Here is a 167,135-nt window from a genome sequence, read left to right as displayed (position 1 = left end):
AACAGGTGATTTGTACACGGCCGCCGCCAATTTAAACCTTCGGCGGATCGGTGGATTACGAAGCGCAAAGCGCTTCTAATCCACCCTACGTCGTGCGGTCGTTGCAGACATTATCGAACGCCCATGGTGCCCTGAACCAGGATTATGAACTTCCGGTTATGGCACTTTGCCGCCAAAGCCTGATCCCAAATATCCCGGAATTTTCCTGAAGATTCTGACTTGGTAAGGTTCAGTTAGTGAATTTCACTCTTCAGAGAAACATGGAAACCAGTCGCTCTATACCCAAAAAAGCACCGACGGTTCCAATGGTGTAGGCAGGAAAATAAAACAAACGATTTAATTGTATTGCGGATAGGTTTTTGGTGGTTAGGGATATCAACCAGATAACACTGATAAAGACAAGTTGCCCGAGTTCGATGCCGACGTTGAACAGCAACAGAGCCATTGGAATATCCGATTGAGGTAGCCCGATTTCCGCCAGGGCACCGGCAAACCCCAAACCGTGCAGCAGTCCGAAACCAAAGGCGATCACCCAGGGGTGGCGTGCGGTAAGGCTGGGTTTGCCTCGGCGGTTTTGAATGGCTTCGGCGGCCAGCAGTGCAATGGATAGTGCGATCAGTGTTTCGACCGGTGTGGCGGGGACTTTGACCAATCCGAGGGTGGCGAGTGCCAGGGTCAGGCTGTGGGCGAGGGTGAAGGCGGTGATGGTTTTCAGCAGTGTCCACATGCCGGTGACCAATAGCATCAGTGCTGCGACGAATAGCAGGTGGTCGTAGCCTTCAAGTATATGTTCGATCCCCAGGCTCAAGTAGGCCGCGGTTTGGAGGGAGGTGTTTTTATAGAGGCTTGTATAGGGGCGGTGTCTTTGGATGAGTTGTTGTTGAATGTTGCCGTCCAACCATTGGACTCGCAGCAGAACGTCGATCAGGCTTTGGTTGAGGCCGGTGATGTGGAGTTCTGCATTGCCTAAACCGGGCGCAGCGCAGCGCAGGGTGCCTCGTTGGACTTTGGCGTCGGCGGTGATTTCGGCGGGCGGTGTCCAGTGCAGTTGGCAGTGGGATGGAAATTCCGGGGTGATGTCGGCGACGGTGGTGGTTTGGGTGGGGCGTTTCCAGACCAGCTCGAAGGTTTGTTCGTTGCGTTGTTCTAAACCGAGGAAGGCAGGGCGAACTTCGTGGCCCCAGAGGCAGTTGCTGAGGAGCAGGCCGCAGATCAGTATTCCCTGGAGTGTGATGAGTCTGTTAAACCGGGTTTTCACGGGGTTACCTCGGCAAGTCGGTTGATCCGGTAGTGAGCCCGGAGTCGTTGGTAGGCTGCCCGATTGGCTTTTTCACGGCGTTGCTGTTGCCAGTGTTCCAGTACTTCTGGTTTGATTTCGGCGAAGTCGGGCAGGCGTTCAGGCTGTCGCTGTTCCAGTTTGATGAGGTGCCAGCCGTAGACGGATGCGATAGGGCCTTGCCATTGTGACAGCGGCAGGTTTGAGATTTGCGCGGCAAACCCCGAACCAAATTGGTTGGCGAGCTGAGCCCGGGTTTGTTCGGCAAAGTGTTGCCCCAGCATAAAAGGAGCACCCTGATGGGAGAGTGATGAGGCTTTGTTTTCCGGGGAGGAAAGGGCTTGTGCAGCGTTTTCCGCGGCCTGTGACTGGTCTTGAGGAAAGTACACATGGGAGAAGCTGAAGCGTTCGGGCTCCATAAATTGTGTCGGGTTTTTCCTATAGTGGGTTTTCAGAGCACTTGGGTCGGGTGAGTCTGAGAGGGCGACGTCTTCGATCAGAAAGCGCATCTTTTCGATCAGGCGGCGGCGCACGACTACGTCGTTCTGTTCCAGCCCCAATGCCAGGGCTTCACGAAACAGGACTTCTTCTTGCACGTAGTGGTCGACCAGTTGGTCTATAGATTCGGGGCCAGGTGTTTGGCCCCGTTCTTTTTCGCTGCTCTGTGTTAGCCACTGCAGTGTGTCGGCATCGATGTTGATGATATGCTCCGCTGTGGCTTGTTCCGGTTGGCTGTGAGGCAGCGCAAACAATGCGCCACCAAGCAGGAGAAAGTGGAGCAGGGGTTGCTGCAGGATTCGGCGCAGTGTTGGGTTCATGTCTTTCTCCTGCGGTGATGTTATGGGGTGTACCAGATAGGGGAGGACCAGGCTCTTTCCTGAATGGTGGCGGGAGGTCCGTCCAGAGGTGTTTTGCCCAGGCGCAGGGCGTCGTAGGTGCTCCAGCGACAGCTCGGATTTTCCAGTACGCGTACGTAGTAGAACGCGGATTGTTTGGGATCGAAGTCGGGGTCGCGCCAGTGGACTTTAAGTTCCGGGGTGCCTTTATCGCTGCTGACGCTGCAGTCGGTAAGATCGACCTTGGCGCCGTTGTCGGGGCAGCGGCCGGTAGTGGGATCGGGTTTGAGACCATCGGAGCAGGCGATGTCGAAGACCTGTTCGCGGCTTTTGCCGTTGTCCAGCCAGGCTTTAACCATTTGTATCCGCTGCAGGTTGGTTCCCTGGCTGTCTTTGACGGCCCAGACCAGGAATTCCGGCCTGTTATCGCCGTGCCTGCCGGGATTGAGGACGCTGCCCATGGGAACACCCAGTTGGTATGCCTTGGAAATCAAGTCGGGTTTGTTGAGCAGGTTGCGGGGATAGTCCCAGCCGGCGAAGAAGCGCAATTGGATTCGAGTACCGCTGGTGGCGTAGGTTTCGCGGTTTCTCATGGCGTCGAAGATGGCATCACGGGTGTTCTCGGGTGCCCACACGGCGGCAAGGCCCCCCGGGTTGCGCACCATGCCCTTGGGAGAACCTTTGTCAAAGGTTTTGTTGGCCGTGCTGAGGCCCAGGCGTTTGGTGGCGGGGGAGTCATGGTTGCCACCACCGCCGCGAAAGTCGTATTCCTCGGTATCGCCGGGATTACTGGAGTGGGTGTCGGTGCTGCCCACAAAGCCGGTCTGCAGGGGGTTGAATCCCAGCTTTTGGTTCAGCTCCAGGCCGATTTTCAGTCCTTCCCGGACGAAGGAGGTGCGCCCTGAGCAGCCGATGGTCTGCTCACCCTCGCAGATGGGAAGTACCAGTTCGAAGTTGCATTCTTCGTCGCTGGCTCCGACGCCATAGCCGCATTCGGAGTTGCCCTTGATCTGAAAGATTTCGGCCAATGGCTCGTTGCGCCCGCGCAGGGCCCAGTCTTCCGTGGTATAGGGGTCGCCGTCAATGGTGACGCCCGAATAGGCCAGCCCCCAGGTTTTGTTCAAATTGTGGGGAATGGTGAGGAAGTCACAGGCTCCGGTGCACTCCTGTTCCAGCGAGCGCCAGAGATCCAGCACCGTGGCCGCATCGAAGGCGCTGACGGCGCGATTCGGGGTGTCGCTGTTTCTAAAGATCACATTGCGGTGAATTTTACCTTTTTGGGGCAGTGGCGGTGAGTATTCATAGCCGGCAAAGGCGGTAAATTGCCCCGGTTTGTTGAATTCCTCGGCGGTGTCGACGACTTGCTGCCAGGTGGTGCGGGCGTCCTCAAGGCTGCGTTCGGGTCGATCCGCGTAAAGGGCTTGTGGCGGAATGGGGGGGCGCCGCTCCGCTTCGCCCCGAAGGCTGCGGTAGAGCTTGCGGTTGGGGCGATCAAAGCTGGCGCAGAAAGTTTTTTGTTCGTCGCTGAGGTCTTTTCGCGAGCAGGTCACAAACAGACCAAAGCCCTCGGCGTGGTCGGTCATGACGACAAAATCCAGGGGGCGAGATAATTGCATGACCTCTCCGGTGGGCAGGGTCAGGGGTTCGCCATTGGCAAAGCGGTAGGCGTCACGCAAGCCCAGGCGGTTTCCCGACAGATAGCTGTCGAAAGAGAGAGCGGTATGAACGTGAGTGTCGCCGAAGTAGAGGTTGCGGTTCGGGTTAAAGGTGGTGGTCTGACGTGGCTCAGGTTTGGGTCTGGAAAAGGCGTTCTCGTTCTGTCTGGTGGTCTCCTCGCGGGTGAGTTGCAAGCGTTGTTCGATGGTCAGTTTCTGGCCTTTTTGCTTGGCGTGTAGCTCAGCACTTTTGGTGTCGGCGTGGATTGGCAGGCATAGTGCCAGGCCAGTGACGATGGCGGTCAGCGGGTATTTCATAGTGTCACAGTCTCATTAAATTGCCCTGTTGTTGCCACTATAGGACAGGTGGCCGCGTTCATGCGTCTCTCCAAGTCGGATGTACGGAGGTCCCCGTATTCACTGGCCTGACGGAGTGTCCGGATACTCCGGCGGCGCCGATACAGACGGACGCAAGGCCAAAAAAACGCCTTTCAGGTACGAGACCATGGGGGCGGACGCATAGATGGTGGAAAGGGATTATCTTGATCCTGGGTGGTCAGATAAGACCATCGAAGAGGAGCAAGATTGAGAGCCTGAGCAGCAACGGGCCTACAATAACAGACAAGCATGTGGAGAAATCTATGAATCGACCCTTCGTCCGAAAAGCCATTGTAGTGGCGATCGCCGCCGGTGTTCAGGCCAGTGCGGCCATGGCCCAGAATGACGCAGGATTTGCCCTGGAAGAAATTGTGGTGACCGCTCAAAAACGGGAACAGTCGCTGCAGGATGTACCCTCTACGGTAAATGCCATTCAGGCCGACGCGTTAACTGATCTGAAGCTGTTCAATTTTTCCGATCTGGAGCAGGTCACACCGGGACTGGATATGCGTAACATTGACGGACGTGCCGGTTCCATTGCCCTGCGTGGAGTGGACTTTAATCCGAACACGGGAGCGGCGGCCGCCGTGGATGTCTACTGGAACGACGTCACCCTGGGCTCCAATGCCAGTGGTGGGGTGTTCCAGGAGATGTTTGATCTGGGGCGTGTGGAGGTGCTCCGGGGCCCCCAGGGAACGCTCCAGGGACGCACATCACCGGCAGGTGCGGTTGCCATCCATACCGCCCGGCCGGACATGGAAGAAATCGAAGGCTATGTACGCACCACCTTTACCAGCAATGATGGCAACAATACCCAGTTTGGCGCCAGCCTGCCGATCATCCCTGGCAGTCTTTCCCTGCGTGTTGCCGGGGTATACAACGATAGGGAGCTCAATGATGAGGAAAATGTGCTGGACGGCGACGTCTCGGATACTCACACCGACGCCGGACGCTTGACCCTGGTGTGGGAGCCCTCGGACGAGTTGAGCGCAGAGCTGGTCTATCAGTATGTTGAGAATGATCTGAGCAAATATGATGTGCTGGTTGGATCTTCCGCCCTGGGGCAAGATTTACCGAATCTGAGATCCAGTGATCTGATGGGCATTAACCCCCAGGCAGATACCTACCGTGGCCGATTTGAAAACACCTCCCTGAAATTTGAGTGGGAAGTGGCCGGGCACCAGCTGACCTTTGTCAGTGGTTACTCAGAGGTTGGTTCTCGTCGCAACTTCGACAATGCCTCCGGCAACAGCGAGACGGGTTTCACAGCCCTGCACCCCCTGTATCCACAGCTGGGGGTGAGCGGATCACAGCTTAATGATCCCCAGTCAATGCTGGATCAAAACTACGCCTCTTCACAGGAACTGCGTCTGGCGTCCATGGAGGGAGACACCTGGGACTATACCCTGGGCATCTACTACGGCAATGAATCCGGGTATTTCTACCGCCCTTTGATGCGCGAGCAACGCGTCGGGCAGGGCGCTTCACTGTTTTTCGATACGGAAGTACAAACTCCGTTTAATATGCAAAGCTATGGCGCTTTTGTCCATAACATTTTCTATCTGAGTGAACAGCTGACCACTCAGGTGGGTATTCGCTGGCAACGTCAGGAGCGTAATACCTATAGCGCGCTTTACCTGAGCGAAGACGTATTTGCACCTCCGGCACCTCCTGCACAGCCCGTTTTCCAGGCCGGCACTCAGTTGGCTGAACTGGTGGACGACAACCGTACCAACGAAAAGTGGACCGGTTCGGTCAGTGTGCAGTACGCCTTTGCTGACCTGGATATGACGGCTTATGCCACGGCGGCGAGCAGTTTCCGTCCCGGCGGTTCAACCATTGCATCAGCGGATCTCGGTGAATTCACTCACTATGAAGAAGAAGACAGCTGGTCCCTGGAGGCCGGAGTGAAGTCTTCCTGGCTGGATAATCGTCTGCGTCTGAATGGAGCGGTTTTCCATCAGGATTACAGCGACTATATCGGTCGTGCCTCTCGCATTCTGATCAGCAGTGGCGCCAATGCCGGCGGCATTACCACCAATGGTGACGCCTTGATTCAGGGTGTTGAACTGGACTTCGAATATCTGCTGAGCGCCGACTGGCGTCTGGCTGGTGGTGTCTCCTATGTTGAGGCGGAATATCAGGATGGTGCTGAAGTTCCTTGCAATGGAGTGCCTATTCCGCAGGGAGCGACTGCCGCCAGCTGTGACGTCGGCGGTTTGGAATTGGGGGTGCAGCCTCGGGTCTCCGCCAATATCAGTAGTGACTACGTGATTCCCATGGATAGCTTCGAAGCCTATGTGAAAGGCTTATACAAGTTTGTGGGTCGCCGCACTGACGTGGATGCCTCCTCCGGTGATCTGGGGGCTTACGCTACTTTGGACCTGCATCTGGGTCTACGTGAAGCTGGCGGGGTTTGGGATGTTTCCCTGTTTGCCCGCAACCTGTTTGATAAGTCGGCGATGGAAAACGTGCAACCCGAGTTCCGCACGCTCAGTCGCCAGGGTACGGGTTACCGTAAAGTGCAGGTACTCGAGCAGCGCACGATCGGGCTGTCTGCAACCTACAATTTCTAGGAGGTAATCATGTCGTCAACAGCTCGATCTTCTGTCGCTTCTCACCGTCACACCTGGTTGATGGTTGGTGTCGGATTAGGGCTGTTGGCGGCCCTATGCAGTGTATTGGTTCCCCGCCATATTGCAGATCCACAGCGTCAGATAGTTGCGACCGTCAACGGTACGCCGATTACCCGTGAGAAGTATCTCAACCATCTTCGGGCTTTGTCTGCGGATAAAAAAGACGCCATCACGTCGGACGATGCCAGCTATGTTCTCGAAAGAATCATTGAAGAGGAGTTACTGGTACAACGTGGACTTGAGGTCGGGCTGCTGGACAGTGACAAGCGTACGAGATCGGCCATGGTCAACGCAATGATCGGAATGACCACGGCCAGCGTCGAGGCCTCCCGGCCGCAAACAGCTGAGCTGGAGAAATTTCTGCAACAGCATAAGGACTTTTTTACTCCGACTTCCCGCCTGCGTGTCAGACAATTGGTCGTCGAAGGGGATCGTACCCGTGCTCAAAGTGCTTACCAACGTTTGCAGATGGGGGAGAGCTTCGCCGCAGTGAAACATGACTTTGGTAAAACAGTGGCGTTGTCATTGCCGGATACGCTGCTGCCGCCTGCCAAGGTCCGGGAGTACCTGGGTCCCAGCGCTGTGCAGATATTGCAGGCGGAAGGGGCGGGCTTTATCGCACCGCCGGAGCCTTTAGGCGGTGACTATCGCATTCTGGTATTGGTGGACAAGGAAATCGGGCAGGCGCAGGAATTGGCAGACATACGTTCGCAGGTGGAGGCCGAATTTGTTCGCCGTGCCGGCGACCGGAGCTTGAGGGAATATCTTCAGTGGTTGAAAGGACGCGCCGATATCGACTATCCGTCCAGTCTGCCACTCTAGGGGATTACGTTGATGTTGTCACTCAAGGTCAAATTGCTGCTGATACTGTTCCTGTTGGGACCGGTCTCTGTTGTTCAGGCACATAATCGCAGCGAGTCCTTTACGGACTGGAGTGTGCAGGGCAATCAGCTGAGCTTTAGTTTTAGTGTATTGCAACGGGAGGCGACGCGCATTCCCGCCGATACTGATGCTTATCAACAACTGGGTCCCTTGTTGGCCGAGTATCTGCAAGAACAGTTGCGCGTGCAGGTCAATGGCCGGTATTGCAAACCCTTACAGGTGCCCCAGGCGCTGCCATCGCGTGAGGGGTTTCTGCGGGTGGAAGGGAGTTTCAGCTGCCCGGATTCCTCCACGCCTGTACTCGAAATCAACAGTTTCTTTGACCTGATTGCCACGCATACTCACTATGCCCGCGTGCGCCAGGGCGGAGTAGTTACCGAGTGGCTGTTTACACAGAGTCAGCGTACTCACTCTCTGTCGGTTGAGACTGATGCACAGGAAGTTACTGACTGGCAAGCCTTTGGCCAATATCTGTGGATCGGTGGTGAACATATTCTCGGTGGTATCGATCACCTGGCGTTTGTATTGGCATTGATTCTTCTTGCCCACCATTGGAGGGCAATGGCCTGGTTGATCACCGGCTTTACTTTGGGCCACAGCCTCAGTCTGGCATTGGCCGTGTTGGGAATCGCCGAACCTAACAGTCTGATGGTTGAGGCGTTGATCGGTTTTACCATTGCCCTTGTGGTTATCGAAGCTTTGGGCGAACGCTCGGAGACGCTCTGGTCGCTGGCGACGTGGTTGCCGGCACTGTGCCTGATACTGGTGTTGCCTCTGTGGCTGGTATCACATCAATGGTTGCTTATGGTGGGCGTTGCGGGCGTGGGGCTGTTCGCACTGTGTTATTTGCGGATAGTGGCGGTGTCTTCCCGAGCCTCCGCGTGGCGATTATTAGTTACCACGGTTTTTGGGTTGATTCATGGTTTTGGTTTTGCCGGTGGCCTGTTGGAGACCGGTTTTCCACCGGGGCAACTGGCGTTTGTACTGATGGGATTCAATCTCGGGGTGGAGTTGGGGCAGTTGTTGGTGTTGGCGGCGATTCTGATTTTGATGGCACTTGGGCGGCGTTTTCTGGCCGAGCCGACGAGGCAGTTGGGATTCAATCTGACGGCGTCGATGTTGAGCGGACTGGGTACATTCTGGTTTGTCAGTCGATTGATGGCGTAAAAATGATTGCCGCTTTTTCCAGAGTCCGGCTAAACCGGTCGGGCGCGCGAATCGCAGCCTTGTCTTAAGCTGGGGCAACGACTTAGTGCTCCAACTTCTATCTACTTATCAATTTCCAAGGTGGTATTTGTGTCTGATTTTTTAACGAAACTGGCGGCAGTCCACAGAACAAGAGTTCTATGGATCTTCTCGCTCGTAATGGTTGGCTTGGCCAATATAAGCTCTGCTGAGGCTCAACGCCCCAACATCGTGATTATGCTGAGCGATAATCTTGGCTACGGCGATCTGGGCTCCTATGGTGGAGGCATCTTGAGAGGTGCACCGACGCCAAAACTCGATCAGCTCGCAGCGCAAGGACTGCGCTTGACCAATTTTAATGTGGAGGCGGAATGCACGCCGTCCCGCTCTGCGTTAATGACGGGACGCATGCCCATTCGTTCCGGAACAACACGCGCAGTACCTGTGCCGGGGTTGCCGGTGGGATTGGCCCCTTGGGAAGTCACCATTGCCGAAATGTTGTCGGAGCAGGGCTACGACACCGCCATGTTTGGTAAGTGGCACTTGGGTTATGTGGAAGATCGTCTGCCGATCAATCAGGGTTTTGACGAGTGGTGGGGTTTTCCATTCAGTACGGATGTTTCCTGGTTTCCGGATGCGGTGGGTTTTGATCCCAAGTTGTTTGAAACGCCGCGCTTGTATGAGGGCAAGAAGGGTGAAGGCGTACGTCAGTTGCAGCCTTATAATAAAGAGGTTCGCCCTTTTATCGATGAGATGATTGCGGACCGGTCTGTGAAATATATCCAGCGTCAGGCGCAGTCGGATAAACCGTTTTTTCTCTATATTCCCTGGTCACTGGTGCATCATCCTTCGATCGCGCACCCAGATTTTCAGGGTAAGTCAGGTGCTGGCAAGTTTGGCGATTCGATGATGGAGCATGATTATCGTGTCGGGCAGGTCTTGGAGGCCATTGAACAGGCGGGAATCGCTGACAATACACTGGTGATCTATGCCAGTGACAATGGACCCGATCGGGCTGAATATCCTTATATTGGCGATACAGGTCCTTACCGCGGATATTTGGGTACGGTGCACGAAGGTTCCATTCGAACGCCGATGATGGTTCGCTGGCCGGGTAGGGTGCCTGAGAAAAGGGTGAGCAATGAGATCGTCAGTATCAGTGATATTTTTCCCACTCTGGCCTCAATCGCCGGTGGTGAGGTGCCCGATGATCGCGAGATTGATGGGGTTGATCAGTCTGATTTCTTTTTGGGCAAACAGACTCATTCCAATCGTGAGAGTGTGTTGTTTTTTGCCGGGGAGCAGTTGACGGGTGTGAAGTGGCGTCAGTTTAAGATTTATATGCACGGGGAAAAGACCGGGTTGCACGAACGAGGCTATAACAAACTCTGGGCTCCTGAGGCTTATAATCTTGAGTTGGACCCCAAGGAGCAACACAATCTGGCGTTGCAGAATTTATGGTTACTGGCCGCGGCCCTTAAACCCGCTTTTGAGTATGTATACAGTGTGGAAAAGTATGGTTTGATTTTGCCCGGAGGGGATAAACCTGAGGTGTTTGAGGCGGAAATGCCGATGTACTCGCCCCAGGCTTTGGAGTTGGCGATGACTGCGATCAAGCGCGAGGCCATTAAGAAAATGGTGAAAGATAAGTTGACTGCATTGAAGAATAAGGTGGTGGGTGTGCAGGCCAGTCCGGATTCTTAGATATCATTGGAGGTTTGCTGGTTGCGGAGGATTGGATAGTCAGCTGAGTGCCATAACCGGAAGTTCATAATCCTGGTTCAGGGCACCATGGGCGTTCGATAATGTCCGCAACGGCCGCACGACGTAGGGTGGATTAGAAGCGCTTTGCGCTTCGTAATCCACCGATCCGCCGAAGGTTTAAATTGGCGGCGGCCGTGTACAAATCACCTGTTGCAGGCACATTCAAGGGTGTTAAAAACCGGGCCGCAGCCAACGAACATCTCCGGCAGAACCGGCGGATTACGGCGCAAGCGCCTAATCCGCCCTACGCATAAACAACGCCGTCAGAGTACCAATCCTGCGAATTTGTAAGACCGGTTATGGCACGGAAGAGACTTTGAAAACAAAACTCTGAGTCCAGCAATCGCACTCTTGCAGTAAGTACCGTTTCCTTGAGCTCAGGGTAGCTCGAAGCAATTGGCGTAGTAGGTAACGGCAGCGGGCCAATCGCTAAAGACACCACGAACACCGACGTCCTGAGCGAGTACATGCAGTAGTTCAAAGACACGACCATCGCTGTTAATGCCATTGAGATCCTGGTAGTACCAGCCACCGCCTCTATTGAGTGGACCGGAACGCTCCAACGTCCAACCGATCAGTTTCAAACCGGCCTTTTTCGCAGCGAGGGAATAGGCGGAAGGCGCCAGCTGATCGTCTTTGCTTTCAACCAGCATCCAAAGTGGAGGCGCCAGTATACTCACACCGGCAGCGTTGAGTTCCTCCATGGAGGGAGACCAACTGTTCGGATCTCGGTGGTCAAATCCCTCCCGCGCATAGCGTCCCTCCAGCATTACCGCTTGCTGTCCGAACTGCGGATGTTGGCGCAGCCAGTAGAGCACATCTTTATAATGAAATGACTGCGGCCAGACACGCTCAGGGTCGATACCGGCGTCTTCGTATTCCTGAATCAGTTTGCTGGCAAACGCGTGTTGATCGAATCCCTGAAACGGCATTTCGACCTGGGGGGATTTGAGTTCCGGCGTCATATTCACACCCAGTTGATCAAACAGCTCTATACTGTCGCGATGAGTCATTAGTGTGCCTTGAGTTGCGTACAAATCCGTACGCCATCGCGGAGTGCCCTTGAGGAATGCTTCGATACTGGTGGCGTTGGGATTGGCGCCATCCATTTTGCCTTTGAGCTGCCTGAACTCCTCCAGGGTGATGTCACTGGTGCAACATTTGGCGCTGGCTGCCTGAACCAGTTTTCCGTGCTTGTCAAAACGAGCGGGCTGAAATGGGATGCTGCACTTTTTCGCCAGCGGTGAGGCCAGGATATTGGTGGTGGTGTGCAAATCGCATTGGGAGTGGCGGCAGACCAGTTGTTTGTCGCGGGTAAAGGTAACGTCGCACTCCAGGGTGCCGGCCCCCATGCGAGCTGCTGCCAAATAGGATTCGCGGGTATGTTCCGGAAACTGCAGTGGCGCACCGCGGTGACCGATGGAAAAGCTGCGGCGGTGGAGGACATTTTTCTGACAGCTTTGCAAGGTCTCCTTTAGGTCGGAGGCTGTCATCTGGTCGATCAGGTAAAACGGGCGAGGCCCCAGAGAAATTGGTGAGAACTCTGTTTTAACGGTTAGGGGCTGGTTTGAACAAGCTGTTGTGATAAGGCCAAGAATTCCAATCAATATCCATTTTAAGCTCGTCCATTGGGTTTTCATCGCGCTGTCCTTGGAGGTTGATTCAGAGCACCAACCGGTGGCCTTTGTCTTTCAGCCACTGTCGAGCCGGTTTGTAGCCCGGGTAGAGTTGCCCCACCAGATCCCAAAATGCGCGGCTGTGGTTGTGGTGAATCAAATGGCAGCATTCGTGAACCACCAGATAGTTCACAACGGCTTCAGGCGCCTGCATGATCAGCCAGTTGTATTGGATTTCGCCCTTGGCGGTACAGTGGCCCCATTTGGTTTTGGTACGCCGAAGCTTTGGACCCTGATAGGGGCGTTTGAGCGCCCGGCAGACAAAATCCGTTTTTTCGGTGAGAACGATTTGAGCCTGTTGTTGATACCAGTTTTCCAGTGCCTGGCGAATCTGCGTTTCTGTGGGCTTGCGGCTGCGGTTGGAGAGCGTGACCCATAATCGGGAGCCTTCTCGCCGAATACCGGGTTTGCCGCCATAGACCAGCTTGAGTTCCAGCAGTTCCCCCAGGTAAGGCCAGCGTTCACCGTCGGCAAAGCTGGGCTGGGGAATTTCGTCTTCGCGCGCGGCCTGTTCGGTCAGTTTGGCACGGATCCAGTCGGCTTTGTCTTCAACCCAGTGCTTTAGCTCCCGCTGTGTGGCTCTATGGGGGGCGGCAACCACTACCTTGCCTGAGCGGATTTCGATGGCGGCGGTTTTGCGGCTGGACAGTCGGATGGTGTAGTCAAAGCCCAGGTGACCGGGGTCCTCCACCGGGATCAGGCGAGGGGGTTTGGATTTGCGCAGGCGGTAAGGCATGGCGGCATTATAACCGGCTGTCCCGATATTCCCAGTTAATTGATGTCAGGTGCTTGACCTTACCATGGGTGGAAGGTTTAAGGTTTGACTATAGATTGTCTGATGCATGGAGGGAATATGAACATCAGCCAGGCCGCCAAAGCCAGTGGATTGTCGCCCAAGACCATTCGCTACTATGAGCGAATTGAGCTCATCGGTGCCGCCAGCCGGGGTGATAATGGTTATCGGGATTATGACGAAGAGGATCTCGACATATTGCGCTTTGTTCAGCGGGCACGAGCCACGGGGTTTAGCGTGGAGGAGTGCCGCCAGTTGCTGTCCCTCTATCGCGATACCGAACGCCACAGTTCAGAAGTGAAGGTGTTGGTGCAGGAAAAACTGGAGCGGGTGGAAGCACAAATTCAGGAATTATTGCAAATGCGGGATACTCTCCAGGACCTGGTCGAACGTTGTCCGGGCGACGAACAGGCGCAGTGCGCGATTATCGACAAATTGGCCGAGCAGTCTTAGAAGGGGGGCGTATGTCGGATTGTTGTTCGGACAAGAAAGTGACATCGACGGCCGAGAGTTGTTGCTCTAAAAATGTTGTGAGTGAAGCCGTGGTGGATTCGTGCTGCGGCACTCAAGCAGCCCAGGCTGCACCGGTGAGTTCCTGTTGCGACACAGGGGCAGACGCAGGCAGGCGATTTGATTGGCTGCTTTGGGGCAGTGCCGTTCCCGTTGCTACGGGCTATGTGCTGCATGTCCTGGGTTGGTCTCATTCCTTGCCCGCTTGGGCACATACCATGAGCCACGGCGTGTTCGAGTTGATTAACACCATGTGGTGGGGGGTTGTGCTGGCCGCAATATTTGTGGGTATGTTGAGCCGCATACCACAGCAAATGATTACAGCGGTTTTGGGGCCAGGTGGAACCTTGCGGGGTGTCTGGCGGGCCACTCTGGCGGGAACGCTAATGGATCTTTGCAGTCATGGCATATTAATGGTGGGTATGCAGTTGTACCAGCGTGGCGCCAGCCTGGGGCAAGTTATGGCTTTTTTGATTGCAAGCCCCTGGAACTCACTGTCGTTGACCATCATTCTGGTGGCATTAATCGGTCTGCCCTGGACCTTGGCATTTATTCTTTTGTCGCTGGTGATCGCGGTGATCAGCGGCTGCATTTTCGAAGTTCTGGTCGGGCGTGGCACTTTGCCAGGCAACCCCAATACCAGTCAGTTGCCGGAGGATTACCATTTGTGGACAGAATTGAAGGTCTACTGGCGTGGTGTTGACTGGCGCCCCGGATTGGTTCGCGAGGTAATGTGGGACGGTTTCAAAGGGTCGCAGATGGTTCTGCGTTGGCTCCTGTTCGGCGTGCTGCTGGCGACCGCTCTGCGCAGTTTTGTGGCGCTGGAAGATTTTCAGGACTGGTTTGGCCCCACAGCACTGGGTCTGGTGGTGACCTTGATCGCTGCCACCATCATTGAAGTCTGTTCAGAAGGTTCCACGCCCATCGCCGCCGATTTGATGACCCGGGCGAAGGCGCCCGGTAACAGTTTCGCCTTTATGATGACGGGCGTATCCACCGACTACACCGAGGTGATGGTGCTCAAAGATACCACTCGCTCTTGGAAAATTGCCCTGTTCCTGCCTCTGGTTACTGTTCCTCAGGTGGTGATTATTGCCTGGATTTTGAACACCAGCTTTGCTGTCTGAGATCTCGAAGGTGTTTGTTAGATGATCAAATTGTTGATAAAAATCAACAACTTGGGCGTCTGGAGTACAGTGTTCGAAACCCTGGTCGGGAAGTGATCAATTCGCTGCAGGCGACGCGGCTTCGGGGTTTTGACCACTTTTCCGAAAGCTGTCCAACGACTTATCCACAGGATCTGTGGGTTTCTCTTACCGGCCTCCATGTTGATCCACAACGTCGTTAATCGACCGACAAGTGACGCTTTCAACACGCGAGTGGAAGCCTTAATTGTACTATGGTGTCTGCAGATTCTGATTTGATGCTTTATTCGACAAACCCAAAGGGGGAGGACGGGCGGATGACGCTGCGTTATGAAGGCAAGAAGGTACTGGTAACCTGCGTGGAACGTTATATGGGAAACGTTATCGCGGATGGATTTGAGCAGGAGGGGGCAGAGGTGGTTCGCGACAGTGATCTGTTGGTTAGCGAATCGGCACTGGAAGACTTGGCAGATCGTGCCAAAGACATTGATATTCTTGTTGCCAACTTTGCCGAAGATCCGATGCCCAATCGCGTTGACGATATTCTCGATGAAGAGCTGGATACACTTTTCCAGCATATGGTGTTCCCGTTGATTCGCACGGTGCGTCGATTTGTGCCCGCCATGAAGGCGAAGGGTAAAGGTAAAATAATCGCTATGACCAGTGCGTCGCCGCTTCGGGGGATACCAAAGTTCAGTGCCTATTGCTCCGCTCGGGGGGCACAAAATGCATTTGTGCGTGCAGCGGGACTTGAATTGGCGGCCGATAATATTCAGTTCAATGCGATTGCTCAGCATTACGTCAAAAATGAGCGTTACTTTCCCGATGAGTTGATCGAAAGTGAGCGCTTTAAGGCGCGTGTCTTACCACAAATTCCCACGGGCAAGATTGCAGAGGCGGAAGAGACCGCCGAGTTGGCGTTGTACCTGGCGTCGGATAAGTGTACCCATATGGTGGGGCAGGTCATTCCCTGGTCCGGTGGCTGGGCGACAACGACGGGTTGAGTGATGATCGATGACAAATTGATTACCGCTTGATGACAGACAAAAAACTGAGGCTTCAGCGATTAAGTCGACTGGATTAGAGGGTGCCTTCTTTTGGCTAATAAATGATCAATTTGCTGAAGGGTATAGACCCTGTGGCCTGAAGGGAATTTTCCGGCAACTGCTCACAAAGTTATCCACAGGTACTGTGGAATCTATGCTGCAGTTGCACACTAAAATTTAAGTCGGCCGGATTGAGTTGTTGGTGTTTCAGTTTGCATAGCCCCAGTATGTGAAACCGGCGACTTTGGGTGTTGAGGGAACATAGAGGGTCTCCATATCCCTGAGTTTGAACCCACCCTCGCGCAGGAACTTGGGGATGTCCCGGTTGAGGTGGCAGCCGCCTGCCATCTTCATCCATAGCGGATTGATGCGGTTTTGCCACTTGCGCACCGCTTCGTCGGGTGCGCGGCCATGCTCGCTGAACAGCAGCTTGCCGCCGGGCTTGAGTACCCGCCGCATCTGTTTGACCGCCGCTCGCCAGTCAGGAATGGTGCACAGGGTATAGGTCAGGACGATGGTGTCTGCGCTGTCGTCATCCAGGGGGATTTCCTCCCCCGGCAATCCCAGCCATTCCAGTTCAAAGGGGGCGGCAGCAACCCGCTCACGGGCCTTTTCCCGCATGCCATCGGAGGGCTCAAGCCCCCAGACTTTCTCCACCTTTTCGGGGTTGTAGTAAGGGATGTTGATGCCTGAACCCATACCGATTTCCAGTATTCGGCCCTCGGCCTGTGGCACAACTTTTTGGCGTTGTTTGAGGATGGGTTTGGTGCCGCAAGCGAGGTTAATCATGTGCGGCAAGATCTTGTCGTCATAGAAACTCATGGCAATTCCCTTTTTTCTCAGCAATTTAAATGCTAACCACGCCAACTAGTGGTTGCGTCAATACAATGGTTTTGGCAGTCTTGGCCGCGACTTGCCGGCAAGCGAGCCAACCTTTGCAACCTTCAGCGCTAAAGTTTGTCGAAAGCGCCGTGGAGGTTTGCCTCATGGGCGCTGCCACTGCCGAAAGACCGTTGTTAGACCTGACAGAGATGTTAATAAACAGAGACTTTAGCAAAGAGATGACCATTATGAAAAAGATCTTCCTGCCGATGATTGTTTTGGGGAGCCTGGCAGCCACCGCCGGGGTTCAGGCAGCAGACAGCAAGGCCTTGATTAAGCACCGCCAGGGGGTGATGAACGCGATTTCCGGCCACCTGACATCTATTTTTTCAACCTTGCGTGGTCCAGAGAGCTTTGCCCCCAACCGTCAGTTCCACGCCGACAGCATTGCTCATCTGTCGAAGATAGCTGTGCATACCTTCCCTGAGGGCACTGACAGTGGCAAGACCAGCGCCAGCTCAGACATCTGGAGCAAACCGGAAGCCTTTAAAGAGGCAATGGATAAGTTTGTGAATAAAGCCGATGCTCTGGCAGCTACCGCGGGTAATGGCGATGTGAAGGCCCTGGCGTCAGCCGCCAAGGCTTTGGGTGGCACCTGCAAGGGTTGCCATGATGATTTTAAAGAAGATTGATGGCGCGTTTGCGATCAATCAGGGCAGTGTAACGGCTGCCCAGGTCAAACCGGCGGCACTGCCCAGAAGCAGTGCCAGCCTTAACACTGATAGCGGCACTACAGCTTCCAGGTCGGTGAGCAAATCCCGATGCAACCATTTTCTGCCGGTGACCATCGGTGTGATCAAGTCCTGACGTTTGCCAAAACGATACACCAGCACGGCGATTATGTGACAGGCCACCAGGGCCAGCAGCAGTATCCAGTTGTTGTGGTGGACTTTTCCAGCCAGGCTGATCCAGAATTCGTCCGCGTTATAGACCCAGGGTCCCTCAAACATAAAGTCGTCGGTGGTCAGCAGGCCACTGAGGGCCTGGGCGGCGAGCGCCATCAGCATGATGATGACCATCCATGAGCCCATGGGGTTGTGCCCGGCGTATTGCTTTTCCCCCCTTGCATAGGCTTTTACATGGCGCGGATGTATGGGAAAGCGGGAGAAGTGCCCGTAATCGCGCGCCAGTATGCCGGTAAGCAGCCGGAAGGTGATCAACCCCAGCATGCCGTAACCGCAGTACAGGTGCCACTCCATCCAGTCCATCTCGCCGGACAGCCCGGTGATCATGGAGGCGCTAAAGGTCAGCACCAGGGCCCAGTGAAACAGGCGGGTGTGTCGGTCCCAGATGAGGTGTGGAGTGGTTTGCATAGAACGCTCTTTAGTGTTTGGCGGCGTAGGATTCTACGGCTTCCATGACCCGCAGTACATTGCCGCCGAGGATTTTGGCGATGTCTTTTTCGCGATATCCGCGATCCAGCAGTGCTTCGATCAGTGCCGGGTAGGTGGAGACGTCCTTTAGGCCCTCTGGCAGAGAGTCGCCGACGCCGTCGTAGTCGGAACCCAGACCGATGTGATCGATGCCCACGAGTTTGCGGGCGCGGTCGATGTGGTCGACGACGTCACTGATGCTGGCGAAGGGGTAGGGGAAGCGTTCGCGGTAGCTTTTGGCAAAGGCCAGACTGGCTTCCGGGGTGAGTTTGTCTCCCTGGAGTTTTTCGAAGGCAGTTCTGGCGGCGTTGAATTCGTTGCCCCAGCGCATGGCGGTTTCAGTCACAAAGAAGCTGCCGAAGTTGATCATGATGACCCCGTCGTTTTTGGCCAGGGCTTTAAGCATTTTGTCGCCGACATTACGCTCCAGACCCGGGGTAAAGTGTCGCAGGGAGGAGTGGGAGGCGATCACGGGTGCTTCGGTGAGTTCCAGGACTTCGTAGAAGGCGGAATCCGAGACGTGGGAGATGTCGATCATGATGCCGAGGCGGTTCATTTCTCTGACCATGTCCGCTCCAAAGGGGCTCAGGCCTTTCCAGATTTTGGCTTTGTCGTAGGAGGAGTCTGAGATGTGGTTGGATTTGGAGTGGGCGAGGGTGATGTAGCGGATGCCGCGGTCGTAGAAGTGTTTGAGGTTTTTGAGGTCACCTTCGATGGCGGCGCCGTTTTCCATGCCCAGGGGCAGCGCGATTTTACCGGCTTTGAAGCTGTCGCGTATGTCGGCGGCGGTGCGGGCGATGGTGAATTTGTCGGGGGCGCGGTAGACGATGGCTTCGACTTGGTCGATGAGGACGTCAGCCAGTTCTTTGGCGCCGTCAGCTTCTTTTACCGCTGGAATATAGATGGACATAAAGGGGGCGTCGAGGCCGCCCTGTTTGGCTCTCGGGTAGTCGAAGTCGCCTCTTTCGGTGGCCTGGGTGACGTCTTCCCAGTGGCGTTGCATACGGTAGGGAACGTCAATATGGCCGTCGACGATCGGGTATTTGTGGGCGATGTCGATGGCTTTTTGGCTGGGGGCTGCTTGTGCCGGCAAGGTGGCGCAAGTGGCAAGGGTGGTGGCCAGCAGGCTGTTGCGCAGGTTTTTGATCAGGTGTGAGGTTGGCTTCACGGGCGCTCCTTGTGGTTGTTATGGATTTCCGGCGGATTTATTGAATCATGCTGTGGGGCCGGATGCCAGATGTGTTGGTGGGTTCTGGGGTAGGACGTTTGGGGGTGGGTTGTCCTCAGTTTGTTGGTGATATTTGGCCGGGGTGAGGTGTTTTTGTTGCGCTGCAGCAGGGGGGGGGTGCTGGGTTGGGTGCCACTACAGGCGGCTGGGGTCTTGTTTTCAGAGCTGTCGGGCGCCCCTCCGGGGTACCTTCAGTTGCCCAAGAGCCCAACACAAAACGTTGGTCTCTTGGGCGCCTTCAGCGCTCCTCTTTTACGCTCTGAAAACAAGACCCCAGCCACCTTTGACTCTGAAGAGCTCAATGTTGGGTGCCTCATTAATATGGGGCATTTGTAATTTGGAATAAGAAAGTTGATTTTTATGCTTAAATAATATTGGGTTTTGCTGCACTGCAACAAAAATGTCGTTGACCGGTGTTTGTTCAGCTGGGTATTATTTGCTCGCACTTTGCTGCTATGCAGCATAAACAAATTTCAGGAGACATTAGCCATGTTTGATCAGATCACCGAGCAGTTCCAGCGTACCCTTAAGCCTGTTAGCGACCTGGCTACTATCAATGCCCAGGTTACCGAGCAGTTGCTGCAGCAGCAGACCAACCTGTTCACCGGCATGATGAATGACGGCGTTAACTTCGCCAAGAATGTCAGCGAGCAGAAGGATATGGGCGCCATTCTGGAGGCTCAGAAGTCTTACGCCGAGGGTGTTCAGGAGAAGTTGGTTGCGACTACCAAGGATGCTTACGCTGTTATGACTCAGGCTCAGGAGAAAGTGGGTGAAGTTTTGAAGACTGCTTTCGCTGAAGCCAAGGAAAACGCTGCTGAAGTTACCGCCAAGGCGACTAAGGCTGCTACCAAGGCTGCTGCTGCCAAGTAATAGGCATCGCCTTTGGTCTAAAGGCCATTCCCCGGGTCGGCATGTTGTAGCGCCGGCCTGCCCGGCGCAGCTCCCGCTCTCGCGGATTGAGCTGCGTTGTGGTACCTGTCCCGCGCAAATTTTTCTGACCAACCAGTAGGGTGATTCGATGCGTTACCAAGCCTACGACTATACCGTTAAAACCGCGAATGCGTTTCATGGCTTTTATAGCCTGGCGCACGAGATGACCAGCCATCCGTTTAATCCGTTCAGTCATACCTGGATGGGGCGGGCGACCAACGCGATGTTGGAGTCGGCCATGCGTGCCACTAAAACCTACGATAAGTTGGGTTTTGAGATCCGTTCTACCACGATTGATGGTCAGACGGTGATGGTTCGCGAGCAGATCGAGCATTCGAAGCCGTTTTGTGATCTGATTCATTTCAAGCGCCAGGGGCGCAAGCATAAGAATAAGGTGTTGTTGGTGGCGCCTTTGTCCGGTCATCATGCGACCTTGCTGAAGGGCACGGTGGAGGGGTTGTTGCCTCGCCATGAGGTGTATGTCACGGATTGGCTGGACGCCCGTGAAGTCCCGGCTGAAGAGGGTCCATTTACGTTCGATTGTTACGTCTCCTATTTGATCGAGTTTATGGAGCTTCTGGGAGAGGATGTACACGTCATTGCTATTTGTCAGCCGACGGTACAGGCGTTGATCGCGACGGCGGTAATGGCGGAGCAGAATAGTGTTTCTACGCCCAAATCGCTGACGTTGATGGCCGGGCCGCTGAATACGGACAGAAATCCGACTCGGGTGAATGAATATGCCCGTGAGCACAGTGTGGATTGGTTCAAGGGGTTTGCGATTATGACGGTGCCCAACGGCTATCCGGGTGCGGGTCGCAAGGTGTATCCGGGATTTTTGCAGTTGGGCGGTTTTTTGAGTATGAATCTGGATACTCATCTGAAGAAGTCGCTGATGTTTATGCGCAATATTGTTTCCGGGGATCAGGAGGATAGTGATCGTTACCGCGCGTTTTACGATGAGTATCTGGCGGTGTTGGATATTCCGGCGGAGTTTTATCTGGAGACGATTGAGCGGGTGTTTAAGGACAATGCGCTGGCTAATGGCACTATGACGTATCAGGGTAAGCCGGTGGATTTGACGGCGATCAAGAATACGGCGCTGTTGACGGTGGAAGGCGCGGACGACGATATTTGCGGTATTGGTCAGACAGAGGCAGCACAGGATATGTGCAGCAATATTCCCAAGTCGATGCGTAAACATCACTTGCAGGAGGGGGCGGGCCACTATGGGATTTTCAGTGGTTCAAAGTTCCGCAAGCAGGTACGACCGTTGGTGACGGAGTTTATTCGCAAGTACAGTTGAGTTGTTGCCATTCACCGATAAAAAAACCGCCATCCGGCGGTTTTTTTGTGTCCGTTTATCAGTCTTTGTCTTTTTTGTTGCCCGGGGTGAAAGACTGCCAGGCGTCCATGTTTTGTTGCATCATTTTATTGAAGGTGGTCATGGGATTGGCGTCGATGAGGTTTTTGAGCATGCCTTGCATGGTGTCTTGTTGTTGCAGGAATTTGGCGAGACTCATTTCCAGGTATTGGCGCACGAAGACTTGCATGTCGCCACCATAGAAGCGGATGAGCTGTTTGAGCAAGACGTCGGTGAGGATGGATTGCTCGTCGCTGGTTTCCTGTTCAGTGATGATTTGCAGGAGGATGCTTTTGGTGAGGTCATCGCCGCTTTTGGAGTCGACAACTTCGAAATCCTGGTGGTCGATGATCAGTTTTTTAATGTAGTCGAGGTTGACGTACTGGCTCTGGGAGGTGTCGTAGAGGCGGCGATTGGGGTATTTCTTGATGGTGATCAACGTCGGTCTCGCTATCGGGTAACTGGCAGTCGTTCAGTATAAGCGTTGGCGGGGCGAAGTGCACGGGTTGGGGCTAAGGCTTGGATGACTCGCTACCTCTGGGTAGTTGGATTTGTAGGGTGGGTTAGCGAAGCCTAACCCACCAATGAGTTTTGCACGTGCTAGATATTGACTTTCACGTAGCTGCCCGGTGCAGCTTCCAGCGCCGGATACTCCTTGCTGGTCCCCACTTCTCTGGCTTTCACTGCCTTGCCGGACTGCGGCTGCAACCACTGTACCCAGTCGTTCCACCAGGAGCCGGAGACTTTCTCGGAGCTGTCCAGCCATTGTTCGGGTTTTTCCGGCAAGGGTTGTCCTTCGCTGTCGGCGGCAGGTACCCGGTGGGGGTATTTGCCGGGGTCAGCGGGGTTGATGATGCCGGCGATGTGGCCCGAGGAGGCGAGGATAAAACGGGTCGGGCCGGACAGCAGTTGAGCACTGCGGTAGGCGCTTTCCCAGAGTACGATGTGGTCGGCTTCTGAGGCGACGACGTAGGTGGGTACGCTGGGGGCGCTCAGGTCGATGGGTACGCCGTTGAGGCTGATGCCACCGGGTTGTTTGATGCGGTTTTCGAGGTAGGCGTTGCGCAGGTAGAAGTTGTAGGCGGCAGCCGGGATGTTGGTGGCGTCGCCGTTCCAGAACAGCATGTCGAGTGCCGCCGGGCGTTTGCCTTTTAGGTAGTTGTCGACGAAGTAGGACCAGAACAGGCTGTTTTCCCGCAGCATGTTGAAGCCAAGGCCGATTTTGCGGCCGTCGAGTACGCCTTTGAGTTCGGTTTCCTGGCGCAAGAGTTCGACCATTTCTTCAGAGACAAAATTGCCGATCTCGCCCGGCTCGGAGAAGTCGAGCATGGTGGCGAAGAAGGTGAGGCTGTTGAGACGGTCGTCACCAATGGCTTTCAGGTAGGCGGCGGTGCAGGCGAGCAGGGTGCCGCCTACGCAGTAGCCGGCGACGTTGATTTTCTTGCGGCCGGTGATGCTTTCGATAGCGTCCAGTGCGGCCACCGGGCCTTCGAGCATGTAGTCGTCCAGGCGTTTGTGGGAGAGTTCACGGGTGGGGTTGACCCAGGAAATCATGAATACGGTGTGGCCTTGTTCCACCAGCCAGCGGACCATGGATTTGCGGGCTCCAAGGTCCATGATGTAGTACTTGTTGATAAAGGGCGGGATGATCAGCAGCGGTGCTTCCTGCACTTTGTCGGTGGTGGGGGTGTACTGGATGAGCTGCATCAGATCGGTCTGGGCGACAACCTGCCCGGGGGTGTTGGCCAGGTCTTTACCCAGTACGAAGGCGTCTTCGGGGGTCTGGGTGATTTTGAAACTGTCCATGGGGCTTTTTTGCAGATCGTGCAGGTAGTTTTCAAATCCTTGCATCAGGCTCTGGCCCTGGCTTTCCTGAATTTTGCGGTGGACTTCAGGGTTCGTCAGTGGCGTGTTGGTGGGCGACATGGAGCTGATAAACTGGCGCGTAAAGAATTTGGCTTGGTCGCGGGTTTTCTCGTCTTCAAAGTGGATACTGTCGACGGTTTCTTCCAGCAAGCGTGCATTGAGCAGGTAGGATTGTTTGAGGTAGCTGAAGACGGGGTCATTCTTCCAGGCACGGTCTTTAAAGCGCTTGTCGCTGCGGTCGTTTTCAACCACGTTTTCCGGCTCGCTTTGCTCTAGCATGGCGCGGGTGGTTTTCTGCCAAAGTTGCAATTGTTGCTGCATCAGGTTGAGTTGGCCCTGAAGCAGTTTTTCTGTATCGATTTGGCTGCCGCTATTGAACAGTTGCGCCATTTTGTCGGGGTTGAACATTGGATTGGCGGTCTGGCAGGTTTTGAGCATGTCGCTGAACAGTTTGCCGGCAGTCTGCAGGTAGTCTTGCTGATGTTGGTCTAATCCCACGTAAATATCTCCTGGTACTGAGTACCTTTTAAGATTCAATAATGTGCACGAAGTTGATGAGTCGCGCCGATCTAGTGCGTCGGCTTAGTCGTTTTCCCGTCTTGATGCGGGTTTTTCTTTTGTTCAGAAAAATCGATGGGTTTACTGGTTTTTGCCCGCAGCCAAGAGTGCGTTGTCAATGTCAAGGTGGTGGCCTGATCTGACTTGGGTTTGCTTTCGCTGGCGAGAGAGGGTGTACGGATGTGGCTGGCCGGTGAGTTGATGGTTGCATCTTTGCTCATTTCGCTGAATCCCTTTCGCCTGATATCGCGTCGCGTCTTTGTCGATTCTGAATGGCAGAGGCCATATTTAGGTGCGATATAAGTACGCGTAAAGTATTTCGTTAATGTTACAAAAGCAAGAGAAATGCCAAGAGTTTTTCTTCATTTTGATGTAAATCACGGGAACAATTTTCGGAATAAAAATGGAGGTTGTGTCGATCGCCTGATTTGATTTTCAGTCTGTAAATTAAGACGTTTTTCCCAAGGGGTTGCGCATCATAAGAGTGCGCCAGGATTTCATTATGGTGCGCGGTTTAATTGGAATTGATCTTGATAGGGCGAAAATGGCCAACCTGCGTCTGAAGAAACTTGTTTGTAATTTTGGTAAAAATAATGACACCCATTGTTTTTCTGGCTGTAACAAAAGAAGAGTAATTTTGTTGGCAAAGCTTCAGGTAGCTCTGTCGCGAGAAACCACTAATGAGCTGACGCCATGCAAGAACGAGTCAATAACCGAATCGAAGCTGGAGTGGAACGCAACTCGCGACCGATATAGTCCTGTCTTTAATTTTTGGTTCTTGCAGTTTTAAATTTGCCGCGTTGGATATTAATGATCTCAGCCGGTGTTTGGCGCAAGAGCATATTAACCTGGTTGCCAATAATGGCATTGAGATTCTGGCGCCCTCCAATCCCGTCTGGCAAGACAATGCGCTCTCCCCCGTGAACTGATGTATAGAGAGTATTCAGCGTTATGGGTTTCATGGTCTTTCCTATGCATATGTTGCGGCGGTCGCTCCCACCTATATGAGCAGGAATGAACAGGAGAGCTTGATAGTCGCCAACCCGGGCAGTGGTGCCGGCTTTTTCCACCATTGAGCAATTGATGATTGCCCGGCAGGCTAATGCCATGCTCGCCAGGGAATCCGTCAGATCCCAATCTCTCGCCAGCCATTGCGCCTGACAGTGGTGGCATCACTATCAAACCTGCTGCTAAAATGCCCTGTTCTGAATCACAGGGTCGCGCAGTCAGGTTTATGGAAGTCCCCAATCCCAATTGGAGTGTTTACAGCACCTACGTAGAAGCCATAGTGCAGGCGGGGGAGCATCTGGGGGCGCCGGTCGATGCACTTCTGATTAAGGTGGGCATCGACAAACACCTGTTCAAAGACCCGGAACACCGCTTTCCTGTCGCCAAGGTGCTGAGGTTCTATCAGTTGTTGGCGGAGCATACCAATAACCCGGATATCGGGCTTTATACCGGCCGCATTGCGCATATCAATGGCTTGAATCTGCAATTGTATATGTCCACCGTCTGCTCCACTTTTCGTGAATATCTCAACCTCATGCCCAGCGTATTGCGCTTTTCCGGAGATATCGGCGAGGTGGTGATTCAAGGCGAACCGGAGTTTATTCGTTTGGAGTGGCAGCCTCTGTGGAAAGCCACTGGTACACAGCGGCTGTTGACGGACGAGATGCTGACGGTGTCGGCCGCTATTGTGAATTCCCTATGCATCCTGCCCATACCGGTCAGGAGAGCTCACTTTACCTATGCCCAACCCCAGGACCTGACGTTGCTGAACACCACGTTTGGCGAAAATCTGCACTTTAATCAACCGGTCAGTTGTCTCTACTTCTCCCGCGAGAGTCTTAACTATCCGCTTACCCGTTTGGCGGGTGATCTGGCCGCGACTATGGCACGCCCGGTGGAGCATCTGTTTCAGGAGGGTGAAACCCGGGATGTGTTTCTACAGCAGTTGCGCCAGACCATACTGAAGCTGCTGCCGGAAGGGGAGATCAGCATTGATCGGGTGGCGGAGGAGCTGAACCTATCGCGCCGTACCCTGCAGCGTCGCCTGTCGGATCGGGACACGCAGTTTTTGCAGGTGCTGCAGAGTGTGCGCGCCAGCCTGGCGTTGCGCTACCTCGCTGATGAGCGTTTGGGGATCACCGAAATCGCATTCTTGTTAGGTTATGGTGATCAGGGGTCGTTTTCCAGCGCCTTTAAATCCTGGCATGGGATGTCGCCCAGGGAGTATCGGCAGGGGCAATAATCAGTCTCCGCTGCGGCTGGCACCAATTCTGGTATTGTTGGCACCTTATGGCATGTGGGCTGCGTTAAAGCCTTCTACTATGGTTGTGATGGATCCACGCTAAACCCCACAACCATAATGGAGACTTCCCCAATGACCGCATCCGCCACTCCCGATATCGGTCTCGGTAATCTGATACTGCGCCGCGGCCAACTGACTCCCCGACGCAGAGCCCTGACCTTTGAAGAGCAAACCCTCAGTTTTGCCCAGTTGTCCGATCGAGTCCGGCGTCTGGCCACGTCGTTGCGACAGGGGGGCGTTTGCCGCGGTGACCGGGTGGGTTATATCGGATTTAACCACCCCGCGTTTTTGGAGACGCTGTTTGCCACTTCCTGCCTGGGGGCCATTTTCGTTCCACTGAATTTCCGTCTGAGTGGGCCTGAAATCCGTTATATCGCCAATGACGCTGGGCTGCATACGCTGGTGGTGGATAACACAATGCAGACCACCATTGAGAGCGAACAAGAGACGCTTTGCGCCCGTCGTTATATCTCGGCAGAGCCGGATGCCAGTACGCCTGAGGGGTGGGATCTGTTGGAAGCGCTGATTGCTGCGAGTGACCCCTTGCTCGACTGCGAACGGACGGAAAGCCACGACGTCGCCATCATTATGTATACCTCCGGAACCACCGGCCTGCCCAAAGGCGCCATGCTGACGCAGGGCAATATTTTCTGGAACACGGTGAATGCCTGTTTTGGTGAGGAGTACATGGGACAGTCGACATTGACCTGTGCGCCTCTGTTTCATATCGGTGGGCTTAATGTCACCACATTGCAGTCCCTGTGCAAGGGGGTTGAGGTTGTCTTGCACCGTAACTTTGATGCCGCCAAGGTGCTGGAGGATATCCCCCGTTATCAGGTGGCCGCCATCTTCGGGGCGCCCACCATGTTTCTGATGATGAGCCAGGAAGCCACCTTTGCGGAAACCGACCTGAGTTCCATTCGGTCGTTGATTTGTGGCGGTGCTCCGGTACCAGTGCCTCTGATCGAGTTGTACGGGCAGCGAGGTGTGCAATTCAATCAGGGTTATGGTCTGACGGAAACCGCGCCCTTTTCCAGCTTGCTGAACGCCGATATGGCGCTCGAAAAGGTGGGTTCCGCGGGTACGGCGCCACTGTTCACGTTTGTACGGATTGTGGACGACAACAACCGACCGCTGCCCGCCGGGGAGGTGGGCGAGGTCTGTGTCATGGGCCCCAATGTGATGAAGGGCTATTGGAATCGCCCGCAGGCCACGGCTGAGGCTATAGATGCTGAGGGTTGGTTTCACAGCGGCGATATGGGGTATTTGGATGAGGATGGTTATCTGTTTCTGTGTGACCGTCTTAAGGATATGGTGATCAGTGGTGGCGAGAATGTTTACCCCGCCGAGGTGGAGAGTGTGCTCTACGGCCACGAGGCGATCCGCGAGGTGGCGGTTATCGGGCTGCCGGATTCCAAGTGGGGGGAGGCTGTCTCGGCGATTGTGGTTCTGGAGCAAGGGGCTGAGCTGAGCCTGGCGCAGTTGCGGGACTTTGGCGAACAGAATCTGGCTCGCTACAAGCTGCCAACGCAGCTGCATTTTATCGATGCCTTGCCCCGCAATCCCGCCGGCAAGGTGCTCAAGTATGAGTTGCGTGAGTCTTTTACTTCCAAAGAGGGGTAACTCCTGGACAGAGCAAGGATTTGGCGCCAATTCCCAAGAAGTTGGCACCGAATCCCGGGTTTGTCTTTGCCAGAGTCTTAGACTGGAATGATATGTCCAGACCTGTATGAGAAGAACATGATATTGACAGAAGAACACAGCGCCATTCGACAGACAGTTGCCAGCTTTATCGATAAGGAGATCAATCCTCATTGCGATGAGTGGGAAAAGGAGGGCATCTTCCCGGCCCATGAGTTGTTTAAGAAAATGGGCAACCTGGGGTTGCTGGGTATTCCCAAACCCACCGAGTATGGTGGCATGGGGCTGGATTATAGTTATCAAATCGTTTTTTCTGAGGAGTTGGGCCGTATTCACAGTGGCGGGGTCTCCATGGGGATCGGGGTGCAGACGGATATGTCGACTCCCGCTTTGGCCAAATTCGGTAGCGATGAACTTAAGCGTGATTATTTGACCCAGGCGATTGCCGGCGAGGCGGTGTTTTCGATTGCGGTGAGTGAGCCTCACGCGGGCTCGGATGTGGCGGCGATCAAGACGACGGCCAGGAAGGACGGTGATGATTATGTGATTAACGGGACTAAGATGTGGATTACCAATTCCACGCAGGCGGATTTTCTGTGTCTGTTGGCCAATACGGGCGATGGCCCGGCGCATACGAATAAGTCATTGATTCTGGTACCGACCAGCACGCCTGGCATTTCTTTTTCTGAGCGTCTGGACAAGCTCGGTATGCGTTCGTCCGATACGGCACAGATTTTCTTTGACGATGTGCGCGTACCTCAGCGCAATCTGATTGGCGAGGAAGGCATGGGTTTTACCTATCAGATGATTCAGTTCCAGGAGGAGCGTTTGTACGCAGCCGCGGGTTCGCTGAAGGCGATGGAGTATTGTATCGATACTACGATTGATTATACCCGCGAGCGTCAGGCGTTTGGTAAGTCGCTGTTGGATAATCAGGTGATTCATTTTCGTCTGGCGGAGTTGCAGACGGAGGTGGAGGCGCTGCGAGCGCTGACCTACGACGCCGTTGAGGGGTATATCAATGGTGTGGATGTGACCATGAAGGCGTCCATGGCGAAGTTGAAGGCGGGGCGTCTGGTGCGGGAAGTGGCGGATTCCTGTCTGCAGTATTGGGGCGGTATGGGGTATATGTGGGATAACCCGGTGTCGCGCGCCTGGCGGGATCAGCGGCTGTGTTCTATCGGCGGTGGTGCCGATGAGGTGATGTTGGGGATTATCGCCAAGAAAATGGGGATATTACCCGGGCGGAAATAACGATTTCGGTCTGGTGGTGTTAGTTGTCTCTGGCAGAGGCATAGAGACTTTTCTATTTGAGCTTTATTTGCAAGAAGCGTTAGGTGGGACCGGGTAGGCAGAAAAGTGCCATAACCGGTCTTAGAAATTCGCAGGATTGGTACTCTGACGGCGTTGTTTATGCGTAGGGCGGATTAGGCGCTTGCGCCGTAATCCGCCGGTTCTGCCGGAGATGTTCGTTGGCTTCGGCCCGGTTTTTAACACCCTTGAATGTGCCTGCAACAGGTGATTTGTACACGGCCGCCGCCAATTTAAACCTTCGGCGGATCGGTGGATTACGAAGCGCAAAGCGCTTCTAATCCACCCTACCTCGTGCGGCCGTTGCGGACATTATCGAACGCCCATGGTGCCCTGAACCAGGATTATGAACTTCCGGTTATGGCACATTGCCGTCAAAGCCTGCACCCAAACAGCTTATCAACTCTTGCAGAAGATCTATCTCTCTAATTAGTACGGCAAACCTAGATAGGCCATCATGATGGCGTAGATCTCCGGTTGGGTAACCATTGGAGCCACGCGGCCGGCGCCTTCGTGATTGCTGAACAATGGTACGTTGACTCCGGTGTGTTCTTCATAAGGGAAGTCGTTGGTGGCGTAGTTGACAGCAATAATCTGGTTTTCGGGTGTCTGGATCCTGGCAACGTGTCCGGCGGTATAAACAGGCACTCCATAGCGGCTGAACAGACTGTTTTCCGGAATGATCTGTGCGGCCTGCCCGTGGTCGGCGGTGACCAGGATAAGGGTGTTGGGATTGTGTTCAGCAAACTCCAGTGCACTGATCAGTGCCTCTTCAAGTTGTTGCAGTTCACCGATGCTGCCACAGGGATTGCGGGCGTGGCTTTGTTTGTCGATGGAGGCGGATTCCACCATCAGGAAGAAACCGCGACTCTCTTGTGCCGAAAGGTATTTAAGAGTGGCATCAGTCATGGTTTTGATGCTGGGGGTGTCATCAAACTCTGGATTGCTTTCGCAAGCCATAGGTTGGGGGAGTTCTACTGAACCCAGACGCCAGTCGATACGGTTGAGAAGGCTGGGTTTGGGTTTTTCGGCGATGCGCCCGTTCTCGCCTTGCAGACGGGTGGGCATGGTACCGTCAGTAAAGAGTCCCAGTATTTTCTTGCGTGGGTCGATGTTATTCAGGTCTTGCTGTTTTTTGACGATTTGGTAGCCGTTGATTTCAGCCAATTGCAGTACCGTTTGTTGCGAGTCTTCTGCCAGGCTGACGAAGTGTTTGAGACCACCACCCATGACGACGTCGGTGTCACCGTTGGCAATTTGTTCAGCAATAGAACCCAGCCCGCCTTCAACTTGCATGTCTTTTTTGCAGGCTGCAGGGTCAAGCCAGCTCGGGAAGTCGTCGGAGGGCAGCATGACATTGGGGTTTTCGCAGCCTCTGGAGGCGACGTGGCTGATAAAGGAGGCTGGAGTGGCGTCGGTGACGCTGGCGGTGGAGATGATGCCGGTCCGGTATCCTGCCGCTTTGGCTTGTTCGGCGATGGTGGCGATGTCTTTGTCATCGCGGGCGCTGGTGCCAATGCGGCCGCGACTGGTGATTTTGCCGGTGGCCATGGAGGTGGCGCTGTTGGCGGAGTCGGCGACGTAGACAGGGGTAGCGGGACTTTGTTCGTCGACGGTGAGTACCTGGGAGGTACTTCTTACCGGCATATCATCCAGTACAAGCTTGCCCTGGGCGCCAGCGAGGTAGTTGCGGGCGATGGTGATTTGCTGGTCGTCCATGCCATCGCCGATTATCAGGATGACATTGCGACGATCATCCCGGTTCTGTGCTGTGGCGCTGGCTGCAAACAATAGGGCGCCCGTCAGTGCCAGGGCGAGGGCTTTGACCCGCATGGTTTCCTCCTGAAGGTGGTTATTGTTGTTAAAGCTGCCGAGTCTACTGGTTCTCTTGTTGTCCTGGCATCCGTTTTAGCACTACTTTGCATTATCCTCCAGGGGCATGGGGCCATTACAGCCGCGGTAATCTTGGCTAGAATATCGCTCCCGATTGCGAGACCGCCCCTATGATGCCCGAGTTGCCGATCCACCAGGTTATTGCTGATATTCAAGTCGCTCTGTCAGAGCGGGATGAGCTGGTGTTGGAGGCCCCTCCAGGTGCCGGCAAGACCACGGTGGTGCCGCTGCAGTTGCTGCACCAACCCTGGTTGGAGGGGCAAAAGATCTTGATGTTGGAGCCCCGTCGTCTGGCAGCTCGGGCAGCCGCGGAGCGTATGGCGGATACCCTGGGAGAGCCTGTCGGTCAGACGGTGGGATACCGGGTTCGGTTGGACAGCAAGGTTTCCAAGGCGACCCGTATTGAGGTGGTGACGGAGGGGATTCTGACTGGAATGTTGCAGGATGATCCTTCGTTGGAGGAGGTGGGTGTTCTTATTTTTGATGAATTCCATGAGCGCAGTCTGGACGCTGATTTGGGCCTGGCGTTGGCGTTGCAGGGGCGGGAGTTGTTCGGCGATTTGCGTGAACAAGCGCTGAAGATTGTGGTGATGTCGGCAACGCTGGACGGCGAGGAGGTCAGCGAGCTGCTAGGGTCAGAAGCCCTGGGCCCGGCACCACTGATTCGCAGCGAAGGGCGTATGTTTGAGGTGGCACTCCGTTATGGTGCGCCTTATCAGTTTGGTGAAACGATTGCCGATCGGGTGGTGGAAACGGTTGTGCAGGCACTCGCGGATGAATCCGGCAGTCTGTTGGTGTTTTTACCCGGGCAGGCAGAGATTCGGCGGGTACATCAGGGGCTGAATCAAAAACTGGGTTCTGACGATCGCTTGTTGATCGCGCCGCTGTTTGGGGATTTGTCCCTGTCGGAGCAGAGACGGGCGATCGAGCCGGCCCCGGCGGGTAAACGCAAGATTGTATTGGCCACCAATATCGCCGAAACCAGTTTGACGATCAATGGTGTGCGGGTGGTGGTGGATTCCGGTTTGTGTCGACAACCGGCTTTTGATCCCAATACTGCGATGACCCGATTGTCTACGCAACGTATTTCCAAAGCGGCATCGATCCAGCGTATGGGCCGTGCCGGACGTACCGAACCCGGTGTGTGTTATCGGTTATGGAGTGAGCGGCAACAGGATGAGTTGGCGGCATTTACGTCACCGGAGATGCGTCAGGCGGATTTGGCACCTCTGGCGTTGCAGTTGTTGAACTGGGGCGTTGATGACGTTGCTGACCTGAGTTGGTTGGATGCACCGGCCAGCGCGCCCTATGAGCAGGCGCTGGAGTTATTGCAGCAGTTAAAAGCGGCCCGTCGCCATGGTGGTCAGTGGCAGATTACCGAAGACGGGAAGGCCATGTCGATATTGCCGACACATCCCCGCTTGGCTCATATGTTGGTTCGGGCTCGTAGATCAGGCCTGGATGATTTGGCTTGTGAATTGGCGGCGTTGTTATCGGAGAAGGATCTGCTTCCCGGTGTGGGTGGCGACTTGCATCTGCGACTGGAGGCACTTCGTGGTGAACGTGCGTGTCCCGCCAATCAAAAAGGGCGTCGTCAGCGTTTGCTGCAGATGAAAAAACAGTTTCAGCAGACGTTGTCGAAGTTATCCTTAAAAACCGATGCATTGGAACGCTTCCAAGGGGCAGATGAAGAGGCGCTGGGATTGTTGCTGGCATGTGCCTACCCCGACCGCATTGCCAAACAGAGAGACGCACAGTCTCTCAATTATCAAATGGCCAATGGTCGCTCGGTTGAGTTTGCCAATCGCGATGCGTTGTGCCAGTTTCAGTGGCTGGTGATTGTCGATGTTGGGGGACAAAAAGGCTATTCCACAGACCGTATCTTTTTGGCGGCGCATCTTGATCCAGAGTTGTTTGAGGATGATCTCGCCGAGTTGGTTGAGGAGCGAGTACTGCTGGAATGGGATGCCAGACAGGAAAAACTGTTGGCAGAAAAACGCCTGCTGATTGGGCGTGTCACCTTGTCCAGCGTGCCATTGGTGTCGTTATCCAGTGAACAGAAGCAGCAGGCACTGATGGAGTTGGTACGCAAACGCGGTTTGACGCTACTGAACTGGCCCGAAGAGGTTTTACAGTGGCGGGCGCGGGTGCAACTATTGAGGCAATTGGACGATAACTCCTCTCAATGGCCGGATGTGAGTGATGAGGGTCTCCTGGCGACCATGGAGGACTGGCTCGCCCCCTATCTCGATAAAGTGACCAAACTCGATCACTTTAAGTCTCTTGATGTAGGTTCGATGCTTGCTGGCTTGTTACCCTGGCCGTTGCCCCAAACCCTGGATGAGCAGGCTCCTTTGCGACTGAAGGTACCCTCTGGATCAACTGCGGCATTGGATTACCAGCAATCTCCGCCTGTGCTGGCGGTAAAGCTGCAGGAGATGTTTGGTTGTACGGATACGCCGACCATTGCCAATGGCCGGGTTAAGGTGATGTTGCATTTGCTGTCGCCCGCACGTCGTCCGCTGCAGGTGACGCAGGATCTCGCCGGGTTCTGGGCAGGCAGCTACGAACTGGTCAAAAAAGAGATGAAAGGACGGTACCCAAAACATCCCTGGCCGGATGATCCACTGCAGGCGGTGGCGACGGCGAAAACCAAAGCACGGATGTAACCTGGCTGGGAATTCACCAAAGCAGGCGCACTCAAAGCGGGATCAAACCCGCTCAATCAACAGTGCCGTTCCCGCTCCCGCCGCGCCGCTGGCAGCTACCAATCCCAGTGAAAGATCCCTGCGCTCCAGCTCATCGAGTAGCGTGCCCGCCATCATCGCACCGGTCGCACCCAGGGGATGCCCCAAAGCAATACAGCCGCCGTTAACATTCAGTTTGTCGTCGTCGATCTCAAGATCCCGTTTGCATTTCACCATGGTTGCCGCAAAGGCTTCATGGATTTCAAACAGATCAATGTCGGCGCCACATAATCCCTGCCGTTGCATCAACGTTTTTGCAGCTTCCACACAACCGGCAATGACGGTGCGGGGATCGTCATTGATGTTGATCATGGCGCGAATACGGGCGCGGGGTTTTACCGCAAGTTGCTTGCCTGCCGCTTCATTGCCCAACAACAGTGTGGCAGCACCATCGGCCATCGCCGGCGAATTGCCGGCGGTGTGGACGTGGTTGATATTGTCCAATTGATCAAAACCACTTAGCAGGGAGGCGTCCACACCTTTGGCACCGAGTTCGGCAAAGGCGGGTTCCATGGCTCGCAGCGAAGCGGGTGATGTCTGTTCACGGATGATTTCGTCTCGCTCGACGATTTTGTCTTTGACTGTATTGTTTACCGGGATAATGGACGTGAAGAATCCCAGATCGCGGGCCCGTGCTGCTCTCTGCTGGCTCAGCAGGGCAACCGCATCGGCCTGCTCGCGGGTGACATCGTAGAGACTGGCCACCAGATCGGCGCCGCTGCCCATCATATACATCCCCAGGCGCGAGGCCAGCCTGATATCGGTAAAGGCTGCCGGATTGTCGGATAACATGACTGCACGAGACATCATTTCGACGCCGCCTGCAATCACCAGTTGATCCATTTCAGTCTGGATTTTCATGGCGGCGATATTGATGGCATCGATGCCGGAAGAGCAAAAACGATTGACGGTCAGCCCCGGAACGCTACCCGGCCAGCCGGCGTAGAGGGTGGAGGTTTTGGCGATATTGGCCGCCTGCTCACCCGATTGCGTGACGCAGCCCAGAATAACATCGTTGACCTGAGAGGGATCAAGTCCGCAGCGTTGCTGCAGGGACTGATAAAGCGTGTTGAGCAGGTCAAACGGTGTCAGATCGTGCAGGCCTCCATCGGGCCGGGCTTTGCCTCTGGGGGTGCGGACGGCGTCATAAATATAAGCGGTTTGCATGGTATGTTCCTTATTTTCCGACCACAAAGGTTGCACAGGTGGTGGCACTGCCGCCGAGGTTAAAGGTACCGACGTTGCGGGCGCCTTCTATCTGGTAGCCGCCTGCATTGCCGGTGACTTGCTTCCAGGCGTCGAGCAGCATACGCACGCCGGTGGCGCCCACCGGGTGGCCAAGGCCCAGCAAACCGCCACTGGGGTTGATGGGCAAGCTGCCGGACTTCTCGATGGTGCCGCTGTCGATGGCGCGCCAGGACTGACCGGGTTCCGTTAAGCCGCAGTGATCGATAATCATATATTCCGTCATGGAAAAGCAGTCGTGCACTTCCAGGGCATCCAGCTCTTGTACGTCGGCCAGACTGGCGCGTCGCAGGGCATCGTCAAAGGTGTCTTTAACGTGAGGAAATACCAGGGGTTGGCCTTCGCTGAGTTCCAATTTGCGTTCCATCAGCAGGGGAGCGCTGCGATGCCCCCAACCCTTGATACGTGGAATGTCTTCCAGGTTCAAATTGTGCCGCTGGGCGTACTGACGGGCGTAGGTTTCACTGGCGAGAAACACGACGGCGGCGCCATCGGTGATCTGGCCGCAATCCTGTTTGCGCAACTGGCCTTCGATTAATGGATTTGCACGGTTGTCGTCGCTAAAACTCTCCGGAGTAAATTGCCAGCCGCGAGTCTGAGCGTTGGGGTTGTGTTTGGCATTGGCAAAGTTAATCTGCGCAATTCGCCTGAGGTAGTCGATATCGGTACCGTACCGCTCGGCGTAGATGTCGTAGAGGTTGGCAAACATATGAGGCCAGGGGTACTGGCAGTGGTCGGTTTCCCGACCCCGCCAGGCCGCCGCTGCCAAATGGTCTGCGCCGGTTGCACCATCCACATTGCGCATTAACTCAATACCCAGTACACAGGCCAATTGGTAATGGCCGGCCTCCAGATCACGCATGGCTGCCAGCAAGGCCATGGAGCCAGAGGCACAGGCGGCCTCGTGGCGGGAGGTGGGGATGTTGTGCAGAGCGGGATGTGCGTGACCGAAGAATCCATTTAATTGCGCCTGACCGGTAAACAGGGCCGAGACGAAGTTGCCCACATGGGCAACCTCGATATCTGCGGCATCGATGTGAGAGGTCTCCAGCGCCTGGTTGAGGCTCTCCTCAAACAAGTCGTAGATGCCTTTGCCTTCGCGATGCCAGTTGCGGGCGAAGTCGGTCTGACTCCCACCCAGGACAAAAATGTCGGTATTGCTCATGGTTTTCTCGCTGTTCCTTTAAATTCACTTTATCAAAAGCTTTTAGTCACAGTAACGCCGTAGCTTTTGGGCGGCAGATAACGCTCGGAGGTGATGCCGGTCGGGTCCACAATCTGGTGGGCAATCTGCACTTTGTCACCGAGATTTTTGCCCCAGGCGGTGACTGACAGGCTTTCGTCGCCATTGCTCCAACGCAGGGAAGCACCGAGCTGGCCGATATCGTCCTGGCGGGTTTTGTCGGCGTTTGAGGATGCAGTGTAGTATTCGCTTTTCCAGTTGTAGCTGAGGTTAAAGTCCAGATTGCCGTTGCTGCCCAGTGGTAATCGGTAATCAATATCCAGGGTGGCGGACTGGTCGGAAGCCATTGGCAGGGTATTGCCGGAGCGATCCGATCCGCTGGCATTGATAAAGTGTTCGTATTCCGCCTCGCCGTCGCTGAAGCTGGCGTTGAGCCTCAGGTTTTCCGTGGGTACTAAGGTGACGCTGGCCTCTATACCCGTGGATTTGGCCTGGGCATTATTGAGCACCAACAGCAGTGTCGGGGTCAGTTCAAAGACCTGCAGGTTGTCGTAGTCAATATCGTAGTAGGCAATGTTGAATTGCAGGCGGTTGTCGAACCAGGTGGACTTCAAACCCAGTTCAATATTTTCCACGATTTCCGGGTCCACGGTTTGCGCGGCATTGGCAGGGACATTGGTCTGGGAAGGAAAGGCACCGCTTTTAAAGCCTTCCGAGTAGGTCAGGTAGACCATGGCGTCTTCGCCAAAACGATAATTGACGGAGGCCTTATGAGTGACTTCTGACCAATCGTCTTCGGCGTTCACCTCAGCCGGAAATTCCGGCAGGATCAGCGGCACCCCGGTGGGGAAACCACTGCCCAGCAGGTCTTTGGCATCCTGCGTGATTTCTTTTTCATCGCGGCTCCAGCGAATACCATAGGTCAAGGTCCACTGGTCGGTCAGATGCCAGTCCACCTGGCTGTATACAGCGTAGCTGGTGGTGGTGTTATCCTGGAGAAACAACACATCGCCAATTGGGGCCAATCCCAATCCCTGCAGGGGTACACTGTACTGGGTGTAGAACTCCTCGTCCCGTTCTACCTCTTCACGCATATAAAAGAAACCGGCGATCCAGTCCAGGCGGTTGCTGCTGCCGGAGAGTCGAAACTCCTGGGAGAACTGCGAGGCTTCTTCTTCCACACCGTCGATAACGTTCTCCGGTGCGGTGAAGATCTGGTCGGGTTGATTGAGCGGGATACCGGTCAAGTCGTCAACCGTATTGTAATCGCTGGAGCGCCAGGCGCTAATGGACAACAGGTTGGCCCAGCCAAAGTCATGCTCCACTCGTGCCATGGTGCCCTTGATGGTGCGTTCCTGGCCGGTGTCGAACTGAGAGGCACAGTGACGAATATCAGATCGATAGGCGTCGGACATGGCCAGTTCCCACAAGGGGCCGGTACCGAAGATACCCTGGTCGAGATTGGCGAGATGACGGCAACTGCCATTGGTTTTGTCTTTGGCGTAGTCGGCGCTGAGCAGAATGCTGGTGTTATCACCGGGTTCAAACAACAGTTGCCCGCGAATGTTGAGACTGTCGCTATCACCCAGTTCGTCTCCGCTACCAGAGGCGCCCACGGAATTACCGATGATGGGACTGTTGCTGAGATTGGTTTCCATGGTGATTTCGTCGGCGCTGATCACATTTCTGTAGACGCCGTCGCGGGTTTTGGTGGAGACGCTGAGTTTACCGGAGACTTGCTCGGTGAGGCCGCCATTAATCAATGCCTGGGCGTGCAAAAGACCATCGCTGCCGGCGGTAAAACTGACCTTGGCGGAATTTTCCTGGCTGGGGCGGGTGGTGATAAAGTTGATAGCGCCACCATTGGTGTTTTTGCCGTAGAGTGTGCCCTGGGGGCCGCGCAGGATTTCCACCCGTTCCAGGTCGAACAGATCAAAACCACTGCCGCCGGTGCGACCAATATAGACTTCATCGATAAAAATACCCACCGCCGGATCGCTGGCGGCGGAGTCGGAGCTATTGCCGATACCGCGGATATAGATACGGGGTTCGCCCAGGTTAAATTGGTTAAAACCTACACCGGGGGTTTTCATGGCGATATCGTCCATACCCGTCACCTTGCCAATGCCAATATCATCGCCGGAGATGGCGGCCACAGACATAGGCACATCCTGAATACTCTGTTCGCGTTTTTCGGCGGTAACGACTATTTCTTCAATCTGGAAGGCCTGAGTGGAAGCCGCTGCGGCACTGGCCAGCAGTGACAGTGGGATGAGGTGCTTGTTTGCTATGCTCATTTTGACGCTCCTTACTTATTATTACTGTAATGGTTGTGTTGGCTATCGTGTTTCAGGTGGTGCTATTGCGGGTGCTACAGGTGGACCACAGCGGTAGCTGTCTGCCCGGTTGGGGAGTTCTCTATTAACAAGATTGGCGACTTGTGGGTAGGCGCAGATGGGTCTTTGCCGAAGCAGTTCTCCCAGCGGGCTGCGTTGACTGGCGATAAAGCTTTCTGGAGCTTTACCTTGTTCCACCCAATTGGCGACGATCTCCAGTGGATCAAATTCCGCCGGAGTTTCTGCAGGACGCTCCCAGCAGTGACCCCAGCCCGGGACCATATACAGTCGCGCGTTTTCCTTGAGTTTCTCCAGGCCACCGGAATGCTCCGAGGCTTGTTCGTAGTAGTCCACCATCGGTTGCGGAATAATGAGTGGATCGGACCAGCCGTGATAGATCATCAGTTTCGTTTTATGTCGAGCCAACGAGGTGAGATCCGGATTGTCAGCATCGGTGAGGGCGGGCAGGGTCGACTGCCCGATCCACTGCTGCATGGTATCCGTAGAGACAGGCTGATGGCTGTCGCTGCTGAATAAGTTGTGTGACAACAGTTGGCGATAACCTCGCGATGCAGCGCTGCCCCAGGCCGGTTTGTCGAGACTTCCAAACAGCCAGATGTCGGTATAGTGTTCTGAGCCGAATGACAGCGCCGGGCTCACCAGTTGCCCCCGTTTGTCCAGCACGCCGCCATATAACCGACTGAGCATCGCCGATTCGTCTGGGGTCAGACAATGTTCTGTATCTTCGTTGTTGTCACATTGCAGCGTTTTAAAGTCAAACTGGCACTGACGAGGGTCAGTAATAACCCCGTCCGCGAGTCCGTCCAGGGTGTCGCATTGTTTCAGGATCGCTTGTTTGATCAACGGGTTTTTCTGCGGGTTAAAAACCGGCTCGGATTCTGCTCCCGTCTGCTGGATCATCCAATTGCCCCAGAGCCCGGCGATCTGGCTGATGCTGAAGATACCGCCGCCGGCGGCGATACCGTCAAACAAACCCGGATAACGCTGCGCCGCCATCATGCCCAGGCGACCGCCATTGGAACAGCCGGAAAAATAACGATACTCGGGCGGTTGACCATAAAGTTGAGTGGTGAGTTCTGTGCCTGCACCGGTTACTTGGGGCAAAATACGATGGGCATAGAGTTCCAGCGCGGTGGGATCCTCATAGGCCCAATCGGTTTCCCAGCTCTTGCTTGTGTGACCGCCGTCATGGCTTATTGCGGCGTAGCCTTTTTTCAGGGCTTCGTTAATGCTGTTGGAGTGGCCTTTTTTATCCGGTTGCAGAGAGCCGCAAAAACCGCCGCAGCCGGCCATCACAAAACGCCCGTTCCAGTCTTCCGGCAGGCGCAGTTCAAAGCGGGTGCGGCCTTCGATCTGACCGCGTACCTGGCAAAAACGCGGTAAGTCGTCAGGCTGTTGCCAGCCTGGCGTCTTTTCGAAAATGACATTTGCCGGTGGCGTCAGCTGTTCACAGGGTTGCGTGGCAGTGGAATTTGCCGACGCCAACAGGGGCGGGGTCATGAGCGCGAGTGCCAAGCCTGTAAATTGTTGTGGTGTCATAGTGGGCTCCTGGGCATTACCGGGCAATCAGAGAGTCGCTGAGTTTTTGGCGCAGCACTTTGCCAAGGGGATTGCGGGGAATGGTTTGCACCATCACCAGTTTTTCCGGCAATTTAAAATTGGCCAGTTGTTGTGATTTCAGAAACGTCACAATGGCGTCCAAGCTCAGAGACTGCCCCGACTTGCTGACGACAAATGCGGCGACACGCTCGCCCAATAGATCGCAGGGGTAGCCCGCTACGGCGGCTTCCAATACGTCATGGTGCGCGCTGATCAAGTTGTCCAGTTCGGCCGGCGCGATATTCATACCGCCGCGAATGATCAGGTCCTTGCAGCGACCGACAAAACGGTAAAAACGAGAGTCTTGAGGTAATACCTCGAACAGGTCACCGGTTTTAAAATAGCCATCGTCGGTGAAGGATGCCGATGTTTTTTCGGGGTCTTTAAAATAGCCATCGAATACACCGGGTCCTCGGATTTGCAGCTCAGCGCAGACGCCCGATTCGGTCACTTCTGTGCCGCTTTCCGGATCTACCAAGCGTGATTGCATAATCTTGCTTTCACGAGCAAAGAGTCGAGCGCGCTTCTCTGGGTTGTGAGTGTCCTCGGGTCCACAAACCAGACTGACACCTTCGTTGGAACCAAAGTGGTTGACCACCTCAATGCCGTAGCGTTGTTTGAAACCGGCCACCATCCAATCGTCGAGCGGCGCGGAACCGGAGCCGATGGCGCGCACTCGGCTTGAGGAGAAGGCCTGATCACAGGCGCTTATCAGTCGCTCATCCTTTAATAAGCTGTTAAGCAGGGCAGGGGGGGCGAGGGTGTAGGTCACCTGTTCTTCGACAATCTGTTGTAGAAAAACAGGCAGGTTCATTGGGTGATGCAAAACCAGTTTTCCGCCGCTGTATAGCCAGCTCAAAAATAGGCCCCCAATGGAGGCCATATTGATAAACGGGAAGGGATTTAACAGCACTTCCCCTTCTTGCATGGCATTGCCTTCGTAGGTTGCTTTACCGACGCAGAACCACTGGTTGTGAGAGCGGGGGATACCTTTGGGGATGCCCTCGGTTCCAGAAGTCCAGCAGATGGTAACCACATCATCGGCAGTGACCGGCGTACGCTCTGTGTACTCCTGAAGAGGTTCGAAGCTGTTAATCTGATCACTTAGAGTCTGCAAGTCATCGTCATTGCTGCTGCCCCACAACCACAGCGGAATGCTGTCGAACTGTTCCAGGGCGGCACGTAGATGTGTTCCGAAGGTTCTGTCCTTGAACTCGGCAACGCTGATGGCCGCTTTGGGGTTCAGCACTTGCGTAATATTGGAAAGTTCGCGAGCCTGGTACTGTACCGGTACCGGGCTGACAACGGCACCCAATTTAGAAGCGGCCAGGTACACGAGAACCAGCTCGACAATATTGGGCATCTGTACCAACAGAATATCGTCTTTGGCAATGCCCTGTTGCAAAAGAACGCAAGCCAGCTGGTTTACCCGTTGTGTCAGTTCCCCATAGGTCCAACGTTGAGGAGCAAGACCGCAGAGTTCCGACTTGTTGGCCGGGTCGACCAACGCGATGCGATCGGGATGTTTCTCCGCGGTGACGAAGAGCGGATCGTGTAAACGCTGCTCACCCCAGTGCCCCTGTTCCCGGTAGCGCTGTCTGTTGTCCTCCGACGTCAAGATCATGAAGGCAAGCCCGTGTTTGCAGTTGGCTTATAGATGTCGTCCCCCCGAACCCAATTGGCGTGAAAGCCATAAGGCAGTCGGTGGGGCAGTCGAAGTTTGCAAATGGGACCGGGTGTTATGTTGTGGGCATCAAAGATCAGGCAGTAGGACTGCCAGTCGTTGGTGTCCGTGACAAAGTTAACCAGATAGCCGTCATCTTCAGCATTGTCGCGGGTGGCACCCTGGCGAGGGCAGAAGGGGGCTTCGCTGCCAAAGACGCCTTTACCATAGTCGTAACGTTGCAGGGTTCCGGCTTCGATGTCGTACTTGAGCAATGCGCCGAAGGCGAGGGTACCCACATTATCGTCGGCCTTGGTCATGATGTACTGGTTGTAGCTGTAGCGGCTTTTGTAGCCCATGTACAAAGGGTTGGAGCGGCAGAATTCAGTGTTCAATGTATCAATGTCGCCTTCCACCACTTCGCCCGTTTTGAGGTTGAATTTCCAGATGTACATATTGGCTTCGAGGCGCATATAGGCCAGCATATGGGAAAGGTCGCCGTCCTCGGCGTCGGCTTTGGGCATGGGATTGGTGGAGCGACAGCCCACCTGAATCACCCAGTCGCCTTCCTCCCAGCAGTTGACCACGTGCAGGATGTAACAGGGTTCGCACTCGAACCACTGTACTTCGTCACCTTTGCCGTAACGGGGCTGTACACCGAAGCGTGTGGGCATGTCGCGATGGAAGGTGTTGATCCGTTTATTGGTCCGTTCCAATAAGTCCACATCGTGAAAGAACGGGCAGTCGTGCAGGATGACGAAATTGGGTGTCACGCCAATATCGTGAGGCAGGCGAGGTCCCGGCAGTTCGATGGGCTGTTCGTGAATCACCTTGCCGTTGCGATCGGCAATGCCATAACTCATGTAGGGGAATTCATCGAAGTAATCGAAGTAGATAAGCTCTTCTTTTTCCCAGTCCACTTTTGAATGAGCCGAGAGCGCACGTTTGAGTTGACCGTTGAGATTTTCGCGGCCGGTGGTTTCCAGTGTGCGAGGGTCCAGTTGATAGGGAATACCGGCGTTGTACCAGAGCGACATGATGTGATTATTAAAGAACATTACGTCGGTATTGGAGGTGTCCTTGATTGGAAAGCCGGGCAGGTTGAAGTCAAAAGGACCCATCACCCCGGGCCAAATCGCTTCGCCGGCCTCGGCTTCTTTTTCGAAGGCTTCCGTGTGAATCCAGCGGTTGCGATAGCTGGCTTTACCGTCGCGAAAATAAATGCCGTAGAGCATGCCGTCGCCATCGAAGGGGTGGTGATTGTGTTTGGGTTGATAAACGGGGTTGGGGCCGTTTCTTAAATAGGCGCCGTTAAGGTCCTTGGGTATCTCACCGCTAATGATTTCCAGGTGGTCGCTTTGAGTTTCAACCGTGGTTGGGGCGTAGACACCATGCAGATAGGGGTTATCAATATCGTAGACCCATTCCGGTGCGTCGGTGGGCAGTTGGCCGTCGCGGCTGCGGGTAATTACGGTGCGTTCTGTCAGTGGCAATTGGCTCATGTGTCTGGTCCTTGAGGCTTCAGAGTTGTTGCATGCGTTCTTTGGAGGCGCGGTATTCGAGATCGAGTTGGTCGACGATGTTGGCGATTTTTTCAATCGCACGGGTTGCACCGACGCCTTGACCGGCAGCCCAGATGTCTTTCCAGCGTTTGTTGTCGGCACCGTTGCTGGCGAAGTCGACGCTGCCTTTGGCGGGCATGTTGTCGGGGTCGTAGCCGCCTTTGATCAGGGATTGGCGCATCCAGTTGGCTTTGACGCCGGTGATGGCGTCGGAGGTGACGATGTCGTCGGCGCCGGAGTCGACCACCATCTGTTTGTATTCGGTCTTGCAGAGGCCTTCGTCGGTGGCGATAAAGCGGGTGCCGATGTAGGCGATGTCTGCGCCCATGGTTTGGACAGCGTGAATGTCACGGCCGGTGCTGATGCCGCCGCCCAATACAATGAGTCCGTCCCACCATTGGCGAATTTCGTTGATAAACACGAAGGGGGAGAGGTAGCCGGTATGGCCTCCGGCGCCGGTGCTTACCAGGACCAAGCCGTCAACACCGGCGGATGCGGCTTTGCGGGCGAAGGTGGGGTTGATGACATCGGCGAGCACCAGGCCGCCATAGTTGTGGATTTGTTCGACGACGTGTCGGGGGCTTCCCAGTGCGGTGACGACAACCGGGGGTTTGTGTTTGAGGATAAGTTCCAGGTCGGCATCTCTGCGGGGGTAGGAGGGGTGCACGATGAGGTTGACGGCCCAGGGGGCATCCTGCGGTTTCAGTGCCTCGGTGATTTGTCCCATCCATTCATCCAGGGTCTCCGTGGTGCGGGCGTTGGGTGTGGGAAAGCAGCCGATGATGCCCGCGCGGCAGGCGTTGATGACCATGTCGGGGCCGCTGATCAGAAACATGGGGGCCTGCATAGCGGGCAGTCGCAGTTGTGTGGGTAGATCTGTGGGTTTGGTCATGGGTTGGTGTTCTCTGGTGTATCCAATGATATTTCCATTTAATATGTATGGTCTTTTAATGCAAGTTATTGGGCGTGAGTTCTCTAATGCAAGTAGATTTAGTTTAGCTTATGGGTTCTTTAATGCAAGTCTTTGGTTGGATTTTGGTGACAGTATTTTTGTTGGTTTTTTAAGTGCTTGTTTTTGTTGGGGAAATTAGAGGGTTGTTGGATTTTGCAAACGGATGCTAGGGGTTGGGTGCCTCATGAGGCGGCCGGGGTGTTGTTTTCAAAGCGGTCGGGCGGCCCTCCGGGCTGCCCTCAGTCCCAAATGAGCCCGGCAAAAAAACGCCGGTCTCATTGACTCCTTCGGCGCCCTCTTTAATGCTTTGAAAACAACACCCCGGCCACCTCCGACACCTCAGTTCACAAAGTTACCTGCCTCATAGTTAATTTCTGGTACCCACTCCGAGTCACAGAGCCAAAAACTACAACCGAACCGCTGTTGCCATAGCACGTGCCACCAATCGCGATTGACTGTCAACAATCGTTCCGGCTGCGGACAGCAAACGCCGTCCATTGTGATCCACCCAGGCTTTAATCGTCAGCACCTCATCAGGGTCCATTACCGCGCGCAAAAACTTGGTGTTCAGATCCGTCATGGTATGCCCCTCGCCGGCGTCCAGTCTTGTCATTACGGCACATCCCATTGCGGTGTCCAGTAGAGAAGCGAGAATGCCTCCATGTAACGAGCCCAGCAGGTTCATATGGCGTTCTTTAGGGCGATAACTCATTATCACTTGATCCGCTTCAACACTTTCCAATTGATATCCGAGATTTTCCGCCATACCTCGACGTTCTGGTTGTTGCTCGAATGTCCGCAGGCGTTCCAGTCCGGTCATGTGTTCGGACTGCTGATTAAAATTGGTATTCGTCATTTTGTCATCTCCGAATGTCGGGCAAGCTGTTGGGTTTGGATCAGGGTGGCGACATCACGTCGTACCACTTTTCCTACCGGATTGCGAGGCAGTTGTTCCAGCTGATGGATTCGTTTTGGGGTTTTGATGGGGCCCAGCCGTTCTTTGATGGTTTGTCGCAGTTGTTTTTCGTCGAAACAAGCGTCGTTCTGAAGACAGACCACAGCTTCAACGCATTCTCCCCAGTAGTCATCGGGTTTTCCGAAGACAACGCATTCTGTAATTCCCTGCATATCGATCAGCAGGTTCTCCACTTCGCTGGGGTAGACATTGAAACCGCCGCTGATAATGACGTCGCTGGAGCGCCCCTGCAAAAACAGATAACCTTGTTTGTCCAAGCATCCCAGGTCCCCCGTGCGCAGCCACTGGCCGCTCATGGTGGCGCCGGTTTTGTCATCTTCCCGATAGTAGCCGTTCATGACCAGCGGGCCCGCAATGGCCACTTCTCCAATTTGGCCGGCAGGGAGGGATCTGCCCTTGTCATCGAGAATCGCAAGGTCACTGTGTTTACAGGCACGGCCGACGGAGGATTGCAGTTCGGGTTTCCGCATCTCGTTGTTGTCGAGTGTGGTGATGGTCATCGGGGCTTCGGTTTGTCCATAGAGCGTTGACAGTACCGGGCCCAGTCGATCCAATGTTTGTTGAATGCGTGCAGGGGGCATGGGAGCGGCGCTGTAAATCAAGTGTCTCAAGTGTGGAAGGTTTTCAGGGCACGCGTCTGGGTGTTCCAGTAGTTTATAGATCAGTGTGGGTGGCATAAAACACACGCTGGCACCGCGCCGAGTGAACGCATCCAGAATGGTGTCTGTGTTGCTGTCTGGCAGAATAAGATGTCTTGCGCCTGCGGCGAGAATGGGCAGAATAAGGTGAGAGGCGCCATGGGTCAGAGGTGCGACAGTGAGGTTGCAATCTTCGCGAGTAAATTGGTAGCTGGCCTGAAGGTTGTCCACCACAGTGGCGACATTGAGATGGCTTTGCATTACGCCCTTGGGTTCACCGGTAGAACCGCCGGTAAACTTAATGGCCATAATACTATCGACGGCCGGACGTGCAGGTGAAAACGGTTTGCCCGAATTAGGTCGAATCCAGTCGTCAATATGTGGACTCTGGTCTCCGTCGAGAAACAGAGTGTGTGCTGTCTTCAATGTTGAGCCTGGATCAAACGCCAGTGCGTCAGCACTGTTCCGGTCAATCATCAACAGGTCAGGATCAACGCGCTGTAATAATTTACGATTCAGTTGGGCGCCGTTTTTGGGGTTGACGGGTATCCAGATCATACCCGCTGCCAGAATGGCCAAGAAGGCGATAATATGAGGTGCGTGGTTTTGAGCGCACAGTGCCACGCGACTTTGCGGCGGCAGTTGTTGGGCCAGCGCCAGCGCCAGAGCCTCAACTTGAATAACCAGATCGTGGTAGCTTAGTGAGGTTTGGTGATCCTCAATTGCGGTCGCACCGGGATTAATAGCGACGCCCTGGTAGAGACAGTCAATGGGTAAAAACTTAATAGACTCAGTCATGGTGTTGCTCCCATTTTTTCCAACACGGTGACCGCTGTCACGGCTTCTTCGTTACGGTAAAAACCGCCACCGTTTTCTGCCACCGCAAGGCGGGCACCGGAGACCTGTCGCTTGCCGGCTTCGCCGCGCAGCTGGGTGGTGAGTTCGTGCAATTGCATCAGGCCTGTGGCTCCCACCGGGTGTCCTTTGGAAATTAATCCTCCAGACGGGTTTACCGGTATCTTGCCGCCCAGGCGAGTGTGACCGGCGGCGCTAAAGCTGCCGCCTTCTCCCAACGGGCATAAACCCAGGTTTTCGATTTGTTGGATTTCCGAGTAGGCAGTGGCGTCGTGCACTTCGACCAGGTCCGTGTCGCCGGGGTCAATGTGCGCCTGTTCGTAGGCTGCCAGCGCCGCTCGGCGACCAATATGATTGGCAAAATCTCTGTCGTCACGATCACTGCCACTGGCCAGTTCAATCGCTCGTATTTTCACGGCGCGATCTGGCTGCAGACGGGGCAGAGCGGAAGAGGCACAGATCACTATCGCACAGGCGCCATCGGAAATCGGTGCGCACATGGGTAGCGTAAATGGCCAGCTGATCAATCGTTCAGCGAGAACCTGGTCTACGGTTAATGTCTTTTGAAATTGTGCATGATGATTAAAGGTTGCATGCCACCGATTCTTGACGGCGACTTCGGCGAGCTGTTCTCGGGTGGTGCCGTAGTGGTCCATGTGCAAACGCGCCTGACCGGCATAACTGTCCATAAAGAAGCTGCGTTGGCCGCCTTCGGGCAGGTCCGGAGGGATTAAATGAGCAGCCATGCTCTGGGTGTGGTCACGAAAACTCTCCAGTTGCTCGATGTCGGTGCCTCCCAAAAACGCTTTGAACATGGCTTCCCGTTGATCCGGGAAAAACATTTTTTCCGCACCGACAACCAGAGCGGTTTCACACAGGCCCGCGCCAATGTGTGCATATGCCTGGGACAATGCCGTGCTGCCTGAGGCACAGGCATTTTCGACGTTGGTGATGGGGATGTTTTGCAAGCCCAGCGGGCGCAGCGCGCATTGACCGCGGATGCCATTCTGGCCTTCGAGCAGACCCTGGCGCGAATTGGAGAACCAAGCTGCTTCCACGTCGGAAATCTGGGCATTGGCGTCTTCCAGGCAACGCCATACTGCTTCTCGGGTCAGGTTTTTCACGCTGCGATCCACAAACCGACCCAGCGCCGTCATGCCGACGCCGGCAATAAAAACATCGTTCACACCATCACCTTGCGCTGCACAATTCGAAAGCGGTTGGCGACAAACGCCAGGTCGGTCAGACAGGCATTGCCCGCGGGGTTGAGGCCGCTCACATGAAAGTCGCTGTAGGCCGCCGCGAAATTGATTGGCATGCCGACCAGGTTGCAGGCGACGGAGGCGCCGGCCAGGTTGTAGGCATCCTGGGCGCGTTGCAGAAATTCAGTGTTTGCAGAGTATACATGGGAGGTAATGGCTCCGTGTTCACAGGCATCGCGGGTTGCCGCCTTCAAGCAATCGTCGGCATCGCCTCCTTTGATAACAAACGAAATGGGACCGAACAGCTCCTGGCTATACAGATCCCTTTCCTTTTGCGTAACCGCCAGCATAAGTGGCGTGGCTGTTCGGGCATTGGTGAATTCAGGATGATCGTAGGGACCGGAATCTCTGAGCAGCCTGCCTCGCTCTCTGCCTTCACGGCGAATGCCCTCAATGGTCTGGTAGATATCTTCCGTGACCAGAGTGCCGCACAGAAAGGCGGCTTTGGCGGGGTCCTTCAGGTGATCTTCAACGGCAGATACCAGGGCTTCGCAAACACCTTCGAAGCTGACTTTTTCATCCTGCACAAGAATACCTTCGGCGGGCACATGAATATTTTGTACGCTGGTGCACATCTGTGCAGATGCCTGGCATAGCGAGTGAGCGATGGCGCCGGCGACAGCCTGCAGGTCATTGCAGGATTCCAGAACCACGGAATTGCAACCGGCGGTTTCTGTGTAAACCTGAGCGCGAGTGCAGTTTGTTTCTATCCACCGGCCAAAGGTCGGGCTGCCGGTGAAATCAACAATCGCGGTTCGTGGGTGTTGCAGTAAATCCAGCGTTGCCGGTTGGGCGCGGGTGTCGGCGACGAGGGTGACCAGGTTAGGATCGAAGCCAGCATCAAGGAGTGCCTCGCGGCAGGTTTTTACCATCAATGCGACTGGCAGGATGGCGCTGGGATGGGGTTTCATGACAACGGGATTGCCGGTCGCCAGGCTCGCCATCAACGCAGGATAGCCATTCCACAGAGGAAAGGTGGCGCAGCACACAGCGACGCTGATACCCCTGGGCATGATTTTATAGGTTTTCTGTAGATGTGCGGCGCCGTCGCCGCCAAAACTGCGCCGCCAGTCAGCTGTGGCCGGTACATCTTTCATGGCTTTGTAGGCGTAGGCCAGGGCTTCGAGGCCTCGGTCCAGGGCATTGGCGCCACTGCCGGCGAACGCCATGATGTAACTTTGCCCAGAGGTGTGCATGGTGGCGTGGGCATTTTCAAACAGCTGTTCTGAGCAGCGGTGCAACATCTCCAGACATATACCCACGCGGGTTTCGATGCCGGCATCTCGCCAGCCGGGCAGCGCCTCTTCAATGGCCTGGTAAAGCACATTGATATCAATTTTGGGGTAGGTCACCTCGAGAGGCTCGCGGGTATAGGGGGAGATCTCTTCGCCGGTCACGCCGATCTGGCCGGGCTGCTCCAGGGGAAAGGCGTTACCCAGCATATTTTGAAAGTTGGCTTTACCTGCTGCGGGTCTTTCCTTGCCGTGAATTTTGCTGCTGGGACTTTCTGTATAGGCGCTCCAGGCGTAGCGTTTTTGACAGGCGTCGAGGGCGCGGTCAAGCGTGTCCGAATGCTGCTCAAACCAGTGATGCATAGTGGCGGTCTCCCAATCTGGCTGGTTTTCTTTATGGGTTCTTTGATGGTTCATTAATGCAAGTAGCTTTTGATATGAGACTAACAGAAGGGTTGATGCTGATCAACTTTGAGCATCATGTCCGCGTTTCATGTGTGGGGGATTTTCGCTAGACTTTGCGCTATGCAAATTGCCAATCAGATTGTGACCAACCCCGTAGCGCGGGGGCTCAATATCATCGGTGACCGATGGACGATGTTGATCTTGCGGGACGCCTTCCTGGGACGTCACCGCTTTAATGAGTTTCGTGAACACACAGGCGCGGCCCGGGGTACTCTGGCCAATCGGCTGGAAGGGCTGGTGGAAGATGGGATTCTGTTCAAGCAGCTCTACTGTCAGAGCCCTGAGCGTTACGGCTACTGGCTGACCGAGAAGGGGCTGGCGTTATATCCCTGGACCTTGTTGTTGTGGGAGTGGGAGTCTCGCTGGGGCAGCGGTGGTGGAGGTGGCCCGGTACCACTGCAGCATCACTTGGGCCAGGAGCATGGTTTGAAGCCGCAATGCATCTGCCGGCATTGCCGCCAGGAGTTGCGTTATGACGACGTCAAACGTGTGATCTCTCCGGATGCGGAACCGGTTCCCGCCAGTGAAATCAGTAAGGGATTGGGCAGCCAGCGGCGCAGTCGCCAACAGACCCATTCCGGCTCTGACCAGGCTCTGTCACACGTTGTCGGCATTTTGGGTGATCGCTGGACCACCTTGATTCTGGCCGCCATGTTTATCGGTCTGCACCGCTACGATGACATTCAACAGCAACTGGGTATCGCCACCAATATTCTCGCAGACCGACTCAAGTCTCTGGTGGACAGTGAGGTGTTGGCGCGCAGCGAATATCAGTCAAGCCCGCCGCGGTTTGAGTACCGTCTGACGGAAAAAGGTAAATCCCTGTACGGGCAGACCATGGCCCTGCGCCAGTGGGTGCTGGATAATTTGCCGCCGGTAGCACATCCGTTCCGCCTGGTGCATGCCAGCTGCGGCGAGGATCTGGCAGTGGATGTGGTGTGTGGGGAGTGCAAGCAGACACCGCAGTTGGGTGAAGTGCAGTTTGAGCGCGATCCCGAAACCCTGGAGCAGGCGCTGTAATTACCAGCCCGCTGCTTCTGGGGCCCGGGGTTTGAAGGCCGTTTACGAAATAAAGCTTACGGCGGTATCCAGTTGTTCGCGATCGGTGCGGGCACTGTTTGCATCGGCGGAGTCGTCCGCGTAGCCAAACGACATTCCAAACAGAATTCCGCGGCTTTCCGGCAGATCGAGAAACTCCTTGACCGGGTCCGGGTATTGTCCCAGTGCTCCCTGCATACAGCAGGCGATGCCCTGTTCGGTCATTAAAAGCGCCAGCGTCTGTGCGTAGATGCCGATGTCCACTGCGCCCATAATGTTGAGGTATTTTTCCATAGTGAAAAAAGCAACGTGGGGCGCATCAAAGAATCCCCAATTGCGCGACATGGCCACCTGGCGGGCCTGCTTGTCACCGCGCTCAATGCCCAGGGCGTTGTACAAGGCATAGGCGGAGCCATACTGGCGATCCTTGTGAATACCCTCATAGTACACTTTCCAGTCAAAATCGGGATTGGGCAGCTGGCCCTTCATCAGCTCTTCAAACAGCTTTTCTTTGAGCTGATCCTTCTTTGCTCCGGAAACCACGTAGGTTTGCCAGGGTTGCACATTGCAGTTGGACGGGGATTGTTGCGCAGCTCTAAAGATGTTTTGCAGAGTGTCTGCGGGGACCGGTTTGTCGAGAAAGGCGCGGGTGGAAACGCGGGCATTGACGGCGTCCTGGACATTCATGTTGAGTTACAGCTCCTTGGCTCAGAGGGTGGCAGGGCGACTATACTCTTTTCCCAGGAGCAAGTGATTGGCTGTAAACGTCACTTTTCTTGTCATTTAAGCCTGTTACGGAAAGCCGCGAGGAGGTGCTCTAGAGTTCGACTCGGCTCTCCTGTACAATTCGCGCCTTGAATTTTTCCCGATGGTACTGAAAACAAAAGGGTTTCCATGGAAATCGCCCCATTATTGAATGCCTTGAAAGACCTGCAAGAACGCACTGACGTTCTTAGGGGGTATCTTTGACTATGCTCACAAGAAAGAGCGCCTGACAGAGGTCGAACTGGAGCTGGCTGAGCCCAGCGTCTGGGATGAGCCCGACCGCGCCCAGGAGCTGGGTCGTGAGCGCTCCAGCCTGGAGCAAGTGGTAAAAACCATTGATGATCTGGACAGCGGCGTGGCCGATAGCCGCGAGTTGTTGGAGATGGCGGTAGAAGAGGACGATGAGGACTCCGTCGCTGAGGTGGAGGCCGAGATCGAGGGTTTGAATGAACACCTCGCCAAGCTGGAATTCCGCCGCATGTTCTCCGGCGAAATGGACCCCAACAACTGCTTCCTGACTATTCAGGCTGGCTCTGGTGGCACCGAGGCTCAGGATTGGGGTGAAATGCTGCTGCGCATGTACCTGCGTTGGGGTGAGGCCAAGGGCTTCAAAACCACGCTGGAAGAATGCTCTGCCGGCGACGTGGCGGGTATCAAGAGTGCCACCATTCGCTTTGAGGGCGAATATGTATTTGGCTGGCTGCGCACGGAGACGGGGGTGCATCGTCTGGTGCGTAAGTCGCCGTTTGATTCGGGCGGTCGTCGCCACACCTCGTTCACGTCCGTGTTCGTATCTCCGGAGATCGATGACAATATCGAAATCGACATCAATCCCGCTGATGTGCGCACTGATACCTACCGTGCTTCGGGCGCCGGTGGTCAGCACGTGAACAAGACTGACTCTGCGGTACGATTGACCCACGAACCCACGGGTATTGTGGCCGAGTGTCAGAGTCAGCGATCCCAGCACAAAAACCGCGACCAGGCCTGGAAGATGCTGCGTGCAAAGCTCTATGAGATGGAGATGCAGAAGCGCAACGAAGAAAAGCAGGCGATGGAGGACACCAAGTCCGACATCGGTTGGGGCAGCCAGATCCGCTCCTATGTGCTGGACGACCAGCGCATCAAGGACCTGCGCACCAGTGTACAGACCAGCAATTGCCAGGCGGTACTGGACGGCGATCTGGACCAGTTTATTGAAGCCAGCCTTAAGGCCGGACTCTGATTCGCCCCCGCACGCCGGGGTTACGAAGCATTAGGATTTCAACATCATGAGCAACGACAATCATCAGTCTCAGGACAAGCAGCCACAAGACGACAACAAGCTGATTGCGGTTCGCCGCGAAAAGCTCCAGGCTCTGCGAGAGCAGGATGGCCCCACCTTTCCCAACGACTTTCGCCCCGAGCATAAAAGTCTGGAACTGAAACAGGCCTATGGGGATAAGAGCAAAGAAGAGCTCGAGGAACTGGGCAACGTCGTCAGCGTGGCCGGCCGTATCGTTGCCATGCGTGGCCCCTGGGTGGTGGTGCAGGACAGCGTCGATCGCATTCAGCTCTACATCACCAAGGAAGCGCGCCCCTTTGCCAAGACTCTTGATCTGGGCGACATTGTCGGTTGCCGTGGTGTGCTGCATAAATCCGGCAAGGGTGATCTGTATGTGCAGATGGATCAGTACCAGTTGCTGACGAAAGCTCTGCGCCCGCTGCCTGACAAATACCACGGTCTGGCGGATCAGGAAATGCGTTATCGCCAGCGCTATGTGGATCTGATCGCCAACCCGGAAGTGCGTGACACATTTGTGACCCGCACGCGGGTGGTGCAGTTCATTCGCAACTACCTTAACGGCAACGACTTCCTGGAAGTGGAAACGCCCATGTTGCAGGCGATTCCCGGCGGTGCCTCGGCCAAGCCCTTTATTACTCACCATAATGCTCTGGACATCGATATGTACCTGCGTATCGCACCGGAGTTGTACCTGAAGCGACTGGTGGTGGGCGGATTCGATCGCGTTTACGAGATCAATCGCAACTTCCGTAACGAGGGGCTTTCCACCCGACATAACCCCGAATTTACCATGCTGGAGTTCTACCAGGCCTACGCCGATTACAATGACCTGATGGACCTGACCGAAGACATGCTGCGCAAACTGTGCGAAGAAGTGATCGGCACCACCCAGATCAAGAGCACTGTGAAAAACGCCGATGGTGAGGTCATGCAGGAAACGGTTTACGATTTCACCAAGCCGTTCCGCCGTATGAGTGTGTTTGATTCCATCCTGCACTTTAACCCCGACATCAAGGCCGAGGCGCTGGCCGATGAGCAGGGCGCACGTCAGATCGCCGAACATCTGGATATCCCACTGAAGGACAGCTGGGGATTGGGCAAAGTACAGATTGAGATCTTTGAGAAAACGGTGGAGCACCGTCTCGACGATCCGACTTTTATTACCCAGTACCCCACGGAAGTATCGCCGCTGGCTCGCCGCAACGATGACAATCCTTTTGTCACCGACCGCTTCGAGTTCTTTGTGGGTGGTCGGGAAATCGCCAATGGCTTCTCGGAGCTCAATGACGCGGAAGACCAGGCAGAGCGCTTTCAGGCCCAGGTGGCCGAGAAAGATGCCGGTGACGACGAAGCCATGCACTTTGATGCCGACTATGTCAGGGCTCTGGAATATGGTCTGCCGCCGACAGCCGGTCAGGGCATTGGGATTGACCGGTTGGTGATGTTGCTCACCGACTCACCGTCCATTCGAGACGTGCTGCTGTTCCCGGCTATGCGTCCCGAGTAAAGACGCTTTTCACGCCAACCGCAAAAATCCCCGCCATGGCGGGGATTTTTGTTTCTAATGGGGAGTCCTATTCTTTATATTGAGGGATCTTGATAGAAGATGATGGAAAGTGCTGTGGTTCACGGAGTGAACAGGCAGCGCGGCCGTTAACGGGCAAGTGTCGGGAGGAATCCATTGGGGCCCACCAAAACCCAGCAGGAGCATTTTGATCTCTTTAGCCTGGTGTTAGAGAGAGGATTCGCTGTTCACACCGGGCCATCGGGGAGGCTGGTGGTTCGCTATCGCCTCGGGGATTCAGGCCAAGACCGCTATCTGCCCCGTATTCACCCCAAGCCCGGCGTCAGTTTTCGCATTGCGGAGTCGACTCTAAAACCCAGTGAGCTCTACCTGTACTACGATCCCGCCAAAAAAGGCGAAATCCCCAAGCTCGCCTATTTTTGTCCCCAAAGACATTGTTTTCTCACCCGCGACAGTGACTTGCAAGACAGCCTGGCAGCTGAGCGCTTGCAGGAGCAGTTTCCGGTTGTGAAGTTGGCCAGCCTCAAGGGGCTGCACTATATGACGGACGTGGTCTGCCTGCAGCTGTTTACCCTGGATCTGGGCCATCTGCGCCGTGAAGATGCGATTCTGGCGGATCAGGTGTACTCCATGCTAGAGCGCAAGCTGCGTCGATTCAGGGAGTTCAGCCAGCCTTGGGAGCGCGCAGATCGCGCTGAACAAGTGGCGCAGGAATATCTGGCGCGCCATGGCGAAAGTAATCCCCAGCCAGCGCCCTCTGGTGAGCGCCTCTCTCCCGCAGAGATTGTCCGCCGCAAGAAAGGGCGCCAGCCCTGAGTGTCGATGGTGGGGCTATTTCTCTACAAAAGCCCGCTCAATCACGTAGTGACCTTGATGGCCATGACGCGATTCCTTTAGTCCGGCAGCATCCAAAATCGAGCAGGTGTCCTTGAGCATAGAAGGGCTGCCACAGATCATAAACCGATCCTGTTCGGGATCGAGTGTCGGCAAGCCGAGATCCGAAAACAATTTTCCAGTTCGGATGTGATCGGTGATTCTACCCTGGGTGCCAAAATCTTCTCGCGTGACAGTGGGGTAGTAGATCAACTTTTCCTTGACCACATCGCCTATGAACTCATCATTGGGCAATTGGTCGAGTATCACCTCCTGATAGGCCAGTTCGGAGGTGGTGCGCACACCATGTGTAAGAATCACTTTGTCGTAGCGATCATAAATGTCCGGATCACGGATGATACTCATAAATGGTGCCAATCCTGTGCCGGTGCTGATCAGATACAGATGCTTTCCGGGTAACAGGTGGTCGGCCACCAAGGTACCGGTGGGTTTACTGCTCACCAGAACAGGGTCACCAACCCGGATGTTCTGCAGTCTGGAGGTCAAAGGGCCGTCGGGCACCTTGATACTGAAAAACTCCAGTTCGTCGTCATAGTTGGCGCTGGCGATGCTGTAAGCACGCATCAGTGGCCGGCCTTCCACTTCCAAGCCCATCATTACGAAGTGGCCATTCTCAAAACGCAGGCCGGGGTTGCGGCTGGTTTTGAAACTGAACAGGTCATCGTTCCAGTGGTGAATGCTGGTTACGTGTTCGGTGGTCAGGCTGGCCATCTAAATTTCCTCGGTTTGTATCGTTCCTGTTGCCAATACTGTACGCCCGAGCTAGCATATTGGTAAAACGAGTAAATTATATTTTTCTAATCGGTTTTTTGGATATGCTGCCTTTGCAGGTATCTGCCAATTAGCAATCCCACTCCGGAGCATCTATGCGCTATTCGTTGCGACAACTGGAAGTATTCCTGGCGGCAGCTCACTTCGAGAATATCACCCGGGCCGCAGAGAGCCTGGCAATGTCTCAATCCGCCGCCAGCAGCTCTTTGCGGGATCTGGAGCAACAGTTTGATATTCAGCTGTTCGACCGGGTTGGCAAACGCCTGCAGCTCAATGAATTGGGCAGGGTGCTCAGACCCAAAGCCGAGTCTTTGTTGGCGCAGGCCCAGGGGTTTGAACGGGATCTGTCCCAGCAGCAGGATCTGGGGTTGCTTAAGGTTGGGGCAACTCTGACCATTGGCAACTATCTGGCCGTACAGATGATGGCGGATTATATGAACCGCCACGATGGGGCCGACGTGCAATTGAAAGTGGCGAACACGGAAACCATTGCACGAATGGTTGAAAACTACGAGTTGGACGTGGGCTTGATTGAAGGGGAACTGCAGCACTCGGACCTGGAGGTGCTGCCGTGGCGAGAAGATGACCTGATGGTTTTTTGTGCCCCCGAACACCCGCTGGCCAGTAAAAGTGAGCTCAGCGATGAGGATCTGCTTCAGGCCCAATGGGTGGTGCGAGAATCGGGCTCGGGGACGCGTCAGGCTTTCGATCGTGCGATGCACGGTCTGTTAGGGGATCTGAATCTGCGCCATGAACTGCAGCATACTGAGGCTATCAAGCGGGCGGTGGAGGCGGGCCTGGGGATTGGCTGCCTCTCGGACATTGCCTTGCGGGACGCCTTTCGCCGTGGGAGCCTGGTGCATTTGCGCGTGCCTCAGCGGGATTGGCATCGGCGCTTTTATATCATTCTGCACAAGCAGAAGTATCGCGGGCCAGGCATTCAGAGCTGGCTGCAGCTGTGTGAAGCCTACCATCTCAATGCCCCTTCGGACTGACCACTTGAAGGCGCGGGGGTATCAGCCCAGGGTTGTCTTGCGATCCTCGTAGAAGCGAATCAGATCGTCAATAGCGGCCTGATCGTAGGGTTTGAGCCCGCTCAGCAGCATGCGTTTTTGTCCGCGTCCCAGCACCCGAGTTCCTTCCTTGAAAAGGTATTCCAGGGTTACGGTGCCACGTTTGCCAGTCACTTCCAGGCTGGAGCCCGAGAATTCCAGCGTTGGTTCGGTAAATGCCAGATCATCCAGATCAATGCTCATGGATTCGTAGATGACCAGCGGGCGGGCGGGGTTAACCATCACCGATTGTTGTTTCCAGAGTGGCACCAGCACATGGGGGAAGGTTTTGCCTGAAAAGGCCACGTATTCGCGGGTCAGATGTTCAATCGTGTCGGCGCTATCGGTCTTTTCTCCAGCGGCATCCACGGACAGGTAGATCTTGCCGTTGTCATCCTGGATGTTGGTCACACTGCCGTCACCGGCGGCAAAGGCCAGTTCTACCCCATCAGTCACCATGTCACTGAAGCGTACGTGCAACTTCTGATGGAGGCCCAACTTGGACAGGGCCACAGCGAACAAAAGATCGCCTGGCACGCAGAAACGTTTGGCATCCGGATCGTGAATCGGGTTGAAATCGTCGGCAATCTGCTTGGCGAAACTGCTGGCCTGGTCACGGGTAAACTGGAAACGGTCACCCGCTTGGGAAAAGAATCTGTCGAGCTGCATAAAACTGTCACAAACCTGCCGCTTTTGGTCGGTCGCGATTCTAGCAGGGCAGAGCCAAAACAAATAGCCCAAAGTGCTTAGGAAAGGCCGCCAATTGGCGTATAGTGCACGCTTTTGGCGGTTCTCTTTCAAACTGACATGAACGACATCGAAATCTATATTCGTGAGCCCGTGCTCAAGCGGGTGCTGGGCTGGATCAAGAGTCTACTGGGGCCTGTTGAGGAAATGCCCGTGGACAAGTCGCAGCCTGGGGTGCGTATGTTCCGCACGCTGGAACACGAGGTAGAGATCCCGATTATTGTCCAGACCGGGATAGAGGGTGGACCCTACGTGGGTATCTGGTTCAATTCCCCCCATACACCCTGGAACTCGGATGTAGACTGTGCCCGCGCGGCTTTTGAGGCCTTTGGATTGCCCGTACAGTGTGATCCCGGACCGGAGTACAGCAATCAGGATGATTTCTTCCGGATAGATAGCAACGGTGAGCAAATCGTACGGTTGCAGGATGGCCTGCTCGGAAACCAATAGGGCCCTGAAGAACCAATTATGAAGGGTCAAAAAGTAGCTTCAAAATAAGATGCATTGGAGGAGATAGGCATGCAGGATCTGATTGACGAACTGCACGAGGTTGCCGAGTCTGTGCCCGTCCCGCTGGAGTTGCCGGAGCACGATCAGGTGGTCGTGGCGCAGGAGCAGATTCTGATGCCTCTGCCCACCGAGTTTCGCGAATTCCTGATGGAGGCCAGTGATGTGGTTTACGGGACCCTGGAGCCCGTAACCGTGGCCGACCCCCTGTCCCACACTTACCTGCCTGAAGTGACCGCCATGGCCTGGTCACAGGGAATGCCGCGGGAAATGGTAGCGCTGTGCGAATGCCGTGAGGGCTATTATTGCGTTGCCCAGGACGGCGAAGTTCGCCTCTGGCAATACGGGGGCGACTACGACCCGGATGTTTGGGAAAACGTCTGGTACTGGGTGCGGGACGTCTGGCTCGAATGCGCTTAGATCGCCCCGGAGGCCCTGTCAGTCTGTAATCACCGCCACCCGAATGGCATCCAGGCGCAGCTTGGCGGACTGCAAATATTCCAGCCCCGCCTGTTTCTGCGTTTCCAGGTGCTCGATCTCTTCGGCACGAATATTAGGATTGATCTCGGCCAGGGCGCGCAGGCGTGACAACTCCTGATCGTAATGGCGGCTGAGTGCCTGGCAGGCGTCCTCAACCAGGCCAGTCTGCATAGTCTTAGCCTGATCTTCCAGGTGCGTCACAATGCGATCGATATCCGTGCGCGCATGCTGAACAAGCTGTTTGGCCGTGGCCATTTTTACCGTCTTGCCCAGCTTATTGTAATGCTCGCTACTAATGATCTCTCCGAGCGACTTCAGATTGTTATCCGCCACCAATCGCACGCAGCCGGCACTGAAGAAGCGTTGCAGCTGCAATGAACGCGGACCCGGGCAGCTGAATTGGAACAGGGATTCTATTAACAGGCTGCCGGGCTTCAGTGGCGGCAGCTTCATGGTGCATACCGCCGTGTTGCCCCGCTCACTGTTCAGCACCATGTCCATGACACCGGCAACCATGGGGTGCTCCCAGGTAAGGTAGTGCATATCCTCGCGGCTCAATGCCTGTTCGCGATGATAGGTCGCTGTGATGCCTTCATCGGGCAGACCGGGGAAATGATGGGTCTGCATATGGTCAGAGGGGTGGGCGACAAATGCATCCTCACTGTGGCGTTCATGATCAACCCCATAGATGTCAAAGGCGTTGTCCATATAGTCTTTGAGTGCGTCGCTTTGATCCAGCTGGCTGAGCTCCTCCACCAGAGCCTCGGCCACCGGTGTCTTGCAGCTGTTGAGTTCCAGCAGGCGATCGCGGCCATTTTTCAGTTCGGCCAACAGGTCGTCTGTGCGGCTGCGGGCGCGTTCGATCAGCGCATTGAGGGATTGGTTGGCATCCACATCCAGAAGCGGCTGCAATTGCTCGCAAAATTCATCAAACAGCGCCTGTCCTGCCGGGCAAACCTGCTCAAAGCAATTCAGGCCCAGGTGCAGAAATTGTAGCAATCTTGCGTCGGCGCTATCGGACTCAAAGGGCACATGGATCTGCACGGTTTGAGTCTGGCCGATGCGGTCCAAACGGCCGATACGCTGCTCGATAAGATCGGGGTTTTGGGGCAGATCAAACATCACCAGTTGGTGAGCGAACTGAAAGTTACGTCCCTCGCTACCAATCTCTGAACACACCAATACTTGGGCACCGTCTTCTTCGTCGGCAAAATAGGCGGCAGCGCGATCGCGCTCCAGCAGGCTCAGCCCTTCAAAGAACACCGCGCTGCGAACACCACAGCGGAGATTGAGGTGGGTTTCCAGATCCTGCGCCATATCTGCGCTGGAACAGATGATTAACACCTTTTCTTTGCGGTTGGCCTTTAGCCATTGGGTTAACCACTGGACTCTTGCAGTATCAGCAAAGCTGGCGTCAGGCGTCGTGGGCGCCAGTTCGTGAGGTATCAGCTGGCGCTGGGGGAATCCGAGCACACCGCTGCGGGTGTTGCGGAACAAAACCCGGCCCGTGCCATGGCGGTCCAGCAGTTGATTGACCAAGTTGTCGCGGCAATCTTCATTATCCTGATCTCGCAACTGGTCCAGTGCGGTTGCACCCAGGCGCTCTTCCAGGGCCTGCATGGAGGCGTCGTCCTGAAGCAGGCTGGCGCTGTCATCGCTCGACAGAAGGCGCTGCACCAGGTGATTCACACTCTGGAACTGGCTCTGTTCCTGTTTGAAGGTGTCGAAATCGAAATAGCGATCAGGATCCAGCAAACGCAGGCGGGCGAAGTGGCTGTCGAGGCCGAGCTGTTCCGGTGTGGCGGTTAACAACAGCAGGCCGCGGGCAATGCGGGCCAGTTGCTCGACGCAGTCGTAGGCGGGGCACTGCTCATTTTCGTGCCACTGCAGGTGATGAGCTTCGTCGACAATCAGCAGGTCCCAATCGCAGGCCAACGCCTGCTGCAGACGTTCGCCATTTTCCGTCAGTAGCGGCAGGCTGCAGAGAATCAACTGGGCGCTTTCAAACGGATTGTCTCCGTTGCCGGGAATGTCTTCGCTGTCTCCGCTCTCTTCAAATTCGTCAATCTGCTCCAGGGCCTGGCATCGTGCTTCATCCAGTAACGTGAAGGACAGGTTAAAGCGCCTCAGCATTTCCACCAGCCACTGGTGGGTAAGGTTTTCGGGCACAGCGATCAGTACACGCTGGCTCAGTCCTTTAACCAACTGCTGGTGAATGATCAGACCGGCCTCAATGGTTTTGCCGAGACCGACTTCATCCGCCAGCAATACCCTGGGCGCAAATCGTCCGCCCACTTCGTGAGCAATATACAGCTGGTGATGCAGGAGCTGTACCCGTGGGCCGATCAGGCCGGTAGCGTTCATCTGCGCCAGACGCTGCTGTTGCAGCAGCGTTGAGTGGCGTAAGCGAAAGTCTCTGATCTTGTCGATCTGCCCGGCAAATAACCGGTCCTGTGGTTTGCTGAACTGGACAAAGCAATCGAGTTCTATCTCGCCCCAGCTCAGGTCGCCGTCATCAGCGCCGCGGCCGAAATAGGTCAGATAGCCGTGCTCTTCCTCCACGGATTCAATGCGCAGGGTTTCGCCTTCGATATTTTGCACCTGTTCACCGATGCGGTACTGAACCCTTGTTAACGGGGCGTTGTTCTTGGCGTAAACCCGTTGCTCACCGGCAGCGGGGAAAGTGATATTGACAAAGCGGTGATCGGTATCGCTGACGATACCCAGGCCCAGCTCAGCTTCGGTGTTGCTGATCCAGCGCTGGCCGAGAACAAATTGTCCTGAAATAGAATCTGACAAAGGATAAACCTCTGGTTGTCACAAAAAGAGGGGCGGCGATTGAGTCGGGTTTAGCGCAACACCAATGCGCCCTTACCCATGCCTTCAAATGCCTTGACCTTCAGCCGGTCGGCGGGGAATTGCTGTTTCAGCTGGTCGGCGATATGGGTGGCAATAAGCTCCACCGTGGAGTCGCTGTCGATCAGATAGCAGCAGTGTTCGGGCAGGCACAGTTCAAAGGCGCCCTGGGAAGTAGTATAGGCAAAGCGCAGTTGATTATCGTCGTGTTGAACGACGTCTTCACGGGTGCCGATGTAGATGTCGCAAAATTGCTGTGCCCATTGGGCTTCCAGCTCGGGTGCCGGGATATCGTTACGCCAGATATGGATCTGGGACCTGTGGCCGTGGGCGATACGTTGGCAATTGCCATCGTGCTTCTTCAGTCCATGGCTGTAGTGGTAGTAGTCGCCGGCTATAAATTCCGTATCGAAGCCCAGCTGCAGCGAATCCAGTGTGGCTGGCAGCAGTGTCTGCAATTGCTGCTTGCACCAATCCGCCACCTGGGCAGGGGTGATTTCCTCAGCCTCTACCAATGCAAACGCGTCGGCCGGGCCGCTGCACTGTAGTTTGTGGTCGCCAAACGTCCATGCCAGGCTGATGCGATCGCCATTGCGATGCAGCTCCAGAAGGGGCGATTGAGTCGGTACCAGCAGGCGGTGGTCAATCTCGTCATCCAACCACTCACGCAGTGTTTTTTTAACGATACCGAAGTCGCACACCATGCCCTGGTCGTCCAGATCGCCGATGAGTTCGGTACTGGCCAGCCAGGTTTCCCCCAGCAATCCCCTTTCGGGATGAAGAAAGCTGAAGTCAATGTTGATTAAATTATCGACAAACAGGTGCATAGGCGCTGGCTGAAGGCTATCCAAAGCCGCGCATTCTACCTGAGCTTGGCCCGGGAGTCATGGGGTTGATCGCGGCAACGCAAAACAAGGGTGCTTGGACAGCATCGACGACACTAAGTAGACTGTCGCAAAATTTTTGAGTGAATGTGATTCCCATGAATGCACCCATTATCCGCCTGCATCCTTCGTGGTTGAACCGGTTGGAGCCGGAATTCCAGCAGCCCTACATGCACTCGCTGAAGCAGTTTCTGCAGCAGCGCAAAAGCGAAGGCGCGGTAATATACCCGCCCGGTGGTCAAATCTTTAATGCTCTCGATTCGACACCGTTTGAAGATGTCAAAGTGGTCATTCTGGGACAGGATCCCTACCACGGGCCGGGACAGGCTCATGGATTGTGCTTCTCCGTGCTTCCCGGTGTGCGAACACCCCCGAGCCTGGCGAACATCTACAAGGAAATTGAGCGTGACCTTGGCATTCCCATTCCCAGCCATGGGTGTTTGCAGAGTTGGGCAGAGCAAGGGGTTTTATTGCTTAACGCCACCTTGACGGTTGAGCAGGGCAACGCCGGCGCTCACCAGGGGCAGGGCTGGGAGACATTTACCGATCGAATTGTTGATGTCTTGAGCCGTGAGCGGGAAGGCCTGGTGTTTTTGCTGTGGGGCAGCTATGCACAAAAGAAGGGTAAGATGATCGACACAGGGCGGCACTGCGTGCTGAAATCGCCGCACCCATCTCCCTTGTCCGCTCATCGCGGATTTTTGGGTAATGGGCACTTTTCCAAGGCCAACGAGTGGCTGCAGCAGCGCGGGCAAGCACCCATTGACTGGTCCGTGCCCGAGGTGGCTCTCGTTTAAAGAGCCGCAGGAGCGCTGGGGATCAGGAGAGAAGCTGCATCGCGGCTTCCATTTCTTCGCTCAGGTCTTCCTCTTCCTCACCGCTGGCATCCAGGCCAAGACGGGCAAATGCCGTCACCTTTGAGTAATCGATCTTGGCCAGCATGTGGTCGCTGCCCATGTAACTCTGCAACATGGCCACGGTCACGATATCGGCGTAGTCGGGCTCATCGGCTTCGCGGGTAAACTTCATATGCAGGCTGGGTACCCGGCGCAATTCTTCAGGGAAATCCCAGGTTTTCAGAATCAGATCACCAATAGCGGACTGCAGTGTGTCGATCACACGATCCAGGGTAATGGCGTCTTTAAGCAAAGCCGGACTTTCTTCGGCGTAGGTGAGAATGGGTAAAACGCCAATCTTGTGAATCAGTCCCGCAAGGGTCGCCTGATCAGGGCGCAGGTTTGTACGATGTTTGCACAATACGTGACAAATGCCGGCAATCTCACTGGAGCGGGACCAAACATCGCGCAAGCGTTTGTCCACCATATCCGAGGTGGCCTGGAACATTTGCTCCATCGCCAGTCCGGTGGCGATATTGCACGTATATTCCATACCCAGGCGCATGAGTGCCATTTTCAAGTCTTCGATTTCCTGCGAACCCCGTAGCAGAGGACTGTTGGAAACCTTGATAATACGTGCGGTCAGGGCGGCATCATTACCGATGCAGGTCGCCAGTTGGTCAATGCTGGCCTCTGGATCCTCCGCAATTTCCCGAACTCTGAGAGCGACCTCGGGCAGGGTTGGCAACACCAACTGGTCGTTCTTGATGGCGTGAATAATTTCCTGGCGAACGGTGTCAACGACCTGGTTCATAACAACTTCCTAGATATTCTGTTACGTATTTATAGCATAGGGTAGGGGCAAAGGCGTGAGCTTTTGCGTGGCGTTTTTGTCGACAAACACGTCATCGGCTTGCGCCACATCCTCGCTCAGAATCGCGAGGCATTGAGTGCAATTTGCATAGGAGACGGCGTTGACGATACTGCCGACGATAGATCCTGCTCCATTGTGGAGATCGGTGCCTTCTGCTAGCGAGATTTCGGAATCTGCCTGCAGGCGGTGCAGGGCGCGTTTGACTTTGCCCTTGTAGTGGGTGCGGGCGATAATTTCCTGACCGGTGTAACAGCCTTTGGTAAAACTGACGCCATCAATGGCTTCAACCTGCAAATGTAACTGCTGTGGCAACAGCGTGTCGCTGGTGGCGGCGCCGATCCATCCGCGGCCAAGCGCTATCTCTGCTGCCAGCCAGGCGGTCTCGTTATCAGCCTGAGGCAGCTCAGCCACGACATCCGGTAAATTGGCCTCATCGACCGGCCAGCATTCGACCCGTTGCTGGTCTCGTTTGATGTAAAGGAGGCCGCCTTGCTGTTGGACGGTCTGTTGAGAAAAGTCCAGGTCAAGGTGCTGTTGCAGCCAGTCGAGCAGATGTTCACCCAACAGTCCCACCGGCGCTTCACCCCCAGGTGCCGACAACTCAGCTTTTGAAAACACGATGTATTTGCCCAGGGAGGTGCTTAACAGTGGCAGGGCGTCGCGGCGAAGCCTCAGCAAAACCAGCTCTTCACTGGGGGCGAGGGCATCAAAGTTGGCAATCATGCGGCCCTTTGGGGTGCAGTGCGCACCATGGGTCAGCGCGTCGGCACTGAATCGTCGGGTGTCGCAGGTGAGCTGACCCTGCAGAAACTTCAGGCTGTCCGGTCCGCGGACTTCCAGCAGGTCAAAATCACGTAGCGGAACCCGCTGTGGTAAGGCTTGAGTCATGGGGATGGTTTCTCTATCCGTGCAGACGCGCAAGCTTACCACAGCTCATTGGTCGTCGGCAGGGTAGCGAGTCGTGGCGAGCCATCCGCCGTATCGGTATACTGTCGCGCCTCGATGTCTTGAAGTTATTGAATTGGAATCTGTTCATGGATAAAAACCGTCTGTTTTGGGCCAGTCGCCGCGGCATGCTGGAGTTGGATCTGGTGCTGCTGCCGTTTCTGGAAAATGTCTATGACAGCTTGCCGCAGGAAGATAAAGAGCGTTACTGGGCGCTCATGGATTGTGAGGATCAGGACATGTTCGCCTGGTTCCTGCATCGCCAGGATCCGGACGATCCTGAACTCAAGAGGATTGTGGATATTGTCCGCGACAACACCGGCATGCAGGTCGAAAAGGGCTGATTCCCCGGTTCGATGGATCAAACTAAGGCCTTCACGCTACGCGCTGTGCGCCCATTTGGTCGCGGCGCTGCTGGCACTCGTCGGTCTTTATCGGGCTGATCTTCCGGCACTAGTCACCTTGACGCTAATCCTGCTGGCTTTGCCATTGGTGATCGTCGGAGCGGTGAATTTGTGCAGGGAGTCGTCTCAGGAGCTCTTGCTCGACCACGTCAACGGCAGTCTGGCGCTGGCACCGCAAGGGCCTCAGGGTCCGCTGTTGCCGGTGACGGGCTGGCGTCGCCCTCTACCTCTGCTGGTTTTCTATTTTCGCGGCGCAGAATCGTGCGAGTGCATTCGAGTTTGGCCCGACAGCATGGATCCCGAATCCCTGCGTCGCCTGCGAGTGCTCACAACGCGACATCAAGGCTTCACAAAGATTTCCTGAGCGGCGAAGTTGGTGGGCACCAGGATGGTATCCCGGGCAATGTCCGAGGTACTTGGGTTATCGAGCGAGTAGTGAAGGCCCCGACTCTCTTTGCGTTGCATGGCTGAACGGATAATCAGCTCCGCCACCATGGCCAGGTTCCTCAGTTCGATCAGGTCATTACCCACTTTGTAGTTACTGTAATACTCCTGAATCTCTTTCTGCAGCAGCTTGATGCGGTGAGTGGCCCGCTCCAGTCGCTTGCGCGTGCGCACGATACCAACGTAGTCCCACATAAACCGGCGCAGTTCGTCCCAGTTGTGCGAAATTACCACGTCTTCATCCGAGTTGGTTACCCGTGATTCGTCCCAGGGCTTGTTGCGATCAGGGGAGGGCACATCACTCAGATTGGCGCTGATGTGTTCGGCTGCAGACTGCGCGTAGACGATACATTCCAGCAGAGAGTTGCTGGCCATACGATTGGCGCCGTGCAGGCCGGTGAATGAGGTCTCTCCAATGGCATAGAGCTGATCAAGATCGGTCTGGCCATGGCGATTGACGACAATGCCGCCGCATGTGTAGTGCGCCGCGGGCACCACCGGAATAGCCTGTTTGGTGATGTCGATGCCAAATTCCAGGCAGCGGGCTTTTACCGTAGGGAAGTGTTCGCTGATAAATTCCGCCGGTTTGTGGCTGATGTCGAGATAGAGGCAATCGCTACCGAGTCGTTTCATTTCATGGTCGATAGCGCGTGCGACAATGTCTCGTGGAGCGAGTTCAGCCCTTGGGTCAAATCGCTCCATAAAACGTTCGCCGTTGGGCAGCTTCAGGTGCGCGCCCTCGCCTCGAAGGGCTTCGGTCACCAGCGAGGAGCCCGCCTTGGGGTGATAGAGACAGGTGGGGTGAAACTGGTTGAACTCCATATTGGCAATACGACATCCCGCCCGCCAGGCCATCGCAATGCCGTCGCCGCTGGCACTGTCGGGGTTGCTGGAATAGAGGTAGACCTTACTGGCCCCGCCGCAGGCGAGAATCACTGCCCGGGCCTGGAACACATCCACCCGGTCCTCGTTCCGGTTATACACATAGGCACCGGTACAGCGCACTTTTCCGGTTCCCGTATCCGGCTGGGTGATCAGATCCACGGCAATATGGTGTTCAAATACATCCAGATTCTCTGAATGCTGGATATTGTCGATCAGCGTGCTGTGGACGGCTTTTCCAGTCGCATCGGCGCTGTGGATGATGCGTCGATGGGAGTGTCCGCCCTCTTTGGTCAAATGGTAATCGCTGTTGTCCTGCAACTTGGTAAAGCTGACCCCCTGATTGATCAACCAGTCGATCGCAGCTTTGCCGCTTTCTACCGTAAAACGAACGGCGTCTTCGTGGCACAGGCCCGCACCGGCATTGAGGGTGTCGGTCACGTGAGCTTCGGTGGAGTCGTTGTCATCGAGTACAGCGGCGATTCCCCCCTGGGCAAACCAGGTGGAGCCTTCGTTTACCGAGCCCTTGCTCAGTACAGCAACCCTGGCTTTGCCTGCCAGGCTCAAAGCCAGCGTCAGGCCGGCCGCACCGCTGCCGATGATCAATACGTCGTGCTGGTGATAACTGCTCATACTTTAGCCTGTGTTGCGAATAACTCGTCGGCAGCCTTGCTGACCGGGGGCCGGTAGTATATACATGCTTTGTCCGACGGGGTATTGCCCATTTCAGGCTCCCATAGGACCTAAAATGACAAAATACAGGAGCGTTTGTCCGGTTTCCAAGCAATTTGTGTAATCGGTGAGCTTGGCGCCTGGAATGCTGCCACTGAATTGAACTTCTGTGATAGCCCGAAGTCTAGGTGTTGCTCTTGTCGGTGGCGATCCCGTTCATCGTGTGTTCACGGCCGGGCGGGACAATCGGCAATCTAAAAAGAAGCTTGGGAGAGCAGGATGACCGCGCAGCGTGCGCCTGAGACTGATCAGCAGTTAGTAGAAAGGGTACAAAAAGGCGATAAAAGGGCCTTTGATCTGTTGGTGCTTAAATACCAACACAAAATGATTTCGGTGGTAGGACGGTACGTCCACGACACCCATGAGGTACACGATGTCGTCCAGGAAGCCTTTATCAAGGCCTACCGGGCGCTGAAGAATTTTCGCGGTGACAGCCAGTTCTATACGTGGCTGTACCGTATTGCTATTAATACCGCCAAGAATTACCTGGTGTCCAGGGGGCGTCGTCCGCCGGCCAGCGATGTGGATGTCGACGACGCCGAGTTTTATTCCGGCAGTGATCTGCTCAAGGATGTGGATACGCCCGAGAACAACCTGTTTCGGGATGAGTTGCAGGAAGAGGTGCACAATGCCATTCGGGAGCTGCCCGAGGATCTGCGCACGGCGGTGACACTGCGGGAAATGGAGGGGCTGAGCTACGAGGATATTGCCGAGGTGATGGCCTGTCCTGTGGGTACTGTCCGCTCGCGGATATTCCGGGCTCGGGACGCGATTGACAAGCGCATCGCGCCGCTGTTGGATCGGGCTGAATGACGATCGGGTCGGGTTCTCCGGGAAGCAGATGTCCTGGCCGTAAATGACTGATAAAGACGGTCAGGAAATTGCCTAAGGGTCGGAATAATGGCGCTGTCACAGGGAAGTACAAAAAATGACAGAAAAAATTTGAATGACTTGTGAACTTTCTCACACTTCACCAGTCAGAGTGTTATCGTTAAGGCGGCGGTTGTTGGGCAAGTGCTTGACCAGCAACAATAAAAGTCGCGGAACCCCCCGGGGGACGGGGGATGCAGGTGGTCTTCGGGCCAAGTCAATGTAACGAACATATTAATAAGAGCGAAATTAGTGACTATGTCCAAACAATCTCCGCAAAGCTCCACAGACGCTGTCAAAGAATCTTTATCAGCTCTGATGGACAGCCAAGCCACTGAGATGGATGTACACCGGGTACTAAAGGCCAGCGAGACGGACTCTGAGGTTCGCTCCACTTGGTCCCGCTATCACATAGCCAGCGCGGCGATGCGCCAGGAAACTCCCGCTCAACCCCAGATCGATCTGTCCATGGCCATTCGCAGCGCCATCGACTCTGAAGAAAACCACGCACCCGCAAAGCCCGGCTGGATGCAATCTGCTGCCAAAATGGCTGTAGCAGCCTCCGTTGCAGCGGTGATGGTTGTGACCACACAATTCGTCAGCTTGGACTCCTCAGACTCTGAGGCTCAACTGGCAGCCATTCCAGAGCAATCGGCGCAACAGCCCAGCACCGCACCGGCGCCTGTGGTTTCTTTACCGTCCCAGTTCCAGGCTCCAATTGTTCCTGCACGCACGGTTAGCAGTCACTCGCGCATGCCAGTCAGTGAGGCTAAGCCCCAGAATCGCTACTATCCGGTAGTCACGAAAGCCAAATCCGCTTCATCCAGTCAGCCGCCTTCACCAGAGGTACAGGCTTATCTTCGCGAAGTGATGGAGATACACGCCGGCAACTCAGCGCTCAACAGCGGGCGGGGATTGATGCCCTATGCGCGCGTACCCGTTGCCCCGACGACCGAGCCCTGATAGGGTTGGCGACTTTCACAAATCGTCAATTTCGGCCAGGATCGAGGCAGACTTTCTCTTCGGCACCTCGTCTGTAACGCGATTTTTCATGGATGCCTACAGGAAGGAAGAGGCGTGCAGTTAAAGCCCTGTGCTCGTCGGCCTTGTGCCGTTCTATTTGTACTCCTTTGGAGTGCTGTTTTTCCCTTGTCGGTTCAAGCCACCGAAGCACCCGAAAAGGTGGCTCGTTTGCTGGGCCAAATGTCCACGGCGTTGCGTGAACGAGACTATCGGGGGTTGTTTACCTACGAATTCGGCGGCGCTTTACAGACGCTGCGTATTACTCACCGGGTCGAAGACGGCGCCGAATATGAACATCTTGAATACCTCAATGGCCCCTCGCGCCGAATTGAGCGCAATGGGACCCACGTGTCCTGCCTGTCACCAGCCGATCAGGTATTGCGGGGATTGCTGCCGGGGCTGGACAGCAGTTTTCATGGCCTGACCCAGCATTATCACTTCTACTTTCGTGACGACGAACGTATAGCCGGGCGTCTGGCCTCCGTCGTCCAGATTGTGCCGCGGGACGAGTATCGATACGGATACAGCCTGTCGATCGACAAAGAAACGGCGTTGCCTTTGGCGGTCATGACCATCAGCAGCAGTCGCCGGGTGTTGGAGCGTCTGCAATTTGCCAATATTGAGTTGGAGGCCGACGACAGCTGGGTAGGAATCGTGGATTCCAGTACGCTGGTAAAGCGGGCGGAATGGCCGGCATGCCAGCCTCTTGAGGGCACAATGGCAGGCCTCGGCCCCTGGAGTGTCAGCTGGGTGCCAAGCGGTTTCCTGCCGGCCGGCAGTGCATCCTTTGAGCGGGTAGGGGATGTTATGCTTTATACAGATGGCTTGTCTGCATTTTCCGTGTTTGTGCGACCATTGGAGAAAGCGGTGGCTGCCCAGGGCAAAGCACAGCGGGGAGCGACCGTCGCCTATATGCAGCAGCAGATGTTTGATGCCGTTCCCCACACCATAACGGTGGTGGGTGAAATACCGGCTCGCACCGCCCAGAGAATTGCTGCTTCTGTCAGGGCTTTGAAGCCCACACCACCAACGGTGCCCGAACCTGCGGCAGCCGAGGAGAGCTCTGGTACCACAATACCGGCCGCCGGCGCGGCTCCAGAGGCTCAAACCGGGCAAGTCGAATAGAATGCCGGCACAGAGCTGTACAAGTTAGCAGCAATGTACGGGAGAACCTATGATTACCGAATCCGGCCGCATCGTTGCCATCGAGAATGATTGCCTTTGGGTGGAGACCATTCAACGCTCCACCTGTGAGTCCTGTGCGGCCGAAAAGGGCTGCGGACAGAGCCTGGTCAGCAAGTGGGGTGGGCGTACCAGCTTTATCCGTGTCTTGCTCCAGGGGCGCGACTGCAGCCACTATGCCCTGCACGATGAGGTTACCGTAGGAATTCCCGAAGACGTGGTGGCAGCCGGCTCTATATTGGTTTATCTGACCCCCTTATTAACCCTGCTGTTGGGGGCCGGTTGTGGCCACTGGCTAGGGCTGGCAGAGCCGGGTGTGATCTTTTTGGCTGTATTGGGATTGGCGCTTGGCGGCGGGCTGGTGCGGTGGCACAGTTTTGTTCATCGCGATGATGAGCGTATGCAGCCGGTATTGCTCGATGGCACCGAGGCGGTGCGCTGGCAATCCTGAAGCTATCTAATTGACTAGGGAGACTTATCAGAATGACGGCGATTTCACTGCATTGGCAGAAATGGTTCTGCTTGGCGGCAATGGCGCTGTTGGCAACCTCGGCCAGCGCCAGGGGTAGTTTACCTGAATTCACGGATCTGATTGAGCAGGCGTCGCCGGCGGTGGTCAAGATCAACACAATTGAACGCCGCAGCGGTCGCCGGCAGTTTCCGCAGGGCAATCAGGATATTCCGGATATCTTCCGCCACCTGTTTGAACCCCGCCGAATGCCTGAGCGCCAGGCCCAATCCCTGGGTTCCGGCTTTATCGTTTCTGAAGACGGTTACATTCTGACCAATAATCATGTGATTGATGGTGCGGATGAAATCCATGTACGGCTGTTGGACCGAAGAGAGTATCAGGCCGAGGTGATCGGCACGGACGAACGTTCCGATATCGCGCTGCTAAAAATTGAGGAAGACAATCTGCCGACCCTTGAATTTGCCGATGATGACGAGCTCAAGGTCGGGCAGTGGGTTCTGGCGATCGGTTCCCCATTTGGGCTCGATTTTTCAGCCAGCGCCGGTATTGTCAGCGCGATCGGGCGCAGTATTCCCAGTGACAAGAACGAGAACTACGTACCGTTTATTCAGACGGACGTCGCTATTAATCCGGGCAATTCGGGTGGGCCCCTGTTTAACCTCGACGGAGAGGTGGTGGGCATCAATTCCCAGATTTATACCCGATCCGGCGGATCCATTGGCCTCTCCTTTGCCATTCCGGTAAGCGTGGCGCGGGAGGTGATGAATCAGCTCAAGGAGAAAGGCCGGGTGGACCGCGGCTGGCTCGGCGTGGTGATTCAGGAAGTGGATAAGGATCTGGCCGCCTCTTTCGGACTATCGAAGCCGGTTGGAGCCCTGATTGCACAGATGGAGCCCGGCAGCCCGGCCGACAAGGGGGGGCTCAAAGTCGGGGACGTTATTATTCGCTTTGGTAAAACCCGCATCGAGTCTTCCAGTGATTTGCCCCATGCCGTGGGTGCTGTCGCACCAGGCACTGAAGTGGCCATAACCGTCATGCGAGAGGGCAGGAAGAAGGTGCTGGAGGTGGAAGTGGGTACGCTGGGTGGATCTCCCAAATTAGCACGTGGAACTGCACCAGAACCGGAATCCGGTGGCCGGCTGGGGGTCCTGGTGGGTGAAGTTGACCCACGACTGCGCAATTCCTGGCAGGTCAGCGGCGGTGTGATGGTAAAACGGGTATTTCCCGGTAGTCCTGCGGCCGGTGCCGGCCTGCGTCCGGGCGATGTCATCGTGCAGCTGGGCTTCGAGAAAATAGAATCACTGCAGGGGTTCGAAGACACCGTGGCCGATCTGCCTGCTGACAGCTTGTTGCCGGTTCGATTTTACCGACAGGGGCGTGCGTTGTTCCGATCCCTGTCGATCAAGGATTGATCGCAATTTCTCTTATGGCCCAAATACGGTAGACTTCGCAGCCTCGAAAACCGGCCAGACGCCTTCTTGAAGAGTTTGCGTTTGGCCGGATTTGACCAAAACTCAATGACAGGTAGTTGTTCTTACTGTGACCGATCTCAGCCATATCCGTAATTTTTCCATTATTGCCCATATTGACCACGGCAAATCCACCATTGCCGACCGGTTTATCCAGGTGTGTGGCGGCTTGTCCGAACGGGAGATGGAAGCTCAGGTTCTCGATTCCATGGATATTGAGCGCGAGCGCGGGATTACGATCAAGGCGCAGAGCGTTACCCTGGACTACAACGCCCGCGACGGCAAAACCTATCAACTGAACTTTATTGATACTCCCGGACACGTGGATTTCTCCTACGAGGTATCCCGCTCGCTGTCAGCCTGTGAAGGAGCGCTGTTGATTGTTGACGCCGCCCAGGGCGTGGAGGCGCAGTCTGTAGCCAACTGTTACACCGCGATCGAAGAGGGGCTGGAGGTTATTCCGGTTCTCAACAAGATTGACTTGCCTCAGGCTGAGCCAGACCGTGTTGCCCAAGAGATCGAGGAAATTATCGGCATCGACGCTACCGAGGCGGTGCAATGCAGTGCCAAGACCGGTCTCGGTGTTGAGGATGTGCTGGAAGAGCTGGTAAGCATGGTGCCGCCGCCGGAGGGGAACGTTGATGCGCCCTTGCAGGCACTGATCATTGATTCCTGGTTTGACAACTATCTGGGCGTGGTTTCTCTCGTTCGGGTCAAACAGGGCACTCTCAAGGCCAAAGACAAAATCATCACCAAATCTATCGGCAAAGCCCATGTGGTGGATAACGTCGGGGTGTTCACGCCCAAGCGTAAAGAAACCGGCGTTCTGCGCGCCGGTGAGGTGGGCTTTGTGGTGGCCGGGATCAAGGATATTCACGGCGCTCCCGTGGGTGATACGCTGACCCATCAGAAAACCCCCGAAGTGGAGGCAGTTCCGGGATTTCAGAAGGTCAAACCTCAGGTCTATGCCGGCTTGTTCCCGGTAAGTTCAGATGATTATGAGGCGTTCCGTGAGGCATTGGCGAAGCTGACGCTCAATGACGCTTCTCTGTTTTATGAACCAGAGAGTTCCGATGCACTGGGTTTTGGGTTCCGTTGCGGCTTCCTGGGGATGCTGCATATGGAAATCATCCAGGAGCGGCTTGAACGGGAATACAACCTCGATCTGATCACCACCGCCCCGACCGTGGTCTATGAAGTCGAGCAGACTGACGGTGAAGTGATCTACGTGGACAATCCGTCGAAGCTGCCAGACCCCGGCCTGATCGAAGAAATGCGCGAACCCATCGTCGAGGCGAATATCCTGGTTCCCCAGGAACATCTGGGTGCGGTGATAACACTCTGCGTGGAAAAGCGCGGCATCCAGAAGGACCTTCAGTACACCGGAACCCAGGTGTCGCTGACCTACGAGCTGCCGATGAACGAGGTAGTGTTGGATTTCTTTGATCGCCTTAAGTCGGTCAGTCGCGGTTTCGCTTCGCTGGATTACAATTTCGACCGCTTCGAGGCCGCTAAACTGGTTCGTCTGGATGTACTGATTAATGGCGAGAAAGTGGATGCGCTGGCACTGATCGTGCACCGCGATAACGCCCAATACAAGGGGCGTGCCCTGGCTGAGAAAATGAAAGAATTGATACCCCGTCAGATGTTCGATGTGGCGATTCAGGCGGCCATTGGCGGACAGATCGTCGCTCGGACCACGGTCAAGGCCTTGCGTAAGAATGTCACCGCCAAGTGTTACGGTGGCGATATCACCCGTAAAAAGAAACTGCTGGAGAAGCAGAAAGCGGGTAAGAAACGTATGAAGCAAGTCGGCCGCGTTGAGATTCCCCAGGAGGCCTTCCTGGCGGTGCTCAAGGTCGAAGACTAATTTCTTACAGGAAGCGTTAAAGCTATATGGATATCAATTTTCCTCTGATTCTGGTTGTTTTGGTGTTCGTCAGCGGTGCAATCTGGCTGGCGGACTGGCTGTTTCTGGCAAAGCGCCGACAGCAGGCCGTTGCGGCCGTGGATACCCAGTTTGCCAATGTGCAGATAGACGCCGGCCAGCAGCAGGCGGTTTACGAAGAAGCCAAGGCTGCCGCTGCCCAGGAGCCGGTGGCGGTGGAGTATGCGAAATCGTTCTTTCCGGTACTGTTTATCGTGTTGATTTTGCGCTCGTTTCTGGCGGAACCCTTCCAGATCCCGTCGGCCTCTATGGTGCCCACCCTTAAAATCGGCGATTTTATTCTGGTGAACAAATACACCTACGGAATCCGTTTGCCGGTGGTTAGAACCAAAGTGCTGGATTTGAACGAACCCCAGCGCGGTGACGTCATGGTGTTTTTCCCACCCCATCGCCCCAAAACCTACTTTATCAAGCGGGTGGTGGGCCTTCCTGGTGACGAGATTCGCTATATCAATAATGTGCTCTACATCAACGGCGAAAAGCAGCCCCAGAAGCTGGTAGCCGCTCTGCCGCCGGCCAATCCCCAGTTTCATCTGATGAAGGAAAGCATCGATGGTGTCGAGCACGACATGCGTAAGCACGTGGTGCCCGGGCGCCTCAGCCAGAATGGCTCCTGGGTGGTGCCTGAAGGACACTATTTTATGATGGGAGATAACCGCGACAACAGCTCTGACAGCCGCGAATGGGGTCCCGTCTCCGAGGACGCCATCGTGGGGAAAGCCTTTGCTGTCTGGATGCACTGGGACTCTTTCTTCAGCCTGCCCAGCTTTAGTCGCGTGGGCAGCATCCAATAAGGGTGACATTGTGAGCTGGTCAGCAGTTGCGGCTGAATCAAATAGACTAAAATCAGCAGTAGAACAACCGTGACCGGAATAGGAGAAGACGTGTGCGATCGTTAAAAAGACAGCAGGGATTGTCTACCCTGGGGTGGTTGGTCGCCGTGCTGGTGGCTGGCTTTTTTCTGCGCTGTATCTTCATAATGGCGCCGGCCTATGCCGATAATCGCTATCTTCAGGAAGCCTTGAGAGGCCTTGGGGAGAGTGGAACCCAGATTAACGAAATGACCGAGCGAGAAATTTACAAAAACCTCGATGGTTTTTTTCGGATTAATAATTTGCGCTCGATATCGGCCAAGTCAGCCAAAATTGAGCGTCAGCGGGGCAAAACGCTGGTGAGTTTCGAATACGAGGTGAGGTTGCCTCTGCTTCTCAATGTGGATGTGGTGATGTCCTTCCACAGTGTACTCGACAGCTCCAATGCTGATTTTTGTTGCCGGCCAATAACCAAGCCCGAAAAATAGATCTGTGCTCAATAAAGCACACAAAGTGAAGTAATTAGTGAACACTATCAGTCGCCAGCGCCTTCTCAATCGATTGGGCTATGAATTCAAGGACCCGGATCTTTTCGATCTGGCACTTACTCATCGCAGTTGCGGTGCCCGCAATAATGAACGCCTGGAATTCTTGGGCGATTCCATTTTGAATTTTATTATCGGTGAAGCACTGTTTGAGCGTTTCGATGAAGCCAAAGAGGGGCAACTCAGCCGTTTGCGTGCGCAGATGGTAAAAGGTGAAACCCTCGCGGAAATCGCCAGAGAATTTGATCTGGGCCCGAACCTGAATTTGGGTGAAGGGGAGCTTAAGAGCGGTGGTTTCCGTCGTGATTCTATTTTGGCCGATGCGGTTGAGGGCTTGATTGGCGCCATCTATCGAGACGGTGGCATGCAGGCCGCCAGGGATCGCGTGCGGGTCTGGTACCAGTCGCGTCTGGATGCGCTGCAATTGGATACCAATCGCAAGGACCCCAAAACCGAATTGCAGGAATATCTGCAGGCGAGGAAGGCCGCACTGCCGGTTTACGAAGTGATTGACGTTGGCGGCGAGGCCCATGCGCAACAATTTACGGTGGCCTGCCGTTGCGAGTTGTTGCCAGAGGCCACTGAGGCCAGTGCCAGCAGCCGCCGCAGTGCGGAAAAGATGGCCGCTGCAGCGGCATTGCAGCAGTTGTCTCTCTCCAATCCCGGAGGTCGCGGATGAGCGACAGGGAGCACGAGCTAAACCGTTGTGGCTATGTCGCCATTGTGGGGCGACCTAACGTCGGTAAGTCCACATTGCTGAATCACCTGTTACAACAAAAAATCAGTATTACCTCCCGTAAGCCTCAGACCACCCGTCACAATGTGTTGGGCATCAAAACGGAAGGCGCCGTACAAGCCATTTATGTCGACACGCCCGGCCTGCATCTGCAACACAGTAAAGCCATCAACCGCTATATGAATCGAGCGGCAACCACCGCTCTCAGAGACGTGGACGTGGTGGTGTTTCTGGTGGATCGCCTGGCCTGGACTGATGAAGACGACATGGTGGTCAAGCGCCTGCAAAACCTCGACTGTCCCATTATCCTGGCCATCAATAAAGTCGACCAGATTGAGGATAAGGAGGTACTTCTGCCTCACCTGCAGACGCTGTCTGACAAAATCAAAGTTGATGAAATTGTGCCCATCTCGGCGCTGCGGGGGGTAAATCTCGATCGCCTCGAACAGCAGGTGATTGAACGATTGCCCGAAGCCGAACACTTTTTTCCGGAAGACCAGATCACCGATCGCAGCTCTCGTTTTCTGGCAGCCGAAATCGTGCGTGAAAAGATTACCCGTCAGCTGGGTGATGAGCTGCCTTACCAGATGACCGTGGAAATCGAAGAGTTTTCCCACGAAGGCAATATTATTCATATTGGCGCATTGATTCTGGTTGAGCGGGATGGACAAAAGCGCATATTGATCGGCGATAAAGGCGCTAAGATCAAACAGATTGGCCGCGAGGCCAGAGTTGATATGGAAACACTGTTTGATTGCAAGGTCATGCTCAAGACTTGGGTGAAAGTGAAATCCGGCTGGTCCGACGACGAGCGGGCATTGCGCAGTCTCGGATACGACGACCTCTAGGCCGTAGTCATGCGGGTAGAGCTGCAGCAGGGATTTGTGCTACACCGGCGCCCGTTCAAGGACTCCAGTCTGATTCTCGACTGTCTTACCGAAAATCATGGTCGCTTGTCTGTAATCGCCAAGGGCGCTCGCAGTGCCAAGTCTCGCTGGCGGCAGATGTGCCAGCCATTTTGTCCGCTGTTGCTCTCCTGGCAGGGCCGCCATTCACTCAAAACACTGGTTTCGGCGGAAAGCACCGGATTGCCGGTCATGTTGTCTGAAAACTATCTCTATAGCGGTCTTTACCTGAACGAGCTGCTGACCCGATTATTACCCGAACACGATGCCTGTGAGAGGCTCTATGGGCACTATGTTGTCGCTCTGGAGCAACTCGGGCGGCAATTACCGCTGGAATCGACACTGCGTCAGTTTGAGTTGGCGCTGTTGGAAGAGATGGGTTATGCCGTGGATCTGGAGTGGGAAGCTGGCGCGGGTGCACGCATTGAGCCAGACTGTTACTATCAATGGCGCGCGGAGAACGGCTTCGAGCGTCTTTCGGATGCTCAGGCGCGGTTAGAAAGATCCGCTTATTTGGGTGGTCATCTACTGGCGATTGGAAGGCGGGATCTGTCGTCGCCGGAAGTATTGCGCGCTGCCAAACGGCTTTCGCGGCAGTTATTGGGGCCACTGTTGGGGCACAAACCGTTGGAAAGCCGCAAGCTGTTTGCTAAAACACAGTAACAACAATAATTTAGGAAAGATGCATGATTGTGGGGTTGGGTACGGATATCGTGGAGATAGCGCGCGTTGAAAGCACGCTGGATCGACTTGGCGACAGTTTTGCCAAGCGTATTCTCACCCCACTGGAATTCGCCGAGTATCAGTCCAGCTCCCGTTCTGTCGCCTATCTCGCCAAACGGTTTTGTATCAAAGAGGCGGCTGCCAAAGCGCTGGGGACAGGCATTGGTCGAGGAATTTCCTGGCAGCATATGTGGGTGGAACATACGGAAGAGGGCGCTCCGGTGTTGCGCATGACTGGAGGTGCGCTGGAGCGCTTGACAGAGCTAAAGGGCAATCGGGTTCAGGTGAGTGTTTCTGACGAGCAGGCCTATGCAACCGCAACGGTGATTTTGGAAGCCGCTTTTTAGGTTATTAGTGAAAGTCTAATGTTCGACATCAAACAGGATGTCGAGATCGTGTTCATCAACCCATTGACGCAGACGCTGGATCGCTTTCAATAAATCATTAAGATCATCATCCAGCGAAACGTGATTGCCGGCCAGCAGTTTCTTATCCATGGACTCACTGACCCGACGCAGCTCCGGTACGCCACAATAGCAACAGCCGCCATAAAGGCGATGGACCAGTTCCTGTAACGGCATCCATTGTTGCTCTCTGTACAGTCTGACGATTGCTTCAGCGTCTTCAGCCAATCCCTCATTCAGTTTGTAGAGCATGTCTCTGGCCAGATCCGATTTGTTGTTTGTCAGTCTCAGCGCTTCCTGAAGATCCATAATGGCCTGTTGCTTTACGGGAGTCCCTCGGGGAACGGTGCGTTTCGGCTCCGTGGACTGATGCAACCAGCGCTGCACCAGATGGGCGAGTTGGGTCTCGCTGACGGGCTTGCTGGTAAAGTCATCCATGCCGGCTTCCAGCAGAGAATACTTCTGGTCGCTGAGATCGTGCGCGGTGAGGGCGATAACCGGTGTGCGTCGATCGCCGCTCTCCATTGTCCTCAGACGCCTTGTTGTTTCCAGGCCATCCATTTCCGGCATTTGCACGTCCATAAAGACCAGATCGACAGATTCATTGTGGAATAACTGCAGGGCACTTAAGCCACTGCTGGCTGCCAGCGGGTCAAATCCCAGGTCTTGGAGAAAGGTGCATACCAGTTGTAGATTGGCGGGGTTGTCATCCACGACCAAAATGCGGCCATTTTGCGATGGCTTGGGCTGTGCGGGCTTGTTGTTATCCTGCTGCAGCGCCTCGTCGATAATCTGGTACAGATGATCGTGAGTGAACGGCAGATAGAGTACCTGGAATGCTTGCCCTTGCAGTGAGGATGATTCGTCGGCGTTTATGGCGGCCAGCACAGGGCTGCCGTAGCGGACCTGAATCTCAGATGCCATCTGGCTCAGGCCGTCAAACTTGACCTTGCCGGGTGCGGCCAGCAGCACGATATCCACCGGGCGGTTCAGTTGTCGTGCGGCTGCGAGAGTAGGCAGTACGTCTTCCAGACTCAGCACAAATTCGACATCCAATTCCCATTCATTGGCGTATTGCTGAAGCTGCTGGGCAAACAAGGGGCTACCGGCAAAGATCACCGCTTTTTTACCTTGTAATCGACCATACTGGTTTTGCATCGGGTTTTCCTGCGGGGACAGGCTCAGCTTGAACCAAGCGCAAGTGCCACCACCACTGCGGTTTTCCAGTGCGATGGTGCCGCCCATTTTCTCGATCAGCTTTTTGGAGATGGCCAGTCCCAGTCCTGTGCCACCGCGTTGGCGACTGTTTGAAGAATCCGCCTGGGTGAAGGCATCGAACATCAGCTCACGGTGTTCATTGTTAATGCCAATGCCTTCGTCGTTGACTGACACCTTCAAAGAGATCGTGCTGTTGTCACGGCTCGTCAGCGCCGTGGTGACTACAATATTTCCCCGGTCAGAAAACTTGATGGAATTGTTGACCAGGTTGGTCAGCACTTGTTTGATGCGCAGAGGATCGCCCATCAGGGTTGGCAGTTTTTCACCATGGGTGATGTGGATCAGCTGTAATTCTTTTTCATTGGCACCGGGTGCCAGTATCTGCAGGGTTTCTTCGACGACCTGACGTAACTCAAAAGGCACGCGGTCTAGAGAGAGACGGTTCTCCTCCAGACGCGAAAAATCGAGAATATCGTTGATAATGGTTAGAAGCCCTTGTGAGCTCAACGCGATCGTGCGCAGGTGTTCTCGCTGCTGGGCATTGATGGGGGTTTTCAACAGCAAATTGGTAAAGCCGAGAATACCGTTAATCGGGGTTCGGATTTCATGGCTGGTGTTGGCCAGGAATTGTGATTTGATGCGACTGGCTTCGACCGCCCTTTTGCGGGCGATGTCAAGCTCGATGCTTTGGATTTCAATGGTGTCCAGTGTTTCCTGCAGGTCGGAGGTTGCCTGGGTGATCTGCTGCTGGACTTCGTCATTCGCATTCTTGAGGCGTGCACCCAGGGTGTTGGCGGTTTGCGCCAGGCTGGCCAACTCCCGCTGGTCCGGAATCCGCGCCTTGGCGTTGTAACTCCCCTGACTGTAGTCCTGCAGCGTATCCTCAATGTTTTGTAGCGGTTGCTCAATGTTGCGTGTAAGGCGCCAGGCCAGAGCCATCAACAAACCAAATCCGATGATAGCGGCAGCAAGTACGGCCACAATACCGCGGTACTGAACGAGGGTCAGATGTTCGGACGCGGTGCTGACGATTATCCAACTGTGTTCGAGGGAAGCAGAATTGTCGATTGAGATACTGTTAAAAGGTACGCTGTTGGACGGGAGGACCGGACTGGCGAAAAACGCCATACCGCCCGAATGCCAGTGGCGTTTACCGGTACTGATATGTTTGGAAATGTCTTGAGACGCCCGCAGGCCCCGTTGTAATTTTAGTTGAAAGCCGGCGTCATACAGGTAGACCCCGGCAACGTCGCTATGATCCAACAGGGTATCAAATTGCGCTAATAACGCGTCGGGCTTCTCGCTGAACAGCTCATGGTGGGCCAGGCTCGCCAGCCAGCGGCTGGCCACCAGCCCATGGCGACGCTCTTGATCGGCCATCTCCAGGCTGAAGATGCCCCCCAGAGTGGCACCCAGCAGGGAAATAAACACCAGCGCAGGCAGGACGCTGAGCTGCTGAATACGGTATGCCAGGCTTCGAACGTGGGTTGGCAGGTGCAATGGGGTTCCTCAACTTGCTCCCAAATTCCATCTTATCAGCCTGTTTTACCATATCCTATTCCGCTAAAATAGTCCGTTGGCATAACCTTTACTGCTGCGCGAGGTATTTACGCTTTGAGAAGTACAAATGAGCTGGATTTTCCCACCATTCAGACCTGCATTGGTGAAACACCCCTGGTGCGTCTGCAGCGGTTGCCGGGCGACACCAGTAACACCTTGTTGGTCAAGCTTGAGGGCAATAATCCGGCCGGATCGGTCAAAGATCGACCAGCGCTGTCGATGATCAACCGGGCCGAGCAAAGAGGGGACATTAAATCAGGCGATACACTAATAGAGGCCACCAGCGGTAATACTGGCATTGCCCTTGCTATGGCGGCGGCGATCAAAGGTTATCGAATGATTCTCATCATGCCGGACAACGCCACGGACGAGCGCAAAGCTGCCATGACCGCCTATGGTGCAGAACTGATCCTGGTCACCCAGGAACAGGGCATGGAAGGCGCTCGCGACCTGGCCAAAACCATGGAAGCCCAGGGTGAGGGTATCGTTCTTGACCAATTTGCCAACGGTGACAATCCACTGGCTCATTACTATGGTACTGGGCCAGAGATCTGGCGACAGACAGGTGGTCAAATCACTCATTTTGTCAGTTCCATGGGCACCACAGGTACCATCATGGGCTGTTCTCAATACCTCAAAGAGCAGAATCCGGACGTCGAGATTGTCGGTCTGCAGCCCGAAGACGGTGCCAGCATTCCCGGCATTCGCCGCTGGCCGCAGGAATACCTGCCCAGTATTTTTGACGATACACGGGTAGATCGCGTTATGAATATGAGTCAGGCTGAAGCCGAGCACACCATGCGCGAGCTCGCCCAAAAAGAAGGGATCTTCTGCGGCGTTTCGAGTGGTGGAGCCGTTGCAGGCGCGCTGCGTCTTAGCGCAGAGATTGAAAACTCGGTAATTGTGGCGATTATATGTGACCGCGGTGACCGTTACCTCTCTTCCGGTCTGTTTAACTGATCTCCGTGGCTCGTCTGTTCAAACCCGGCGCAGGCCGTAGGCCTTCGAGTGAATCCACCCCGCATACCTTGCGCGTAGAAGACTTTGCCCAGGACGGCAGGGGGGTGGCGCGACACGAGGGCAAAGCGGTGTTTATCCGCGGCGGAATTCCTGGTGAAACGGTGGAAGTCAGCCATTATCGCCGTCAAAAGCGTTTCAGCGAATGTGAGGTCAGGCGGGTCCTGGACGCTTCCGACGATCGCGCAGAGCCATTCTGCCATCATTACGGCAAATGCGGTGGCTGCCAGCTGCAGCATATGCGGGCTGAGTGTCAGCCCGGGTATAAACAGCAGGCCCTTCTGTCGCAACTGCAACGGCAGCAAAAGATCTCTCCGACAAATATACTTGAGCCTGTGGTATCGACTCCTCAGGGCTACAGAGCTCGGGTACGCCTGGGCGTAGACCGCAATCATCACCTCGCCTTCCGAGAGCAGGGCAGTGACCGTTTGGTCGATATTGAACACTGTCCGGTACTCAGTCCTTCGTTATCCACATTATTGCCAAAACTTCAGGCCTGGCTGTTGGCGCTTCCGCAAAAACATGGCGTGACTCATATTGAATTACTGAGCGCGGAACCTTCACCAGCCGTGGTGGTGCGCCATATTCGTCCGCTTTCGTGTGAATTGCGTGAGCGCTTGCAAGAGCAGATAGCAGAGGCGAATTGTTTTTGGCAGGGCGACCGCGATGGGAAACTGACGGATCTGAGGGGAGCGCCAGTCGAAGCATTATTGGCCTATACCCTGGATGGCCTGACACTGGCATTCGAGCCTGGAGATTTTACCCAGGTGAATCCAGCGGTGAATGGCGAAATGGTAGCTCAGGCACTGCAATGGTTGGCTTTGGAGCCCAATGACCGGGTTATGGATCTGTTTTGCGGCATTGGCAACTTTACCCTGCCGATTGCACGAAGCGGTTGTCAGGTTACCGGCGTTGAAGCGGTGGAAGCGATGGTGACCCGTGCTCGCCACAATGCCCATATCAATGGTTTGGAAAATGCTGAATTTCTGGCTCTGGATCTCGAAGGGCAAAGTTTGCGAAAACGCTTGAGTTCCAAGGCCATAAACAAGCTGCTTTTGGATCCTCCGCGGGCCGGAGCTGCCAAGGTGTGTGAACAAATCGGCCAATCCGCTGTCGAAAGGCTGATTTATGTCTCTTGTAATCCGGCCAGTTTTGTCCGCGATGCAGGTACGTTGGTCCGCAGCGGGTTTGAGCTGTCGCAGTTAAGGGTCTTGGACATGTTTCCCCATACGGCACATGTGGAAACCATGGCATTATTTGTGCGTACAAATGGAATTTGAGCGGGTTGGCGACGCTGACACAGGGGGATTGACCCGCTGAATGGAAATCACTCGGAAATAGTATGGTTAAAGTTAGAGAAGATCATCCCATTAAGGATGACGGTGAAGTTGATATCGATGCCTGGCTGGAGCGGCTGAATGGCATCCACACGCTCAATTCAGAGGAATACGCCCCTCTAAAGAGCGCCTGCGAATGCAGTCTGGCGGCCGAAGAGAGGGCCATTGCCAACGACAACATCTGGGCCGAGGGTACCAGCAGTTTTCGCACGGGCCTGGAAATGGCGGAGATACTGGCGGATCTGCAGCTGGATTTCGAAACCCTGCAGGCCGCCATTCTTTATCGTGCCGTTCGCGAGAATAAATTGCCGCTTGCCGAAGTACAGGATCATTTTGGTGAGACAGTAGCGAAGCTGATTCGCGGCGTTATTCGCATGGCCGCGATCAGTACCCAGCGCAACGATTCCAATGAAAGTGTTCTGGGTTCCCCGTCTCAAGAGCAATCGGACAACGTGCGCAAAATGCTGGTGGCCATGGTGGACGACGTGCGGGTCGCCCTCATCAAACTGGCCGAGCGAACCTGCGCCATTCGGGCGGTCAAAAATATAGATGATGCCAAGCGTCGCAAGGTCGCGCGTGAAGTGGCGGACGTCTATGCCCCCCTGGCGCACCGCCTGGGCATTGGTCATATCAAGTGGGAACTGGAGGATTTGTCCTTCCGCTACCTCGAACCCGATGACTACATGACCATTGCGCGTCTACTGGATGAAAAACGCCTGGACCGTCAGGAGTTTATCGACAAGGTGATCGGTATTCTCAACGCGGAAATGGAGCAGGCCCATATTAATGCGGAAATCAACGGCCGCGCGAAACACATTTACAGCATCTGGCGTAAGATGCGCCGCAAGGATATCGGTTTTTCCCAGGTTTACGATATCCGGGCCGTGCGTATTCTGGTGCCCACCGTTCGCGATTGCTATGCGGTGCTGGGTATTGTGCACAGTCTGTGGCGGAATATCCCCAATGAGTTTGATGACTATATTGCCTCACCGAAGGAAAATGGCTATCGCTCCTTGCATACAGCGGTAATCGGGCCGGACCGAAAGGTGCTGGAAGTTCAAATTCGCACCAGCGCGATGCATGAAGAAGCGGAATTCGGTGTCTGTGCCCATTGGCGCTACAAAGGCACGGATGAAGATGACACTGCCGACAGCTACGAACAGAAAATTGCCTGGCTGCGCCAGGTGCTTGAGTGGCATGAGGAGTTGGGAGGGCATCCTCTGGAAGACGATCTTGCCGCCGGCATCGAGCAGGATCGGGTTTATGTTTTTACTCCCGAAGGGCACATCATCGATTTTCCGCAAGGGGCCACACCGCTGGATTTTGCCTATCGGGTGCACACAGAAATCGGCCATCGCTGCCGGGGAGCCAAGGTCAACGACCGTATTGTTCCGCTGAACTATGAATTGAAAACCGCCGATCAGGTGCAAATTCTGACGGGCAAGCACGAATCACCCAGTCGTGACTGGTTGTCTCCGGCGCTGGGTTACCTTCGCACCGGCCGTGCCCGAGCCAAGGTGCAACATTGGTTCAAGCTGCAGGCCAGGGACCAGAATATTGCCGAAGGGCGCGCGGTACTGGACAAAGAATTTCGCCGTCTGGCTATGGACGAATTGGACTACGAAGATCTGGCCCGGCGCCTGAACCTTGTCGGTCTGGACGATCTTTACGCAGCCGTGGGTGCCAGTGACCTTGGTGTGGATCGGGTGGTCAACGCGGCTCAAAAAATGCTGATGGTGGACCGCGAGGCGGTGGATCCCGCTATCGGTTTAGTCGGCAGAGCGTCTCAGAAACACAGCGATTCCGATCTGTTTATCGACGGTGTGGGTAATTTGCTGACCCATATCGCGGGCTGTTGTCACCCGGTGCCGGGTGACGCCATTGTCGGTTACATCACCCTTGGCCGAGGTGTTTCTATCCACAGACAGGATTGCCATAACATTCTGCAGCTACAGGCGGATGAGCCGGAACGTATTATCAAAGTCGACTGGGGAGAAGCCCCCCAGAGTACCTACTCGGTGGATGTTCTGATCGAAGCCTTCGATCGACACGGATTACTACGCGATATCACCGAGTTGCTGGATACCGAGAGGGTCAACATCAGTGCTATGCAAACCCTGTCAGATAAACGCAAGAATACGGTGGATATGCAACTGACGGTTGAAATTGGCAGCTTCAACGAACTCAGTCGCATCCTCGGTCGCTTGAACCAGCTGACCAACGTCGCCTCGGCAAGACGCCGTCACAACTGATACCCGGAAACCAATGGCTCGATGACTGCTTATAACATAGATGACCTCAAAACCCTCATGCAGCGTTTGCGAGAGCCCGGCAGCGGCTGTCCTTGGGATCTGGAGCAAACCTACCGCACCATTGCACCCTCTACCCTGGAAGAGGCCTACGAGGTGGTGGACGCCATTGAACGGGAAAACTACGGCCATCTACAGGAAGAGTTGGGCGATTTATTGTTTCAGGTGATCTTTTACAGCCAAATAGCCGCCGAAGAAGAGCGTTTTGATTTCGATCGGGTGGTTTCAGAGCTGGTGACTAAACTAGTGCGCCGCCATCCCCATGTGTTTCCGGACAATACACTGGAAAGTCGTTTCACCAGCGAACGCACCGAAGACGATGAACGTCAGATTAAAAAGCGCTGGGAAGAGATCAAGGAACAGGAGCGCCAAGCCAAAGGGCAGCGCGGTGTACTGGATGATATTCCACTCAATCTTCCGGCTCTCAGCCGCGCCGCCAAGTTGCAAAAACGGGCATCGAATGTGGGCTTTGACTGGCCTGATCCGGGTGGGGTGGTGAGTAAAATTGAGGAAGAGCTGCAGGAAGTCAAGGAGGCGTTAGCTCAAGGCGATTCCCAGGCGGTGAGTGAAGAGTTGGGGGATTTGATCTTTGCGGTAGTGAATCTCAGTCGACACTGCAAAGGTGACGCTGAAGCGCAGCTGCGGGCAGCCAATCAGAAGTTTGAAGACCGTTTTCGCTATATCGAACAGCGCCTGCAGGAGCAGGGGGTTGATGTGAAAAGTGCGTCTCTGGAAGTGATGGACCAGCTGTGGGACGAAGCAAAAATTCAGCTGGCGCAATGCCCGGCTCAGTGAAGCTGGTCGGGCATATCGGCGGCGGGTTCGTCGTCTGAAGTCGTGCGTTTTTGCGACACGACAACGGCATTGTCCTCCTGATTGAGCTCTTCTGTGGGCGAGGCTGGAGTGGCCTTGGTTCGAATCGGAGAATCTGCGCTTTTCTGGTTCAGCGACAGCTGCAATTTTTGCTTAACGTCAGTGGTTTCTCTGAGTTCCTGTAGCAGGGATTCGATCTGTTGGTTGCGGTCCTCGATTTGGCGTTCAAACCCCTGAATTTCTTCCTTGAGCAGCTCGTGTTTTTCATTGAGTCTCTGTTCTTTGGACTCGGCATCGATAACAATGTCTGCCACCTCCACGTCCATGGAGGCAAGGGTTTTTTCAACAACCTGCACAATCAATTCTATATCCCCCTGGGGAAGTTTACCCATTAGCTCGGTAGCTCTTTCGATGCCAAACCGGGGAGAAAGCGGATGGGTCGGAGTGTACGGGCTCCTTTGTTGGAGGGCATCGTTGCGGAGCCCGTCGTCGGTAAGAAAATTTTCATCCAATTCGGTACCCTCAGGTAGCTGCAAGTGGCTCAAATCATCTTCAAAATCCCTTTGTCCACTCAGTTCAGAGTCCGGGCCGGTTCCCTCCTGTTCTTCCTGGTGACGATTACCAAGGCCAAACAGTTTCATTTTTTACCTCCTTTTCCTGGTTAAAGATCAATAACTGCGCTCACGCCGATGGGATGGTGTCACAATCGAGACGCAGCAGGTGTTGGTAGTGTTTTGTCAGGGCCAGAAAGCGGGGAGTCAATCCGTCGTCCGCGTAGATTTCATCACCCATTTCGTCCAGTGCAATGACTTTTTTTCCCGGCTGGTAGGGCAGTGATTGTTCCAGGTCTCGTAGCGCGGCGCCCAATAAATCCCGAATAATCTCTGCCTGTGTCATTCGGGGGTAGCGTTCGCAAAGTTGCTGAAGTGTGGTGGCATCCTGAGGGAGCAGTGATACCTGATATTGGTGATCGGTGAGTGTTCCCACCCCAAATCGTTTCCACTTGGTGGTGATATCGGCAAATGGTTTCATGGAAGACCTCATTTTCTATTCCGTATTCGACCAGATTACGTTTTTTGGTCAGATTCCAGAGTATTGAGTGCGTGGTGTAACAGCTCGGTAATCAGGGCTTGAGTATCCCTGCCGGGATAGATTTGATTTAACGCGGCCAGTTTGGCGGCGTCATCTATTGGCAGCGCGATTTTGCAGATTGGCTGGCTGCCTGGTGACTGTGGCCGGTTCAGCTTTTCTGCCAGATGTGGGGTGGTCATGACTTGCCTCCAGAGTTCAATCCTGCTGTCGGGGGATATTGCGTCATATATATGTAGTTATAGTTCACTGTGAGGTTGACAAACAGCTATTTGAGACGTTTTTTGATCAGGGCAGGGAGCAATGCAGTGAGCTTAGACATTGGTCGCAGCGCTCTTTAGAAAAGATCTTTAAAATCAGTTGGTTACAGGGTTTGCGAGCGACGGCACCGAGGCCTGCCCTTGAGATTAGGCAGGGCAAAGTGTATGGTAGCCCCAATTTTTTAGACGGCTTCATCCTAACAACACCCTGCATGCCCTGGTAGGCAAATACCAGCGGGTAAATATCGGGTTGTCCAAGGTAGAGCAGACTACGGGAGTTAATCATCCATGCGCATCATCTTGTTAGGCGCTCCGGGAGCCGGAAAGGGCACCCAAGCGCAATTTATCACGGAACAGTACGGTATTCCGCAGATTTCCACCGGCGATATGCTTCGTGCTGCTGTTAAAGCAGGCACTCCTCTGGGGTTGCAGGCAAAGGACATTATGGCCTCTGGCGGCTTGGTGTCTGATGAATTGATCATTGCCCTGGTAAAAGATCGCATCGCTCAGGATGACTGTGCCAAGGGGTTCCTGTTCGATGGTTTCCCTCGCACTATTCCTCAGGCTGAAGCGTTGCAGGAAGCCGGCGTTGCTATCGACCATGTGCTGGAGATCAATGTGGACGACGAGGAGATCGTCAGCCGCATGAGTGGCCGTCGCGTGCACCCGGCTTCCGGTCGTACTTATCACGTCATTCACAATCCACCCAAGGTGGAAGGTAAGGACGATGAGACTGGAGACGATCTGGTTCAACGGGAAGACGATCAGGAGGAAACCGTTCGCAAGCGTCTGGCGGTTTACCACGAGCAGACTAAGCCATTGGTGGGTTTCTACCAGGATTTGGCGGAAAAGAATGATCAGGCAGCCAAGTACAGCCGTATAGAGGGTGTGGGTGAGTTGTCCGAGATTACTGCTAAGGTGCTGCAAGCACTGAGTTGAGTTTTCTCCAAGTATTACGCTTGAGATAAGACGCTCAAAAAAGGCTCCCCAGGGAGCCTTTTTTTTGGGCTGCGAGTGAGGGTTGGGTAAGAGTTACCTGGAGATGAATTGGCCGTCTGTAAAGTGCCATAGCTGCCGTTCGAGACAACAGGATGTTCTTCCCGCGTAGGTCGGATTAGCTCCGCTTTGCGGAGCGTAATCCGACGGTTCCGCTGGAGCTGTTCGTTGGCTGCGGCCCGGTTTTTGACACTTTGGGATGTTGCTGCAACGGGCGGTTTATACAGGGCCGCCGCCAATTTAAACCTTCGGCGGATCGCCGGATTACGAAGCGCAAAGCGCTTCTAATCCGGCCTACATTCGTGCGGTCGTTGCGGACATCATCGAAAGCCCATCGCGCCCTGAATCTAGAAAAAGAAAGACCGCTTATGGCACCAAGGAAACCTTGCAGCAAGTTTGCGACTTGAAACAAACCACAAATATTAATGAAGACACAATTTCTTGTCCGTTAACAATAAATGAGGCACTCTCTACCGGAAATCGGATGCAATAAAAGCTTATGGAATCGAATCAATCCACACCTCTGGGTGTTGTCATTGCCAACCTTGGAACACCCACTGAACCCTCCGCGAGTGCAGTGAGAAGTTTTCTCGCCGAATTTCTTTCTGATCAGCGTGTTGTTGAGTTACCACGCCTGCTTTGGTTGCCTCTCCTTTATGGCGTTATTCTGCCGTTGCGTGCTCCCAGGGTTGCCAAAAATTATCAAGGCATCTGGACGGAAAACGGCTCGCCCTTGAAGGCAATTACCGAACAGCAGGCGAGTGAACTCGCCAAACGCTTCGATAAGCATCAGGTCAGAATCTGTTACGCGATGACCTACGGCAGCCCCAAGCTCAAAGATCGGATTGCTGAGCTGGAACAGCAGGGATGTGAACGGATTCTGGTATTGCCTCTTTATCCCCAGTATTCGGCCACGACTACAGCCGCTCTTTATGACCAGTATGCAAAGATGCTATTGGAGCAGCGCAATGTCAGTGATGTGACTTTTTATAAGAGTTACTACCATCGCAGTGACTATATTGAAGCGCTGGCGGCTTCTTTGTCCCAACATTGGTCTCAACATGAGCCTGCAGAGAAGCTGCTTTTTTCTTTCCACGGTATTCCAAAGCGTTGCGTGGATCTGGGTGATCCCTACCAAAAGCAGTGTTTGGCCACCGCCGATGCTGTCACAAAGCGATTGAACCTGGAATCTCACCAATGGAGCGTCAGTTTTCAGTCCAGATTGGGTAAGGCGGAGTGGCTACAACCTTATACCGACAAGCAGCTGCAAAACTGGGCTCAACAAGGTGTAAAAAGTGTAGATGTGATTTGCCCCGCTTTTGCGGCTGATTGTCTGGAAACACTTGAGGAAATAAATGAGGAAAACCGGGAGTTGTTTCTTGAGGCGGGGGGAGATCGGTTTGAATTTGTTCCCTGCCTCAATGCACAACCTGAACACATCGATATGATGGAAAATATTGTCCGGGAACACCTGTGATTGCTCTGAAAACGGGGTGGTGATTGTTCAAAACAATTCAGAAAAAAGGCCGCGTTCAGATGATTCACTGAGCGCGGTTTTTTTTGATTTTTTTCTGCAAAAGACCCGAATTGGTGTCTGGCAGACAAAAAAACCAAAAAAAAACAAAAAAAACATGGAAATTTACAAAAAAATCATGCTTTAAGCGTGCAAATCCCCATTTTTTTAAATAATATTCTCGTCGACGTCTTAGGCGTTCATTATTTGTGCTATGGTTCTATGTGTTAGTGGTTCAGCATCTTTAACGTTGAGGAGAACAAAAAGATGGCTAGAGTAGCAAAAGCGAAAGCAAAGAAGGCTCCGGCAAAGCGTCGCTCGCCGGCTAAGAAACCCGCAGCAGCAAAAGCAGTCGCTCCTGCTGTTGCCAAAGCTCAGGATGCTCTGAGTAAGTTGCAAAAAGATATCACCGCCCAGGCTCAGGCCCAAGCCGCTGCTCGTAAAAAAGCCGCTGCTGCCAAAGCCAAAGCAGCGAAATCCAAGAAAGCAGGTGACAAGCGCAGTGCCAAGGCTGCTGCCAATGCCGCTGCCAAATTGGGTGCCAAGGTAAAAGCGCTGCGCGCCAAGTCCGCCGGTGCCAAACTGGCTCTGACTACCGCCAAGAGCACTGCGGCCGCAAAAGCTGCTGAAGCTGCTGCCGTTGCCAAGGTTGATGGTCTGGTTGATAGTCTGGCCACCAAGGCAGATGCCGATCTGGCGAAAGCCGTGAAGGCGTTTGAAACCAAGTGGAAGAAGCAGCGTTCTGCAGCTGACAAGAAGAAAGTCGCTGCTGCCAAGAAGAAGGTCATGGCTAAAGCTAAAGCTGCCGCCAAGAAGGCCATCGACAAGGCTAAGGCTGCAGAGAAGAAGGCTGCTGCCAAAGCTAAAGCTGCAGAGAAAAAGGCTGCTGCCAAGGCTAAAGTAGCTGCCAAGAAAGCTGCTGTTCGCGCCAAGGCTGCTGAGAAACGCGCTGCCGCCAAAGCTAAAGCTGCAGAGAAGAAAGCTGCTGCCAAGGCTAAGGCCGCTGAGAAGAAAGCCGCCGCCAAGGCCAAAGCTGCTGCCAAGAAGCCTGCACGCAAGAAGCCTGCCGGTCGTAAGGCTGCCGCTAAGCCCGCAGCTCGCAAAGTAGCAAAAAAAGCCGTGGCCAAGAAGCCAGCCGCTAAGCGTAAGACTGCAGCCAAGCGTAAGCCAGCTGCCAAGAAGCGCGCCGCCAAGAAGTAATCGCTTCTTAAACGGTTGGGAGCCTTAAAACTCCCCTGAAATCCCCGGGCTTTACCAGCTCGGGGATTTTTTTTGCCCCTCCAGCCCAAAATCTGCGAAAATGCCGCCCAGGTTTTATCTGGAGACTTGCAAACAATGTCCACCATTCTGGCCGTCGACACTTCTTGCGATGCCTGTTCCGTCGCCGTGCATCACTCAGGTCAGGAGTTTGCGCGTCATATCCAAGCGCCTCGGCAACATACGCAACGCCTGTTACCCCTGATTGATGAACTTCTGGCGGAAACCGGATTGTCGCTGACAAATTTGGATGCAATTGCCTATGGGCGAGGCCCCGGGTCCTTCACCGGGCTTAGAATTTGCCTCGGTGTTGTGCAAGGTCTGGCGTTTGGTTCGGATATTCCGGTTATTCCGGTGTCGACACTGGATGTTCTTGCCCAGGGGGCTGTAAACCAGGGCCGAGCAGGCGACCAGGATCACGTGTTGGTTGCGCTGGATGCACGAATGCAGGAAGTCTACGGCTGTCTTTATAAGGTAGTGGAAGGATTGGCGATTGCGCAGGGCGAGGAATATGTCAGTTCTCCTCAGCAGGCAGCCATCAACGCTCAATCCCAAAACCTGAATCCCGCAACCTTGTTGGCGGTTGGTCCGGGCCATCATTATCCTGAACTCAGTGCTTTAGAAGTGAGGGATCGCTGTTTGGATGTTGTTCCGGATGCCCGGGATATATTGTCACTGGTGTTTAAGCAAAGCTTGATCGAGTCCGCCATCAAGGCGGAAGAAGCGCAACCAGTGTATCTGAGAGATTCCGTGGCTTGGCAAAAACGTCAACGCATTCGTCAATAAGATACTGTCATTCACTTTTTCGTAGCTAAGACTGCCGATATGGATGCTCTGCAACTGATTGCGCTCGCTTTGATTCAGGGTGTGACGGAATTTCTGCCCATTTCCAGTTCCGGCCACCTGATTTTGCCCAGCCAGCTGCTGGGATGGAGTGATCAGGGGTTGGCATTTGATGTCGCCGTTCACGTAGGTTCGCTGTTGGCGGTGGTTGGGTACTTTCGGAAGGATATTTCCAAACTGTTTCTTGCCTGGATTGGCAGTCTGAGAGGACAGACATCTACAGATTCCAAATTGGCTTGGTTTGTTATTTGGGCAACGGCGCCTGCGGGTTTGGCTGGATTACTGTTCAATGACGTTATTGAAAATCACCTGCGTTCAGTGGTCGTTATTGCCTCGGCCACCGCTTTGTTTGGATTGGTCTTGGGGTGGGCGGATATAAAGGGCGCAAGACGTCAGACGTTAGATCAATTGACGCTATCTCAAGCAATGTTGATTGGCTGTGCCCAAGCGCTCGCGTTGATTCCCGGTACGTCGCGTTCCGGTATCACCATGACCATGGGGCTGGCGGTGGGGCTCAAACGACAGGACGCAGCCCGTTTTTCTTTTCTGCTGTCGATTCCACTGATTGCGTTGAGCGGTGGATACAAGGCGGTGGGGTTAATCGGAGAATCTTCCATTTTCTGGATGGATATCCTGCTTGGGGTGATTTTGTCAGCCATGAGTGCCACATTGTGCATTCATTGGTTCCTGAAATGGATCGATAATCTGGGGATGTGGCCGTTTGTGCTCTACCGACTGGCTTTAGCGGCGGTTCTTTTGATGTTTTTCGCCTAGGATTACCGTTGCGGTGGCTCCACAGTGACTTGCCGACATCTACTATCTATTTAATACACTACACGCGCATGTGTTGGGGCTTCCAATGAGGAGAATTCAATGAGTAAACAGGTCGCCTTTATTGGACTCGGAGTGATGGGTTACCCGATGGCAGGGCATTTACAAACTGCCGGTTATCAAGTCACCGTCTACAATCGCACTGCGGCCAAAGCACGCCAGTGGGCGGATCAATTTGGTGGGGCGGTGGCAGCCACTCCTGCTGAAGCGGCGGCAGGTGCAGAGGTTGTGTTCGCCTGTGTCGGTAATGATGACGATCTCAGATCAATTGCCGTTGGCGAACAGGGCGCGATACAGGGCATGAACGCCGGTAGCATTTTTGTTGACCATACGACCGCGTCCGCATCCGTTGCCCGCGAGCTTGCTGAGCAATTTGCACGGCAACAATGCCAGTTTCTGGATGCGCCGGTTTCTGGTGGACAGCAGGGAGCAGAAAATGGAGCGCTGACGGTGATGGTTGGCGGTGACGAGGACGCGTTTAATCGAGTGCAGAGCCATATCGATGTATATTCCCGTTCCGTACAACGATTGGGGCCAGCAGGCAGTGGTCAGCTGTGTAAAATGGTCAACCAGATCTGCATTGCCGGACTGGTGCAGGGATTGTCAGAAGGCCTGCATTTCGCAACTCAGGCCGGACTCGATCCCCACCAGGTAGTGGAAGTGATTTCCAAAGGAGCGGCTCAATCCTGGCAAATGGAAAATCGTTATCAGACGATGTTGGCAGGGGAATTTGAACATGGATTCGCCGTGGATTGGATGCGCAAAGACTTGGGTATCGTATTGGATGAAGCACGCCGTAATGCATCCAAATTGCCTGTTACAGCGCTGGTGGACCAGTTTTACGCTGACGTTCAGGAAATGGGCGGTGGACGGTGGGATACCTCCAGCCTGCTGGCCCGTTTGCAAGGGAAAACGTCGGACCAATAATCCGCATTTGCTGGCAGTGAGTAGCTGGCAATCAACCGTTGGCGATCAGAGTCAGCATTACTCTTCGCCAAGGCGAGTCAAATTACAGATGTTGAGAGGTGCTTGTGGATACCCAAACTTTTAACCAAGACCTGCTGGATTTTCTTGCGGCATCTCCCACGCCGTTTCATGCGGTGCAGAGTATGGCGCTGCGGTTAGAAAATGCAGGATTTACCCATCTACCGGAATCCGCCCCTTGGGAGCTGAAAGCGGGCGGTCGTTACTATGTGACCCGCAATGATTCCTCCATTATCGCGTTCGTTTATGGCACAGCGGATCTGGAAACCCAGGGGATTCGTATGGTTGGGGCGCACACTGACAGCCCCTGTCTGCGGGTGAAACCCCATCCGGAAAAAAACACCCAGGGTTACTTCCAGTTGGGCGTCGAGACTTACGGAGGGGTCCTGCTAAATCCTTGGTTCGATCGCGATTTATCCCTGGCGGGGCGAGTCAGCTATCGCAACGGTGATGGAAAGATCTGTTCGACGCTGCTGGATTTTGAACGTCCCATTGCGGTTATTCCAAGCCTGGCTATTCATCTGGATCGTGAAGCCAACAAAAACCGGACTGTGAATCCGCAAACTGATATTCCTCCCATCCTGATGCAAGCTGACGATAAAATTGATTTTCGCGAGTTGTTGGCTGGAGCGTTATCAGAGCGGGGTGTCGAAGGCGTCGATCAGGTACTCGACTATGAATTAAGTTTTTACGACACACAAAGGCCCGCATTGGTGGGGCTGAAACAGGAATTTATCGCCAGCGCGCGACTGGATAACTTATTGAGCTGTTATGTGGGGCTGCAGGCGATGTTGTCATCAGACGCAACCCAGTCGCAGCTATTGGTCTGCAACGACCACGAGGAGGTAGGCAGTCGCTCGGCCTGCGGTGCACAGGGTCCCATGTTGGATGATTTCTTGACCCGATTATTGCCCGATACCGAGCTGCGCATGCGCTGTATCAGTCGTTCAATGATGATCTCGGCCGATAATGCCCATGGTATACACCCCAATTATTCCGCCAAGCATGACGGCAACCACGGACCAAAACTCAATCAGGGGCCCGTAATCAAGGTAAACGCTAACCAGAGCTACGCTACCAACAGTGAAACCTCGGCCTATTTCCGCCATTGGTGCGAGATGGCGAAAGTACCTGTGCAGGCTTTCGTTACCCGCACGGATATGGGGTGTGGCAGTACCATAGGGCCAATCACTGCAGCCGAGGTGGGGGTTAAAACCATTGATGTGGGTATGCCTACGTTTGCCATGCATTCGATCCGAGAGCTGGGAGGGGTCGAAGACGCTGCGGGGCTGTGTCGGGTCCTGCGGGTGTTTTTTGACCAGTCCGAAGTGCATTAAGGTCGGTCGTTCTCGGTCAGGCCGTGTATACTCTTATTCATTAAGTAAGTCGCAATGGGCAATTGGCCTGCTGGCCCGATGGTAAAAGATAGTAAAATGAGTGATTCTGAACTGATACCCCAACTGACCCGCTTCAGTCCCTTCGATACCTTTACGGAGCAATATCTGCAGCAGGTTGCCGAACATGCGGAATTGACCACGGCGGAAAAGGGCGAACTGTTGTTTCGGCGCGGCAAACCCGCCCATCATCGCTACTACCTTCTTGAGGGGCGAGTGGATCTGGTGGATGCCAACTTTGAAACACTGACGGTCGATGCCAGCGATGATCGTGCCAGGACGACCTTGACCGATACCTCCCCGACCCAGGTGTCGGCGGTGGCCAAGAGTCCGTTGCAGTTGCTTAAGGTAGAAGCGGATTTTCTCGATTTGGCCATGGCCTGGAGTCAGTCCGGCGGTGATATTCCCATGGATACCGGCCCGGATGCTCTGGCGGCGGTAGAGGAAATCGACTTTGACGCGGGCAATCTCTCCCAGATGCAGGTGGAAGTTGAAGAGAGCGGGGGCGATTGGATGTCCAGCCTGCTGTCTTCGTCGATGTTCACCCGGGTACCCCCTGCTCATATTCAGCAGCTTTTTTCCCGCTTTGAGGCGCGTGTGGTCAAGTCTGGAGATGTGATCGTAAAAGAAGGGGGGAGCGGGGACTATTTCTACGTGATAGATCGCGGGCGTGCCAAGGTGAGTAGTATTTCCGGGGTCGACGTTACCCTGGAAGCCGGCAGCTATTTCGGTGAGGAGGCGCTGGTGGCCGATTCCCCGCGCAACGCCACGGTAACTATGGAAACGGACGGGCTCTTGATGCGACTGGGTAAAGAGGATTTCACCACCCTGATGCACGAGCCAGCCCAGGCCACCATTTCAATGGAGCAATATCAGGCCGAAGCGGACAAATACCAACTGATAGATGTGCGCATGCCCCTGGAATATCGCATCAACCATGTGTCGGGTAGCCGCAATTTGCCGTTGGCGCGTCTACGTGAACGCATGGGAGAGCTGGAAAACGGCGTTGCCTATGCCGTTACAGACGATGCCGGTCGCCGCAGCCAAGTGGCCGCCTACCTGATGTGCCAGGCAGGATTCGAGGCTTGCATTCTGCAGGGTGCGGATAAACACCATCAGTGATTCATCATTGAAGATCCTTTTACTGTCTGCCTATCATGCCGACAGTCATCAACGTTGGTGCGACGGCATGATCAAGGCAATGCCCGAGCATCAATGGACACTCCTGGATTTGCCTCCTCGCTATTTCAGCTGGCGGGTAAGGGGCAACAGTCTGAGTTGGGCATTTTCCGAAAGGCAGCATCTGGAGCGCTCCTACGATCTGGTGATTGCCACCTCTATGGTGGATTTATCAGCGCTGCGGGGGTTTGTTCCGGCACTTGGGCAGATTCCGACGCTGGTGTATTTCCACGAAAACCAGTTTGCCTACCCCGTGACTGATAATGCTCATCCCAGTGTTGAACCACAAATTCTGAACCTCTACACAGCACTTTGCGCAGATGTGGTGGCCTTCAATTCCAACTACAACAGACGCACCTTTCTCCAGGGAGTGGAAGAATTGCTCAGGAGATTGCCGGATAAATTGCCCCTGGGGCTGGTTGAGCGTTTACGGCAGCGATCCAGGGTCCTGCCCGTGCCTCTTGAGGACGACTTGTTTGTTGCTGCCAAAGGAAAGGAACCGGCAGTAGAGCACAAGCAGGGAGAGGAATTGTGGCCGTTCGATTCCGCCGAACGTCCGTTAAGACTGCTTTGGGCAGCCCGCTGGGAGTATGACAAGGGTCCTGATTTGCTCTTGCTCACCCTGAGGCAGTTACGTGAGCGTGAAATCCCGTTTCAGTTATGTCTGATGGGGCAGAAATTCCGGACCATCCCCCGGGAATTTGAGACAATTGAGAAACAATTCAGCCATGAGCTGGTGCAGTATGGCTATGAGACATCCGGTGCGCGTTATCGTCGCTGGTTGCGGTCTGCCGATGTGGTCCTGTCCACGGCGCGCCACGAATTCCAGGGGTTGGCCGTTCTGGAAGCGATTGCCGCGGGCTGCCTCCCTGTGTTGCCCGATACGCTGGCTTATCCGGAGTTGGTGGACTCTCATTATCTTTACGGCGTTGCCGGGGATCTGGCCAGCCAGGCATCGGCGGCGATGGAGAGAATACAGGCGCTCGCGGAGGAGGGCAGTGCGCCGGATGTCTGCCGCTTCGCCTGGGCCAACCAGCGTCGGCCCTATCGTCAATTGTTCGAGGAACTAGTATCATAGCGCGCTTGTTTCACCGCAGCGGCTTTATCAGCAGATGTCAAAATCACGAATTCTTACCGGTATTACCACCACGGGCACACCCCATTTGGGCAATTACGTTGGTGCCATTCGCCCGGCCATTGAGGCCAGTCAACATCAGGATAACCTGTCATTCTATTTCCTGGCGGACTTTCATGCGCTGATCAAGTGTCAGGACCCGGGCCAGGTTCATCAGTCGACCCGGGAAATTGCGGCCACCTGGCTGGCCTGTGGGCTAAATACCGACAACGTCGTGTTTTATCGCCAGTCTGATATTCCTGAGATTCCGGAGCTGTGCTGGTTGTTGAACTGTATGGCCGCCAAGGGGCTAATGAATCGTGCACACGCCTACAAAGCGGCTGTTGCGGCGAATCAGGAAGCCGGAGAAGATCCGGATTTCGGCGTGACCATGGGACTCTACAGTTACCCCGTACTGATGGCAGCTGACATTCTGATGTTTAATGCCAATCAGGTGCCCGTCGGCAAGGATCAGATCCAGCATGTGGAAATGGCCCGGGATATCGCCGCGCGTTTTAACCATCACTATGGCGAGCACTTTGTGCTGCCTGAAGCCGTGGTCGACGACAAAGTCGCCGTACTTCAGGGGCTCGATGGCCGCAAAATGAGCAAGAGCTACGGCAACACCATCCCTCTGTTTCTGGGTGAAAAGCAGCTCAAAAAACACATCAACAAAATCAAGACCAATCTGTTGGAGCCGGGGGAGCCAAAAGACCCGGATACCTCGACAGTGTTCCAGTTGTGGCAGGCGTTTGCGACGGAGCAGCAAACCGCGGATATGCGCCAGGCCTTTGCCGATGGTATTGCCTGGGGTGAGGCTAAAAAACAGTTGTTTGAATTGGTGAATGAGGAGCTCATGGAGGCGCGCGAGCGCTACAATGAGTTGCTGGCCAGTCCCACCGCCATTGAAGAGAAGTTGCAGCAGGGCGCCGAAAAGGCCCGTACTTACAGCCAGCCCCTGCTGGAGAAATGTCGTAGCGCCGTCGGCATCCGCCCCTTGAATTAACGTTTCCCCTGGCCTGGCCACGTTGTTGCCAGGCCACAAGCCTTCTTCAAACCCCTCCCCCCTGTTTCTGGCGATGCCTTTAGCGGTTGGCAATATGGCCTACAGCCGCTAGGCTATGGTCAAAAGTCAGAATGTCGTGAGACGCTGGTTGGCACTTAATTTTCCTGTGTTACCGCCGATAACGTCATCAGGCATTCCACTGACACAAACAACAGTAGCAAAGGTGGTCAATTGATGGGGACCAAGGGCAAGCTTTTAATATCAGCCGTCGTGATCTGGCTATTTGCCATATTGGCGGCGTCCTTGCTGGACGATGTGTTGATACGCACAATCGTTCTGCTGATACTCGGGGTTGTATCGGTTGTCATAGTGCAATTTTTGGCTCCCACGGATGAACAAATGCAGGCCGACGCTCAAGAAAAGATAGATGCGGAGGATATCCGCGGGCTCGGACATACTTTGGCCAGCAGCGGTGAGCCCTTCTGTCAGGCAGTGGACCAGACCAGCAGCCGTATTAACGATGTGGTTAATGACAGCGTGGGTTCACTGTCCCAGAGCTTCCAGACCATGACGGAAAATGCGCACCGACAACAGGAAATGATGCTGGAGTTGCTCAACCGAATTTCCGGAGGCAATGCCGATGCCGTGGAAGATGAGCATGTCACTATCGGTGATTTTGCCGGCGAGGTGGGGCGAATTCTGGACGATTACGTCAAATTATTTGTGGATGTCAGCGACAAGAGCGTCAGCGCCGTTCACAACATTCAGGACATGGTGCAGCACTTCGACGGCATGTTCCTTTTGATCAATGATATCCGCGGCATTGCCGAACAGACCAACCTGCTTGCGCTGAACGCCGCCATTGAGGCCGCAAGAGCCGGGGAAGCGGGACGCGGGTTTGCTGTGGTGGCCGATGAAGTCCGTAAATTATCCCAAAGCTCCAGCACGCTCAACGATCAAATACGTGAAAAGGCTGAAGTGGCAAAATCCACGATTACCCGTGTGGAGAAGGTGGTGGGTGAGATCGCCTCCATGGACATGAATATTGCGATCGACGCCAAAGGCCACCTCGATGGCATGTTGAAGGAACTTGAGGAAGTGAATTCTGACGTTTCCCGAGGGGTGGAGCGGATCGCAGAAATGAACAGCGGTGTGCAGAGAGACGTTAACCAGGCGGTGACGGCCCTGCAGTTTGCTGATCTTGTCAGCCAGGAGGCCGGCAGTATTCGCGAGCAGATTGGGGTGTTGCAGTCGCTGTTACAGGTGCTGACCCGCATTGACACCTCTGGTGCCGGGGCTGTGAGACAACTGAATTCAGATATCCAGACACTGGCTCAAGCCAGTCGCCAAAGTGCTATTAAAATGGCGGGGAACAACAGCGCTGCCGGTGAAATTGACCTGTACTAACGGGTGAATGCAGGGTAGGGTAAACGCTGTTCCCGGTCACTTATGGAGTAGCTTATGACCATTACAACCAGCACCTCAGCCGATGGCAGCGTTGAAATTTCACTGGCAGAGACTTTCGATTTCAATTGCGTTGAGGACTTTCGCAAGGCCTACGAATCGGTTGCCGAGGAGAGCGTTAAGGCCTTCGTCATCGATTTTCGCAGTACCCACTACATGGACAGCTCGGCGCTGGGTATGCTCATCAATATGCAAAAATACTGGGAGGGACGCTGTTCCCAGTACCGCATCATCAATGCCAATCAGCAACTGAAAAAAATATTTGCCATCTCCCGCTTTGATAAAAAGTTCACCATTGAATAACATTGTGAGAATGCTGCAGGATGGCGATTTATGATTCAGGACGATCAGGAACACAAAGCTGCGGAGACTGATGAGCAACTTCTGAAAGTGCTTATCGTTGACGACCACCAGTACAATCGTGATCTGCTTGCCTTTATTCTGGAAGATCACGGCTACACCCAGGTACAGGCTGGTGATGGTGAGCAGGCCGTGGAGATGCTGCAGACCGACAAGGATATTGGCGTGGTACTGATGGACGTCAATATGCCGGTCATGGATGGTCGTGAAGCGACACGAATCATCAAAAATACCGTCAAAGATCGATTTATCCCCATTGTTTTTGTAACCGCCCTCGACGACGACGAAACCCTGTCGCAGTGTCTGCAAGCCGGAGGTGATGACTTCGTCCCGAAGCCGGTCAATGAAAATGTGTTATTGGCCAAGCTCGCCGCTCACCGACGTACGGCGGGGTTGTATCGCCAGTTACAGGAAATCAATCAAACACTGTCTTACCACCAGCGCCTGATGGAACGCGAGCATGCGATTGTCGATCACGTGTTTAAAAAGGGAATGACACGGGTTGATTCCGAGTGTGAAAATGTCAATTTTCACATATCCCCCATGTCCATGTTTAATGGTGACGTGCTGTTGGTGGCGCCAAGCCCCTCCGGCGGTCTTTATGTGCTGCTGGGTGACTTTACCGGGCACGGTTTATCGGCGGCCATCGGCAGTCTGCCGGTGTCAGACATTTTCTATGCCATGACGGCCAAGCAAACCAGCGTTGCGGAGTTGGCGGCAGAGATCAATCACAAACTGCAGGACCTATTGCCAAGCAATATGTTTTTCTGCGCCGCCATTCTGGAGTTTTCATCCGGGGGGGATCGCCTCAGCTACTGGGTGGGCGGGATGAATGATTTGCTTTTGGTGGCCGCGGACGGTGGCGTTGTTCGACGCTTGGAGGCGCAGCATATGCCTCTGGGCGTACTGACGGAAGACGAATTTGAATCCAACACCGAAACTGTGACGCCGCCACCGGGGACACGCCTGTTTGCCTACACCGACGGTGTCATAGAAAGCCAGAACGAAAAGGGTGAGCTGTTTGGCGAGGAGCGCTTGGAAGAAGTTCTGACTGCTCCGTGCGACAGCATGGTCGAGGCAGTCTCTCGGGCAGTCTACGATTACCGCAAAGGCGGTGAGCAGACGGATGACATGTCGATGGTCGAGGTGCTCTGTGCACCGATTGTGCATACTCAAACGATTCCCCTGAGTGCCAATACCACGGCGTTATCTATGCCCTGGGAGCTCAAATTCCGTCTCGGCGCGACGGAACTGCGTCGGGATGATGTGGTGGCCAGTCTTATCAGTCAACTGGGTGGTGTTGCCGCAATCAAACCTCATCTGGATATTTTGTTTACATTGATCAGTGAGTTGTTCAGCAACGCGTTGGAACACGGTTTATTGGGATTGGATTCTTCGCTCAAAAGCGATCCGGACGGATTCCAGCAATACTATCAATCGCGCAAGCGGCGGTTGGAACAGCTCTCGGAAGGATCGATCGATATTACCCTCAGAGTCATCGGCGCTGCGCTCAACAAGCTGGAGATCGTGGTGTCAGATTCCGGTGAGGGCTTTGACGTGTCGAGCACGGAGAAGGGGTTGGCGCATATTGATGACTCCTTCGGTCGGGGTATCAGCTTGATCGGTTCGCTGGCAGAGAGCGTCGAGTACAGCAACGGTGGCAGTACCGTCACCGCACGCTATCGATTGGACTGACCCCGTTAAATGGCTGCTCAAAGAGCAGCCAAGACCTCACACATTCCGCGGGTCAGCCGCTCAAGCTCGCTATCAGACATGATGTAGGGCGGCATCACATACACCAGTTTGCCAAACGGTCGAAGCCAGAGTCCCCGTTCAACAAAGGCTTTTTGAATTTCAGCCATTACCACGGGTTGCTTCATTTCCACCACACCGATGGCACCCAGTACCCGTACTTCCTCAACGGCGTTGAATTCAGAGATCGGATCCAGCCCCTGGGTCAGCAGGGATTCGATTCGCTGTATGTTTTGCTGCCAGGGTTGATCCAGTAGCAGGCGGGTACTGGCCAAAGCTGTGCTTGCCGCCAGCGGATTTCCCATAAAGGTCGGGCCATGCATGAAAACGCCGGCTTCGCCCCGGCAGATGCCATCACTGATGCGGTCGCTGCACAGCGTTGCCGCCATGGTCATGTAGCCGCCGGTCAGGGCCTTGCCCAGGCACAGGATGTCAGGTTCAATGTTTGCGTGTTCACAGGCAAAGAGTTTGCCGGTACGGCCAAACCCCGTCGCAATCTCGTCGGCGATCAGAATCACCTGATGGCGATCACAGAGATCGCGGGCCAATTTGAGATACTCCGGCGGGTAAAAACGCATGCCCCCGGCTCCCTGAACGATAGGCTCCAGGATTAATGCCGCCAACTCGTGATGATGTTGCGCCATTAATTGTTCCAGATCCTTGCCGTATTCTGAACGCCAGGCCGTGTCGTAGCCGGCAACCGGCGCTTTGGTGAACAGGTTGGGCATTAAGTTGTGCTGAAACAGATGATGCATGCCGGTGACGGGGTCGCACACTGACATAGCGCCAAAGGTATCACCGTGGTAGCCGTTGCGCAGGCTCAGCAAGCGGTTTTTTTCCGCTTTGCCCTGGCTGTGCCAGTACTGTATTGCCATCTTGATCGCCACTTCCACGGCGACAGACCCTGAATCCGAAAAAAACACTTTGTTCAGTGAGGCTGGCGTAATGTCCACCAGCAGTTTGCCAAGCTCTGCGGCCGGTCGGTGGGTGAGTCCGCCGAACATCACATGGGACATTTTCTGCACTTGGTCGTTGACGGCGGCATTCAGCGTTGGGTGGTTATAACCGTGAATGGCGCTCCACCAGGAGGACATGCCATCGAGCAGTTCACGCCCGTCCTCCAGCGTCAATGTTGCCCCGCTGGCGGATGCCACCGGGTAACAGGGGGGCGCGTCTAAAAAGGATGAGTAGGGGTGCCAGACGTGGTTGCGGTCAACGGCGAGGAGTTGGTCGGGGGTCATGCTGGCCTCCTGCAAAATCCGCCATTGTACGGCGAGCCGGATTCAAATCCCAGCTCGCCTGGTGGCTGGCCTTGAATTAAATGGCTGCGCCGTTTAACGGGTCGTGCCGCTTACTGAAAGCGCTCGACCAGGTTGAGCTGTTTCTCGGTCAGTTCGGCCATTTCCTGACTGAGGTTGGCGGCTGACTGGGCCTCCTCCTGGGTACGGGTTGAAATATCATTAATCGACTGGGTGTTGTTCTCGATTTCAATGGCAGAACAGGATTGTTGTTCAGCGGCTGAGGCAATCTGTTGGGACATCTGGTCGATGGAGTTCACAGATTCACTGATGGAGGCCAGGGCACCGTCTACGTTGCTCATTTCATCCACGCTTTTCTCGGCCAGCTGCTGGCAGTCACCCATATTGGCAGCGGCATCGCGTGTGGCGCTGCCGAGTTTTTCAATGATGTCCTGAATGTGTTGGGTGGACTCTTGTGTGCGTTGCGCCAAAGTCCGGACTTCGTCTGCCACCACGGCAAAACCGCGCCCCTGTTCGCCGGCGCGGGCCGCCTCAATAGCGGCGTTGAGAGCCAACAAATTGGTCTGCTCGGCAATGCCTCGGATCACATCAACCACCGATGCGATCTGGGCGCTGTCCGCCGACAGGCGCTCCACCACCGTGCCCAGGTTGGCAACCGTTCCGGACAAGTCCTGAATCGCCTGGCTGGCGCCTTGCAGCACCTGAGTACCCTGTCCCACCTGCTGCAGGGCTTCGCTGGTGGCGCCGGAGGTTTGCGTCGCCCCTGCAGCCACATCCTGTACCGCCTTGGACATCTGCTTCATGGCCACCGCCACTTTCTCGGTTTCCATCTGCTGCGCGGTCATACCATTGTGACTGCAACGGGCCTGTTCCAGTGCCATCTCCGAGCGTTGGCGCACCTCCCTGGAGGATTCGATAAAACGGCCCAGGGCCGTACGCAGGCGTGCCTGTTGAGCCAGCTGGGCAAATTCGATTTCGCCAATCGCGTCCGCCCGCCCGGTGTAGATATAAGCGGCCAGGGGGTCGTTGATTTCACGTCGGGCCAGCTGCAGGGCTTCCTGCTGACCACGTTGGGCCAACCAGGTACAGGCGATGCCGGCAATCACACTGGTCAAGAGGCTGCCGATGATGCTGCCTGCGTCAAGTCCGGCAAAAATGGCGAGATCGATCAGCAGCAGCACAAACACCGTGGTGGTGCTGAGTGCGAAATCCACCAAACGATGTTTCCAACGGGCGACGGCCGAGATCGGGGGCTGGCCGCTGTTAATGCGGTCATAGGTGTTTTGGGCACGATCAATCACTGTCTTGTCGGCCTTCACCCGCACGGATTCGTAGCCGGTGATATTGCCGCCTTCTCGCAGCGGCGTAACATAGGCATCCACCCAGTAGTGATCACCGTTCTTGCAGCGGTTCTTAACGATGCCCATCCAGGGCTTGCCGCCTTTGATTCGATCCCACAGCATCTGAAAGGCGGCCGCGGGCATATCCGGATGGCGCAACAGATTGTGGGGTTGATGCATCAGCTCGTCGTTTTCGTAGCCGGCAATGCGACAGAAAGTATCGTTGCAAAAAGTGATGATTCCACGGGTATCTGTGGCAGAGACAATTTCGTCTTTCGTACCCAGGGGGACTTCCCGCCCGGTGACGGGCCCGTTGTTGCGCATCTTAACTCACCTTATGATTCTTATGGCTACCCTGACCGGCATAGCGTTTTTGACTTTCCTTGACGGAGTACTGAGGCCGCTCCTCCCAGCAGACCAGACTCATAGTATAGTGTTTATAACGGCGGGTTATGAACAATCTTGAGCAAGCTGGCAGCCTAGGCTGCCTGGGGAGAGCTCTCCAGACTTTCCACCAGCTGTTTGAGCTGCAGTTGATGCTGGGGCGCCAGGTCTTTGAACTCTACGCTGATTTCGGTATGGCGATAGGGACGCCTAAGAAACCGAAATGCCTTGACCCGGGCCTGGCACTGCACTTTGAAGTCACTGTGAAAACTGAACTCACAGCGCGGCAACAGCACGTTGCGGGACAGCTGATCGAGAATGTTGCCGCCCACCACCAGACGCATACCGCCAATCGATAGATTATTGGCGGTAGCGTACCAGGGCGTGCGGCGTGGGGACTGCAGGCGCACCGTGAGGGGATGTTGTCGGCTGAGGGAGATACGGGTGGAGGTTCGGCGCTGCCGATATCCCACTTGCTCGGGCAGTGTCAGAGTGTATACCGGGGTTCCCAGGCTCAGAGTCAGGGATTCCAGGGTTGAGGTAAACGTCAGTAACTGTCCATGCTGGTGGTGCCTGACGGTAAATCGGTCGCCGGGCTGGTAAATAAAGTCGGCAGGTTGTGGGAAGAGTTCATCCAGTTCCAGTGTACGATTGGCTAAATCAACCGCCAGAATCATGCTTTGAAAAGTGTCCCCGGTACGCTCGCTGATCACCTCGATCAGCTGGCGTTTATCCTGCAGGGCAAACAGGGGGGCATAGCGTTTAATGGTGCTGGACAAGTCGTTGAGCGCAGGTGTCTCGGTAGGGGTAGCAGGTTTGCGGCTGAATTTTTGCAGAACAGCTTGCAAAATGGCCATAGGCCCTTGTCTCCTGTTGTTGCGAACGGGCAATAGTTGCGAACTGGCAATAGTAGCGCGTAGGCAATATGAATCCTGGCCAGCGGCAAGTGGTGTTGCCGCCAGAGTCTTAACAGCAGTACTGCAAGGGGTATGCCAAGCGCTGTTGAGTCTGGTTCGCATGGGTACAGGCCCCATGAAACCTGAGGTTACCGTTGCGGGAGTGGGGTTCTGTACGGCTCGGCGGCAGCTGTTCTCAGGCAGTCCACTGCCGCCGGAGCGGCAACCGCCGGCAGCCGCGAGGATTGTATTTCCTCAATCGCACAAAATCCGTACAATGCCTGCTTTTTCAGAGGTTGTTACCGATGTCCGATGTGGTTGAGCGCAAAGCGCGGACCGAATTTAACAAGCTGCAGAAGCGATTGCGTCGCAATGTGGGCAATGCCATCGTCGACTACCAGATGGTGGAAGAGGGTGATGTCATCATGGCCTGCATCAGCGGCGGCAAAGACAGCTTTGCCATGCTGGACATTCTCCTGAACCTGCGCCTGAACGCTCCGGTCAATTTTGACGTCATTGCTGTCAATATGGACCAGAAGCAGCCCGGTTTCCCGGAGCATGTTTTGCCGGAGTATTTTGAATCCATCGGTGTTCCTTATTACATTGTGGATAAAGACACTTACAGTGTGGTGAGGGAGAAAATCCCGGAAGGCCAGAAGACCTGTGGGCTGTGTTCACGCCTGCGTCGCGGTACTCTGTATGCCTTCGCTGAAAAGATTGGCGCCACCAAGCTGGCCCTGGGCCATCACATGGACGACATCGTGGAGACGCTGTTCCTGAATATGTTTCACGGCAGTCGGCTGAAGGCGATGCCGCCCAAACTGCGCTCGGACGATAAGCGTAATGTGGTGATCCGGCCGCTGGCCTATTGTCGGGAAAAGGATCTGATCGCCTACGCAGATCACAAACAATTCCCCATTATTCCCTGCAATCTGTGCGGTTCCCAGGAGAATCTGCAGCGCCAGGCAATCAAGGCCATGCTGCATGAGTGGGAGCGCAACGACGTCAGTCGTGTGGAGCGTATCTTCAAGTCCATACAGAACGTTTCGCCCAGCCAGCTTGCCGATATGTCTTTGTTTGACTTCCATAACCTGCCCCTGGACCGCAGTGGTGAGCGAGACGCCTATGATTATGAGGAGGCAACCGTCAGCGCTTTTAGCACACGGGAAGTCGGTGTATCCAATAGCGGAGTACAACTGGTGGAAACCGTTGAGGTGGGATGAGACTGCGCTCGGATGATTTTGATATAGCAATAGCATTTGCCCGAACCCATGGTTCTTTGTCAAACTGCAGGTCTTCTGCTATTAACTTATAAGAGAGGGATTTTTTATGCTGAAGCAGGGAATGCGAGTAGGAGACCATTCAATGGCCGATTTATACGAAGTGGTTTATATCGATAAGTTTGAGGATATAACGGAAGCTACGGTGGCCAGGGAAAGCTTAAAAAGTCGTTTTGGCCTGAACGATCATATGCTTAGCACGCTATCCAGTGGTGTGCCCGTGGTAGTGAAGAAAAATGTCGATCTGGAAGAGGCCAGAAGGTTTGAACAGGCCATCAAGGATTCAGGTGGAGTCTGCTGGGTTCAGGAAATGGCACCGGATGGCCGATTTCATGAGCGTCGCCTCGAACAGCGACGTAAGCAGCAGGACCGTCGTCATCAGGTTCGCGGTTCAGCGATTGTCCCGGATCGTCGCAGCGGTAAAGGGCGGCGCACGCTTGACCCCCATTAACCCCTTGTTCTTTGTTGGAGGCCCACAAGCCACTCTCTGAGCTAGGCCGCTGTGGCCTTTTGTGAATTCGCGGCCAGTTGCAGCCCCTCAATGCTCTCCCGATAACTGTTGATAAAAGACTCGGGGTTTAATGTTTCGGATTGGCACCAGTATCGGTGCCAGATTTCAGCCAATGTCGCAAGGCCGGCACCATCGGGAATCACCGCTCCCGCCTGCTGATACTTCAACCAGGCCAGCGCTGTGGCGTAGCTGAGATTGGTCGCCAACTCGGCGTGAGGATGTGCCAAAAACTCATGCTGGCTGGCCAGACCTCGAATCCTGGAGGCCAGATCCGGGTCGTTGATCAGGTATTGGTCCCAGAGTTGGATGTGAGTCTGCGGTTGAATCTGGTATATACCCAGACCCTCATTGTTATCACTGGTCAAATGAAAGCCCAGCCCCGAGGCCTGGGCGGCGGTACCCATTAGCAGGTTTTCGACACAGGGCCGGTCATCGCCCAGATGCAGGAGGGTGGGCTGGATGACGAATTGTCTCAGTTCCTTGGCGCAAATCCCCATACGGATACCTCAATAAGCTTGGATTTCGCAGGCTCTTCATGGCTATCGGCGAAAGCGTTCTTAGTTGTAGTACGCAATGGCTATAGCCGCCAGTTTTTTTGTGAACTATCTGTCTTAGCCGTTGGTTGCTCTGTCGGCTTTCCGGCGCTTTTGTTGGCGCTGGGCTACTATTGCAGTTGATGCAGCAATTAACATTCCAGTAAAGACTCCCGGCAAGGAACAATCCCATGGCTCTGGATATTCAGGTTAAAACCGCAGACATCACCCAGTTGGAGGTGGATGTGGTGGTCAACGCCGCCAATAGCGCGCTTGCCGGTGGTGGAGGGGTGGACGGTGCTATTCATCGTGCCGCCGGAGCAGAGCGGTTACAGCGCGCTTGCAGGGCATTGGGCGGTTGCCCAACCGGAGAGGTGCGGGCGACAGCAGGCTTTGATTTAGCGGCCGCCGCAATCTATCACACCGTGGGTCCCATCTGGCGGGGTGGCAATGACAACGAACCGGAGTTGCTGGCCAGCTGTTATCGCAATTGCCTGCAGCTGGCGAAAGAGCAGGGGCGAGGTTCGATTGCATTTCCGGCGATCAGTTGTGGTGTCTATGGTTACCCCCTGGAGCAGGCAGTAGCGATTGCGGTGGCCGAAGCGCGAACATTTGCTCCTGATAATGGCTCAGTTGAAACCCTGGTGTTTTGTTGCTTCGACCAGGCGATGGCCGCACGCTACCGTGCAGAATTAACCAGACAAACGGATACCTAATCCAGCATCAGCAGGCTGTAATTGGCAATGCCGGTGTCGCTGAGACGTTCAAGCCCGCCGCTATTGCTCATGGCAATAATAGCGGCGACTTCGATCACGCTGGCGCCGCTGCGCTGAAGCAGCTGAGTTGCCGCCAGTGCGGTACTACCAGTGGCGATCAGATCGTCCACCACTAACACTGTCGCATCTTCCGGCAGCGTATCTCTCTGGATCTCCAGGATGTTGGTTGATTGCCCACTGGCAAATTCCAGGCTCTCCACCGGCGGTGGCAGCTTGCCTGGTTTGCGAATCAGAACCAGCGGCAGATTCAGTACATAGGAGAGATTGGAGCCCAACAGGAATCCGCCAGCGTCCAGAGCGACAATATGGCTGATATCCTGTTCCAGATAACGCTGGGTCATAGCATCGGTGATCATGCGGGTGGTCACCGGGTTGCGGAACAGGGGGGTGATGTCCAGTGACCCCATACCTTCATGAGGCCAGTTCTCAACCCTCTGAACATGGGATTTGAGCAGGAATTCGTCAATCATCGTTGTTCACCTCAACGGTTATAGTGCACCGGGATCTCGGTAGTGTCTTTTACTTCCTCCATCACAACATAGCTGGTGCACTCGTGTACGCCCGGCAGTGTCAACAGGGTTTCTCCGTAAAATTTGCGGTAAGAGCCCATATCGGCCACCCGCGCCTTGAGTAAATAGTCGAAACTGCCAGAGACCAAATAACACTCCTGAATCTCCGGCAATGCCATGGCGGCATCCCGAAACGCCTCGAAAGTGTCCTGGGCGGAGCGCGACAGACGAATCTGCACAAACACCACCAGTCCCGCGTCCAGATAGTCGGGATTGATCAGGGCGGTGTAGCCCTTTATGACGCCATCCCGCTCCAATCTTTTGACGCGTTCCTTGCAGGGGGTCGCGCTCAATCCGACCTGTCTGGAGAGCTCCGCAAAGCTGGTTCGACCGTTTTTTTGCAGTACGCGAATAATATTTTTATCAAGGGTATTAAGCTTTTCCATGATGCTAGCCAAAATCACTATTCTATATGCCAATGATAGTTCATTTGACTGGATGAGGGCAAAAATAAGGAAAATTTCCGCCGAAACGAAGCCTAAGATAGTCACATAACGTTGATTGTTACCAACCCCGTCTAGTTGATGTCGAATAGCGACACTGGAGAGAGTGATATGTTGATCGGTGTACCCAAGGAAATTAAGAACCACGAGTACCGTGTGGGCCTGACCCCTGCCAGCGTACGAGAGCTGGTTGGTCGCGGTCACGAAGTAATCGTAGAAACCCAGGCCGGCGCCGGAATCGGTTTTGAAGACGAAGCCTACGTAAAGGCTGGCGCCAGCATTATTGATACCCCTGAAGAGATTTTTGCCACGGCCGAAATGGTGGTCAAGGTGAAAGAGCCTCAGCCACACGAATGTCGCCAGCTGCGTGAAGGTCAGCTGCTGTTTACCTATTTGCACCTGGCCGCCGACCCTGAGCAGGCTCGCCTGCTGGCTGAGTCTGGCGCGACCTGTATCGCCTATGAAACCGTTGTCGATCGCAATGGCGGTCTGCCGTTGTTGGCGCCTATGTCAGAAGTTGCCGGTCGCCTGTCAGTACAGGCCGGTGCCTACCATCTGCAGAAGGCCCAGGGTGGTCTGGGTGCGTTGCTCGGCGGTGTTCCCGGGGTTGCTCCGGCCAAGGTGCTGGTGATCGGTGGTGGCGTTGTAGGTACCCAGGCGGCCACTATGGCTGTGGGGCTGGGTGCTGATGTGACTATTCTGGATCGTTCCCTGCCGCGTCTGCGTCAGTTGGATACTGAATTCGCCGGTCGTGTTAAGTGTGTTTACTCCAGCACTGAGAGCATTGAGCAATATGCGCTGGAAGCAGATCTGGTGGTTGGTGCAGTGCTTATCCCCGGCGCCGCAGCGCCCAAGCTGCTGAGCCGTGAACTGATCTCCCGTATGAAGAAAGGCTCTGTGATTGTGGATGTGGCCATCGACCAGGGTGGATGCTTTGAGACCTCCAAGGCGACCACTCACCAGGAGCCCACTTACGTGGTTGACGGTGTGATTCACTACTGCGTAGCCAACATGCCAGGCGCGGTTGCCCGTACCTCCACCATGGCTTTGAATAATGCCACTCTGCCGTTTGCGCTGGCACTGGCCGACCTGGGTGCCGAAGAGGCACTCAAGCGTGATGCCAACCTGCTGCCTGGCCTGAACATCTACAAAGGCCAAGTGACTTGTGAGCCTGTGGCTCAGGCGCTCAATACCGAGTTTGTAGCGCCGGCTGATCTGCTGGGCTGATTGGTTATACCCTTCGGTGCGATTGCGGCCCCTAAAGCCGAACTCGCATCATCGGGCGCGCCAGCCTTACACGGTGGCTGGCGGGCCTTCTTCCCTCGCTTGTGGGTGGCAAAATACCACCCATCGCGCTCGCCGGTGACCTCTCGCCGGCTCTTTTTTACCCGGTTCGGGTGATACACACAAAAAGTGTGCCTGTTGTGGTCTCAAATAAGCATAAAAGCGACAGATCCTACCGATTCTTGCTATGCTTGTTGCACCGGCGGCAGGGGGTAATGGCAAATTCGTCGTGCCCCAGAGCTCTGTCGGCAAGATACAGATCATCGGGTTGATTAAGAGAGCGTGCGTGCAGTCATTCTTTCAGGGTATTTCCTATCGTCTTGCCAAGGTCGGCGTGATACTGGCCTTTGCCCTTGGTCTGGCCATGAGTTCCTTTCAGTTGTACCTGGACTTTCAGGCCCAGGAGGACGAACTCGATCTTTTGGTTGGCCAGGTTATTGAGGTTGCCGCGCCTCCGGCCACTCGCGCTGTTCACACCCTGGACGATGACCTCTCCTCAGAGGTGGTCAATGGCCTGCTGGCCTATGATTTTATCTACGAGGTGGCGGTACTCGATGAATTGGGTAATGTGCTGGCCCGGGGTGAAAAACCCCGTCCGAAGACCTCTACCAGCTGGTTGACCGGCTATATCTCCCAGTCGTCGAAGGTGTACACCTCTCGTCTTAAAATTCCCGGCTATGGCGACACTGCGGCCGGATCAATTACTTTTAAGGTCGATCTTAACTCTGCACTGGGCAACTTTTACCAGCGCTCCAAATTAGTCATCCTCAGCGGCATGGTGCGTAACATGCTGCTGGTGTTATTGCTGTTTGTGGCTTTTTATTACACCTTGACCAGCCCCCTGATTCGTATGCTCAAGGAGATCCAGAGTATTCGACCGGAAGAGCCCGGGCATCATCGCATCACTGTGCCCAATCCCCAGCGCCAGGACGAACTGACCCAGCTGGCGATTTCCAGTAATCAATTGCTGGACGCCGTGGGAGAGGCGTTTGTACAGCGGTTGCATGTAGAGCAGGCATTGCGGGACAGCGAAGAAGCCATTCGTATGATCATCAATGAACTGCCGGCTATGGTGGGGGTGCAGCATCTCGACGGCACCATCGAGTTCGCCAATCAGAATATGGCCAGTTTTTTTGGCAAAACGGTGGAGTCTATTGCCGGCGTTAATATGATGGACTTTGGCTTCACGCTTGAGACCTCAACATCCCGATCGGGTTCGTCCGCTCAGCCGGGTCAGAGTGAGATGTTGTCCGGCAGCTTCGAGGGTTACTTTGAAGCCGTGTCGGGGCAGAAACGCTATCTACAGGGTCATGTCAAACCGATTACGCTCAAGGGCGAACGTTTTAGCCTGATTGTTGCCACCGACATATCCGCGCGCAAAGAGGCGGAAGAAAAAATGGAGTACATGGCTTACCACGACGCGCTCACCAATCTGCCCAACCGGGTGCATTTGGTGGAGCGTCTCGAGCATGAAATCGTGCGCGCCCGTCGTCATCGATACTACGGCGCGGTGCTGTTTATCGATCTCGATCATTTCAAGAATATTAACGATTCGCTGGGGCACCCGGTGGGTGATCAACTGCTAAAACAGGTGGCACAACGGTTGCTCAATTCCGTGCGCGAGGAAGACCTTGTCGCACGACTGTCCGGCGATGAGTTTGTGGTGGTGTTGACCGTATTGGATCAGGACCTGGATACCGCTGGCTTGAAAGCTGGCGAAGTGGCGGAAAAAATTCGCAAGAGCCTGTCTCAGCCCTATCCCTACAAAGACATGAAACTGCACGTTTCCTGCAGTATTGGCATCGTTGTTTATTCTGACAACGAAACCTCCGTACACGAACTGCTGCGGTTTGCCGATACCGCCATGTATCAAGTCAAGGATAAGGGGCGCGACGCCATCGAATTCTTTAACCTGGGCATGGCGGACAAGGTGTCTCACCAATTGCAGCTGGAAGGGGAGTTGCACAAGGCGTTTGCCGAGCAGCAGTTCCTGCTGTATTACCAGCCCAAGGTGTGTATCGAAAGTGGTCGTATCCTGGGCGCGGAAGCGCTGCTGCGTTGGGAACACCCGAAGCGGGGATTGGTTTCGCCCGGAGAATTTATCCCCATTCTGGAGGCCTCAGGGCTGATGATGGATGTGGGGTTATGGATTATCGAAGAGGGCTGTCGCACCTTGAGAACTCTGGCGTATCAGGGGCTCTGGGGCGAGCGCATGAAGTTGAGCCTGAATATCAGCCCGCGCCAGTTCCGGGGGCAAAACTTTGTCGATGATATGGCGCGCGTGCTGCACGAGATAGCGATACCCGACAACAGCCTGGATATCGAAATTACCGAAGGGGTGGTGATTCAAAATGTTGAAGAGACCATCTCCACCATGACAACCTTGTCGTCCATGGGTATCAGCTTCTCACTGGATGATTTTGGTACCGGTTATTCCTCTATCAGTTATCTCAAACGACTGCCGGTTACTACGTTGAAAATCGACTACAGTTTTGTGCGCGACATTGTCACTGATCGCAATGATCGCGTGTTGGTGGAAACCATTGTCACCATGGGCAAGCTGCTGGATCTGGATGTCGTGGCCGAAGGGGTCGAGGAAAAAAGCCAGCTGGACATGCTGGCAGCGTTCGGTTGCAGTTGTTACCAGGGGTTCTATTACAGCAAGCCTGTGCCGTTGGATGAGTTTGTCCTGCTGCTGGAGAAAGACAAGCAGCTGGATGCGGCGCTTTCATCCTGATTGTTCCTAAGCGACAGCTTTTTACACAACAACTTCTATGAAAACAGCTTGGCCAGCAGAACCGGTACGGCCGTTTCCACTCGTAAAATTCGCTCTCCCAGGTGGATGGTTTGGCATCCCGCCTGTTCTAGGCAGTCAATTTCGTAATCAATAAATCCGCCTTCCGGTCCGATCAGAAGCACGGTCTCTTCTTCACTTGCAGGCGGACAGGCCAGCGCACGGCGGGGGTGTGCCACCAACGCACGTTTGTTTTTTGCCAGCTCAGGCAATCGATCTTCCACAAAGGGTTTAAAGCGCTGTACCAATTCGATCTGCGGTAAACAAGTATCGACGCCCTGTTCCAGGCCCAGAATCAATTGTTCATGGATCGTCTGGGGCTGCAATTGAGGTGTCTGCCAGAAGCTTTTCTCCACCCGTTGACTATGGACAAAGATCAAGTGTTTAACGCCCATGGTGGCAATGGTCTGCAGAATTCGTTTGAGCATCTGTGGGCGGGGGAGGCCCACAACCAATGTCAGTGGCAGAGATTTGGGCGGCGTCTGATTCAGTTCAAAGCGGATCTCAGCGACTTCTGAGTCGAGACGGGTAATGGTGCCCGCGCCCATGTCGCCATTGAGCAGGCCGATACGTAGCGAGTCACCGACCTGGGCGCGGTGAACTTTGAGCAGATGTTCCAGCCTGCGGCCGGTAACGCGGGCGGTCTGGGAGCTGGTCAGATGCTCGGGTTCGAGCAGCAGAAGATTCATGGCGCGTCCAAAAAAGGCGCCATTATGCCTGCCGCTCTACCAGCCAGTCCATAAAAGCCTGATTGGCGCGGGAGATAACCTGATCACGGCGTCGTGCCACCGCCAGTTGGATATGACGAGCCGGCTGCAAAGGAATGCCCTGGATATCGGTCTCCTCTCTGGCCATCATGCTCAGGCCCACGGTAATCCCCAGATGCTGCCTGACCATGCGCACGATCAGGGGCAAGAAGTTGGTTTGCATGCGGATGTCCGGTTGGATCTCGGCCTGCCGGCAAAGCTGGTCGAAGCTCTGGCGAATAAAGTAGTCCTTTTCGTACAGCACCATGGGCACATCATTCAGCTCTGAAACGTCGATTTGCTGCCGTTCCCGATAGGGGTGTTCTGTTCCCACGCAAACCTGGATTTCGTCCGCAACCAGGGCGATCAATTCCAGATCCGGGTGGCTGTCCAGGGGTTCTCCCTCGCGGCGAGTGACCACACCTAGCTCCAGCTCCTGGTTCAGCAGCAGTTCTTCGATGCGACGGGTGCCAGTCTGCGTAATGGAGGCTGTTAATCCGCTGTGTTGAGTCAGAAAGTCACCAAGCAGCTGAGGCAAAAAATAGGTGGCCACCATAGAAGGGCAGGCGATGGTGATTTCGCCCTGCAGCAGCTGTTTGCGGGCCTGCAAATCGCTTTGCAGGGCCTCCACCTGTTGCAGTATGGCGCTGGCTCGTTGCAGTAACTCCAGTCCCTCCCGGGTGGGGGTGACCTGACGTTTGGAGCGCTGCAGCAGCACTGTGTCCAGCTCCTCTTCCAGCTTCTTGACAGCGATGCTGACGGCGGGTTGTGCCATGTGCAGGCTCTCTGCGGCGCGGCTGACGCTGCCCAGCTCCGCGACACGACAGAAGATTTGAAGTTTACGAAGGTCCATCGAATCAATAGGTCCGCATTTATTTTGTATATCAATAATATATGAAAATCATAATTAATATATATTTTATTTATTCGTGGAGCGTTGATACTCTTTTACGCATTAACTCAAACATAAACGAACGACAGGTGAACGCTATGGGAGATCAAGCAGTGAAGGGCAAGAGCTGGGGCAAACTCAATTGGCAGGATCCTTTCCTGCTCGATCAGCAGCTGACAGAGGAGCAGCGTCTGGTGCGCGACAGCGCCTACCAATATGCTCAGGATAAGCTGCAGCCTCGCGTTCGCGAAGCCTTTCAAAAGGAAGAGACGGATGCCGCCATCTTCCGTGAAATGGGTGAGATGGGTCTTCTGGGCGCCACCATTGAGGGTTACGGTTGCCCCGGTGTCGACTACATCAGCTACGGCTTGATCGCCCGTGAAGTGGAACGTGTGGACTCCGGCTACCGCTCCATGATGAGCGTGCAGTCTTCGCTCGTGATGTACCCCATCTACGCCTATGGCACTGAAGCCCAGCGCGAAAAATACCTGCCTAAGCTCGCCACCGGTGAGTGGATCGGCTGCTTTGGTCTGACGGAGCCCAACCACGGTTCTGATCCCGGTGGAATGGTCACCCGCGCTCGCAGCGTTGACGGCGGCTACAAGATCAGTGGTGCCAAAATGTGGATCACCAACAGCCCCATTGCTGATGTGTTTGTGGTCTGGGCCAAGACAGATGACGACGTGATTCGCGGCTTTATTCTGGAAAAGGGTATGGAAGGTCTGAGCGCGCCCAAGATTGAAGGCAAGCTGGCTCTGCGTTCCTCCATTACCGGCGAAATCGTGATGGACGAGGTGTTTGTCAGCGAAGACCAGCTGCTGCCCAATGTTCAGGGTCTCAAAGGTCCTTTCGGCTGCCTGAACAACGCTCGCTTTGGTATTGCCTGGGGTGCCCTGGGTGCCGCTGAGGCCTGCTGGCACACGGCTCGTAATTACACCATGGACCGCCAACAGTTTGGTCGTCCACTGGCTGCTACCCAGCTGGTGCAAATGAAACTGGCCGAAATGCAAACCGAAATCAGTCTCGCGCTGCAGGGCTGTTTCCGCGCCGGCCAGCTGATGGACGCCGGTCAGATCGCGCCTGAGCTGATTTCTCTGATCAAGCGTAACTCGTGCGGCAAGTCCCTGGAAATCGCCCGTACTTCCCGTGACATGTTGGGTGGCAATGGTATCTCTGATGAGTTCCCGATTATGCGCCATATGGTCAACCTGGAAGTGGTTAATACCTATGAAGGTACCCACGACATTCACGGTCTGATTCTTGGCCGTACCCAGACCGATATCGCGGCCTTTTAAAATGACTCAGGCCCTGTCTCACCTTAAGGTTCTGGATCTGTCCCGAGTATTGGCTGGCCCCTGGGCCGGTCAGCTGCTGGCGGACTTTGGCGCGGATGTGATCAAGGTGGAACGACCGGGAAAGGGGGACGACACCCGTTCCTGGGGGCCTCCGTTTATGCCTGCGGAAGATGGCAGTGACAGCAGCGAATCGGCCTACTTTATGGCTGCCAACCGCGGTAAACGATCCGTATGTCTGGACATCACCACTGCCGAAGGTCAGGCTGCTGTGCGGCAACTGGCCGGCGAGTGTGATGTGGTGCTGGAAAACTTCAAGGTAGGCGGCGCCGCCAAGTATGGTCTGGACTACGACAGTCTGGCCAAGGACAACCCCGGTCTGATCTACTGTTCCATAACCGGTTTCGGGCAGGAGGGGCCATACAGCCATCGGCCCGGCTATGATTTTCTTGTGCAGGCCATGGGCGGACTCATGAGCGTTACAGGCGAAGCGGATGGAGAGCCGGGCGCCGGACCGCAAAAAGTGGGAGTGGCTCTGACCGATATCATGACCGGTCTCTATGCCACCATCGGTATTCTGACCGCACTGGCGGAGCGGGAGAAGTCCGGCCTGGGTCAGTATGTGGATCTGGCATTGCTGGATGTCACCGCAGCGACCCTGGCCAACCAGGCCACCAATTATCTGGTTGGAGGTATGGTACCCGGGAGGCTGGGCAACGCTCATCCCAATATTGTCCCTTACCAGAGCTTTACCACCAATGATGGACATTGCATTGTCGCCGTGGGTAACGACGACCAATTTCGTCGTTTTTGTGAGGTTATTGGTGAGGCCGAGCTGGCCAATGACGAGCGCTATCATACCAACGCTGCAAGGGTAAAAAACCGTCGTGAGTTGGTGCCAGTGCTGCAGCATCGTCTGTTGGAGCGCAGCCGAGACGAATGGCTGGCGCTGTTCGAACAGGCGGGCGTGCCGGCCGGACCAATCAATACCATTGACGATGTGTTTGATGATCCACAGATCCGCCATCGCCAGATGCGGGTCAATGTGCCTCACTCCCTGAATTCAGAATTGGAGTTGCCGGGCAACCCCATCAAATTGTCTCGCACACCGGTTAACTACGACCGCCCGCCGCCGATGCTGGGTGAGCATACGGAAGAAGTGATGCAACAGTACTCGCTGGATTTCGACAGTCATTGAATCCTGGACGGCAGATGTTAGAATGCCGGTCCCTTGTCCCCGTAGCTCAGCTGGATAGAGCAAGCGCCTCCTAAGCGCTAGGTCGGACGTTCGAATCGTCTCGGGGACGCCATTTTCTCAATCGAACTTTCCCGCCGCTTTAAAATCTCATAGAGTGGCCCCTTCGGATTGAGGATTGTTTTACCGTTATGCACGATTCCACCGCGCGCTTGCGCGATAGTGATTTTCCCGCCCTGAAACGCGGCAAACTCAGCACGCTCCAGGTGAATCTGGGTTATCTCTGTAATCTCAGCTGTACCCACTGTCATGTCAATGCGGGGCCGCGACGCACCGAGCTGATGTCTCGTGAAGTGATCGACCAGCTGTTGGACTTTATTCGCGCCCGCGATATCCACTTACTGGATCTCACCGGCGGTGCGCCGGAGATGAATCCGCACTTTCGCTACTTTGTCACTGAAGCGCGCAAACTGGGCGTGGAGGTGATCGACCGCTGTAATCTGACGATTTTGTTGGAACCGGGTTACGAGGATCTGGCTGAATTTTTGGCAGAGCAGGCGGTGCAAGTGACGGCATCCTTGCCCTGTTACGAAGAAGCCAACGTGGCAGAGCAGAGGGGTAAAGGAGTTTACCAACAGTCCATAGAGGCGCTGCAACTATTGAATGGCCTTGGATACGGTAAAGACCCCCGGCTATCTCTGGACCTGGTATACAACCCCAATGGTGCCTTCCTGCCGCCACCCCAAGGGCCGTTGGAGCAGGATTACAAGGCTCACCTGCGGGACGACTACGGCATTGAGTTTAATCAACTGCTGACCATCACCAATATGCCCATCAGCCGATTCGGCAGCATGTTGATTTCCAAGGGGCAGTTCGATAGCTATATGCAGCTGCTCAAAGACAACTTTTCCCAGGACAATCTGGCGTCGGTCATGTGCCATCAGTTAATCAGTGTTGATTGGCAGGGCTATGTGTATGACTGCGACTTTAACCAGATGTTGGGCTGGGGCATGGTTGATCCTCGGGGGGATCAGATCATTGCCAGAGATTCCGCTCGGACTCATATCGCTGACCTGCTGGAGGTGGATCTGGAAGGTGACAGCATCGTTGTCGGTGAACACTGCTATGGTTGTACTGCCGGCCAGGGCAGCAGCTGCGGTGGTGCACTCAGTTGACCTTGCTCAGTATCGTTATTCCCGCCTATAACGAAGAAACCGTTATTGAGGTCACACTGCGGTCGTTGCAGGCCTTTCGTCGCGGTGGCGGAGAGGTGATTTTAAGTGATGGTGGCAGTACCGATCGCACCAAGGAACTGGCCACACCCTGGGTGGATAAGATCGTCACCGGTGCCAGGGGGCGTGCAGCACAGATGAACCTCGGGGCCCGGCACGCGACGGGCAAGTGGCTGTTGTTTCTGCATGCCGACACGCGCCTGCCTGACGATTTCTGTGAGCAGATGCAGTCGCTTATCGATACGTCGTCGCCATCGCGCCAGTGGGGCTTTTTTACGGTGCATTTGTCCGGGCGACTGTGGATGCTGCGAGTGGTTGCCTGGTTTATGAATCGGCGCTCGCGGCTGACATCGGTCGCCACCGGAGATCAGGCCATCTTTGTCTGCCGAGCACTTTGGAAAGCGCTGGGAGGCTACGCCGAGATGCCATTGATGGAAGACGTGGAATTCAGCAAGCGCGCCCGTCGTTATACTCGCCCCTGGGTGGTCAAGGCACCTCTGGAGACCTCCGGTCGCCGATGGGAGCAGCGGGGGGCTCTACGCACGATATTGCTGATGTGGTGGCTGCGATTGCAATATTTTCTGGGCGTCAGCCCGGAATCCCTGGCGAGGCAATACCGATGAGGTCTTCTCTCGCTTTGCTTCAGTTTGTCAAGCCGCCACATCCGGGTCAGGTGAAAACCCGTATGCGCCCCCATCTCAGTGAGGAGCAGTGTTTACGGCTTCACTGTGCAATGGCTACCCATGTCTTTGAAGCATTGAATCAACCGCTGCTGTGGGATTACGAGCTGTGGCTAGGAGGCCCGCTGACAGATCAGGATCAAGAGCTGGAACAGCTGCTGGGGGTCAACGCTGAAGAGTTGGGGCCGGGCTTCTCCATTTGCCAGCAACAAGGGGCGGATTTGGGGGCGCGGATGCACGATGCCCTGCAGCAATCTTTGGCAAGCCATGACTTTGCCATTGTGATTGGCAGTGATTGCCCCTGGCTGGATCTGTCTGTGATCGAACGGATGCAATCGGTATTGGAGCGAGGTGCGGAAGCGGTGGTGGTGCCAGCCCGGGACGGTGGTTATGTGGCTCTGGGGCTCAGCCGGCCTTTACCGGGCCTGTTTAAAGGGGTGAGTTGGGGGACAGAGAAGGTGTTGCTGCAGACGCTGGAGCGTTTGCAGTCGGGGCGCGATTTGGGGCGACCTGTACGCTATCAGCTGCTGGAAGAGCTCGCTGATGTGGACAGGCCCGAAGACCTGCTACTGTTGCAGCCGTTTTCCTGGGCGCACCCCTTTTTGGATAAAGCGTTGGGTCAGGCCCTGACGACAGTATGACTGCGGGGGCCTGAGGAGGCGGTGCCCGCCTGATTGTAGAGCTTGGGCGCTTCTACCTGCTGTCGTCCTCTCAGAATCGACAGCAGTTGCTTGAGGGTGTTCTGACCCCGGGCGATCACCTTGCCGTTGACCTCGTTCTGCGCTTTGCAGTCTTGCAGCCGCTGCTGAAAGTCTTCCCACAGTTGCGAGAGTTTGGGGTCATTGGCTTTTTTCATCAGCTGATCCCAGCGCCGATGCTGTTCTTCTTCTGAGCTGCCAACGGGCAGTTTCAGCCAAACCGTTTTTTGCTGGGCGCTGTTCTCCAGCTGCTTGATCAACCCCTGTTTGCGGGCAATCAACTCGTGCAGCTGGGTCTGGTCGCGCTCCTGTATAGCCTGGCCTTCCGACTCAAGGATGTTGAAGAGCTGTTGCGCCGCCTGCAGGTCCTTGGAGAGCATTTCTTCCATGGCCTGTTTCGAGAGTGGCGGGGCGGTAACACGCTGGCGTGAATGGATCTGGGGCATGGGTCCTCCTCTGCAGTGAGCTGCAGATGGTCAACGGATCGGGTGTGTCGCTAGTGAATGGCTCTGGGATTGGGAATTGCAGCGCGATTCTGGGGGCGACTTCTTTCTAAATTGTTCGTGCTGAGGTTTAACCCAACAAATCGTCCTGTTCGAGCATGCGGTTGGCTATGCTCTCGGCATTGATCTCAAAGGTGCCGTCTTCAATGGCCTGACGAATGCGGGCGACCTTGTCACTGTCCACATCCGGTGCGGCTTGAATGCTGGATTCCAGACGGCTCAGGTTACGGGCCTCCGTGCTTAATGAGACATCGGCTTTTTCGGCCTTGGGGGCCGGGCTGTCGGCGTTGGATTTGGCGCCAGTGGTGCCGGAATCTATCCGGTTACGCGGGCTTCCGCCAGATGAATGAATGCCAGTGTTTGAATCAATTACCATCGCTGCAATTCCCATATTGAGCTATTTACTACCGGGTTTTTGTTGACCAAAGGTACCCTTAAAGGGGTTGTCGGCAGTTGTTACCATTACTTTAGCCAAAATTTTACTCTTTTATAGATTTACCTGCACCTCGCCGGGGCCGGTGACTCGCGCTTTGATAATGCGGTCCGAGCGCGAGTTCTGAATACGAATCTGTTCGCCGATGCGGCCGCTGCCGAGGGCCACGCCTGAGCTCACGACCGCTATGGCGCCATCGATGGCGCGGATAGCCACCTGGTCACCCTTGTGAACGGCTCTGGGTTGGATCAGACCCGAGCGCCTGATAATGCTGTTGGCACGCAGGCTGCGCTTGGCCAGCATGCCCACGATGGGCTCCAGTTCGCTGATCACAGTGGCCCCGAGGCCAGTGGTGCTGCGCCGCTCCAGCCTGATGTCGCCGATTGCCAGCCTCTCTCCGCGAGCGATATCGCGATTGCTGACCGCGACATGGCGAAAATGCTCCAGTCGCGCACGTACATAAATCGACCATCCGGCCTCGTCCGGGCAGGTGGCCTTAAGCGTCACCTGGCGTAATCCCGTCACATTACCGTCGTTTGGGTGCTGTCCGTGAAATTGATATGTCAAAGGATTGGCACATTGAGGCAGCTTCAAACGCGGGTCCAATCTCTGTATCTTGAACTCAATTTCGTCATTATTGCCCCTCTGATTCAGGCTTTGTTCCAAGAACACCCGGGCACCATCGCCAATGACTCGCAGCTCCTGAGTGTTACGGGCTTCGGCAGGGCTTATACTGAATAGGTAGGCGCACAGCATGAGCGCTGTACTGACCCGTGTAACTGCCTTCATCTTGGCCTATGCTCTACTAGGGTTTGTCGTTGGTTCAAAATAGTGGTTTGTTGCCGGTATATGGCACTAAACCTTTGCCGCTAAAGGACAAATTTCATCTGCCGTTATAACAGTTAGTGATTTCCGTGTGGAAATCGATACACTGTGAGGTATGACCGTCAGGTCCTGGCGCAACGACGCAATTTGTCGGCTTCTAACCATGTATTGAATGCAGAAGCAGGTGGCGTGCCAACTTTATTAAAAGGGGAAATTGCATGGCTGGTGTTTTAGACAATGTCAACCAGCGTACACAGCTGGTCGGCCAGAACCGCCTGGAATTGCTGCTGTTCCGGCTGGGCACAGATCAGCTGTACGGTATCAACGTCTTTAAGGTGAAAGAGGTGCTGCAGTGTCCGGCCCTCAATGAGATTCCTCAGCGCAATCCCGTCGTCCGTGGGGTGGCCCACATCCGTGGCAATACGGTGTCCATTATGGATATGAACCTGGCAACCGGCCATGGTCCACTGGACAACATTCAGAACTGTTTTGTCATCATCACGGAATACAACCGCTCCACCCAGGGTTTTCTGGTGAGAGGCGTTGAGCGAATCGTTAACCTCAACTGGGAGGACATCCATCCGCCACCCCGTGGGGCCGGTCGTGAAAACTACCTGACTGCCGTCACCGAAGTGGAAGGCAAGCTGGTGGAAATTATCGACGTAGAGAAAATTCTCGCTGAAGTCTCGCCCATGAGCGAGGAGATCAGCGAAGGGGTAATCGAAGACGGCATCGCCGAGCGGGTGGTGCAAAAGCATATTCTGATCGTCGACGATTCCTCCATTGCCCGCAAACAGATTCAGCGCGTGGTTGAATCCATGGGCATCAAGACCACCTTGAAAAAAGACGGTCGCGAAGCCACCGAGTATCTGGAGCAAATGGTGGCGGAGGGCAAGGACCCCTACACCGAATTGATTCTGGTGATCTCGGATATCGAAATGCCGGAAATGGACGGTTATACCTTTACCGCGGGCGTGCGCAATAATCCTGCACTCAGTGGCCTGCACATCATCCTGCATACCTCTCTCAGTGGTGTGTTTAACGAAGCGATGGTGAAGAAGGTGGGCGCCGATGATTTCCTGGCGAAATTCAATCCTGATGAATTGGCCAAGCGTGTGAACGACCGGGTGCTGGAGATGACCGGCGAAAGCATGCTGGACAATGAGGAATAACTGGCGCTCGCGATGATACAGGGCACTCGGTTACGGTGCCCCTTTTGTAGAATTGTCCCATGACGTCAACATTAGGAAGTAATACATGAGTTTGACTGGTCTCTCACCCGGTCGTCTGCAGGGCCAGCAAAAGGCCCTTGCACCCGACGAATTCGAGAGTTTCCGCCTGTTCCTCCAGGAGGCTTGCGGAATCTTTCTGGCGGAAAACAAGCAGTATCTGGTCTCCACCAGAATCCGCAAAATCCTGGAAGACAATAACCTCGACAGCCTTACCAGCCTGGTCGAGCAGATGCGCCGCAATCGCCATTCGAAGCTGCGAGACAAGGTTATTGATGCCATGACCACCAACGAAACCTTTTGGTTTCGTGATACCTATCCCTATGAACACCTGAAAAACACGCTGCTGCCGGAGCTGCAAAAAAGTGGTTCGGGGCCGCTGCGGATCTGGTCTGCCGCCTGCTCGTCAGGGCAGGAGCCATACTCCATCAGTATGAGCGTGGAGGAGTATCGCCGCATCAATATGGGGGTATTGCCCCGGCAGGTGGAAGTGGTGGCAACGGACCTCTCCACCAGCATGCTCGATCAGGCCCGCGCCGGTGAATACGACAAGATGTCAGTCATGCGCGGCTTGTCCCGAGAGCGACTGGATGCATTTTTTGATCGCTTGCCCGGCGATAACTGGCGGGTAAAGCCGGTGATTCGGGATCGGGTGCAGTTTCGGCCTATGAATTTGCTGGATCCTTATATAACCCTTGGGCGCTTTGATGTGATCTTCTGTCGCAATGTGCTGATTTATTTTTCCGGGGATCTTAAGTCCGACATCTTGCGTCGCTTGCATGGAGCGCTTAAGCCAGGTGGTATGCTGGTATTGGGTTCTTCAGAGGGGCTGGCGATGGCTGCGGACATGTTTGAAATGGTGCATTGCAATCCTGGCATTATTTATCGGGCTCGTTGATTTTTCTTTTCATTCTCTTCTGCGTTTTTATATTTCTTCAGTTAGGCTCGCAGCGGCAACAATGATGTTGCGAGTCTCATCCTGTTGTTGCCGCCATACCGGTAAGGGCTTGCCGCTCAGAGTGCAATACGCTGCTGAGTGGTTTGCTCGCAACTTATTAATTCCTTCTAAAACAATAAGTTACATATCTCTTTGAGGTTTGGCACAAGCTTTGCTTTTTAGCCTTCAGTAAGAATTTTCTTGAGAGACTGAGGTTAGACATGGCAATCAGCTTCGACCGGGCTTTGGGCATTCACGACGATGCACTGCGTTTTCGCAGCCAGCGCGCCTCCGTATTGGCGAACAACCTGGCTAATATGGATACCCCCAACTACAAAGCCCGCGATATGGACTTTGCCTCGGCACTGGAGCAGGCGTCTCAAGCCTCGGACAGCATTGCTATGAAAGCTACCCATGCGGCTCACCATCGTGGCACGGGCCTGATAGAAGGGCAGGGCGATGTGATGTACCGGGTGCCGGCGCAGCCCTCGATCGATGGCAACACCGTTGAAGAGCATGTGGAACACGCCAAGTACATGGAAAACAGTCTGGCCTTCCAGGCAACCTTCACGTTTCTCAACAGCAAGTTTAAAGGGCTGACCAACGCGATTCGCGGTGAGTAAGGCTTAACCCGGTAAAGGCAGGACACGACTATGGCACTCGGCAACGTATTTGATATCGCAGGTTCCGGCATGAACGCCCAGAGCGTTCGCTTGAACACCACTGCCAGTAACCTGGCCAATGCGCAAACCGCCAGTTCGTCGATTGATCAGGTTTATCGCGGTCGTCACCCGGTGTTTGCCGCGGTCGTGAATGATGCCATGAATATGAATCAGGATGCTGCTACCGCGGGTGCCAATACCGGTGTGCAGGTAATGGGGATTGTCGAAAGCGACGCACCGCTGCAGCCGCGTTATGAACCTCATCATCCTCAGGCCAACGAAGAGGGTTACGTTTACTACCCCAATGTAAACGTGGTTGAAGAGATGACCAATATGATTTCCGCTTCGCGTTCCTTCCAGGCCAATGTGGAAGTGATGAACTCTGCTAAACAAATGGTGCAGCGCGTGCTGACACTGGGACAGTAATCATGGAAGTCAGCGCATCGCAAAGCACTGACGTACTGAGTCAGTATCGTCAGGAAGAAGCCAGCCAAGGCACCAACAAAGAGTTGGGGCGGAATGAATTCCTCAAGCTGCTGGTGACCCAGATGGAGAACCAGAACCCACTGGAGCCGCAGGAAAATGGGGACTTTATTGCGCAGTTGGCGCAGTTCAGTTCGTTGGAGGGGATTGAGAATCTCAATACCACCGTGAGCGGTATGGCCACCAACTTCCAGTCGAGTCAGGCGCTCGAGGCGACCGCACTGGTGGGGCGTAAGGTGCAGGTGGAGACCGATACGGCGTATATGTTCCAGGGTGAGTTGTTGACTGGGGTGATGAATTTGCCGTCGAGTAGTCCTGATGTCACCTTGCAGATTCATGACGACGCCGGCGCGTTGGTGCGCAGCGTTAATCTGGGCTCCCAGACCGGCGGCGAAGTGGACTTTGCCTGGGATGGTACCGATAACGACGGCAATCCTCTGCCGTCCGGAACCTATAAGTTTACCGCTATGGCAAGGTTGGATGGCGAGCAACAACAACTGTCAACGTTGTTGGGCGCCAATGTGAACAGTGTGACGCTGGGTACCAATGGTACCGGTACGATTCTGAATCTGGCTGGCATGGGGTCGATGCCGCTGTCAGAGGTAAGAACTTTTCAGTAACAGATTTAGGGATTGATGCTGCGGCTGCTAAGGCCGGGTGTTGGCTCCAATTAGAGTAAGCTTTCGAAGAAAAGAGGGTTAAAGCATGTCATTCGATATCGGTTTAACAGGTATTCGCGCCGCAGACACGGATCTGCGGGTAACCGGTAATAACATTGCCAACGCCAGTACCACGGGCTTTAAACGGTCGCGTGCGGAATTTGGTGATGTCTATGCTTCAACCATTGTGGGTGCTACAGGTAATACGCCGGGTAGTGGTGTGGGCTTGACGGACGTTAAGCAGCAGTTTACCCAGGGTAATATTTCCTTTACCGATAATGCGCTGGATTTGGCGATTAACGGTGGTGGGTTCTTTATTCTGAGTGATCGTGGGGATCCGAGCTTTAGCCGGTCTGGAATGTTTTCTTTGGATAAGGATGGATTTGTTGTAAATAATTCAGGTTTTAATCTGCAAGGATATCGAGCTGATGATGATGGTAATATTGTCGACGGTGTGCTGGCAGATCTACAGATTAGTACAGGAAGCCAAGAGCCGTCCCAGACCACCGAAGTGTCTATTCAGCTAAATTTGGATGCGACTGAAACCCCACCGGAGGATGCTGTTTTTACCACGACGGGGAGTACTCAAACGCTGGCGATTTCTAATGGCGCAGTGGCCACGGCACCTAACTTGCGAGTAAATGGCACTACGCCGGGTGATCTGACCATTCAAACGGTGGTATCGACGGATACGATAACCTTTGATCCTGCTACTTTCACCAATGCTCCGGTGAGCCAAATTTCGCAGTTTATCAATACTGAATCGCAAAATAACAATTACGGTGTATCAGCAACCGCAAACACCGCATTGAGACTCGATACGCTCACGACCAATGACGGAGATGTGTACAACATTGCCGTCAAGTCCAGTGCTGGCGCAATTCCCACTAGCATTGCAGTAACGCTAGCCACTCCTGGGGGGACCACTCCTAGTCATCTGCAGCAAGTTGTGAACGCCATCAATGATGCCAATTTAGCGGGACTGTCAGCAACTTTAGACACGACTAATAGCACAATAGATATTCGCTCAAGCAACGGGGACGATATTATTCTTGACGGGTTTGTTGGCAACTTGAATCCATTGACTGTTGATGGCGATGGAGATTTGGTACCTTTGACACCACCACCTGTTCCAGTAGTCATGGCCAATACGGATTACTACACAATTTCGGGTGAGATCAATCTAACTGTAGAAGACGGCGTTACCGTAAGTGATCCGACAACGCCCCCTGCGGTGGATCCTTTTTGGGGCGGTTTGGCAATCAACTCCAGCTTTGCATTTAATCCGGATGATCCGGATACCTACAACTCTGCCACTTCAGTCACTATCTATGATAGCTTGGGTTTTGCTCACGTGATGACCCAGTATTTTGTTAAGCAGAGAACAGATCCCCTTGATCCTGATGGCAGTGCGAATACCTGGGATATGTATGTACAAATCGACGGGGAAGATATCGGGAATCCAGTGTCTGGAAGTGATCAGCCGACTCAGCGTGTTTTCACTTTGCAGTTTGGTAACGACGGTACACTTCAGCCAACCAGCGATTTGGATCTGCCGATTACAAACTGGACTCCGCTGGACGAGAACGGCAACTACAACGGTGCTCTCCGCCCACGTAATCAGGATGTGCCTCCATTCGAAAATGATCCACCAACAAGTTCCAACTTCGTTATTGAAGTAACAGGTACGACGCAGTTCGGAAGCCCCTTTACTGTGTCGCAGATAGATCAGGATGGGTTTACAACGGGTCGTTTGACTGGGCTAAATGTTGACGATGAAGGTTTTATATTCGCGCGATTCTCCAACGGACAGGCACAAGTTGTGGGACAGGTTGCCCTGGCGGGATTTACAAATGAACAAGGACTTCAGCAGGTAGGTGATACCGCGTGGGCAGAGACCTTTGAATCTGGATTGCCGTTGCCAGGTGCACCACAGTCCGGCGCGTTGGGTGCCATCCAATCAGGCGCATTGGAAGAATCCAATGTCGATATCTCAGAAGAGCTGGTCGGGTTGATTATCGCCCAGCGAAACTACCAATCCAACGCCAAGACCATTGAGACCGCAGATCAGGTTACACAGACCATCCTCAACATCTAACTCTCTTCCCGCTCAGTCCTCCTGAACTGAGCGGAAATCCAAGCGGCAAGCTCAGGGCAGAGGCGGCAATATGCGGCCGATTCTGTCTGGAGAGGTTTGCCGCATGGCTTTCCCTTGAGCTCTTAACTTATTGATTTTTATGTAAATATCCTTGTTGGCTTGCTACTTGCAAATACCCCTCTAAGACCTTCGTGTAGGCGCCGTGCCTGACGGAGATAATCCAGAGGAGTTTTTGCCGTGGATAAAGCGCTCTACATTTCCATGACCGCTGCCAAGCACAACACGCTTGCGCAAACGGTTCATGCCAATAATCTGGCCAACGCCAATACGACGGGTTTTCGTGCGGACTTTGCGCAAGCTCGCAGTATGCCCGTGTTCTACGGTGACGGTCATCCCACCCGGTCTTTCGCACTAACCGAAAGTCCTGCGACTGACTTCTCCCAAGGGCCAATGATCGAAACCGGGCGAGAGTTGGATTTTGCTATCGACGGCGATGGTTTTCTGGCTGTTCAGGCTGCTGATGGCACAGAAGCCTATACCCGCTCAGCATCCCTTCAGCTAGGCCCAAATGGTGAATTGCTCACTGGTAATGGGCTGCAGGTGCTGGGAGACGGCGGCCCCATCTTTATGCCCATTAACAGCAAGATTGATATTGGTGTCGATGGCAGCGTGACCACCCGGGGCGAGACGGCCGTGGATCTCGCCCAGCCGGACCGAATCCGCCTGGTGAGCCCGGATCTGGAGCAGCTGGTCAAAGGTGAAGATGGTTTGTTCCGCCAAAAAGATGGGGAGGAAGCGCCGATAGACGGTGCCCTGCGACTGCGTTCCGGGTTTCTGGAAGGCAGTAACGTCAATGTCGTCAATGAGTTTACTCAAGTGTTGTCCTTGTCCCGTCAGTACGAGCTCTCCGTCAAGATGATGAAGACGATTCAAGGCAATTCCGAATCGTCGGCCCGTTTATTGCAGAGCCAGTAATTGGACGGGATTTAAGTCAATAATTCGTCGTATTGCCATGGTGGGCAAGCGAATGTGGCGATAGGTTGGATTTTTGGCGGTTGCCCAAAGGAGACTTCTGGGTGATCCCGTAAAAAACAAAGGTGGAATTATGCTTCCTGCACTTTATGTCAGTAAAACCGGTCTCAGCGCACAGAACACGCAACTGAGTACCATATCCAACAACCTGGCCAACGCCTCGACGGTGGGTTTTAAGCGCGAAAGGGCGGTGTTTGAAGACCTGTTCTATCAGGTGCAACGCCAACCGGGCGCCCAGTCCACCCAGGACACCCAACTGCCCTCCGGTTTACAGGTGGGCACCGGTGCCAGAGTCGTGGGAACTCAAAAAGAATTTACCACCGGCAGTATGCAGGTTACCGACAATGCGCTCGATGTCGCCATTGATGGCCGCGGTTTTTTACAGGTGTTGTCGCCCACTGGTGAAATCAACTATACCCGCAACGGCCAATTCCATCTCAGTGCCGATGGGGAAATTGTCACAGCTAATGGTTTGCTTTTACAACCGGCCATTACCGTACCTCAGGGGACCACGCAGATTACCATCGGCGACGACGGTGTTGTCAGCGTTGTGGTGGATGATCCGGCAGCCCCTCAGCAGATCGGACAATTTGAGTTGGCTGATTTTGTGAACCCTGCCGGTTTGCAGGCCGTGGGCGGTAACCTGTTTCAACAGACAGCCGCCAGTGGTGATCCACTGACCGGTAACCCCGGCTTAAACGGCTTGGGTAACTTGAAGCAGGGCGCCTTGGAAAATTCCAACGTCGATATTGTTGAGGAAATGGTCAATATGATCACCACTCAGCGGGTCTATGAACTGAACTCGAAAGTGGTATCCAGCTCCGATCAAATGATGCAGTACATCACTCAGAATCTTTAATAGCGGATAAACCGAGGCGCCACCATGTTTAATCGAACTGCCAGCCTGATTTTCGCGACCACTGCTATGGTCGGTTGCGGTGTGCATACCCCGGTTAAACCCGGTGACCCGGCTTTTGCTCCGGTTTTGGAGGCCCCTAAACGCACCGAACCGGCGGCCAGCGGCTCGCTGTTTATGCAAGGTGGCGGTTTGGAGTTGTTTGTCGATCGCAAGGCCCATCGGGTCGGTGACGTGATAACGATTGTATTGAGCGAGCGTACGGTTTCTCAGAAAACCACCAATATTTCCCTGACCAAAGATCACGATGTCAGCTTTAATGCGGGCCCGTTATTAGGCAATAACCCCGTCGTCAAAGGCTCAACGTTGGAGACGGAAATTCAGCAGGAGCGGGAATTTACCGGTGAGGCTGATGCCGATCAAAGCAACAGTTTGCAGGGCAACATTACGGTAACTGTGGCGGATATCTTACCTAACGGAAACTTGATGGTTCGAGGCGAAAAGTGGATGACTCTGAACCGTGGCGATGAATTTATCCGCATCAGTGGCATTCTTCGGCCCGAAGACATAACGCCTGAAAATACAGTGCCATCTAATCGCCTGGCCAATGCGCGTATCGCCTATAGCGGAACCGGGGATCTGGCGGATACCAACAATATGGGTTGGCTGGCTCGCTTCTTTAACAGCCCCGTGTGGCCGTTTTAGTGTCGAGCCGCGGAGGGAATAACGCCATGTTATACAGTCGCCAATTGGATCTCTTAAAACTTAAGGTGTTTCTGGCTTGGTTGCTGGTGCTTTTTTTGCTGCTGCCTTGCACTCGCGCGTCCGCAGAACGCATCAAGGATCTGGCCGATATTGCCGGCGTACGCTCGAACAAACTGCTGGGTTATGGCTTGGTTGTGGGGTTGGATGGCACCGGTGACAAGACCAATCAGGCGCCTTTCACGACCCAGTCTTTTAACAGCATGCTGAAGCAATTTGGCATCACCATCCCCGCTGGTGCTCGATTTAATCTCAAAAACGTGGCTGCGGTTATGGTACACGGGGAAATTCCTGCGTTTGCAAAGCCGGGTCATAAAGTGGATATCACGGTTTCTTCCATCGCCGACGCCAAAAGTTTACGCGGCGGTACGTTACTGATGACACCCATGAAGGGACTTGACGGCAAGGTATATGCCGTTGCCCAGGGTAATCTGATCGTTGGCGGTTTTGGTGCGGAAGGGGCGGACGGCTCGAAAGTTACCGTCAATGTTCCCAGTGTTGGTCGTGTGCCCAACGGTGCGACGGTGGAGAGAGCGGTCCCCAATGATTTCGCCAGTGGCCAACCCATTGTTTTTAATCTGCGCCGTGCCGACTTTACCACTTCCAAGCGCATGGCAGAGGCTATCAATGAGTTGCTAGGGCCTGGCGTGGCTCGCCCCATGGACGCTTCTTCAGTCATAGTGGACGCGCCGGTCAATCCGGCCCATCGAGTCAATTATCTGTCGCTGCTGGAAAACGTGGATGTCAAACCTGGAAGGGAAGCGGCGCGTATCGTTATCAACTCGCGCACTGGCACCATTGTGGTGGGGCAGGACGTTCGGGTTGAGCCAGTGGCTGTAACCCATGGCAGTCTTACTGTGACAGTCAACGAAAGTATTCAAGTGTCTCAGCCCGGGCCATTGGGCGAGGGACAAACTGTGGTATTGCCAGGCACCGAGGAAGTGAACGTGGAGCAGGACATCAACCCAATGTTTAAGCTTGATGGTGGTTCAAACCTGGAAAGCATCGTGCGTGCGGTAAACCTGGTGGGTGCGGCCCCCGGAGACTTGATGGCGATTCTGGAAGCCATGAAGCAGGCGGGTGCGCTTAAAGCGGAAATCATTGTGATCTAGGTGGGCTGATATGATCAATAACTACAATCACATTTCCGCCGCTCTTGGTGATGCCAACAACTACACCGATCTCAGCGGCTTGCAGAACATCAAGCGCCTGGGGCGGGATGAAGACGGCAATCGCACCGGAGACGAAGCGCTGGAGGCGGTGGCCAAGCAGTTCGAATCAATTTTCCTCAATATGATGATGAAGTCCATGCGCGACGCCAACGAGGTGTTTAAAGACGACGCGATGGGCAATTCCAGCGAGACCGAGTTCTACGAGCAGATGTTTGATCAGCAGCTGGCACTGAGCTTTTCACAAAAAGGTGTTGGTCTGGCGGAGGGGTTGGTGCGGCAGTTGAAGGCCGGTATGTCTACTGCGGAGGATATGGTGAGTGGTGCCGTTTCTTCAAATATTCCGCCTCTCAGCGGAGATGCCGTCACACCTGTACCGAGAGCGGCTGAGTCTGCGACTCCTGCCAACATTCAAAACAGTGCTCAAGAGAATAATCAACAGCTCAATAATGAACCCGCGCCGGTTGTTGACGATATTAGTTCCGCCGAAGACTTCATTCGAACTCTGATGCCCGTCGCCGAGCGTGTGGCAGGTCGTTTGGGGTTGGACGCTCGCTACTTATTATCCCAGGCCGCTCTGGAGAGTGGTTGGGGGCAGCATATGATCCGTACGGGGGATGGCGACAACAGCTTCAATCTGTTTGGTATCAAGGCTGGTGCCGAATGGCAGGGCGACGTTGCCAGAGTTTCAACGCTCGAATACCGCAACGGCGTGGCACTGCGGGAAATGGCCAACTTCCGTTCTTACAGCTCATTCGATCACAGCTTTGAAGACTACGCTAACTTTATTCTTGGCAATCAGCGGTATCAGCGTGCCGTGGAGGTTGCGGCGGATGGGGAACAGTACCTTCGTGAGTTGCAGGCCGCCGGTTATGCCACGGATCCCAATTATGCCAGCAAGATAAGTAGTATCGTCGAGCGAAAATTTTCAGACGGCAATGATCGAGGTTAGGGTGCATGCCGGGATTACTTGATACCGCTATTAGTGGATTGCAAACCAGCCAAACGGCGCTACGCACCACTGGACACAATATCGCCAACGCCAATACGCCCGGTTATAGCCGTCAGCGGGTAGAGATCAGTACAACTCTGCCTAATCAACTGGGTTCCGGTTTTGTCGGTACAGGGGTAAAACTCGATTCTATTCAGCGCACAGCCGACGAATTTGTAATCGCTCAATTACGAAAAGACACAACATTGGCTGGCGAGCTGGACGCGTTCCATGAAAATGTTCGTCAGCTTGACACCTTGCTGTCAGATCCTTCGACCGGTTTGTCGAGTGGATTGGACCAATTCTTTGCGGTAATGGAAAACGGCGCAGATGACCCGACATCAATTCCATCGCGCCAGCTGGTGATCAGTGAAGCGGGCAATCTTGTTAATCGATTTAATACATTATATGAAAGTGTTTTTACGATTAGCGAGAACGTCAATAGCAAGTTGGAAGTCTCTCTTAGTCAGATCAATGCGCTGGCCAGCAACATTGCCAATTTGAATGACGCCATATCATTAGCGGGTGGTATCGATAGCACTCCGCCCAATGACCTCTTGGATCAACGTGAAGAGGCTATGCGGCAACTTTCAGAGCTGGTCGCAATTGGTGTGGTGGCGCAGGATGATGGCCAGGTCAATATCAGCATTGGATCCGGTCAAGCCCTTGTAGTCGGGTCCGATTCACGAGAACTTGGTTTGGTCGACGGCCAATTGGATCCCATCCAAAAGGATATTGCTTATCTGGACGGTACCGGGTCACAGGTCATTACCAGTTTAGTTTCGGGTGGAGAAGTTGGAGGGTTGCTGAACTTCCGGAGTGAAGTACTCAGCACGGCTTTCAATGAATTGGGTCGCGTTGCTTTAGTTATGGCCGCTGAGTATAACGATGCACATAGTAGAGGTATTGATCTTAACAATCAGTTCGGTGGTCTGTTCTTCCAGGATGTAAACGATCCGTCGGTTGCGCTTAGCAGGGTCTTGAGCAGTGGCAATAACGCCTTGCCGGATGATCGGATTATGTCGCTGGAACTTCTGGACGCGACTCAGCTTACTTCAAGCGACTATTTGCTGGCGACCGGCCCCAATGACACCAGTTATCGAATAACCCGCCAGAGTGACGGCGAGGTGGTTTTCAGTGGTAGTCTGCCTGCCAACCCTCCCCAGAGCATCGAATTCGACGGCTTACGCCTGAATTTTACTTCAGGTACGTTTCAGCCGGGTGATCAATTCCTGATCCAGCCCACGCGTACGGCCGCCAAGGATATAGCTCTTGAGTTGGAACGCCCCGATCAGCTGGCTTTTGCCAGCCCATTGTCAACACAAAATGACAGCGGCAATACCGGCAATGCCACGATTGACGCCGGCAGTCTGACCAGCCTGACGGCCCCAGATGGCAGTATGTTGCCGCTGTTTGCCAATGAGGGGGAAATGAGCCCGCCTTTGGTAGTGGTCTTCACCAGTCCGACAACTTACGACGTATTGGACAACTCCGATCCCGCAAATCCACAACAATTAAACCCCCCGATTCGCAATCAAACCTATATCCCTGGCGCGGTGAATCCGCTCTTTTCGCAGGACTCTGGTGAAACAATGGTGGTGGCTGCAGGGACATCTCTCGGCATAACAGGTGTGTCTGCAGGCGCTGCACCTTTGGCGCCAGTAGCCAATGGGTATCCGGCAGAGACATTCTCTGTGAATATCTTTGATCCAGAGACAAGTCTTACGACCACCACCAGCATCACTACCAGTCTCAATGACTCGGCTCGTAGTATTGCCAGCCAGTTGTCCAATTTGTCCGGTGTTTCGGTAAATGCGCGCAACTCTATGGAGTTGTCGGGTTTTGATGATTTGTCTGGAGTGGCACCTCTGCAGCTGAATCTTAATGGTGTGGATCTGATTGAATACGATGGTCCTCTTGTTTTGAATACTGTGCCCGATCCATCAGGTAATCCGGCCAGTTTCAGCCAATACCTGGCGGAGCGTATTAACGAAGATTCCAGCCTTCAGGCGTTGGGTATTTATGCTGTGTCCGGGACCAATACGTCAACAGGAGAGCCCGAGCTTCGGGTATTCTCCAGCGAAGGTGATGACTTTAACGTAACACTGGAGGCGGGCGCTGCAACGGAATCACTGGTAGTAACCGATTACAATGGAAGTTCTGCAACGCTAGCCGGCGCTGGTGCGGGTAATGAAGAAACAGTTACCGTGGGAGGCACATTCGACATTACTCTAGCATCCAACCGGGTTTTATCCACTACGCCAACTGTTAGCCTCTTAGTTGGTGACAGCAGTGCCGCCAACTTTGCACAATCTTCTTATCTCGGTATCGCCGCCAGCATCAGTGGAATACCCGATACCGGAGACCGTTTCACGCTTGATTTTAATACCGACGGTATATCGGATAACCGCAATGCGCTGAATATGGTGAATCTGAGTGGCCAACAGGTCGTGGACGGCGAACAAAAAACATTTGCCGATTCCTACGGCGTTCTGGTTGAGTTAATCGGTATTGAGACCAACGCGGCACAGATCAATCTGGATGCGGCAGAGCAGGTACTTACACAGACTCAAAATCTTCGTGATTCGATTTCGGGCGTCAACCTGGATGAAGAAGCTTCAAGACTGATTCAGCTGGAGCAGGCCTACAATGCCAATGCCCAGGTTATCTCAATCGCCCGGGATATTTTCGAGCGGTTGATCAACTCATTTTAAGGTGTCAGCGCTGAATAGTATCAGGTAGGCAACCATGCGTATTTCAACTTCACAGATCTTCGGTATCGCTAACAACAGCATCACCGAGGCCAATCAGGAAATTGCCAAGACTCAGGCGCAGTTATCTACTGGGCAACGGGTATTGACGCCTTCTGACGACCCAGTAGCTTCCACCAAAATTCTGGAACTTGATCAAAGTCTGGCGCGCATTGAGCAATACGGCAAAAATATCAATATCGCCGAAAACAATTTGACCCTCGAAGAAACCACTCTGCAGGGTGTGCTTAATACGCTGCAGCGAATTCGTGAAATTACGGTTCAGGCTGGTAACTCGGCGACCTATACTGCGAGTGAATACACGGCGCTGGCTGCAGAAGTGGATGCACGTTTAGACGAATTGCAAAATCTACTCAATACCCAAAATGCGGCAGGAGACTTTATTTTCGGGGGGTACAAAGGCGGTGAAAAACCATTTACTGGGACGGTCGATACTGGATTCCAGTACAATGGGGATGAGGGACAGGTTCGCATCAAGGTCTCCGAGAGCACCAGTATCGCCACCAGCGATTCTGGCAAAGCGGTGTTTGTGGATATTCCTGCGGCACAAAACACCATGCGTACCTCCGCGAGTGCGGCAAATCAATCCAATCCCCCGGCAACTATCAGCATTGGTCAGATTGTAGATCAGGATGCTTACGACGAATTTTACCCGGAAGATATGGTGATTACCTTCCGCGAAGACGATGAAATCTCACCACCTGGAAAAAACTTTACCATTACGGAACGATCCACTGGCAATATCATTCAGCCGTTCCAGAATACCCGATACTCGCCTGGCGACGAGTTCACGGTAAATGGCGTGAGTATCAGTATCAATGGCAATCCCAATTCCGGGACCACAGTATCTCCTGCAACCATAGATTTTGGTGGTGGTGCTGCCTTTCCCCAATTATTCAGCGCTAATAACGCAACCGTTGATGTTACTGTAAATGGCGTAACAGAAACTCTGGTGCTGGATGCCGACGTCAACAATGCAACGGACTTGGCCAACCTTCTTAACAACGTTGGTAACGGAAACGCAACTCGGTTGGCCAACCTGGGGATAACGGCTACTGCCACTGGTTTTAGCATGCCGGTAGGAGTCAATTTTACCCTGGATAATGTTGCTGGCCCGGGTGCAGCGCTGGTAAATGCGGCCATGGACCTGACCCCGGCCCTGACCGGAAATGCCCGCGTGACATCTACCGATGGTGTGATTCAGGAAGGGGACGAGTTTTTTATCGACTCAACCCCCAATCAGGACGTGCTTACCACGCTTGCCCGTTTCAGCGATGCGATGAAAGGTGTGGATGGCAGTCAGGAAAGCCGGGATTTTCTCGGTGAAATTGTTGCGGACACACTGAACAACATTAACAACGCTCAGACCAATATCCTGGAAACGACGTCGGATCTGGGGGCGAGACTCAATACGCTGGAGAGTACCAAAGAGCTTCATCTGGATAACGAGCTGGTCAGTCGGGAAATTCTGAGCGACTTACGGGATCTGGACTATGCTGAGGCTGCCAGCCGACTGTCGGCACTGACTCTGGTGCTGGAGGCTGCGCAGGCCACTTTTGTAAGAGTGAGTCAGCTGACCTTGTTCAGCCGACTGTAATCTTAATTTGTAGCTTCCTTGGTGGACTACGCCTCTGGCTAGTCATCCTCAATTAAATTCTTGGTTGCTTGAGCCTCAATCATGGCGTAGAAGGGTGGATTAGCCCGAGGCGTAATCCACCAATGCTGTGCAAGCTGAAGTCGTTAGTCGAGCTTATAAGCATCAATGGAATTCTTATTGCGTCTAAGCTGTGCCAGCTCTCGCCCTGCATTGGACTGAAGATCTTTCGCTCGCTCCATAAGTTCACTTTCCTGCCGACGGATTTCGGCAAATGCTTGGCGGGCAAATTCGTGAGTCGACTCAGGAAGGTCGGCAACAAATGCCCTCTCGATGGCAGTGGTGCGTTGTTCAATCAATTCTTCGGCTTTCGCCCATTCCTCATTTTCTATCGCTTCGCAAATCTTCGTATAGATGCCTCTGGCCGACTCAATCCGGTGGAGATGTTCTGTAGGAGAGGTCGGCATAGTCGGTATCCATTCAAAAGTTCGTAGACGCCGCTTCATGGTATTCAGTTAAACAGTATTTGCCAAGCGGCAATACGGGCGGTGGATAGGGGGAAGGATGTTGCCGCTTTTCTGACGCAGCTCCACTGCGCTAGGCAAAACAAATAAAAAACTGCTTAAGAGTCAGCAACTTATCTTTTTTTAACGTGGTTGGCACAGCCGTTGCACTATCAGTGGTGTGGAAAAGATTTGAGGCGAAACCGGCAATTCACCGCCCGTGTTGCCCAAACAGTGAATCGGCCAATTTTTTAAGAAAAGCATTGGCAAGCTCTTAGGTTAATAGGAGAAACATTATGCCATTAGTGATTAATACGAACGTGGCAGCGCTGAATTCCCAGCGGCAATTGGTGAAGTCTGGCGAGGACATGACGCAAGCCATGGAACGCTTGTCATCCGGGCGGCGTATTAACACGGCGGCTGATGACGCGGCGGGTCTGGCGATTTCGAATCGGATGACTTCGCAGATACGCGGTCTCAACCAGGCGGTACGAAATGCCAATGACGGAATCTCTCTGATCCAGACAGCAGAAGGTGCGCTGGATGAGACAACCAATATTCTGCAGCGTATGCGCGAGCTGGCGATCCAGTCGGCGAACGGCATTTATGCCGACAAAGACCGCGCAACCCTGGATGCGGAGGTCCAACAGCTTCTGTTGGAGCTGGACCGTATTGCTGAGACCACCAGTTTTAATGGCCAAAAACTGTTGGACGGCACTTTGGGCAATGTTGATCTTCAGGTCGGGGCAGAAGCGAATCAAACCATCAGCTTTAGCATTCAGGCAATGAATACTGACGAACTGGGTCTCGGTGGCATTTCTCCAGACCTTTCCGGCGACCGGATTACACTGCCGTTGCAATTGGATGATGGTGACATTCTGATTAACGGTGAATCCGTTGCCGCATTCGATTCCACCACCCAAAGTTTGAGTGAATTGTTCAATGACATCACTGAAAACGTCGATGGAGTGACGGCGCAAGGTTTCAACGTGATCGAAGGGGCATCGGTGGGAACCGGTGCCTTGGACAGTGCCGGTCCTAACCCCGACGTGCTGAATATTACTCTGGCGTCGATTGATGGACAGCCCTCTACTACCTACAGTGTCTCTGGTACTCAGACGCTGCAGGAGATGGTTGATGCTATCAACTCGGTTACCGGAGGTGCTGTCAGCGCTGAAATCGGTGATTCCGGTGCGTTGGTACTGAGCAATTCTACTGGTGGGACTATCAGTGTCGGTATCGATACCGATGGCGATGGCACTTCTGATGGTGCCGGCGCAGCTCTGCTTGCAGGTGTTACCGGTTTGAGTAGCCCCAATGTGGTGGCTAACGAACATGTGTTCAACGGTAATATTGCCTTGACTTCAGATGATGGGCAGTCAATCACTATTACAGTTACCAAGGGGCCGGAAGGCACTGATGCTGATCTAAGCGCTCTGGGTTTCAGAGAAGTAGAGGCTCAGGGTGAGGTCACCGGCACAACTCTGACTAGCAGCGCAGGGGGTAATCAACTTACCGCTCTGGGTGTTAACGATCTGGTCATTAATGGCGTCGGAATCAGTACACTTGGAGCGACGAACCTGGTTGGTAAGGTCGAAAATATCAATGCCGTATCTGATGAGACTGGAGTGACCGCGACTATCGAAGCGGCGGAGTCTTACCCGGCTGACACGGATCATCAGTTTGTAGAGTTGGTCACCAGTGCTGGCGGCGCAACTCTAGCCACGACAGGAACCACTGTATTGACGATCAATGGTGTTGCGGTAACAGCAACAGCAGCTGGTTTGGATATGAATTACATGGTCGGCAAAATCAACGCAATTACCAGCTCACATGGAGTTACCGCTTATATTGATAGTAACAATGCATTACACATGTATTCCACAGGTACGATTACCCTGGCGGCTACGTCCAACGGCAACGCGGTAGAGGACGCGTTTGATCAGTTGGCGAACCAAGATGGTTCTGTAAATGCGGACTTGTCTACAGCCCCTTCGGTATCAATTGCGGCTGCGACAGCGGGTACGGCGGGGAGCATTGTTCTAAATGCCACAGAAGTCACATTAACGGATCTAAGTGATCTCCAACAGATCGTGACGGATGTCAATGCGGCTCAGGCAACGACCGGCGTTCGTGCCAGAGTGGATGAAAATGGTGAGCTGGAATTGTCAGGAACCTCAGCCTTTAATGTTGCCGCGGGTGATACTAATGGGTTGGCATCCTTGGATGTTCTTGGAATTAGAGATGCCAATGGCAATCCGATTAGGGACTCGAACGACGACGGCAATCTCAGTGATGAGTCGATTGTGATCAATCCACGCATTCTGTTGGACTCCGCTAACGACGCACCAATCAGCCTGGAAGTGACGGCCAACGGTACTACTGCCACTGGCCTGCTCAGTATGAATACGGACCTTAGCGAAGCGGTGACAGGCTCGTCTTTGTCGAGCATTAACGTGGCCACACAGGCCGATGCTCAGGCAGCCATTGACCCCATTGACCAGGCGTTGGAAACCATCAACGCGACCCGTTCTCAAATGGGTGCGGTGACCAACCGGCTTGAGTTCACCATGAGTAACCTGATGAACGTGTCGGAAAATACCACGGCAGCAAGATCGCGGATTATGGACGCGGACTTTGCGGCAGAGACGGCGAATCTGTCCAGAGCCCAGGTGCTGCAGCAGGCTTCCCAGGCGATGTTGGCACAGGCCAATGCACAGCCACAGCAGGTGCTGCAACTCTTGAACGGCTAATAGAAGACGTCAATATGAGTGGACTGGTGATAGGCAGTCCACTCATATTTTGGTAGAGGTACTGCAAATTCTGGTTATGCAATTTTGCTATATTAAAAATGCTTTTTATTGGTTTTATGTAACATATTGAAAAATAAGAAGTTTTTATTCTTTCCTTCATTTCCCTCTTAGTTACCCTGTAGCTAAAGTTCTCCTGTGTCTGGCCGACAACCCTTTCAGGAGCGTCTAGAACGCAACTCCTAAATGTCCTTCAATAGGGCTAGTCGTATGGCTGGCGTGTAGAAAGTACAACAATGAGCAGGAGTCTCTTATGGCTTTAGTTATTAACAGTAATATCCAGTCGCTCAATTCGCAGCGCCAGCTGGTCAAGTCCGGCATGGAAATGGATCAAGCGATGGAGCGTTTGTCTTCTGGTAAGAAGATTAATACCGCCGCCGACGACGCTGCGGGTCTGGCGATTTCCAATCGGATGACCTCCCAGATTAACGGTCTGAATCGTGCCGTGGCCAACGCCAATGACGGTGTGTCCTTGATTCAAACTGCGGAAGGTGCTCTGGATGAATCAACCAATATTCTCCAGCGGATGCGCGAACTGGCAATTCAGTCTGCAAACGGTATTTATGGTGATAACGACCGCGCTACTCTCGATGCGGAAGTTCAGCAGCTGGTGGCAGAACTTGATCGTATCTCCGAGACCACAAGTTTCAATGGTCAATTATTGCTGGACGGTACTCTGGGTGAAGTAGATCTGCAGGTGGGATCTGAAGCGAATCAGACAATCAGCTTCTCGATTGAGGCTATGGATGCGGATTCTCTTGGCTTAAATTCTTCCACCAGTTTTGATGTTTCTGGTGCCCGCTTAGATACTTCGTCTGCTGCGTCGATTGCTTTCGATGACGGTGACATTGAGATCAATGGTCAGGCATTGCAAGCTTTCAGCAATACCGCTAATGGCAACAATTTGCAGGATCTGATTGACGATATCAATGACAACGTCAATGGCGTTTCAGCAGAATTGATCAACACTGTGGAAGCGGCCAGTGTCGGAACTGGGCAACTGCTAGCAGGGGATACTTTGACCCTGACTCTTCATGGTATAGACGGCGATAGTGACCAAGTATTCACAATCTCCAACAAGACCACCGATAATATGCAAGAGTTGGCGGACCTAATTAACGACACCACTGGTAATTCCATTGCTGCCAGTGTCTCAGACGAAGGCAAGCTGGTGCTCGCGAGCGAAAATGGTCAACCCATTACTACCTCGGATACGGGAACATCCACTGGTATTACCGATGATTTCTATAACAGCTTTATCGCTCTGAGTTCTGACGATGGCTCTGAGATTGCTATCACTAAGGGTGCGGCTGGTACGGACGCAGATTTGGCAGGACTTGGTTTCCGAGAAACCACCGGCAGTGGCGAAGTGACCGGTACTGAGTTGGTTGCTACTGCGCAGGCCACCAATATCGCCGTAGGTGATGTCAAGATCAATGGCGTTGACATTGGAGCGGTGACTAGCGCTAGTCTGGTGGGTAAGGTTGATGCTATCAACGCCAAGACTGATGAGACCGGTGTTACTGCTAGCATCACTGCAGGCAATGCCTATACCACTGACTTTGCTGCAACTTCGTCCGAATTGGTCACCACCGGTTCTGTTGGTATCAGTTCCTCTGGCGCTGCTGAAACCGTCAGTTTTGACATTAATGGCGTAGCGGTGAGCCTGAGTGTAGCTTCAGCGGGGGGCAGTACGACCCAAACTGATATTGCTACTGCGATCAATGCAGTTTCTTCTGCCAGCGGTGTTACGGCCTATGTGGATGAGAATGACTTGCTGCACCTGTTCTCTGACGAAAACGTCACTATTAGTACGTTAGCGAGTACAACCGTTGGTGATGTTGCTGAGGCCGCGGTGCGTGGGGTTGTTAATGGATTTGACTCATATGATGGGTCACAGGCCTTTACGGTGACTGGCACCGGCACTGCCAGTACTCACTTTGCAGTAGCTGCTTCTGCGGTAACGGCAAGTGGCAGCATCGAAATCAATGGTACTAACATTACGTTGACGTCTTTGGCATCCATAAATGACGTGGTGACCAGTATTAATGGTAGCCAGGCCACTACGGGTGTAACGGCCAGCGTAGATGAAAATGGCGAGTTGGCGCTCAGTTCAAACTCGGTGATTACTGTTAAAGCGGGTGACACTAATGCTTTGACCAGTATGGTGGCTACCGGTATTGGCATTACCGATAGTAACGGTGACGGTAGTCTGGATGATGAGTCTGTGACGTTGAATGCCAAGTTGGAACTCACGTCGGAAGATAACCAGCAGATTCAGTTGGATTTGACCGCTACAGGTGAAATTGCAACCGGGTTGCTGGATATGAATACAGACCTAACAGGCGCGGTGTCGGGTAGTCCGCTCTCTCAGATCAGTATTGGCACACAAGCTGGAGCGCAATCGGCCATCGATACGATTGATAACGCACTGGAGACGATCAACGCAACTCGATCGGAACTTGGTGCGGCCAATAACCGACTCGACTTTACCGTTAGTAACCTGATGAATATCTCTGAGAACACCGCAGCAGCTCGTTCGCGGATTATGGACGCCGATTTCGCGGAAGAAACGGCTAATCTATCCCGTGCTCAGGTCTTGCAGCAGGCTTCTCAGGCGATGTTGGCTCAGGCAAATGCTGCTCCGCAGCAGGTACTGTCGCTGCTCCGTTAAGGAGAAGCGATTAGCTTTTAGTGGAGAGTCACTACTGGTAAAACTGGTGTGAGGCTCTCCCGGTTAAAGTTAAGAGGTTAACCCATGAATGAAGTGAGACTTTCTCCATCGGTAGCTAGCACCGTTACGGGAACGGCTTCATCGGCGGGTTCTGGCGACAGGCGGAAAGAAGTTGCGGATGCCGGCAACGTATTGCCACCTGAGAAAACTCAGGTTCAGCAAGCGCAGGAGGCGAAAGCAGCTGTTGCTGATGAAGCGGTGAGTCAGGCAGTCGCTGAGTTAAATAACTTTGTGCAAAATGAGCAGCGCGACCTGCTGTTTAGTGTAGATGATGGGTCTGGAGACATGGTAGTCCGGGTGGTGGACCGCGAAAGCGGCGAACTGATTCGTCAAATACCCAATCAGGTAGTGTTGGATTTAGCTGAAAGAGCTCGCATGAATGAGCCTCTGCAGCTGATCAATATGCACGGCTAATTGCTCAGCAATTGTAGAATTGGCTATCGCGCAAAAGGCGTACCTATGGTACGCCTTTTGCATTTGTGTTAGTGACAAATTCCGTCTAAAACTGTAAGAAACCTGTCAAATCTCGTTAGACGACAGTTTTTCGGGTATTAATTTTGGTATTCTGAGAGCAAAGTGGTCTTGTAGGTACAGCGCTTGAGGCCGATAGCTCTTATAGAAGGTTGATTGGTTCTTAAGGCCCAAGCAACGATAGGTTCAGAAATATGACGGACTCAATTGGAAGCAATATTATCGGAGCTCTGGGTGCCGGGTCTGGTATTAACTCCCGCAATATTGCTGATCAGCTGACAGAAATTGAGCGGGCACCTCGCCAGCAACAGATCGATGACAGTCGGGAGCAGTTTGAATCCCAGATTTCTGACTTTGGCCTTGTTCGCGGGGCGCTGTCTACTCTGCAGGATATGGCGGATACGCTTAAGGATTCAGCAACCTTTAACAGTAAGACTGCTTCTTTCAGTGACAGTGATGCGTTTATTCCTTTGGCGCTGGAAGAAGAAGTGCCAACAGGCAGCTATTCGTTTGAAGTAATCGATGTCGCCCAATCCCAATCATTGTCCACTGCGACCACTTATACTGATCCTACCGACGCAGTCGGGAAGGGTTCTCTAACGATTAATTTTGGCGCCTGGGATACCGGCAACCCTCCCACGACCTTTACTCAAGATACGAGCCAAGATGCCCTGGTAATTACTATTGATGATACCAATAATTCGCTTAACGGTCTTCGAGATGCCATTAACAACGCCGAGGCGGGAGTCACGGCGAGTATTATCAATGATGGTGCAGGGTACAGATTACTGTTAACCGCAGATTCCGGTCTAAATAACCAGATGGAGATCACTGCTGTAGAGGACGCGGGTTCTTCTGGGCTAGCCGCTTTCGATTATCGGAGCGGAGCCCAAACCATGGATCTTAGCCAGGTGGGCAAAGACGCTGAGTTAAAGGTGAATGGTCTTACCGTCAACCGTAGCGAAAATGAAATCGATGATGTGATCGAGGGTTTTCGTTTCAATCTAGCAAAGGCGGATCCCGGTAATATTGTAAGTGTGACGATAACTGAAGATAAAGCCGGCGGAGAGCAAGCGGTTCGGGATTTTGTTGATACTTTTAACGCCTTTTTGGAGGCCATCGAACCGGCGGTGGGTTTTAATGAGGAAGAACAGGACAATGGCAGCCTGTTTCGCGATCCCACGGCGCGATCATTACAGAGCCAGATCCGTAACTTGATCGCGAGTTCTATTCCAGGCCTTGCTGATAGTGGATTTACCGCATTAACCAATGTGGGTATACGTACCGAGCTGGATGGCACTTTGACGATCAACGAAGACGATCTTCGACAGGCGTTTGATGACAATTATGACTTGGTCAAATCCCTCTTTAGTCCTCAGACCAGTTCGTCCGCAGACAAAGTGTTAATCAACAGCTTCCGTGATGAAACCGTTCCCGGCTCCTATACCGTTGAAATTACCCAAGATCCGGAGAAGGGGCAGTTAGTTGGCGCTGCTGCTGCTGGGACGTTATTGGCTGATCTGGCTACTGCCTCAACCTCTGGTGATTATACCGGTGGTACTTCAACCTTTGCCGGCGGTCTAGATATAGCAACTCAGGGTAAACCGGCGGGAGATTACGATTTTGATCTCGCCATTGATGGCGGCACGGCCGTTACGATTAGTCTGCCCATCGCCGACTACGCGGACCGAGACGCAATTGCTACGGCCCTGCAATCGGAGATAGATGCTGCCGGACTGGCTGCCGATATCGTATACAATATTGATAAGTTTGTTGTTACCTCTCGCTCTACAGGTTCCAACTCCAGTGTTGCTATTAGCAATCTTGGTCCCAGCGCATCAGAGTTCGATTTCCTTGCAGGTTCAGCAACAGCGGGTACGGGTCCCAATGCCGATGACTACGATTTTACCATTTCGGTCAATGGTACTGCCTCGGGTACCATTAGCCTGACTAGGGGAGTCTACGCTGATGAGGACGCGCTGGCTGCCCATATTCAAGCTCAAGTCAATAACGATGCCACACTTAATGCATCTGGCGCTGATGTGGATGTTGTCTGGAATGGAGACCACTTTGAAATTACCTCTCGTACCTACGGGGCCAAATCTAACGTCAGCGTCACCGATGTCGGGAGCAATGCAGCCGATCTAGGTTTGGGAGCCGGCAGTAGCAGTGCCGGAAAGGATGTGGAGGGGACTTGGGATGGTGTAACCGGATTCGGAGTGGGCAATGTACTGCTGCCCAAGCTTGATACTGATCCTTATGGGCTGAGCCTGATTGTGCAGCCAGGGGCACCAACAACCACAATTACCTATTCCAGGGGCTTTGGCAGTGAACTGAGCTTGTTAATCGACAGCTATCTGGAGAGCAATGGTATTCTGGATAATCGCGAATCGACCTTGCAGAGCGAGATTGATGAGCTAGATGAAGATCAGTCGACGCTAGATCGCCGCATGGATGCTTTCCACGAACGGTTGATGGCTCAATTTCTGGCCATGGAACGCATCGTTAACAGTCTCAACAGCTCCGGCAGTGCTTTAGACGATATTGCCAAGCGCTTGCCATTTACCGCCAGCAGCAATTAATGGCACGAATAAATACGGGGCTGGGCGGCAGCGCTCGGAGCGTTTAAAAGTAGGGTAGGGAAAATAGGATTCGTGGCATTGATTGTGCATGCTTGAGAGGTAGTCAAACATTTGGCACTTTAGATTGACCGCAATGCGAACGGGAGCCCTATCATGTTCGATGACAAGTCCATTCTGATTACAGGGGGTACTGGCTCCTTTGGTCATAAATTCACCGAAATGTTGTTGAGGCGACATTCGCCTAGAAAAATCATCATTTTCTCCCGTGACGAACTTAAGCAATACGAAATGCAGCAGACCTTCAATGGGCCTGAAATGCGTTATTTTATTGGTGACGTAAGAGACAAAGAACGATTGACCCAAGCCTGTAATGGTGTGGACTACATCATTCACGCAGCGGCCTTGAAGCAAGTGCCTGCGGCCGAATACAACCCCACAGAGTGTATTCGCACCAATATTACTGGCGCCGAAAATGTCATTCATGCAGCCATACGCAATCAAGTGAAGCAGGTTATCGCCTTATCTACCGATAAGGCAGCTAACCCGATCAATTTATACGGCGCCACCAAACTGGCATCAGATAAGCTATTTGTGGCAGGAAATAATATGGTGGGGGCTGAATTTCCGCGATTCTCGGTGGTTCGATATGGCAATGTGGTTGGTTCCAGAGGCTCTGTGATTCCCTTTTTCAAGAAGTTGGTGGCAGAGGGGGCGGACAAATTGCCTATCACCGATGCGGAGATGACCCGTTTTTGGATTACCCTCGAACAGGGCGTGGACCTGGTACTCAAAGGGTTCGAACGAATGTACGGTGGAGAGATTTTCGTTCCAAAGATTCCCTCGGTGCGAATCCTGGATCTGGCTGAGGCGGTGGCACCTGGAATGCCCTATAACATTGTCGGCATTCGCCCAGGCGAAAAATTGCATGAAAAAATGATACCTCGTGACGACTCATACAGGACTCTGGAGTTTCACGATCACTATGTCATTACTCCGAGCATCAGCTTTCACGATGAAGCCCTTGACTATGGCTGTAATCGCTTGAAGGAAAAAGGAACTGCCGTGGAACAGGGGTTCAGCTACGATTCGGGTAAGAATCCCTGGTTTCTTAGCGTTGACGATATTAAGAAGCTTCATGATAGCGTACAGCTATGATTCCCTATGGTAAGCAGACGGTTACCGACGAAGATATCGCGTCCGTTGTAGAAGTATTGAAATCAGATTGGTTAACCCAGGGGCCAACGGTACCAAGATTCGAGCAGGCCCTGGCGGATTACACTGGAGCTAGTCATTGCGCCGTGGTTAGCAATGGTACGGCAGCGCTACATCTAGCGTGCCTGGCGCTAGAGCTGGGGCCCGGAGACTGGCTCTGGACGTCCCCCATATCTTTTCTCGCTTCTGCCAACTGTGGCCTTTATTGTGGAGCTCAAGTTGACTTTGTTGATATTGATCCTGCCGATGCGAATATCTGCCCTAAACGATTGTCAGAAAAGCTTGAGCGGGCTCAAAAATGTGGCCGTCTACCAAAGGCGGTAGTGGCAGTACATATGGCTGGAAATCCTTGTCAACTCAAGGAGATCCGCGAATTGCTCCATCGTTATGAAGTGTCGCTGATTGAAGACGCCTGCCATGCTATTGGGGCAAGGTACGACGAATCCCGCATAGGTGACTGTAGATATTCGGACATCACGGTATTCAGCTTTCATCCGGTCAAGGTAATTACCTCTGGTGAAGGAGGGGCGCTGTTAACCAATAGTGACATACTAAATCAACGAATACGACAATTACGCGAACATGGGATTTGTCGTGATCCACAAAATTTTATCCAGACTCAAGAAGGAGCGTGGTATTACGAGCAGCAGGAACTGGGCTGGAATTATCGATTGACTGATCTGCAGGCAGCATTGGGGCTGAGTCAACTGAGCCGTTGTGACGAGGCAGTGGCTGAGCGTAACAGAATTGCCCAAATCTATGATCAGCTTCTTTCTGAGTTACCTCTCGATACTCTTAAGCCGATGCCCGGACAACGCAGCAGTTACCATCTTTACATTATTAAGGTAGCGGAAGAGAAACGGGCTGGATTGTTTGCGCATCTGCGCAGTTCGCGCATAGGTGCTCAGGTACACTACATTCCCATACACACACAGCCGAGCTATCAAAAATTGGGATTCTCGTGGGGGGATTTCCCTGCCGCTGAATCCTATTATCGCCAGACGCTGTCTCTGCCTATTTTTCCTGGTTTGTCAGAGGCGGAGCAAGATCACGTAGTGGCTTCAGTGCGGGATTTTTTGTCATGAAGTTGGCACTGGGTACAGTTCAGTTTGGGACGGACTACGGTGTTACAAATTCCGCTGGACAAGTCTGCCTGGCAGAAATGGAGAGCATTCTATATTTGGCGGCTCAGGCGGGAATCGACACTTTGGACACGGCGACTGTCTATGGAAATGCCGAAACTCGACTAGGGCAGGTGTTACAGGGTAGTCAGGAGTTTCGTTTTGTTACTAAGGTGCCAGCAGGTGTTAGCGCTAATAACCTGTTGGAAGAAATCGGAGGAAGCCTGGAACGTTTACGCGTTCATAAGCTTGATGCCGTATTGTTGCATGATAGCGGGGATTTGTTAGCCAAAGGTGACGAACTTTACACCGGCTTACAATTGGCTCGCCAAGCGCGACTGTGTGAGCGAATAGGAGTGTCTTTCTATAGTGACGTGGAGGCATTGAACCTTATTCGGCAATTTCCAATGGACCTAATTCAGGCGCCAATAAATTTGCTCGATCAGCGCTTTCTGAGCGCCGAACTAAGCTCAGCATTGACGGACAATTCCGTGGCTATCCATGCACGTTCACTATTTCTGCAGGGGGTTCTGGTAACACCGTTAGATCGGCTGCCAGATTACTTTGGCGGTTACAAATCTGTATTGGAACCATTGTGGCAGATGGCGGAAAAGCACAGTGTGGGCGTTATGGCGATGTGTTTGGCGTTGGCCCGTCATTGTCCAGTAATTGAACGAGTAGTAGTTGGTTGCTGTAGTAGAGATCAACTTACCCAGATACTGGAGGCCTGGGAACAGGCGGAGGGTCTTACCGAAAAGCTTGATCTACAAGCGTTTAGCTGCGACGACCAGAATCTTGTCATGCCGACTCATTGGCCTGAATTGAAGGTGTGAAACACATGATAGTTGCAATTCTTCAGGCACGACTTTCATCTTCTCGATTGCCGCGCAAGGTGCTTAAACCAGTGTTGGGCAAGCCTATGCTGGAACTGGAAATAGAGCGCATTCGTCGCAGTCGTTTGATTGACAAACTGGTGGTAGCCACCACCACTGAGCCTATAGACAAATCTATTGAACTCTTGTGCACTCGTCTTGAGGTGGATTGCTTTCGAGGCAGCTTAGATAACGTGCTAGATCGTTACTATCGGTCTGCGGTCAATAGTAAGGCTGACCAAGTGGTAAGGCTGACAGGCGACTGCCCTTTGATTGACCCTCAAATCATCGATCAGGTGATAATGCTACATTGTGAGACTGGATCTGACTATACCTCTAATGTTCTACCACCGACCTTTCCCGATGGACTCGATGTGGAAGTAATGACTTTCTCTGCATTGGAAACCAGTTGGAAAGAAGCTCGTCTACCATCGGAAAAAGAACACGTCACCAGTTATATAGAAAATCATCCACAGAAGTTTCGAATTTCCAATGTGTCCGCGAAGAGTGATTTTTCGAACCATCGTTGGACCGTCGATGAAGTCGAGGATTTTGAGCTGATTAGCCATCTGTTTGAAGCTTTGTACCCATCCAATCCTGAGTTTAGTATGGAGGATGTTCTTCACTATCTTGATTCCCATCCACGGGTTGCCCAGTTGAACAACGGTATTCAGCGTAATGAAGGGATGCAATCATCCCTGCAAAAGGATCAGTCGTACCTGCAGAGAGAGAAAGCCGATGTCTAGTCGCTACTACAGTTCGGAGCAATTATTAGAACGGGCGCTAGGATCGATACCTCTTGGTTCCCAGACCTTTAGTAAGAGCAAAACGCAATATCCGCTGGGTGTTTCTCCTTTCTTTGTGGAAAAGGGCTGTGGCGCTAGGTTGTGGGATGTGGATGGCAATGTATATGTGGATTATGTCAATGGACTGTTGTCAGTGCTGCTGGGTTATCAGGATGCAGAAGTGGATGCTGCGGTCCGCCATCAAATGCAGTCGGGGGTGACTTTTTCGCTGCCTCATCGACTAGAAATGGAAGTGTCTGAAAAGCTTGTGGAAATGATCCCCTGTGCTGAGATGGTACGCTTTGGAAAAAATGGGACAGATGCCACTTCCGCAGCTATCAGACTGGCAAGAGCCTACACGGGACGAGATCAAGTGGCAGTCTGTGGTTATCACGGTTGGCAGGACTGGTATATCGGCTCCACCTCTAGAAATTTAGGCGTACCTGCAGCTGTTCGAGCGCTTACCCACAGCTTCCAGTACAACAATATCGAATCACTCCGACGGGTGTTTGAGCAACATCCCGGTGAAATTGCAGCCGTGATACTTGAACCCATGAACTTGGAGTATCCTCAAAATGAGTTTCTGCATCAAGTCAAGGATCTAGTTGCGAGTCACGGAGCACTGCTGATTTTTGATGAAACTATCACGGGTTTTCGCTTTGCAAGAGGAGGGGCTCAGGAGCTGTTTGAAGTGACTCCTGATTTGGCCACTTTTGGTAAGGGGATGGGCAATGGCTATCCAATTTCCGCAGTTGTTGGACGTCGGGAAGTCATGCTTCTAATGGAGAAGATTTTTTACTCTGGCACTTTCGCCGGCGAAACGCTGTCACTTGCTGCGACGAAGGTCGTGCTGGACAAAATTAACGAGACGAATCTACTTTTTGAGATGCATAGCCGCGGTGAAATGGTCATAACCGGTTTGAGGCGGATCATCGGACGCCTGGACGCAGATGAGATATTTACTGTGTCAGGGCATCCTGCCTGGTCGTTTCTCAACATCAGTGATGCTGGTAACTGTAACGAATGGCAGATCAGAACACTTTTTTTACAGGAAATGTTTACTCGTGGGATTCTAACCCTGTGCAGCCACAATATGTCATGCGCCCACGGTGATGCTGAGGTAGAGCAATTATTGAACGCCTATGAAGCAGTGCTGCCGGGACTGGTTGAGGCAATCCGTGAGGAGCGTGTGGGCAGCTTGTTGAGGGCTGAACCATTGGAACCCCTGTTTAAGGTTCGTTGATATGCCTTTAGCCGCATTTCGAGCCGATGCTAGCCATCAAATTGGCTTAGGGCATATTATGCGCTGCTTGGTGTTAGCAGATGCACTGACCAAGCGTGGTTGGCGATCGTTATTTTTGTGCAAAAATCACGATCAACACCCTCAGCAATTAATCGCCGCCAGAGGGTACCAAACAATGTTGCTGCAGTGCGACGCTGTCACTGATTCCACTGCAGCTTACCAAGGCTGGCTAGGCGGAGCTACGGAGGACGATGCCCTGCAGTCATTGGCATTGCTAAGGGAAGAGAGTGTTTCATTATTAGTGGTGGATCATTACGCGTTGGATGCCAGATGGCAGCAATTGTTGGCGGATGATGTGGGGGCAGTTATGGTCATGGATGATTTGGCCAATAGATCGCATCATTGCCAACTGTTGCTGGACCCGACCCTGGGGCGTCACTCTGACGAATATACTGATCAGGGCGCGGTCGCCACAACAATGCTATTGGGACCCCAGTACGCTCTTTTGCGTCCGGAATTCGCTATGCTTGCCGGAAATGCCAAACGCAAACGCAGCAAAGGTTCCGATGTTGATAATATAGTAATTTCCCTGGGCGGAAGCGATCCACTGGATATCACCGCCCAATGTGTCAAGGCTCTATCGCACCTTGTCTTACCTGACAACCTCCAGGTTAGGGTTGTTCTTGGGAAGAATTATCGATTTCTGGAGTCATTGGAGAAGACCCTCAAGTGGCTCCCTTATCGTTGCAGTCTCCATGTGAATGTATCGGATATGGAAAACTATCTGTTGGAGGCGAATATTGCTATTGGGGGTTCAGGGTCCAGCTCCTGGGAGCGCTGCACTCTTGGATTGCCAACGTTGCAAATTGTCGATGCAGACAACCAGAGAGAGATCGCCAGAAACTTGGAATCTTCGGGGGCAATCATAGCGATGGATGCGAGAGCTGGGTTTAATCGGCGTGAGTTTATTGAAGTTTTGTCCCGTATGATCGGTGATTCGCAGTTACGCCAGCAAATGTCAGCAGCAGCTTTTAAGGTTTGTGACGGACAGGGGACTGAACGAGTGGTGAGCGCAATATTGGAGTCTGTAAAAAGTGAACAATAGCATCAGCATAGGTAAGCGTTCCATCGCAATGGGGGCTCCAGCCTATATCGTCGCTGAGATTGGTCTGAATCACAACGGTGATATGCAACTTGCACGAAAGACCATCGAAGAGGCCCAAAGGGCGGGTGCGGACGCAGTTAAATTCCAGAACTACGTCACTGAGGATTTTATTACTGATCGCAGCATCACGTATGAGTACTTGTCTGCAGGAGAAAGAGTCGTTGAGTCCCAGTACGATATGTTCAAGCGTTGCGAGCTAAGTCGTGAGCAACTGGGTTACCTGTTCGACGTCTGCAATGAATTGGAGATGGATGTTCACTCTACCCCGACTACAGCACAAGGAGTAGAGCTACTGGCGGAGTTGGGGGTTCGAGTGCTCAAGAATGGTTCTGACTTCCTTGGTAATCTTCCGCTGATTCGGACTATGGCCATGAGTGGTCTACCCACGGTATTGTCGACTGGAATGGCCACTATTGATGAAATTCATGAGGCGTTCAGTGCTTTCGAGTCGGCTGGCGGCACAGATTTAATATTACTGCACTGCACCTCGAGTTATCCTACACCGGTAGAAGAAATCAATATCCGCCGTATTCAGTCAATGGCGGCGGCCTTTGGTGTCCCCGTGGGCTTCAGCGACCATAGTGAAGGTGTTGTAGCTGCGGTCATGTCTGTGACACAAGGTGCCTGCTGGGTCGAAAAACACTTTACTCTGAATAAGGAGCTGCCGGGACCGGACCACTGGTTTTCATCCGATCCGGAAGAGTTCACCCAGTATGTACGCAGTATCCGTATAGCCGAGCGGGCGATGGGTAGTTCCAAAATTGCTCCGACATTGTCAGAGATGCAGAGTCGAGAGGATTTCAAACTGAGTGTTGTAGCACGTTATGACTTGGAACCTGGGACCATATTGAGCGAGGAAAATTTAGCGGTTTCGCGACCTGGTGATGGTATCAAACCGGCACACATGAACTATTTGCTGGGCAATCGACTGACTAGGGCAGTAAAAAAAGGTCAGAAACTGTCTTTCGAATTGGTTGGAGGATAACGTATGGGTTATAAGATCGACCCCGTATGGGAACAAAAGTACAGTGAAGGTCACAGGGAAATGTATCCTTGGGATACCGTAGTAAGCTTTGTTTTTTCCAATTCTCCCAAGGATAAACCCAGAAATCAGGTGCGTATTTTGGAAGTTGGTTTTGGCACGGGCTCTAATCTTTGGTTTGCGGCGCGCGAAGGGTTTCATGTTTCTGGCATCGAGGCTAGTCAATCTGCGGTAGATTTTGCCCGTAGAAGATTTGAACAGGAAAACCTGAGAGGAGAGCTTCTGCAGGGCAGTTTTACCGATTTGCCTTTTGATACAGATTCTTTCGACCTTGTGATTGATCGCGGTGCCCTAGTCTGTGTTGGCTGGAGTGATCATAGGGCTGCGATAGGGGAAATTGCCCGAGTACTAAAACCGGGAGGACGTTTTCATTACAACGGATACTGCGACAGTGATTCAAGTTTACGGTGCGCGACTCCGGCAGGTGATGGATTAGTCAAGGATATTCGGGAGGGTGGGTTGGCAGGAGTGGGACAGTTGCTGTTTGTTTCCAGGCGAGAGGTGGGCGATCTGTTCAGAGATGGATGGAAAACGTTGTCTCTATACCGGCGCGAATTCACAAATATGGCTCAGACCAATGGTGATATTCATGCCCAATGGCTTGGAATTTTTGAAAAACTTTTCTGAGTCTACAAATTGATGAACTCCGCATTGACTGTCGCTTTTATGGGAAATCATACCGTCGGTGTGGAGTCTCTGAAGGTCCTATGCAATCACCCGAATGTTGAGGTTGCAGGTGTTGTGGCGCATCCACCTGACCCGGAAGATGGTGTTGTTTATGAATCCGTGTACCAATATGCTAAACAGCAGGGACTGGAAGTCATAAGGGGGCGTCCAGAGGAGCTGCAAGTAGCATCGTTGCTAAGACAAAAGCCGCTGGATGTGATTTGGGTAGTTGATTACAAATACCTCATTCCGGGGGCTGTTTTGGAGCTGGCCAGTCAAGTTGCAATTAACTTTCACCCCAGTCTCCTGCCTCGATACCGTGGGCGAGCCCCAATTAACTGGGCGATCATAAAGGGTGAGAGCACTATCGGTCTAACGGTGCATCAGATTGATTGCGGAATGGATACAGGGGATATATTACTGCAGCGAACCGTACCTCTGTCTGCACAGGAAGATGTAGGCGATGCACTGGAAAAACTCTATCCGCTCTATGCATCCATGAGTCATACACTGGTGGATCAGATCGTCCGCGGTAATACTCAACCGCGAGCTCAGCAGCACCAGATGGCCACTCAGTACCCTCGACGAACTCCGGAAGATGGTTTGATCGACTGGAATCAATCCTCGCAAGAGGTATTAAATTTGATCAGAGCTGTGGCCAAGCCTTATCCGGGTGCGTTTAGTTTCTATGATCAACATAAATTGACGATCTGGAAGGCGAAACAGGCTGGAATGGACACTGAGCTTCAAGAGTATTTGCAGAGAGTTGGCCCAGGCGCAGGTGATCTGATTATCCTTCCGTCTAAGAGAATTCTGGTGAAATGTGGGCAAGGGCAGTTGGAACTGGTTGACTATCAATGCCAACTTCAGCTGTCAAATGGAAAACAACTTGGACTGGACAAAGAGATTAGCTAATGAACGACGTGCGTAACAGAGAAACCACCGTCGAATCCATTTCAAATTATTACTCGAAATTGGTAGCGGAGCACGGGAACAGTATTGAGTCAGTGGATTGGGGTGGTAGAGCCACACAACGTAAGCGCTTTGAAGTTCTGTCCGAAATTGATTGCTTAAGTGGCAAGACATTACTGGATGTTGGTTGTGGTTTGGGAGATTTTTACCAGTACCTGCTGGAGCATTTCTCTTCTATTGACTTTACCGGGGTGGATATCACGCCGGGGATGATTGATGTCTGCAACTACCGCTTTCCAGAAGGTCAGTTCAGGCTCAGAGATGTGATAGCTAATCCTCCAGATCAATCGTTCGACTATGTCTTTGCCAGCGGTCTTTTCTATCTCGTACACGAAAATCCATATTCTTACCTGCAGCAACTGGTGCAGCGGCTCTTCGACCTCTGCGAAATTGGCGTGGCATTCAATTGTCTAAGCAATTTGGCCGGGGGAGCGGAGGAGCGGGAATTTTACGCAGATCCTGGAATGGTTCTGACGCTTTGCCAGAACATCAGTCCTTACACAGTTCTTAGGCACGATTATATGAGCAACGACTTTACGGTCTATATCTATAGAATCTCTCGGTTTGAGGGGAATGCGCCTTGAAACTTGTGATCAGTCAGCCTAGGTTTGTCCCGGCACTGAATTATCTGGATCGATTTCGCTTGGCCGACACCTTTGTATATCTCGATAACGTTCAATATACTCCAAGGGATTGGGAAAATCGAAACCGCATACTTACCCGGAACGGAGAAGTCTGGTTAACGGTTCCAGTGATCAAAGTCAGTCAAAATCAGTTGATTCTAGAAACACGGATAGATAATGGACAAAGCTGGCAGCGAAAATTACTCAACACTCTGCACCATGCCTACTCCAAGGCTCCCTACTATGTGGAGGTAATCGATGCATTGGAACAGGCTTTCGCACAGCGATATGATCGACTAATGGATCTGAATCATGATCTTATCAGCAAATTTCTCAATTGGTTGTCAGTCGATTGCTCGATACAATTCGCCTCTAATCTGAATCTTCGTGAGGATCTTAAGGGCGAGCAACTGTTGCTGGGCATCTGTAAGGTCTTGGGAGCAACTGAATATATCTCCGGTTCATTGGGGCGAAACTACCTGGAGCCTAATAACTGGCGTCAGGCATCTGTCACCTTGTCTTATCACGACTATCAGTGCAAGAATTACCCGCAGTCGGGCGAGGACTTTGTTCCATGGCTGAGCTGCCTGGATCTATTCTTCAATAGCGGGCCCAAAGGGGCTCAAGGCTATATTTGACTGGGAGAACTGATGAAGAAAGTACTAGTGGTAGCTGCCCACCCTGACGATGAAGCTTTAGGCTGCGGTGCCAGCATCGCCCTTCTGGCGGCACAGGGAGTTGAAGTTGAAACCATGTTTTTGACTGATGGTGAGAGCTCAAGGGACAGTGTGAGTTCCAAATCTGTTAGTAAACGGCGCAAGTCGGCACAAGCTAGCGCTGCGGTTCTGGGCATCAAAAAGCTTCATTGGGAAAATTTCCCTGACAATAAGATGGACTCTATCGCATTGCTAGATTTGGCTAAATCCGTGGAGAAGGTAATTGCTGAGTTTCGTCCCGATACCGTATTTACGCATCACGGAGGCGATTTGAATGTGGACCATAGAAAAGTACATCAAGCAGTGATGACGGCTTGTCGACCGCAACCGGAGCAATCTGTCAGGAAAATCTTGACCTTTGAAGTGGCTTCAAGTACCGAATGGGCTTCCAGTGCTATGCCAGTGTTCCGACCTAACTTCTACCAGAATATTGAATCTAGCCTGGAGACTAAGTTGTTGGCGCTGAAGTGTTATGCTGATGAGCTGCGAGAATTTCCGCATGTTAGATCATTAGAATCCATTCAGGCGCAGTGCCGTCGGCGCGGCTGCGAGGTAGGGTACCCCGCAGCGGAAGCATTTATGGTTGAACGCTGGTTGTCTGGGTAGATTATTGGCCCGGTGCCTGAAAAAAACTGCCCGTACTGATAAGGCTGTTATGGTTCTGCTTCAAAAATCTCAGCAAATCTTGGGTGTTAACAGTTTTTCCCGTCTGTTTCGTCGCTGTCAATTTTTCGAATTCGTGAAAGATCAGCGTGTGTGCAGACATTTCTGTGGCAACTTGATCCTTCAGGCTCGGAATTCGTGGGTTGGCTTTGACGTAATCACATACCGAAGTATCCTCCTCATTAAGAGCCAATATTTCATCTCTGTATTTTTCACCGTCGTAACGAAATTCTGGCAACGTCTTATTTACTCTCTCAGCAAGCACATTGGGCAGCTTATACAGAGATAGGTAGACAGCCAGTAATTCATTAACCAGTGTAAAGTCTGCATAGGAATGGAAATTTTGCTGAAGATTTTCAATGACTGATTGGCTATCGCAAAGTGTGGTTTCCATCGCTTGCGGATGTAAACGTTTGCTTATTAGATTACAGTTTTCTGGATTTCTGAAGAAGGCTTCAAAGCCTTCGTCTGAGGGCTTTTCCTGGGCACGCATACACGTATAGGTATAGTGTGATTTGACTCGCGAGTATGGATGCCGGAAGAACGCCGTTAGATGATAGTCTCTCTCCAGGATTTTATGGGCACCATAGGCAAGCCGCGGAGACGTGACGAAATGAAAGGGGTGCCCCTTGATTTTGTGCAGATCTTCCAGCGTTTCTATCCTTAATGCCAGAGTTTGACCCTCTTTAATGCTGTTGAATGTCATTGTCAACGGATTGGCGAAACTAATCCCCCCTGTTTTCTGAAGATGGTAAAAAAATAGGGGTTTAGATGGGTCCTCACTGTGTTTGCTCTGACTGCAAATCAGTTTTAGTTCTTTGTTCTTGGCAGAAGCATCAATAATCATAATTATCTGGAAAACTCTATAAGTGATTTCTCTGCCAGGCGTGACAGATAGTTACGGACAAAGAAGAAAGGTAGTTTGGTTCTCTTAGCGATATTCAGAAGGGTGTGGCTGTCTCCATCTGTCAGAAGGGGACTGATTTGGTTCATCAGGTTGTGACAAAGTTGTGGATGGCTACGAACATAGTCAACTTCTTCACCTGTTAGGTCTCTAAACAACTCTTCGTCGGAAAGTTTGGTGGCATTCAAATTGTAAAAGTCGATGTATAGATCGATCGAGGGATGACTGAAGCAAGGCAGGCCGCGGTATTTGCTCTTGACTTGATAGTTGTTCTCCACAACGTCCACGATTCTTAACACAAACTCAATGGATTCTTCTATTTTGTCTGGCAAAATAGAACTGAAATTGTCCAATGAGGTATGATAACCGGGTAGGGGATGCCTAGCTAGCAACCCGCAACGAATATCCACGCCTGGAGTTTCGAATGCAACCTCATCGTTGCCCCAGAGTTCCCTGAAAGGAGTACAAATATTGGGTTCGTTGCGATACTCGAATAAATGGCCTACCACTTGATCAATCAAGCTGTTGTTCGGCTGGCTGCTCTGCTGGTAGGCCATGTCGGAATCGCAGCCGGGTGCTGCGATAAACAGTGCTTCCAGTATAGTTTCAATGGGTTGGGTATCGCAATATGCCACACTGCCAATAATTTCTATACTATTTAGAGCGCGATAGGTGTAGTAGGTATCCTTTCCCTGCAGCCGTCGAATAACCTCGTTGGCGACGATACAGCCTGTTAAACCGTCATTGCACTGAGCTGGGTGATCGAAGTGGCCCAACAACAGATAGCTCTCTTCAGAATGCCCTTTTTTTACGTACTCCAATTGAGTTAGTTGTGAATCGCTGAACTGTGTAGAAATTTCGACTTGATACTCGTCCTCTGTCAGATTATCGAGTTCATGCTGAGAGAGACAGAAGCCCCATTCACAGTCCCAATGGCGGTATTGGTTGCGAAAATGGAACGGAATTGCATTAGGGTGGTCGGGGTCGGTGGTTATATGCTGTAGCAATTGAGCCCGCTTGACCGTGCCCTCGAATGATGGTGAATAACTATAGAGGCGAAGCGGATAGTCATTAAAATCGACTACGGTTCTTCCACTTAAAGTGCAAAGACGGGCGTGGTTAACCGACCATTTTGGGGGGATTTCCCAGCTGCCAAGAGCACCAAAGCGTGCTCCTGTTGGATAAGATAACAGTTCGCTACCTTGGTAAAGCTCCTTAGTATGACGCAGAGCCATAAGGGTGTCGTCGCTGACATGAACCCGGTTAAGAGACCAGATTTTTTCGATCAACTCCATATAATCGGTGATCATGAATCCGAGACCACTATTTGCAAGTCGTCGGCTAAATCAAGTGGCACTTCGTTTTTTACGGAACTCAAGCGTAGCTTTTCAATGGTCACCTGTTTATGAAATTCGACGATGCTTTCATCAAAATTATAGGGTTTTATCCATTCGGCGAGTTCAGCGGTGTCCAGCCGGGTGAAGTACGTTGTAGCTCTATTTAGCAGAGATTGGCTGTCATTGCAGGGCTGGTAACCAAAATGATTCATCCAGTCATGGCAAATAAGCTCGGTTAGGGAGACATCACTGTCACTAAGTTTACTCTTCCATTTTTCAACCGACAGGGTCTGAAACTGTTTGCCATTGTCATAAGTATAGGAACTATTTTGACTCCAGGGTTTGCCTTCGCCATCTTTGAAACTCGCAGCATCGAGAAAATCTCCGTGCATCTCAAGACCGATGAATTCACACATTTTACCCGATTCGAGTTTCGGGTCTGTAATCAGGTCCTCATACCTGATTATGTGAACACGCTCGGGATAGTATTGCTGGAGTTTATTGGCGAGAAATGCGATTTTCCGCCACTGTCTAGCCAGAAAAAAGATCGGGTAGGGTTCATCCGTCGAATTCTTAGAAGCAACAACTGCTCTCGGGTCCCGGACTATGATTAGACATTTGCTATTAGATATACCTTGGAGTAATGCGGAGCTGAACTCTGTTCCCCAAACTTCCTTGAAGCCAATACAGGTCTCGCTGATTCCTTTGGAATAGGTTTCCGAGATGAGTTTAAGACCATAGTCAAGTGCTTCTGCGTAAGTGTCAGTAGTATTATTTACGTCAACCTTATCAGCCCACAGATTGGAATAGGGTTCAGCGCTGGATTTAATTGTTTTCCAGAGTTCCTTCTGTTCGCCACCGATTGGCAGGTCTAGTTTTCCATCTATGACTTCCCTTAATTTGGAATATTCGAGGAAATAGTCATATAGCGGTGCAAATCGGCTACAATTACTGTCGTCCCGGATGCAGTCAAATCGAAAGCTGTTGATCAATGGTCTCAAAGGATCGCTGGCGAAAGCTATATTCGGGTGATTATTGAGCATTCTGGCCAGCAATGTTGTTCCGCTTCTGAACATGCCACTGACGAAGAGCACAGTTTTATCCATATTTAATCTCGTTACCGTCGATAGCTCTGGAAGGGCAAGTAATACATGTCAGTAGTCCCAAATGACCCCAGTTTTGTCATTTTCAAGCAGTCGATTATCTACAAGCTCGTAGGCTTGAGTCACAAACCTCTCGAACACTTGGCGACAGAATTCATATTTTTGTCGGCACTCGTCTTTGTTGCTTTCAAATAGGCAGGCGCGGGTAAAAGCTGTAAAGAAAGAATTGACACTACCACGAATTAGCATGGCACTGGTGGCGGAAGATTGCTCTATAGCTTTGATGTTAGCAAATACTCGATTAAGATCTTGCAGAATGTCCACTGGGTTGTCGAGCCCAGCGGTCAGTTGCAAATTAGGGCGTAACGGATAGAACTCCTGAAGGTACTTGCTTCTGATGGCGTCAGCATCCAGGTGTTTGGCCTCGTAGCTTAGGAAGCTGGCCGAGAGCAGTTCGTCCAAATATTCGCTTTTTGCACGTTCCTTTTGGCTTGGATTAAAATCCACTAAGTGCAGGGGAGTTGCCCCTTCAATGAAGGCGCCATCGTTGAGATTATAAATCTTTATATCACGACCTTTCTTGACGAAACCAATGATCGCTTCCATATTGCTTCGCGAGGTATCAAAGTCTGTATTAGTGATGATTTTATCTCTAAAGTTACCTTTTCTCTGATAGGTGTTTTCTTTATAGCGTTGACCAACAATGTCCTGAGTGCTTTCTTTCATTTCATAGTAAAGGCTGTTCTTCGAGTGGTGTTCATCCTCATTAATCATTCCGAGGTCAACACCAAACAGGTATATTTCCATGAAGCCGAGGTAGATAGCAGCACTTAGGCCGCTGTTTGTCACAGTCGGATTGCAGAAGCCGAGGGGAGGAAGCTGGCAGCCCAGCTCCGCATTGATGATGTCCGCGCCGAGATCGTTGGGCTTGTTAAAGATTGCCTTTCGATCAAAGAGTTCAAAGGTATTGGGAGAGACAGTGTTCAGCGCGATCAGGGTAATATCCCTGAGGAATTCATCGCTGGTTCCTTCTTTTAGCCAGTCTGCGGTGGGGCTGGTGCGCTCCATTTCTATGTGGACGTCTGGCTTGAGTCCGGCACGGTAAAGCGTGGGTGTTGCACTACCACAGGAAAAGATTATTACCTGATCCTGAATATCTTTCAAAGTATCAATCAGATTGTCTAGTGAGGGACCATTGCCAACAATAACTGCAGGTGGCAAGTCAAATTTCTGTTCACTTCGTTGAAAGATCGGAATCCCAAGATTGAGGTTATTGGCAGAGTGAGCGACGCTGATCTGCTCATCTTCCAGAAATCCGATTCCGGTCAAGTTGAGGTGGTATTCTTTGAGATAGCGCTCGACGAAAGCAGCTTCGTCCTTGCTTTTGAAATGCCGATAGACATAGGTGAGGGACATATTGAATAATCCCAGCTTGTCTCCCAGCGAGCGCATATCTAGGAGGGCAGCTTCCTTACTCATGCCAATGTAAAACTTGATGGTTCCACCTTTATCGATATAGGAGCGAATAATGGGTTCCCAATTGATAATATGCATGGATGCATAAAAGGAATCCGGGTGTGGATCGTAAATGCATAGATTCTGAATGTTGAGATTCAGGGTCAGAGATTCTATGTGGTATCCCAATCCACAGCCAGTTATCAGCATCAGTCCAATAGGAGCATCGCAGTTGACGGTCGGATTGTTGATAGAGCGGTCATACTTATCGAGAACCTGATTTACCAGTTCGATTTGAAAGAAGCGTTTTTCGGTGTCCTCAGTCTTTTGCAGCTGAACAATTGGCGCAAATGGTTTTGCTAGATACCTGTCCACCTGTTCCGAGCAAAATTCGACAGGGTTCTTGGGATACACAGGCTTATTATTAAGCTGAAAATTAACCAAATTTACTTCGTTGTTACTGTCGTAACTTAATCTCAGTTCCTCTGGTGTGTAATCCAGAAAACGTTCATGTAACGCCGGTGCGACAAGTTTCAATAACTCCATATTTTTCTGAAACTGGACTTCCATCTGAAGCTGGCGGTGCTTCATTTCTGCCTGACGCAGCAGTTCGTTAATATCCGTCATCTTGGTCATACCGGTATTGAGAGGCTGTTAACAGTGTAGTGGTTTATTGACGCTAACCCACAGTCTAGCTTTTAAAAGCAAAAGGCGTACCCACAGGGCTCTCTAGACTCGTAATTTTGTCGAAATTAACCTTCAAGTTTCCAGAATCACCGTCGATAACAATGAGGAAGGCAGCACCAATCGCAGTTTAGGAGGCAGAATTGAACGCTCTAGCCGCTTTGAAGAGTTACGGTCAGGTCCAAGTCAACGCCGGTGTCCAGGATGCCAGCTCCCATCGCCTTATTGGCATGCTTTATGACGGCTTGCTCACACGCATCGCCCAAGCCAAGGGCTCCATGTTACAGAAAGACATGGAAAACAAGAGCAGTAAGGTCACTGAAGCCATGAATATCATCATAGGTCTGCGTGAGTTCCTTGACCTGGAGCAGGGTGGGGAAGTCGCTGCTAACCTGGACGCGCTCTATGAGTATGTTCAACGTACTTTGATGCAGGCACATATTCAGAATGATGAGGCAAAGTTCAACGAATGCCGGGACTTACTTCAGCCGATCAGCGAGGCCTGGGGGCAGATAGGCTGATCCTATAGCTGATATATCTCAACAAAAAAGGCTGCCTTTGGCAGCCTTTTTACATGCATTGACCTAAAAATTGGGCAATCAGGGAAATATCTGCCCAGCCTGCTTCATCAAGTGCTGATACCTCGCATACTGCGCATTACCCCCATCAATATCACTAATCGCCTCAAGATTATCAGTGGTGGTCCGCTGCAAGTCCGACGTCGGCCCAATCAACTTGGCCTTGGTCAATGCCACCTGGGCAATATTCAACCGCAAACCAATATGGTTGGGAAATAGCCCAATGGCCCGATTAAAGACATCAATAGCCTCATCGTACTCCTTGTCCTCATAGAGCTTAATGCCCTTACGGGTAAGGTCCGCCGCCATCTTCTTACCCTTCTTACTAACGGGCTCTTCCGACAGAATATCGGCACGATCGGCAATTTCTTCGTTATCCGGGTGTTCGCGGGCCACCTTCTGAATCAGCGCAGCAGCACCGGCCTTGTCGCCTCTGGCAGCCATGGCCTGGGCCAGCTCCAGCTCGGCAAAGGCTTCTTCGGTGCCGTCATCGTGCATTTTCTTGGCCTTTTCGAGCAACATGTCAGCCTGATCGCTCTTTTTCTGGTAATTCGCTAGCCTTGATTGTGCGGCCGTTCGCTGCAGCTTCAGATTCTTGTCATTGGGGTGCTTGCGCTCAGCCCGGCGCAGATACATTTCTGCTTCCTTGGCATTGTTGACCCGGGTTTCCAGGTTCTGTTCTTCACCGTGATCATCCAGCAGCTCAGAGACAATATCGAAGTAGTCCTGGGGGCTGTAATAACAGGAGTGCTCTCCTACCTTGAGGGCGGCGCGCCTGGCCTGCAGGCTGGTGGCGGTGTCTTCATTTTGCTTGGCCATATTGGCCAGGCGCCGCTGGCGCAGTACGGATTTGGGGGAGACGGTGGCGGCGTCCTCCATGGAGCGCTGGGCTCGGGTAAAGTCGGCCTGGGAGGCGTAGCATTCTGCCAGCAAATCATGGGCTTCCACAAAGCGGTGGTCGGCTTTTACCACTTCCTTTAAGGCGGCTTCGGCTTCCTTGAATCGTTTCTGGGCCAAATAGGTTTTACCCAATCCCAGCTGGGCCCAGACCGGGTTGCTGCGCTTCAGTGAGTCTTCGTAGATCTCCTGGGCTTCTTCGTAGTGTTCCAGTCGGAACAACAGTTCAGCCTGAATGCGCATATAGTTGCCGGTGTATTTGCCGCCGGCATCGAGTTTGGCCTGGCATTCGCCAATGGCGCCACGGTAATCCTCTCGGTCTATTGCTTCTTTAATAGGGAGCAGGTCTTCATGGCGGATAACGATGCGGTTGAGACGGGTTTGCAGCAGGGTTTGAGTAATTGGTTTGGTCAGGTAGTCGTCTGGCAGATATTCCAGTGCGCCCAGGACCATATCGCGGGAGGTTTCGGCCGTGATCATCAGAAACAGGCTGCTGTTCTTCAGCAGCTTGCGATAACGCAGCTCTTCCAGTACCTGTTGGCCGTCCTGACCTTCCCCCAGGTTGTAGTCACACAGCACCATGTCGTATTCAGTCTTGTCGCACATGTCGATGGCGAGTTCGCTGTTGGCGGCGGTGTGAACTTCGGCAACCCCAAAGGTGTTCAGCATGCGCTTGAGCCCGCCCCGAATCTCACTCATGTCATCGATGATCAGGCATTTCTTGCGCTGGTAGATTTTGATTGCATCAATCTGCCGTATGGTCATTTCACATTCCAAAGCTGTCGGCGATCAGGTGTGTTTCCCGTCAGATCACCGCTATTGTTATTCCTGTTGAGTGTAGATCACGGCCGATTATATACCAGTGATGCAGGCATCGGGGCAAGCTTGCCGAGATCTTTGGTGGGGGTTGACTGTTTTTTGCGCGCGCTATGCTTTTTGGCACAGTCCATGCTTTATTGGTTGTTGAGAGGGAAGAGTGGCAATTTTCTGCCACTTTTTCGAATTT

Annotated in this window: 146 protein-coding genes and 1 tRNA gene; 94 read left to right on the top strand and 53 right to left on the bottom strand. The window is 53.6% G+C overall.

Annotated elements, in window-relative coordinates:
* Positions 1-250: 250 nt before the first annotated feature.
* The 3 genes from HBA55_RS38085 to HBA55_RS27425 are packed head-to-tail and all read right to left on the bottom strand — an operon-like array spanning position 251 to position 4,085.
* The gene (locus tag HBA55_RS38085) at positions 251-1,258 is read right to left on the bottom strand and encodes a HupE/UreJ family protein (RefSeq protein WP_166998069.1); all 1,008 of its coding nucleotides are present in this window, start codon (positions 1,256-1,258) and stop codon (positions 251-253) included.
* Positions 1,255-2,094, bottom strand: a complete 840-nt coding sequence (locus tag HBA55_RS27430; protein WP_166998067.1) for a peptidyl-prolyl cis-trans isomerase — start codon at positions 2,092-2,094, stop codon at positions 1,255-1,257. The genes HBA55_RS38085 and HBA55_RS27430 overlap by 4 nt, the downstream gene beginning before the upstream one ends.
* 20 nt (positions 2,095-2,114) lie before the next feature.
* Entirely contained in the window at positions 2,115-4,085 is a 1,971-nt protein-coding gene (locus HBA55_RS27425; protein WP_166998065.1) for a DUF3604 domain-containing protein, read from the bottom strand.
* Between the two features lie 323 nt (positions 4,086-4,408).
* Between HBA55_RS27425 and HBA55_RS27420 the strand changes: the two genes are divergently transcribed.
* From HBA55_RS27420 to HBA55_RS27405, 4 genes are all read left to right on the top strand, one after another.
* Entirely contained in the window at positions 4,409-6,721 is a 2,313-nt protein-coding gene (locus HBA55_RS27420; RefSeq protein WP_166998063.1) for a TonB-dependent receptor, read from the top strand.
* 9 nt (positions 6,722-6,730) lie between these two features.
* The gene (locus HBA55_RS27415; protein ID WP_166998061.1) at positions 6,731-7,603 is read left to right on the top strand and encodes a peptidylprolyl isomerase; all 873 of its coding nucleotides are present in this window, start codon (positions 6,731-6,733) and stop codon (positions 7,601-7,603) included.
* A gap of 12 nt (positions 7,604-7,615) precedes the next feature.
* Positions 7,616-8,830, top strand: coding sequence for a HupE/UreJ family protein (locus tag HBA55_RS27410; RefSeq protein WP_166998059.1), 1,215 nt, complete (start codon positions 7,616-7,618; stop codon positions 8,828-8,830).
* Positions 8,831-8,959: 129 nt separating this feature from the next.
* Positions 8,960-10,552 (top strand): sulfatase-like hydrolase/transferase, encoded by a 1,593-nt coding sequence (locus HBA55_RS27405; protein WP_166998058.1) that lies wholly within the window; start codon positions 8,960-8,962, stop codon positions 10,550-10,552.
* A 437-nt stretch (positions 10,553-10,989) separates the two neighbouring features.
* Here the strand turns inward: HBA55_RS27405 and HBA55_RS27400 are convergent, their stop codons facing one another.
* Positions 10,990-12,105, bottom strand: coding sequence for a glycerophosphodiester phosphodiesterase family protein (locus HBA55_RS27400; RefSeq protein ID WP_240946315.1), 1,116 nt, complete (start codon positions 12,103-12,105; stop codon positions 10,990-10,992).
* 169 nt (positions 12,106-12,274) lie between these two features.
* The gene (locus HBA55_RS27395; RefSeq protein ID WP_166998054.1) at positions 12,275-13,024 is read right to left on the bottom strand and encodes a M48 family metallopeptidase; all 750 of its coding nucleotides are present in this window, start codon (positions 13,022-13,024) and stop codon (positions 12,275-12,277) included.
* Between the two features lie 117 nt (positions 13,025-13,141).
* Here HBA55_RS27395 and cueR point away from each other — a divergent pair, with 117 nt between their 5' ends.
* From cueR to HBA55_RS27380, 3 genes are all read left to right on the top strand, one after another.
* Positions 13,142-13,534, top strand: a complete 393-nt coding sequence (gene cueR / locus HBA55_RS27390; RefSeq protein ID WP_166998052.1) for a Cu(I)-responsive transcriptional regulator — start codon at positions 13,142-13,144, stop codon at positions 13,532-13,534.
* A gap of 11 nt (positions 13,535-13,545) precedes the next feature.
* On the top strand, positions 13,546-14,718 hold the full coding sequence (locus HBA55_RS27385) for a permease (protein ID WP_166998050.1): 1,173 nt from the start codon (positions 13,546-13,548) through the stop codon (positions 14,716-14,718).
* A gap of 335 nt (positions 14,719-15,053) precedes the next feature.
* The gene (locus HBA55_RS27380) at positions 15,054-15,740 is read left to right on the top strand and encodes an SDR family oxidoreductase (protein ID WP_166998048.1); all 687 of its coding nucleotides are present in this window, start codon (positions 15,054-15,056) and stop codon (positions 15,738-15,740) included.
* Between the two features lie 249 nt (positions 15,741-15,989).
* On the opposite strand, the gene HBA55_RS27375 is transcribed toward HBA55_RS27380, so the two are convergent.
* Complete coding sequence (locus HBA55_RS27375; protein ID WP_166998046.1) at positions 15,990-16,604, bottom strand: class I SAM-dependent methyltransferase; 615 nt, start codon at positions 16,602-16,604, stop codon at positions 15,990-15,992.
* Positions 16,605-16,852: 248 nt separating this feature from the next.
* Between HBA55_RS27375 and HBA55_RS27370 the strand changes: the two genes are divergently transcribed.
* Positions 16,853-17,296: a c-type cytochrome gene (locus tag HBA55_RS27370; RefSeq protein WP_166998043.1), complete on the top strand. Its 444-nt coding sequence runs from the start codon at positions 16,853-16,855 to the stop codon at positions 17,294-17,296.
* An 18-nt stretch (positions 17,297-17,314) separates the two neighbouring features.
* On the opposite strand, the gene HBA55_RS27365 is transcribed toward HBA55_RS27370, so the two are convergent.
* Together HBA55_RS27365 and HBA55_RS27360 are read right to left on the bottom strand one after the other, a co-directional pair.
* Positions 17,315-17,977: a cytochrome b/b6 domain-containing protein gene (locus HBA55_RS27365; protein ID WP_166998042.1), complete on the bottom strand. Its 663-nt coding sequence runs from the start codon at positions 17,975-17,977 to the stop codon at positions 17,315-17,317.
* Between the two features lie 10 nt (positions 17,978-17,987).
* Positions 17,988-19,205, bottom strand: a complete 1,218-nt coding sequence (locus HBA55_RS27360) for a dipeptidase (RefSeq protein WP_338109470.1) — start codon at positions 19,203-19,205, stop codon at positions 17,988-17,990.
* 549 nt (positions 19,206-19,754) lie between these two features.
* On the opposite strand from HBA55_RS27360, the gene HBA55_RS27355 reads away from it, so the two are divergent.
* Together HBA55_RS27355 and HBA55_RS27350 are read left to right on the top strand one after the other, a co-directional pair.
* The gene (locus HBA55_RS27355) at positions 19,755-20,138 is read left to right on the top strand and encodes a phasin family protein (protein WP_166998040.1); all 384 of its coding nucleotides are present in this window, start codon (positions 19,755-19,757) and stop codon (positions 20,136-20,138) included.
* A 148-nt stretch (positions 20,139-20,286) separates the two neighbouring features.
* Positions 20,287-21,504 carry a polyhydroxyalkanoate depolymerase gene (locus tag HBA55_RS27350; RefSeq protein ID WP_166998038.1) on the top strand — a complete coding sequence of 406 codons (1,218 nt, stop codon included), beginning with the start codon at positions 20,287-20,289 and terminating at the stop codon, positions 21,502-21,504.
* 58 nt (positions 21,505-21,562) lie between these two features.
* Here the strand turns inward: HBA55_RS27350 and phaR are convergent, their stop codons facing one another.
* The 4 genes from phaR to HBA55_RS38330 all read right to left on the bottom strand — a co-directional run bounded on the left by phaR (position 21,563) and on the right by HBA55_RS38330 (position 25,094).
* Positions 21,563-22,000 carry a polyhydroxyalkanoate synthesis repressor PhaR gene (gene phaR, locus HBA55_RS27345; protein ID WP_166998036.1) on the bottom strand — a complete coding sequence of 146 codons (438 nt, stop codon included), beginning with the start codon at positions 21,998-22,000 and terminating at the stop codon, positions 21,563-21,565.
* A gap of 161 nt (positions 22,001-22,161) precedes the next feature.
* A complete protein-coding gene (locus HBA55_RS27340) occupies positions 22,162-23,925 on the bottom strand; it encodes a class I poly(R)-hydroxyalkanoic acid synthase (protein ID WP_166998033.1) in 1,764 nt (587 codons plus the stop codon).
* Positions 23,926-23,996: 71 nt separating this feature from the next.
* Positions 23,997-24,206, bottom strand: a complete 210-nt coding sequence (locus tag HBA55_RS27335) for a hypothetical protein (RefSeq protein ID WP_166998031.1) — start codon at positions 24,204-24,206, stop codon at positions 23,997-23,999.
* A 543-nt stretch (positions 24,207-24,749) separates the two neighbouring features.
* A complete protein-coding gene (locus HBA55_RS38330; protein ID WP_166998029.1) occupies positions 24,750-25,094 on the bottom strand; it encodes a hypothetical protein in 345 nt (114 codons plus the stop codon).
* A 125-nt stretch (positions 25,095-25,219) separates the two neighbouring features.
* On the opposite strand from HBA55_RS38330, the gene HBA55_RS27325 reads away from it, so the two are divergent.
* The 3 genes from HBA55_RS27325 (at position 25,220) to HBA55_RS27315 (ending at position 29,191) form a co-directional block, all read left to right on the top strand.
* The gene (locus HBA55_RS27325; RefSeq protein WP_166998027.1) at positions 25,220-26,236 is read left to right on the top strand and encodes an AraC family transcriptional regulator; all 1,017 of its coding nucleotides are present in this window, start codon (positions 25,220-25,222) and stop codon (positions 26,234-26,236) included.
* 132 nt (positions 26,237-26,368) lie between these two features.
* Positions 26,369-27,919: an acyl-CoA synthetase gene (locus HBA55_RS27320; protein ID WP_166998025.1), complete on the top strand. Its 1,551-nt coding sequence runs from the start codon at positions 26,369-26,371 to the stop codon at positions 27,917-27,919.
* A 117-nt stretch (positions 27,920-28,036) separates the two neighbouring features.
* Positions 28,037-29,191, top strand: a complete 1,155-nt coding sequence (locus tag HBA55_RS27315) for an acyl-CoA dehydrogenase family protein (protein ID WP_166998023.1) — start codon at positions 28,037-28,039, stop codon at positions 29,189-29,191.
* Positions 29,192-29,677: 486 nt separating this feature from the next.
* Here HBA55_RS27315 and HBA55_RS27310 read toward each other — a convergent pair whose 3' ends face one another.
* Positions 29,678-31,081: an alkaline phosphatase gene (locus HBA55_RS27310; protein ID WP_166998021.1), complete on the bottom strand. Its 1,404-nt coding sequence runs from the start codon at positions 31,079-31,081 to the stop codon at positions 29,678-29,680.
* 170 nt (positions 31,082-31,251) lie between these two features.
* Between HBA55_RS27310 and hrpB the strand changes: the two genes are divergently transcribed.
* Complete coding sequence (gene hrpB, locus HBA55_RS27305; protein ID WP_338109469.1) at positions 31,252-33,810, top strand: ATP-dependent helicase HrpB; 2,559 nt, start codon at positions 31,252-31,254, stop codon at positions 33,808-33,810.
* Between the two features lie 42 nt (positions 33,811-33,852).
* Here hrpB and HBA55_RS27300 read toward each other — a convergent pair whose 3' ends face one another.
* From HBA55_RS27300 to paaN, 11 genes are all read right to left on the bottom strand, one after another.
* Entirely contained in the window at positions 33,853-35,055 is a 1,203-nt protein-coding gene (locus tag HBA55_RS27300) for an acetyl-CoA C-acyltransferase (RefSeq protein ID WP_166998019.1), read from the bottom strand.
* A gap of 10 nt (positions 35,056-35,065) precedes the next feature.
* Positions 35,066-36,298, bottom strand: coding sequence for an acetyl-CoA acetyltransferase (locus HBA55_RS27295; RefSeq protein WP_166998017.1), 1,233 nt, complete (start codon positions 36,296-36,298; stop codon positions 35,066-35,068).
* Positions 36,299-36,330: 32 nt separating this feature from the next.
* A complete protein-coding gene (locus tag HBA55_RS27290; RefSeq protein WP_166998015.1) occupies positions 36,331-38,613 on the bottom strand; it encodes a TonB-dependent receptor in 2,283 nt (760 codons plus the stop codon).
* A gap of 42 nt (positions 38,614-38,655) precedes the next feature.
* On the bottom strand, positions 38,656-40,212 hold the full coding sequence (locus HBA55_RS27285; protein ID WP_166998013.1) for a tannase/feruloyl esterase family alpha/beta hydrolase: 1,557 nt from the start codon (positions 40,210-40,212) through the stop codon (positions 38,656-38,658).
* A 16-nt stretch (positions 40,213-40,228) separates the two neighbouring features.
* Positions 40,229-41,896 (bottom strand): class I adenylate-forming enzyme family protein, encoded by a 1,668-nt coding sequence (locus HBA55_RS27280; RefSeq protein ID WP_166998011.1) that lies wholly within the window; start codon positions 41,894-41,896, stop codon positions 40,229-40,231.
* Positions 41,893-43,437, bottom strand: coding sequence for a carotenoid oxygenase family protein (locus HBA55_RS27275; RefSeq protein WP_166998009.1), 1,545 nt, complete (start codon positions 43,435-43,437; stop codon positions 41,893-41,895). The genes HBA55_RS27280 and HBA55_RS27275 overlap by 4 nt, the downstream gene beginning before the upstream one ends.
* Positions 43,438-43,456: 19 nt before the next feature.
* Positions 43,457-44,389, bottom strand: coding sequence for an NAD(P)H-dependent flavin oxidoreductase (locus HBA55_RS27270; protein WP_166998007.1), 933 nt, complete (start codon positions 44,387-44,389; stop codon positions 43,457-43,459).
* Positions 44,390-44,855: 466 nt separating this feature from the next.
* Positions 44,856-45,305 carry a PaaI family thioesterase gene (locus HBA55_RS27265; RefSeq protein ID WP_166998005.1) on the bottom strand — a complete coding sequence of 150 codons (450 nt, stop codon included), beginning with the start codon at positions 45,303-45,305 and terminating at the stop codon, positions 44,856-44,858.
* Positions 45,302-46,861 (bottom strand): class I adenylate-forming enzyme family protein, encoded by a 1,560-nt coding sequence (locus tag HBA55_RS27260; protein WP_166998003.1) that lies wholly within the window; start codon positions 46,859-46,861, stop codon positions 45,302-45,304. The genes HBA55_RS27265 and HBA55_RS27260 overlap by 4 nt, the downstream gene beginning before the upstream one ends.
* On the bottom strand, positions 46,858-48,105 hold the full coding sequence (locus HBA55_RS27255; protein ID WP_166998001.1) for a thiolase C-terminal domain-containing protein: 1,248 nt from the start codon (positions 48,103-48,105) through the stop codon (positions 46,858-46,860). Before HBA55_RS27255 ends, HBA55_RS27260 begins: the two co-directional genes overlap by 4 nt.
* Positions 48,102-49,775: a phenylacetic acid degradation protein PaaN gene (gene paaN, locus HBA55_RS27250; protein ID WP_166997999.1), complete on the bottom strand. Its 1,674-nt coding sequence runs from the start codon at positions 49,773-49,775 to the stop codon at positions 48,102-48,104. The genes HBA55_RS27255 and paaN overlap by 4 nt, the downstream gene beginning before the upstream one ends.
* A gap of 162 nt (positions 49,776-49,937) precedes the next feature.
* Here paaN and HBA55_RS27245 point away from each other — a divergent pair, with 162 nt between their 5' ends.
* A complete protein-coding gene (locus HBA55_RS27245) occupies positions 49,938-50,897 on the top strand; it encodes a winged helix-turn-helix transcriptional regulator (protein WP_166997997.1) in 960 nt (319 codons plus the stop codon).
* Between the two features lie 42 nt (positions 50,898-50,939).
* Here HBA55_RS27245 and HBA55_RS27240 read toward each other — a convergent pair whose 3' ends face one another.
* Positions 50,940-51,602, bottom strand: coding sequence for a nitroreductase (locus HBA55_RS27240; protein WP_166997995.1), 663 nt, complete (start codon positions 51,600-51,602; stop codon positions 50,940-50,942).
* A 207-nt stretch (positions 51,603-51,809) separates the two neighbouring features.
* Here HBA55_RS27240 and prfB point away from each other — a divergent pair.
* The 3 genes from prfB (at position 51,810) to HBA55_RS27225 (ending at position 55,306) form a co-directional block, all read left to right on the top strand.
* Positions 51,810-52,905 (top strand): peptide chain release factor 2 gene (prfB, locus tag HBA55_RS27235; protein ID WP_166997993.1). Its coding sequence is split into 2 segments (ribosomal slippage): positions 51,810-51,881 and positions 51,883-52,905, totalling 1,095 coding nucleotides; the frame shifts between segments, so codons are not numbered across the junction.
* Between the two features lie 46 nt (positions 52,906-52,951).
* The gene (gene lysS, locus HBA55_RS27230) at positions 52,952-54,472 is read left to right on the top strand and encodes a lysine--tRNA ligase (RefSeq protein WP_166997992.1); all 1,521 of its coding nucleotides are present in this window, start codon (positions 52,952-52,954) and stop codon (positions 54,470-54,472) included.
* 174 nt (positions 54,473-54,646) lie between these two features.
* Positions 54,647-55,306 (top strand): hypothetical protein, encoded by a 660-nt coding sequence (locus HBA55_RS27225; protein ID WP_166997990.1) that lies wholly within the window; start codon positions 54,647-54,649, stop codon positions 55,304-55,306.
* A gap of 15 nt (positions 55,307-55,321) precedes the next feature.
* Here the strand turns inward: HBA55_RS27225 and HBA55_RS27220 are convergent, their stop codons facing one another.
* Positions 55,322-56,095 (bottom strand): ferredoxin--NADP reductase, encoded by a 774-nt coding sequence (locus HBA55_RS27220; protein ID WP_166997988.1) that lies wholly within the window; start codon positions 56,093-56,095, stop codon positions 55,322-55,324.
* A 155-nt stretch (positions 56,096-56,250) separates the two neighbouring features.
* Here HBA55_RS27220 and HBA55_RS27215 point away from each other — a divergent pair, with 155 nt between their 5' ends.
* Positions 56,251-57,150 carry a LysR family transcriptional regulator gene (locus tag HBA55_RS27215; RefSeq protein WP_166997986.1) on the top strand — a complete coding sequence of 300 codons (900 nt, stop codon included), beginning with the start codon at positions 56,251-56,253 and terminating at the stop codon, positions 57,148-57,150.
* A gap of 21 nt (positions 57,151-57,171) precedes the next feature.
* Here HBA55_RS27215 and HBA55_RS27210 read toward each other — a convergent pair whose 3' ends face one another.
* The gene (locus HBA55_RS27210) at positions 57,172-57,876 is read right to left on the bottom strand and encodes a DUF3581 family protein (RefSeq protein WP_166997984.1); all 705 of its coding nucleotides are present in this window, start codon (positions 57,874-57,876) and stop codon (positions 57,172-57,174) included.
* Between the two features lie 138 nt (positions 57,877-58,014).
* Between HBA55_RS27210 and HBA55_RS27205 the strand changes: the two genes are divergently transcribed.
* Positions 58,015-58,404, top strand: a complete 390-nt coding sequence (locus HBA55_RS27205) for a hypothetical protein (protein WP_166997982.1) — start codon at positions 58,015-58,017, stop codon at positions 58,402-58,404.
* Positions 58,405-58,473: 69 nt separating this feature from the next.
* A complete protein-coding gene (locus tag HBA55_RS27200) occupies positions 58,474-58,881 on the top strand; it encodes an SMI1/KNR4 family protein (RefSeq protein WP_166997980.1) in 408 nt (135 codons plus the stop codon).
* Positions 58,882-58,899: 18 nt separating this feature from the next.
* Here the strand turns inward: HBA55_RS27200 and rapA are convergent, their stop codons facing one another.
* A complete protein-coding gene (rapA, locus tag HBA55_RS27195) occupies positions 58,900-61,740 on the bottom strand; it encodes an RNA polymerase-associated protein RapA (protein WP_166997979.1) in 2,841 nt (946 codons plus the stop codon).
* A 50-nt stretch (positions 61,741-61,790) separates the two neighbouring features.
* Positions 61,791-62,624 (bottom strand): 6-carboxytetrahydropterin synthase, encoded by an 834-nt coding sequence (locus HBA55_RS27190; RefSeq protein WP_166998093.1) that lies wholly within the window; start codon positions 62,622-62,624, stop codon positions 61,791-61,793.
* Positions 62,625-62,779: 155 nt separating this feature from the next.
* Between HBA55_RS27190 and ung the strand changes: the two genes are divergently transcribed.
* The gene (ung, locus tag HBA55_RS27185) at positions 62,780-63,478 is read left to right on the top strand and encodes a uracil-DNA glycosylase (RefSeq protein WP_166997978.1); all 699 of its coding nucleotides are present in this window, start codon (positions 62,780-62,782) and stop codon (positions 63,476-63,478) included.
* 22 nt (positions 63,479-63,500) lie between these two features.
* Here the strand turns inward: ung and HBA55_RS27180 are convergent, their stop codons facing one another.
* A complete protein-coding gene (locus HBA55_RS27180; RefSeq protein WP_166997977.1) occupies positions 63,501-64,331 on the bottom strand; it encodes an HDOD domain-containing protein in 831 nt (276 codons plus the stop codon).
* A gap of 21 nt (positions 64,332-64,352) precedes the next feature.
* On the bottom strand, positions 64,353-65,279 hold the full coding sequence (gene ygfZ / locus HBA55_RS27175; RefSeq protein WP_166997976.1) for a CAF17-like 4Fe-4S cluster assembly/insertion protein YgfZ: 927 nt from the start codon (positions 65,277-65,279) through the stop codon (positions 64,353-64,355).
* Between the two features lie 146 nt (positions 65,280-65,425).
* On the opposite strand from ygfZ, the gene HBA55_RS27170 reads away from it, so the two are divergent.
* Positions 65,426-65,680, top strand: coding sequence for an FAD assembly factor SdhE (locus HBA55_RS27170; protein ID WP_166997975.1), 255 nt, complete (start codon positions 65,426-65,428; stop codon positions 65,678-65,680).
* The gene (locus HBA55_RS27165; protein ID WP_166997974.1) at positions 65,640-66,104 is read left to right on the top strand and encodes a hypothetical protein; all 465 of its coding nucleotides are present in this window, start codon (positions 65,640-65,642) and stop codon (positions 66,102-66,104) included. The genes HBA55_RS27170 and HBA55_RS27165 overlap by 41 nt, the downstream gene beginning before the upstream one ends.
* Here HBA55_RS27165 and nadB read toward each other — a convergent pair.
* Complete coding sequence (gene nadB, locus HBA55_RS27160; RefSeq protein WP_166997973.1) at positions 66,080-67,699, bottom strand: L-aspartate oxidase; 1,620 nt, start codon at positions 67,697-67,699, stop codon at positions 66,080-66,082. The two genes, HBA55_RS27165 and nadB, sit on opposite strands and share 25 nt — an antisense overlap.
* Before the next feature lie 318 nt (positions 67,700-68,017).
* Between nadB and rpoE the strand changes: the two genes are divergently transcribed.
* From rpoE to acpS, 12 genes are all read left to right on the top strand, one after another.
* Positions 68,018-68,611, top strand: coding sequence for an RNA polymerase sigma factor RpoE (gene rpoE / locus HBA55_RS27155; protein WP_166997971.1), 594 nt, complete (start codon positions 68,018-68,020; stop codon positions 68,609-68,611).
* A gap of 315 nt (positions 68,612-68,926) precedes the next feature.
* Positions 68,927-69,631 carry a sigma-E factor negative regulatory protein gene (locus HBA55_RS27150; RefSeq protein ID WP_166997970.1) on the top strand — a complete coding sequence of 235 codons (705 nt, stop codon included), beginning with the start codon at positions 68,927-68,929 and terminating at the stop codon, positions 69,629-69,631.
* 186 nt (positions 69,632-69,817) lie between these two features.
* Positions 69,818-70,816: a MucB/RseB C-terminal domain-containing protein gene (locus HBA55_RS27145; protein WP_166997968.1), complete on the top strand. Its 999-nt coding sequence runs from the start codon at positions 69,818-69,820 to the stop codon at positions 70,814-70,816.
* A gap of 49 nt (positions 70,817-70,865) precedes the next feature.
* On the top strand, positions 70,866-71,324 hold the full coding sequence (locus tag HBA55_RS27140) for a SoxR reducing system RseC family protein (RefSeq protein WP_166997967.1): 459 nt from the start codon (positions 70,866-70,868) through the stop codon (positions 71,322-71,324).
* Between the two features lie 32 nt (positions 71,325-71,356).
* Entirely contained in the window at positions 71,357-72,757 is a 1,401-nt protein-coding gene (locus HBA55_RS27135) for a DegQ family serine endoprotease (RefSeq protein WP_206019993.1), read from the top strand.
* Between the two features lie 127 nt (positions 72,758-72,884).
* Positions 72,885-74,684 carry a translation elongation factor 4 gene (gene lepA / locus HBA55_RS27130; RefSeq protein WP_166997965.1) on the top strand — a complete coding sequence of 600 codons (1,800 nt, stop codon included), beginning with the start codon at positions 72,885-72,887 and terminating at the stop codon, positions 74,682-74,684.
* A gap of 26 nt (positions 74,685-74,710) precedes the next feature.
* A complete protein-coding gene (lepB, locus tag HBA55_RS27125) occupies positions 74,711-75,556 on the top strand; it encodes a signal peptidase I (protein ID WP_166997963.1) in 846 nt (281 codons plus the stop codon).
* Between the two features lie 92 nt (positions 75,557-75,648).
* Positions 75,649-76,062: a DUF4845 domain-containing protein gene (locus HBA55_RS27120; RefSeq protein ID WP_338109468.1), complete on the top strand. Its 414-nt coding sequence runs from the start codon at positions 75,649-75,651 to the stop codon at positions 76,060-76,062.
* Between the two features lie 37 nt (positions 76,063-76,099).
* Positions 76,100-76,798, top strand: coding sequence for a ribonuclease III (gene rnc, locus HBA55_RS27115; protein ID WP_166997961.1), 699 nt, complete (start codon positions 76,100-76,102; stop codon positions 76,796-76,798).
* On the top strand, positions 76,795-77,703 hold the full coding sequence (gene era, locus HBA55_RS27110) for a GTPase Era (RefSeq protein ID WP_166997959.1): 909 nt from the start codon (positions 76,795-76,797) through the stop codon (positions 77,701-77,703). Before rnc ends, era begins: the two co-directional genes overlap by 4 nt.
* A gap of 9 nt (positions 77,704-77,712) precedes the next feature.
* Positions 77,713-78,423 carry a DNA repair protein RecO gene (gene recO / locus HBA55_RS27105; protein WP_166997957.1) on the top strand — a complete coding sequence of 237 codons (711 nt, stop codon included), beginning with the start codon at positions 77,713-77,715 and terminating at the stop codon, positions 78,421-78,423.
* A 23-nt stretch (positions 78,424-78,446) separates the two neighbouring features.
* Positions 78,447-78,830, top strand: a complete 384-nt coding sequence (gene acpS / locus HBA55_RS27100) for a holo-ACP synthase (RefSeq protein ID WP_166997955.1) — start codon at positions 78,447-78,449, stop codon at positions 78,828-78,830.
* A gap of 15 nt (positions 78,831-78,845) precedes the next feature.
* Here the strand turns inward: acpS and HBA55_RS27095 are convergent, their stop codons facing one another.
* Positions 78,846-81,605 (bottom strand): response regulator, encoded by a 2,760-nt coding sequence (locus tag HBA55_RS27095; RefSeq protein ID WP_166997953.1) that lies wholly within the window; start codon positions 81,603-81,605, stop codon positions 78,846-78,848.
* 132 nt (positions 81,606-81,737) lie between these two features.
* Between HBA55_RS27095 and cysM the strand changes: the two genes are divergently transcribed.
* From cysM to mazG, 4 genes are all read left to right on the top strand, one after another.
* Entirely contained in the window at positions 81,738-82,625 is an 888-nt protein-coding gene (gene cysM / locus HBA55_RS27090; protein WP_166998085.1) for a cysteine synthase CysM, read from the top strand.
* Between the two features lie 5 nt (positions 82,626-82,630).
* Positions 82,631-83,962, top strand: a complete 1,332-nt coding sequence (rlmD, locus tag HBA55_RS27085; RefSeq protein WP_166997951.1) for a 23S rRNA (uracil(1939)-C(5))-methyltransferase RlmD — start codon at positions 82,631-82,633, stop codon at positions 83,960-83,962.
* 62 nt (positions 83,963-84,024) lie between these two features.
* On the top strand, positions 84,025-86,271 hold the full coding sequence (relA, locus tag HBA55_RS27080) for a GTP diphosphokinase (RefSeq protein WP_166997941.1): 2,247 nt from the start codon (positions 84,025-84,027) through the stop codon (positions 86,269-86,271).
* A gap of 21 nt (positions 86,272-86,292) precedes the next feature.
* A complete protein-coding gene (gene mazG, locus HBA55_RS27075) occupies positions 86,293-87,123 on the top strand; it encodes a nucleoside triphosphate pyrophosphohydrolase (protein ID WP_166997939.1) in 831 nt (276 codons plus the stop codon).
* Here mazG and HBA55_RS27070 read toward each other — a convergent pair.
* From HBA55_RS27070 to HBA55_RS27060, 3 genes are read right to left on the bottom strand one after another with little or no spacing between them, the layout of a single operon-like run.
* Positions 87,117-87,782, bottom strand: coding sequence for a hypothetical protein (locus tag HBA55_RS27070; protein WP_166997937.1), 666 nt, complete (start codon positions 87,780-87,782; stop codon positions 87,117-87,119). The genes mazG and HBA55_RS27070 overlap by 7 nt on opposite strands.
* 40 nt (positions 87,783-87,822) lie before the next feature.
* The gene (locus HBA55_RS27065) at positions 87,823-88,173 is read right to left on the bottom strand and encodes a hypothetical protein (protein WP_166997936.1); all 351 of its coding nucleotides are present in this window, start codon (positions 88,171-88,173) and stop codon (positions 87,823-87,825) included.
* 35 nt (positions 88,174-88,208) lie between these two features.
* On the bottom strand, positions 88,209-88,412 hold the full coding sequence (locus tag HBA55_RS27060; protein ID WP_166997934.1) for a hypothetical protein: 204 nt from the start codon (positions 88,410-88,412) through the stop codon (positions 88,209-88,211).
* A 366-nt stretch (positions 88,413-88,778) separates the two neighbouring features.
* On the opposite strand from HBA55_RS27060, the gene adk reads away from it, so the two are divergent.
* The 13 genes from adk (at position 88,779) to HBA55_RS26995 (ending at position 103,126) form a co-directional block, all read left to right on the top strand.
* Positions 88,779-89,429, top strand: coding sequence for an adenylate kinase (adk, locus tag HBA55_RS27055; protein ID WP_166997932.1), 651 nt, complete (start codon positions 88,779-88,781; stop codon positions 89,427-89,429).
* Positions 89,430-89,985: 556 nt separating this feature from the next.
* Positions 89,986-90,963: a ferrochelatase gene (gene hemH, locus HBA55_RS27050; protein ID WP_166997929.1), complete on the top strand. Its 978-nt coding sequence runs from the start codon at positions 89,986-89,988 to the stop codon at positions 90,961-90,963.
* A gap of 303 nt (positions 90,964-91,266) precedes the next feature.
* Positions 91,267-92,199: a hypothetical protein gene (locus HBA55_RS27045; protein ID WP_206019992.1), complete on the top strand. Its 933-nt coding sequence runs from the start codon at positions 91,267-91,269 to the stop codon at positions 92,197-92,199.
* Between the two features lie 135 nt (positions 92,200-92,334).
* Positions 92,335-93,042 carry a tRNA (adenosine(37)-N6)-threonylcarbamoyltransferase complex dimerization subunit type 1 TsaB gene (gene tsaB / locus HBA55_RS27040; protein WP_166997927.1) on the top strand — a complete coding sequence of 236 codons (708 nt, stop codon included), beginning with the start codon at positions 92,335-92,337 and terminating at the stop codon, positions 93,040-93,042.
* Positions 93,043-93,081: 39 nt separating this feature from the next.
* Entirely contained in the window at positions 93,082-93,873 is a 792-nt protein-coding gene (locus tag HBA55_RS27035; protein WP_166997925.1) for an undecaprenyl-diphosphate phosphatase, read from the top strand.
* 99 nt (positions 93,874-93,972) lie between these two features.
* Positions 93,973-94,857: an NAD(P)-dependent oxidoreductase gene (locus HBA55_RS27030; protein ID WP_166997923.1), complete on the top strand. Its 885-nt coding sequence runs from the start codon at positions 93,973-93,975 to the stop codon at positions 94,855-94,857.
* Positions 94,858-94,961: 104 nt separating this feature from the next.
* Positions 94,962-96,251, top strand: coding sequence for a M18 family aminopeptidase (locus tag HBA55_RS27025; protein ID WP_166997921.1), 1,290 nt, complete (start codon positions 94,962-94,964; stop codon positions 96,249-96,251).
* A gap of 96 nt (positions 96,252-96,347) precedes the next feature.
* Complete coding sequence (locus HBA55_RS27020; RefSeq protein ID WP_166997919.1) at positions 96,348-97,430, top strand: cyclic nucleotide-binding domain-containing protein; 1,083 nt, start codon at positions 96,348-96,350, stop codon at positions 97,428-97,430.
* A 7-nt stretch (positions 97,431-97,437) separates the two neighbouring features.
* Positions 97,438-98,565, top strand: a complete 1,128-nt coding sequence (locus HBA55_RS27015; RefSeq protein ID WP_166997916.1) for a tRNA-queuosine alpha-mannosyltransferase domain-containing protein — start codon at positions 97,438-97,440, stop codon at positions 98,563-98,565.
* A gap of 34 nt (positions 98,566-98,599) precedes the next feature.
* Positions 98,600-99,607, top strand: a complete 1,008-nt coding sequence (locus HBA55_RS27010; RefSeq protein ID WP_166997914.1) for a tryptophan--tRNA ligase — start codon at positions 98,600-98,602, stop codon at positions 99,605-99,607.
* A 234-nt stretch (positions 99,608-99,841) separates the two neighbouring features.
* Entirely contained in the window at positions 99,842-101,014 is a 1,173-nt protein-coding gene (locus tag HBA55_RS27005) for a methyl-accepting chemotaxis protein (protein WP_166997912.1), read from the top strand.
* Between the two features lie 54 nt (positions 101,015-101,068).
* A complete protein-coding gene (locus HBA55_RS27000) occupies positions 101,069-101,374 on the top strand; it encodes an STAS domain-containing protein (protein WP_166997910.1) in 306 nt (101 codons plus the stop codon).
* 30 nt (positions 101,375-101,404) lie between these two features.
* Entirely contained in the window at positions 101,405-103,126 is a 1,722-nt protein-coding gene (locus HBA55_RS26995; protein WP_166997908.1) for an ATP-binding SpoIIE family protein phosphatase, read from the top strand.
* 17 nt (positions 103,127-103,143) lie between these two features.
* On the opposite strand, the gene bioA is transcribed toward HBA55_RS26995, so the two are convergent.
* The 3 genes from bioA to HBA55_RS26980 form a co-directional block, all read right to left on the bottom strand.
* Positions 103,144-104,424: an adenosylmethionine--8-amino-7-oxononanoate transaminase gene (bioA, locus tag HBA55_RS26990; RefSeq protein WP_166997906.1), complete on the bottom strand. Its 1,281-nt coding sequence runs from the start codon at positions 104,422-104,424 to the stop codon at positions 103,144-103,146.
* A 110-nt stretch (positions 104,425-104,534) separates the two neighbouring features.
* A complete protein-coding gene (locus HBA55_RS26985) occupies positions 104,535-106,106 on the bottom strand; it encodes a methyl-accepting chemotaxis protein (protein WP_166997903.1) in 1,572 nt (523 codons plus the stop codon).
* A gap of 155 nt (positions 106,107-106,261) precedes the next feature.
* Complete coding sequence (locus HBA55_RS26980; RefSeq protein WP_166997901.1) at positions 106,262-107,023, bottom strand: flagellar brake protein; 762 nt, start codon at positions 107,021-107,023, stop codon at positions 106,262-106,264.
* 344 nt (positions 107,024-107,367) lie between these two features.
* Here HBA55_RS26980 and ttcA point away from each other — a divergent pair, with 344 nt between their 5' ends.
* Complete coding sequence (gene ttcA, locus HBA55_RS26975) at positions 107,368-108,285, top strand: tRNA 2-thiocytidine(32) synthetase TtcA (protein ID WP_166997899.1); 918 nt, start codon at positions 107,368-107,370, stop codon at positions 108,283-108,285.
* Between the two features lie 142 nt (positions 108,286-108,427).
* On the top strand, positions 108,428-108,793 hold the full coding sequence (locus HBA55_RS26970) for a hypothetical protein (protein ID WP_166997897.1): 366 nt from the start codon (positions 108,428-108,430) through the stop codon (positions 108,791-108,793).
* Positions 108,794-108,834: 41 nt separating this feature from the next.
* Here HBA55_RS26970 and HBA55_RS26965 read toward each other — a convergent pair whose 3' ends face one another.
* Positions 108,835-109,350 carry a hypothetical protein gene (locus HBA55_RS26965; protein WP_166997895.1) on the bottom strand — a complete coding sequence of 172 codons (516 nt, stop codon included), beginning with the start codon at positions 109,348-109,350 and terminating at the stop codon, positions 108,835-108,837.
* Between the two features lie 227 nt (positions 109,351-109,577).
* Between HBA55_RS26965 and HBA55_RS26960 the strand changes: the two genes are divergently transcribed.
* Positions 109,578-110,102 carry an O-acetyl-ADP-ribose deacetylase gene (locus tag HBA55_RS26960; protein WP_166997893.1) on the top strand — a complete coding sequence of 175 codons (525 nt, stop codon included), beginning with the start codon at positions 109,578-109,580 and terminating at the stop codon, positions 110,100-110,102.
* Here the strand turns inward: HBA55_RS26960 and HBA55_RS26955 are convergent.
* Positions 110,099-110,632 carry an adenine phosphoribosyltransferase gene (locus HBA55_RS26955; protein ID WP_166997891.1) on the bottom strand — a complete coding sequence of 178 codons (534 nt, stop codon included), beginning with the start codon at positions 110,630-110,632 and terminating at the stop codon, positions 110,099-110,101. The two genes, HBA55_RS26960 and HBA55_RS26955, sit on opposite strands and share 4 nt — an antisense overlap.
* 11 nt (positions 110,633-110,643) lie before the next feature.
* Positions 110,644-111,117 (bottom strand): Lrp/AsnC ligand binding domain-containing protein, encoded by a 474-nt coding sequence (locus tag HBA55_RS26950; RefSeq protein WP_166997889.1) that lies wholly within the window; start codon positions 111,115-111,117, stop codon positions 110,644-110,646.
* A 168-nt stretch (positions 111,118-111,285) separates the two neighbouring features.
* Here HBA55_RS26950 and ald point away from each other — a divergent pair, with 168 nt between their 5' ends.
* On the top strand, positions 111,286-112,401 hold the full coding sequence (gene ald / locus HBA55_RS26945; RefSeq protein ID WP_166997887.1) for an alanine dehydrogenase: 1,116 nt from the start codon (positions 111,286-111,288) through the stop codon (positions 112,399-112,401).
* Positions 112,402-112,744: 343 nt separating this feature from the next.
* Complete coding sequence (locus tag HBA55_RS26940; protein WP_166997884.1) at positions 112,745-115,195, top strand: EAL domain-containing protein; 2,451 nt, start codon at positions 112,745-112,747, stop codon at positions 115,193-115,195.
* A gap of 35 nt (positions 115,196-115,230) precedes the next feature.
* Here the strand turns inward: HBA55_RS26940 and HBA55_RS26935 are convergent, their stop codons facing one another.
* Positions 115,231-115,941: a 16S rRNA (uracil(1498)-N(3))-methyltransferase gene (locus tag HBA55_RS26935; protein ID WP_166997882.1), complete on the bottom strand. Its 711-nt coding sequence runs from the start codon at positions 115,939-115,941 to the stop codon at positions 115,231-115,233.
* A gap of 22 nt (positions 115,942-115,963) precedes the next feature.
* A complete protein-coding gene (locus tag HBA55_RS26930) occupies positions 115,964-116,851 on the bottom strand; it encodes a LysR family transcriptional regulator (protein ID WP_166997881.1) in 888 nt (295 codons plus the stop codon).
* A 137-nt stretch (positions 116,852-116,988) separates the two neighbouring features.
* Here HBA55_RS26930 and HBA55_RS26925 point away from each other — a divergent pair, with 137 nt between their 5' ends.
* The 6 genes from HBA55_RS26925 to HBA55_RS26900 all read left to right on the top strand — a co-directional run bounded on the left by HBA55_RS26925 (position 116,989) and on the right by HBA55_RS26900 (position 121,930).
* A complete protein-coding gene (locus tag HBA55_RS26925) occupies positions 116,989-118,185 on the top strand; it encodes an acyl-CoA dehydrogenase (RefSeq protein WP_166997879.1) in 1,197 nt (398 codons plus the stop codon).
* Between the two features lies 1 nt (position 118,186).
* Positions 118,187-119,380: a CaiB/BaiF CoA transferase family protein gene (locus HBA55_RS26920; protein WP_166997877.1), complete on the top strand. Its 1,194-nt coding sequence runs from the start codon at positions 118,187-118,189 to the stop codon at positions 119,378-119,380.
* Between the two features lie 35 nt (positions 119,381-119,415).
* Positions 119,416-119,492, top strand: a tRNA-Arg gene (locus tag HBA55_RS26915).
* A 76-nt stretch (positions 119,493-119,568) separates the two neighbouring features.
* Entirely contained in the window at positions 119,569-120,552 is a 984-nt protein-coding gene (gene arsS, locus HBA55_RS26910; protein WP_166997874.1) for an arsenosugar biosynthesis radical SAM (seleno)protein ArsS, read from the top strand.
* On the top strand, positions 120,549-121,232 hold the full coding sequence (locus HBA55_RS26905; RefSeq protein ID WP_166997872.1) for a TIGR04283 family arsenosugar biosynthesis glycosyltransferase: 684 nt from the start codon (positions 120,549-120,551) through the stop codon (positions 121,230-121,232). Before arsS ends, HBA55_RS26905 begins: the two co-directional genes overlap by 4 nt.
* On the top strand, positions 121,229-121,930 hold the full coding sequence (locus HBA55_RS26900) for a TIGR04282 family arsenosugar biosynthesis glycosyltransferase (protein WP_166997870.1): 702 nt from the start codon (positions 121,229-121,231) through the stop codon (positions 121,928-121,930). Before HBA55_RS26905 ends, HBA55_RS26900 begins: the two co-directional genes overlap by 4 nt.
* On the opposite strand, the gene HBA55_RS26895 is transcribed toward HBA55_RS26900, so the two are convergent.
* From HBA55_RS26895 to flgA, 3 genes are all read right to left on the bottom strand, one after another.
* A complete protein-coding gene (locus HBA55_RS26895) occupies positions 121,909-122,433 on the bottom strand; it encodes a flagella synthesis protein FlgN (protein ID WP_166997868.1) in 525 nt (174 codons plus the stop codon). The two genes, HBA55_RS26900 and HBA55_RS26895, sit on opposite strands and share 22 nt — an antisense overlap.
* Positions 122,434-122,560: 127 nt before the next feature.
* Positions 122,561-122,866, bottom strand: a complete 306-nt coding sequence (gene flgM / locus HBA55_RS26890) for a flagellar biosynthesis anti-sigma factor FlgM (RefSeq protein WP_240946314.1) — start codon at positions 122,864-122,866, stop codon at positions 122,561-122,563.
* Positions 122,867-122,977: 111 nt separating this feature from the next.
* Positions 122,978-123,712, bottom strand: a complete 735-nt coding sequence (gene flgA / locus HBA55_RS26885) for a flagellar basal body P-ring formation chaperone FlgA (protein WP_166997864.1) — start codon at positions 123,710-123,712, stop codon at positions 122,978-122,980.
* A gap of 254 nt (positions 123,713-123,966) precedes the next feature.
* On the opposite strand from flgA, the gene HBA55_RS26880 reads away from it, so the two are divergent.
* From HBA55_RS26880 to flgL, 13 genes are all read left to right on the top strand, one after another.
* Positions 123,967-124,920 (top strand): chemotaxis protein CheV, encoded by a 954-nt coding sequence (locus tag HBA55_RS26880; RefSeq protein WP_166997862.1) that lies wholly within the window; start codon positions 123,967-123,969, stop codon positions 124,918-124,920.
* Between the two features lie 85 nt (positions 124,921-125,005).
* On the top strand, positions 125,006-125,875 hold the full coding sequence (locus HBA55_RS26875) for a CheR family methyltransferase (protein WP_166997860.1): 870 nt from the start codon (positions 125,006-125,008) through the stop codon (positions 125,873-125,875).
* A gap of 260 nt (positions 125,876-126,135) precedes the next feature.
* Positions 126,136-126,537, top strand: coding sequence for a flagellar basal body rod protein FlgB (flgB, locus tag HBA55_RS26870; RefSeq protein WP_166997858.1), 402 nt, complete (start codon positions 126,136-126,138; stop codon positions 126,535-126,537).
* Between the two features lie 30 nt (positions 126,538-126,567).
* Complete coding sequence (flgC, locus tag HBA55_RS26865) at positions 126,568-127,002, top strand: flagellar basal body rod protein FlgC (RefSeq protein WP_166997856.1); 435 nt, start codon at positions 126,568-126,570, stop codon at positions 127,000-127,002.
* 2 nt (positions 127,003-127,004) lie between these two features.
* Positions 127,005-127,679, top strand: a complete 675-nt coding sequence (locus HBA55_RS26860; protein WP_166997854.1) for a flagellar hook assembly protein FlgD — start codon at positions 127,005-127,007, stop codon at positions 127,677-127,679.
* Between the two features lie 85 nt (positions 127,680-127,764).
* Positions 127,765-129,816, top strand: a complete 2,052-nt coding sequence (locus tag HBA55_RS26855; protein WP_166997852.1) for a flagellar hook-basal body complex protein — start codon at positions 127,765-127,767, stop codon at positions 129,814-129,816.
* A 237-nt stretch (positions 129,817-130,053) separates the two neighbouring features.
* Positions 130,054-130,791: a flagellar basal body rod protein FlgF gene (locus HBA55_RS26850; protein ID WP_166997850.1), complete on the top strand. Its 738-nt coding sequence runs from the start codon at positions 130,054-130,056 to the stop codon at positions 130,789-130,791.
* Positions 130,792-130,921: 130 nt separating this feature from the next.
* Positions 130,922-131,707, top strand: coding sequence for a flagellar basal-body rod protein FlgG (gene flgG, locus HBA55_RS26845; protein ID WP_166997848.1), 786 nt, complete (start codon positions 130,922-130,924; stop codon positions 131,705-131,707).
* Positions 131,708-131,731: 24 nt separating this feature from the next.
* On the top strand, positions 131,732-132,409 hold the full coding sequence (gene flgH, locus HBA55_RS26840) for a flagellar basal body L-ring protein FlgH (protein ID WP_166997846.1): 678 nt from the start codon (positions 131,732-131,734) through the stop codon (positions 132,407-132,409).
* Positions 132,410-132,435: 26 nt separating this feature from the next.
* Complete coding sequence (locus HBA55_RS26835) at positions 132,436-133,578, top strand: flagellar basal body P-ring protein FlgI (RefSeq protein ID WP_166997844.1); 1,143 nt, start codon at positions 132,436-132,438, stop codon at positions 133,576-133,578.
* Positions 133,579-133,588: 10 nt separating this feature from the next.
* Positions 133,589-134,587 (top strand): flagellar assembly peptidoglycan hydrolase FlgJ, encoded by a 999-nt coding sequence (gene flgJ / locus HBA55_RS26830; protein WP_166997842.1) that lies wholly within the window; start codon positions 133,589-133,591, stop codon positions 134,585-134,587.
* 5 nt (positions 134,588-134,592) lie between these two features.
* Positions 134,593-137,340 carry a flagellar hook-associated protein FlgK gene (gene flgK / locus HBA55_RS26825; RefSeq protein ID WP_166997840.1) on the top strand — a complete coding sequence of 916 codons (2,748 nt, stop codon included), beginning with the start codon at positions 134,593-134,595 and terminating at the stop codon, positions 137,338-137,340.
* A gap of 34 nt (positions 137,341-137,374) precedes the next feature.
* Positions 137,375-138,994 (top strand): flagellar hook-associated protein FlgL, encoded by a 1,620-nt coding sequence (gene flgL / locus HBA55_RS26820; protein WP_166997838.1) that lies wholly within the window; start codon positions 137,375-137,377, stop codon positions 138,992-138,994.
* 143 nt (positions 138,995-139,137) lie between these two features.
* On the opposite strand, the gene fliT is transcribed toward flgL, so the two are convergent.
* Positions 139,138-139,458, bottom strand: a complete 321-nt coding sequence (gene fliT / locus HBA55_RS26815; protein WP_166997836.1) for a flagellar protein FliT — start codon at positions 139,456-139,458, stop codon at positions 139,138-139,140.
* A 332-nt stretch (positions 139,459-139,790) separates the two neighbouring features.
* On the opposite strand from fliT, the gene HBA55_RS26810 reads away from it, so the two are divergent.
* The 16 genes from HBA55_RS26810 (at position 139,791) to HBA55_RS26735 (ending at position 159,114) form a co-directional block, all read left to right on the top strand.
* Positions 139,791-142,247: a flagellin N-terminal helical domain-containing protein gene (locus HBA55_RS26810; RefSeq protein ID WP_166997834.1), complete on the top strand. Its 2,457-nt coding sequence runs from the start codon at positions 139,791-139,793 to the stop codon at positions 142,245-142,247.
* A gap of 310 nt (positions 142,248-142,557) precedes the next feature.
* Positions 142,558-144,978, top strand: coding sequence for a flagellin N-terminal helical domain-containing protein (locus HBA55_RS26805; RefSeq protein ID WP_166997832.1), 2,421 nt, complete (start codon positions 142,558-142,560; stop codon positions 144,976-144,978).
* 84 nt (positions 144,979-145,062) lie between these two features.
* Positions 145,063-145,452, top strand: a complete 390-nt coding sequence (locus tag HBA55_RS26800; protein WP_166997830.1) for a flagellar protein FlaG — start codon at positions 145,063-145,065, stop codon at positions 145,450-145,452.
* Positions 145,453-145,703: 251 nt separating this feature from the next.
* Positions 145,704-148,091 (top strand): flagellar filament capping protein FliD, encoded by a 2,388-nt coding sequence (gene fliD / locus HBA55_RS26795; RefSeq protein WP_166997828.1) that lies wholly within the window; start codon positions 145,704-145,706, stop codon positions 148,089-148,091.
* Between the two features lie 153 nt (positions 148,092-148,244).
* Entirely contained in the window at positions 148,245-149,246 is a 1,002-nt protein-coding gene (pseB, locus tag HBA55_RS26790; protein WP_166997822.1) for a UDP-N-acetylglucosamine 4,6-dehydratase (inverting), read from the top strand.
* Positions 149,243-150,388, top strand: a complete 1,146-nt coding sequence (gene pseC / locus HBA55_RS26785; protein WP_166997812.1) for a UDP-4-amino-4,6-dideoxy-N-acetyl-beta-L-altrosamine transaminase — start codon at positions 149,243-149,245, stop codon at positions 150,386-150,388. The genes pseB and pseC overlap by 4 nt, the downstream gene beginning before the upstream one ends.
* On the top strand, positions 150,385-151,257 hold the full coding sequence (locus HBA55_RS26780; RefSeq protein ID WP_166997802.1) for an aldo/keto reductase: 873 nt from the start codon (positions 150,385-150,387) through the stop codon (positions 151,255-151,257). Before pseC ends, HBA55_RS26780 begins: the two co-directional genes overlap by 4 nt.
* 5 nt (positions 151,258-151,262) lie before the next feature.
* A complete protein-coding gene (locus tag HBA55_RS26775) occupies positions 151,263-152,042 on the top strand; it encodes a cytidylyltransferase domain-containing protein (RefSeq protein WP_166997800.1) in 780 nt (259 codons plus the stop codon).
* Positions 152,035-153,324 (top strand): aminotransferase class III-fold pyridoxal phosphate-dependent enzyme, encoded by a 1,290-nt coding sequence (locus HBA55_RS26770; RefSeq protein WP_166997798.1) that lies wholly within the window; start codon positions 152,035-152,037, stop codon positions 153,322-153,324. Before HBA55_RS26775 ends, HBA55_RS26770 begins: the two co-directional genes overlap by 8 nt.
* A 1-nt stretch (position 153,325) precedes the next feature.
* Positions 153,326-154,429, top strand: coding sequence for a UDP-2,4-diacetamido-2,4,6-trideoxy-beta-L-altropyranose hydrolase (gene pseG, locus HBA55_RS26765; protein ID WP_166997796.1), 1,104 nt, complete (start codon positions 153,326-153,328; stop codon positions 154,427-154,429).
* Complete coding sequence (locus HBA55_RS26760; RefSeq protein ID WP_166997794.1) at positions 154,419-155,474, top strand: N-acetylneuraminate synthase family protein; 1,056 nt, start codon at positions 154,419-154,421, stop codon at positions 155,472-155,474. The genes pseG and HBA55_RS26760 overlap by 11 nt, the downstream gene beginning before the upstream one ends.
* A 3-nt stretch (positions 155,475-155,477) precedes the next feature.
* Complete coding sequence (locus HBA55_RS26755) at positions 155,478-156,158, top strand: class I SAM-dependent methyltransferase (protein ID WP_166997792.1); 681 nt, start codon at positions 155,478-155,480, stop codon at positions 156,156-156,158.
* A gap of 12 nt (positions 156,159-156,170) precedes the next feature.
* Positions 156,171-157,112 carry a methionyl-tRNA formyltransferase gene (locus HBA55_RS26750; RefSeq protein WP_166997789.1) on the top strand — a complete coding sequence of 314 codons (942 nt, stop codon included), beginning with the start codon at positions 156,171-156,173 and terminating at the stop codon, positions 157,110-157,112.
* Entirely contained in the window at positions 157,112-157,753 is a 642-nt protein-coding gene (locus HBA55_RS26745; RefSeq protein WP_166997787.1) for a class I SAM-dependent methyltransferase, read from the top strand. Before HBA55_RS26750 ends, HBA55_RS26745 begins: the two co-directional genes overlap by 1 nt.
* Before the next feature lie 5 nt (positions 157,754-157,758).
* Positions 157,759-158,430, top strand: coding sequence for a WbqC family protein (locus HBA55_RS26740; protein ID WP_338109472.1), 672 nt, complete (start codon positions 157,759-157,761; stop codon positions 158,428-158,430).
* 12 nt (positions 158,431-158,442) lie between these two features.
* Entirely contained in the window at positions 158,443-159,114 is a 672-nt protein-coding gene (locus tag HBA55_RS26735; protein WP_166997783.1) for a PIG-L deacetylase family protein, read from the top strand.
* A 1-nt stretch (position 159,115) separates the two neighbouring features.
* Here the strand turns inward: HBA55_RS26735 and HBA55_RS26730 are convergent, their stop codons facing one another.
* The 4 genes from HBA55_RS26730 to HBA55_RS26715 are packed head-to-tail and all read right to left on the bottom strand — an operon-like array spanning position 159,116 to position 164,597.
* The gene (locus tag HBA55_RS26730) at positions 159,116-160,018 is read right to left on the bottom strand and encodes a hypothetical protein (protein ID WP_166997781.1); all 903 of its coding nucleotides are present in this window, start codon (positions 160,016-160,018) and stop codon (positions 159,116-159,118) included.
* A 2-nt stretch (positions 160,019-160,020) separates the two neighbouring features.
* Complete coding sequence (locus HBA55_RS26725; protein ID WP_166997779.1) at positions 160,021-161,385, bottom strand: DUF4910 domain-containing protein; 1,365 nt, start codon at positions 161,383-161,385, stop codon at positions 160,021-160,023.
* The gene (locus tag HBA55_RS26720; protein ID WP_166997777.1) at positions 161,382-162,518 is read right to left on the bottom strand and encodes a sulfotransferase family protein; all 1,137 of its coding nucleotides are present in this window, start codon (positions 162,516-162,518) and stop codon (positions 161,382-161,384) included. Before HBA55_RS26720 ends, HBA55_RS26725 begins: the two co-directional genes overlap by 4 nt.
* Before the next feature lie 48 nt (positions 162,519-162,566).
* The gene (locus tag HBA55_RS26715) at positions 162,567-164,597 is read right to left on the bottom strand and encodes a motility associated factor glycosyltransferase family protein (protein WP_166997775.1); all 2,031 of its coding nucleotides are present in this window, start codon (positions 164,595-164,597) and stop codon (positions 162,567-162,569) included.
* Positions 164,598-164,797: 200 nt separating this feature from the next.
* Between HBA55_RS26715 and fliS the strand changes: the two genes are divergently transcribed.
* Positions 164,798-165,175, top strand: coding sequence for a flagellar export chaperone FliS (gene fliS / locus HBA55_RS26710; RefSeq protein WP_166997773.1), 378 nt, complete (start codon positions 164,798-164,800; stop codon positions 165,173-165,175).
* 78 nt (positions 165,176-165,253) lie between these two features.
* Here the strand turns inward: fliS and HBA55_RS26705 are convergent, their stop codons facing one another.
* Complete coding sequence (locus tag HBA55_RS26705) at positions 165,254-166,894, bottom strand: tetratricopeptide repeat-containing response regulator (protein WP_166997771.1); 1,641 nt, start codon at positions 166,892-166,894, stop codon at positions 165,254-165,256.
* Positions 166,895-167,135: the final 241 nt, after the last annotated feature.

The sequence above is a fragment of the Pseudomaricurvus alkylphenolicus genome (assembly GCF_011683955.1).
Lineage (GTDB): Bacteria > Pseudomonadota > Gammaproteobacteria > Pseudomonadales > Cellvibrionaceae > Pseudomaricurvus > Pseudomaricurvus alkylphenolicus.
This window is presented reverse-complemented; position numbering and strand designations above follow the sequence as displayed.

Excerpts from the sequence above, each read along its gene's own strand:
- HBA55_RS27430 (WP_166998067.1), bottom strand. The coding sequence starts at position 2,094 with ATGAACCCAACACTGCGCCGAATCCTGCAGCAACCCCTGCTCCACTTT.
- HBA55_RS27425 (WP_166998065.1), bottom strand. The coding sequence starts at position 4,085 with ATGAAATACCCGCTGACCGCCATCGTCACTGGCCTGGCACTATGCCTG.
- HBA55_RS27420 (WP_166998063.1), top strand. The coding sequence starts at position 4,409 with ATGAATCGACCCTTCGTCCGAAAAGCCATTGTAGTGGCGATCGCCGCC.
- HBA55_RS27415 (WP_166998061.1), top strand. The coding sequence starts at position 6,731 with ATGTCGTCAACAGCTCGATCTTCTGTCGCTTCTCACCGTCACACCTGG.
- HBA55_RS27410 (WP_166998059.1), top strand. The coding sequence starts at position 7,616 with ATGTTGTCACTCAAGGTCAAATTGCTGCTGATACTGTTCCTGTTGGGA.
- HBA55_RS27400 (WP_240946315.1), bottom strand. The coding sequence starts at position 12,105 with ATGACAGCCTCCGACCTAAAGGAGACCTTGCAAAGCTGTCAGAAAAAT.
- HBA55_RS27395 (WP_166998054.1), bottom strand. The coding sequence starts at position 13,024 with ATGCCTTACCGCCTGCGCAAATCCAAACCCCCTCGCCTGATCCCGGTG.
- cueR (WP_166998052.1), top strand. The coding sequence starts at position 13,142 with ATGAACATCAGCCAGGCCGCCAAAGCCAGTGGATTGTCGCCCAAGACC.
- HBA55_RS27385 (WP_166998050.1), top strand. The coding sequence starts at position 13,546 with ATGTCGGATTGTTGTTCGGACAAGAAAGTGACATCGACGGCCGAGAGT.
- HBA55_RS27380 (WP_166998048.1), top strand. The coding sequence starts at position 15,054 with ATGACGCTGCGTTATGAAGGCAAGAAGGTACTGGTAACCTGCGTGGAA.
- HBA55_RS27375 (WP_166998046.1), bottom strand. The coding sequence starts at position 16,604 with ATGAGTTTCTATGACGACAAGATCTTGCCGCACATGATTAACCTCGCT.
- HBA55_RS27370 (WP_166998043.1), top strand. The coding sequence starts at position 16,853 with ATGAAAAAGATCTTCCTGCCGATGATTGTTTTGGGGAGCCTGGCAGCC.
- HBA55_RS27365 (WP_166998042.1), bottom strand. The coding sequence starts at position 17,977 with ATGCAAACCACTCCACACCTCATCTGGGACCGACACACCCGCCTGTTT.
- HBA55_RS27355 (WP_166998040.1), top strand. The coding sequence starts at position 19,755 with ATGTTTGATCAGATCACCGAGCAGTTCCAGCGTACCCTTAAGCCTGTT.
- HBA55_RS27350 (WP_166998038.1), top strand. The coding sequence starts at position 20,287 with ATGCGTTACCAAGCCTACGACTATACCGTTAAAACCGCGAATGCGTTT.
- HBA55_RS27335 (WP_166998031.1), bottom strand. The coding sequence starts at position 24,206 with ATGAGCAAAGATGCAACCATCAACTCACCGGCCAGCCACATCCGTACA.
- HBA55_RS38330 (WP_166998029.1), bottom strand. The coding sequence starts at position 25,094 with ATGGCATTAGCCTGCCGGGCAATCATCAATTGCTCAATGGTGGAAAAA.
- HBA55_RS27325 (WP_166998027.1), top strand. The coding sequence starts at position 25,220 with ATGGAAGTCCCCAATCCCAATTGGAGTGTTTACAGCACCTACGTAGAA.
- HBA55_RS27320 (WP_166998025.1), top strand. The coding sequence starts at position 26,369 with ATGACCGCATCCGCCACTCCCGATATCGGTCTCGGTAATCTGATACTG.
- HBA55_RS27315 (WP_166998023.1), top strand. The coding sequence starts at position 28,037 with ATGATATTGACAGAAGAACACAGCGCCATTCGACAGACAGTTGCCAGC.
- HBA55_RS27310 (WP_166998021.1), bottom strand. The coding sequence starts at position 31,081 with ATGCGGGTCAAAGCCCTCGCCCTGGCACTGACGGGCGCCCTATTGTTT.
- hrpB (WP_338109469.1), top strand. The coding sequence starts at position 31,252 with ATGATGCCCGAGTTGCCGATCCACCAGGTTATTGCTGATATTCAAGTC.
- HBA55_RS27300 (WP_166998019.1), bottom strand. The coding sequence starts at position 35,055 with ATGCAAACCGCTTATATTTATGACGCCGTCCGCACCCCCAGAGGCAAA.
- HBA55_RS27295 (WP_166998017.1), bottom strand. The coding sequence starts at position 36,298 with ATGAGCAATACCGACATTTTTGTCCTGGGTGGGAGTCAGACCGACTTC.
- HBA55_RS27290 (WP_166998015.1), bottom strand. The coding sequence starts at position 38,613 with ATGAGCATAGCAAACAAGCACCTCATCCCACTGTCACTGCTGGCCAGT.
- HBA55_RS27285 (WP_166998013.1), bottom strand. The coding sequence starts at position 40,212 with ATGACACCACAACAATTTACAGGCTTGGCACTCGCGCTCATGACCCCG.
- HBA55_RS27280 (WP_166998011.1), bottom strand. The coding sequence starts at position 41,896 with ATGATCTTGACGTCGGAGGACAACAGACAGCGCTACCGGGAACAGGGG.
- HBA55_RS27275 (WP_166998009.1), bottom strand. The coding sequence starts at position 43,437 with ATGAGCCAATTGCCACTGACAGAACGCACCGTAATTACCCGCAGCCGC.
- HBA55_RS27270 (WP_166998007.1), bottom strand. The coding sequence starts at position 44,389 with ATGACCAAACCCACAGATCTACCCACACAACTGCGACTGCCCGCTATG.
- HBA55_RS27265 (WP_166998005.1), bottom strand. The coding sequence starts at position 45,305 with ATGACGAATACCAATTTTAATCAGCAGTCCGAACACATGACCGGACTG.
- HBA55_RS27260 (WP_166998003.1), bottom strand. The coding sequence starts at position 46,861 with ATGACTGAGTCTATTAAGTTTTTACCCATTGACTGTCTCTACCAGGGC.
- paaN (WP_166997999.1), bottom strand. The coding sequence starts at position 49,775 with ATGCATCACTGGTTTGAGCAGCATTCGGACACGCTTGACCGCGCCCTC.
- HBA55_RS27245 (WP_166997997.1), top strand. The coding sequence starts at position 49,938 with ATGCAAATTGCCAATCAGATTGTGACCAACCCCGTAGCGCGGGGGCTC.
- HBA55_RS27240 (WP_166997995.1), bottom strand. The coding sequence starts at position 51,602 with ATGAATGTCCAGGACGCCGTCAATGCCCGCGTTTCCACCCGCGCCTTT.
- lysS (WP_166997992.1), top strand. The coding sequence starts at position 52,952 with ATGAGCAACGACAATCATCAGTCTCAGGACAAGCAGCCACAAGACGAC.
- HBA55_RS27220 (WP_166997988.1), bottom strand. The coding sequence starts at position 56,095 with ATGGCCAGCCTGACCACCGAACACGTAACCAGCATTCACCACTGGAAC.
- HBA55_RS27215 (WP_166997986.1), top strand. The coding sequence starts at position 56,251 with ATGCGCTATTCGTTGCGACAACTGGAAGTATTCCTGGCGGCAGCTCAC.
- HBA55_RS27210 (WP_166997984.1), bottom strand. The coding sequence starts at position 57,876 with ATGCAGCTCGACAGATTCTTTTCCCAAGCGGGTGACCGTTTCCAGTTT.
- HBA55_RS27205 (WP_166997982.1), top strand. The coding sequence starts at position 58,015 with ATGAACGACATCGAAATCTATATTCGTGAGCCCGTGCTCAAGCGGGTG.
- HBA55_RS27200 (WP_166997980.1), top strand. The coding sequence starts at position 58,474 with ATGCAGGATCTGATTGACGAACTGCACGAGGTTGCCGAGTCTGTGCCC.
- HBA55_RS27190 (WP_166998093.1), bottom strand. The coding sequence starts at position 62,624 with ATGCACCTGTTTGTCGATAATTTAATCAACATTGACTTCAGCTTTCTT.
- ung (WP_166997978.1), top strand. The coding sequence starts at position 62,780 with ATGAATGCACCCATTATCCGCCTGCATCCTTCGTGGTTGAACCGGTTG.
- HBA55_RS27180 (WP_166997977.1), bottom strand. The coding sequence starts at position 64,331 with ATGAACCAGGTCGTTGACACCGTTCGCCAGGAAATTATTCACGCCATC.
- ygfZ (WP_166997976.1), bottom strand. The coding sequence starts at position 65,279 with ATGACTCAAGCCTTACCACAGCGGGTTCCGCTACGTGATTTTGACCTG.
- HBA55_RS27170 (WP_166997975.1), top strand. The coding sequence starts at position 65,426 with ATGGATAAAAACCGTCTGTTTTGGGCCAGTCGCCGCGGCATGCTGGAG.
- nadB (WP_166997973.1), bottom strand. The coding sequence starts at position 67,699 with ATGAGCAGTTATCACCAGCACGACGTATTGATCATCGGCAGCGGTGCG.
- rpoE (WP_166997971.1), top strand. The coding sequence starts at position 68,018 with ATGACCGCGCAGCGTGCGCCTGAGACTGATCAGCAGTTAGTAGAAAGG.
- HBA55_RS27150 (WP_166997970.1), top strand. The coding sequence starts at position 68,927 with ATGTCCAAACAATCTCCGCAAAGCTCCACAGACGCTGTCAAAGAATCT.
- HBA55_RS27140 (WP_166997967.1), top strand. The coding sequence starts at position 70,866 with ATGATTACCGAATCCGGCCGCATCGTTGCCATCGAGAATGATTGCCTT.
- HBA55_RS27135 (WP_206019993.1), top strand. The coding sequence starts at position 71,357 with ATGACGGCGATTTCACTGCATTGGCAGAAATGGTTCTGCTTGGCGGCA.
- lepB (WP_166997963.1), top strand. The coding sequence starts at position 74,711 with ATGGATATCAATTTTCCTCTGATTCTGGTTGTTTTGGTGTTCGTCAGC.
- era (WP_166997959.1), top strand. The coding sequence starts at position 76,795 with ATGAGCGACAGGGAGCACGAGCTAAACCGTTGTGGCTATGTCGCCATT.
- recO (WP_166997957.1), top strand. The coding sequence starts at position 77,713 with ATGCGGGTAGAGCTGCAGCAGGGATTTGTGCTACACCGGCGCCCGTTC.
- acpS (WP_166997955.1), top strand. The coding sequence starts at position 78,447 with ATGATTGTGGGGTTGGGTACGGATATCGTGGAGATAGCGCGCGTTGAA.
- relA (WP_166997941.1), top strand. The coding sequence starts at position 84,025 with ATGGTTAAAGTTAGAGAAGATCATCCCATTAAGGATGACGGTGAAGTT.
- mazG (WP_166997939.1), top strand. The coding sequence starts at position 86,293 with ATGACTGCTTATAACATAGATGACCTCAAAACCCTCATGCAGCGTTTG.
- HBA55_RS27070 (WP_166997937.1), bottom strand. The coding sequence starts at position 87,782 with ATGAAACTGTTTGGCCTTGGTAATCGTCACCAGGAAGAACAGGAGGGA.
- HBA55_RS27065 (WP_166997936.1), bottom strand. The coding sequence starts at position 88,173 with ATGAAACCATTTGCCGATATCACCACCAAGTGGAAACGATTTGGGGTG.
- HBA55_RS27060 (WP_166997934.1), bottom strand. The coding sequence starts at position 88,412 with ATGACCACCCCACATCTGGCAGAAAAGCTGAACCGGCCACAGTCACCA.
- adk (WP_166997932.1), top strand. The coding sequence starts at position 88,779 with ATGCGCATCATCTTGTTAGGCGCTCCGGGAGCCGGAAAGGGCACCCAA.
- hemH (WP_166997929.1), top strand. The coding sequence starts at position 89,986 with ATGGAATCGAATCAATCCACACCTCTGGGTGTTGTCATTGCCAACCTT.
- HBA55_RS27045 (WP_206019992.1), top strand. The coding sequence starts at position 91,267 with ATGGCTAGAGTAGCAAAAGCGAAAGCAAAGAAGGCTCCGGCAAAGCGT.
- tsaB (WP_166997927.1), top strand. The coding sequence starts at position 92,335 with ATGTCCACCATTCTGGCCGTCGACACTTCTTGCGATGCCTGTTCCGTC.
- HBA55_RS27035 (WP_166997925.1), top strand. The coding sequence starts at position 93,082 with ATGGATGCTCTGCAACTGATTGCGCTCGCTTTGATTCAGGGTGTGACG.
- HBA55_RS27030 (WP_166997923.1), top strand. The coding sequence starts at position 93,973 with ATGAGTAAACAGGTCGCCTTTATTGGACTCGGAGTGATGGGTTACCCG.
- HBA55_RS27020 (WP_166997919.1), top strand. The coding sequence starts at position 96,348 with ATGAGTGATTCTGAACTGATACCCCAACTGACCCGCTTCAGTCCCTTC.
- HBA55_RS27010 (WP_166997914.1), top strand. The coding sequence starts at position 98,600 with ATGTCAAAATCACGAATTCTTACCGGTATTACCACCACGGGCACACCC.
- HBA55_RS27005 (WP_166997912.1), top strand. The coding sequence starts at position 99,842 with ATGGGGACCAAGGGCAAGCTTTTAATATCAGCCGTCGTGATCTGGCTA.
- HBA55_RS27000 (WP_166997910.1), top strand. The coding sequence starts at position 101,069 with ATGACCATTACAACCAGCACCTCAGCCGATGGCAGCGTTGAAATTTCA.
- HBA55_RS26995 (WP_166997908.1), top strand. The coding sequence starts at position 101,405 with ATGATTCAGGACGATCAGGAACACAAAGCTGCGGAGACTGATGAGCAA.
- bioA (WP_166997906.1), bottom strand. The coding sequence starts at position 104,424 with ATGACCCCCGACCAACTCCTCGCCGTTGACCGCAACCACGTCTGGCAC.
- HBA55_RS26985 (WP_166997903.1), bottom strand. The coding sequence starts at position 106,106 with ATGCGCAACAACGGGCCCGTCACCGGGCGGGAAGTCCCCCTGGGTACG.
- HBA55_RS26980 (WP_166997901.1), bottom strand. The coding sequence starts at position 107,023 with ATGGCCATTTTGCAAGCTGTTCTGCAAAAATTCAGCCGCAAACCTGCT.
- ttcA (WP_166997899.1), top strand. The coding sequence starts at position 107,368 with ATGTCCGATGTGGTTGAGCGCAAAGCGCGGACCGAATTTAACAAGCTG.
- HBA55_RS26970 (WP_166997897.1), top strand. The coding sequence starts at position 108,428 with ATGGCCGATTTATACGAAGTGGTTTATATCGATAAGTTTGAGGATATA.
- HBA55_RS26965 (WP_166997895.1), bottom strand. The coding sequence starts at position 109,350 with ATGGGGATTTGCGCCAAGGAACTGAGACAATTCGTCATCCAGCCCACC.
- HBA55_RS26960 (WP_166997893.1), top strand. The coding sequence starts at position 109,578 with ATGGCTCTGGATATTCAGGTTAAAACCGCAGACATCACCCAGTTGGAG.
- HBA55_RS26955 (WP_166997891.1), bottom strand. The coding sequence starts at position 110,632 with ATGATTGACGAATTCCTGCTCAAATCCCATGTTCAGAGGGTTGAGAAC.
- HBA55_RS26950 (WP_166997889.1), bottom strand. The coding sequence starts at position 111,117 with ATGGAAAAGCTTAATACCCTTGATAAAAATATTATTCGCGTACTGCAA.
- ald (WP_166997887.1), top strand. The coding sequence starts at position 111,286 with ATGTTGATCGGTGTACCCAAGGAAATTAAGAACCACGAGTACCGTGTG.
- HBA55_RS26935 (WP_166997882.1), bottom strand. The coding sequence starts at position 115,941 with ATGAATCTTCTGCTGCTCGAACCCGAGCATCTGACCAGCTCCCAGACC.
- HBA55_RS26930 (WP_166997881.1), bottom strand. The coding sequence starts at position 116,851 with ATGGACCTTCGTAAACTTCAAATCTTCTGTCGTGTCGCGGAGCTGGGC.
- HBA55_RS26925 (WP_166997879.1), top strand. The coding sequence starts at position 116,989 with ATGGGAGATCAAGCAGTGAAGGGCAAGAGCTGGGGCAAACTCAATTGG.
- HBA55_RS26920 (WP_166997877.1), top strand. The coding sequence starts at position 118,187 with ATGACTCAGGCCCTGTCTCACCTTAAGGTTCTGGATCTGTCCCGAGTA.
- arsS (WP_166997874.1), top strand. The coding sequence starts at position 119,569 with ATGCACGATTCCACCGCGCGCTTGCGCGATAGTGATTTTCCCGCCCTG.
- HBA55_RS26900 (WP_166997870.1), top strand. The coding sequence starts at position 121,229 with ATGAGGTCTTCTCTCGCTTTGCTTCAGTTTGTCAAGCCGCCACATCCG.
- HBA55_RS26895 (WP_166997868.1), bottom strand. The coding sequence starts at position 122,433 with ATGCCCCAGATCCATTCACGCCAGCGTGTTACCGCCCCGCCACTCTCG.
- flgM (WP_240946314.1), bottom strand. The coding sequence starts at position 122,866 with ATGGTAATTGATTCAAACACTGGCATTCATTCATCTGGCGGAAGCCCG.
- flgA (WP_166997864.1), bottom strand. The coding sequence starts at position 123,712 with ATGAAGGCAGTTACACGGGTCAGTACAGCGCTCATGCTGTGCGCCTAC.
- HBA55_RS26880 (WP_166997862.1), top strand. The coding sequence starts at position 123,967 with ATGGCTGGTGTTTTAGACAATGTCAACCAGCGTACACAGCTGGTCGGC.
- HBA55_RS26875 (WP_166997860.1), top strand. The coding sequence starts at position 125,006 with ATGAGTTTGACTGGTCTCTCACCCGGTCGTCTGCAGGGCCAGCAAAAG.
- flgB (WP_166997858.1), top strand. The coding sequence starts at position 126,136 with ATGGCAATCAGCTTCGACCGGGCTTTGGGCATTCACGACGATGCACTG.
- flgC (WP_166997856.1), top strand. The coding sequence starts at position 126,568 with ATGGCACTCGGCAACGTATTTGATATCGCAGGTTCCGGCATGAACGCC.
- HBA55_RS26860 (WP_166997854.1), top strand. The coding sequence starts at position 127,005 with ATGGAAGTCAGCGCATCGCAAAGCACTGACGTACTGAGTCAGTATCGT.
- HBA55_RS26855 (WP_166997852.1), top strand. The coding sequence starts at position 127,765 with ATGTCATTCGATATCGGTTTAACAGGTATTCGCGCCGCAGACACGGAT.
- flgG (WP_166997848.1), top strand. The coding sequence starts at position 130,922 with ATGCTTCCTGCACTTTATGTCAGTAAAACCGGTCTCAGCGCACAGAAC.
- flgH (WP_166997846.1), top strand. The coding sequence starts at position 131,732 with ATGTTTAATCGAACTGCCAGCCTGATTTTCGCGACCACTGCTATGGTC.
- HBA55_RS26835 (WP_166997844.1), top strand. The coding sequence starts at position 132,436 with ATGTTATACAGTCGCCAATTGGATCTCTTAAAACTTAAGGTGTTTCTG.
- flgJ (WP_166997842.1), top strand. The coding sequence starts at position 133,589 with ATGATCAATAACTACAATCACATTTCCGCCGCTCTTGGTGATGCCAAC.
- flgK (WP_166997840.1), top strand. The coding sequence starts at position 134,593 with ATGCCGGGATTACTTGATACCGCTATTAGTGGATTGCAAACCAGCCAA.
- flgL (WP_166997838.1), top strand. The coding sequence starts at position 137,375 with ATGCGTATTTCAACTTCACAGATCTTCGGTATCGCTAACAACAGCATC.
- fliT (WP_166997836.1), bottom strand. The coding sequence starts at position 139,458 with ATGCCGACCTCTCCTACAGAACATCTCCACCGGATTGAGTCGGCCAGA.
- HBA55_RS26810 (WP_166997834.1), top strand. The coding sequence starts at position 139,791 with ATGCCATTAGTGATTAATACGAACGTGGCAGCGCTGAATTCCCAGCGG.
- HBA55_RS26805 (WP_166997832.1), top strand. The coding sequence starts at position 142,558 with ATGGCTTTAGTTATTAACAGTAATATCCAGTCGCTCAATTCGCAGCGC.
- HBA55_RS26800 (WP_166997830.1), top strand. The coding sequence starts at position 145,063 with ATGAATGAAGTGAGACTTTCTCCATCGGTAGCTAGCACCGTTACGGGA.
- fliD (WP_166997828.1), top strand. The coding sequence starts at position 145,704 with ATGACGGACTCAATTGGAAGCAATATTATCGGAGCTCTGGGTGCCGGG.
- pseB (WP_166997822.1), top strand. The coding sequence starts at position 148,245 with ATGTTCGATGACAAGTCCATTCTGATTACAGGGGGTACTGGCTCCTTT.
- pseC (WP_166997812.1), top strand. The coding sequence starts at position 149,243 with ATGATTCCCTATGGTAAGCAGACGGTTACCGACGAAGATATCGCGTCC.
- HBA55_RS26780 (WP_166997802.1), top strand. The coding sequence starts at position 150,385 with ATGAAGTTGGCACTGGGTACAGTTCAGTTTGGGACGGACTACGGTGTT.
- HBA55_RS26775 (WP_166997800.1), top strand. The coding sequence starts at position 151,263 with ATGATAGTTGCAATTCTTCAGGCACGACTTTCATCTTCTCGATTGCCG.
- HBA55_RS26770 (WP_166997798.1), top strand. The coding sequence starts at position 152,035 with ATGTCTAGTCGCTACTACAGTTCGGAGCAATTATTAGAACGGGCGCTA.
- pseG (WP_166997796.1), top strand. The coding sequence starts at position 153,326 with ATGCCTTTAGCCGCATTTCGAGCCGATGCTAGCCATCAAATTGGCTTA.
- HBA55_RS26755 (WP_166997792.1), top strand. The coding sequence starts at position 155,478 with ATGGGTTATAAGATCGACCCCGTATGGGAACAAAAGTACAGTGAAGGT.
- HBA55_RS26750 (WP_166997789.1), top strand. The coding sequence starts at position 156,171 with ATGAACTCCGCATTGACTGTCGCTTTTATGGGAAATCATACCGTCGGT.
- HBA55_RS26745 (WP_166997787.1), top strand. The coding sequence starts at position 157,112 with ATGAACGACGTGCGTAACAGAGAAACCACCGTCGAATCCATTTCAAAT.
- HBA55_RS26735 (WP_166997783.1), top strand. The coding sequence starts at position 158,443 with ATGAAGAAAGTACTAGTGGTAGCTGCCCACCCTGACGATGAAGCTTTA.
- HBA55_RS26730 (WP_166997781.1), bottom strand. The coding sequence starts at position 160,018 with ATGATTATTGATGCTTCTGCCAAGAACAAAGAACTAAAACTGATTTGC.
- HBA55_RS26725 (WP_166997779.1), bottom strand. The coding sequence starts at position 161,385 with ATGATCACCGATTATATGGAGTTGATCGAAAAAATCTGGTCTCTTAAC.
- HBA55_RS26720 (WP_166997777.1), bottom strand. The coding sequence starts at position 162,518 with ATGGATAAAACTGTGCTCTTCGTCAGTGGCATGTTCAGAAGCGGAACA.
- HBA55_RS26715 (WP_166997775.1), bottom strand. The coding sequence starts at position 164,597 with ATGACGGATATTAACGAACTGCTGCGTCAGGCAGAAATGAAGCACCGC.
- HBA55_RS26705 (WP_166997771.1), bottom strand. The coding sequence starts at position 166,894 with ATGACCATACGGCAGATTGATGCAATCAAAATCTACCAGCGCAAGAAA.